General features: G+C 70.4%; 182 protein-coding genes and 3 pseudogenes (2 of these 185 only partly in view). 90 read left to right on the top strand and 95 right to left on the bottom strand.

Annotated features, from left to right (window positions below):
* The 3 genes from ABD481_RS05265 to ABD481_RS05255 all read right to left on the bottom strand — a co-directional run.
* Nucleotides 1–251: the 5' portion of a family 1 encapsulin nanocompartment shell protein gene (locus ABD481_RS05265; RefSeq protein WP_344664364.1), read on the bottom strand. 592 nt of this gene lie to the left of the window's left edge; 251 of the gene's 843 nt are visible here — the first part of the coding sequence; it begins with the start codon at nt 249–251; its stop codon lies beyond the left edge, outside the window.
* Between the two features lie 5 nt (nt 252–256).
* Nucleotides 257–1339, bottom strand: coding sequence for a Dyp-type peroxidase (locus tag ABD481_RS05260; protein WP_344664363.1), 1083 nt, complete (start codon nt 1337–1339; stop codon nt 257–259).
* Nucleotides 1340–1468: 129 nt separating this feature from the next.
* Nucleotides 1469–1873: a DUF4232 domain-containing protein gene (locus ABD481_RS05255; RefSeq protein WP_344664362.1), complete on the bottom strand. Its 405-nt coding sequence runs from the start codon at nt 1871–1873 to the stop codon at nt 1469–1471.
* A 7-nt stretch (nt 1874–1880) separates the two neighbouring features.
* Here ABD481_RS05255 and ABD481_RS05250 point away from each other — a divergent pair, with 7 nt between their 5' ends.
* Complete coding sequence (locus ABD481_RS05250) at nt 1881–2213, top strand: hypothetical protein (RefSeq protein ID WP_344664361.1); 333 nt, start codon at nt 1881–1883, stop codon at nt 2211–2213.
* 254 nt (nt 2214–2467) lie between these two features.
* Nucleotides 2468–2665, top strand: coding sequence for a hypothetical protein (locus ABD481_RS05245; protein ID WP_344664360.1), 198 nt, complete (start codon nt 2468–2470; stop codon nt 2663–2665).
* A gap of 21 nt (nt 2666–2686) precedes the next feature.
* Here ABD481_RS05245 and kstD read toward each other — a convergent pair whose 3' ends face one another.
* Nucleotides 2687–4522, bottom strand: coding sequence for a 3-oxosteroid 1-dehydrogenase (gene kstD / locus ABD481_RS05240; protein ID WP_344664359.1), 1836 nt, complete (start codon nt 4520–4522; stop codon nt 2687–2689).
* 242 nt (nt 4523–4764) lie between these two features.
* Here kstD and ABD481_RS05235 point away from each other — a divergent pair, with 242 nt between their 5' ends.
* The 6 genes from ABD481_RS05235 (at nt 4765) to ABD481_RS05210 (ending at nt 12808) form a co-directional block, all read left to right on the top strand.
* Complete coding sequence (locus ABD481_RS05235) at nt 4765–5631, top strand: LLM class F420-dependent oxidoreductase (protein ID WP_344664358.1); 867 nt, start codon at nt 4765–4767, stop codon at nt 5629–5631.
* Nucleotides 5632–5843: 212 nt separating this feature from the next.
* The gene (locus tag ABD481_RS05230; RefSeq protein WP_344664357.1) at nt 5844–6668 is read left to right on the top strand and encodes a pyrroline-5-carboxylate reductase family protein; all 825 of its coding nucleotides are present in this window, start codon (nt 5844–5846) and stop codon (nt 6666–6668) included.
* A gap of 65 nt (nt 6669–6733) precedes the next feature.
* Nucleotides 6734–7915 (top strand): NAD(P)/FAD-dependent oxidoreductase, encoded by a 1182-nt coding sequence (locus ABD481_RS05225; RefSeq protein WP_344664356.1) that lies wholly within the window; start codon nt 6734–6736, stop codon nt 7913–7915.
* 600 nt (nt 7916–8515) lie between these two features.
* On the top strand, nt 8516–9511 hold the full coding sequence (locus ABD481_RS05220) for a pirin family protein (RefSeq protein ID WP_344664355.1): 996 nt from the start codon (nt 8516–8518) through the stop codon (nt 9509–9511).
* Between the two features lie 235 nt (nt 9512–9746).
* Complete coding sequence (locus ABD481_RS05215) at nt 9747–10208, top strand: RICIN domain-containing protein (protein ID WP_344664354.1); 462 nt, start codon at nt 9747–9749, stop codon at nt 10206–10208.
* Between the two features lie 467 nt (nt 10209–10675).
* A complete protein-coding gene (locus ABD481_RS05210; RefSeq protein ID WP_344664353.1) occupies nt 10676–12808 on the top strand; it encodes a hypothetical protein in 2133 nt (710 codons plus the stop codon).
* A 200-nt stretch (nt 12809–13008) separates the two neighbouring features.
* On the opposite strand, the gene ABD481_RS05205 is transcribed toward ABD481_RS05210, so the two are convergent.
* A complete protein-coding gene (locus tag ABD481_RS05205) occupies nt 13009–14316 on the bottom strand; it encodes a class I SAM-dependent methyltransferase (protein WP_344664352.1) in 1308 nt (435 codons plus the stop codon).
* Nucleotides 14317–14546: 230 nt separating this feature from the next.
* Between ABD481_RS05205 and ABD481_RS05200 the strand changes: the two genes are divergently transcribed.
* The 5 genes from ABD481_RS05200 to ABD481_RS05180 all read left to right on the top strand — a co-directional run bounded on the left by ABD481_RS05200 (nt 14547) and on the right by ABD481_RS05180 (nt 19875).
* Nucleotides 14547–15182: a TIGR03085 family metal-binding protein gene (locus ABD481_RS05200; RefSeq protein ID WP_344664351.1), complete on the top strand. Its 636-nt coding sequence runs from the start codon at nt 14547–14549 to the stop codon at nt 15180–15182.
* A gap of 25 nt (nt 15183–15207) precedes the next feature.
* The gene (locus ABD481_RS05195) at nt 15208–15987 is read left to right on the top strand and encodes an exodeoxyribonuclease III (RefSeq protein WP_344664394.1); all 780 of its coding nucleotides are present in this window, start codon (nt 15208–15210) and stop codon (nt 15985–15987) included.
* Between the two features lie 155 nt (nt 15988–16142).
* A complete protein-coding gene (locus ABD481_RS05190) occupies nt 16143–17294 on the top strand; it encodes a PP2C family protein-serine/threonine phosphatase (protein WP_344664350.1) in 1152 nt (383 codons plus the stop codon).
* A gap of 99 nt (nt 17295–17393) precedes the next feature.
* Complete coding sequence (locus ABD481_RS05185) at nt 17394–18281, top strand: SAM-dependent methyltransferase (protein ID WP_344664349.1); 888 nt, start codon at nt 17394–17396, stop codon at nt 18279–18281.
* Nucleotide 18282: 1 nt separating this feature from the next.
* Nucleotides 18283–19875 (top strand): hypothetical protein, encoded by a 1593-nt coding sequence (locus ABD481_RS05180; protein ID WP_344664348.1) that lies wholly within the window; start codon nt 18283–18285, stop codon nt 19873–19875.
* Nucleotides 19876–19907: 32 nt separating this feature from the next.
* On the opposite strand, the gene ABD481_RS05175 is transcribed toward ABD481_RS05180, so the two are convergent.
* The 5 genes from ABD481_RS05175 to ABD481_RS05155 form a co-directional block, all read right to left on the bottom strand.
* Entirely contained in the window at nt 19908–21101 is a 1194-nt protein-coding gene (locus ABD481_RS05175) for a family 2 encapsulin nanocompartment cargo protein terpene cyclase (protein WP_344664347.1), read from the bottom strand.
* A gap of 95 nt (nt 21102–21196) precedes the next feature.
* A complete protein-coding gene (locus ABD481_RS05170; protein ID WP_344664346.1) occupies nt 21197–22045 on the bottom strand; it encodes a geranyl diphosphate 2-C-methyltransferase in 849 nt (282 codons plus the stop codon).
* A gap of 74 nt (nt 22046–22119) precedes the next feature.
* Nucleotides 22120–23205, bottom strand: coding sequence for a hypothetical protein (locus tag ABD481_RS05165; RefSeq protein WP_344664345.1), 1086 nt, complete (start codon nt 23203–23205; stop codon nt 22120–22122).
* 4 nt (nt 23206–23209) lie between these two features.
* Nucleotides 23210–24646 (bottom strand): family 2B encapsulin nanocompartment shell protein, encoded by a 1437-nt coding sequence (locus tag ABD481_RS05160; RefSeq protein ID WP_344664344.1) that lies wholly within the window; start codon nt 24644–24646, stop codon nt 23210–23212.
* Between the two features lie 416 nt (nt 24647–25062).
* Nucleotides 25063–25575 (bottom strand): MarR family winged helix-turn-helix transcriptional regulator, encoded by a 513-nt coding sequence (locus ABD481_RS05155; protein ID WP_344664343.1) that lies wholly within the window; start codon nt 25573–25575, stop codon nt 25063–25065.
* Between the two features lie 100 nt (nt 25576–25675).
* Here ABD481_RS05155 and ABD481_RS05150 point away from each other — a divergent pair, with 100 nt between their 5' ends.
* Nucleotides 25676–27313, top strand: a complete 1638-nt coding sequence (locus ABD481_RS05150) for an MFS transporter (RefSeq protein ID WP_344664342.1) — start codon at nt 25676–25678, stop codon at nt 27311–27313.
* Here ABD481_RS05150 and ABD481_RS05145 read toward each other — a convergent pair.
* Both ABD481_RS05145 and ABD481_RS05140 read right to left on the bottom strand, forming a co-directional pair.
* Complete coding sequence (locus ABD481_RS05145) at nt 27297–31598, bottom strand: discoidin domain-containing protein (protein WP_344664341.1); 4302 nt, start codon at nt 31596–31598, stop codon at nt 27297–27299. The two genes, ABD481_RS05150 and ABD481_RS05145, sit on opposite strands and share 17 nt — an antisense overlap.
* A gap of 648 nt (nt 31599–32246) precedes the next feature.
* Nucleotides 32247–32963 (bottom strand): winged helix-turn-helix transcriptional regulator, encoded by a 717-nt coding sequence (locus ABD481_RS05140; protein ID WP_344664340.1) that lies wholly within the window; start codon nt 32961–32963, stop codon nt 32247–32249.
* Between the two features lie 154 nt (nt 32964–33117).
* Here ABD481_RS05140 and ABD481_RS05135 point away from each other — a divergent pair, with 154 nt between their 5' ends.
* Nucleotides 33118–33927 carry an SDR family NAD(P)-dependent oxidoreductase gene (locus tag ABD481_RS05135; protein ID WP_344664339.1) on the top strand — a complete coding sequence of 270 codons (810 nt, stop codon included), beginning with the start codon at nt 33118–33120 and terminating at the stop codon, nt 33925–33927.
* A gap of 230 nt (nt 33928–34157) precedes the next feature.
* Here the strand turns inward: ABD481_RS05135 and ABD481_RS05130 are convergent, their stop codons facing one another.
* The 4 genes from ABD481_RS05130 to ABD481_RS05115 all read right to left on the bottom strand — a co-directional run bounded on the left by ABD481_RS05130 (nt 34158) and on the right by ABD481_RS05115 (nt 40024).
* Nucleotides 34158–36689 carry a glycosyl hydrolase family 18 protein gene (locus ABD481_RS05130; protein ID WP_425559115.1) on the bottom strand — a complete coding sequence of 844 codons (2532 nt, stop codon included), beginning with the start codon at nt 36687–36689 and terminating at the stop codon, nt 34158–34160.
* An 840-nt stretch (nt 36690–37529) separates the two neighbouring features.
* Nucleotides 37530–37916, bottom strand: a complete 387-nt coding sequence (locus ABD481_RS05125) for a hypothetical protein (protein WP_344664337.1) — start codon at nt 37914–37916, stop codon at nt 37530–37532.
* 311 nt (nt 37917–38227) lie between these two features.
* Complete coding sequence (locus ABD481_RS05120) at nt 38228–38638, bottom strand: VOC family protein (protein WP_344664393.1); 411 nt, start codon at nt 38636–38638, stop codon at nt 38228–38230.
* Nucleotides 38639–39349: 711 nt separating this feature from the next.
* Nucleotides 39350–40024: an O-methyltransferase gene (locus ABD481_RS05115; protein WP_344664336.1), complete on the bottom strand. Its 675-nt coding sequence runs from the start codon at nt 40022–40024 to the stop codon at nt 39350–39352.
* Between the two features lie 94 nt (nt 40025–40118).
* Here ABD481_RS05115 and ABD481_RS05110 point away from each other — a divergent pair, with 94 nt between their 5' ends.
* The gene (locus tag ABD481_RS05110) at nt 40119–41189 is read left to right on the top strand and encodes a tyrosine-type recombinase/integrase (RefSeq protein WP_344664335.1); all 1071 of its coding nucleotides are present in this window, start codon (nt 40119–40121) and stop codon (nt 41187–41189) included.
* Nucleotides 41190–41309: 120 nt separating this feature from the next.
* Here ABD481_RS05110 and ABD481_RS05105 read toward each other — a convergent pair whose 3' ends face one another.
* Complete coding sequence (locus tag ABD481_RS05105) at nt 41310–42524, bottom strand: acyl-CoA dehydrogenase family protein (protein ID WP_344664334.1); 1215 nt, start codon at nt 42522–42524, stop codon at nt 41310–41312.
* A 152-nt stretch (nt 42525–42676) separates the two neighbouring features.
* Here ABD481_RS05105 and ABD481_RS05100 point away from each other — a divergent pair, with 152 nt between their 5' ends.
* On the top strand, nt 42677–43444 hold the full coding sequence (locus ABD481_RS05100) for a TetR family transcriptional regulator (protein ID WP_344664333.1): 768 nt from the start codon (nt 42677–42679) through the stop codon (nt 43442–43444).
* A 232-nt stretch (nt 43445–43676) separates the two neighbouring features.
* Nucleotides 43677–44594, top strand: coding sequence for a polysaccharide deacetylase family protein (locus ABD481_RS05095; RefSeq protein WP_344664332.1), 918 nt, complete (start codon nt 43677–43679; stop codon nt 44592–44594).
* Nucleotides 44595–44666: 72 nt separating this feature from the next.
* Here the strand turns inward: ABD481_RS05095 and ABD481_RS05090 are convergent, their stop codons facing one another.
* Entirely contained in the window at nt 44667–45890 is a 1224-nt protein-coding gene (locus tag ABD481_RS05090) for a bifunctional alpha/beta hydrolase/OsmC family protein (protein ID WP_344664331.1), read from the bottom strand.
* 163 nt (nt 45891–46053) lie between these two features.
* Between ABD481_RS05090 and ABD481_RS05085 the strand changes: the two genes are divergently transcribed.
* On the top strand, nt 46054–47676 hold the full coding sequence (locus tag ABD481_RS05085) for a M1 family metallopeptidase (RefSeq protein ID WP_344664330.1): 1623 nt from the start codon (nt 46054–46056) through the stop codon (nt 47674–47676).
* Between the two features lie 32 nt (nt 47677–47708).
* On the top strand, nt 47709–48836 hold the full coding sequence (locus tag ABD481_RS05080) for a DUF695 domain-containing protein (RefSeq protein WP_344664329.1): 1128 nt from the start codon (nt 47709–47711) through the stop codon (nt 48834–48836).
* Nucleotides 48837–48915: 79 nt separating this feature from the next.
* Here ABD481_RS05080 and ABD481_RS05075 read toward each other — a convergent pair whose 3' ends face one another.
* Nucleotides 48916–50172 carry a CaiB/BaiF CoA transferase family protein gene (locus tag ABD481_RS05075; RefSeq protein WP_344664328.1) on the bottom strand — a complete coding sequence of 419 codons (1257 nt, stop codon included), beginning with the start codon at nt 50170–50172 and terminating at the stop codon, nt 48916–48918.
* Between the two features lie 195 nt (nt 50173–50367).
* Here ABD481_RS05075 and ABD481_RS05070 point away from each other — a divergent pair, with 195 nt between their 5' ends.
* A complete protein-coding gene (locus tag ABD481_RS05070; RefSeq protein WP_344664327.1) occupies nt 50368–52812 on the top strand; it encodes a penicillin acylase family protein in 2445 nt (814 codons plus the stop codon).
* A gap of 133 nt (nt 52813–52945) precedes the next feature.
* Here ABD481_RS05070 and ABD481_RS05065 read toward each other — a convergent pair whose 3' ends face one another.
* Entirely contained in the window at nt 52946–53719 is a 774-nt protein-coding gene (locus ABD481_RS05065) for an NRDE family protein (RefSeq protein WP_344664326.1), read from the bottom strand.
* 221 nt (nt 53720–53940) lie between these two features.
* Here ABD481_RS05065 and ABD481_RS05060 point away from each other — a divergent pair, with 221 nt between their 5' ends.
* On the top strand, nt 53941–54411 hold the full coding sequence (locus ABD481_RS05060) for a hypothetical protein (protein ID WP_344664325.1): 471 nt from the start codon (nt 53941–53943) through the stop codon (nt 54409–54411).
* Nucleotides 54408–54611, top strand: a complete 204-nt coding sequence (locus ABD481_RS05055) for a DUF6186 family protein (RefSeq protein WP_344664324.1) — start codon at nt 54408–54410, stop codon at nt 54609–54611. The genes ABD481_RS05060 and ABD481_RS05055 overlap by 4 nt, the downstream gene beginning before the upstream one ends.
* A gap of 60 nt (nt 54612–54671) precedes the next feature.
* Here ABD481_RS05055 and ABD481_RS05050 read toward each other — a convergent pair whose 3' ends face one another.
* From ABD481_RS05050 to ABD481_RS05040, 3 genes are all read right to left on the bottom strand, one after another.
* Complete coding sequence (locus tag ABD481_RS05050; RefSeq protein WP_344664323.1) at nt 54672–55694, bottom strand: GNAT family N-acetyltransferase; 1023 nt, start codon at nt 55692–55694, stop codon at nt 54672–54674.
* Nucleotides 55687–56451, bottom strand: coding sequence for an MOSC domain-containing protein (locus tag ABD481_RS05045; RefSeq protein WP_344664322.1), 765 nt, complete (start codon nt 56449–56451; stop codon nt 55687–55689). The genes ABD481_RS05050 and ABD481_RS05045 overlap by 8 nt, the downstream gene beginning before the upstream one ends.
* Nucleotides 56452–56908: 457 nt before the next feature.
* Entirely contained in the window at nt 56909–58615 is a 1707-nt protein-coding gene (locus ABD481_RS05040; protein ID WP_344664321.1) for a putative bifunctional diguanylate cyclase/phosphodiesterase, read from the bottom strand.
* A 346-nt stretch (nt 58616–58961) separates the two neighbouring features.
* Here ABD481_RS05040 and ABD481_RS05035 point away from each other — a divergent pair, with 346 nt between their 5' ends.
* From ABD481_RS05035 to ABD481_RS05020, 4 genes are all read left to right on the top strand, one after another.
* Nucleotides 58962–59456 carry a GNAT family N-acetyltransferase gene (locus tag ABD481_RS05035; RefSeq protein WP_344664320.1) on the top strand — a complete coding sequence of 165 codons (495 nt, stop codon included), beginning with the start codon at nt 58962–58964 and terminating at the stop codon, nt 59454–59456.
* A 216-nt stretch (nt 59457–59672) separates the two neighbouring features.
* Nucleotides 59673–60941: a tryptophan--tRNA ligase gene (gene trpS / locus ABD481_RS05030; protein ID WP_344664319.1), complete on the top strand. Its 1269-nt coding sequence runs from the start codon at nt 59673–59675 to the stop codon at nt 60939–60941.
* Between the two features lie 172 nt (nt 60942–61113).
* Complete coding sequence (locus tag ABD481_RS05025) at nt 61114–61644, top strand: permease (RefSeq protein WP_344664318.1); 531 nt, start codon at nt 61114–61116, stop codon at nt 61642–61644.
* Nucleotides 61645–61783: 139 nt separating this feature from the next.
* On the top strand, nt 61784–63142 hold the full coding sequence (locus tag ABD481_RS05020; RefSeq protein WP_344664317.1) for a S1 family peptidase: 1359 nt from the start codon (nt 61784–61786) through the stop codon (nt 63140–63142).
* 2 nt (nt 63143–63144) lie between these two features.
* Here the strand turns inward: ABD481_RS05020 and ABD481_RS05015 are convergent, their stop codons facing one another.
* The 3 genes from ABD481_RS05015 to ABD481_RS05005 form a co-directional block, all read right to left on the bottom strand.
* Nucleotides 63145–63567 (bottom strand): VOC family protein, encoded by a 423-nt coding sequence (locus tag ABD481_RS05015; RefSeq protein ID WP_344664316.1) that lies wholly within the window; start codon nt 63565–63567, stop codon nt 63145–63147.
* Nucleotides 63568–63780: 213 nt separating this feature from the next.
* Nucleotides 63781–64233: a carboxymuconolactone decarboxylase family protein gene (locus ABD481_RS05010; RefSeq protein ID WP_344664315.1), complete on the bottom strand. Its 453-nt coding sequence runs from the start codon at nt 64231–64233 to the stop codon at nt 63781–63783.
* Between the two features lie 162 nt (nt 64234–64395).
* On the bottom strand, nt 64396–66228 hold the full coding sequence (locus ABD481_RS05005) for a hypothetical protein (protein WP_344664314.1): 1833 nt from the start codon (nt 66226–66228) through the stop codon (nt 64396–64398).
* Between the two features lie 9 nt (nt 66229–66237).
* On the opposite strand from ABD481_RS05005, the gene ABD481_RS05000 reads away from it, so the two are divergent.
* Complete coding sequence (locus ABD481_RS05000; RefSeq protein WP_344664313.1) at nt 66238–67974, top strand: ricin-type beta-trefoil lectin domain protein; 1737 nt, start codon at nt 66238–66240, stop codon at nt 67972–67974.
* 203 nt (nt 67975–68177) lie between these two features.
* Here ABD481_RS05000 and ABD481_RS04995 read toward each other — a convergent pair whose 3' ends face one another.
* Nucleotides 68178–69284: a hypothetical protein gene (locus ABD481_RS04995; protein ID WP_344664312.1), complete on the bottom strand. Its 1107-nt coding sequence runs from the start codon at nt 69282–69284 to the stop codon at nt 68178–68180.
* 489 nt (nt 69285–69773) lie between these two features.
* Between ABD481_RS04995 and ABD481_RS04990 the strand changes: the two genes are divergently transcribed.
* Together ABD481_RS04990 and ABD481_RS04985 are read left to right on the top strand one after the other, a co-directional pair.
* The gene (locus ABD481_RS04990; RefSeq protein WP_344664311.1) at nt 69774–70043 is read left to right on the top strand and encodes a hypothetical protein; all 270 of its coding nucleotides are present in this window, start codon (nt 69774–69776) and stop codon (nt 70041–70043) included.
* 724 nt (nt 70044–70767) lie between these two features.
* Nucleotides 70768–71694, top strand: a complete 927-nt coding sequence (locus ABD481_RS04985; RefSeq protein ID WP_344664310.1) for a tyrosine-type recombinase/integrase — start codon at nt 70768–70770, stop codon at nt 71692–71694.
* A gap of 68 nt (nt 71695–71762) precedes the next feature.
* Here ABD481_RS04985 and ABD481_RS04980 read toward each other — a convergent pair whose 3' ends face one another.
* Nucleotides 71763–74402 (bottom strand): AAA family ATPase, encoded by a 2640-nt coding sequence (locus ABD481_RS04980; RefSeq protein WP_344664309.1) that lies wholly within the window; start codon nt 74400–74402, stop codon nt 71763–71765.
* Nucleotides 74403–74534: 132 nt separating this feature from the next.
* On the opposite strand from ABD481_RS04980, the gene ABD481_RS04975 reads away from it, so the two are divergent.
* The 4 genes from ABD481_RS04975 (at nt 74535) to ABD481_RS04960 (ending at nt 78609) form a co-directional block, all read left to right on the top strand.
* Complete coding sequence (locus ABD481_RS04975; RefSeq protein ID WP_344664308.1) at nt 74535–74930, top strand: hypothetical protein; 396 nt, start codon at nt 74535–74537, stop codon at nt 74928–74930.
* 130 nt (nt 74931–75060) lie between these two features.
* Complete coding sequence (locus ABD481_RS04970) at nt 75061–76497, top strand: hypothetical protein (protein ID WP_344664307.1); 1437 nt, start codon at nt 75061–75063, stop codon at nt 76495–76497.
* Between the two features lie 568 nt (nt 76498–77065).
* On the top strand, nt 77066–77401 hold the full coding sequence (locus tag ABD481_RS04965) for a transposase (protein WP_344664306.1): 336 nt from the start codon (nt 77066–77068) through the stop codon (nt 77399–77401).
* A 773-nt stretch (nt 77402–78174) separates the two neighbouring features.
* Nucleotides 78175–78609 (top strand): hypothetical protein, encoded by a 435-nt coding sequence (locus tag ABD481_RS04960; RefSeq protein ID WP_344664305.1) that lies wholly within the window; start codon nt 78175–78177, stop codon nt 78607–78609.
* A gap of 24 nt (nt 78610–78633) precedes the next feature.
* On the opposite strand, the pseudogene ABD481_RS04955 reads toward ABD481_RS04960, so the two are convergent.
* A pseudogene (locus ABD481_RS04955) lies at nt 78634–78801 on the bottom strand (ATP-binding protein); the annotation flags it as partial.
* A 12-nt stretch (nt 78802–78813) separates the two neighbouring features.
* On the opposite strand from ABD481_RS04955, the gene ABD481_RS04950 reads away from it, so the two are divergent.
* Nucleotides 78814–79071, top strand: a complete 258-nt coding sequence (locus tag ABD481_RS04950; RefSeq protein ID WP_344664304.1) for a hypothetical protein — start codon at nt 78814–78816, stop codon at nt 79069–79071.
* 118 nt (nt 79072–79189) lie between these two features.
* On the opposite strand, the gene ABD481_RS04945 is transcribed toward ABD481_RS04950, so the two are convergent.
* Entirely contained in the window at nt 79190–80710 is a 1521-nt protein-coding gene (locus tag ABD481_RS04945) for a hypothetical protein (RefSeq protein ID WP_344664303.1), read from the bottom strand.
* 244 nt (nt 80711–80954) lie between these two features.
* Nucleotides 80955–81254, bottom strand: coding sequence for a DUF6191 domain-containing protein (locus tag ABD481_RS04940; RefSeq protein WP_344664302.1), 300 nt, complete (start codon nt 81252–81254; stop codon nt 80955–80957).
* Nucleotides 81255–81422: 168 nt separating this feature from the next.
* On the opposite strand from ABD481_RS04940, the gene ABD481_RS04935 reads away from it, so the two are divergent.
* Nucleotides 81423–83441 carry a M3 family metallopeptidase gene (locus tag ABD481_RS04935; protein ID WP_344664301.1) on the top strand — a complete coding sequence of 673 codons (2019 nt, stop codon included), beginning with the start codon at nt 81423–81425 and terminating at the stop codon, nt 83439–83441.
* Nucleotides 83442–83606: 165 nt separating this feature from the next.
* Here ABD481_RS04935 and ABD481_RS04930 read toward each other — a convergent pair whose 3' ends face one another.
* The 6 genes from ABD481_RS04930 to ABD481_RS04905 all read right to left on the bottom strand — a co-directional run bounded on the left by ABD481_RS04930 (nt 83607) and on the right by ABD481_RS04905 (nt 92951).
* A complete protein-coding gene (locus ABD481_RS04930; protein WP_344664300.1) occupies nt 83607–85118 on the bottom strand; it encodes a cell wall-binding repeat-containing protein in 1512 nt (503 codons plus the stop codon).
* Between the two features lie 107 nt (nt 85119–85225).
* A complete protein-coding gene (locus tag ABD481_RS04925; RefSeq protein WP_344664299.1) occupies nt 85226–86740 on the bottom strand; it encodes a S1 RNA-binding domain-containing protein in 1515 nt (504 codons plus the stop codon).
* A 107-nt stretch (nt 86741–86847) separates the two neighbouring features.
* Entirely contained in the window at nt 86848–87186 is a 339-nt protein-coding gene (locus tag ABD481_RS04920; RefSeq protein WP_344664298.1) for a hypothetical protein, read from the bottom strand.
* Between the two features lie 131 nt (nt 87187–87317).
* Nucleotides 87318–90917, bottom strand: a complete 3600-nt coding sequence (locus ABD481_RS04915; protein ID WP_344664297.1) for a hypothetical protein — start codon at nt 90915–90917, stop codon at nt 87318–87320.
* A gap of 37 nt (nt 90918–90954) precedes the next feature.
* Nucleotides 90955–92199, bottom strand: a complete 1245-nt coding sequence (locus ABD481_RS04910) for an MFS transporter (protein ID WP_425559114.1) — start codon at nt 92197–92199, stop codon at nt 90955–90957.
* A 107-nt stretch (nt 92200–92306) separates the two neighbouring features.
* Entirely contained in the window at nt 92307–92951 is a 645-nt protein-coding gene (locus tag ABD481_RS04905) for an ArsR/SmtB family transcription factor (protein ID WP_344664296.1), read from the bottom strand.
* A 194-nt stretch (nt 92952–93145) separates the two neighbouring features.
* On the opposite strand from ABD481_RS04905, the gene ABD481_RS04900 reads away from it, so the two are divergent.
* Nucleotides 93146–93349, top strand: coding sequence for a hypothetical protein (locus ABD481_RS04900; RefSeq protein WP_344664295.1), 204 nt, complete (start codon nt 93146–93148; stop codon nt 93347–93349).
* 426 nt (nt 93350–93775) lie between these two features.
* On the opposite strand, the pseudogene ABD481_RS47330 reads toward ABD481_RS04900, so the two are convergent.
* Nucleotides 93776–93925: pseudogene (locus ABD481_RS47330) on the bottom strand (zinc finger domain-containing protein); the annotation flags it as partial.
* A gap of 153 nt (nt 93926–94078) precedes the next feature.
* Between ABD481_RS47330 and ABD481_RS04895 the strand changes: the two are divergent.
* On the top strand, nt 94079–95995 hold the full coding sequence (locus tag ABD481_RS04895) for a tetratricopeptide repeat protein (RefSeq protein ID WP_344664294.1): 1917 nt from the start codon (nt 94079–94081) through the stop codon (nt 95993–95995).
* Between the two features lie 144 nt (nt 95996–96139).
* On the opposite strand, the gene ABD481_RS04890 is transcribed toward ABD481_RS04895, so the two are convergent.
* Entirely contained in the window at nt 96140–97384 is a 1245-nt protein-coding gene (locus ABD481_RS04890; RefSeq protein WP_344664293.1) for a hypothetical protein, read from the bottom strand.
* A 75-nt stretch (nt 97385–97459) separates the two neighbouring features.
* On the bottom strand, nt 97460–98107 hold the full coding sequence (locus ABD481_RS04885; RefSeq protein WP_344664292.1) for a 3'-5' exonuclease: 648 nt from the start codon (nt 98105–98107) through the stop codon (nt 97460–97462).
* 100 nt (nt 98108–98207) lie between these two features.
* Between ABD481_RS04885 and ABD481_RS04880 the strand changes: the two genes are divergently transcribed.
* Nucleotides 98208–100364, top strand: a complete 2157-nt coding sequence (locus ABD481_RS04880; RefSeq protein ID WP_344664291.1) for a prolyl oligopeptidase family serine peptidase — start codon at nt 98208–98210, stop codon at nt 100362–100364.
* 92 nt (nt 100365–100456) lie between these two features.
* Here the strand turns inward: ABD481_RS04880 and ABD481_RS04875 are convergent, their stop codons facing one another.
* Entirely contained in the window at nt 100457–101290 is an 834-nt protein-coding gene (locus ABD481_RS04875) for a dioxygenase family protein (protein ID WP_344664290.1), read from the bottom strand.
* Nucleotides 101291–101428: 138 nt separating this feature from the next.
* Between ABD481_RS04875 and ABD481_RS04870 the strand changes: the two genes are divergently transcribed.
* Entirely contained in the window at nt 101429–101746 is a 318-nt protein-coding gene (locus tag ABD481_RS04870) for a hypothetical protein (RefSeq protein ID WP_344664289.1), read from the top strand.
* 265 nt (nt 101747–102011) lie between these two features.
* Complete coding sequence (locus tag ABD481_RS04865; protein ID WP_344664288.1) at nt 102012–104525, top strand: ATP-binding protein; 2514 nt, start codon at nt 102012–102014, stop codon at nt 104523–104525.
* 117 nt (nt 104526–104642) lie between these two features.
* Here the strand turns inward: ABD481_RS04865 and ABD481_RS04860 are convergent, their stop codons facing one another.
* From ABD481_RS04860 to ABD481_RS04850, 3 genes are all read right to left on the bottom strand, one after another.
* Nucleotides 104643–105029 (bottom strand): YybH family protein, encoded by a 387-nt coding sequence (locus ABD481_RS04860; RefSeq protein ID WP_344664287.1) that lies wholly within the window; start codon nt 105027–105029, stop codon nt 104643–104645.
* A gap of 233 nt (nt 105030–105262) precedes the next feature.
* Nucleotides 105263–105724: an iron chaperone gene (locus ABD481_RS04855; RefSeq protein WP_344664286.1), complete on the bottom strand. Its 462-nt coding sequence runs from the start codon at nt 105722–105724 to the stop codon at nt 105263–105265.
* A gap of 213 nt (nt 105725–105937) precedes the next feature.
* The gene (locus tag ABD481_RS04850) at nt 105938–106666 is read right to left on the bottom strand and encodes a TetR/AcrR family transcriptional regulator (RefSeq protein ID WP_344664285.1); all 729 of its coding nucleotides are present in this window, start codon (nt 106664–106666) and stop codon (nt 105938–105940) included.
* Nucleotides 106667–106719: 53 nt separating this feature from the next.
* Here ABD481_RS04850 and ABD481_RS04845 point away from each other — a divergent pair, with 53 nt between their 5' ends.
* From ABD481_RS04845 to ABD481_RS04830, 4 genes are all read left to right on the top strand, one after another.
* Nucleotides 106720–107886: an FAD-dependent oxidoreductase gene (locus ABD481_RS04845; RefSeq protein WP_344664284.1), complete on the top strand. Its 1167-nt coding sequence runs from the start codon at nt 106720–106722 to the stop codon at nt 107884–107886.
* A 183-nt stretch (nt 107887–108069) separates the two neighbouring features.
* Nucleotides 108070–109176 carry a sugar ABC transporter substrate-binding protein gene (locus tag ABD481_RS04840; RefSeq protein WP_344664283.1) on the top strand — a complete coding sequence of 369 codons (1107 nt, stop codon included), beginning with the start codon at nt 108070–108072 and terminating at the stop codon, nt 109174–109176.
* Between the two features lie 93 nt (nt 109177–109269).
* Nucleotides 109270–110067: an ATP-binding cassette domain-containing protein gene (locus ABD481_RS04835; protein ID WP_344664282.1), complete on the top strand. Its 798-nt coding sequence runs from the start codon at nt 109270–109272 to the stop codon at nt 110065–110067.
* 540 nt (nt 110068–110607) lie between these two features.
* Nucleotides 110608–111843, top strand: coding sequence for a sugar ABC transporter permease (locus tag ABD481_RS04830; RefSeq protein WP_344664391.1), 1236 nt, complete (start codon nt 110608–110610; stop codon nt 111841–111843).
* A gap of 39 nt (nt 111844–111882) precedes the next feature.
* Here ABD481_RS04830 and ABD481_RS04825 read toward each other — a convergent pair whose 3' ends face one another.
* The 3 genes from ABD481_RS04825 to ABD481_RS04815 all read right to left on the bottom strand — a co-directional run bounded on the left by ABD481_RS04825 (nt 111883) and on the right by ABD481_RS04815 (nt 115221).
* Entirely contained in the window at nt 111883–112950 is a 1068-nt protein-coding gene (locus ABD481_RS04825) for a hypothetical protein (RefSeq protein WP_344664281.1), read from the bottom strand.
* A gap of 92 nt (nt 112951–113042) precedes the next feature.
* Nucleotides 113043–114305: a hypothetical protein gene (locus tag ABD481_RS04820; protein ID WP_344664280.1), complete on the bottom strand. Its 1263-nt coding sequence runs from the start codon at nt 114303–114305 to the stop codon at nt 113043–113045.
* A gap of 79 nt (nt 114306–114384) precedes the next feature.
* On the bottom strand, nt 114385–115221 hold the full coding sequence (locus tag ABD481_RS04815) for an SAM-dependent methyltransferase (RefSeq protein ID WP_344664279.1): 837 nt from the start codon (nt 115219–115221) through the stop codon (nt 114385–114387).
* Between the two features lie 286 nt (nt 115222–115507).
* Between ABD481_RS04815 and ABD481_RS04810 the strand changes: the two genes are divergently transcribed.
* Nucleotides 115508–116158, top strand: coding sequence for an NAD(P)-dependent oxidoreductase (locus tag ABD481_RS04810; RefSeq protein WP_344664278.1), 651 nt, complete (start codon nt 115508–115510; stop codon nt 116156–116158).
* Nucleotides 116159–116196: 38 nt separating this feature from the next.
* Here ABD481_RS04810 and ABD481_RS04805 read toward each other — a convergent pair whose 3' ends face one another.
* Nucleotides 116197–117411, bottom strand: a complete 1215-nt coding sequence (locus ABD481_RS04805; RefSeq protein WP_344664277.1) for an MFS transporter — start codon at nt 117409–117411, stop codon at nt 116197–116199.
* 60 nt (nt 117412–117471) lie between these two features.
* On the opposite strand from ABD481_RS04805, the gene ABD481_RS04800 reads away from it, so the two are divergent.
* Nucleotides 117472–118479, top strand: coding sequence for a winged helix-turn-helix domain-containing protein (locus ABD481_RS04800; RefSeq protein WP_344664276.1), 1008 nt, complete (start codon nt 117472–117474; stop codon nt 118477–118479).
* A 297-nt stretch (nt 118480–118776) separates the two neighbouring features.
* On the opposite strand, the gene ABD481_RS04795 is transcribed toward ABD481_RS04800, so the two are convergent.
* From ABD481_RS04795 to rhaI, 5 genes are all read right to left on the bottom strand, one after another.
* Nucleotides 118777–119229 carry a hypothetical protein gene (locus tag ABD481_RS04795; RefSeq protein WP_344664275.1) on the bottom strand — a complete coding sequence of 151 codons (453 nt, stop codon included), beginning with the start codon at nt 119227–119229 and terminating at the stop codon, nt 118777–118779.
* Nucleotides 119222–121552, bottom strand: coding sequence for a tetratricopeptide repeat protein (locus ABD481_RS04790; RefSeq protein ID WP_344664274.1), 2331 nt, complete (start codon nt 121550–121552; stop codon nt 119222–119224). The genes ABD481_RS04795 and ABD481_RS04790 overlap by 8 nt, the downstream gene beginning before the upstream one ends.
* 172 nt (nt 121553–121724) lie before the next feature.
* Nucleotides 121725–123185 carry a rhamnulokinase gene (locus ABD481_RS04785; protein WP_344664390.1) on the bottom strand — a complete coding sequence of 487 codons (1461 nt, stop codon included), beginning with the start codon at nt 123183–123185 and terminating at the stop codon, nt 121725–121727.
* Nucleotides 123186–123274: 89 nt separating this feature from the next.
* Entirely contained in the window at nt 123275–125314 is a 2040-nt protein-coding gene (locus ABD481_RS04780) for a bifunctional aldolase/short-chain dehydrogenase (RefSeq protein WP_344664273.1), read from the bottom strand.
* A 2-nt stretch (nt 125315–125316) separates the two neighbouring features.
* Nucleotides 125317–126483: an L-rhamnose isomerase gene (gene rhaI, locus ABD481_RS04775; RefSeq protein ID WP_344664272.1), complete on the bottom strand. Its 1167-nt coding sequence runs from the start codon at nt 126481–126483 to the stop codon at nt 125317–125319.
* 220 nt (nt 126484–126703) lie between these two features.
* Here rhaI and ABD481_RS04770 point away from each other — a divergent pair, with 220 nt between their 5' ends.
* On the top strand, nt 126704–127729 hold the full coding sequence (locus ABD481_RS04770; protein WP_344664271.1) for a LacI family DNA-binding transcriptional regulator: 1026 nt from the start codon (nt 126704–126706) through the stop codon (nt 127727–127729).
* Between the two features lie 56 nt (nt 127730–127785).
* On the opposite strand, the gene ABD481_RS04765 is transcribed toward ABD481_RS04770, so the two are convergent.
* Nucleotides 127786–128631 carry a hypothetical protein gene (locus ABD481_RS04765; RefSeq protein ID WP_344664270.1) on the bottom strand — a complete coding sequence of 282 codons (846 nt, stop codon included), beginning with the start codon at nt 128629–128631 and terminating at the stop codon, nt 127786–127788.
* A gap of 83 nt (nt 128632–128714) precedes the next feature.
* Between ABD481_RS04765 and ABD481_RS04760 the strand changes: the two genes are divergently transcribed.
* From ABD481_RS04760 to ABD481_RS04750, 3 genes are read left to right on the top strand one after another with little or no spacing between them, the layout of a single operon-like run.
* Complete coding sequence (locus tag ABD481_RS04760) at nt 128715–130277, top strand: hypothetical protein (protein WP_344664269.1); 1563 nt, start codon at nt 128715–128717, stop codon at nt 130275–130277.
* A gap of 22 nt (nt 130278–130299) precedes the next feature.
* Nucleotides 130300–130674 carry a BlaI/MecI/CopY family transcriptional regulator gene (locus ABD481_RS04755; protein ID WP_344664268.1) on the top strand — a complete coding sequence of 125 codons (375 nt, stop codon included), beginning with the start codon at nt 130300–130302 and terminating at the stop codon, nt 130672–130674.
* Nucleotides 130675–130678: 4 nt separating this feature from the next.
* On the top strand, nt 130679–131668 hold the full coding sequence (locus ABD481_RS04750) for a M56 family metallopeptidase (RefSeq protein ID WP_344664267.1): 990 nt from the start codon (nt 130679–130681) through the stop codon (nt 131666–131668).
* A gap of 26 nt (nt 131669–131694) precedes the next feature.
* On the opposite strand, the gene ABD481_RS04745 is transcribed toward ABD481_RS04750, so the two are convergent.
* Nucleotides 131695–133194: a PucR family transcriptional regulator gene (locus ABD481_RS04745; protein ID WP_344664266.1), complete on the bottom strand. Its 1500-nt coding sequence runs from the start codon at nt 133192–133194 to the stop codon at nt 131695–131697.
* Nucleotides 133195–133293: 99 nt separating this feature from the next.
* Between ABD481_RS04745 and ABD481_RS04740 the strand changes: the two genes are divergently transcribed.
* From ABD481_RS04740 to ABD481_RS04720, 5 genes are all read left to right on the top strand, one after another.
* Complete coding sequence (locus ABD481_RS04740; protein WP_344664265.1) at nt 133294–134199, top strand: SGNH/GDSL hydrolase family protein; 906 nt, start codon at nt 133294–133296, stop codon at nt 134197–134199.
* 13 nt (nt 134200–134212) lie between these two features.
* Complete coding sequence (locus ABD481_RS04735; protein ID WP_344664264.1) at nt 134213–136357, top strand: hypothetical protein; 2145 nt, start codon at nt 134213–134215, stop codon at nt 136355–136357.
* A gap of 49 nt (nt 136358–136406) precedes the next feature.
* Nucleotides 136407–137309 carry a hypothetical protein gene (locus tag ABD481_RS04730; protein ID WP_344664263.1) on the top strand — a complete coding sequence of 301 codons (903 nt, stop codon included), beginning with the start codon at nt 136407–136409 and terminating at the stop codon, nt 137307–137309.
* A gap of 76 nt (nt 137310–137385) precedes the next feature.
* Nucleotides 137386–137970: a TetR/AcrR family transcriptional regulator gene (locus tag ABD481_RS04725; RefSeq protein ID WP_344664262.1), complete on the top strand. Its 585-nt coding sequence runs from the start codon at nt 137386–137388 to the stop codon at nt 137968–137970.
* A gap of 58 nt (nt 137971–138028) precedes the next feature.
* Complete coding sequence (locus tag ABD481_RS04720; protein WP_344664261.1) at nt 138029–138376, top strand: hypothetical protein; 348 nt, start codon at nt 138029–138031, stop codon at nt 138374–138376.
* On the opposite strand, the gene ABD481_RS04715 is transcribed toward ABD481_RS04720, so the two are convergent.
* The 5 genes from ABD481_RS04715 to ABD481_RS04695 all read right to left on the bottom strand — a co-directional run bounded on the left by ABD481_RS04715 (nt 138356) and on the right by ABD481_RS04695 (nt 148962).
* Nucleotides 138356–139987 carry a Na+/H+ antiporter gene (locus ABD481_RS04715; RefSeq protein ID WP_344664260.1) on the bottom strand — a complete coding sequence of 544 codons (1632 nt, stop codon included), beginning with the start codon at nt 139985–139987 and terminating at the stop codon, nt 138356–138358. The genes ABD481_RS04720 and ABD481_RS04715 overlap by 21 nt on opposite strands.
* Nucleotides 139988–140112: 125 nt before the next feature.
* Nucleotides 140113–142884 (bottom strand): cellulose binding domain-containing protein, encoded by a 2772-nt coding sequence (locus ABD481_RS04710; RefSeq protein WP_344664259.1) that lies wholly within the window; start codon nt 142882–142884, stop codon nt 140113–140115.
* A 125-nt stretch (nt 142885–143009) separates the two neighbouring features.
* Nucleotides 143010–144833: a glycoside hydrolase family 6 protein gene (locus tag ABD481_RS04705; RefSeq protein ID WP_344664258.1), complete on the bottom strand. Its 1824-nt coding sequence runs from the start codon at nt 144831–144833 to the stop codon at nt 143010–143012.
* A gap of 74 nt (nt 144834–144907) precedes the next feature.
* A complete protein-coding gene (locus ABD481_RS04700) occupies nt 144908–147781 on the bottom strand; it encodes a glycoside hydrolase family 48 protein (protein WP_344664257.1) in 2874 nt (957 codons plus the stop codon).
* Between the two features lie 164 nt (nt 147782–147945).
* Nucleotides 147946–148962, bottom strand: coding sequence for a LacI family DNA-binding transcriptional regulator (locus tag ABD481_RS04695; protein ID WP_344664256.1), 1017 nt, complete (start codon nt 148960–148962; stop codon nt 147946–147948).
* Between the two features lie 308 nt (nt 148963–149270).
* Between ABD481_RS04695 and ABD481_RS04690 the strand changes: the two genes are divergently transcribed.
* Together ABD481_RS04690 and ABD481_RS04685 are read left to right on the top strand one after the other, a co-directional pair.
* Nucleotides 149271–150827 (top strand): cellulase family glycosylhydrolase, encoded by a 1557-nt coding sequence (locus ABD481_RS04690; protein WP_425559113.1) that lies wholly within the window; start codon nt 149271–149273, stop codon nt 150825–150827.
* A gap of 208 nt (nt 150828–151035) precedes the next feature.
* Nucleotides 151036–151278, top strand: a complete 243-nt coding sequence (locus tag ABD481_RS04685) for a hypothetical protein (RefSeq protein WP_344664254.1) — start codon at nt 151036–151038, stop codon at nt 151276–151278.
* A gap of 87 nt (nt 151279–151365) precedes the next feature.
* Here ABD481_RS04685 and xylB read toward each other — a convergent pair whose 3' ends face one another.
* Together xylB and xylA are read right to left on the bottom strand one after the other, a co-directional pair.
* On the bottom strand, nt 151366–152841 hold the full coding sequence (gene xylB, locus ABD481_RS04680) for a xylulokinase (RefSeq protein ID WP_344664253.1): 1476 nt from the start codon (nt 152839–152841) through the stop codon (nt 151366–151368).
* The gene (xylA, locus tag ABD481_RS04675) at nt 152838–154007 is read right to left on the bottom strand and encodes a xylose isomerase (protein ID WP_344664252.1); all 1170 of its coding nucleotides are present in this window, start codon (nt 154005–154007) and stop codon (nt 152838–152840) included. The genes xylB and xylA overlap by 4 nt, the downstream gene beginning before the upstream one ends.
* An 82-nt stretch (nt 154008–154089) precedes the next feature.
* On the opposite strand from xylA, the gene ABD481_RS04670 reads away from it, so the two are divergent.
* Complete coding sequence (locus ABD481_RS04670) at nt 154090–155343, top strand: ROK family protein (protein ID WP_344664251.1); 1254 nt, start codon at nt 154090–154092, stop codon at nt 155341–155343.
* Between the two features lie 25 nt (nt 155344–155368).
* Here the strand turns inward: ABD481_RS04670 and ABD481_RS04665 are convergent, their stop codons facing one another.
* Nucleotides 155369–155863: a GNAT family N-acetyltransferase gene (locus ABD481_RS04665; RefSeq protein WP_344664250.1), complete on the bottom strand. Its 495-nt coding sequence runs from the start codon at nt 155861–155863 to the stop codon at nt 155369–155371.
* Nucleotides 155860–156768, bottom strand: coding sequence for an NAD-dependent protein deacetylase (locus ABD481_RS04660; RefSeq protein ID WP_344664249.1), 909 nt, complete (start codon nt 156766–156768; stop codon nt 155860–155862). The genes ABD481_RS04665 and ABD481_RS04660 overlap by 4 nt, the downstream gene beginning before the upstream one ends.
* 93 nt (nt 156769–156861) lie before the next feature.
* On the opposite strand from ABD481_RS04660, the gene ABD481_RS04655 reads away from it, so the two are divergent.
* The 4 genes from ABD481_RS04655 (at nt 156862) to ABD481_RS04640 (ending at nt 160818) form a co-directional block, all read left to right on the top strand.
* Nucleotides 156862–157629: a response regulator transcription factor gene (locus ABD481_RS04655; protein WP_344664248.1), complete on the top strand. Its 768-nt coding sequence runs from the start codon at nt 156862–156864 to the stop codon at nt 157627–157629.
* A 3-nt stretch (nt 157630–157632) separates the two neighbouring features.
* Nucleotides 157633–159078: a sensor histidine kinase gene (locus ABD481_RS04650; protein ID WP_344664247.1), complete on the top strand. Its 1446-nt coding sequence runs from the start codon at nt 157633–157635 to the stop codon at nt 159076–159078.
* Between the two features lie 46 nt (nt 159079–159124).
* On the top strand, nt 159125–159499 hold the full coding sequence (locus ABD481_RS04645; RefSeq protein WP_344664246.1) for a hypothetical protein: 375 nt from the start codon (nt 159125–159127) through the stop codon (nt 159497–159499).
* A gap of 386 nt (nt 159500–159885) precedes the next feature.
* Nucleotides 159886–160818 carry an extracellular catalytic domain type 1 short-chain-length polyhydroxyalkanoate depolymerase gene (locus tag ABD481_RS04640; RefSeq protein WP_344664245.1) on the top strand — a complete coding sequence of 311 codons (933 nt, stop codon included), beginning with the start codon at nt 159886–159888 and terminating at the stop codon, nt 160816–160818.
* A gap of 12 nt (nt 160819–160830) precedes the next feature.
* On the opposite strand, the gene ABD481_RS04635 is transcribed toward ABD481_RS04640, so the two are convergent.
* The 3 genes from ABD481_RS04635 to ABD481_RS04625 form a co-directional block, all read right to left on the bottom strand.
* Nucleotides 160831–161682, bottom strand: coding sequence for a class I SAM-dependent methyltransferase (locus tag ABD481_RS04635; RefSeq protein WP_344664244.1), 852 nt, complete (start codon nt 161680–161682; stop codon nt 160831–160833).
* Nucleotides 161679–163151, bottom strand: coding sequence for a DUF2079 domain-containing protein (locus ABD481_RS04630; RefSeq protein WP_344664243.1), 1473 nt, complete (start codon nt 163149–163151; stop codon nt 161679–161681). Before ABD481_RS04630 ends, ABD481_RS04635 begins: the two co-directional genes overlap by 4 nt.
* 276 nt (nt 163152–163427) lie before the next feature.
* The gene (locus ABD481_RS04625; protein ID WP_344664242.1) at nt 163428–166232 is read right to left on the bottom strand and encodes an ATP-binding protein; all 2805 of its coding nucleotides are present in this window, start codon (nt 166230–166232) and stop codon (nt 163428–163430) included.
* A 362-nt stretch (nt 166233–166594) separates the two neighbouring features.
* Between ABD481_RS04625 and ABD481_RS04620 the strand changes: the two genes are divergently transcribed.
* The gene (locus ABD481_RS04620; protein WP_344664241.1) at nt 166595–167563 is read left to right on the top strand and encodes a hypothetical protein; all 969 of its coding nucleotides are present in this window, start codon (nt 166595–166597) and stop codon (nt 167561–167563) included.
* 3 nt (nt 167564–167566) lie between these two features.
* On the opposite strand, the gene glgB is transcribed toward ABD481_RS04620, so the two are convergent.
* Genes glgB through ABD481_RS04605 form a run of 3 tightly spaced genes read right to left on the bottom strand, consistent with a single transcriptional unit; the run spans nt 167567 to nt 173066 of the window.
* The gene (glgB, locus tag ABD481_RS04615) at nt 167567–169564 is read right to left on the bottom strand and encodes a 1,4-alpha-glucan branching protein GlgB (protein WP_344664240.1); all 1998 of its coding nucleotides are present in this window, start codon (nt 169562–169564) and stop codon (nt 167567–167569) included.
* Nucleotides 169561–170949: a glycosyltransferase family 4 protein gene (locus tag ABD481_RS04610; RefSeq protein WP_425559112.1), complete on the bottom strand. Its 1389-nt coding sequence runs from the start codon at nt 170947–170949 to the stop codon at nt 169561–169563. The genes glgB and ABD481_RS04610 overlap by 4 nt, the downstream gene beginning before the upstream one ends.
* Nucleotides 170949–173066 carry an amylo-alpha-1,6-glucosidase gene (locus ABD481_RS04605; protein ID WP_344664239.1) on the bottom strand — a complete coding sequence of 706 codons (2118 nt, stop codon included), beginning with the start codon at nt 173064–173066 and terminating at the stop codon, nt 170949–170951. The genes ABD481_RS04610 and ABD481_RS04605 overlap by 1 nt, the downstream gene beginning before the upstream one ends.
* Nucleotides 173067–173180: 114 nt before the next feature.
* Between ABD481_RS04605 and ABD481_RS04600 the strand changes: the two genes are divergently transcribed.
* The 6 genes from ABD481_RS04600 to ABD481_RS04575 all read left to right on the top strand — a co-directional run bounded on the left by ABD481_RS04600 (nt 173181) and on the right by ABD481_RS04575 (nt 179126).
* The gene (locus tag ABD481_RS04600; protein ID WP_344664238.1) at nt 173181–175826 is read left to right on the top strand and encodes an MGH1-like glycoside hydrolase domain-containing protein; all 2646 of its coding nucleotides are present in this window, start codon (nt 173181–173183) and stop codon (nt 175824–175826) included.
* Nucleotides 175827–175876: 50 nt separating this feature from the next.
* Nucleotides 175877–176254 carry a nuclear transport factor 2 family protein gene (locus tag ABD481_RS04595; protein WP_344664237.1) on the top strand — a complete coding sequence of 126 codons (378 nt, stop codon included), beginning with the start codon at nt 175877–175879 and terminating at the stop codon, nt 176252–176254.
* Between the two features lie 2 nt (nt 176255–176256).
* Nucleotides 176257–176607, top strand: coding sequence for a hypothetical protein (locus tag ABD481_RS04590; RefSeq protein ID WP_344664236.1), 351 nt, complete (start codon nt 176257–176259; stop codon nt 176605–176607).
* Nucleotides 176608–176734: 127 nt separating this feature from the next.
* Nucleotides 176735–177097 (top strand): MarR family winged helix-turn-helix transcriptional regulator, encoded by a 363-nt coding sequence (locus ABD481_RS04585; RefSeq protein WP_344664388.1) that lies wholly within the window; start codon nt 176735–176737, stop codon nt 177095–177097.
* A gap of 182 nt (nt 177098–177279) precedes the next feature.
* Nucleotides 177280–178659 carry an MFS transporter gene (locus ABD481_RS04580; protein WP_344664235.1) on the top strand — a complete coding sequence of 460 codons (1380 nt, stop codon included), beginning with the start codon at nt 177280–177282 and terminating at the stop codon, nt 178657–178659.
* A 26-nt stretch (nt 178660–178685) separates the two neighbouring features.
* Nucleotides 178686–179126 carry a VOC family protein gene (locus ABD481_RS04575; protein WP_344664234.1) on the top strand — a complete coding sequence of 147 codons (441 nt, stop codon included), beginning with the start codon at nt 178686–178688 and terminating at the stop codon, nt 179124–179126.
* Between the two features lie 57 nt (nt 179127–179183).
* Here the strand turns inward: ABD481_RS04575 and ABD481_RS04570 are convergent, their stop codons facing one another.
* Together ABD481_RS04570 and ABD481_RS04565 are read right to left on the bottom strand one after the other, a co-directional pair.
* Nucleotides 179184–181541 (bottom strand): GDSL-type esterase/lipase family protein, encoded by a 2358-nt coding sequence (locus ABD481_RS04570; RefSeq protein ID WP_344664233.1) that lies wholly within the window; start codon nt 181539–181541, stop codon nt 179184–179186.
* Nucleotides 181542–181573: 32 nt separating this feature from the next.
* Nucleotides 181574–182410, bottom strand: a complete 837-nt coding sequence (locus ABD481_RS04565; protein WP_344664232.1) for an alpha/beta fold hydrolase — start codon at nt 182408–182410, stop codon at nt 181574–181576.
* Between the two features lie 93 nt (nt 182411–182503).
* On the opposite strand from ABD481_RS04565, the gene ABD481_RS04560 reads away from it, so the two are divergent.
* Nucleotides 182504–182899 (top strand): winged helix-turn-helix transcriptional regulator, encoded by a 396-nt coding sequence (locus ABD481_RS04560; RefSeq protein ID WP_344664231.1) that lies wholly within the window; start codon nt 182504–182506, stop codon nt 182897–182899.
* 13 nt (nt 182900–182912) lie between these two features.
* Here ABD481_RS04560 and ABD481_RS04555 read toward each other — a convergent pair whose 3' ends face one another.
* A complete protein-coding gene (locus ABD481_RS04555; protein ID WP_344664230.1) occupies nt 182913–183833 on the bottom strand; it encodes a hypothetical protein in 921 nt (306 codons plus the stop codon).
* A gap of 183 nt (nt 183834–184016) precedes the next feature.
* Between ABD481_RS04555 and ABD481_RS04550 the strand changes: the two genes are divergently transcribed.
* The 4 genes from ABD481_RS04550 to ABD481_RS04535 all read left to right on the top strand — a co-directional run bounded on the left by ABD481_RS04550 (nt 184017) and on the right by ABD481_RS04535 (nt 188391).
* Nucleotides 184017–184214, top strand: coding sequence for a DUF6229 family protein (locus tag ABD481_RS04550; protein ID WP_344664229.1), 198 nt, complete (start codon nt 184017–184019; stop codon nt 184212–184214).
* 6 nt (nt 184215–184220) lie between these two features.
* Complete coding sequence (locus ABD481_RS04545) at nt 184221–187106, top strand: type 2 lanthipeptide synthetase LanM family protein (protein ID WP_344664228.1); 2886 nt, start codon at nt 184221–184223, stop codon at nt 187104–187106.
* Nucleotides 187107–187172: 66 nt separating this feature from the next.
* Nucleotides 187173–187556, top strand: a complete 384-nt coding sequence (locus ABD481_RS04540; protein WP_344664227.1) for a VOC family protein — start codon at nt 187173–187175, stop codon at nt 187554–187556.
* Nucleotides 187557–187590: 34 nt separating this feature from the next.
* Nucleotides 187591–188391: a DUF6348 family protein gene (locus ABD481_RS04535; protein ID WP_344664226.1), complete on the top strand. Its 801-nt coding sequence runs from the start codon at nt 187591–187593 to the stop codon at nt 188389–188391.
* On the opposite strand, the gene ABD481_RS04530 is transcribed toward ABD481_RS04535, so the two are convergent.
* The 3 genes from ABD481_RS04530 to ABD481_RS04520 form a co-directional block, all read right to left on the bottom strand.
* Nucleotides 188374–190323, bottom strand: coding sequence for an ABC transporter ATP-binding protein (locus ABD481_RS04530; RefSeq protein WP_344664225.1), 1950 nt, complete (start codon nt 190321–190323; stop codon nt 188374–188376). The two genes, ABD481_RS04535 and ABD481_RS04530, sit on opposite strands and share 18 nt — an antisense overlap.
* A 65-nt stretch (nt 190324–190388) precedes the next feature.
* Nucleotides 190389–191069 carry an isochorismatase family protein gene (locus ABD481_RS04525; protein WP_344664224.1) on the bottom strand — a complete coding sequence of 227 codons (681 nt, stop codon included), beginning with the start codon at nt 191067–191069 and terminating at the stop codon, nt 190389–190391.
* Nucleotides 191070–191078: 9 nt separating this feature from the next.
* Nucleotides 191079–192089, bottom strand: a complete 1011-nt coding sequence (locus tag ABD481_RS04520) for a sigma-70 family RNA polymerase sigma factor (protein WP_344664223.1) — start codon at nt 192087–192089, stop codon at nt 191079–191081.
* Nucleotides 192090–192259: 170 nt separating this feature from the next.
* Between ABD481_RS04520 and ABD481_RS04515 the strand changes: the two genes are divergently transcribed.
* Nucleotides 192260–192997 (top strand): SDR family NAD(P)-dependent oxidoreductase, encoded by a 738-nt coding sequence (locus ABD481_RS04515; protein WP_344664387.1) that lies wholly within the window; start codon nt 192260–192262, stop codon nt 192995–192997.
* Nucleotides 192998–193243: 246 nt separating this feature from the next.
* Here the strand turns inward: ABD481_RS04515 and ABD481_RS04510 are convergent, their stop codons facing one another.
* Nucleotides 193244–193714 (bottom strand): SecDF P1 head subdomain-containing protein, encoded by a 471-nt coding sequence (locus ABD481_RS04510; RefSeq protein ID WP_344664222.1) that lies wholly within the window; start codon nt 193712–193714, stop codon nt 193244–193246.
* A 10-nt stretch (nt 193715–193724) separates the two neighbouring features.
* Between ABD481_RS04510 and ABD481_RS04505 the strand changes: the two genes are divergently transcribed.
* A complete protein-coding gene (locus ABD481_RS04505; protein WP_344664221.1) occupies nt 193725–194012 on the top strand; it encodes a hypothetical protein in 288 nt (95 codons plus the stop codon).
* A gap of 211 nt (nt 194013–194223) precedes the next feature.
* On the top strand, nt 194224–195252 hold the full coding sequence (locus tag ABD481_RS04500) for a LacI family DNA-binding transcriptional regulator (protein WP_344664220.1): 1029 nt from the start codon (nt 194224–194226) through the stop codon (nt 195250–195252).
* Between the two features lie 36 nt (nt 195253–195288).
* Here the strand turns inward: ABD481_RS04500 and ABD481_RS04495 are convergent, their stop codons facing one another.
* From ABD481_RS04495 to ABD481_RS04465, 7 genes are all read right to left on the bottom strand, one after another.
* Nucleotides 195289–195945: a TetR/AcrR family transcriptional regulator gene (locus tag ABD481_RS04495; RefSeq protein WP_344664219.1), complete on the bottom strand. Its 657-nt coding sequence runs from the start codon at nt 195943–195945 to the stop codon at nt 195289–195291.
* 128 nt (nt 195946–196073) lie between these two features.
* Nucleotides 196074–196889 carry an enoyl-CoA hydratase family protein gene (locus ABD481_RS04490; protein WP_344664218.1) on the bottom strand — a complete coding sequence of 272 codons (816 nt, stop codon included), beginning with the start codon at nt 196887–196889 and terminating at the stop codon, nt 196074–196076.
* The gene (locus tag ABD481_RS04485) at nt 196886–198982 is read right to left on the bottom strand and encodes an acetyl/propionyl/methylcrotonyl-CoA carboxylase subunit alpha (RefSeq protein ID WP_344664217.1); all 2097 of its coding nucleotides are present in this window, start codon (nt 198980–198982) and stop codon (nt 196886–196888) included. Before ABD481_RS04485 ends, ABD481_RS04490 begins: the two co-directional genes overlap by 4 nt.
* A gap of 10 nt (nt 198983–198992) precedes the next feature.
* A complete protein-coding gene (locus tag ABD481_RS04480; protein ID WP_344664216.1) occupies nt 198993–200591 on the bottom strand; it encodes an acyl-CoA carboxylase subunit beta in 1599 nt (532 codons plus the stop codon).
* On the bottom strand, nt 200588–201805 hold the full coding sequence (locus ABD481_RS04475) for an acyl-CoA dehydrogenase family protein (RefSeq protein WP_344664215.1): 1218 nt from the start codon (nt 201803–201805) through the stop codon (nt 200588–200590). The genes ABD481_RS04480 and ABD481_RS04475 overlap by 4 nt, the downstream gene beginning before the upstream one ends.
* Nucleotides 201802–203523 (bottom strand): acyclic terpene utilization AtuA family protein, encoded by a 1722-nt coding sequence (locus tag ABD481_RS04470; RefSeq protein WP_344664386.1) that lies wholly within the window; start codon nt 203521–203523, stop codon nt 201802–201804. The genes ABD481_RS04475 and ABD481_RS04470 overlap by 4 nt, the downstream gene beginning before the upstream one ends.
* Before the next feature lie 71 nt (nt 203524–203594).
* Nucleotides 203595–204392 carry a TIGR03084 family metal-binding protein gene (locus ABD481_RS04465; protein WP_344664214.1) on the bottom strand — a complete coding sequence of 266 codons (798 nt, stop codon included), beginning with the start codon at nt 204390–204392 and terminating at the stop codon, nt 203595–203597.
* Nucleotides 204393–204547: 155 nt separating this feature from the next.
* Here ABD481_RS04465 and ABD481_RS04460 point away from each other — a divergent pair, with 155 nt between their 5' ends.
* The 4 genes from ABD481_RS04460 to ABD481_RS04445 all read left to right on the top strand — a co-directional run bounded on the left by ABD481_RS04460 (nt 204548) and on the right by ABD481_RS04445 (nt 206852).
* Nucleotides 204548–204853 (top strand): hypothetical protein, encoded by a 306-nt coding sequence (locus ABD481_RS04460; RefSeq protein WP_344664213.1) that lies wholly within the window; start codon nt 204548–204550, stop codon nt 204851–204853.
* 22 nt (nt 204854–204875) lie between these two features.
* Entirely contained in the window at nt 204876–205583 is a 708-nt protein-coding gene (locus tag ABD481_RS04455; RefSeq protein ID WP_344664212.1) for an NUDIX domain-containing protein, read from the top strand.
* Between the two features lie 162 nt (nt 205584–205745).
* Nucleotides 205746–206597 carry an SAM-dependent methyltransferase gene (locus ABD481_RS04450; RefSeq protein ID WP_344664211.1) on the top strand — a complete coding sequence of 284 codons (852 nt, stop codon included), beginning with the start codon at nt 205746–205748 and terminating at the stop codon, nt 206595–206597.
* A 9-nt stretch (nt 206598–206606) separates the two neighbouring features.
* Nucleotides 206607–206852, top strand: a complete 246-nt coding sequence (locus tag ABD481_RS04445) for a DUF3263 domain-containing protein (RefSeq protein ID WP_344664210.1) — start codon at nt 206607–206609, stop codon at nt 206850–206852.
* A gap of 35 nt (nt 206853–206887) precedes the next feature.
* Here ABD481_RS04445 and ABD481_RS04440 read toward each other — a convergent pair whose 3' ends face one another.
* Together ABD481_RS04440 and ABD481_RS04435 are read right to left on the bottom strand one after the other, a co-directional pair.
* Nucleotides 206888–207229: a metallopeptidase family protein gene (locus ABD481_RS04440; protein WP_344664209.1), complete on the bottom strand. Its 342-nt coding sequence runs from the start codon at nt 207227–207229 to the stop codon at nt 206888–206890.
* 54 nt (nt 207230–207283) lie between these two features.
* A complete protein-coding gene (locus tag ABD481_RS04435; protein WP_344664208.1) occupies nt 207284–207796 on the bottom strand; it encodes a hypothetical protein in 513 nt (170 codons plus the stop codon).
* Between the two features lie 216 nt (nt 207797–208012).
* On the opposite strand from ABD481_RS04435, the gene ABD481_RS04430 reads away from it, so the two are divergent.
* Nucleotides 208013–209227: an AAA domain-containing protein gene (locus ABD481_RS04430; RefSeq protein WP_344664207.1), complete on the top strand. Its 1215-nt coding sequence runs from the start codon at nt 208013–208015 to the stop codon at nt 209225–209227.
* Between the two features lie 29 nt (nt 209228–209256).
* Here the strand turns inward: ABD481_RS04430 and ABD481_RS04425 are convergent, their stop codons facing one another.
* From ABD481_RS04425 to ABD481_RS04415, 3 genes are all read right to left on the bottom strand, one after another.
* Entirely contained in the window at nt 209257–210942 is a 1686-nt protein-coding gene (locus tag ABD481_RS04425) for a glycoside hydrolase family 10-like protein (RefSeq protein ID WP_344664206.1), read from the bottom strand.
* The gene (locus ABD481_RS04420; RefSeq protein ID WP_344664205.1) at nt 210939–214184 is read right to left on the bottom strand and encodes a phosphodiester glycosidase family protein; all 3246 of its coding nucleotides are present in this window, start codon (nt 214182–214184) and stop codon (nt 210939–210941) included. The genes ABD481_RS04425 and ABD481_RS04420 overlap by 4 nt, the downstream gene beginning before the upstream one ends.
* 1445 nt (nt 214185–215629) lie before the next feature.
* Nucleotides 215630–215989, bottom strand: coding sequence for a VOC family protein (locus ABD481_RS04415; protein ID WP_344664204.1), 360 nt, complete (start codon nt 215987–215989; stop codon nt 215630–215632).
* A gap of 301 nt (nt 215990–216290) precedes the next feature.
* On the opposite strand from ABD481_RS04415, the pseudogene ABD481_RS04410 reads away from it, so the two are divergent.
* From ABD481_RS04410 to ABD481_RS04400, 3 genes and pseudogenes are all read left to right on the top strand, one after another.
* Nucleotides 216291–217838 (top strand): annotated as a pseudogene (locus tag ABD481_RS04410) (MFS transporter); the annotation flags it as partial.
* A gap of 99 nt (nt 217839–217937) precedes the next feature.
* Complete coding sequence (locus tag ABD481_RS04405; RefSeq protein WP_344664385.1) at nt 217938–218858, top strand: MSCRAMM family protein; 921 nt, start codon at nt 217938–217940, stop codon at nt 218856–218858.
* A gap of 438 nt (nt 218859–219296) precedes the next feature.
* Nucleotides 219297–220115 (top strand): SAM-dependent methyltransferase, encoded by an 819-nt coding sequence (locus ABD481_RS04400; RefSeq protein ID WP_344664203.1) that lies wholly within the window; start codon nt 219297–219299, stop codon nt 220113–220115.
* 80 nt (nt 220116–220195) lie between these two features.
* Here ABD481_RS04400 and ABD481_RS04395 read toward each other — a convergent pair whose 3' ends face one another.
* Nucleotides 220196–220849 carry a response regulator transcription factor gene (locus ABD481_RS04395; RefSeq protein ID WP_344664202.1) on the bottom strand — a complete coding sequence of 218 codons (654 nt, stop codon included), beginning with the start codon at nt 220847–220849 and terminating at the stop codon, nt 220196–220198.
* A gap of 102 nt (nt 220850–220951) precedes the next feature.
* On the opposite strand from ABD481_RS04395, the gene ABD481_RS04390 reads away from it, so the two are divergent.
* Together ABD481_RS04390 and tuf are read left to right on the top strand one after the other, a co-directional pair.
* Nucleotides 220952–221113: a hypothetical protein gene (locus tag ABD481_RS04390; RefSeq protein WP_344664201.1), complete on the top strand. Its 162-nt coding sequence runs from the start codon at nt 220952–220954 to the stop codon at nt 221111–221113.
* A 138-nt stretch (nt 221114–221251) separates the two neighbouring features.
* A complete protein-coding gene (tuf, locus tag ABD481_RS04385) occupies nt 221252–222439 on the top strand; it encodes an elongation factor Tu (RefSeq protein ID WP_344664200.1) in 1188 nt (395 codons plus the stop codon).
* A 146-nt stretch (nt 222440–222585) separates the two neighbouring features.
* Here tuf and ABD481_RS04380 read toward each other — a convergent pair whose 3' ends face one another.
* From ABD481_RS04380 to ABD481_RS04360, 5 genes are all read right to left on the bottom strand, one after another.
* Nucleotides 222586–224226, bottom strand: a complete 1641-nt coding sequence (locus ABD481_RS04380; RefSeq protein ID WP_344664199.1) for an MFS transporter — start codon at nt 224224–224226, stop codon at nt 222586–222588.
* Between the two features lie 53 nt (nt 224227–224279).
* Nucleotides 224280–224714: a MarR family winged helix-turn-helix transcriptional regulator gene (locus ABD481_RS04375; RefSeq protein WP_344664198.1), complete on the bottom strand. Its 435-nt coding sequence runs from the start codon at nt 224712–224714 to the stop codon at nt 224280–224282.
* A gap of 44 nt (nt 224715–224758) precedes the next feature.
* Complete coding sequence (locus ABD481_RS04370) at nt 224759–225772, bottom strand: ketopantoate reductase family protein (protein WP_344664197.1); 1014 nt, start codon at nt 225770–225772, stop codon at nt 224759–224761.
* A 28-nt stretch (nt 225773–225800) separates the two neighbouring features.
* Nucleotides 225801–226496: a GntR family transcriptional regulator gene (locus ABD481_RS04365; RefSeq protein WP_344664196.1), complete on the bottom strand. Its 696-nt coding sequence runs from the start codon at nt 226494–226496 to the stop codon at nt 225801–225803.
* Between the two features lie 251 nt (nt 226497–226747).
* A complete protein-coding gene (locus ABD481_RS04360) occupies nt 226748–228214 on the bottom strand; it encodes a cellulose binding domain-containing protein (RefSeq protein ID WP_344664195.1) in 1467 nt (488 codons plus the stop codon).
* Nucleotides 228215–228510: 296 nt separating this feature from the next.
* Here ABD481_RS04360 and ABD481_RS04355 point away from each other — a divergent pair, with 296 nt between their 5' ends.
* Both ABD481_RS04355 and ABD481_RS04350 read left to right on the top strand, forming a co-directional pair.
* Complete coding sequence (locus ABD481_RS04355; RefSeq protein ID WP_344664194.1) at nt 228511–229869, top strand: extracellular solute-binding protein; 1359 nt, start codon at nt 228511–228513, stop codon at nt 229867–229869.
* A gap of 167 nt (nt 229870–230036) precedes the next feature.
* Nucleotides 230037–230686, top strand: partial view of a carbohydrate ABC transporter permease gene (locus ABD481_RS04350; protein WP_344664384.1) — the 5' portion only. The gene runs 334 nt beyond the window's last position; 650 of the gene's 984 nt are visible here — the first part of the coding sequence; its start codon is at nt 230037–230039; its stop codon lies off the right edge, out of view.

The following is a 230686-nucleotide window of genomic DNA, read 5'->3' as shown; positions in this document are numbered from 1 at the left end:
AGCTCGAACGGGATCCGGACCTCGACCAGCGGATTGACGCCGCGCAGCCGGGCCTGGACGCCGTCGCCGGGGGCCGGGACCGGCGTGGTGTGGCCGTCGCCGACGCCGCCCAGCGTCGGGCCGTCGGGGCCGGCGACGTCCACCACGCGCCGGAACGCCAGGTAGCGCAGCACGGTGCGGCGGGCCTCCTCCTCGATCTGCTCCCAGGCGGTGTCGCTGACCGGGGCTAGGTCGCGGTGCAGGTTGTCCATGAGGGTCAGCTCCGTTTCAGGCTTCCGATACCCAGGGATCCGTCGGTGGGACGGGGGTTCGCGGTGGGGGCGGTCGGCGCGGCGAGCACGGCGGGCGCAGCGGGGGTGGCTGGCGCGGAGTCCGCGTCCGGATCCGCGTCCGGCGCCGGCGGCGGGTCGTCCAGGAACCCGGTCGGCGGCACGAAGAACAACCCGCCGGTCACCGCCGTGGAGAAGTCGAGGATGCGGTCCCGGTTGCCGTTCTCGTCGCCGAGGAACATGTTCAGCAGCATCTGCTCGGTGACCGTCGGCGTGGCGCAGTACCCGATGAAATAGGTCCCGGCCTCGCCCTCCTTGAACGATCCGAACGGCATGTTCGCCCGCAGGATGTCCCGCTCCTCGCCGTCCTCGCCGACGATCGTGTTCCGGTCCACGTGCGAGGTCTTCGGCAGCGAGTCGTCCGGCAGCTGCACGTTCCCGGCCTTGGTGCGGCCGATCACGAGCTCCTGCTCGCGGTCCGACAACGCGTTCCACGCGGCCATGTCGTGCAGGTACTTCTGCACGATCACGTAGCTGCCGCCGACGAAGTCCAGGTCCCGTTCGGCGTCCACCAGCGCGGCGTCGAACGCCTCCACCCCCTCGGGGTTCTCGGTGCCGTCGACGAAGCCCAGCAGGTCGCGGCGGTCCTGGTAGCGCCAGCCGTGCACCTCGTCCACGACCTCCACCGCGCCGCCGAGCCGGGTCAGGACGTGGTCGGCGAAGTCGTAGCAGACGTCGAGCGACTCGGCGCGCAGGTGCAGCAGGATGTCGCCGGGAGTGGACGGCGCCGAGTGCTGGGGGCCGTCCAGCGCGACGAACGGATGCAGCTCGGCCGGCCGGGGCCCGGCGAACAGCCGGTCCCAGACCGCCGATCCGAACCCGGTGACGCAGGCCAGCCCGGCGTCCGGCCGCCCGAAGCCCACCGCCCGCGCGTAGGCGCTCAGATCCGGCACCAGGTCGCGCACCGCGTCCTCGCCGCCGTCCGCGACGGTCAGCACCAGGAACATCGCCGCCGAGGTCAGAGGACTGACGACGGGCTGCGCGGCATCGGCGGGGGCAGGCTTGGGCATCGGGCGGGTCACCTTCCGGCTCGGCGGTCCCCACCATCCTCGCCGCAACGGCGGCCCGAGCCCCGCCCGGAAGGGGCGGAGCCTGGTCCGGACGGGTGACACCCCTTTTTCAGTACAGCTCAGTACAGCTCAGTACAGCGCGGCCTGCAGGTCGGTCACCCAGTACGTGACCATGGCCGAGTCGTCGACGTACTGCGCGCCCTTCGGCATCGCCAGCTTCGACGGCGACCCCGGCAGCCCGCCGCCGGCGACGGACGCCAGCTGGAGGTCGATCGTCGGCCGGTCCTTGCCGTTCTTGCCCGAGCCGTCGGCGGAGCTGGTCAGCACACCCGCGTACGCCGAGTCCCCGGGAGCCAGGTCGATGGTCGTGGCCGGCTTGGTGGCGTCGGCCGCGGCCACCGGCGCCTGCTGGTCCGGGTCGTACTTCAGGAACGGGTATCCGTTCAACCGGCAGTGGCTCTTGGACGTGTTGGTCGCGGTGATCAGCACATGATTGATCGGCTCGCGCAGTGCCGACACCGCCAGCTTCAGCATCGCCGGCGTGCAGTCGGCCGGACGGCCCGAGCCGGTGGCCGGCGCGGTGCTGGTCGGCGCCTTCCCGCCGGAGGTAGACGCCGAGGCGCCGGTCTGGGCGGCCGAGGAGCTTGAGGCCGCGGAACCCGACGTCGAAGAACTCGGCGCGGAGGAGCCGCCCAGCGACGTCGACGCGGACGGCGTCGAGGTGTTCGACGCCGACGTCGCCCCGGTCGCGCCCGAGGCGCTCGACGTCGAACTGCCGCAGCCCGCCAAGGTCAGCACCGCGGCGCCGAGCAGAGCGGCCGCCGTCGCTCTCGCGGCCGTGGGTCGTATCCGCATCCGCAGTCTGACGGGGTGATTCGAATCAGAGGTGTTCACTCGCGGCAGCATGCCATGGCCCGTAGACGCTTATCGAACCGTGCAGCGAAACTCCTTAACAAGAAACCCCTTAACAACCCGCACAACAATCCGCGCCCTTTGTGGTCGACCGCGTGCTGATCGTCTTCAAGCGGCGAGGAGGACTGCTTCTACGTCCGGCGGCGCGGAGTCGGCACCGGCCTGCCCCCCAATACCTGACGTGCCGCATCAGCCGATGCCGCTTACCGTGGACATATGAGCAGCAAAATGGGCATAACCCTCCTAATTGTCGGCGGCTACACCATGGCCCTGGGCTTCGGCGGTGTCAACGCCAACTCCGGCGGCGTCCAATGGCTGTTCTCGATCATCCTGGTCCTCGGCTTCATCATGACCGGCTGGGCCACGGTGCTGCCGTGGGACGGGGTCAAGGGGCGGGCTGTCGACGCCGAGTAGGTCCGGCTCGGCCCGTCCGGCCTACGGATGATCCGCGATGTCGTTGGCGGCCACGAACCCGAACGTCATGGCCGGCCCGATCGTCGACCCCGCCCCCGCGTAGCTGTGCCCCATCACCGCCACCGAGGCGTTGCCCGCCGCGTACAGGCCCGGGATCACGCTGCCGTCCGGCCGCAGCGCCCGGGCGCGCTCATCGGTCTGGATGCCGCCCTTCGTGCCCAGGTCGCCCGGGACGATCCGCAGCGCGTAGAACGGCGCCTCCCACAGCACGCCCAGGCAGGAGTTCGGGACCACCGCCGGGTCGGTGTAGTAGTGGTCGTAGACGCTGTCCCCGCGATGGAAGTCGGAGTCCTTGCCCACCCAGGCCTCCTCGTTGAACCGGGTGACCGTCCCGATCAGGGCCTGGGACGGGACGCCGATCTGCCCGGCCAGGTCCGACAGGGTCCACGCCTTGTAGACCGAGCCGTTCTGGTACCAGGAGTCGGGGAACGGCAGCGTCGGGACGATGTCCCGGAACAGGTACCGGTTGCGGTAGTTCTGGTCGACGATCAGCCAGGCCGGGATGTCCGCCGCCGACGGGTTCTTCGCGTACATCACGTGCACCACGTCGCTGTACGGCGCCGCCTCGTCCACGAAGCGCTTCCCGGCCTGGTTCACCATCAGCCCGCCGGGCAGCGTGCGCTCGGCCAGGCAGAAGTACGGCGTGCCGGGGATCGGGATCGCCGGGCCCCACCAGGCGTCGTCCAGCAGCCCCAACGCCGCCCCGGCCCGCTGCCCGGCCAGGATGCCGTCGCCGGTGTTCTCCTTCGCGCCGACGCTCCACTGCCCGATCGGCGCCTGCTGGTACTGCGCCCGCATCGCCAGGTTGTGCTCGAAGCCGCCGGAGCCCACGATCACCCCGCGCGAGGCCGTGATCAGCGCCGGGGCGCCGTTGTACGTCACATACACCCCGGCCGCGCGGCCGCCGGACATGTACAGGTCGGTCAGCGGCGTGTTCAGCAGCACCGGAACGTTCGCCTGCTGCAACCCCGCGCGCAGGCCCGCCGCCAGCGACTGGCCCATCGTCAACGGCTTCTGCCCGGCCAGCGCCGCCGCCGTGCCGCGCGCCAGACAGGTCGCGGCGACGTCGGCGCCGCGCGCGTTCACCGCGGCGATGTTCAGCCACTTGTAGTCCGCGCTGAACACCACCATCCCGGCCGGGACCGCCAGATAGGACGGATTCAGGTTCGCCAGCTCCGAGCCCAGGATGTTGCCGTCGAGCTGGTCCGGCTCCACCGAACGCCCGTTCGGCATTCCGCCGGGCAGCTCCGGATAGTAGTCCGAGTAGCCCGCCATGAACCGGAACCGCAGCGGGCTGTTCGCCATCACGAACGACATCATCCGCGGCCCGTTGGCCAGGAACGCGTTCTGCCGCGCCGCCGGCACCTCCGGACCGACCACCGCCGCCAGGTACTGCGCCGCCAGCGCCGGCGTGTCAGGGACGCCCGCGGCCAGGATCACCGGATTGTTCGGGATCCACACCCCGGCGCCGCTGCGGGCCGCCGACCCGCCGAACGTCGGCGCCTTCTCCACCACGATCGTGCGCAGGCCGCGCTTGGCCGCGGTCAGCGCCGCCGTCATCCCGGAGGCGCCGCAGCCGACGACGACCACGTCGTAGTCGCCCAGCACCGGCACCGCTGCGGGGGAGGAGGCCGGTGTGGAGAGGGCGGAGGAGGTGGTGCCGGCGCTCGCCGCGCTCGCCCCGCTCGTGGTCAGGGCGAGGGCGGCGGTGGCGCCGGCACCGGTCAGGACGGCGCGGCGGGTCGGGGCTCCCGACGGTCCGGGCGTTCCGGGCGTTCCCTGCGGGTTCTCGGGCATGACGGCTCCTTCGTCACGGTGCGCGGATGACGGGTGGTCGCGACGGGATCGCGACGGATGATCGCCGAGGGAGCCGGGCCCTGAACTCAGAAGGCTGACACTATCTGACGCTGCGTCAGGGAATGTCGCGTGCGGATCTTGAGATGTCAAGCGCCGCCGACGGGTAACGTCTGGCTGGCGGCGCCGCACTCGCGCGCGCCCGCCCCATGCCCTGTGCCCCGTGCCCCGTTTCAGGAGCGTTGATGGAAATCGGCCTGCACCTCTCGAACTTCACCTACCCCTCCGGCCCGGCGGGCCTGGCCGACGATCTGACCCGGATCGCCGCCACCGCCGAGGAGGCCGGCTTCGCCCGGCTCAGCGTGATGGACCACGTCTGGCAGATCGGTGTCGTCGGCCCGCCGGAGCTGGCCATGCTGGAGGCCTACACCACCCTGGGCTACCTGGCCGCCCGCACCTCGAAGATGCAGCTGCTGGCCTGGGTCACCGCCGCCACCTACCGCGAGCCGGGCCTGCTCGCCAAGATCGTCTCCACCCTGGACGTGCTCTCCCAGGGCCGCGCCTGGCTCGGCCTGGGCGCCGGCTGGAACTTCCACGAGGCCGGCGGCCTCGGGCTGCCCTTCCCCGGCACCGCCGAGCGCTTCGAGCGCCTGGAGGAGACCCTCCAGATCTGCAACCAGATGTGGAGCGACGACGAGGGGCCCTACGAAGGCACCCACTACAAGCTGGAGCGCACCCTGAACTCCCCGCAGCCGCTGCGGACCCCGCCGATCCTGATCGGCGGCGGCGGCGAGCGCAAGACCCTGCGCCTGGTCGCGCGCTACGCCCGGGCCTGCAACCTGTTCCCCACGCCGGAGCTCGAGCACAAGCTCGACGTCCTGCGCGGCCACTGCGAGGCCGAGGGCCGGGACTACGCGGACGTCGAGAAGACGGTGATGATGAGCCTGGACATCGGCGAGAAGGGCGAGAACATCCCCGCGGTACTCGACCAGCTGCGCCGGCTGGCGGCGCTGGATGTCAGCGAGGTGCACGTCTCGGTTGCGCAGGTGTGGGAGACCGAGCGGCTGGAGCTGATCGGGCGAGAGGTTGTCGCGGCGGCTGCGGAGATGTGACGCGGGCGGGATGACGGGGTGGGGTGGGGTGCGGTGGGGCGGCGCGCGCCGGGTTGGGCGGCGTCGCCCCGCTGTGGCTGCGGCTGTGGCCGTAGCCGTGGCTTTGGATGCGGATGCGGATGCGGCTGTCGCGGCGGCGAAAGCCCAGCAGCGTCACCGGTTCGGTCCGCCCCACCCGGCGCGTCGCCGCCGCAGGGCGTTGCATGGAACGTATGCAACGAGTCGTGATCGTCGGCGCCGGGCGCCTGGGCATGATCGTCGGGTCCGGTATCAAGCGCGGCGTGCCGGATGTGGAGCTGCGATTCGTCGACGCCACCCCGGAGGGCCGCGAGCGCGCCCGCGACCGCCTGCGGGCGGAGGCCGACGAGGTGTACGAGCCGGCGTCCGGGGACCTGACCTTGCTCACGCTCCCGCCGCACGCGTTCCCGGCGTTCGCCGCCACGCAGGATCCGCACGCCGTCTCCGGCGCCACGGTGGTGTCCCTGATGGCCGGGGTCCGGCTGGCGGCCCTCACCGGCGGTCTGCGCAGCCGCCAGGTGATCAGGGCCATGACGAACATCGCGGCCCAGGTCGGGCAGGCCGTCACGGTCCTGGCGCCGGACCCCTCCCTCACCCCGCGCGGCCTGGCGCTGGCCGAGCACATCCTGTCCGGCGTCGGCAGCGTGGTCACGGTCGCCGACGAGGACACCCTGGACAGCGCCACCGCGGTGGTCGGCGGCGGGACGGCCATCGTGGCCTACTTCGCCGACGCGCTGGTGACCGCCGCCACCGACGGCGGCTTCAGCTCCGGCCAGGCGCGCACCATCGCCCTCGCGCTGCTGACCGGCACCGCGGGGCTGGTGGAACGGCTGAACACGACGCCGGCCGAGGTGTACAAGCCGGTACTGACGCCCGGAGGCACGACGGTGGAGGGGCTTGAGCTGCTGGAGGCGCAGCACTGGCAGGACGTGCTGCGGGCGGCGTTGGAGAAGGCGGGGGCGCGGTCGAGGGCCATCGGTGCGGAGGTGGAGGGGCTGATGGACGGCAGTCGGGAGTGAGTATTAGATAACAGGCCCCATGCACTCACCGATTTGATAGCGCGATATCGGGGGAGGGGGCATCTATGGAGGGGACATTCACGCGGAAGGGCTCTGACCGGTCCATTGAGCGTGCGGCCATCATCGGGACGGGAATCCTGGGCGCGAGCGTCGGCTGGAACCTGACGCGGCGCGGTGTCCAGGTGGTGTTCGTCGACGCGGGACAGCCGGGGGAGGGGGTCACCAACTGGTCGTTCTCATGGGTCAACGCCAGCAACAAGACCGTCCGCCGGTCGTACTTCGACCTCAACGTCGCGGGCATGGCCGAATACCGCGACGTGGCCGGGACCATCGGGCCGGACTCCTGGTGGCACCCCACTGGCCACCTCCGCTGGGCCGGCGATTCTGCAGCGGAGGCCGACCTCCTGGAGACGGCCGCGTTGCTGGTCGACTGGGACTACCGCGTCGAGATGAGGACCGGTGCCGAGGTACGGCGCCGTTTCGAGGCGGGGCTGACGGTGCCGGACAACGCCCCGGTCGTGTTCTATCCCGACGAAGCCTGGGTCCATGGGCGTCGGCTCGTTGCGCGGTTGGTCGGCGACGCGGTTGCTGCTGGCGCTGAGCAGCGCTTTGGTGCCGCGGTGCGGGAGATTGGTGCTGGTGGGAGTGGCGGGGGCGGCCAGGATGGCCAGGGCGGGCGGAGTGGCTGGAGCGGCTGGACCGTGGGGCTCTCCGACGGGACGGCGCTCGACGTCGATGCCGTAGTGAACGCCGCCGGCCCCGCAGCCGCCGACATCGCGGCACTCGTGGGCCGCAAGCTGCCGATGCGCTACGAACCCGGCGCCGTCACCCGACTCAGCTGCGCCGGCTCCCCGCTCCCGATCCACCGCGCGATGCACGTCCCCCACATCGAACTCCGCCCCGACGGCGACAACTCAATCGTCCTCCACAGCCGCGAGATCGACGCACTGATCGACACCGGCAAGGACCCCGCCGACCTCGGCCAACTCCTCCACGACCTGGCCCGAGCCGCCGTCCCCACCCTCACCAACTGCCGCATCACCGAAACGCGCATCTCCAACCGCCCCATCCCGGCCGACGGCTTCCCCTCAGTCGGCACAGTGCCATCAACCCCGGGCTACTACGAAGCCGTGACCCACAGCGGCATCACACTCGGCCCAATCCTCGGCCGCCTGCTCGCATCAGAGATCGTCGACGGCGCCGGAGCCGATCTCCTTAGCGACTTCCGACCGGAGCGCTTCGGGTAGCTCCAGCACCCACCGATACGTCGGCAGATAGATGCGCCGCCGCGCCTCGGGAAACGCAGCCGCCAACGAGGCAACGGACCTGCGACGACTGGCGACATGAATCGACATGAGGCTCAGGCCCTCCCCACTGGTGGTGCGCGGACAGGCCCACCCTTCCCGGCTGGACTGACAAGAAGGAGCTTGGCCAAGCAGTCGCTACTGAGTAGATAACAGGCCCCTATCCTCCCTTCCTCCTCACCTCACCTTCCACACTCACCACAACCAATAAGGAGCCGCCTTCGGCGGCACTCTCCTACAACAACCAGCCGAAGCAGTCGAGATCGTCGGCGAGGGTGTGCCGGCCGCACCGACAGCTCCGCGTGGTGCGCTGCCACCGAACAGGACCGTGGCGCGGCGATCGGCGAGACAGTGCGGTTGAACCAAACGTGCCGGGCGTCTCGCTGGTCCATCCGCCCATCCACCCACCACACCCAGCGCCGCCGGCCGTTTGGCGGCACTCTATATACCGAGGCCACCGGCCCCGGCCTCAGGGAATAATTTAGATTTCAACTACTGTTGGACGGGGCAAGAAGCCGTGATGCCGAACCTCAGGAGGACGCCGTGCCCGCTGTGACTGTTGAGAACCCGTTGGCTCTGCCGCGTGTTGCTGCCCTGGCGGAGGGGGCGAAGGCGCGGCCGGTGTTGGCGGTGACTACGGCGCCTTCGGGGTTCGAGGGGGAGGGATTCCCGGTGAATCGGGCGTTTGCGGGGATTCGGACGGAGTATTTGGATCCGTTCATCATGATGGATCAGATGGGGGAGGTGGATTACGCGGCTGGGGAGCCGAAGGGGACGCCTTGGCATCCGCATCGGGGCTTCGAGACGGTTACGTACATCATCGACGGGGCGTTCATCCATCAGGACTCGCATGGTGGTGGTGGGGTCATCACTGATGGTGACACGCAGTGGATGACGGCCGGGTCGGGGTTGCTTCACATCGAGACGCCGCCGGAGAAGCTGGTGCAGAGCGGTGGGGTGTTCCACGGGATTCAGCTGTGGGTGAACCTGCCCTCGGCGAAGAAGTGGTCGCCGCCGCGGTATCAGGACATTCGGTCCGGGCAGGTTGGTCTCGCGTCGTCGTTGGACGGTGGGGCGCTGATCCGGGTGATCGCCGGTGGCATCGAGGGCGTTGAGGGTCCGGGCATAACGCACACTCCGATCACCCTGGCTCACCTGTCGGTCACGCCCGGTGCGCGGGTCGAGCTGCCGTGGCGGAAGGACTTCAACGCGCTGGTGTACGTGCTCAACGGCCGGGGCACGGTCGGTGCGGAGAACCGTCCGATCCACTCCGCCCAGACCGCGGTCTTCGGGGCCGGTGACAGCATCGTCATCGCTGCTGACCAGCAGCAGGAGTCGCGGCATCCGAACCTGGACGTGATCGTCCTGGGCGGGGAACCGATCCGGGAGCCGGTGGTCCACTACGGCCCGTTCGTGATGAACTCCGAGGACGAGATCCGCCAGGCGCTGCTCGACTTCCGCTCCGGCAAGATGGGCGTCGAGCCGACCGAGGCCATCCCGCACCTCCAGCCCGGTGAGACGCCGCCGGCCGGCGCCTGATCGGCCGGAGTCGCCCGAGTCGCCTGAGTCGCTCGAACCGCGCGAGTCGCGCGAGTCGCGCGAACCACGCGATTCGCCACAGCCGACCCCCTAGGTAGACCCAGAAGCCGCCGCCGAGATCTCGGCGGCGGCTTCTTCGTACGCCGAAGCATCACAGCCCCCGAACATTCGCACCTTGAACAACATCCCAACATCACATTAAAGTGAGCGCTCGAACAACCCACGGGGAGGGTTTATGAGAGCGCGCATCGCTCGTATCCTGGTCGCCCTGGCGACCGTCGTCGCGGGGGGCATCCTCGCTTCGCCGTCGGCCCACGCCACCGACCCGCACGTCACCTGGCGCGACGACGCGACCGGCAGGTGCCTGAACATGCAGCCGGCGACCGTGTCGGCCGTGGACACCGGCAGCTGCGGCACGCTGGCACATCCTTGGTGGACTGATTGGGCGCAGTCCGACGGGACCTGGCTGGAATCACCGTGGGGCAGGCGCGATCTGTGCCTGACCGCGTACTGGGACCGCACCGCCTACCTGGAGTACTGCACTCCCAACAACGACTACGAGAAGTGGTACGAGGAGTGGCAGGGCAACGGTTGGCGGCTGAGGAACAAGGCCACCAACCTGTATCTCGACAGCAATTCCAAGGGGGACGTCTACGCCCTTCCCTGGAACGGTGGGAACTACCAGCTCTGGCACTGAGCGTCAGCCAAGCATCGGTCCGAACATCGGCCAGGCATCGGCCCAAGCATCGGCCAGGTATCAGCCAAGCATCGGGACCACTGCCCGCCGCGTGATGGGGTCACGCGGCGGGCAGTTCGCTTTCGCGTCACCGGCCGCGGTCCAGATGTTCGACGTGATGCGAAACCAGGTTCCGGGGGCATAGCGTGCCAAAATGGCGCATGTCACCGCACGGAGCAGAGGCTTCTTCATCTTCGCCTTACCTTTCGGTTATTAGAATTGCCCCCGATTCGCCCCCGAAGACCGTGGGCCTGACTCTCCGGCCAGCGCGAGCGGCATACGCCAGCGCTGGCCTCGTTGTTGTCACGGCGTGCGATAAGGTCGCTGTTTCGCCTGGTCGGAGTCGGGGCCGGAGAGGCGCGGAGTCCGGTGTGATTGCTACTCCCAGGGGTGAGGGATCGTTGAACCGTCTTGTCTTCGGTCGTGCTGTGCGGGTTCGTGTGCCGCGCGACCAGATGCCGAGCCTGCTGCTCGCGGCATTAGCCGTCGGGCCCGCGCTGGTGGTGACGGCGTGGCTGGTCGCGGCGTTCCCGGTGGTCTGGATGGGCCATTTCCGCCCCTACACCGTCGGTCCGCTGTTCGTGGTCCTGGCCGTGCTGATGCTCCGCTTCGGTCTGCCGCCGGTGCTCCGGACGGCGCGCGCGGCGCGTGCTCCCTGGTGGGCGCTCGTTGCGGTGCTGGTGATCGTCGGTACTTTCATGGTGTTCGCGGCGGCCACGCACAGCGAGCAGGTGGTGTTGCACCGCGACAACGGCTCCTACGCGCAGATCGGCTATCAGCTGGCGCACGACGGGAAGCTGACCAAGTCGATCCCGGTCGGCGCGTTCGGGGACTCGGCGAGCGCCGTGTCGTTCAACAGTCCGGCGTTCTTCCAGGTCGGCGATCATTTGGTGCCGCAGTTCATGACCGGGTGGCCGACGATGGTGGCGGCGGGTTGGTGGGTCGGTGGTTGGTCGGGTGAGTTGGTGATGCCGGCGTTGGTGGGTGCGTTGGCGTTGTTGGCGATCGCGGGGCTGGCGGCTCGGTTGGTGGGGCCGCGGTGGGCGCCGTTGGCGGCGTTGGTGACGGCGGTGGCGTTTCCGGTGTTGAAGAATTCGCAGACGACGTTTTCGGAGATGCCGGCGCTGTTGTTGTTGATGGCTGGGGTGTATTTGCTGGGTGAGTTCGTGGTGGCGGGTTCGAACACCGGGGCGGGGTCGCGGTCGTTCGTGTTCGTCGCGGGTTTGGTGCTGGGTGTCGGTGAGTTGGTGCGGTTGGATTTGGCGTTGGAGCTGGCGTTGTTGATGCCGGTGCTGGGGTGGTTGTGGGCGACGCGTCGTACTGGTGTGGGTGCGTATATGGCGGGGGCGGTCGCGGGTTTGGTGCTGGGTGCTTTGGATGCGCGGTTCTTGAGCTGGCCGTATGTGCACGATGTGCCGGTGAACTGGTCGTCGGTGAAGTTGGTGACGTTGGCGTTCGTGTTGGCGTCGGGGGTGTCGTTCGGGGTGGCGGCGGCGGTGCGGCGGTGGGGGGTTCCGGCGTGGTTGTGGCGGTGGGTGCCGGTGGTGGGTGCTTCGGTGGCGGGGTTGATCGGGGTTGTGTTGTTGGTGCGGCCGTATGTGTCGACGGCGCATGGGGATCCGAATTCGTCTGATGCGCAGTATTTGACGTCGTTGCAGGCGTGGGTGGGTTTGACGCCGGATGGTTCGCGGACGTATGCGGAGCAGAGTCTGCGGTGGGTGTCGTGGTATGTGGGGTGGCCGTTGGTGGTGGCGGCGTTGGTGGGTGGGGTGTTGTTGACGTGGCGGGTGTTGCGGGGTGGTGATGTGCGGTGGGCTCCGGCGTTGCCGGTGTATTTGGTGTCGGCGGCGCTTCAGTTGTGGCGGCCGTCGATCACGCCGGATCATCCGTATGCGGATCGGCGGTTGGTGACGGTGGTGTTGCCGGGGTTCATTTTGTTGGCGGTGTGGGCGGTGGCGGCGGCGACTCGGGCTATTGGTGAGCGGGTGCGGGCTGGGCAGGCGGCGGCGTCCGCTGCGGGGTCGGGGGCCGACTCCGGCTCTGTTTCCGCGTCCGGTTCGGCGCGTCGGTCGCCGGTCACGTCGGTGGCGGTGGCGACGTTGGGTGCCGCGGTGATGTCGGCGGCGTTGGTGGTGCCGGCGGCGTCGGCGTCGGCGCCGGTGGCGGCGAAGCGTACGGAGTTGGGTGAGGTGGCGGCGTCGAACGCGGTGTGTCGGTCGTTGTCGCCGAAGCGGGACTCGGTGGTGCTGATCGACGGGATGAGCGGGCAGTGGATGGCCACGATCCGTAATCAGTGCCGGGTGCCGGTGGCGTTGTTGACGGATGCGGACGCGGCGGGGCTGGCGCAGGTGGCCGCTGACATCGTCGAGGTGGGGCGGCGGCCGGTGATCGCGGCGTCGGGGGCGAATCCGTTGCAGGACGCGGGCTACACGGTGGAGCAGTTGAAGAAGGTGGTCGTGCTGTCGACGCGGCAGGATCAGCAGCAGATCGTGAAGCGGCCGACGGGGACGAAGCAGCAGAGCGATATCGAGTTCTGGTACACGCGGCCGACTGCTCGCTGAGCTTGGCGGGCTCGCGGGCTCGCGGGTATGTGTTTTCGAGCTCAGCGGTGTTTCGAGCTCAGCGGTGCAGTGCGAACGGCCGCCGGAACAGGATGACCCTGCCCCGGCGGCCCGGCGGCCCGGCGGCCCGGCGGCCCGGCGGCCCGGCGGCCCCGGCGCTCCCGGCAGCCGTTCGCTCTACCTGGCGAGCTTGGCCCCGCTCACGCCCAGCTGCGCCGGTTGCCGGGCAGGCCGGCGGTGCCGTCCTCGTCGGGGACGACGCCGAGGATCTGGTGGATGCCGATGCCGCCGTCTTCGAAGCCGAGGGCGGAGGCGGCCATGTAGAGGAGCCAGACGCGGGCGCGCCCGATGCCGACGAGGTCGACGGCTTCGGTCCAGTTGGCCTGGAGGTTGGCGACCCAGTGCCGCAGGGTGAGGGCGTAGTGCTCGCGCAGCGCTTCGATGTCGCGGAGCTCGAAGCCGGATTCCTGCATGGCCTGGGCGGTGGCGCCGGCGTCGAGGAGTTCGCCGTCGGGGAAGACGTAGCGGCCGATGAAGCTGCGGGGGCTGATGCGGGAGCCGCCGGGGCTGGAGATGGCGTGGTTCAGCAGGCGGCCTCGGGGGCGCAGCAGGGCGCGCAGGGTGTTGAAGTAGTCGGCGGTGCGTTCGGCGCCGACGTGTTCGAACATGCCGATGCTGGAGATGGCGTCGAAGCGTTCGCCGCCGAGGTCGCGGTAGTCCTGGAGGCGGATCTCGACGCGGTCGCTGACGCCGGCCTGGGCGACGCGTTTGCGGGCGAGTTCGGCCTGGGCGCTGCTGATGGTGATGCCGACGGCGCGGGCGCCGTAGTGGGTGGCGGCGTGGATGACCATGGAGCCCCAGCCGCAGCCGACGTCGAGCAGGTCCTGGCCGGTGCGGTGGTCGAGGCCGAGTTTGCGGCAGACGAGGTCGTGTTTGGCGGCCTGGGCGTCTTCGAGGGCGAGGTCGGCGTCGGGGCCGGCGGCGCCGTCGGCGTCGGGGCCGACGAAGCGGGCGCAGGAGTAGGTCATGGAGGTGCCCAGCACCAGGGCGTAGAAGTCGTTGCCGACGTCGTAGTGGTGGGTGATGGCTTCGGAGTCGCGGCGTTTGCTGTGGCGGCGTCCGTGCTGGTGGGCTTCCTCGGCGGGGGGTTCGGGTTTCCAGCCGAGGGCGCCGAGGCGGCGGGCGGCGTTGAGGGCCTGGACGGCGGCGTCGGCGCCGAGGCGGGCGTCGCGGGGCGCGGTCTGCTGGAGGGCGCGCAGGATGCCGAAGATGTCGCCTTCGAAGTCCAGGAGGCCGGAGACGTAGCAGCGGGCGAGGCCGAGCTCGCCGGGGGCCCATACGAGGTTCTTGAGGGCGTCTTTGGAGCGGACGACGACCGTGCCGCTGTGCCCGTTCTCGGGGGTGAGGGAGCTGCCGTCCCAGAATTCGAACCGGACGGCGGGGTCCTCGCCTAGGGCGACCGTGAGCAGTGGCTTGAAGACAGATGCGACGGTGGTATTGGTACCCATGTCACTATCTTGCACGGTCAGGCCGGTGAGGGAGTGTCGAGATGGTCCGGGTGCGGCGTGGCGGGTGATGTCGGCGATGAAGACAGCGATGACGACGGCGTCGTGACGAGGCATCGGCACCGTACTGGCGCCGCATCGGCACCAAACCGGCGCCGTATCGGTGCCCTCTTGGCGCGTGTCTGCGCGCTGCGTCTGTTCATACTGGTGTGCGCTGTGCTTAGGCTGGGTTCATGACAACTCATTTCGCCCGGGAAGAACGTGCCGCGTTGGTCGAGGCGTTGCGGGCCGCCGGTCCGGACGCGCCGACGTTGTGCGAGGGCTGGACGGCCCGCGATCTGGCGGCGCATGTGGTGGCGCGGGAGCGGCGGGCGGACGCGGCGGGCGGGATTCTGCTCAAATCGTTGGCGCCGCGGATGGCGCGGGTGCAGGCGGAGTTCGCGGCGTTGCCGTGGGAGGAGCTGGTGGGCCTGGTGGTGGCCGGTCCGCCGCGCAAGTCGCTGTTCTCGCTGCCGGGTGTGGACGAGTTGGCGAACCTGGTGGAGTTCTTCGTGCATGGTGAGGACGTGCGGCGGGCCCGGGGCGGGTGGGAGCCGCGGGTGTTGCCGCCGGAGGTGGCGGAGGCGTTGTGGCGGCGGGTGTCGGGGTTGGCCAAGCTGGTGGGGCGGCGCTCGCCGGTGGGGTTGGTGGCGCGGCGTCCGGACGGGCAGTCGGTGGTGGTGCGCAAGGGCGCGCCGGTGGCGACGGTGACCGGGGAGCCGGGGGAGCTGGTGGTGTTCTTGTCGGGTCGGCAGGGCCACGCGGTGGTGGAGTTGGAGGGTCCGGAGGAAGCGGTCGCCGCGGTGCGGGGCGCGAAGTTCGGGGTGTGAGCCCGTTAGGCTTGCGGCCATGGTGCTGCGGGTGGCGACGTGGAACGTGAATTCGGTGACGGCTCGGGTGGAGCGTCTGGTGGGCTGGCTGGGGTCGGCCAAGCCGGACGTGCTGTGTCTGCAGGAGTTGAAGACCACGGATGAGGCGTTCCCCGCCGAGCAGGTGGCGGAGCTGGGGTATGAGGCGGCGACCTGGGGCACGGGGCGGTGGAACGGGGTGGCGGTGCTGTCCCGGGTGGGGTTGGCCGATGTGGAGCGGGGCTGGCCGGGGCTGCCGGAGTACGAGGGGGTGCTGGAGCCGCGGGCGATCACGGCGACGTGCGGTCCGGTGCGGGTGACCAGCGTGTATGTGCCCAACGGCCGTGAGGTCGGGCATGCGCATTACGAGTACAAGCTGCGGTGGCTGGATTCGTTGACGCGGGCGGTGGTGGAGCCGGCGCGTGCCGGGTTGCCGTTCGCGGTGTTGGGGGATTTCAATATCGCGCCGACGGATGCTGATGTGTGGGACGTCTCGTTGTTTGCGGAGTCGACGCATGTGACGGAGCCGGAGCGGGCGCGGTTGGCGGATTTGGTGGGTGCGGGGTTGGTGGAGGTGTTTCCGCGGGCTTTGAAGTACGACAGGCCGTTCACGTATTGGGATTATCGGCAGTTGGCGTTCCCGAAGAACAATGGCATGCGGATCGATCTTGTGTTCGGTAATGAGGGGTTTGCGGGGGCGGTGTCGGATGCGTTCGTGGATCGTGATGAGCGTAAGGGTAAGGGTGCTTCGGATCATGCGCCGGTGGTGGTGGATCTGACGGTGTGAGGGGCGGGTTTCTTCCCGTGTTCCTTCCTCTGTGTCTTCCGGTGTTCGCGCTTTCGGCGCAGCCTGGGGTGCCGTCGGGGGCCGGGTTGTGGTCCGCTGGTCGCACGTCTGCCTGCCGCTCTCGACTTCGCTCTCGACTCTGGGATCTGTGACGCATGCCCTTGCTTGGTCCTTCTTCGCCGCCGGAGCGGGCGTTGGTGCCGGTGACGGTGGTGACGCCGAGCCGGTCGACGTGGCCGCAGCGGTTGGTGCCGTATGCGTTCATCGCGTTGGTGATGTTGGCGGATGTGGCGACGCCGCGGGATGTGACGTTCTCTTCGACGTTGTCGGTGGCTCCGGCGTTGGCGGCGTTGGTGACGCGGTCGTTGTGGCAGACGATCGTGGCTGGGTGTGCGGCGGCCGGGGTGAGTATCGGTTCGTACATTTATGCGCATGATCTGGCCGGGGATGTGGAGGTGGCGACGCTGGGGGCGATCGCGGCGGTGACGGTTGTGAGCAGTGTGAGTCTGGGGTTGGTGGGTCGGCAGTCGCGGATGTTGGCGGATGTGCGCAGTGTCGCGGAGACCGCGCAGCATGTGGTGTTGCGTGATGTGCCGCCGGAGTTGGAGCAGGTGCGTACGGCGGTGGCGTATCGGGCGGCGGCTGCTGAGGCGCGGATCGGTGGGGACTTGTATGAGGCGTTGTCGACGAAGTTCGGTGACCGGTTGTTGATCGGGGATGTGCGGGGCAAGGGGTTGCCGGCGGTGGAGGCGGCGGCGGATGTGTTGGGGGTGTTCCGGGAGGCGGCGCATACGGAGGCGGATCTGGCGCGGGTGGCGGATCGGATGCATGCGATGTTGGCGCGGCGTCCGGTGCGGGATGAGGAGTTCGTGACGGCGGTGTTGTTGTCGGTGGATCCGACGACGCCGACGGTGCAGGTGGTGAACTGTGGGCATCCGCCGCCGTTGTTGTTGCGGGACGGCCGGGTGGATGTGCTGGCTCCGGTGGAGCCGGGTCCGCCGTTGGGGTTGTTCGACATGGCGGATCCGCCGGGGATGGCGGCGGCGCCGGCGTGGGCGGGGTTCGCGCCTGGTGACACGTTGCTGCTTTATACCGACGGCACCACTGAGGCGCGGGATAAGACGGGGCGTTTCTTCGATCTGTCGGGGTTCTTGGCGAGCCGTCCGACGTCGTCGCCGGCGGATCTGACGGCTCAGATCCTGACGGGTCTGGCGGCGCATGTCGGCGGCCGTCTGGAGGACGATGTGGCGTTGCTGGTGGTGCGGCGCAAGCCGTATGTGCCGCAGCCGGCCAAGTCGGGGTCCTGACCGACCCGAATCGGGGTCCTGATATCAGGGTCGTGTCGCCGGTCGGCTACTGTGGACGGCGGTATTGCGCGGGGATGGCGGAACAAGGGGTGGATCGGTATGGCCGAGGAGCTGCGGTCGTCGTTGGGCCGAGAGGCATTGGCACCGCAGTGGGATCCGCCGCAGGTCGACACCACCCGTCCTCATCCGGCCCGTATCTACGATTATCTGTTGGGTGGGAAGGACAACTTCCCGGCCGATCGGGCGGCCGCGCAGGTGGCGCTTCGGGCGTTGCCGGAGCTGCGGGCGATGGCGCGCGCCAATCGGGCGTTCCTGGGCCGTGCGGTGCGGTTCTTGGCGCGGGCGGGGATTGATCAGTTCTTGGATCTCGGGTCGGGGGTGCCGGGTCCTGGTCATACGGCGCAGGTGGTGCGTGCGGTGGCGCCGGGGGCGCGGGTGGTGTTGGTGGATTATGACCCGATCGTGGTAGCGCATTCGATGGCGTTGGTGGACGGCGGCGCCGGTACCGGTGCCAGTGCCAGTGCCGACGGTGGCTCCGGCGTTGGCCGGTTGGCAGTCGTGCAGGCCGATGTGCGCGATCCGCAGGAGTTGCTGGATCGGGTGCGGGTGCGGGAGGTGTTGGATTTTCGGCGGCCAGTGGCGGTGTTGATGGTGGCGTTGCTGCATTTCGTCGCGGAGGACGAGGATGCGCCGGGGATCGTGGCGAGGTTTGTGCGGGAGGTGTCGGCGGGTTCGGCGGTGGTGATCTCGCATGCGACCGATGGCGGGCAGCCGGAGCGGTCGCAGGCGGCGCGTCGGGGGTGGGATCAGGCGGCGTCGCGGCTGGTGGCGCGGTCGGCGGGGCAGATCGAGGGGTTGTTCGCGGGGGTGGAGCCGGTGGCGCCGGGTGTGGTGCCGTTGCCGTTGTGGCGGCCGGATGGGCCGGTCACCGATGATGTGGGGATGATCTGGCTCAACGGGGGCGTGGGGTTCAAGCGGGAGGCTTAGCGTGAACATGAACGTGGGCGCGGGTTCGGGGCTGGTGGGGGCGTGGGCGCGGGGGTTGGCGGGGAATCCGGCGGCGCCGGTGGATCTGCTGATGCGGTTGGTGGAGCCGGTCGGTCTTCCGGAGTGGGCGATGTCGGCGTGGGCGGTGTTGTGCGCGGAGCGGGTGGTGCCGGAGGCGGTGGTGGACGCGGTGGTGGCGCATCGGCGTTCGGAGCCGAAGCGGATGCTGGCGCGGAATCCGTATGCGACGCCGCGGCAGCGGGGCCGCCTGGTGGGCGATCCGGACGCGATGGTGCGTCTGAAGGTCGCCTGCGGCCCGGGGCGGCGGGACTGGCTGATCCGGCCGCTGCCCGACGATGTGCTGATCGAGCTGTTGACAGCCCAGGACGGTGTTCATCCGCCGGGGTTGGTGACGGCCACGGAGATCAAGCAGGAACTGGTGAGCTCCGGGCAGGTTCCTGCCCGGTTCTATGCCGCGTCCCCGTCGCATCCGAAAGCCGAGATGCGGCAGTCGGCGGCGTCGGATTGGCTGCATCTGTCCGATGCCGAGCGTGCGGCGTTGTTGGCCGATCCGGATCCGGATGTGCGGGCGGCTGCCGAGGATGCCAGGTGGGTGCTGGATCCGCTTCAGGTGCAGGAGCGTATGCCGCGGCAGCGGTGCCATGCCCGTACCAGCATGCTGCTGAGTTATCCGATGTCGCGGGCGGTCGCCGAGGAAGCGTTCGACGATGAGGACGGGTACGCGGTGGCCAAGAACCCTTACGCGCCGGCCGATCTCGTGGCGCGTCTGGCCGGTGTGGCGCCGCCGCGGATCCGGTGCGTGATCGCGGCCCGTTTCGATCTGGATCCTGAGGTGCGGCGAGCACTGTGCCGCGATCCCGATGAGCAGGTGCGGCTGTATGCGCAGGCCTATGGCGCTGTGGTCACCCGGGGGCAGCATGTGGCCTTGGAGATCGCCAATACCGAGCCGATTGTCGACTTTTGGCCTCGGAAGATCGATGAGTTCCTCGACCTCGGCGAACCGCGGTGGTACGTGCGGGCGGCAGACAGCGACAACGTGCTGCTGCGGCGGGCCGCGGCCATGGACGCCCGGCTGCCCGAGACGCAGATGCGGGCTCTGGCCGCGGATCCCGACACGCGGGTGCGGGCGCTGCTGACCGAGAACCACCCGGGGACCCCGGCGCACACCATGATCGAACGTTTCGTCGCCGAGCCGCAGTGGCGGCCGCTGCTGCTGACGCTGCCCCACATGCCCCGGACCGGACTGGCCGCGCTCCTGGACCACCCCGACGCACAGGTAAGGGCGCTGGCAGCAGCAGACGCGGCGCTACCGGAGCCGCCGGCCACGCTGCTGCACGACCCCGACCCCGCCGTCCGGAAGGCCGCGGCCGCCAACCCGCTGCTCCCGGCCCACCTGGTCGACCAGGCCCTGAACGACGCCGCCGATCCGGCGCGCGCCGAGGGTGCTGCCTCGAACGCCGTGTTGTCGGCCGCAGTGTTGTGGGGCTTGTTGGAGGCGGTCGAGGCTGCGGGCGCTGCGGGGCCTGCCGGAGTTGCGGGGCCTGCGGGATCTGCGGGAGCTCCGAACGCTTAAAGCGCCGGTAGGTGTTCGGCGCGGTGCCCGGGCTACTTGTAGCGGCTGGAGGAGTCGTGCCATTCCAGGCTGCCGCCGAGCCAGGCGCGGGCGCCGAGCAGGAACCGTTGCAGTTCCGGTGAGGGTACGGCGGCCAGCGCGGTCCGGGTCTGTTCGAATCCTTGGATGATGTCGTTGTGCAGGGCGACGACTTCCTCGGTGGCTTCGTCCAGGGTGCTGCCGCGTTCGGCGGCCAGGAGCAGCACGAGGTTGCAGTCGGGGTCGTCGTTGGCTTCTTTGGCGGCGGAGGCGAGGTCGTTGACGAGGACGGCGGCGGTGCCGGCCTGGGTGAGGGCGCGGTGGAACAGGGGGTCGGCGAACAGCGCGGGCGGGAGTTCGTAGCCGCCGACGATGTCGATGAGGATCATCGAGGTGTAGAAGCTGTCGTGTTGGCGGGCGGCGAGGTAGCGCCAGGCTTCGGGGGTGGTGCCGGCGTGGCGCCAGGCGTTGTAGGCGTTCCAGGAGACGTACATCTGGTGGGTGGTGTGGCGTACGCGCATGACTTGGGCGGCGGTGCCGTGGCGGGTGACGTGGGCCAGGGCGGAGCGCAGGGAGACCAGGACGGGGTCGGAGACGACGGCGTCGTTCAGGGGGGCGGTGAAGGGGCCGGCGGGGGGTGGGGGGTCCAGGGCGGAGGAGACGAGGGCGAGGCGGGCGGGCAGGGCTTCGGGGACGGCGCCGAGGTCGGTCTCGTCGGCGTAGTAGTCGTCGCTGGCCCACCAGGCGGCGTTCATCTGGGCCGAGACCAGCAGCAGGTCGGGGTCGTCGCATTCGGGGTGGGCCAGGGTGATGAGGCGGCCGAACCCGGTGGCGTGGAACTGGTCCAGACTGCCGGCGTGCAGGCCGATGCGGTCGGCCCAGGCGGTGAGGCGGTCGTTGACCTCGGTGGCCAGGGCCTCGTCGATGCGGGCTGCCGGGGGGCACAGCAGGGGGCTGTGGGTGCCGTCGCCCCAGGGGCGGTGGCGCAGCGGTACGGGGGTGAGGCGTTCGGGGTGCTGCGGGGGGCGTTGTGCCGGTTCGGCGGCGGGGTCGACGTCGTCGCGGTGCCAGTGCGGTGAGGCTTGTTCCCATGGGGGCCGGGACGGCGGCGGGGCCGGGGCGGCCGGGGAGTGGGCGCCGGGGCCGCCGGGGCCGTCGGGGGGTCCGCTCGATCCGGCGCGCGCGGTGTCGGCGGCGGTCAACGTCATGGGTGCTGGTTCCTTCCGCTGCTGGGGAGGCGGGTGCTGCTTGCGAGCGCGGGTGCGGCCGGCGGCCACCGGCCGCACCGAGCAGGGGGCGGGTCTCAGACCTTGTCGGCGGCGATCATCAGGTAGTGGAAGCTGCCTTCCTTGTAGGCGGTGAGGAACGCCTCTTCGATGCCGGTGGCGACGTTGGACTGGGCGCGCAGTTCCCAGTAGGGGATGGTGGCGGCGGTGAGGTCGACCACGGAGATGGGGACCAGGCCGTTGGCGACCATCGCGGAGAAGTAGCCGCTGCGGGGGTGGATGTCGCAGATGTAGTGGGCGTTGATCTGGCTGACCGAGCGGGAGGGCAGGCGGCCGTAGGCGTCGTTGAAGCAGCCGGTGATGGTGACGTAGCGGCCGCCGGGGGCCAGGGCGCGGGCGTGTTCGGCGAACAGGGTGTCCAGGTCCACGTACATGGTGGACTCGTTGTTCCAGATCGCTTGGAACGTGCCGTCGTCGAAGCCGTTGTCGAGCATGTTGCGCAGGTGGTAGCGGACACGGTCGGACACGCCCATCTGTTCGGCGCGGTTGTTGGCGAAGTCGACCTGCTTGCCGGAGATGGACAGGCCGTCGGCGCGGCAGCCGAACCGTAATGCGGCCATCAGGCTGGTGCCGCCGCGGCCGGAGCCGGCGTCGAGCAGCCGGTGTTCGGCGGTGATCGGGCCGAGCTGGTCCAGCAGGAAGTCGGCCTGGGCGGTCTCCAGGCGGTGCATCTCGGCGATGACGCGGCTCTCGCGTCCGGCTTCGGGGGTGTCCAGCACCGACCAGTCGACCTCGCCGATGCCGTAGTGGTGGTGGTAGATGCCGTCGACGTCGCCCAGGCGCAGGTTGACCGGGTTCTTCTCCTTGTCCCAGTAGTCGGCGACGGATTCCTGGTAGCGGCTGGTGACAGCGGACTGCGAACCCATGGCGAGATCACCCTTCGTCGAGGTTGGTGCGGTGCGGGGTCAGGCGGCAGCGGTACAGGTGAGGATCATCGGGATCAGGGCGCGGTGTGCCAGGTACGGTGGCCACCGAGCCAGGTCCACAGCCCGGACAGGTAGCGGCGGATGGCGGTGCCGGACACGCCGGCCAGCGCGGTGGCGTGGTGCTGGAGAGCGCGCATCGCGTCGTCGTGGACGGCGGCGGCGCGGCGGGCCGCGGCCGGGGTGCCCAGGTACTCGGCGCGGGCGATCGCCGCGGTCAACCCGGCGGGCCGGGGCCGCGCCAGGTCGCGCAGCAGCACCGCCGCCAGTGACGCCAGCTGCACCACCCGCGCCAGGTCCGGATCGGCCCCGGCGCCCGGGGGCAGTTCGTAGCCGTCGATCGCGTCCAGGCCGGCCAGCGCCGGGCTGTAGGCGTTCAGGTGCGCGGTCGACAGGTGTTCCCACGGCGGATGCGGCCCTGAGGAGCCGCCGGCCGCCGCCGACAACGCCACAAGCGCGCGAGCGACCCGGTCCACCTGGTAGGGGGAGGCCGGCAACGCACTGAACGCGGCCAGCGCGGAGGCCACCAGCGGGATGTCGGTGACCGGCCGCGCGCCGGCGGCGGTGGTGCCGGCGGTGGTGCCGGCAGCCGCGGCAGCCGCGGCGGCGGTGGCTGCTGCGGCTGCGGCTGGTCGGCCGTGGAGTGTCGGGACGTCGGCGGTCGGCGGTGTGCTCGGCAGGTCACAGGCGTCGTAGACCTCCTGGAGTGCGGTGTCGACGGCGCGCGCCAGTGCGTGCGCGTCGCTGTCCGGTGCGTCGCTGTCCTGTGCGACGGTGGCGGCGTGCGGCAGGGTCGCGGTCTCGATCAGGTGCCCGGCGGCCAGCAGTTTCGCGGCGGCGCCCAGCCGGGCCGGGTCGTCGGTGTCGGGGTGGCTCAGGACCGCGAGCCGCCCCAGGCCGGCGACGGCGGCGGGTGGTACTGCGAAGCCGGCGGCCCACTGCTCCAGCGGTTCCTGTACCTGCTGGGCCAGGGCGGTGTCGTCCCGTACGGCGGTGGGGCAGTACAGGGCGGCGACGGCGCGCGCCGGCCGTCCGGTTTCGGCCAGGGCGGCGGCGGAGGTGCCCAGGCCGTGGGGGCGGGGCGGCAGCAGGGCGTGGGCCATCGGGTCAGCTCCTGGGGGTGGCGACGTCGACGTTCTCCAGGATTCCGATGGCGTCGGGGACCAGGACGGCGACCGAGTAGTAGGCGCTGACCAGGTATTTGATGATGGCTTTGTCGGTGATGCCCATGAAGCGGACGTTGAGGCCGGGGTCGTATTCGTCGGGGATGCCGGTCTGGCGCAGTCCGACGACGCCTTGGTGGGCCTGGCCGAGGCGGAGGGCGACGATGGAGGAGGTGTGGCCGTCGGTGATGCCGATCTTGCCGCAGGGGAAGATGGGGACGCCGCGCCAGGCGGGGAGTTGGTGTCCGTCGACGTCGACGGTGGTGGGGTACAGGCCGCGTTTGGTGCATTCGCGGCCGAAGGCGGCGATGGCTTTGGGGTGGGCCAGGAACATGTGGGTGCTGCGGCGCATGGAAAGCAGGTCGTCGAGGTCGTCGGGGGTGGGTGGGCCGGACCAGGTGGAGATCCGCTGGTCGTAGTCGGCGTTGTGGAGCAGCCCGAAGGCGCGGTTGTTCAGCAGTTCCCACTCTTGGCGTTCGCGGATTTCCTCGATGGTCAGGCGGAGTTGTTCTTTGACCTGGTCCATGGGGTCGTTGTAGAGGTCGGCGACGCGGGAGTGGATGCGCAGCACGGTCTGGGTGAGGGAGAGCTGGTATTCGCGGGGGGTGAGTTCGTAGTCGACGTAGGTGCCGGCGAGTTCGACTTCGCCTTCGTGGCCGGCGGCGATCTCGACGTGGGCTTCGCCTTTGGCGTTGACTTTGCGGCCGGCGGCGGTGATGAACGCGGCGAGGTGTTCGCGCAGGTGCTCGTTGGTGTCGTGGAGCTGTTGGAACGCGGCCCAGGGCAGCACCATGAGGGTGCCGGCGGTGGTGGCTCTGACGGTGGCGCTCCACAGCGGGTCGTTCTGCAGGAGGGCTTCGTCGCCGAGGTGGGCGCCGTCGGTGAGGACGCCCAGGACTTTCGGTTCGCCGTAGGCGCCGATGGCGGTGCGTTCCACGCGGCCGTGGGCGAGCAGGAACACTTCGTCGACGGGGTGTCCGGCTTCGACGATGGTCTCACCGGCGGTGAAGTCGCGGGGGGTGAAGCGGCCGGCGAGTTCGGTGAGCAGGGCGTCGTCGTCGAAGCCGCGCAGCGCGGGCAGTTCGCGCAGCGTTTGGGGGATGACGCGGATGTCGTCGGCGCCGGTCTTGACGAACGCGACGCGGCCGGCCCCGACGGCCAGGCTCAGCCGGCGGTTGACGCGGTAGGTGCCGCCGGACACTTCTTCCCAGGGCAGGCGCCGCAGCAGCCACCGGGAGGTGATGCCGCGCATCTGCGGCTGGGATTTGGTGGTGGTCGCCAGATTGCGGGCGGCGGCGGTGCTCAGCGACAGTGGCGTGTCCGGGGTGTCGGGCGCGGGGTCGGCCTGTTCCTCGGCGGTGTGGTCCGGGGTGGTCGTCATGGCCGGGTTCTCCTTGTCCTGCCTTGGTCCTGCCTTGCCGGTGCCGGGACGGGTTCGATCGGGCTCCTTCTCAAATAAGCCCCGGCACCGGTGGTGCGCACCAGGGCGCGGCGCGGTGGCGGATGGCGCGCGGCCCTGGCGCGGCGCTGCCCGAACGGGCGGGTTTGAGGCACATTCCAGCCCTGATAAGCCTTGCCTCGCGTGCCTGGTCACGGCAGGTGTGGAGGGAGGTTTGGTTACTCGGCGGAGTCGCTGCTGCTGGCGGGCTTCGGCGGTGGCGGGGCGACGCGGTCGGCGTGGATGCCGGTGGCGGCGTGGACGGCGCGCGCCAGGTGGTCGCGGAGCCGGCGGTGGCCGGGGTCGGTGCGGCCGGTGCGGTATCGGCAGCTCGACGCCGAGGCGTTCGCGCAGCGGGATCAGGTGGTGGTGTCGCCGGGGTTGCCGGCCTGGTGCTCGGCGCGTACCAGCATCTTCTTCAGCAGAGCGTTGACCTGGACGCGTTCGGATTCGTCCAGGGCCGCGACGATGTCGTCCTCGACGGCGCCCTGCACTTTCATTCCTTCCCACCATTTGGCGTGTCCGGCCGCGGTGAGTTCGACGTCGACGCGCCGCCGGTCGGCGTTGCCGCGGATCCGCCGGATCAGGCCGGCGTGCTCCAGCGCGTCCAGGCGGCCGGTCATCCCGGCGGGGGAGAGCACCAGTTCCGCGGCCAGTTCCGACGGGGTGGCCCGGTGGTCGTCGCGGGTGGCCAGCCGGTGCAGCGTCTGGTACTCCGAGTCCTGGAGCCCGACCTCGGCGATCATGTGCCGCTTGGCGTTGGCGACATGTTTGGCGAGCATCTGCAGCCGGGTGATGACCGCCTCCACGGTCTCGTCGTAGGGGGCTTTACCGCGCCAGCGGGCCAGGTGGCGATCGACAGAGTCCTCCATGGCGCTCAGTATGCGGCCCGGTGGGCACCCCCGCCACCATCTTCTTCGCCCCCGAGTATTTCGTTGACGAATCATTCGCCAGCGAAATACCCTGCCCGCTATGCGTCCTCAGCCACGCCGCCACGACACCGAAGCCGCATCAGAGCCCTGGCCCGCGCCGGAACCCCGCCACCCCGCCGCGGCCGCACCGCCGCGAGGCGCCCAGGCCCAAGCGGCCGCACCGCCGCAGATCGCCGAGCCCCAACCTGCCCAGGCCCCACCCGCACAGCCCCGACCCGTCCACGCCCAACCCGCACTGCGCCGCCTGCTGCTCGGCCGCACCGCCGCCGGCCTGGCGACGTCCCTGATCCCCACCACCCTCACTCTGGCCGTCGTCCACGGTACCGGCAGCGCCTCCGCGCTCGGACTGGTCCTGGCCGCCGAACTCGTCCCGATGCTGCTTCTGCTGCCCGTGGCAGGGGTCTTCGCCGACCGGTTCCCCGCACGGCGCATCGTCCTCGGCGCCGACCTCACCCGCGCCGCCGCCCAAGCCGCCACCGGCGCCGTGCTGCTCACCGCCGGCGCCCGCATCCCCGCGCTGGCGGCGCTCGCCGCGCTCACCGGAGCCGCCGTCGCCTTCGGCACCCCGGCGGTGCGGACCCTGGTCTCGGCCGCCGTCACCGGCCCGGACCGGCTGCGGCTCAACGCCCGGATGTCGGTATGGCAGGGCCTGGCCCAGTTCGCCGGACCCGCCGTGGCCGGCACCCTCACCCTGGCCGTCGGCACCGGATGGGCCTCGCTGCTTACCGCCGCCCTGTTCGTCGGCTCGGCCTTCACCCTCGGCGCGGTCCGCACCCCGGTCCGCACTCCTCCACAAACAGACACAGACAGCACAGCCGACACAGACACAGACCCCGCCGGCGCCGGCACCGCGAGCGCATCAGGGTCGTTCCTCGCCGACCTGCGCACCGGCTGGGCCCAGACCCGCCGCCACCCCTGGTTCATCGCCAACGTGCTCGGCCACGGCGTGTGGCACCTCAGCGCCGGGTTCCTGCTCACCCTCGGACCCGTCATCGCCATCGCGCACCTCGGCGGCGGCACCGCCTGGGTGGTGATCCTGCAATCCGGCACCGTCGGCATGCTCGCCGGAGTGTGGGCGGCCGGACGGCTGCCGATCCGGCGGCCCCTGGTCGCCGTCGCCCTCGGCGCCTCGGCGTTCACGCTGCCGCTGACGGCGCTCGCCGTCACCGCGCCGCTGCCAGTCGTGCTCGCCGCCTACTTCGCCGCCATGTTCGGCCTGGGCGTGCTGGACCCGCTGTGGGAGACCACGCTGCAACGGCGCATCCCGGCCGACGCGCTGGGCCGGGTCGGATCCTTCGACGCCCTCATCTCCTTCGCCACCCGCCCCCTGGGACTGGCGCTGGCCGCCCCCGTGGCCGCCGCCGTCGGCACCACCACGCCGCTGGCCGTGGGCGCGGTGCTGGTCGGCGCCGCGAACCTGGCCTTGCTCACCCTGCCCTCCGTCCGCGAACCCGCGCCCGCCACAACCTTCAACGCCGCAGTCGACGACGACGCCACTACCGCCGCCGCCACCGCTGGCATCACCGCCACCGCCGCTGGCAGCCCCGCCCCCGCCAGCCCTGCCCCCGAACGCGCCGGAGCCGGCCGCCCCGAAAGGCGACCGGCCCCGGCCGAACCCGTTCCCGCTCAGCCGGTGAACCCACCCGGCCGCGCGGTCACGCTCACGGATTCACCGTGATCGTGAACGTGCTCGTCGTGTTCTGGATGTTCACATCGTTGTTGCTCTCCACCAGGTGGTTGAACGTCACCGCACCCACCGCCGGGCCCTGACCGGCCTCCGGCAGCGGGTTCGCCCACACCCCGAAGCCGGACTTGCCGTTGCCGAACCCGTCGTTGTTCGCGTGCGCCCCGGTGATCGTGGTGTTCGTGAACACCGTGTCCTGGAACGTGGCCTGCGCCGCCCCTCCCACATAGTCGGTCTGGAACATGATGCCCGTGTAGGTGGGATCGGTGATCGTGGCGTCGGAGACCCGGATGCCCTGGAACGGCTGCGTCGCCGAGAACGCCCAGATCGCACCGAACGCCTGGTTGCCCCAGAAGTGGCCGCCGTCGCGCGCCAGCGAGAAGTTCTTGATCGCGGTCTGCGGCGTCGCCTCGAACCCTTCGAACGGGAACCCGAAGTTCAGCGAGCTGATCGTCAACCCCGGGTAGCACAGCGTGTCGGACACGGAGAAGTTCTGCACCGTGTTGCCGCCGCCGCCGTAGATCGCGACCCCGGCGGCGCGCCACGGCGCGATCGCGGTCACGTTCTGGATGGTGTTGTTCGTCAGCTTGCAGCCGCCGCACTGGTCCTGCGCGGCGAACAACGCGAAGCTGTCGTCACCGGTGGTGCGGGCCTCGTCGTTGGAGATCAGGTTGCCGGCCGAGCCGTTGGTCAGGTTCAGACCGTCGGCCATGGTGTCCCGGATCCGCAGGTTCGTGAACGTCGAGTTCTGCACGTTCGACGCACCCCAGATCCCGACCACGTTGTGCTCGATCCACACGTTGTCGATCGTGATGTTCGACTGGTTGCGCAGATCCCAGGTGTGGCCGGGGCCGTCCTGCCGCGTGGTGTAGTTGCCGAACCACGCGAACCCGGTGAACGTCGACCCCGAAGCGCCGGACTGCAGGTCCCAGCCGGTGTCGGTGTTGGTCTGACCGGCCGGCGCGACGAACTGCGCGTACCACACGCCGGCGCCGACGACCTTCACCGGCTTGCCGTAGACCAGCAGCCGCCCGGTCACCGCGTACTGCCCGGCCGGCAGATACACACCGGTGAACGCGCCGGTGGTGTCCTGCCGCACCTTGTCCAGGGCGTTCTGCACATCCTGCTGCGTGAACCCGGCCGGCGTCACCAGATGCGTCGGATCCGGGTTCGCCGTCGGCGCGGTCTGCTCCAGGTTCATGAAGTCGATCGCGTACTGCGAGCTGTTCCCGGAGTCCTTCTGCACCTTGAACACGGTGCCGGCCGGGTAGGACTGCGCCAGCAGGAAGCTGGACTCGTCATAGATGTGCCGCGGCGAACCCGAACCGGGAGAGTCCCCCGGAGAGGTCTCCGACCCGTACAGCCACGCGTAGTGCGACGTCAGGTTCAACGGCTGCACCAGCTGGCCGTTCGCGTACAGGTCCAGCGTGGCGTTCTGCCCGCCGCCGCCGGAGGCGTCCGGGATCGAGTACCGCAGCACGAACGTGTTCGAGGACTCCCGTGACGTCCACGACACCGAGTCGCCGGTGCTGTTCAACGTCACCGCGCGCCGCCCGGTCGCCTCACCGGCGATGTCGCCGATGGTGCGGTTCGGACCCACCGCGGCGGCCGCGCCGCCCAGGGTGCCGTCGGTGGACTTGTAGGAGTCGTACGGCATGTTCGCGCCCTGCCCCACGAACAGCGAGGTGTCGCTGGTCAGGTGCGGGTACTTGATCGGCAGCTCGTTGGCGTCCGCGGCCAGCACCAGATGCGCGGTGTACTTGCCGTTGGCCGCCGTCCACGAACCCACGTTCACCGGCGCCGCCGAGGCCCCGGCCGCGATCGCGCCGGACACCGACCCGGTCAGCGTCGCCACCGTGTTGTTCGAGGCGTCCAGCAGCGTCAGCGTGATGCCGTGGCTGCCGGAAGTGGTGGCGATCGTGCCCTGGTTCTTCACCGTCACCGAGAAGTTCACCTGGTTCCCGGCCGCCGGCGTCGACGGCGTCCACGCCACCGTGCCCACCAGGTCCGCCGACTGCACCGGCTTGACCACCAGCGCCGTGGGGTTGGTGAAGGACTGGTCGGCGGTCAGGTTGAAGTTCTTCTTCGACTCGTCGACCTTCGTGGTCAGCTGGTAGGAACCGGCCGACTGCGTGCCGATCGGCGCCGACACCGTGGCCGTGGCCCCGGGCGCCAGCGCGCCGACCGTGGTGGAACCGACCTTCGTCGACCCCAGGTAGAAGTTGACGTCGGTGGCCACCGAAGCCGCCGTGCCGCCGTTCTTGATCACCGCGCTGGCGGTGACCGCGTCGGTCTCCACCGGCGCCGCCGGGCTCCAGGAGCTCGACGCCGGAGTCAGGTCCGGGTTCGGCGAGGGCGTGCCCATCACCTGGAGCTCGGCGACCTGCCCGCCGGGCGCGCCGCTGTTCGACGTGATCGACACCTGCAGATCGGCCACCCGGCCGGACACCGGAATCGTCACCGTGTTGGCGTTGGAGCTCGGGTTGAACGAGTACGACGCGGGTGCGGCCAGCGTCGTGAACGTGCTCGCCGACTGCTCCCGGCCGGACACCGCGATCGTCTGGGTCCGCGCCGACCACGCCGAGGACGGGTTCAGCTTCACCACGACCGAGGACACATCGGCGTTCGCACCCAGATGCACCGTCAGCTGCGACGGGTACGACGACCCCTCGAAGTAGGTGGTCACATCGCCGTCGTTCGCGTTCGCCGGAGCGAACGTGAACGTGTAGGCGCTGCCGTCGATCGGCTTGTTCAACGCCAGGTTCGTGCCCGTACCGCCGGAGCCGGTGCGCGTCACCGTGTTCGACGCCGGCGACTCCAGGCCCGCGGCGTTCGTCGCGGTCACGTAGTACGACACCGTCTGGGAATCAGCGACCGAATCGGTGTAGGTCAGCGTGCTGCCGCCCACCGAGCCGATCTTCGCGGAGTTGCGGTAGATGTTGTAGCCGGTCACGCCGACCGCGTCCGAGGAGGCACTCCAGGTCAGCTTCACCTGGCCGGACGCGGGCGAGGAGTACGCCAGGTTGCTCGGCGCCGTCGGAGCCGAGGCCTGCGACCCGGTGCGGGTCACACTGTTGCTGTTCGCCGACTGGTTGCCGGCGGCGTCCCGGGCCCGCACGAAATACGTGACCGTCGCCGTGGCCACCGGATTGTCGGTGTAGGTGGTGATGTTCCCCGGCACCGACGTCAGCAGCGCGTTGTTCGCGTACACGTCGTACCCGGACAGGTTCGGCGTCGACGACGCAGTCCACGTCAACGTCACCGCGCCGGAGGCGGACTGGGTGTACGCCAGGTTCGTCGGCGCCGCCGGCGGCTGCGTGCTGCCCGCCGGACCGTACACCTCGAACTCGGCGATCTGCCCGGCCGGCCAGCCGGAGTTCGCGGTGATGTTCAACCGCACATACCGGGTGGTGACCGTCGCGAACGAGATCGTCACCTGGTTGCCCGAAGCCGGATCGAACGTGTAGCCGGCCGAGGGAACCAGATCGGTGAACGAGGACCCGTCCGTGCTGCCCTGCACCGCCAGCGTCTGCGTCCGCGCCGACCACGACGACGACGGCGGCAGCTTCAACACCACCTGCGACACCTGGATCGTCGCACCCAGATCCACCTTCAGCCACTGCGGGAACGCGTTGTTCGTCGACTCCCAGTAGGTGGAGGTGTTGCCGTCGTTCGCGTTCGACGCCGCGTAGCTCTGCGACACCCCGGACGCCGACATCGTCTTGCCCAAAGCCAGGTTCGTCGTCGACGGCGCCGCGCCGTAAACCTCCAGCTCGGACAGCTGAGCCGCGGTCCAGCCGGAGTTCGCCGTGATGTTGATCCGCACGAACCGGGCCGACGTGGCCCCGAAGTTGATCGTCACCACATTGCTGGCCGCCGGGTCGAAGGAGTACGCCGCCGACGCCACGATCGTGGAGAACGTCGAACCGTCCGGCGAACCCTGCACCGACAGCGTCTCATTACGCTGCCCCCACGACGACGGCAGCTTCAGCACCACCTGGTTCACCGACGTCGCAGCACCCAGATCCACCTGGGCCCACTGCGGGAACGTACTGCCCGAGGACTCCCAGTACGACGACTGATTGCCGTCGTTGAGATTCGTCCCCACATACTGCCCGTTCGCACTGGAAACAGCGGTGGCCTTGCCATAGGCCAGGTTCGCACCGCCCGAGGAGGTCGCCGCCCCGGCCGAGGGCAGGTTCGGTATCAGCGCGGCCAGCAGCAAAGCCACAAGCAGCGCCGCGAATCGGAAAAGCGAAGGTCTTGATCTAAGCCGCATCGGTGTCCTCACATCGAGGCTCGCAGGGATGGAGCAGAAGGATGGGGCCGGCCGCCGAGTCCCGCCCCCGCGAGCCCCGAACCGCCTCAGCTTCTTACCGGCGGAGATCGGGAACTTGCTCGGATCTGGCGACTTCTTGCAACTTCCGAGGTGCACGGGAAAGTTACAGTCGGGTTATGAAGGGGTCAAGAGCGCTCGCTCCCCCCGGCGGACCCCCGACCGCCCCCGCCACCCCGACCACACCCCACGCAAACCACAGATGCCCAGGTGTCGGGTGTCGGCGTGACCGATGACGGATCAGTGACAGCATCATGAAATTCTGCGACTGATGCTCTACCGATGAGACAGCGGACCGCAACCGCCGCTGCCATCGCTGTCATTGCCGCGGTCACCACCGCGAGCTAGCCTCGCGCCCATGGCCGACACCCCACCGATCACCAACCCCGCGATCATGGTGAAGGCAACGCCCCGGCGGGCCGACATTGACGGCGCGCGCCGCCGGGTGTGGCAGTGCTCTGAGAGGTGAGTGTTCTGGTCGGCCGGATTTGTGTGTCGCGCTGGTGGGCCGGGTGTCTCTGGGCAGGGTTTGTCCGGCCGACTGTGGACCGGGCAAGCCTTATTTGCTTCTGGCTGGGCTGCGGTTGCGGGCTACTGCTCGTCGGCGGGCAGCTCGTCAGCCTGCTGCTCCTCGGCTGGCCTCTGCTCGGCTTCCTTCTGCTCTGTCCACGGGTCGGCGACGGCATACAGCAGCCGGTCAATCGCGGCTCGGTAGCCGACGATGGTCGCTGTGCCATCGGCCGTGGCGGTCGGCAGCATCGCCGGATCGGTCAGCAGGGCGCTGAACGTCTTGGGGTCGGTGCGCAGCCAGGCGTGGGCGTTCTCGGTCTCACCGGGCAGTACCTGCACCGCGCCGTCGGCCAGCAGGATCGTGAACACCTTGCCGTCCAGTTCCAGTCGGCACGTCACCGGCGAGGCCGCCGGATCCGGGCGTGCGGCGCCCCGCAGGAAGATCAGCACCGAGGTGGCGCTGAGCGCGGCCGGCGGCTCCGGCTGCGGGGCGTCGATGCCCCAGTCGGCCAGGCTCAGCACGACCGGTTCCAGCCTGCGGCCCCACTCGGTGAGCTCGTAGGCCTGGGAGCCGTCGGTGCCGGCCGGCGCGCGCCGGATCACGCCGCTGTTCTCCAGTTCGCGCAGCCGGTCGGCCAGCACGTTGGAGCTGACGTTGGGCAGGGCGTGGCGCAGTTCGGAGAACCGTTGCGGGGTGAAGATCAGCTCGCGGACCACCAGTAGTGCCCAGCGTTCGCCGATGAGGTCCAGGGCGCGGGCGATCCCGCAGGAGTCGCGGTAGCTGCGGCGTGTCGGCATGCCTGGCTTCCTCGTCTCTTCCTCGCTGGTCCACCATCGGGCCGGGATAAAGTACCACAAGGGGTGGTTGTTTTTAACAACCAACTGTGGTTAGTGTTTGTCGTACGAGGTCGTTCCGGCAGGCGGAACGACTGCTTCGGGCACGGGAGACACCATGAACGGGCTACTGGAGGACAAGACCGCGGTCATCTACGGCGGCGGGGGAGCGATCGGCGGCGCCGTGGCGCACACCTTCGCCCGGGAAGGCGCCCGCGTCTTCATCGTCGGCCGTACCCAGGCCAAACTCGACGCCGTGGCGCGCGCCGCCGCCGACACCGGCGCGGCCTGGAAGATCGAGACCGCGCAGGTCGACGTGTTCGACGAGCAGGCGGTGCGCGAGCACGCGGCCGCGGTGGCCGGGGCCGCCGACGGCATCGACATCGCGCTGAACGCGGTCAGCGTCCTGCACGACCAGGGCACCGTGCTGTCCGACCTGTCCCTGGAGGTGTTCCTGAAGCCGATCGACGGATTCCTGCGGTCGCTGTTCACCACCAGCAAGGCCGTGGCCCCGCACATGGGCGTCCGCCGCCCCGGGGTGATCCTGACGCTGTCCGAGCCCGGCGCGAAACTGGCGGTGCCCGGGATCCTGGGCCACGCGGTGAGCGCCGCCGGCAAGGAGGCGTTCGCCCGCGTCCTGGCGGCCGAACTCGCGCCGAACATCCGCGTCATCGGGATCCGCCCCCACGCGGTACTCGACGCCCCCGACGCCGGCTCCTACACCAAGGAACTGTTCGAGCAGATGGCCTCGGCCGGCGACCTGACAGTGCAGCAGTTCCTCGAAACCGGCCTGGCCGCCGGAACACTGCTGAAGAAGCTGCCGACCCTGGCGCAGATCGCCGAGACCGCCGCGTTCCTGGCCTCGGACCAGTCCGCGGCGATGACCGGAACGGTCGTCAACCTGTCTGCCGGGGCACTGGTCGATTAGGAGCCCGGACCAGCGGTAGTCCACTCGGCGGCGCATTTGTTGTAAAGCACATTCCCGGGCATTGGCTGCTGGTTGTGCGGGAACCGCGGCGGACCGCGGACCCGCACAACCAGCGAGCTACTTCAGGACATCAGGACTTCGGGACTTCGAAGCTCTCCAGGGCCTCGAAGCTTCCCAAGCCTCCAGCACTACTCAGCACTACTCAGACCTACTCAGGACTCCAGCCCTGCTCAGGGCTTCAGGCCTGTGTCCAGCGCGGTGGTCAGGGTGCCGGTGTCACCGGACATCTCCCAGATCATCGCACCCAGCAGACCCTTGCTCTTGAGCCACGCAGTCTTCTGAGCAATCGACCACGTGTCGTCGAACGACCACCACTGGCCGTTGTCGCCGGTGAAACAGAACGTGGCGACAGCGACCGTGTCATGGTGGATCGTGCAATTCGGGACCGAGGCGATCAGGTTGGAATACCCGCGAGTACCCGCCTCCTCGGCGAACTGCCCCGGCGCCGCGCCGTTCGCCGCCTGCCACACGCCGAGCTTGCCGCCATCGGCCACGTTCTGCCAGCCGCGGCCGTAGTACGCCAGGCCGATGGTGAGCTTGCGCGGATTGACCCCGCCCTGCAGGTAGGCGTTGACCGCGTTCTCCACGCTGAAGTGGAAGCTGTACGGGTCGTTCGGGTCCGCGTACAGGTTGCCGGCGTGGCCGGTCCGGTTCGGCTCCCAGGAGTTGTCGCTGCCGGCACCGTGGAAGTCGTAACCCTGGATGTTGAAGATGTCCAGCGACTTCGCCGTGTTCGGCAGGTCCCAGCCGGCCGAGATCTTCGCCGGGTCGGCCGGGGTGAACGCCGTCAGCTCGTAGCGCTCACTGCCGGTGCTCTTGGTCAGGTCGTCCAGCTCCTTGCGGAACTCGGCGAGCAGCAGGGCGAGGTTCGCCTTGTCGTTGGCGCTGACATGGTTGCCCGGGTGCCCGTCGGAGCCCGGCCACTCCCAGTCGATGTCGATGCCGTCGAAGATGCCCGCGGCCGAACCCGGGCCGCCGGCACTGCTGTAGGCGGGCAGGTTGCCCTTGATGTAGGTGTCGATGCAGGAGGCGACGAACTTCTTCCGGGACGCGTCGGTGGCCGCCACGTCGGAGAAGTACTTGGAATAGGTCCAGCCGCCGATCGAGATCAGCACCTTGAGGTTCGGGTACTTGGCCTTCAGCTTCTTGAGCTGGTTGAAGTTGCCCCGCAGCGGCTCCCAGCCGGTGTCGGCCTGGCCGTCGACCGACTGCGCGGCGCTCATCGGGCGGGCGTAGTCGGCGTCGGCGTCGCCGGCCCCGTCACCCTGGCTCGGATCCTCCGGATTCGCCGTGGTGCCCTTGGTGACACCCTGCAGACAGGTCAGGTTCTGCGGGTCGATGTTGGCGAACGCGTAGTTCAGGTGCGTGAGCTTGGCCGCGTTGCCGGTGGTGACGAGGTTGTTGACGAAGTACTGCCGCCCGTAGATGCCCCACTGGACGAAGTACCCGACCCGGGCGTAGCCGTTCTGCACGATGTCGCCGGTAGTGGCGGTGACCGCCGTGCTCGCGGCCGAGACGTTGTCGTACAGGTCCCGGGCCACCACGGTGAAGCTGTACTGCGTCGACGGCGACAGGCCGGTGACGGTCGCCGTGGTGCCGATGACCGTGGTCGCCACCTGCCCGTTGACGAGCACGTCGTAGTTGGCCACGCCCTTGTTGTCGGTCGAGGCGGTCCACGCCAACGCGACCGTGGAAGAAGTCACGCCGGTGCTGTGCAGCCCGGCCGGGACCGACGGCGGGATGGTGTCATCGGCCGGATTGTTGGTCTTGACCGTGACCGGGGCGCTCGCCGCCGACGGGTTGCCCTTGCGGTCCTTGGCCTTGACGGTGAACGTGTAGCTGGTGTTCGGAGTCAGACCGGCCACAGTGGCGGAGGTGGCGGTGCCGTCCACCGAAGCGGCCAGCGTGGCGCCGTTGTAGACGTCGTACGAGGTGATCGGCAGACTGCCCGGCACCGCGGCATCCCACGCCAACGTCACAGCCTTGGTGGTGACCGCCGCGGCACGCAGGTTACCGGGCGCGCCGGGCGGCGCGTCAGCCGACCCGTCGCAGTTGACGTCGTTGACCCGGCAACTGGTCGGCTTGGCACCGGACTGGCTGACGGTGAACGTCGGACTGTACGGATCGGTCGACCCGCCCGCCGCGATGGTGGTGTTGTAGTAGGCCGGGCTCAACGTGACGGTGTTCCCGCTCTGCGCGATCGAGCCATTGGCCGCGTTGCTCGCCGTGACCCCGGCAGGCAACGTGAACACGACCGACCAGCCGCTGAGCGCCGTCGTCTGATTGTTGCTGATGACATACGAAGCACTGGTACCGCTGACCTGGTACACAGCCGACACCGCGGCCGGCGGCGGCGGAGGAGCACCACTGCCATCACAAGCGGCACCGCTGATCGTGCACGTCACCGGCTGCACAGCCGAACTCAACGTGAACGTCGGGCTGTACGGCTCGGTGTTCTTCCCAGCCGCCAGGTTCTTGATGTAGAAGGCCGGATTGAGCGTCACCTCAGTGCCGTTCTGGCTGATGGTGGCGTTCTGCGGACTGGAAGCCGTCACCCCCGACGGCAGCGTGAACACGATCGACCACCCGTTGACGGCGGCCGTACCGGGATTGCTCACCACGAACTTGCCCTGACTGCCGGACAGGCTGAACACCGCCACGAGCCTGCCGGCGGCCCGCGCGGGTGTCGACGCCATGGCCATGGCCACGAAGAGGGCGAGGGACAGGAGGGCCACTACTGATCGGCGCACACGGAGACCCTTTCTTTTAGGAAAGTTTCCTATCAGTTGTGGGGGATGGTAGGGCCCACCTGCCATCGCGGGAAGACCTGTCGGACGACTTGTTCTGACAAAGTTCTGACAAAGATCAGCTTGGGTGGGGTGCGGTGGGGTGGTTTGGTGGGGGAGGGGGGGCCAGGGGGCGGCGGGAGCGGATGCGCGGCTTCGGCGGGCGGGGGAGGACCGGCTCAGCCGCAAGGCGCATCGACTCAGGACAGGCCGATGGGTTCAGATTTCAAGGCGGCGTTGCCACCAAGGCAGGAATCGAGGGGCGAACGGGTCGTTGACGGTCCGCCCGAGGATTCGCGTGTCGACCGGCGCCAGCACCGCAAGAAGCTCTCGCCGCGCACGAGGCCGAAGGTTCCACAGGACGGTCTCAAGCAGCGCACGGATGTGCTCGGTAGAGACCTCGGAATGCCTGTAGTGCCATCGCATGCTGTTGTGGGGGCGTGTTGCTCGGCGTTCCCAACGAAGGAACGCGCCTGCGACGTCCCCTCGGGAAAGCTGCCGTTCACGCTCGAACTGAGCGATCTGCCTGTTGGCGGAGGCGGACAGGCCTTGGATGACAGTCCGCCGTACATGCCCTGAGTTCCGCAGAGGCAGCTGGCTTCTGATCTCGCCCGGTGATCGGCGAGGCATGTGGACTTCCTGAAACTGGAACGGTTGAAGGTATGAAGATTAGCGTCAACATGCCGGGTCGCGGGTCGACGTCGAAGCCTTAGAAAGGCGACGGCTCCTCAAAGCACTGCTGTGGTCCGGGCTTGGTCAGCTCGCCCCGTTCGAGCAGTCGACCCAGGCGACGAGTTCGGTTCCGAAGGCAGGATCCTTCACGTGAACGACGCCGAACCTGACGTGCTGACCCTTGGATAGAGGCTTGAGGCAGTCGATCGGACCGCTGTCGTGCCAGCTGTTGTTGGCGTCCTTCCACGGCACCGACCCGAGCCCGAAGCTGGTTCCCGCCTGGCCTCCCTCGAGGGCGACGGCGAACTCGTCGCCGTTGGTCCCGACGATCGAGACCGTGCCCTGGAGAACCTGCGGGGTCGCGGTGTCCGTCGGGAGTGCGCGGCCGATCCAGAGCCCGACACCTGCGGCTACCAGGCCAGCGACGACCAGCAGCGCCTGCTTCGACCCGATCCGTTCTCGTATCCCCATCCGCGCAATATACGGGGATTCCGGCGGTGTTGATAGAGCTAGCCTGGCTGGCGCGACGCGGGGGAGTGCGTCGGGGAGGAGGCACCGGGTCAGCGCCGGGGAACAGTAGCTGCGGCCCGGTTTCCTGGACCTGGCTGAGCAACTGTCCTGTCTTCTCCAAAACGACTCGGTCACGAGGTTGCGAGCTGCATCGATAAGAACTTGTCGGTGCAACGATGCCGCTGTCGTTTCCTCCGACCTGCCCCGAGCGCGAAGATCTCGACGTGGGTCTTCTCTAGTTTGACCCCGATTGCGTTTTCTCTCGTACTCGTTCAGTCGTGCGCGGCGGCAGAGTCACGTGCTCGAAGAACGCAGAACTCGTTGCCCTCAGGGTCGAGCATCGTGACCAGGTGCCCGTGGTCGGCCGAGACGCTGGCTCCGAGGGCGATGAGCCGGGTGACCTCGGCATCCGCGTCGTCGGCCTTGAGATCGAGGTGGACTCGATTCTTCGTGGTCTTACTCTCGGGGATTTTCTGGAAGAAGATGCGCGGACCGCGGCCGTCGACGCGCTGAAGGAGCACTGAGGGGTCGTCCTCCGGGTCGTCGATACCCATTTCACGAAGTCGAGCCAGTTCGGCCTCGTCGTAGGGTGCGATCTCATATTCGTCCAACGCGTTCGACCAGAACCTGGCGATGGACGCAGGGTGGTGGCTGTCGAACACGACATCCTTCAGTGATGCCATCAGGAGCACTCCAATCCTGTTCCCGGAAAGCCCGGCGAGCACGTTGGGGGTTTATCAGTCTGCGGCTCCAGATCGAAGAACTCTTCGCGGCTGCTTGCGGACAGCGGCCCGCTGTCCACGGAGCCCGAAGCGCCGGGCTATGTACTCACCCCAGCACAGGCTCTCCGCCGAGCGTCCGGTTGCCTCGCAGAGGGCTTCCAGGTGGACCCGGACGGTCTTGGTGTGCGCCGGAAGGTCGAGTGTGATCGTCGCGAGCAGGTATTCAGCTTTACATAATGTACATTATCGGGCAGTCGCAACAGTGGATCCGAGAGGGGTTCCGCAGGGGTATCAGAAGGCATCCCGAGCCTCTTTGAACCACCCGTAGAACCCATACGCCGCCCACCCACCCGCGGTCTGGCCGGCGCACGCCGCCGCCAAGCGGCAAGGCCGTACCCAACTAACCGACCACTCGGATTACGCGTGCGAACCGGCGAGCGCCGGCTGCGGGCGATCAAGAACCGCCGCATCACCCGCAGCCGCTCAGTCAAGCCTCTCCAGGCTCCAGCCAGCTCAGCACCAGCTCAGCGCACCAATCCACCCAGCTGCCGCCACCTGTTCAACCCATCCCGCGCCCGACCCGCGCCCCATCACCCCTTCCCAACCCGCCATAGCCACGTCGTGTAATACTGATTACGCGTCCTGATGCACATTCATGCCGCCGACGACCCGCTACCGCTTGTAAATCAGGGAAACCCCATCCCCGACCGGCAGCATCACCACATCGACCCGCTCGTCCCTGACCACCTTGTCGTTGAACTCCCGCAGGGCCTGTGTGTTGCCGCCCGCGTCAGCTCCGGTGTCGTCGTTGGCGGATTCGGCTACGCGGCCGCTCCATAGGACGTTGTCCACCGCGATCACTCCCCCGGGGCGGAGGCGTGGCAGGATCGCGCTGTAGTAGGTCCAGTACGACTCCTTGTCCGCGTCGATGAAGGCGAAGTCGATGTGTTCTTCTTGCGGGAGGGCGTTGAGGGTTTCGGCGGCGGGGGCCAGGCGGAGGTCGATGCGGTCGCTGACGCCGGCTTCTTGCCAGGCTTGGCGGGCGATGGTGGTCCATTCCTCGCTGATGTCGCAGCACAGGAGTTTGCCGCCGGGGGCCAGGCCGCGGGCGATGGCGATGGCTGAGAAGCCGGTGAAGGTGCCTACTTCGACGGCTTGGCGGGCGCCGGTCAGGCGGGTCAGCAGGGTCAGGAGTTGGGCTTGTTCGGCGCCGATCTGCATGCCGGAGGGGTCGCCGAGGGCTGCGGTGCGGGTGACCAGGGCGCTTTGGGCGGCGTCCAAGGCGGTGGTGTGGTCGACGACGTAGCGTTGCAGCGTGTCGTCCAAGTGGATCGAGACTCGGGTCATGGTGCCGACGATACGCGGGGACGGGGCCTGAAGATCGGACCGGTGATGTGATGTCAGGGTGTGGATCACGCCACTGTCCCCGCCTTCTGATTCCATGGGGCAGGTGGCCGCCCCGAAGACTTTCACCCCCGTCACCGTCGCCGAAGCCGTCCGCTGCTACCGCGACGCCCTGCACCTGCGCGTGGCGACCGGGGCCCTGTCCCCCGCCACCCGCGACGCCTACGCCCGCGACCTCACCGAGGCCGCGATCCTGCTCGGCCCGGACAAGGTCCTGGACGACGTCGAGGCCGAGGACATCGAATACGCGCTCGTCCGTATCGCCAACGCCCCCGACCGCCGCTACACCCGCACCCGCAAAGCCGGCCCCGGCGGGGAGAACACGCCCGGACGCGGACTCCAGGCCCGCGCCCGCTGGACCGCCGCCGTGCGGGGCCTGTTCGCCTGGGCCGCCGACCAGGGCTACATCCGCGCCGACCCCATGCCGCGGGTCTCCCGCGTCCGCGTCCCCACCCGCGCCGCCGGCGCGCGCCTGGGCCTCACCGTCGAGCAGGCCCAAGCCTTGCAGGAGACGCCGCAGGCATGGTCGGCGACCAAGGAGTTGCGCGCCGATCAGCAGCTGACGGTTCGCGACGAGGCGATTCTGCGGCTGCTCACCGAGACCGGTCCGCGCGTGGCGGAGCTGTGCGCGGCCAACCTCGACGACGTGCGCCGCCACGAGCTCACCGGCGGGCCGGTGCTGCGGATCCGCAACGGCAAAGGCGGCCGCAGCCGCGACGTCCCGCTGTCGGCCACGCTGGTGGAGCTGCTGGAGCGCTACCAGCAGCACGAGCGCCCCGCTCCCCCGGCCGGCGATTCCGAACCCGACCGTGCCGACGCCGCCCGCGCGCTGCTCGTCACGATCCGCGGCCGCCGGATGACGGCCCGCGACGTGCAGCGCATGGTCGAGCGCCGCGTCAAGCAGATGCCGGCGGAGCTGCGGCGCGCGGTGACGCCGCACGGCCTGCGGCACACCGCCGCCACCGTGCTGCTGCGCCAGGCCGGTGCCGACGTGGGCACCGTCGCCGACATCCTCGGCCACTCCGACGTCGGCACCACCTCGGTGTATCTGGACCCCTCGGCGAGCGCCGCGGCCGAAGCACTACAGCGTTCGCCACTCGCGCAGTGAGTAGTGAGTGGAGCGCGCAGAAGCAGAACGCATAGTGAGCGCAGAACGCATAGAGGTAGAGCGCGCAGCAGACGCAGAGACCAACACAGAGACCGACGCAGAGATAGCCGCAGCGCGGCGCTAGCGGATAGCGGCCCCTGAGATCGTCCGCGCGATCACCAGCCGCTGAATCTCACTGGTCCCCTCGAAGATCGTGTAAATCGCCGAGTCCCGGTGCATCCGCTCCACCGGGTACTCCCGCGTGAACCCGTTCCCGCCGAGGATCTGGATCGCGTCCGCCGTCACCTTCTTGCACGTCTCCGACGCGAACAGCTTCGACATCGACCCCTCGGCCGAATCGAACGACTTCCCGTTGCGCGCCATCCACGCCGCCCGCCACACGAGCAGTCGCGAGGCGTCCACCGCGGTCTTCATGTCGGCCAGCATGAACGCCACGGCCTGGTTCTCCACGATCGCCTTACCGAACTGCTCGCGCGTCTTGGCGTACTCCAGGGCGTACTCATACGCCGCGCGCGCAATACCCACCGCCATAGCGCCCACCGCCGGACGGGACGCCTCGAACGTCGCCATCGAGGCGTTCCCCCGCGAGGAAACCCCCTCGCGGGCGCGCGCCAGCCGCGCGTCCAGCTTCTCCTTCCCGCCCAGCAGGCACGAGCCCGGGATCCGCACCTCGTCGAGGATCACCTCGGCGGTGTGCGAGGCCCGGATCCCGTGCTTCTTGAACTTCTGCCCCTGGCTCAGCCCCTTCGTGCCCGGCGGCACGATGAACGAGGCGTGGCCGCGCGAGCCCAGGGCCGGGTCGACGGTGGCGACGATGACGTGGACGTTGGCGATGCCGCCGTTGGTGGCCCAGGTCTTGGTGCCGGTGAGCACCCACTCGTCCTTGGCCTCGTCGTACACCGCGCGGGTCCGCATCGCCGCGACATCGCTGCCGGCGTCGGGCTCGGAGGAGCAGAACGCGCCGAGCTTGACGTCGTCAGCGGTGCCGAACATCTGCGGAACCCACTCGCCGACCTGGTCCGGGGTGCCGTTGGAGACCACCGACACCGCCGCCAGGCCGGTGCCGGACAGGGCCAGGCCGATACCGGCGTCGCCCCAGAACATCTCCTCCATGGCGATCGGGATCCCCAGGCCCGACTCGTCGAACCACTGGTTGGCGTAGAAGTCGAGCGAGTACAGGCCGGCCTTGGCGGCCTCCTGAAGGATCGGCCACGGCGTCTCCTCCCGCTCGTCCCACTCGGCGGCGGCCGGCCGGATGACGTCGGCGGCGAAGCCGTGGATCCAGTCCCGCAGCTCGATCTGGTCCTCGGTCAGTTCCAGGGAGAACCCGGTCATCGTCTCTTCACTGTCCTTCGTCGTCCGGAGCTCGCCAACAGCGGCTACCGACGGGTAACCTCGGTCGCCGCTAGTGTGTTACCGGCGGTAACTTCTGTCAAGGCGCGCGACGGCGGCGGCCCCGGCCCCAGGGAAGGACAGGCAGGCACCCCATGGTGAACGACAGTGCACCCCACAGCCCCGCCCAGAGCAGCCCCGCCCACAGCCCCACACGCAGTCCAGCCCAAAGCAGCCCCGCCCAGAGCCCTGCCCACAGTTCCGCCCAAAGCCCAGCCCACACCTCCGCCGACGCCGACACCCGACGCCGCCGCGGCCCGCGCACCCGCACCGAACTGCTCGACGCCGCCGAACGCGTCGTCCTGCGCGACGGGCCGGCCGCGTCCATGAACGCCATCGCCGCCGAGGCCGGCATCACCAAGCCGATCCTGTACCGGCACTTCGGCGACAAAGCCGGCCTGTACGTCGCCCTGGCCGACCGGCACATCGAGACCCTGCTGGCCCGGCTGCGCGAAGCCCTCACCCGGCCCGGGACCCGCCGCCGACGCACCGAGGCCGCCATCGACGCCTGGCTGGGCCTGGTCGAGGGCAACCCCGCGCTGTACCGGTTCCTGGTGCACCGCGCCCAGGCCGAGGAGCCGCAGGTCCGGGACCGTGTCGCCCGGTTCCAGCGCCGTCTGGGCGACGCCCTGGCCGCCGGGATCGCCGCCGAACTCGGACTGCCCGAACCGCAGTGGCCCCGCGCCCAGGCCTGGGCCCACGGCATCGTCGGCATGGTCCAGGCCGCCAGCGACTGGTGGCTCGACGAGCAGCCGTTCGACCGCGCCGCCCTCACCCTGCACCTGGCCGACCTGCTCGACGGCGCCTACGCCCGCACCCGTCCCGGCCGGACCCCCGAGGACACCGGCGACGAAGCACGCTGACCCCGAACACGCCGCCCGCCCCCGGAACACACCGCCCCGCGAACACACCGCCCTCCGAATCGGGCAGCCCTCCGAATCGCGCAGCCCCACGCCGCCTCCGACCCCCGCCCTCTGCGTAACGTCTGAGTCCCAGTTCTGAACCCACACCCGGCCTGACCTGCGCTGCGAAAATTGCTACGTCACACGACTGTTACGCAATCAACCCCGCGCAACCGCGATGCGTCCTGAAGGCGTGAGCGTTTCGGGTCTTGATCCTCAGAACCATCCACGCGGCGCGCGCCTGCCGGGCGCGGGCGACGACCGCGTGTCCCGCCGGCTGCTGTTGGGCGTCGGCGGTGTGCTGTTGCTGAGCGGCTGTGCCGACAAGTCCAAGCCGTCGGTGGCCGGCGGCAGCGGTACCGGCCCGACCGCTCCGCAGGCCCGCAACGGCGGTGCGCCGTTCCCCGGCGGTGATCCGGGCGCGGACACCTCCACCGCCCCCGGGGACTCCCACAGCAACGATTCCCCGCCGCCGGACAACACCCCGCCCCCCGGTGCCACCGGCATCGATCCGGCGCCGGCGGCGGGCAAGCCGCAGTACTACGTCCACGAGGGCGACAAGGCCATCGCGCTCACCATCGACGACGGCCCCTCGGCGAAGTACACCGCGCAGGTGCTGGCGTTGCTGGCGCAGTACAAGATCCCGGCGACGTTCTGCATGATCGGCGGCAACGCCGCCAAGCACGCCTCGCTGGTCGCCGAGGTCACCGCCGCCGGGCACCTGGTCGCCAACCACACCTACACCCATCCCGACCTGTCCAAGCTCGACGCCGGCGCGATCCGCGCCGAGATCGAACGCACCACCGACACCCTGACCAAGGCCGGGGCCAAGCCGCCGACGTTCTTCCGCGCTCCCGGCGGCGCCTGGTCCCCGGCGGTGTTCGACACCTGCGCCAAGCTGGGGCTGCGGCCGCTGGACTGGTCGGTGGACCCGCGCGACTGGTCCCGGCCTGGCACCGACCACATCGTGTCCACGGTCCTGGGCCACACCCACACCGGCTCGATCATCCTGGAGCACGACGGCGGCGGCGACCGGTCCCAGACCGTGGCGGCGCTGGCGAAGTTCCTGCCGCAGCTGCTGGCGGCCGGGTACCACTTCGTCCAGCCGTGAGGTCCGTCCAACCCTGAGGTCCGTCCGGCTCTGAGGTTCGCCGGGCGGCGCGCGCCGCCCGGTCTCTGCGCTTCAGAGCAGTTCGGTGCGGATGACGGTCTCACCGGTCAGGGTTCGGTGCACCGGGCACATGTCGGCGATCTCCAGCAGCCGGGTCCGCTGTTCGGCCTCCAGCGGGCCGGTGAGTTCCAGGTGGCGGCTGATCCGGTCGACGTGGCCCTGCGTGGTGTCGCAGTCTTCGCAGTCCTTGGCGTGGACGCGGTCGTGGCGCAGGGTGACGGCGATCTGTTCCAGGGGCCAGCCTTTGCGGTCGGCGTACATGCGAAGGGTGATCGAGGTGCAGGCGCCCAGGGCGGCCAGCAGCAGGTCATACGGGTTCGGTCCGGTGTCCGTGCCCAGTGGTGCCGGTTCGTCGACGACGAGACTGTGGGTGCCGGCGGTGACGGTCTGCGGGTAGTGGCCGCCGGCTTCGGCGACGCGGACCGTGCCCTCCGGGACTGCGGCCCCCGCCTCCGGCGCCGGGGTTTCCTCGGCCGTCACCAAATACCGCGAAGCCCACGCGGCCAGCACCGCCGCCGCGTACTCGGCGTCGGCACGCCGCGTCAGCAGATGATCGGCGCCGTCCAACGACACGAACGATTTCGGATGCCGCGCCGCGTCGAAGATCATCCGCGCGTTGTCGACCCCGACGACGTCGTCCTGCGGGGAGTGCATCACCATCAGCGCCGCGCCCAGGTCCCCGATCCGGGCGGCCTGCCGCTGCGCGGAGATGTCCTGGAGGAACCCGCGGCGGATGCAGAAGTCCCGCCCGCCCAGCCGCACCGTCGCCTGCCCCTCCCGCTCGATCTCCGGCCGGGCATGGCCGATCAGGTGCTCGACGTGCGCCGGGTCGGCCGGGGCGCCGATCGTGGCCACCGCCCGCACCTGCGGGATCCGGTGCCGCGCCGCCAGCACCGCCGCGCCGCCGAGGGAATGCCCGATCAGCAGCTGCGGCGCGCCGTGCTCGGCCCGCAGGTACTCCGCGGCCGCGACCAGGTCCTCGATGTTGGCGCCGAACCCGGCGTTGCCGAAATCGCCGTCGGACTGCCCCAGGCCGGTGAAGTCGAACCGCAGCACCGCCAGGCCGTGGTCGGTCAGCGCCCGGGAGATCCGGGCCGCGGCCACGCTGTCCTTGCCGCAGGTGAAACAGTGCGCGAACACCGCGTAGGCCTTCGGCGGCCCGTCGGGCAGCTCCAGCCGGGCCGCGAGCGCCTCACCGGCGCCGCCAGTGAAGGTGATCTTCTGTGACGCGGGCATCGCGGGCCCTCCCGTGGTGTGCGACCGGTGCTCTGGGTAGATCGTAGAGGCCCGGCGGGGATTGTCCGATTGCGGCCACAGGTCCCCGGTGGCTCTGGTGCTCAGGCAGGCCGGGCTGGGATTGTAGGGGCGCACACGCATGGGCTCGGGGAGGGACTCAAGGGTGGGGACGCAAGACAGACATCGGATTCGGCGCGCCGCCGCCGCAGCGCTCGCACTGTCGGTGGCAGTGGCGCTCACCGCCGCGTGCAGCAGCACCGGCACCGTGATGGGCGCTGCCGCCGGCCAGACGCACTCCACGACCCCGTCCGGCGCCCGCACCCCCGCGGCCCCCGGTGGCGCGGGCACACCCAGCTCGGCCGCGCCGTCGGCCGACGCCCCCACGGCCACACCCTCGGCGAGCGCCGCGGCGCCCCCCGGCGGCGCGGTCGATCCGGCGACCGGTGCCTCGCACCCGGTCGTCGACGACGTCTACCCCCAGTACGGCGACCCCGCGACCGACGTCCTGCACTACGGCCTGGACCTGCACTGGGACCCCGCCGCGAAGATGCTCACCGGCACCGCGACGCTCACCATCCGCGCCGCGCAGCCCACCGACCGCTTCGTGCTGGACCTGGCCGGCACCATGACCTCGGACTCGGTGCAGGTCGACGGCGCCGCGGCGGCCGCCGCCCACGCCGGGGACCGGCTCACCGTGCCCGTCGGCAAGCAGCTGCCGGCCGGCGGCACCGCCAGCGTCGTCATCGCCTACCACGGCACCCCGCAGCTGGTGCCGCCGCCGATGACCCGCCCGGACATACCCGGCGTGGGCGCGCAGGTCACCGCCAGCGGCGGGGTGTGGGCGCAGCAGGAGCCGTATGGGGCGTTCACCTGGTTCCCGTGCAACGACCAGCCGTCGGACAAAGCGCTGTACGACGTGACGATCACCGCCCCGGACGGCTGGGCCGGCGTCACCGGCGGCACGTTCCAGGGCCGCACCGAGGCCAACGGCTCCGGCGTCTACAAATGGCACCAGCCCGACCCGGTGTCGACGTACCTGGTGGCGTTCTCCGTGGACCGGTTCCAGGAGGAGACCGCGACCGGGCCGCACGGGCTGCCGCTGACCTACTGGTACCTGCCGGCCGACGCCGCCGCGGCCCACCAGCTCATCGCCGCCGTCCCGGAAGTGATCACGTTCCTGGAGCAGCGGTACGGGCCCTACCCGTTCCCGACCGCCGGAGTGCTGTTCCGCCCCGACCGCGTCGGCATGGAGACCCAGACCATGATCACGCTGTCCACCCGGCTGCCCGTCGACGACCTGCTGCACGAGTTCGCCCACCAGTGGTTCGGCGACGCGGTCACCCCGACCACCTGGTCCGGGCTGTGGCTCAACGAGGGCTTCGCCATGTACTCGCAGTTCATGTGGGACGTGGCCCACGCCGCCGGCGGCGCCGGGACCCTGGACGACTTCATGACCACCCACGTGCTGCCCGTCGACCAGAGCCTGCGGCAGCAGGACGGCCCGCCCGGCCACTTCAAACCCACCCACTTCGCCTCCACCAACGTGTACTACTGCCCGGCGCTGATGCTCAACGGCCTGCACGACGCCCTCGGCGACAAAGCGTTCTACCAGCTGCTGAACGACTGGGCGCACAAGAACAAAGGCACCAACCAGGACCGGGCGGCGTTCATCGCGTTCGTGAAGGCCGACACCGGCAAGGACTTCAGCGCCTACATCAACGCCTGGCTGGACTCGCCGACCACCCCGACGATCAAGGCCGACGGCAGCGGCGGCACCACGGTCTGACAGCCCGCCCCGCGGTCTGAGAAGATCCGTGCATGCGGTGGCCCGGAGCGAAGAAGAAGACGGAAACACCAGCGGCGGCAACGTCGCAGCAGGCGCAAGCGCAGGCCCGCGCCATCGACGACTTCTGGACCTGGTGGGCCGACACTCGGCCCGCCATCCAGGCGGCGCTCGCCGACGGCGACAGCGGCACCCACGGCACCGCCCTGACCGAGGCGGTGCGGCGCATCCACCCGGGCCTGCAATGGGAGCTCAGCCGCCGCCGCGACGGCTCCCAGAGCAGCTCCCAGGGCCCGGACGTCTTCGAGCTCACCGTCACCCCCGGCGGCCACGCCGAGGCACGCTCAGCAGCCGCCCGCTGGCTGCTGGCAGCCCCGCCGGACACCGACGGCTGGCAGTTCCACGCCACCCGCCAACCCGACCCGGCGGCCCTGTCCCGCCGCCTGGTCCACGGCCCCGCCGAGACCGGGATCGTACTGGCGCGGACCACCGTGACGATCACGCAGGACGAACAAGTGCCGCGGCTGCACCTCACCGTCCGCAACGAGCAGTTCGAAGACCTCGACGACGCCACCGCCGCCGCCTACCTGGCGCTGGACTGGGCCTTGGGCGAAGCCGACGTCCAACGCTGGATCGGGAACGTTACCGCCACCGCGAAACCCGCGGACCGCACCGGCGACCGCGCCACGGACCGCACCGGCGAGAACAACACCGTCCCGATCGCGGAGCTGCCCGCAGCCGTCGCGGCATTCGCCGAAAAACACCCCCGCGCCTACGCACTGGTGAGCGCGCAAGTCCGCGGCATGCCGCTCACCGCGATCATCCAGACCCCGATCAGCCCGGTCGACCACCCGCTGCTCGACGACCACATCGCCGTCACAGTCCCCTACACCACCATGAACGCCTCACGGCTCCAGACCGGGCAGTCCGCACAGCGCATGAACGACTTCGACCAGGCGCTCGCCGACCTCGTCGGCCCCGACGGGCAGCTGCTGGTCGCGGTGAGCTGCGACGGCCAGCGCGTGTTCCACTACTACACCGACCCGCACACCGACGTCGCCGCCCGGATCGGCGCCTGGCAGCACGGCTGGCCCGAAGGAACGGTCACGATCCACACCGAGCACGATCCGGCGTGGAGCGCGGTCCAGCCGTTCCTGTTCTGAACACACCGTCCCTGTTCTGAACAGACTGTCCCTGTTCTGAACAGGCTGTCCCGGTTCTGAACAGACTGTCCATGTTCGATCAGAGCCCGAACTCGGCCCGGATCACGTCCCCGTGCTCGTCCAGCCCCGGAGCCCCCGGCCGCCGCAGCGGGTCGGGATAGCCGTCCATCTTCACCACCTGCCCGGGCAGCTCCAGCCCCCCGGCGGTGATCCGCATCCGCCGGGCCTCGGTCTGCGGATCGGTCATCGCCTGCCCGATGTCGTTGACCGGCGCGCACGGCACCTTCGCCGCCTCCAGCCGCGCCAGCCAGCCCGCACACGTGTCCGCGGCCAGCAGCTCCTCGATGACGGCCGTCAGCACCACGCGGTTGGCCGAGCGGGCACCGTTCTCGGCGAACTCCGGCCGGCCCGCCAGCTCCGGGGCGCCCAGCGCGGCGGCGAACGCCGCGAACAACGCGTCGTTGCCCACACACACCACGATCTGCCCGTCGGCGGCGGCGAACGCGCCGAACGGCGCGATGTTCGGATGGTGCGAGCCGATACGGTGCGGCACCGTACGGTCGGCCAGCCACGCCAGGGCATTGCCCTCCAAGAACGACACCGTGGCGTCGAACATGGAGATGTCGACATGCGTGCCGCGGCCATGGATCCCGCGACCCACCAGCGCCGCCATGACCGCGCCGAAGGTGTAGACGCCGGCCGACAGATCCGACACCGACGCGCCGGCCTTCACCGGCGGCCCGTCCGGCTCACCGGTCACCGACATCAGACCGCTGCGGGCCTGGATGACCGCGTCGTAGGCGGGCTCGCCCGAACGCGGTCCGGTCGCGCCGTACCCGGACACCGAGGCGTACACCAGCCGCGGATTACGCGCCCGCAGCTGCGCCGGCCCCAGGCCCAGACGGTCCATGACACCGGGACGGAAGTTCTCCACCAGCACGTCGGCCCGCTCGGCCAGCGCCGCGACCTGCTCGGGGTTCTTCTTCAGGTCCACGGCCAAGGACTGCTTGCCACGGTTGACCCGCGCGAAGTACATGGAGCGTCCGTCGGCGGCGAACGGACCGTAACGGCGGGAGTCGTCGCCGGTGGCCGGATGCTCGACCTTGATGACGCGCGCCCCCAGATCAGCCATGATCATCGTGGCGAACGGGCCGGCCAGCACCCGGGTCAGGTCGATCACGAGCAGGCCGGCCAGCGGCCCGGCCTCGGACGCGTCGGCGGCCAGGTCGCCGGCGCCAGTGCCGGTGCTAGCGCCAGTGCCAGCAGCGGTAGCGGGATCGGCGGGATCGGGATCGGTGGGGTCGTCGGCAGGGTCGGCGGGATGCACGGCGGTCATGGATGATCAGGGTGGCACGCACCGCCTCGATCGTCGATACAGCACGGCTATCACGCAGGTCACAGCGGTTCGCCGCCCGCCGCCCAGAACCTTCGTCGCCCCCGCCCTTCCCCCGTTGGTAGTACACCCCGGGGCCAATCAGGTCCCCCTGCGGGGCGATGTGGACGATACCTTCCGGCTGGGATCGTCAGGACCGTGAGATGGAACACGAGAACCGCAATAGTGGGCGCCCTGTGCGCCGGCCTGGTTGCCGTCACCCTGCCCGGGGCCTCCGCCTCCGGACAAGGCAGACCCGGCAGCGACGGCGCACAGATCCGCCGCACCGAATACGGTGTCCCGCACATCCTCGCCCACACCTACACCGACCTCGGATACGGCTACGGATACGCCTTCGCCCAGGACAACGCCTGCCAGATGGCCGACCGGGTCCTGACCTTGCGGGGACAGCGCTCAGCGGTCTTCGGGCCCGACACGTGGAGCAACGACGGCCTGAACCCCTCCACCAACCTGGACAGCGACACCTACTTCCAGGCGCTGCGCCGCACCGGCACCATCGCGCACATCCTCGCCGCCCCGGCCCCGGTCGGCCCCTCGGCCGAACTGCGGCAGATGGTCGACGGCTACACCGCCGGATTCAACCGGTACCTCAAAGACGTCGGCGTGGCACACCTGCCCGACCCGACCTGCCAGGGCCAGCCGTGGGTGCGGCCGATCACCGCCGAGGACGTGTGGACCAACATCCTGGACATCAACCAGGCCCCCGGCATCTCCGCACTGCGGCAACTGATCACCACCGCCGCACCCCCGGCCGCGAACCCCGCCCCCGCAACCCCCGCCCCCGCAACCCCTGCCACCGCCGCCCCCGGCTCGGCGGCCGCTTCGGCGACCGCGCGCACCCCGATCTCGGCGCTCGCCGCCCCGCTGGCCAACATCCAGTCCGGCCGTCGCGGCAGCAACGGCTGGGCCCTGGGCGCCAAAGCCACCGCCGCCGGCGACAGCATGGTGCTGGTCAACCCCCACCTGCCGTTCATCGGCGACGCCCGCCTCTACCAGGTGCAGCTGACCATCCCCGGCGTCCTGGACGTCACCGGCGCCTCCCTGTACGGCACCCCGGTGGTGCAGATGGGCCACACCCAGAACCTGGCCTGGACCCACACCGCCACCGACGCCCTGCACATGAGCATCTACCAGATGCAGCTCGTACCCGGCGACCCCACCAGCTACCTCGTCGACGGCCGCCCCGAGAAGATGACCGTCCGGCAGATACCGGTCCAGGTCCTCGGCGCCGACGGCACCACCAGCACCGTCACCAAAACCCTCTACAACACCCGCTACGGCCCGGTACTGTCCGCGGGCTGGAGCACCGCCTCGGCACTGACCGTCCGCGACGCCAACGCCGACAACCTGCGCTCCATGGACCAGTGGCTGGCCATGGACCGCGCCCAAAGCATCAGCGCGCTGCAAGCCGCGCAACGCCGCTACCAGGGCGCGCCGTGGGTCTACACCCTGGCCGCCGACACCAGCGGCTCGGTGTACTACACCGACTCCTCGGTGATGCCGCACGTCACCGACGCCCAACTGGCCTCCTGCACCGTCGCGCCGCCGCCGGGAATGACGCTGCCGCTGCTGAACGGCTCGGCCGCCGCCTGCGCCTGGGGCCGCGACACCGACGCCGTCACCCCGGGGCTGTTCGGCCCGGCGAACCAACCGAAACTGACCCGCCGGGACTACGTCGCCAACTCCAACAACACCCCGGCCCTGACCAACCCCGCCGCGCCCCTGACCGGCTACCCGGCCGTGTACAACGGCCGCGAAACCCAGCTGGAACTGCGGCCGCAACTGGGCCTGCGAATGATCGCCGGCCGGCTCGCCGGCACCGACGGCCTGGGCCCGGCCGGGTTCACCCTGCCGACCCTGCGCACCCTGATGCTCGACGACGCCGACCGCAGCGCCCAGATCGGCCTGGCCGACATCCTCGCACTGTGCCGCACCCGCCCGACCCTGACCGCCTCCGACGGCTCCAGCATCGACGTCCGCGCCGCCTGCACGGCCCTGGCCGGATGGGACGGCCACGGCCGCGTCGACAGCCACGGCCAGGTGCTGTGGGGCGCGTTCTTCACACGGCTGCTGGAGTACGACGACCGCGCCGGCTCGTTCTGGCGGGTGCCGTACGACCCGCACCAGCCGCTGTCCACCCCGCGCGGCATCGACACCGGCAAGCCGCTGGTGGCCACGGCGCTCGCCGACACGGTGCAGGCCGCGGCCGAGTCCGAGCTGCCGCTGAACGCCTCCCCGGGGCAGGCGCGCCGCTGGGACGGGGTGCCGCTGCACGGCTGCGCCGATGAGGAAGGCTGCTTCAACGTCATGTCCGCCACGCCGACCTCCGGCCAGAACGGCGGCATCGACGCCTCCGACGCCAACTACGCGGAGGGCTCGACGTTCATCATGGCGGTGGAGATGACCCCGGCGGGGCCGAAGGCCAACACGCTGCTGACGTACTCGGAGTCGGCGAACCCGGCCTCGCCGCACTACGCCGACCAGAGCGCGCTGTTCTCCCACGGCCGCTGGGTCACCGACCGGTTCAGCGCCGCCGACATCGCCGCCTCGCCGGCGTTGCAGGTGACGAACCTGCGGCGGTAGGAGCCGCCGGGACGCACACAGGTTCGGGTCTTGTCCGCGCGTACGTGAGCTGCGCGCGCGGACAAGACCCGACGGTCTTTTTCGCCAGCCGCCAGCTACCAGTCGCCAGCCATCAGCTATCAGCCGTCAGCCATCAGTCGTCGACGACGGCCGTCCACCCGTCCGGGTCCCCGGGCTCGGCGTTGAAGTCGTACCGCAGCCCGTCGCGGCGCAGACCCACCAGCGACACCGACGTGGTGCCCCACGTCCGCTCGCCCAGCGGCCGCCGCACCAGCAGTGCGCGCTCGTCGGAGGAGTCCAAGCCGGCGCCGTCGACCAGCGGCAGCCACGGGCCCCACGCCTGCCGCGTCGACACGCCGCCCACCGGCTCGGGCCGCGGCGCCGCCGCCAGCTGCGGACGGAAGTACTTGATCCGCGCCGCCATCTGCTCCACGCCCGGGCCCTCGTCGGAGTCCGCACCTTCCAGGCCGCTGTTCACCACCAGGTGCAGGCCCGGCCCCAGCACCCGACGTGCCGGGCGGCGGCCGTCCCAGGACAGCAGGAACACCTCCTCGACGGTCGCGCACACCAGCAGGAACGGGTCGTACCGCGCCAGCGGCAGATCGGCCACCGCCTCCGCGCCGCCGGCGGCGAACCGCAACGCCAGATCGCCCCGCGACAGCCGCGCCGACTGCGGCGCCAGCACACCCCAGCCGTTCAACACCGTCGCGGCCCGCACCGCCGGCGGGTCGGCCGCCAGCCACGTGCCCGACGCCAGCAGGTCCTGCCCGCCGACCACCCCCGGATACTCCCGGGGCCAGTGCCGGCCCGGCCCGACCCAGGACCGGTCGTGGAACTCGTCACGGATACCGGCCAGCAGGACCGGAACGGCTGAGGAGGGATCGACGTCCACGATCGCGGTGCACACACCCCCATCACAGCACTCGGCACCGACCCGGTCGAACGGTGGTCCTGCCGGCAACCCGCACCGACCCGGACAAGCTGCGGCGATCACACTGAGCTATCAGGGCCGCGGCAGGGTGTGGTTTCCTGCCGATCCGGGTACGCCGATTCCACAGATGTGGGCGGAACCACGCCGAGGTGCCCCCTTGGACCCCGGCGACGCACGAGCAAGGAGCGGAAGCCGCGATGACGCAGGACTCTCTGCCGGTGGGCCGCAAGGCCGAATCCTCCGGCAACCCGGCCGCGTACCCCGCCGACGCGCCGACCCCCCTGCACCCGACCCGCCCCACCCACGCCATGATCACCTGGCTGCTGGTCGGCACCGGCTACGCCCTCATCGCCGGCAGCCTGCGCCGCCTCACCGCCCCCGCCGAACTGGCCACCCTGCTGCCCGGCGCCGCCCTGGTCTGGTACGCGATGCGCCCCGCCACCCCCCACTTCCCCGCCCCCGACCACATCGACGGCAAAGGCGCCCTGCCGTGGGCCGCCGTCGCCGTCGTGTTCGGCATCTGGGAGCTGTACGCGGCCGTGCGCGGCTCCACCCCGGCCCACCCGACCCTGTCGATCCTGATGGGCCCGCTCATCGACCCGCCGTTCGCCCGCGCCGCCGGCTACGCCCTGTGGCTGGCCGTCGGAGTCTGGGTGGTGCGCCGATGAGCAGCCGCGTCATCACCATCCTCGGCTACGTCGTGGTCGGCCTGGCCTGCCTGACCGTGGAAGCGTTCGCCCGCCGCCCCGGCAGCCGCATCCCCACCTTCTCCCAGCTCATCGGATTCGTGATGCGGGAGAAATGGGGACGGCTCGGGATCCTGTTCGTGTGGTGGTGGCTCGGGTTCCACTTCCTGTCCCGATCCTGACCCCTGTTCCGACCCGCACCCGCCCGTACCCGGCCATCCCCCCAACGGTTGCTGCCGCCGTCACTGCACGGCGGCCTTGGCCAGCAGAACATCCCGGGAGAAGTACCGGAACCCGACGCTGTAATACAACCCCCGTGCCTTGGGATGCGCCGGCGCACCCAGACACGCGACCGTGGCATGCGAGGCACCGGCGGCGCGCGCCGTGTGCAGGCCGTGCAGCACCAGTGCGCGGCCCAGGCCCAGGCGGCGGAACCCGGGGTGGGTGCCGACGGGTTCGAACTCGACGGTGGCGTTGGCCGGGTCGAGCCACATGACGGCCGAGGCGGCCATGGTGCCGTCGGGGGCCTGGATCAGCAGGTGCAGGTCGGGCCGGTAGCCGGGGGCTTGGAGCAGGCCTTGGTAGGCGTCGTCGGTCATGGTGGAGGCCGGCCAGGCGGCCAGGTGGGCCCGCACGGTGGCGCCGGGTCCGGCGTCGGCGGCGGTGGTGAACGCGAATCCGTCGGGCAGGTCCGGGGTTTCGATGTCCTCCAGGTCTCGGGTGTTCAGCTGGGTCCAGTCGCCGTCGTCGGCGCTGCTGTCGGAGGTGCTGTCGTCGGTGCTGTCGGATTCGGGGGTGTAGCCGTGGGCGGCCCAGCGGGCTTGTGCGACCTGGTCGGCGGCCTGTGTCACCAGGGTGCGCCGCACACCGGCGGCGGTCTGTTCGTACCAGCCGATGACGTCGTCGATCAGGGTGTTGTGGTCGGGGTGGATCTGGTAGGTCAGGTAGGCGTCGGTGTAGTCGCGGACGGTGCCGTCGGCGCGGGGGACTTCGCGGGGCAGTGCCGCCCAGGCCCAGGCGATGAGGTCGGTGCGGTCGGTACCGTCGGTGCCGTCGAACCACAGCCGGTGTCGCCAGCTGCCGCTCTCGGCACGGTGGGCCCGGCCCCAGTTCCAGGCCAGTTCCCCGTAGGTGGCGTCGCTGTTGACGAGTTCCAGGTCGGTGGCGGTGATCTGCTGGGCCAGCCGCTGCATCAGCCGTAGTTCGGTGTCGCCGAGCGGCTGGTTCCGGCCGGTGGTTCCGGTCCCGGTGCTTGTCTCAGCCATGGTCGGCCTCCACCGCGATCGGGTCGCCCACGTGGACTCGTCCGCCTTCCAGCACTTCCAGGTACACGCCCAGGTTCAGGTCGCGTCCGGCCAGGGATTTCAGTCCTCGTGAGGTGTAGGGCAGGTCGTCCTGGGCGACGTTCAACGTCCGGCACCGCTCGGTGGTCTTCGCCCACCGGGCCAGCACCGCGCCGGGGCCTTGGCCGATGCGCAGGCGCCGGCCGGCCCAGCCGTCCTCGGCGAACGCTGCCGCGCCGGGCAGCCGCACGACCAGGTTTGGGCGCAGCCGCCGCTCGTCGGTGGGCACGTCCTCCAGCGCCTGCCGGTACCAGTCCAGCGTGGCGGTGGACACCAGGTGCAGCGGCGCGGCGTCGTGGTGCGGCGTGTCGCCTTCGGGGGCCAGCCGCACGTCGCCGCGCCGCAGATGCGCCCGCACGGCGCTGTCCGCGGCCGCTGACGGCACCGGGTATCGGGTCCCGTCCGGCGCCACCAGCTGTGGTTCGCAGTCCGCGGCCTCGACCGGATCGTCGGGGTAGGCGGTGCCGAAGTCCAGCAGCCCGTCCATGCGCCGGAACCGCCGCGAGTCTTTGCACGACCCGAACCGGCCCTCGGCGTCCCACACCGCCCACAGCCGGTCCCCGACCAGGCCGCGCCGGTCCACGGCGGCGCTGGCCGGCCGCTCGCCCCGCATCGATTTCACCGGGTAGCGCCACAGCGTGGCCACCGAGCCCACCACCTGGAAAGATCCGGAAGTCATGGGCCCAGCGTAGCCAGCGCGGTGCCGGGGACGGCGAGGAATTATCGGCGCGCCCGGAAAGGCAGGAAGGCTGGGAAAGGCAGCCAGGGCGGTCAGGGCGGTCAAGGCAGGAAAACCGAGGCGTCTGGAAAGCCGAACGGGCCGTGACCCTGGTCCGAAGGTCACGGCCCGCTCGAGTGTCGGTGTCGCTGGGGGAGCTTGTCCAACACGGTCCGGCTCGGTGAGCCGGCACACTCATCAGACCGCGCCGAGGGGCCCCGGTGCCAGTGGCTCGGCAAAGGATCAGGCCTTTGGGTGCAAGGAAGTCCTCTTCGCGTCCCCCGCGCGCCACGCCGAAGTCCGCTCGCCCGGCGGCGGCTCCTTCCCGGTCCCCGCAGTTCCCTCGGAGCCTCTGACAGTTCCCTCAGGAGCCTCGGCAGGCGTCCCGGCAGTTCCCTCAGAGGCTCCGACAGTCCCTTCAGGCGGCCAACGGCGCCCCGCGCGCCAGCAGATCCCTGATCCCGGCGGCCGGCAGCGCCCGGGAGAACAGCCAGCCCTGCCCGGTGTCCACGCCGAGCCGCCGCACGGTCTCCAGCTGTCCGGCGGTCTCCACGCCCTCGGCGGTCACGGTCAGGCCCAGCGCGTGCCCGAGCGCGGTGACGGTGGCGATGATCTGCTCGTCCGCGCCCGCGGCGCCGAGCGTCCCGCCGACACCGGCGTTGGTGCCCGAGCCGGTACCGGAGCCAGTACCAGGACCGGAGCCGCCGCCCGGGCCGCCGCCGGACACCGAGGCCGAGGCCAGTCCGGCGACGAACGTGCCGTCGATCTTCAGGATGTGCACCGGCAGCCGCCGCAGATGCGACAGGTTCGAATAGCCGGTGCCGAAGTCGTCGACCGCGATCGCCACCCCCTTGTCGGCCAGCGCCCGCAACGTGGCCTGGGCGGCGTCGTCACCGGGCAGCAGCGCCGACTCGGTGATCTCCAGCCGCAGCCGCTCCGGCGCGAGCCCGGAGTCGGCGAGCGCCGACATCACGTGACCCATCAGCCGCGGGTCCCGGCACTGCCGTACCGCCACGTTCACCGACACCGGCGGCGCCGGCTGGCCCGGGGAGTCCGGCCAGGTCGCGGCGGCCTGGCAGGCCTCGGCCAGGATCCGCCGGCCCAGCTCCACGATCAGCCCGGAGTCCTCGGCCAGCGCGATGAACCGGTCCGGCGGCACCACCCCGAACCGGGGATGTCGCCACCGTACGAGCGCTTCGACGCCGGTGACGGCGCCGTCGGCCAGCGACACGATCGGCTGGTACTCGCAGTAGAACTGCCCGGACTCCACTGCTGCGGGCAGGTCGGCGGCCAGCCGGTACCTGGCCACGTCGGCTCCGGCGCGTTCGGCGTCGAACAGGGTCCACCGGTCCCGGCCCTCGCCCTTGGCCCAGTACAGCGCCAGATCCGCGGCCCGCATCAGGTCCTCCGGCGCCGAGGCGGCGGCCAGGGCCTCGACCGCGCCGATGGAACCGGTGACGGTCAGGTCGCGGCCCTCCACGCGCAGCGGGTCCCGCAACGCCGCCAGCACTCGCTCGGCGACGCGCTCCACCATTCCGGAACCGGGGGGCGAGCCGGGAGCAGGGCCGGGGGCAGGGCCCGAACCCGCCGCTCGCAGTGTCGGCCCGGTCGGCTCCTGCCCGTCCACGCCGGCACCGAGCCCGGTGCCCACGCTCCCACCCGCACCCGCACCCGCACCCGCACCCGCACCCGCACCCGCACCCGCACCCGCACCCGCACCGGTGCCAGTACCAGCACCCGCGCCGGTGCCTACGCCCGCGCCGGCTGCTTCACCGTCCCCGGCTTCGCCGCCGTAGTCGACCAGCACCGCGAACTCGTCGCCGCCGGTCCGCGCCAGCAGGTGCCCGCCGGGCTCCAGCACTGTCCGCAGCCGCGCCGCGACCGCCGCCAGGAACCGGTCGCCGGCTCCGAATCCCAGCAGCGCGTTGATCTGGCGGAACCCGTCCAGATCGACGCTGCACAACCCGATGCGCTGCCCGGGCCGGGCCCGCGCCCCGGTCCGCGCCTCCAGCCACCGGGCCAGCATCGCCCGGTTCGGCAGCCCCGTGAGCTCGTCGGCCCACGGCGCGGACGAGCGGCCCGCGGCCACGTCGGCGTGCGCCATGGACATCTTCTGACCGGACACCGCGACCACCTCCATCGGCGGGCCGGGACACCGATGACCCGGCCCGCGCCGCCGCCTGCACGGCTTCCGAACGACTACCGAGCGCGATCATAGGACCATCCGGGGGCGCTGTGACGGCGCACACACTCCCGGATCACCTGATCGTGGCCGTACTGTCACACTCTCCGGGCGCGCGTCGAGCCGCGGTCGGGTCCGCGACGCGCCCGGCCGTAGCCGCCGTCGCGGCCCGCGGACACCTGTACCGGCACCTGAACCGGCACCTGAACCGGCGCCCGAACCGGCACCGGTGCCGACGCCCCGGGACGGGCCCGCACGCGGCCGGGCAGGTCGGGCACAATCAACGGCTGTGCAGATCACCATTCGTGAAGCCCTTCCGCAGGACCTGGCCGCCGCCGGGGACCTGACCGCCACCGCCTATCAGGTCGACGCGCTGGCCGAGCCGACGTATCTGCCGCGGCTGCGCGACACCGCCGCCCGCCACGCCGCCGAGGGCACCTGGCAGCTGGTGGCCGTGGACGAGGCCGGCACGGTCGTCGGCGCCGCCGTCTACACGGTGGCCGGCAGCGAGTTCGCCGACATAGCCCGCGGCGTCGAGGCCGAGATCCGGATGCTGGCCACCGCCCACGCCGCCCGCGGCCGCGGCGTCGGGGAGGCCCTGGTGCGGCACTGCGCGGACCGGGCCCGCGCCGAGGACCGCGGCGCCCTGGTGCTGTCGACGAAACCGCAGATGGCGGCCGCGCAGCGGCTGTACGAGCGCCTGGGATTCCAGCGGATCCCGGAACGGGACTGGGAGTACGCCCCGGGCAAGGCGCTGCTGACCTTTCTGCTGCCGGTTGTTTGAGCGCCCCATAGCCACCCTGATATCCTCACCCCGTGAAAAACTTCGCGTGCACCAGCTGGCGGCCGTCCTAGGGACGGCTTCCCCAGCTGCACGCCGACAGGCCGTCCGACGATCCGGACGGCCTTCGTTGTTCTCGACCCCCGCGCGGGGCGGGGCGGTCCGGGCGCCGTCGACGGTGACCCCCCGTTCCGTGAGATACCCGTTGGGAGAACGACGATGAGCATCACTGTTGACGTACCCACCCCGGCCACGCCCCAGGCCACAAGTTTCCCCGCTACCGGCGGCGGCCCCGCCGCCATGGCCCCGGCCACCGGAATCACGCCGGACACCGGCGCCGCCGCTGTCACCGCGGCCACCGGAACCGCTGGAATCACCGCAACCGCCGCAACCGCCGAGATCGCTGCAACCGCCGAGATCACCGAGGCCGGCGCCGAGCCCGGCCCGCTCACCGACACCGCGGCGTTCCTCACCGAAGCCGACCTGTCCGCCCAACTGGTCGGCGACGCCCGCCAGATCCGCGTCCTCACCGGCGACCGTCCCACCGGCCCGCTGCACCTGGGCCACTACCTGGGCTCCCTGCGCAACCGCGTCCGCCTCCAGGACGCCGGCGCCGACCTGTTCATGCTGGTCGCCGACTACCAGGTCGTCACCGACCGCGACGCCGGCGCCGGCCTCGCCGACCACGCCCGCGGCCTGGTCGCCGACTACCTGGCCGTCGGCCTGGACCCGGCCCGCAGCACCGTGTTCGCCCACTCCGCCGTCCCCGCCCTGAACCAGCTGCTGCTGCCGCTGCTGTCGCTGATCTCCGTGGCCGAACTCGAACGCAACCCCACCACCAAAGCCGAGGCCGCCGCCTCCGGCCGCCCCGCGCTGTCCGCGCTGATGCTCACCTACCCGGTCCACCAGGCCGCCGACATCCTGTTCTGCCACGCCGACCTGGTCCCGGTCGGCCGCGACCAACTGCCCCACCTGGAGGTCACGCGCACCGTGGCCCGCCGGTTCAACACCCGCTACCGCCCGGTGTTCACCGAACCCCGCGCCCTGATCTCCGACGCCCCCTGCATCCTGGGCGCCGACGGCACCAAGATGAGCAAAAGCCGCGGCAACACCATCGCGTTGCGCGCCACCGCCGACGAGACCGCCGCCGTCATCAAGGCCTTCAAAACCGACACCGACCGCCACATCGCCTACGACCCCCAGACCCGCCCCGAAGTGTCGAACCTGCTGCTGATCACCGCCCTGTGCAGCGGCCAGGACCCGCACACCGTCGCCGAACAGATTGGCGACGGCGGCTCGGCCGCCCTGAAACGCCACGCCACCGAAGCCGTCAACGAACACCTGCGGCCGCTGCGGGAACGACGCGCCGAAGTGGCCCACGAGACCGGGATGCTGTCGCAGATCCTGCGACGCGGCGCCGAACGCGCGACCGCCGAAGCCGAGAGGACCCTGCACCACGTCCGGGAAGCGATGGGAATGGCGTACTGAACCCGGTTTCGAACACTGAACCCGCTTTCGAACACCCCTGCGGCGGCGCGCGCCACGAACGATCCCGCCCTGCGCGCCGTCGCCCAACCTGCTGGTGGGCCCGCCCACGCGACCGTCCCCGGGCGGCCCAGCAGCAGGAGCGAGGCACCCACGCCGATGCCAGCATCAAGCCATGAGCGGACGCCACGCAGCCCCGGCCACCGGCACCGCCCCGGCCGCCGAAGGCCCGGACCTCAAACGCCGCGCCATCACCATCGGCCTGGTACTGATCGCCGCGGTCCTGACCTACCTGGCCGCGACCGCCTACGTTCCCCGCTGGTGGTCCCAACGCATCGGCCACGCCGTCAACGGCCAGATGTCCACCGGAACACTGTTGGGCTTCTGCTTCGGCTTCGTGTTCACGATCGTGCCACTGGGCCTGCTGTGGATCACCATGCGCCGCCAGATGAGCTGGAAGATGCGCGTGTTCTGGCTCGCCCTGGCCGTCATCCTGGCCGCACCGAACCTGATGACGCTCGGCGTGGCGGCCGGGGGAGGCGGCGGCGCCCACGCCGGCCAGCGAACCATGGACGTTGACGCCCCGATGTTCCGCGGCGCCACCGGCGTCGGGACGGCGTTCGCGCTGGTGGTGTTCGTGGTGATGGTCATCGTCTACCGGCGGCGCGGGCGCGCGCCGAAGGCGCCGTCGCAGGCCTCGGCCTGACGCCTGACCTGCCTGACCTGCCAGACCTGCCGAGGGGGCATAACCCTGCTATCCGGTGATCGGGCACCTGAGCGAGTATCAAAGCTCTACGGTGACGCGCACCAGCGGTGGTCGAGGGGATGGGCTTGGGGTGGTCGAGATGGCAGCGGTGACCAGCGGGTGGGAGGCGGGTCGGGCGGTGCAGACCGTGGCGCTCGACGCCGACGGCAAGCGCTGGTTCGGCTCGGGCTACGTGGTCGCTTCCGACCTGGTGCTGACCGCCGAGCACGTGTTGCACGGTGGTGGTGCGGTGGCGGTGCGGTTCGTGGACGCCCCGGGGCGGGTGCGCGAAGTGGCGTGCGAGGCGGTGTTCGCCGACGGCCGGGCCGACGTGGCGGTGCTGCGGCTGGTCGGCGCCGAGCCTTCGGTGGCCGCGGTGCGGTTCGGGTACGCGGCCGGGCCGGTGGGTTGTGACGCGGTGGGGTTTCCGCGGTTCAAGCTCAACGACGACCACCGTGCTGCCGGTCCTGAAGTGGCTGGCCTTGAACCCGCCGGGGCGGGCCAGTCCGAGCAGCGGAGGCGGCGGTACCGGGACTCCCACCATGCCGCCGGTATCTGCCATCCCGATTCCAACCGGTACGCCGGGACGCTGGAGTGGACCGTCGCGGCACCCGAGCACGACCCTGATCCGGGATGCTCGCCGTGGGAGGGGATGTCCGGGGCGGCGGTGTTCGCCGACGGGCTGCTGATCGCGGTGGTCAACGAGCATCACCGCCGCGAAGGGCTGGGCCGGCTGACCGCCTCCCGGGTCGGACGCTGGTACGACCTGCTCGACCCGGAACGGCTGGCCGAACTGGCCGCCCTCATCGGCCTGCCCGGGCGCCGCGAGGACTTGAACGCGGCCCTGAGCACGGCCGGGCCCGGCACCCATGAGGGCGGTCCCACGGCCGAGACCGATCCCGCGAGCGGCCACCTGCGGCGAAGCCTGTTCCTGGCCGGCTCCGGCATCGGCTCGAAATTGATCATGGCGCCGCTGTTCGGTTCCCCTTTTGACCCCGCCCGGCTCCTGGGAGAGTTCGTCGAGTCTCTGCTCGCGATCGGACTGCGCGACGACGAGGTGGAACCGCTCAGATCAGTGGCTCACGGCTTCTCCCGGGCCACCTCCCGAAGCCAGGCACAAGCGTTCCTCGCGCCGTACCAAGCCGCGATGGCGAACGTCGAGACCATCGTCCGGCAGCGCTGCGTCCAGAGCCGACTCACCTGGTTCACCTTCGGAAAGCTGCTGTTCCAGGTCGCCTACCAGGGAACCTACGCCGGAACAACGCCAGGCGGCGACGTCGACCTCTCCGACCACCGGGACGCCCTGTTCCACCTGTCCGAAAGCCTCGAAGTTCCGAACTCGCTCCGCGACGAGATCCAAAAGTTCGCCAGGATGCCCAACGATCCCGAAATGAGCGGCCGCCTGATCGAGGAAGCGCGCAGACTCTCCAGGATCGTCTCCACGCTCCTGAACCCCTAGCCCTAGCCCTGGCTCTGGCCCCCCTGGGCGGCGGTCAGGGGACTGTAGAACAGCTCCAGCTGGATGCCGTCAGGATCCTCGAAGCTGACGAACTGCCCGAGGTCGGTGTGACGCACCGGAGAATGCGCCACACCGACCTCGCCGAACCACTGTTCCCACCGCTCCAGCTCCTGCACCGAACCCACCCCGAACCCGAAATGGTCCAGGCCGGTCCGAGCGAAGTGGAACGCCTCACCGGAATTGCCGGTGTGCTGCTGAAGCGCCAGACACACCCCGGTGGGATGGATCAACAGCGTCTGCAACCAGTCGGACTTGTCCGTCACGGCCAGGGTCTTGAACCCCAGCACCTCGGTGTAGAAGCGGACGCTGGCATCCCGGTCGCGGACCGAGAACGACACGTGCGACCAGCCGGAAAGCTCGGGCATGCGGCGCTCCTCCCTGCATTCCTGCACAGGCGGCGTAGAAAGGCTCTGCGTCGACGAAAGGCCGGCTCTGCGTCGACGTGCGCACGCTACCGGCGGAACGGCCAGGCCGGAAGACACACCGGCAGTGAGGTGCCCGACTCCCCCCGCCGCCCCCGCCCGCTCTGCCTCGCCGGTCACCAGGTCGCCCGAGCCCGCCCCGACTCCCCGCTCCCTCTACCAGGCCTGGCCCGCGACCTGCCGCGTCGGGCCGTTCAACCGGTTGAACAGATTGGTGACGGCGATCATCATCACGATCGCCGCCAACTGCTTCTCGTCGAAGAACTGCGCCGCACCGTCCCACACCGCGTCACTGACCCCGTCGGCACCGTCGGCGATCCGCGTCGCCGCCTCGGTCAACGCCAACGCCGCCTTCTCCTCTTCGGTGAAGAACGGCGCCTCCCGCCACGCCGACACCAGCCCGATCCGCTCCTCGGACTCCCCAGCCTTGCGCAGGCTCGACAAGCCGCTGAGCACGCACGGCGCACACCCGTTGATCTGGCTGGCACGCAGATGCACCAGCTCCAGAATCGTCTGCGACACCCCGCCCTTGTACACCGACTTGTACAGCTCCTGCACAGCCCCGCCGGCGTCCAGAATCATGGCCGGGTTCGCGATACGCGCCTGCATCAGTACTGCTCCCTCTAACGAGTCTTCGAGATGATTCATACGGGTTCGGACCCGTTGGTCCGCCGCCTCTCTGACTCCCAGGCGCCGCCGAATGTGACAGCGCCGGACGTGACCTGGGTCACATCCGGCGCCGCAGCCCTATTCACGCAGGTCAGAGCCGTACTAGCTCTGCCACACCGTCACATCCACCACCGCATACGGATTCGCATCGGTACTGGAGGGCATCCGCCGCACCGTCACCAAAACCAAATGCCCGGTCTCGGTGTGGATACAGAACCCGCTGCCCGCCGACACCTGCGACAACGGCACATCGTGCTGATAGCGGGTGTCGTTGCGACAGGCCGTGTAGCTACCGGTCTCCTCCGAGTCCAGAATCGCCACCTGGTCGGCATAGAACTTGCCGTCCACGAAACTGGTGGCGAAGAACCCCATGCTGTCCGGCCCGTTCGCCGTACCCGATACCGGATGGTTGGGATCGTTCAAGAAATCCACGCTGTACCCGGAAGCCAACTGAATCCGGTAGTAGGACCCCAGCGTCGACCCCGACGACGAGGACAACGAGGCACTCGACGACGGCCCCGAGGACGACGCCGAATCACCATCGTCACTCGCCGACGACGAGGAGAAGGAACCACTCGAACCACCCGGCGTCGCCACCGAACTCGACGACCCCACCCCACCAGCAGACGCCGAAGGCGACTGCGAACTACGACCGGGCGTAGCTGCCGCACTCGACGAACTCTGAGCAGCGGTCGGCACAGACGCCGTGGCCGCACTCGCGGAATTCTTCGAGTTGAGAGCGTGATCACCGAACGCGCCGACACCCACACCGACCACGAACACGGCCATGGGCACCAGGACGCGCGCCAGCGTGTTCTTCTTCGGCGGGGGCTCGGCGCCAGAGCCCGCTTGGCCGAACGGCGGGGGCTCGGCGCCGGCCGGCTGGGCAACCGGCGCGGATTCGTCGACGACTGAGGCTTGCTGCTCGGTACCGGCTGCCTGCGGTACTGGCGCGGACTGCGCGGATCCTTCGGTGGCCGAGGCTGGCTGCTCCGGCGGCGTGGGGGAGGATCCGGCAGCGGTCAGCACAACTGTGCTGAGGATCGGCTTGTCGTCAGCGCCGGCTGCATGCTCTTGAGCACCGGATTCGGCTCCGGCGTCGGCCGAATGCTCGCCAGATTCGGCTCCGGTCCCGGCTTCATCTTCATCTTCGGCGTCGGCGTCGGCCGCATGCTCCTGAGCACCGGTTTCGGCGTCGACATCGCTCGTCTGCTCCTGCGCGCCGACCCCGGCCGAACCCCGCTGCCCAGCTGAACGCGCCGTTACCTCGGATATCTGATCGCCCGACGCGTCCTGAGCCTCCGCCGATCCGACCTCGTCCTCCGCCTCATCGTCCTCGGCAGACTCTCGGCGCTCGCCGTCGTCTTCCCCAGCGCTGTCGGGGCCCTCGGCCGCGACCTCCGTCCCCGGCTCCCGCGCCGGCAACGCCGTAATAATCGAAGGCTCCGGCGCCACCGGCACCGTCTGCTTCTTCCCGGCCCGCACCTCACCCCCGCCCCGTGCGAGCTGCGCGATCTGCGTCCAGTACGCGCGCCAGGCCTCGACGTCGCCTTCCCAGGCGCCGACTAGGGCCAGCGTCACCTCCCGGGTCGGCAGCTGCTCGCCGCCGAGCGCCTCCTCGATCTGCTGCTCGCTCAGGCCGGTGGCTTCGCTCAGCTCCGCCCCGTCCGGCCCTTCCGCGAAATCCCTGAGGTCCCGCAGCCCTTGCGCCAGTACGGCGACCGCCGACGTCGACGACACCCGTCTGTCTCCCCACCCTCGTCCGATGCGTCGGGGCTTAAGCGTAGTGCCGTCGGCAACGGCGTTTCGACCCCGCGTGCCACCGCCGCGATCGTGATCGGATCTGTGCGGATGACACTGAACCTTGACACTTTCGAGCATCGGCAGTGTGCTGATGCACGGCGTGCGCCCCGCAGATCTCTCAAGAATCAGCAAGGAGGCACTGTGTCATCTCCCCCTGCCGGTATCCGAAAGCTCACCATCACCGCGCTTGCCTGCGCATTGGCAGCTCTGCCACTGACATCGACAGCCGCGCATGCGGTGACGGCTTCGACAGCGTCGACCCAGGCAGCGTCCGCCGCCACTACCACCGCGACCCCAGCCGCCGCCTTGTCCGCGACACCCCCGATGGGCTGGAACGACTGGGCCCACTACGAATGCTCGGTGACCGAGCAGATCGTCGTCGCCAACGCCGACGCGCTGGTCAGCTCCGGACTGGCGGCCAAGGGCTACAAAACCGTCACCGTCGACGACTGCTGGATGGCCGGCTCCCGCGACGCCTCCGGCACCCTGGTCGCCGACTCCACGAAGTTCCCCCACGGCATGGCCTGGCTCGGCAACTACCTGCACAGCAAGGGCCTGAACTTCGGCATCTACGAGGACGCCGGCTCCTCCACCTGCGGCGGCTACCCCGGCAGCGGCCAGCCGCAGGGCGGCGGCGCCGACCACTTCGCCCACGACGCCGCGACGTTCGCCTCCTGGGGCGTGGACTACCTCAAGCTGGACGGCTGCAACGTCTACGTGCCCTCCGGCCAAACCACCGAGCAGGCCTACCGCAACGCCTACAGCGCCGAAGCCACCGCGCTGGCCTCGGCAGGCCGCCCGATCGTGTTCTCGGAGTCGGCGCCCGCCTACTTCCAAAGCGGCGAGTGGGGCAACCCGACCTGGTTCGACGTGCTGGGCTGGATCGGCCAGTACGGGCAGCTGTGGCGCGAAGGCTACGACGTCGCCACCTACAGCGCCTCCAACCCCAACGCCTCACGCTGGTCCTCGGTCATGTCCAACTACGGCTACAACCGCTGGATCGCCCGCTACGCCCACCCCGGCAACTGGAACGACCCGGACTTCCTCATCGCCGGCGACCCCGGCCTGAGCGCCGACGAGTCCCGCAGCCAGGTCGCCCTGTGGGCGATGATGAGCGCCCCGCTGATCCTGTCCTCCGACGTCAGCGCCCTGTCCAGCGCCGGCCTGGCAGCCCTGGGCAACACCGACATCGTCGCCGTCGACCAGGACACCGCCGGCCGGCAGGCAGGCGTGGTGTCCACCAACGGCACCCTGGACGTCCTGGCCAAGCCGCTGTCCAACGGCGACCGCGCCGTGGCCGTGCTGAACCGCGGCTCGGCGGCTCAGACAGTCACCACGACCCTGTCCTCGATCGGACTGCCGAACTGCACCGCCACCGCCAAGGACCTGTGGACCGGCACCACCACCACAGGCACCAGCACCCTGTCCGCGACGATCCCGGCACACGGCACCGCGATCTGGCGCTTGACCCCGGCCACCGGCTGCGCGGCCGCGATCCCGACCGGCGAGATCGTCGGCAACGGCGCGAAGTGCATGGACGTCTCCGGCAGCGGCAGCGCGAACGGCACCGCGGTGATCCTCTACAGCTGCGGCGGCACCGCGAACCAGGCGTGGACGCGCCCGGGGGACGGCAGCGTGCAGTCGCTGGGGAAGTGCTTGACGGCGTCGGGCACGACGGCGGGCAGCTCGGTGGTGATCTCCACCTGTGCCGGCACGACCGCGCAGCATTGGACCGCGCACGCGGACGGGACGCTGACCAGCGACGCTTCAGGGCTGTGCCTGGACGTGTACGGGGGCGGGACGGCCAACAGCACGAAGCTGGACACGTGGACATGCGGGAGCCACCAGGCAAACCAGGCTTGGGCGCTGCCGGTGTGAGATACCGCAGCCGCATCGCGGTAATGCATTGCTGACGCTGTAAACGACGGTGGGGCGCTGCGCGGTTGTTCATCCAAATCCGCGCAGCACCCCACCACCTTCAGTCACCACGAAACCCGCTCGCTCACCAGGCCCGCGATGTCACGCGCGCCAAGCGGCCAAACCACACGGGTCCTCCCGACCTCTCTGACCCTCTACCTGGATCAGCCGCCCTCCACGTTCCCCGCGTGGGCGACGTCCTCCTGCCGCCGCCCACCAGGCACACGCGCCCCTCCGTCTCCGCCCCCGCCTCTGCTCCCGTCGCCACTGCCGCGGCTACCACTACCACTACCGCCGCTGCCGCCATTACCCCCGCCGGCCGTGTCCCGTTCCCGCTCCGCAGCAGCCAGCTCTCCCCTCAACGAGGCCGCCAGCAACTCCGCCTCCCGGCGTGCCTCCCGCTCGGCCGCCAACGTCACGGCATCCTGCTGAGCCCGCGCCATCGCCTGCTCCAACTGCGCCGCCGCACCCTCCGCAGCAGCCTCGGCGCGCGCCGCCCGCTCCGCCTCGGCCTGCCTCGCCGCCGCTTCGCGATCAGCCCGCTCGGACTGGGCGACGCGGGCGGCGTGCGCAGCCTCGGCATCGGCTTTCGCCGTCTGCATCTGCGCGGTCAGGCTGGCCCGCACGGCCTCCAACTCCGCTGCCGCCCGCTGCGTCGCCGCCTCAGCCTCCACGATCGCGCTCGCGGCCTTACCCTCCGCCGCGGCGATCCGGGCCTCGGCAGCCTGACGCACCAGCTCGGCCTGCTCACGTGCCGTCTCCAACTGCAACGCGGTCTCGGCCTTGGTGCGGTTCATCAGCTCGGTGGCCTGTTCGGCATCGCGCCGCGCAGCGTCGATCTCCTTACGCGCCTGCTCCCGCATCGCCGTCACCGCCGCCTCGGCCTGCTCCCGTACCCGCGCCAGCTCCTCATCAGCTTCCTGCCGCAGCCGCCGCTCCTGCTCAGCATGCGCCACGACCGCGGCGTCCAACGCCTCCCGCGCCACCTCCGCATCAGCAGCGGCCTGCTCAGCCCCCGCATTGGCGGCCTGCACAGCAAGCTCCGCCTCCGCCCGCCGCGCCGCCTCCGCAGCCGCAACCTGCTCAGCAGCCGTAACCCGCGCCGCGGCATCCAACTCCACCGACCGCAGCTGCCGCTCCACATTCTCCGGATCAGTGATCGCCTCAGCCCGCTCCAACCACAGATCAACCTGCGCACCCAACTGCCGCAACGTCGCAGCCACCGACACCCCCGAGGCCTCGAACCCGGCGCGCGCCGCCGTGACCGGCAACGCCCCACCACCCACTCCGACGCCGCCGCCCCCGATCCCAGCTCCACTCCCCGCACCGCCAGCCCCGATAGCCCCGACAACGCCCCCCGCCGCCACAGCACTACCGGCCGCCGCCTCAGCCCTGGCAGCAGACTTCCGCGCCCGATTGAACGTCACAGCATTGTGCCCAGGATCATCGCAGTACTCATGCCGCCGCCCCCGACTCCCCGGCAACGTCTCCTTCACCGGCCGCGAACACCGCCCCAGCCGCTCGAACTTGCACAAGGGCCGCGCGCCAGAACTCAACTCATCACTCACAGCCCCATCCTCCCGGACACACAGCATCCGCCGGGCACCGCACCGCACGGTTCACCCCCGTGTCCCGACACCCGCACGCCGCCTCCGCACCGCAATCCATCACCCACAGCCCCACCCCAAAGCCCCACCCCACCAACCGCACCAACGCCCGAGCCACACCCACACCGCACCCGGCACCGATAGGGTCGCGCCGTGACCAGGGAAGCCACCGGCCAGAACGAGCCCCCCACCGGCATCGACGAAGTGGCACTGCTAATCCTGGAATGGCTGGGCGAACAAGGCATCGGAGCCATGCTCCGCGTAGACGCCCTACGCCTGGCCGAAGGCCGCCCCCACTGGACCTTCGCCGCCAGCGGCGGCCCACTCCAAGCCGGCATGCGCGCCGACGCCCCCACCGCCGCAGCCTGCCTGTCCCAGGCCATCACCACGCTCCGCGACCTGGGCGTGAACGTCCCGTTCTGATCGCGCCTGTCAGCAACCGACGCTCCACAGCAGTCCACCGCTACAGCAGTCCACGCGCTCCGTCCCTTCCGGCACGGGCTTGGCAGCCGTCTGCCGTCATCGCCTCCATCAAACCATTTCAATACCTTGCGTGTCATGAAACGCAATGCAACTCTGTAATGCAATGCAAGTCAATGCCCTCCGCATAATGCATGTTATGCGGAGGGCTGAGCGTGGGGGACGGGCGGTGGGGATGCAAGGCAAACATTGGTGCGCTCGACAAACTGCGATGCTGCACCTCGTTGTCAGTGAGGAAATCGCAGGTCATGCCATCCACGAGGTCAGAGCGTTGCGGAGCCCGGTAGCACGCTGAGGGCCGCACCCGGCCGTCAGTAGCAACCGCATCCCACTGACACGCAGCAGGTCAAAGGCCCGGCAAACTGCATCGGCGTGCCAGTGGCGCATGCCCTGTGGGCCGACGATCCCGTCTTCGCAAGCGGCGTCGTCGACCTCTGTCTCGGTCACGAAAGAGGCCCTTTTCGTGACCAAGACCGAAAACGCGGACCCCTCCCCCGCAGCCCTTCCGGCGGCGTCGGCGGTTGTCCCATAGCGGGTTCCGACGGCGATGCCAACATCGAGCGATCCGGCGCCAGCCGCAGAATCGCTCTCAGCGAACGCTGAGCCGGTATGGACGGAGCAGGATCACGTCCTGCCGGACTCGGCTGCCGTAAGGATCACCCGGTCCGTGGCGGAGAACACCCGCCGCTCCTACGCCTCCCATTGGCGGCAGTACACCGCTTGGTGCGCCGAGGTGGGCCGCGTCGACCGACCCGCCACCGCGGCCACGCTCGCTGCGTACATGGACCACCTGGCCGACCGGGCCCTGGTCGAATCTACCCTGTCCGCCCACCTGGCCGCGATTGTGGCGATGCACTGCGCAGCCGGTGATCAAAGCCCGGGCACCCTGGCGGCCCGCCGGGTGATCGTCGACCGGGCTCGGCAAACGCGCCGCCGACCCCGAGGCCCCACCCGGCCCGACTGCTGCCCGCCGGACCTGCGCGCCATGGTCGCCACGCTGGACCTGTCCACCGCCGCCGGGCTGCGGGACCGGGCGGTGATTCTGCTGGGCTGGGCAATGGCCGCCCGCCGTAGCGAGATCGCCGCGCTGAACATCGCCGACGTCTGCGACGCCGCGCACGGGCTGCGGGTGACGGTCCGCGCCTCCAAGACCGACCAGGCCGCCAAGGGCGTGGTCGTCAGGGTCCCGGCCGGGAGGAATCCGGAGCTGTGCCCGCGCCGGGCGGGTGCGTGCTTGGACCGTCTACTTGGCTGGCAAGGGGGTACACGCCGGCCCGCTGTTCGTGCGAGTGGATCGGCGCGGCAACGTCGGCGCCGCCTGTTCGGACAGGCCATCGCTGCGATCATCACCGCCGCCGCAGCCGCCGCCGGACTCGACAAGCCGCCGGCCGATCCCCTCGACGATGCCGGGCTCCGCCGCTACACCGGCCACTCGACCCGCCGCGGCTTCGTCACCACCGCGCTGGCCCGCAAAGACGCCGACGCCGCGGCGATCGCCGAACACGGCCGCTGGACCCGCGGCTCCAATGCCTTCTGGAACTACTACGAACCCGACCGTGACTGGGACAAACATCCCGGCGACGGGCTGCTGTGACTTGATGTTGCCAGGCAGCCGGATTGACGTCGGCTCACCGGAAGAAGATATCGCTGTGATACGCACAATCAGGGATAGCTTTCCAAGCTAGCGACCAGGTCGAAAAGGTGGAGCACCCCAGCAAGGTCGCTGCGTCTTGATACTCCGAGTGCCCGGTAGATGTCATACAAAGTGTTTTCGATATGCCTGTTCGTGTACCCGAGGCTCCCGGCGATCACCGGGGTCTTTTGGCCAGCGGCGGCCAGGGTGGCGACATCGGTCTGGAAGGGGGTGAGCCGCGGGATCGTGAAGGTCAGCGCTGGTGTGCGTACGGTATCGCAGTGTTCAAGCATCGATGCCACGCGGTTCGCAAGATCGCCGGTTCCCGCGGATCTTCGCATCCTTGAGATGGCAAGGGCTTGAGATGTGGCCTCTGCTGCGTGAAGGTCCAGGCCCAGGGCCTGATAGATGGATGCCGCCCTGAGAAGGTGGGTGGTATCGCTGGTGGACAAGCCCAGTGCATGTTCGTGGACGGCGACGGGAAAGCTTCCGGGGATCTTTTCGCGGAGCTCTGCCAGCCGCTCGATGTCTCCATCTTCGGCCAGTCCGAAGCGCGCAGAGGCGAGGAGCGCATGGATTTCAAGGCCCGTGAAACCGTCACTTCGCAACCGAGCCAATAGCGTATCGATGATAGGGAACGCTGCTTGAGCACCGTCCCGGCTTGCGGCGACTTGAGACCGGGCAAGTTCGATCCACGGATACATCGCATTCATCGTCGGCTGGTGTCGACGGTCCGCGTCGGCGAGTGCCTCGGCCGCCTCTTCAGCCAGGCCCAGCAGGGCGGTGCTTTGAGCTTGTTCGGCCATGCAGGCGGAGGCGTAGATGGAGCCGGTGTCGCCGTTCAGGCGCATCTCGACGCAGGTTCGGCGAGCATCTTGCACCCTTCCGGCCATGCGGTGGGCCATCGCCCTGGACAGGGTGACGATCCCGTCGTGCAGGGGGAAGTAGAGGGCATTGGCGGAGGGGGCGTCGGGGAGTTTTCGCACCACGGTCGCGGTGACCAGTGTCGGTACCCAGCGGCCAAACGCACCTGCGGCCTGTGCGTAGGGCAGTTCCTGCCAGTCGGCATCCGTGGGTGTCGGCAGCGACGCGACGTGTTCAAGGCAGTCCTCCCCCGCACCCATATATGCCTTCATGGCGAGAGCCATAGCGGTCGCGATGGAACGCGCGGCGGGCGAAAGCGCGTCGCTTTCTGCCAGCAGCGAGGTATCGGCTACGGCCCGTTTGACGCGACCGGTCCAAAAGAGCATGGCGGCGGCCATCGGCAGCGCGACCCGCGATTCGGATCGCGGGACGCTTAAGCCTTCCTGCCGCAGTGCGTCGTCGGCGCTGGACTGATACAGCCTCGTGAAGCGGACGACGGCTTCCGTCTGGGCCGCCCTGATCCGCTCGTCGTTGTTCGTCAGACCAGGGCGGGCTTCGGCCAGGACCTCGAGGGCACGTATCGGATCCTCGCTCACCGCGTGCGAGGCGGCGAGCACCTCGACGGCGTCGAATCCAGCACCACCCGCGATCGCAGCCTTGGCGAGCTCGATTGCTAGTGGCACTTCGTACCGCCCATAGGCGGCACGCGCTCCGGCCACCATGAGATCGGGATCGGGGGGCGTTCCGGACCTCAGTCGCCAGGTCGCCGTCCGGAGCGCGTCACTGCTGACGCCGAACCGGAGATCCTCAACTGCGTTGGCAAGCGTTCCGTACAGCCGGTTGGTCTGGACTCCGTCGCCGTCTAGTCTGAGCCGGATTACCTCGCCGTACAACGGGTGCTCCAGGTAGACGTCCGTGCGGTTGTTCAGCGCGACAGTCCGGATGACACGGTCGCGGGTGGCAAGTTCCACGGTGTCCGAGCCCACAATCTGAAGCAGGATCGGCAATTCCAGCGGTTCGCTGAGCGCGACGAGTGCGGCAACCTCCCGCACCCGGGCGGGAAGGCCAGCCAGGCGGGCCTCGATCTGCCGGGCGGGGCCGGCCTCAAGAACGGCAGCCGTCGGACTCCAGCACCACAACCCGAAACGCAGCTCGAAGCCAGCGCGGCCGTCTGCGCTGTCGACAATCTCACGCAGCAACAGGGGATTCCCCTGTGCCAAGCGGTGAAGGTCACTTGCGCTCCGTGACTGTACCGGACCGCCCAGCACCTCGGTCAGAACGGCCGCCGTGGCCGTGGGGGCAAGAGCACCGAGTCTGATCACCGCCACCGCGTCGTCATGCCGCAGCTTGCCGACAAGATCCGGAAGCTCCTCACCAGTGCGATACGTGGCGGCCAAAATCGCCGCCCCCTCCACGACCGCGCGGTACGCGAACGAGGCGCTGAACCTATCCAGCAGGTGCACATCGTCGATGGCAAGCACGGTGGCGCTGCCCAAATCTCCGTCCCGGAGCCGGGCAAGCAAAAGCTCGATGATCTCCGCAGGATCCAACCCGGTCAGCGGCCGCTGACCGGTGAGCGGCCTGACCGCTCCGAAGCTGCTCGCGGACGTGGCCGCGGTGGCATACACGCGGACAATGCGGGTCTGGTCGGCCGCGAGCCGAGCAAGTGCCGCCTTGAGCAGGCAAGTCTTGCCGATCCCAGCTGGGCCGCCGATGAACACGCCCCGCATGTCCGTGCGAGTCAGCCCGGCCAGCGCGTCGGCAACCTCAGCCGTGCGCCCGGTGAACGGCCATCCCCTCACCACGAGGCTTAACGCTAGTAACGCAACCTGCGCCCGACAAGGGAGGCTCGGGGTCGACAGGAGTAGGAACCGCAGACACAGGAGTATCCACACCCGATACTCCGGTAATCCGACCGCTCGACCACCGCCTACTCCATGGAGACGATGAACCTGCAGGTTTGGGCAGCCGCAAGGGCCCGTCAGCTGGGGCTGGCAGGTCGCGACGACGGCGAAGAGGAAGGGCAGAGGTCAAACAGCATGGGCTTCTTTACAGAGTTGATGGTCGGGGTCGGAGAGTTCGTCAAAGGAATGAACGACATGGTCATCATCAACAGCTGGCTGGAGATGTCAGACCAGGAGGCGTTCGGCTCGATCGCCGTGCATGTGCGAGACAGCTCGGTTGAGGCGCTCGACCAGTTGGAGAGGACGCTGCTGGCTGACGCGGCGGCCAGGTTCGACTCATCCGTGCGACTTCGACTGATCAAGTTCTTCGCAGTTTTCAAGATATGCCAAAGCAGCCGCTTCGAGGAGTTCCGGGCCTTCCCGCTTTGACCTTTATGCACGTATGTAAACACCCGAGATTGTTGAAAGTCGGCGACCTTGCGGAGCAATACTGTCACCGGACAGCAACGGGTGTGCGCCATAAACAGACCTTGAGATTCGCTATCGGAAAGGCATACGCATGAAGGTGACGCGAACGCTCGTCTCAACCGTGGTGGCCGCAGTGGTTGTGGCATTGACGGTCATTCCGGCCCCCCAGGCGGCAGCCACCCCATGGCCATACCTCTTCCACTGGGGCACGACGTTGCCCAGCGTCACCGTGGTCACCGACCACACAGGCGACACCGCCACCGACCCCTACTCCGGAGGGGGATTCGCGGCCGTCACCGCGACCAGCGCCGGCGGCTCGATCTACCAAGACCACAACATGACCATCAACGTCGGCGATACCCTCTGCTCCACCGCGGAGGTCGTCACCGTCGGCACGGCAACAGGCGGCGGCGCCGACATCGCACTGTTCATGGGCGGCGGCACCACCGAGTCATCCGACAAGAACGTCACCTCACTGCCGAACGGCAACCAATGGCAACAAATCGGCACATGCGTCACCGCCACCATCAGCCACACCTGGTTCCGAATCCAAATCTCACCGATCGCCGGCGGGCCCACGATCGGTGTCGACGACGTCGACACCCATATCGACCTGGCCCGCAACGGCGGCTTCAACAACGGATTCGCATATTGGTCGCTATTCCCGAACAGTGCCTACGCCACCTATACCAATGGCGCCGCAGGCACGCCCTGGGAAGGTACCCAGTTCGTGGCAACCAACACCACTGCGGCAGTCGGCGGGATATACCAGGACATCCCCTATGTCGTCAGCGCTGGCACGACCGTATGCGCCAGCGCCCAGCTGGCCACTCAGGCCACGGCAACCGGCGCTCACGGGTTCTTCCAGATCACCCTGCTGGGGACAAACACCTACGACTACTCACAGGACCGGTTCGCCAACCTCCCCTCCTCCTCCACCTGGACCCCGGTGTCGGCCTGCGTAGCCGCCACGACAAGCCGGTCGACGATACGGGTCGAGATCAAGCCCGACGCGGGAGCACCCACCGTCATCGCCGACGCAGTCGACGTGCATCTCAGCGTCGTTGGCAACGGCGGACTCGACGCCAACGCCGCCTACTGGAACACCATCGCCCCGACCGTCGTTACCAGCTATGGCCCGGGGGTTACAGGCATCGATCCACATGACGGTGCGGGCGAAGGTGTCGCCACACCCGGCCACAGCACCTACCAGGACTTCACGAGCTCCCTCACCGAGTACTGCTTCAGTGCCCAGGTCGCTTCCGCATTCAGTTCGCCCGCAACGGGTAGCTTCGCGTTCTGGGATCTGCGCAACGGCTACTCCCCGATTGCCTCGAAGAACTACCCGACGTTGCCGACGACCTCATGGATGCCGTTGCACATCTGCATGTCAGAGTACGGAGACGGAACCGCGTTCGCTCACCGAACCGAGCTCTATATCAACTCCGGCATCCTCGCCTTCGATACCGTGGACGTCCACCCAAGCCTGACCGGCAACAGCAGCATGGAACTGCCTAAAATCAGCTGACGTCACGCCGCCATACAAAAGGCCACATACGGCCAGCCGGGTTCATCCCGGACTGGCCGTATGTGGCCTGCGGCGGCGACCAGTACCACCAGCGTATTGTAGACCGGTCCGGTTGCCGATTGTCTTAGGACTGTGCAGTTAGATTGACAGATCCCCTTACAGGCCAGCTGGACTTCACCGAGAAATCGGGTGATTCCACCTGTGACGCCGAATCGCAGTGTTCTCATTCGGAGAAAACAACGATGCTGAATAACGTCGAAGCTCAAAGCTGGCTTCCGGGTACCTGGCGGTTCGTCTGCGAGGTGGCGGCGTGCTCGCGCTGCATGTTTGTCGAGCGAATCCGGGGCCTGATGTTCCGGTACGGCCGCTGCACGCTGCGGCTTCGCACGATGCTCGAGCGGATCGGGCTGGCGCCGGTCGGCCGGGCCGGGTCCCGCCTGGCTGCCGCGGTCGGTGTCCCGATCGGAAATCGTCCGAGCCAATCACGAGTCAGCCGGGCTGACGATCGCCGGGGAGACCCTGGATGCTCTGGAACAGGCTCTGACCGAGGAAAAGATCAGCCGCCGGTATGGCGGGTGGTGCGTCGCAGGCCACAGCTGGTGCGGACGTCCAGGACGCGTCGCCGGGTGAGGATCGTGCCGCGACACGGCGACGTCGCAAAGCCCGCGCCGCGGCTGCCGGGCTCGGGCGGTCCCGAGGCGGGCTGAGCAGCAAGGTCGACGCGGCCGGGATGCCGCTGGCTTTCGTGCTGACTCCCGGGCAGGCTGCCGACTGCCGGCGCCTCATCCCGGTCCTGGACAAGATCCGGGTTCCCGGGCCGGTCGGCCGACCGCGCACCCGCCCCGGCGCGGTGGCGGCGGACAAGGCCTACTCGTCCAAAGCCAACCGGTCCTACCTGCGTTAGCGCCGGATCACAGCGGTCATCCCGAGAAGACCGATCAGCAGGCCAACCGGAAGAAGAAGGGCTCAGCCGGCGGTCGGCCGGTCGCCTTCGACCCGGACCTCTATAAGCATCGCAACACCGTCGAACACTGCTTCCAGAAGATCAAGACATGGCGAGGCCTGGCCACGCGCTACGACAAGTCCCCGCAGAGCTACGAAGCCGGACTCCACCTCCGAGCCTCGATCATGTGGCTGAAACTCCTCACCTCAACCACATGATCCGAACCCCGCACAGTTCCTAGTTGATTGCGTCGTCCGGCTGTTGGACGACTCGGACAGCCGCGTACGTGGGATGGCGGCCGCGCATCCCGCCCTGCCACTGGAGATCGCCCTGCGCGCATTGAGCAACCCAGGACTCCCTGCGGAAGTCATGCACAGGTACCTGGATGAAGCTGGCGTTACTCGCTGACTTGGACGCATGAATGGGCTCGAACTCAGCTCCCATGTTTTCCTGAAACGATCGTTCCGGTTTCGACACGGCCCGACAATCACTGTCACGATGACTGATTCCAGGGACGAGAGTCGGACTCGTTTGAGAGCGGGTGTTTGCCCCACTCTTGCTCTTGAGGCCACTTGATCGAGAACGAGTTTTGGTCCCACCTTTGGGTGGGGGGTCGATCTGCCCTGGTGCGGGTGGGCGGGAAATTCGAGGTGGGCTGCACGAGACGGCTGCTATAACGGCCGCATGACTCTTCCACGTGTCGGCGACCAGCCCGCATGATCACTGTCGGGTCTGTGGCCCGTGATGTCGCTGCGGAGCGGTTCGGGTTCCTTGCTGGGCGAGTCCGCGGGCGACGCAACGCCGTCAAGGACTTCACGCATGCGGCGCCTGAGTTCGTATTCTGGATCTTTCCGGAAGGTGCGCTGTTTGATGCCAAGGACGCGCATCGCAAGAACGTCCCGCGTGGATACGAATATATCCTTGATGATGAGCCCGATTATGGAGGGTTCCTCAGGGGACGGCTGGCGCGGTCCGTTGATGGCTTCCAATTGGTCGTTGTCTACTGCCGCTCCGAAGCGTTGATCGCAGCCGGCCGACCGCTGAGCCAGCTATTGACCGGGCTGCGTCAGCTGCCCGTGCCCTTGGATCAAGATGCCCTGGTGATCAGTGACAATGGCGATCTCTACGGCACCGTTGAAGACTTGATGGTACGTGAGACAGGCGTGTAGCCGCCTCGCCGCCCAGAAGGGCGATCACCCGGCGGCTTTCTGGGCGGCGAGGGTCTGGGCCAGGCGGTAGGAGTCAGTGCCAGTTTCGATGATGTTGCTGCCGAAGGTGAGCCGGTCGACGATCGCGGCGCACAGCCGCGGGTCGGTGAAGGTCTTGGCCCAGCCGGAGAAGGACTCGTTGGAGGCGATGGCGAAGACCCGGAAGTGCGCGCCCTGGCAGCGGCTGACACCACGCTCGACGAACCGCCAATCGCCATGATCGACGACAGCGACACGCGCGTTCGGCGGGCCGTCGCCAGCAACCCGCTGTTGCCTCCTGATCTGATAGCAACGCTGCTTGAAGATGAGGAACTAGCGGAGGCCGCCGCCGCCAACCCGGCATTGTCCGATGTAAAGCTTCACACACTCCTCGACCGCGCTGGCATTCCGCGCCTCAGCCTGGAGTGGGAACTCAACGCGTGAAACGGCTTGGGGCGAAGTACAACGCGGCACAGGCGCGAGGCATCGCCGACCGCCTCGACTTGGAGCCACGAGTGTTGTTCCGCGTGAGCTGAGCCGTCTGCCCATGGACTGGCCTCAGTCAGGGAATCAACTCTGACATCGCGGAATGCGGCAGCGACGGATTGGCCGCCGCGGCTTCCATCACCTGCCAGTCCTCGTCGCTGAGAAGTCCTACGATCACCTCGGGCGGCAGGGCGCTGTGGCGGGCGGCCAATGGCCTGGCCTGGCGGTTGGCGAGGCAGGCCAGCAGTGCTGCGGCTGTTGCGTTGCGGTGCAGGGCGACCTCGCGGAGCGCCTTCTGGACCGCCGGCCGGTGCTGCGTGAGGTCTTCCAGGAGCTTCGCGGTGGCGTCCGGGTTGGCGGCGACTTTCGCGAGTACCCGGCCGCCGTGGCGTGTGACCATCGTGCGGAGCTGGACGTCGGACAGTCCCGGATGCGGTGCGATCGACTTGACCACCTTCGCGTCGGGATCCTCGGCTAGCGCGTCACGCACGTGTGGTGGCAGGTCTCGTCGCTGGGCGAGCAGCATCCGCATGCTCGGGTTCGCGGATGTGGCCAGTTCCTCGACTTCGCGCGGAGTCGCCGACGCGATACGGGGCAACAGCGTGGAGCCGATCTTGGTGGTGGTGGAGACGTCCGACAGCACGTCGAGCGGCACGTGTGGGTTGTGGGCGAGTCGGCGTTGGACATCGTGGCCGCGATCTACGGCCAGGGCGCGCATCAGGTTCTCGTCGATCGTGGGGTTCTCAGCGATGGTCGCGCGTACCCACGGCACAGGGTCCTGAGCAAGCCGCGAGTACACCTGCGCGGGCAGATCCACGCGGGCCGCGAGCTCCACGCGTATCAGCATCGAAGGATGACCAGCGAAGGCCGTGGCCGCGTCGACCGGCGTGGCCGGGTTCCGTAGGGCCATCTGCTGGATCTCGAACACGGTGGACTGGTGGGAACTATCGCATGCCGCCCCCGGCGGGAGCGAGCAGTCACGCCGGTCGCAGTTCGGGTCGTGAACGAAAGGGACCGTTTCCTGGTCGCACACTGCGCATGAGAGTGCCGGCGGCAGCCCGTCGCCGGTCAGCAAAGACGCCAGCACCGAAGGTGGTGTTGCTTCGTTGGCCGCCACCGAGCGACGAACATCGGCATGCGGATGTGCCGCGAGCTGGGTGGCGATGTCCGTCGGCGCCCAGCTCGCGAGCTCTGCGGCCACCCGGACATCCGGATCCGACGCCAGCGTCCGCATCACCTCGTGCGGCAGTGCCGGGCAGGCCGCCAGCCTCTCCCGGATATCCGCCCGAGGATCGGCGGCAAGGCTGTACGCCCACTCCGGCCGGCCAGAACGTTCTTCGAGCAGGGCGAGTGCCACCCGCGGCCGCGCCGCTGGATCGACGCTGTCAATCGTGAGGCGCCCCTCGTGGGCGAACCGTATGGCAGCAGCTTCGAAGCGCATCAGCGTGGCCGTCTGCGCATCGCTGAGGTCTGGTCGAACGGCAAGGGCCTCGGCAAGGTCTGCGTCCGCGTATGCGTCCGCGGCCAAGATGAGTCGGTCGATCAGTTCGGGAGGTAGCGCCGCGTTCTCGGCCAGTCCAAGGAGAGCATGCTGCACGGGAGAACCCTGCCCGAACAGCGACCGGACGGCCATCCGCTTTCAAGGCGTACCACGCCGATCAAGCCGGGTGATCGCCTCGCCGAGCGGATCCCGGCCGGCCATGATCTGTGCGGGCGGAGCGAAGTCCTTGTCGAAGGACGCGGGGTAGGCGCCGGGGTCCTCGAACAGTGCACGTAAGATCTCGGCGCGGGGCTTCTGCAGACCGACGTCGCGGAATGCTTCGGCTTTCGTTGCCTGCGCTCTACTCCGCAGCGGGCTCCTCGGTCGGCTGCCGGATGACGACCTTCCCGGAGACCAAGTCGATCGGTCCGAAGGGTGGGTCGCCGGATTCGGGGTTGTCTCGCATCATCGCGATTCGTTGTTTCTCCTGCTGCCAGTGGATCGAGCCGGGTGAGAAGAGTCCGTCGAGTTCGCCGATGACGATCGACATCGCCTTCTCCGGCGTGCCGCGGTCGCGTCGTGTCAGGATGCGGTAGAGGTACGCGGCGACGGTCAGGACCGCAGCTGCGGTCAGTAGGTAGCCTGATGCGGGGCCCAGCATGGCCGTGCTCCCTCCCGGGGGTCGAATTGGTCCGCTGCCTGCTCAGTGCCCGGTGTTGGGCTAGGGTCCAACAGGTCTTGGCCTTGCTGCCAGAAGCATTGCAGCATGCGGATATGGGCGCAGATAATCAGGCGATGTTTGTCGAAGGTTAGGGCTAGGGTGCCGCGCATGGCCTGTGAGCTTCCTGACTATTCGACCGTCACGCCCGACGAGTTGGCCCAGGCGTGTCGTGCCGCAGTCGAGGATTGCGATGCCCGTATTGCCGAGCTGGTCGCGATTCCGAGTGGGCAGCGCACCTTCGAAAACACGGTGCTGGCTCTGGAGGAGGCGCGCGCGGCGGTGAAGGAGGCCCGCGCGGCTTGGGGGTTTCTTGCAGAAGTTGCCCCCGGGGAGGGACTGCGCGCGGCATCCCAGGTGTGGGGTGAACGACTCGACAAGCACATGATCGGCATCGGCCTCGATGAGCAGGTGTTTCAGGCCGTCCACGAGTACAAGGACAACGCGCGCGCCGCGGCGCTATCCGAGGTTGACGCCCGGCTGCTGGAGGAGTTGCTCCGCGGCTTCCAGCGCAGCGGGATCGACTTGCCGACGGTTCAGCGCGACCGGTTGCGGACGCTCCTCGACGAGCTGGTCGAGCTTGGTTCCGGGTTCGCAGCGACCCTGGCGGGCTGGCGCGACGGCATAGTCGTTGACCGGAACGAGCTCGACGGCCTGTCCGAGACGTTCATCGAAGGGCTTGAGCGGGTCGGGGAGGGCTACTGGGTCTCGCTGGACAACCCCGAGTACTGGCCTTTCATGTGCGAGGCGCGTTCCGCCGAGCGGCGACGTGAACTGTTGGAGAAGAACCTGCGCAAGGGCGGCGTGGAGAACGTCGCTCGGCTTGAACGTGCTCTCGCGGTGCGTCAGGAGATTGCTGGAATGCTCGGCTACTCCTGCTGGGCTGCCTATGTCCTGGAAACGCGGATGGCGAAGACCCCTGAGGTCGCCGCAGTGTTCTTGGACGATCTACGCGCCCGGATAGCGCCGAAGGTCGTCGCCGACCTGGCCGAGATGGCGGAGGCCAACGTGCAGGCCGGCGGCTCGCGGGAGATGCCCCAGTGGGAGCAGCCCTATGCCATCAGCCGACTCAAGCAGACACGCTATGCCTTCGACGACGCCGAGGCCGCGCAGTACCTCCCGCTGGAAGCCTGCTTGGAAGGGCTGTTCGCGACGATCGGCGCCGTGCTGGGGGTCCGGTTCGAGGAAGTGACGGATGCCTCTGTCTGGCACCCGGAGGTACGCACCTTCGACGTGGTCGAGGCCGCGCAGGTCACGCAGGCCGCGCAGGCCAGGCAGGCCACGCAGGCCACAGGTGGCGCGGGCAGCGCAGGCGGCGCGCCATTCGGCCGATTCCACCTCGACCTGTATCCCCGGCCGGACAAGTACAAGCACGCGATGGCCCTCGCCCTGCGACCGGGACGGCGGGTCGCGGACGGGTCCTGGCAGCAGCCGGTCGCGGTGATGCTGGCCAACCTCACCCGCCCGAGCGCCGACACACCCTCGCTGCTGCGCCACGCCGAACTTGTCACTCTCTTCCACGAGTTCGGCCACGTGCTCCACGAAGTGCTCGCCCGCGCCGAACACCTGCGGCACTCCGGTGCCGAAACGGAGATCGACTTCGTGGAGGCACCGTCGCAGATGCTCGAACACTGGTGCTGGGAACCGGCGGTCCTGGGCAGCTTCGCCCGCCACTACCGAACCGGCGAGCCGATGCCGAACCGTCTGCTGAACGGGCTGGCTGCCGCCAAGACCGCAGCGTCGGGAGTGCTGACCATGCAGCAGCTGGCCTTCGCAACGCTCGATGCGGCCTACCACTCGGCGGGCTACAGCGGCGACAGCACCGCGACCTACGCACGGGTGTACGCACAGCACGGCGACGCCTACGTCGAAGGTACCCACCTGCAATCCGGCATCACGCACCTGTTCGGGTACGACGCTGCCTACTACAGCTACCTCTGGTCGAAGGTACTGGGCGACGACATGTACACCCGCTTCCAGCAAGCCGGCCCGCTCGACCCGGCCACCGGCGCACATTACCGCCGTACCGTCCTGGAGCGCGGTGGCAGTGTCGGCGGGGTGACGATGGTCCGTGACTTCCTCGGTCGCGACCCGTCCAATGAAGCCTTTCTGCGCGACATCGGCCTGTAGGAGGGGAGAGCGCCTACAGCAGAGCAAGCAGAGCACCAGAAGCGGGTGAAACCGCAGCCGGTCAGAGCCCGACGCCCGGGTACTGATTCCAGGCGTCGGCCTCGTGCACCTGACCGGAGACGACTGGTGCACGAGGCCGGAGACGACTAGCCAGAGACGACCGTGCTACTTCACGATCGGGGCCTGCAGCAGCGCAGACAACTGGTTCTCGACGTGCTGCGAGACTGCCGCGGTGCCGCCGAAGATGAAGGCGGTGTGGGTTTTCGCTCCAAAGAGGTTGTTCACCACATCGGTGTCGGCGGCCGGGACCGAGGTCGGTTCTGTGAGGAACAAACGTCCGTGGATCGTCGCCATCGCGGCTCCGCCGGTCAGCGCGTCGGCGAAGGTCGCTCCGGAGGCGTAGCCGACGAACGGGTCGTTACCGATGCAGCAGAAGTTGTCGCCCCTGTCGTAGGCGGCGGCGGCCTGGGCTGTCGTGTACCGGTCCGAACCGGCGACCACGTTGAGGCTCCGAAGGTTGTGCGGATCGTGTTCGACGTCGTCATACACGCCGAGGTTGGTGTTGGGCCCGGTCGGCGGCTGCTTGGTGGCGATGACCCGCGGGTCCACGCCGGCCAGCTTCATGCCGGCGACGCTCGCCGACCAGCCGATCGCCGACACGTTCGGCACGATGAACGTGGTCTGTCCGAACCCGTTCATCTTGGCGACGACGTAGGCTGCGGTGTCCCGGTCCTCGACCGTGTCGCCGTCGCTGAGCAGGATCGCCGCGGGCTTCCCGTCGGAGGCGAGCAGCCCTGTGGCCGCCGGGCCGGCCGCCAACGCGTCCGGGAAGTCCTTGCCGGTGACGAGGACGACATGGTTCGGATTGTCCAGGCCCTGCTCGGCGATGGTGAGTGCGGTCTGGTAGCGGGTCTGGCCGCCGTACCGGACCACGGTGTATCCGTCACCGGCCAGTGTGGCGGCTGCCTTCGCCGAGATGGCGGCCTCCCCGCCGAGCACGTACACGGTCCCGCCCGGCGGCAGTACCCGGTGGATCTCCTGCCGCGTGGTGTCCGTCAGCTGGGCCGTCTCGGTCAGCAGCAGCGGGCCTTGCTTGTACGCGGCCAGCGGCCCGCCGGCCAGCGCGTCCGGGTAGTGGGCGTTCTCGCCGCTGGCCAGCACCACCGCGTGGGCCGTGCGGCGGGTGGTGGTGTCGCCGACCGCCGAGGCCCAGAACCGTTGGGAGACCGCGGTGCTCGTGCCGTACCGGCTGTCGCCGGCCAGGCGAGTCAACGAGTTCGGGACGGTCACGTCGAAGGAGTTCGACACGGCCTTGAACGTGTTTCCGGTCGAGTCCGTCACCAGCACCCCGATGTTGTACGTCTGGGTGGCCACATAGGTGACTTCGAAGTCGGGAGTGCTCTGGGTGACCTTGGTGCCGTTGCCGAAATCGAACTGGTAGCTGACGATCGGGTTCGGCCCGGAAGCCGTGACGGTCCCGGCGACCGTGCTGCCGACGGGACTGCCGACAGGGCTGTCGACGATGATCGTGGCGGTGAGCACGGTCGGTACGACGCTCGCCTCGGCCGGGGCGGTCGTGGCCGCCGCGGCGCTGGCGGTGGTGACGACAGCGGGCAGTGCCAGCGCACTGATAGCTGCGGCAGCGCAGGCGGCAATCGTCAAACGACCATGACTCATCGATCGATCCCCCAGGTAGAGCGCGTATGGACGTCCGTATCCTGCAATGCCGCAAGATCCTGCGTCAACTGGGTCCACCGACGAGGTTTGCCAAGCCTCAAAGGTCTTCAGTGAAGGTCGGAATCGGCGTCGCGCGCCAAGAAGATCTGACGGCGCTCGACATCGATCCTTGCGATCCTCACCACCACCTGCTCGCCGACCTGGAGCCCGCCGGCCTGGTCGGTGGGCAGCAGCCCGACGAAGCCGTCGAGTCGGTCCTCGATGCGTACGAATGCGCCGATCGGCACCAGCTTCGTCACCGTCCCGGTGACCGTCAGCCCCGCCGACCCGGCCTGATCCGCAAGTCCAGCCTGCCGCGCCAGCTGTTGCAGCGGATCGGGCTGCACCGCCCTGAGCGAGAGCGGGACCTGTTCCCGGTCCATGTCGACATCCAGGATCTCCGCGGTGATCACCTGCCCCTCCTTCACCACCTCCGCAGGGTCGTGGAACGGCCGCCAGGACAGCTCCGGCAGGTTGATCATCGCGGTGACACCGCCGATGTCGACGAAGGTCACGCCGAAGGTCGCGATCTTGACGACGGTGCCGGTGACCCGCTGGCCGCGTCGCAGAGTCTTCATGACCGCCCACGCGCGGTCGCTGTCGGTCTGGACTGTGCGCCAGCGTGCGCGCAGAACGCCGTCCGGGTCCGGCAGAACCGCCGCGAACAGCGGGTGACGGTCGTCCTCGGCCAGCGGAAGTACCGCGATGGCGCGCGCCTGCGCCAGGCGGGTCGACAGTTCGGCGAACTCGCTGTCGTCGACGATGGCACTGACGATACGGCCGTCCTGGTCCTCCCAGACGACCTCGACGATGTCGTCCTCCGACAGCTCGGCCAGCGTCGCGGCGACGGTGACGTCGACGGCGACGTCGCGGGACAGGTCCGGCCACACCGTCAGCCGCGCCCGCGGAGCAAGACCGGCACGCACAGTGTCGAGGTTGTCCGAGCTCAGCCGATGCCAGCGGGAAACGTTCTGCAGATGGCTCTCCTCCAGGATCGCCGCCTCGCGGTGTAGCAGCGTCCTGCGCAGATGCGCCCAGAAATCGGCGTCGGCGGGCCGCTGCTCGCCTGGCTCCTCGAACGCCCCCTCATACGGCGAGGCATCCACCGCCTCCGGGAACAACCCGAGCTCGGCGGCGCGCGCCACGGCGTCGTGGCAGGGTTCGGCGCTGCTGATGTACATGTACTGGTCCCAGCCGATGTGCACGGCGAACCGGTCCTCGACTTCCAGGGAGCAGAACACCCCGCTGTCGCGCAGCATGGCCCGCACCAGCTCCAGGCCGAGGCCGACCGGCACCTCGGCGCCGTCGTGGAAGCCAGCCAGGTCGGACGGGAACAGCCCGGTCAGGCCGTGGCCTTCGGCGACCGGCTCCAGGCCGAAGTGGACGAAACTGGACACCAGGCCCGGCTCGCGGATCGCCACAGACGTCACGCCGGTCGACGCGGCGAACGCCGCCACCGTCTGCAGGTATGCGGCCTCGATGGGACCGTGGTCGCTGACCGGCTCCTGGTCGCCGATGTAGTGGCCGTGTTCGTTGCGGTCCGCCGGGTCGTACTTGGTGATGCGGTAGCTGTACGGCAGCATGTTGTTTCCCCTCCCTGCCCCATGATCATGCCGTACGCGGCAGCGGCTACGCGAAACACAGCCGGCGGACGGCCAAGGGGTGTTCAGGGGGTTGTTCAGGCGGGTGTTCAGGCGGCTGCGCGCTCCAACCGGAGGTAGGAACGGCGGCCGAAGGTGAGCTGCCAGGGGGTCGCGACGTCGGGGTGTCCCTGCGGGCCGCAGCTGAAAGCGACCCGCTCACCGCCCGCGCCATCGAACTGGACCTCGGGACTGGAGCACCACGAGACAGCCACCCGGATCCGGTGCTGGCCTGGCGGCAGCACGACCTCGCTGACTTCCCCGCGCTTCACCGACCCCACCGCTCGCCCATCGACAACGATCCGGTAGGACCGGTGCTGGTCCCGGTTGCCCGCACCATCACGCGCAACACTGACAACTATGTGACCGTCGCTGGCGACAGCGTTCACAGACCCTCCTTGGTTGGGGCATGATCATGTCACCCCGACGCTGGAGAGGACACCCCGGGTGGGCACGTATGTCTCGGTCAGAGGGTGGCTGGAGTGCGACCACCAGTCCCAGCCCGCCAGCCCGCCAGCCCTCAGACCTCACCCATCCGCAGCTCCAACGCCGCCTCGGCCACATCAGCATCCGGATGCGCCCGCAGCAACCCCACCACGTCCCGCCACCTGCGCTCCCACCCGCTGCCCGGCCCGGCGGACGCCGCCAGCACCAGCGCCAACGTCCCGGCCGAGATCCCCGGCTCGGACGCGAGCGCCGCGGCGGCGGCATAGAACGAATCCGGCACGAACGGATCGCCCTGCCCCTCAACGCGGGAGCTGAGCGTCTGTGCCGCGGCGCGCGCCGCTGCTGGGCGGTCGTCGGTGAGTTGGGCCAGCGCGTGGACGTCGGTGGTGAACGTCTCGGCCTCGGCGGTCAGGTCCAAGGCCTGCGCGTGCAGGCGTGCGGCGGTGTGCAGCCAATTCGGCTCGGCGGCCAGTGTCTCGCCGGTCGCGGACACGACCGGACGCCACTGCTCGACACCGGCTCGCAGTGTCGGTGTCAGGTTCGCGGCCAGGTCAGCAAGGCGGCGGCGGGCGGGACGGTCGCGGAACACGGCGCCGGTCGCGACGTTCTCGTCGCGTTCCGCCGCCGCCATCTCCAGCAGTTGCCGCACCAGCTGCACGTGCTCCTCGACCGGCCAGCCGGCGGCGACCAGCTGTCCGACCACCGCGATCGGTAACGGCGCGAACGAGGTCACGTCCACCACCGCGGCGCGGATCGCTTCGGCGGCCTGCGGCGTCCACGGGTACCACGCTGCGACCTGCTCGATGGCGGTGCGCCGCACCAGCGCGTCGGGGTGCGCACACAGTTCGGCGATCAGCGCGCCGTAGGCGGCACGGTGCCGCACCGCCAGTCGCAGCGGTCCGCGGCCCAGCAGCGCCAACGCCACATCGCGCTCCGAGGTGACTGGCGCGACCGTCGCGGCCGTCGCGACCGAGGTGGCTGGCGCGATCGACGCGACCGCCGCAGCCGCGTCCGCAGGCGCTGTCCCCGCCCCCACCCCAGCCGCCGCCCCCAAAACCTCCCACACCCGCGCATCGTCCAACTCACCGACCAACCGGCTCACCGCCGCCATCCGCACATGCCGATGCTGCCGCTGCCCACCCCACGTCCGCAGCAGCAAACCCACCAGGTCCGGCACCCCCACCTGCGCCGCGATCCGCAGCACCTCCTTGCGGCTGGTCACCTTCGCCGAAGCGCCGACCACCACCGCCTCCAGCCGCGCCCCCAGCTCCGCAGGCCGCGCGAACTGCGCCGCCCGCGTCAGCGCATACACCGCCACCCGCGCCCGATCATCGTCGACATGCTCCAGCAACACCGGTATCGCCGCGGCCGGATCCGGCAGCCACACCGTCGCACCCAGCGCCGCCTCCTGCAACACCACGTTGGCCGACCCCAGGTACCGGTCGACAACAGCCTGGCCCGCCTCCCCCACAGTTGCCGACTGCCGGATCGCGTCGGCGCGCGCCGACGCTGTGGACCCGGCGTCGCCGGCGATCCGCGCCAGCAGCTTGACGTACTGGGCACGCTGACGCGGCAGCCAGTGCTGGACCGCCGCCGACGGGAAATCGGGTATCCACCGCACGCCGTCGGTCACGAACCGGCCTCCCGGGGGCCGACCGGTGAGGTAGGGGTCGAGCAGGTCGGTCCGGTGACCGGCGATGACATGGGCCACCGGCCACAGCTTCGCGACCGACGGATCCCACCGCACCAGCGCCTCGACCCGCTCGGACCGGCGGGCCGGGTCGGCCAGCCACAGCGGGATCGCGGTGTGCGCCACGCCCGAGGGGCTGTTCCAGATCGTCCACTCCAGCCAGCCCTGCACGTCCGGCATGGCCCAGGCCCGCCGGCCCAGCGCCTCGGCCAACGTCAGCAGCCTGCTGTACCAGGCCCGTTCCAGGCCGCGCCGCACCCACGGGCCGAGCACGTCGACCACCGCGCGTTCCTGACCGTGCCGCACCGTGTCCAGCCGCTCCCGGTCCACCGCGTCCGTGGCACCCTCGACCAGCTCCAGCTCCAGCACCCGCAGACCCCAGGCCAGCAGCTCGGCGTCGCCGGACTCGGCGTGGTGGACCAGCAGCCGCCGCGCCAGCTGCCGCACCGCGCTCAACGACCCGACCGAGACGTCACGGGCCTCCACGGCGTCGGTGCCCAACCGGGTCAGCGCCGCCACCGCGCCGTCGCCGAACAGCGCCGGCGGGGTCTGCGCCAACGCTTTGAGCGTGGGCTGCCGCACCGGATCCTGCTCGTTGTGGATCCGCCCCAGGTCCTCGTCCAGGAACCGGGCGAACACCGCTGCGTCCCGTTCGGCCGCCACACACGCCACCAGAAGCGGGTAGGCGGCAGCCCGCGCCGCGGCGTCGGCGGCACGCGTCTGCTCCAGCAGAACCTGCCGCCCCTCGGCCCACGGCAGCCGCGCACTGACCCGCAGCTTGAGCACCGGATCGGCCTCCAACGCCGGCAACGCCAGCATCCTGCGGGCCTCGGCATGCCGCCGCGGGTGCGGCAAAGCATCCAGCAACGGCTCGGCCAGCACCGCCCGATCCAGATCCCGACCGGCCGTGACCGCGTCGAAGAAAGCATCACGCCGCGACGGCGGCAACGTACCCACCAACACCGCGAGCTGCCGATCGTCCTGCGCGCACAACCGGCCCCACCGCACCGCCTGCTCCGGCGCGCACAGCAACAAAGCACGGCGAACACTGCGCGACATCCGCGCACCACGACGAGCCCAATACGGCACAGGAGGCGCCACAGCGGTCAAAGGATTGTCGACACCGGCAGGCCCGCTGGTACCGGCGGCATCGACCAACAACCGCAGCGTCCGGACAGCATCGAACGTACTCAACGACCGCAGCTGCTTGACCAGGCCCGCCGGAAACGGCAGCCGACGCCACACACTGTGCCGCTCCAGCAACTCCAGGACCAGACCGGGCTCGGCGCGCGCCGCCGCCGCGACACCGTCGGCGCACAGGCGCCACCATGCGGGCCGCAGACCGTCGGGCAGCTCGTCCAGCTGGCTGCTGATGAACGCCAGGACCGGGCGCGGGTGTGCGGTGCCCAGGCGGGTCCAGTCGACGTCCAGGTGGGCGAAGTCGGGCAGCAGCTGTGTCGCCACCGGCTCTGAGCAGGATGGGAGCAGCTTCACCAGGAGTGTGTCGGGGAGCAGTGCCGCTGCGTGGTCCGTTTTCGTCTGGTCCGTCTGGTTCGTCTGGTCCGTGGCGCGCGCTGTGAGCATCAGGCGGTCGGCGAGGTCCTGGCGCCGTACCTGCCGCACGGCCCGGATCACGGCACGCCGCCAGGCCAGCGGCGCGTCGTCGAGGGTGGCCAGCACGACTGCGTCGTGCTCGGGGGAGTTGATCAGTGCGTTGAGGGCCTGGACCCGCAGGCCGAAATCGGGGTCGGGGCCGGCCAGTATCGCGCGCAGGTGGCCTTCGTCGCCGGCGACGTGGGCCATGGTGAGCGCCAGCCCGCGTTCGAACGTCCCGCCCTCGGACAGCTCGGCCAGCACCGACGCCAGCTCCGGCGTCCCGGCCAGCGATCGGGCGGTCCGGGCCACCAGCCGCATCCGGGCCGGACGGTCGAGCGAATCGATCGCGGTCAGGAGGGCGTAGGCGTCATGCGGGGTCGAGGTCATGATCCGGCATCGTACGGACCCGGCACGCCTGCATGCATCACATAATCGGTGCGCCTGCCACGCCGACGTTGGTGCCGGCTCCGGCTCCGGCGTTGATCTCGGTGCCGACTTTGGCGCCGCGCAGCATGAGCAGCACCATGAACCCCGCCGCGACGTAACACAAACCCTGGAACATCAGCACCGGGATGATGCCGAACACCCGAGCCAGAAAGCCGGCGCTGAGCGTGGCAATGAGCTGGCAAGCGCCGAACAGACCGGTCAGCGCACCGAACGCGCGGCCGCGGAACTCGTCAACCGTGTACTGCTGCATCAACGTGAACAACCCCGTCATGACCAACGCCCCGGGCACGCCCACTACAACCATGCCGACAACCGCCGGCCACGTGGCGAGATAACCCAGCGGGTAGAGAAAGATCACCAGATCGACCGCTCCGAACAGCACCGCGCCGACACCCAGCAACCGAGGCGCGGGTATGTGACGGCCGAACACCGCCACCGCCAAGCCGCCGACGATCCCACCGACCGCCTGAACCGCCGAGATCAAGCCGTAGGTGCGGCCGCCGCCGTGCAGCACATCCCTGACGAAGGGCGCGAACAACGTACCCATGACTCCTTCGCCAGTTCCGGCCAGCACTACGAACAGCATCAGCGTCCGCAACACCCGCACCCCGGCAACCAGCCGCAGACCCGCCCCGAGCTCACCGAACACCTCCACCACCCGCCCAGACTGTCGAGACCGCCGCTCCACCTCGCCACTGGTCCGCACGCACCGCAACAACACCGCCGCCAGCAGGAAACTCGCCGCATCAGCCACCGCCAACGCCGGAACACCACCGGCCGCCGCGAGCACACCACCAGCGGCCGCACCACACAACCGCGCAACGTCCCGAGACTGCACCACCAACGCGTTCGCCGTCGCCAACTCCGCGCCATCCACCAGACGCGGCACCATCGCCTGCTCAGCCGGGGCGAAAAACTGCACCACAGCGCCCTGCCACAGCAGCACCCCCACCACGATCCACACCTGACCGCGACCGCCCACCGCCAACAACGGCAACAGACCCGCCGCCAACAGCAGATCCGCACCGATCATCGTCCGCTTACGGTCCCACCGGTCGGCGAACACCCCAGCCACCGGACCCAGAAACACCTGCGGCAGCAGACCGGCCGTCGCTGTGAGCGCCGAGGCGACGGTGGAACCGGTCAGCACGTAGACGCAGTACGCCAACCCGGTCAGCAGCACCCAGTCACCGGTGACGGAAACCACGCCGGCGAGTAGCACTAGCCGGAGATCTCGGCGCGCGCCGAGTACCTGCCATACCGCAGTGATTCCACCCACGGCCTTCACTGCCTTCACTGTCTTCGCTGAGTCCACGGGGTCTGCCGCGTCTACCGCGTCTGCCGGGCCGGCTGCGAGTGCGGCACCACGAACGTGCTGATGTTGACCGGGACCGACCCCGCCGGACGAGACGCCAAGTCGTCGATGGGACGCTCATTGACGTACCGCACGATCAGCTCCTCGATAGCACCGTTGAGCTCGGCCAACTCATCGAACGTGAGATAGACATTGGTCTGGCTCAGACCAGCCTGCTGATTCCACGCCGCGGACCACTCACCACGCCGCCGCTGCCAGTCAATGAACCGCGCCACCACCCGCTCGGCAGAGATCCGCTCCAGAACATCCGCGGCATCGGCAAGCTCAGGATCGGCATCGACCCCCTCGACCCGCTGAGAAGTGAACAGCAGCCGCCAAGGGCGCTCGCGATTGTCCTTGCCCGCGACCTGCTCCACGAAGCCGTACTTCGCCAGCTGCCGCAGATGATGCGACGCCAAACCGTGGCTGATACCCAGCTCCCGCGCCGCGTCGGCCGTAGTCAGCCGCCCATGACGGCCAATCAGCTCCATCACCTCCAAACGGATCGGATGGGCCACCGCCCGCACGACAGTGGGGTCCTCCAGGACCAACCACCGCTGGCCGCGCGACTCAGGGCTCGGGGACGCGTTCGACGATTCCTTCGACGATTCCAAGGACATGCTTGGAATCGTCGAACCGTGACGGGGTTATGTCAAGCATGTCCTTGGAATCGGGGGGATCGGACCGGACCGGGGTTGCCGTTGTATCCGCCGCAAAAACCAACGGATATCCCTGACCAGCGGGAATGCGAGCCTCGACGCTGCATGATCGCTGGTCAGTACTCTGTCGCCGCGGCCAGGTCAGGCCGTCTTCGATGAGGTCTGACGGTCAGGGAGGTTCGGCGTGGCGACTGAAGTGGCTGACCACACCGCCGGTGTCGGATTCCCCGGACTCGATCAAGAAGGAGATCGGGAAGCTGGCGTTCCTGCGTGACCTGGACACGCACACCATGGATTTGTCGATGCTTCCGGCCGAGCGGCGCCGGTTCCTGCCCTGTACTCGGTCGGGCACCGGCTGACCGGGCAGGCGCTGCTACGCCGGGAGTCCTCCCGCCGCCACCCGATCCTGTTGGCCGTGCTGGCGCAGTCCGCGATCGGCACGCTGGACGACGTGGTGGCGCTGTTCGACCAGTCGGTCTCCGCCCGGGAGAGCCGGGCCAAGCGGAAGCTGACCGCCACCCTGGCCGACCCGGGCGAAGTCCGCGGAGGAGCGGCTGGCGCTGCTGGACGACGTCCTTCCCGTGGTGGTGGACGTCGGGATCCCCGACAAGGAGGTCGGGGCGATCCTGCGCGGGTTCGGGCTGGAACGGCTGCGCGGCGCGCTCGCGACGGCGCAGCGGCGGTTGCCGCGCGGCCACGGGCACCCCCTGAGGACCTTCACCGCCTCCATCAGCCCCGCGGCCGTCACCGGACGACGTCGACCGCTGTCTGCCCGAGCGACGTCGCAGATCATGGTTCGGCTCCGCGTACTGGACCGCGACCTTCCCGGCCCCGGTGCGGCACGGCGAGCCTGCCGGCGCGGCGCAGGAGGACGTCGGACAGGCGTTCGCCTCCACGATCTTGAAATCGTTGCTCACGATCGAAACGTGTTTCATGAGTCTGTTTCGCACGTCGAGTCGATTGAAACAGCCCATGAAACAGGGAACTGCCTGGACGGCAGCCGTCGGGAGCGCTGTTTCATAGGTGTTCGCGATCGGTAAGCTACCCGCTCGCGGATCCGCTCATCCGCGACCACAGGTGGAGGGGCAGTGGCGGGGAACACGGGCAGTGGTGCCGGCGGATACGAGCGCGATCAAGCCGAGATGGAAGTGCAACGGTTCCGAGCCAACCTAGCGGTCGGCGAACTCGCCCACGCGGGGGTGCATCTGGGCCGGGCGCTCACAAACGACCCTTCCCTGAACTCTGCGTATACCTGCCTCGCTGAATTCGCCGAGGCTGCGGGATCCAGCGTGTCCGCGCGGGAGATCCTCAAGGGCATCGGTATCGCCGGGGCTCCTGGCATTGCAGCCGCGATCATCGCGCTTCTCGCCGGGGAAGGCGAGCTGTCCAGCGCGGTGGAGTTGCTTGGCAGCCTGGCCGCCGAGCTCCCGGCCAAGCCGTGGGCCGCGGCGCCGTGGTTCAGCCCGGAGCAGGCGCTTTCGCTCCCCGAGCTCTCCATCGGGCGTGCGGTGACGCCAATCTGGGAGAAGATCGGCGGCACCGTGCCGCCGGAGACGGCGCAAGCCTTGGCCCCATGGCTGGCGTTTGCCCGCGCCGCCGCGTTGCGTCCCGGCCTCCGCCCCGACGTCCTGTGTACGGCCTCCGCCCTGGCCAGGCGTCTCGGAGCGCCCCAGGACGCCGTCGAGTGGTGTCGTATGGCCGAAGAACGTGAGAAGCGGTCCGGCGGCGGAGTGTCGCAACACACGCTGATCATGTTGGGCTATGCCTATCGCGACGCCGGACAGACCGACCGAGCGATCGATGCGTGGACGCGGGGCAGCGCGTTGAATCCCGCTAACGCCGATCTTCTGCTCGATCTCGCAGACATCACGTTTGACCGGGGTGACTTCGCACAGTCGTTGCGGTGGGCCGAGCGCGCGACGGCCCGCAACGGCTCCTCGCCCAAAGCACGTGCCGCACTTCTGGCAGCCCGGTTCCGTACCGGTGGCGATTCGGTCGACCTCGTCGCCGACGTCTCGCCCCTGATAGAACTCGCTGACCTGTCGGCGGCGCAGCCGGATTCGTCGTACATTCGCCGGTGCGTTTCGCGAGCCTGCGACGCAGCGCCTTGGCTCATGGCTGTTCCACCGCCAACCGAGGCGATCTGTGGAAGCTACGGGGAACTGACGCGGATCGAGGAATCAGGCGAAGGCTGGATAACCGGCGTCCAGTCCTATATGACCTCGCTTGAGGCACCGACCGCGATGAGCCTGCATCGAGCCCGCTTTCCTCAAGCGTCGATCGAGCTAGGGCCGGTCGTCGAGCCGGATCCACGTGTCTCGGTGACGACGGAGTTCGGTCCGGCACTGTGGAGTTACGACGGCACCAAGGCCGTCGCGACGGTGCCCCCACCTTCCTCGGAGGCCTTCGAACTCGTTCACGCCATCGCCAAGGGAATCTGGGCCGACCCGCTGGTCGCCTATCACCACGCGGCTGGCTTCGGAGTGCTGGATGCCGACGACTTTCTGGGGCTGCTCGCCCACATGCCGTCGCCACAGGAGCCGTCGTGGGTGGCGATCGGGCACGAACACCCCCTCTACTGGCAGCGGTTCGCCCAGGTGTGGGTGTGCGTCGGCATCCTGCACCACCGGCCCGACGAGCCCTGGGCACAGTCGGCCCGGCGTACGCTCCTGCTTCGCCTGCTGTTCGGTCCGGAAGACTGGACCGTCGACGCGGCGGCGTTCGCCCTGTGCGTCGCCGCGTGGCGCTTCCCTGCACAACGGACGGAGATCGCCGAGGCCATCGGACGGCGGTACTTGTACGCGGCCAAGGCCGTTGGCCGGCGACCGACCCAGTTGCATGATCCACTCGCGCGTGTCCTTTTGATCTGTCCGAGCGTTGATCCCAAGGTCACGCGACAAGCACGAAAAGCTCTGGCCGAGCAGCACGAAGCGGCGGATGCGAGCAATATCGAGGAGATGAAGGACTCGCTACTTCGCAGGTGGAAGCGCCGCAAAGACGTCTAGGCGGCACCCGCCCGCCCACCCGCGTTATGCATCAGCCTTCGTCCGCGGTTGTTGGGCCTTGACCTGCGGAGCTTGTCGGCCAGGAATCTCGACGCTGAGGACCTGCCACTCAGCTGGTCAGGGATATCCGTTGGTTTTGAGGAGTCAGGTCCTGGGTCGCGAACCGATGGTCCGGGCAAGCTGCTGAACTGTCGGCTCGCAGTCATCGAGCCCTTCGTCCGCCAGGGCCTCTACCTGGGACGACCGTGGTGCGCAGCTCTCAAGCGCCGTGAGGAAAGACCCGCGGGCGCGCGAATGCACGCTCTGCTCCCATGCCGCCACCAGCAATGGCGCTGCCTCGGCGACCTGAAGCCGGCCCAGGCCTTGTGCAGGGATCTCGGCGAAACACCACTGATCGTCGTCGTCGAACGCCCCGGTGAGTGCGGAGAGCAGAACTGGGGCGTCGGTGAGGTCGCCGGAGGTTGCCAGGACTCGCAGGCCCAGCTCGGTCATCGCCACGTCACTGGGCGCCACGTCACTGGGACTGTCACCCGCACCCGCACCCGCACCGGCCAGCCAACCTCGCGCACGCGGCACCGCCAGCGTCCCGAGATGTTCAAGCGCCTGAGGTGCGCCGGGTATCCAGCCGGCCGGGTTGCGCAGCGCCGGGTCCTCGACCAAGTCCAACACCACGGTGTCGCCGCGGCGCCCCAGCTCCTCCAAAGCCCACCGGCGCCTCGCAGCATCCGACGTGACCTGATGGAGAAGATCGTCGCGAGGAACGTCGGCAAGGGTGCGCAGCCAGTTCCGGTACTCGGCGCCGGACGCGACGGCCTGCTCCAACTCGCCAGCGCGCTCGTAGAGCGCGTTGACCCGCTGCCACGACCGGCGTGGGGAGCGCTGATCGAGCAGGGTCCGCATCCAGCTGTCATCGCCATTGTCGACAATGTCCTGAAGTTCGTCGTCGCTGTGGCAAGCAAGGGCGACGTCGACAAGATCCTCCCAGCCGTCAGGGACACGACGCGAATTCACGAACGTCACCGCATTGAGCGCCGCACCCCAATGCCGACCGCCGGCGACGTAGCGGCGCAGAACCGTCGCCGCATCCTCACGACCAGCCACCAACAACCGCGCCAACACCTCCAACACCAACAAAATGTCATCCGGATCCTCGCCCGCAATCGCATCCAGACGCTCCGCCAAAGGCACCACCGACAGCCCCAACCCCCTGATCAACCCCGCCAAATACCCATCGCGGACCTCAGTCTGCCGATCCCACCGCGCATCCACGATCACACACTCGAACACCACATCAGCAGCCCCCGACTCCCCCGGCGCGCGCCGCACCGCCACACCACGCCCGCGCTGGAGTTGCCCCCGAAACGTCCCCGGATCGTCGAAGCCAATCACCTCAGCATACGATCACGCGTACGCCGGTAGGGGAAGCCGATTTCGGCCTGGCGCAGGCCCTCCACGGCGACCGGATCAGAAAATCGAATCCTGCACCGGCAGCGTCGCCTTGGCCGTGGCGCCGCACACCCGGACCACGTCGACCAAGTCGCGCAAGCCGCGCGCATCGGCCGACGCCAGCAGATGCTCGAACAGCGCGACCGTCACCTCGACGTCGGGCATCGCCCGGTGGCGGACGGCCGGGCGGGGCAGGGCGAGGTGGTCGATCAGCGCTTCCAACGCGTAGCCGGGCGCCTGGGGCACCACCGCGCGGGCGAGCTTCACCGTGTCCAGAAGATGCGTGGAGGCCAGCTTCGGGCAGTGGTCCTGGTACCGGAACAGGATGCCGCCCTCGACCGTGGTGTTGTGCGCCACCAGCAGGTGCGGCCCGTCACCCACCAGCGTGTCGAACTGCGCCAGCACCGTCGCGGCGTCCGGGCGGTCCTTGAGCATCGCGGCCGTGATGCCGTGCTGCGCGGTGTCGAAGCCGGTGACCGGGGCGTGCGGCGGCGGTTTGATCAGCGACTCGAACGACCAGACGCGCCGCCAACTGTCACCATCGCGGCGTACCGCGACGGCGGCGACCTCCACCGGTTCCGGCGAGTAGCCCCGCGGCGTGTTGCCCTCGAAGTCCAGAACCACGAACGTCGTCCCGACCAACGCGGCGTCGCGCAACAGCTTCACCCGGGCCACCCTAGTGCCCGGCCACCCCGCGCCCACACCCCGCCGCCCACACCCCGCCCGCCCACACCCAGCGCCGCCGCCCGCCGGGCAGAATGGTCCCATGACCTCTGACGCGGCCGACACAGGCACCGGAAACGAATCAGGCACCGACACCGACGATCCGTACCTGTGGCTGGAAGACGTCACCAGCGAAGAGGCACTGACCTGGGTGAAGGAACGCAACGCCGAAGCCTTCGCCGAACTGGCCGGGACCCGGCGCTACGACACCTTCCAGACCGACGTCCGACGAATCCTGGACGCCGACGACCGCATCCCCTACGTGAACCGCTACAACGAATACCTCTACAACTACTGGCGCGACGCCACCAACCCCCGCGGCCTGTGGCGCCGCACCACCCTGGAGTCCTACCGCACCCCCGACCCCGAATGGGAAGTGCTGCTCGACCTCGACGCCCTGGCCGCCGCCGAGGACGAGAACTGGGTGTGGAAAGGCGGCTCGGCCCTCTACCCCGACTACGACCGCGTCCTCATCCACCTCTCGCGAGGCGGCGCCGACGCCACCGTCGTCCGCGAATGGGACCTGCCGACCCGCGAATTCGTCCCCGGCGGCTTCACCGTCCCCGAGGCCAAGACCAGAATCTCCTGGATCGACCAGGACCACGTCCACATCGGCACCGACCTCGGACCCGGCACCCTCACCGACTCCGGCTACCCCCGCCAGGCCCGACTCTGGGAACGCGGCACCGACCTGGCCGACGCGCCGATCGTGTTCGAAGGCGACCAGACCGACGTCGTCGTCCGCGCCTGGCGCGACCCGACCCCCGGCTACGTCCGGCACTTCGCCTACCGCGCCCCGGACTTCTTCACCACCCAGGACTACGTCCGCGCCGAGGACGGCACCTACCTCCTCATCGACGTCCCCGACGACGCCGACACCGACATCCACCGCCAATGGCTGCTGATCCGCCCCCGCTCGGCCTGGACCGTCAACGGCACCGAACACCCGGCCGGATCACTGCTGGCCGCCCAGTTCGACGACTACCTCGCCGGACAACGGAACCTCACCCCGGTGTTCACCCCCGACGCCCACACCTCGCTGAGCTCCTGGTGGTGGACCCGCGGCCACCTGATCATCTCCACCATGTCCGACGTCAAGACCGTACTCCAAGTCCTGGACCCGGCCCGCGACTGGCACGCCGACCCGCTGCCCGGCGTCCCGGCCATGGGCGACGCCCAGATCGTCGACACCGACCCCCACCACGGCGAGGAGTACTGGATCAGCGGACAGTCCTTCACCCAGCCGCCCACACTGCTCCGCGGCGACCTGGGCGAATCCGGCGAATCCGGCGACTCGGATGACCTGGGCGAGCAGGGAAGCGCCAGCACCGCCGGCACGGCCCGCACCACCGGCACCCCCCGCACCGAACCGGAACTCCTCCGACAAGCACCCGCCCGCTTCGACAGCACCGACATCCAAGCCGAACAGTACTTCGCCACCTCCGCCGACGGCACCTCCGTGCCCTACTTCGTCGTCGGCCGCCACCAAGACCGACCCGGACCCACCCTCATGACCGGCTACGGCGGCTTCGAAATCGCCGAAACCCCCGGCTACGCCGCCGTCACCGGCCACGGCTGGATCACCCGCGGCGGCACCTACGTCGTCGCCAACATCCGCGGCGGCGGCGAATACGGCCCCGACTGGCACAAAGCCGCCATGCGCGAAAAACGCCCACGCGCCTACGAAGACTGCGCCGCCGTCGCCCAAGACCTCGTCACCCGCGGCATCACCACCGCCACCCAACTCGGCATCCGCGGCGGCAGCAACGGCGGACTACTCGTCGGCAACATGCTCGTCACCTACCCCCACCTCTTCGGCGCCATCGTCTGCGAAGTACCACTACTGGACATGCGCCGCTACCACCGACTCCTCGCCGGCGCCTCCTGGATGGCCGAATACGGCGATCCCGACACCGACGACTGGAACTACCTGCGCACCTACTCCCCCTACCACCTGCTCCAACCCGACCGCCACTACCCGCCAGTACTCGTCACCACCAGCACCCGCGACGACCGCGTCCACCCCGCCCACGCCCGCAAAATGGTCGCCCGAATGCTCGAGCACGGCCTCGACGTCCGGTACTACGAAAACATCGAAGGCGGCCACGGCGGCGCCGCCGACAACGAACAAGCCGCACGGAAATGGGCTCTGGTACTGGAATTCCTATGGCGAAAGCTCGGACAGGAAACCGACAACTGAGGTAGGAGACCTCTGAGACAGCAGAGCAGCAGAACTCTCGGCGCGCGCCATTATCCTGGGCGCGCGCCGCTGGGTACTTCCTCTGACAATGTTCAGCCGAGGCGAATGTCGAACCGCGCCATCCGGAACGGCATGTCCACGCCATAGCGGCGAGCCGACTCCGCGTCGTCGCACACCACAAACGGCCTGATCAGGCTGCGCTTTACGGCGAACACCGCATCACTGTCGATATAGGGGCTGTCCGCCACGAACATATGCGTGGTCAGCGACTCGTGACCGGGTGCCGACACGATGAAATGGATATGCGCCGGCCGGTAAGGGTATCGGCCGGTCGCCGCCAGCATCGCGCCGACCGGGCCGTCCGTCGGGATCGGGTAGTGGCTGGGCACCACGGTCCGGAACCAGAACGCGCCCTGCGCATCGGTGTCGAACAAGCCCCGGCCGTTGCCGGGCGGCTGCCGATCCGGCTGCTGCACGTCGTAGAACCCGTCGGCGCTGCACTGCCACACATCCACGCTCGCTCCGGCCAGCTCCTCCCCCTCCGGGCCGGTCACCGTGCCGACCACCACGCACGGGGTGCCGACGCCGAGCTCGTCGATCGACGCCCCCAGCTCCCGAGGCGGCGAGGTCGTCATGTGGAACGGCCCCAGCACCGTCGCCTCCGTGCCGTGCCCGTGGCTGTTCAACGTCTCCACCAGCATCGACACGCCCAACACATCCGAGAGCAGCACGAACTCCTGACGCGTCGCGTCGCACATCTGCCCGACACCGGTCAGGAACCCGATCGTCTGCTCCCACTCCGCCTGCGTCAGCCGCACCTCACGCACCAGAGCATGCAGATGCCGCGTGACCGCCTGCATGATCTCCCGCAACCGCGGGTCCGCGGCCCCCGCGAAACTGTCCTGCACAGCCTGGTCGGAATCCACGTAAACACCCTTCCACGTCGCCAACGCCTAAAGCATTCTGAACCAAACCCTGAATCAGTGTCCTTGTTCACCGCTCCAACCCGTGCGATCGTGGCGAATGTCGCTATGCCACCGTTTCACACGGGAATGGAGACCACTGTGAACGCTCGACGCTTCGCGATCCTCACCGCCGCCCTGGCCACGGCCGCCGGCCTCGCCGGTCCCGCAGCCACGGCCACGGCCGCCACCGCCGGCCCGGCCGCGGCCACCACGCACGGCACCATCCACCCGGCCTTCATCGGCCACGAAGAAGGCCGCGGCGCCACCCTCGACGCCGCGATCCAGAACGCCAGGCAGCTCATGTACGGCGACTACGTCGGCTGCAAGGCCCCGTTCATCCTCGTCTCCGACGGCCAGTTCGCCGACGGCACCTGGTGGGCCGACCTCGCCGCCAACGGCTGCACCGGCTATCGGTAGGCGGTAATCGGCTACTGGTAACCGGTAACCCCCGAGCAACGACCGGTCCCCGTCCCCTGGACCCCCCGAACCAGGAAACCCCCACGGGACGGGGACCTCCCACAAACCCGGACACCTGCTGATAACACCCGACTGGCGCCGCACGACCACACCCGGACTCCGTACACTGACCGAACGTCACAGCAGCCGCGGCCGACGCACCAAACGCGACACGGCGGCCGCGGATCGCCGACGGACCGGATCAGTGCGCGACAGGGGTAGAGACGTGACGCTGGGAACAGAGATACCCGACCCGGACAAAGCCGGTGACCTGGCGGAATTCATCGAAGCCCTGGGGCGGCTCCGCCTCTGGGCCGGCGGCCCCACCTACCGCACCCTCGCCAAACGCGTCGGCCCGCTGCTCCCGGTCCCGCAGGAAGTCGCGCTCAGCACCGTCGCCGACGTCTTCCACCCCCAGCGCCGACGCCTCGACCTCGACCTCGTCGTCGCCATCGTCCGCGCCCTCGGGCTGCCCGACCCCACCGTCAACCAGTGGCGCCAGGCCTGCCTGCGCGTCCACCGCGTCTCCAAGACCGGCGGACCCGGCGGCGTCTCCCGGCAGCTCCCGGCGACACTGCCCACCTTCACCGGGCGTGTCGAAGCCCTGAAAGCGCTGCTGACGGCGACCGCGCCGAAAGCGGCCGTGATCGCCGGTACTGCTGCCGGTACTGCTGCCGGCTCGGTCGGTTCGGTCGGCCCGGTTGCCTCGGTCGGCTCCGGCACCCCCGCACCGACCGTCGTCATCACCGCCGTCGAAGGCATGGCCGGCGTCGGCAAAACCCAACTCGCCGTCCACGCCGCCAACGAACTCGTCAAAGCCGGCCACTTCACCGACACCCAGCTCTACGTCAACCTCCGCGGCTTCGACCCCGACCAGCCACCCGTCGACCCCTACGAAGTCCTCGGCGGCTTCCTGCGCGCCATCGGCGTCCCCGCACCCCAAGTCCCCGCCGCCCACGACGACCGCGCCGCCATGTTCCGCGACCGCATGCACGACCGCCAAGCCCTCGTCCTGCTCGACAACGCCGCCGACGAGGACCAGGTCCGCGACCTCATCCCCGCCTCCCCCACCAGCGCCGTCCTCATCACCAGCCGCCGCAGCCTCGTCGGCCTGGACTCCGCCACCGTCCACCGCCTCGACGTCTTCACCCACGACGAAGCCATGACCCTGCTACGCCGCATCGCCGGCCGCCAACGCATCGACGCCGAACCCGAAGCCGCCACCGAACTGCTCGCCCTGTGCGGCCAACTCCCCCTCGCCGTCGTACTCACCGCCTCCCGCCTGCGCGCCCGCCCCAGCTGGACCATCGCCCAACTCGTCGAACGCCTGCGCGGCCGCCTCCTCGACGCCGCCAACGGCGGCGGCCGCGACCTGCGCGCCGTCTTCGACCTCTCCTACCAAAGCCTCGCCCACACCCCCCGCCGCCTCTTCCGGCTCCTCGGCCTCAACCCCGGCGCCGACATCACCGCCGAAGCCGCCGCCGCCCTGGCCGGAACCACCACCGCCGAAGCCGGCGAAATCCTCGAAGCCCTCCTCGACGAACACCTCATCGAACAGCGCACCTTCGGCCGCTACGAATTCCACGACCTGCTCCGCGACTACGCCCGCCAAGCCGCCGTCGACCAGGAACCCGCCGCCGAACGCGACGCCGCCATCGACCGCCTCATGCGCTACCAGACCCACACCACCGCCACCGCCATGCAAATCCTCACCGGCCGGCCCAACGAAGTCACCCCCGACGGCACCACCCCCGTCCCACCCCCCGCCATGCCCACCGCCGAACAAGCCCGCGCCTGGCTCGACGCCGAACGCGCCAACCTCCTGGCCACCAGCGAACTCGCCACCACCGGCGGCTGGCACACCCACGGCTGGCAACTGCCCGCCATCATCGGCACCTACCTCCACCTGCAACTCGACAACGCCGCCTGGGTCACCGTCAACGAACGCGCCGTCACCTCCGCCGGCCGCCTCAACAACCGCCGCGCCATGGCCATCAGCACCAAGAACCACGCCGCCGCCCTCATCTACTCCGCCGACTTCACCTCCGCCCAACCCGTCCTCAACACCGCCCTGCACCTCATGCGCGAACTCGGCGACCTCGACGGCCAAGCCGGCCTCCACAACAACATGGCCATGATCGACTGCCTCGCCGGCCGCTTCACCGTCGCCATCGACCACTACCAACGCTGCCTCGACCTGTGCCGCGAACTCGGCTACACCACCCGCATGAGCACCCCCCTGGGCAACATCGCCATCTCCCTGTGCTGGCTCGACCGCGCCGCCGAAGCCCTGCCCTACGCCGAGGAAAGCCTCTCCCTCGTCGAACAAAGCGCCGACCGCAAAGGCGAGTGCTACGCCCTCAGCGCCGTCGCCAACTCCCACCTCGGAATGGGCAACCACAGCACCGCACTCGCCTACTTCGACAAAGCCCTCGCCTCCAGCCGCTCCGTCGGCAACCGCGGCAACGAAATGCTCTGCATCGACGGCCTGGCCCGCACCCACGCCCGCCAAGGAACATTCGACGACGCCTACCGCTTCCACAACGAGGCGCTCGCCATGGCCGACAGCATCGGCAACTCACCGGACCTGGCGCGGCTGCTGAACAACCTGGCCGATACCAAGCGGCGTCAGGGGCGGCGCGAGGACGCGCACGCAACGTTCAAGCAGGCGCTTGAGGCGTCGTGGAGCGAGTTCGAGCGGGCGCGGGCGGAGCAGGGGATCGCGGATACGGCTCGGTGAGTTGTGTGAGAGCGGCTGGGCAGGAGCAGCTCGGCGGAGCAGAGGGAAGTCGGAGGCCGGGATCGCGATCTCCAGATCGCTGCGACAGACGCTTCCCGCCTTCGGGGAGCTGCTCGGTCATGCGGGGACTTCCGCCGGCTGACAGTTGAGGATGGTGAACCGCCACGAACCGTCGGCCGACCGGAGGGCAACGGCGGTCGTAGTTCCGGTCGGCGAGATCCGTGTGCCGTCCGGTGCCGTCGCCTCCAGGTCCCAGTCGACGATGATCAGAGCCGTGTCGCCCCCCACCAGGGTGGACCTGGGCTTGTTGGTCAGACGCGCCTGGGCCGCGATCGACTGGACCGCCTCGGCGTGCAACGCCTCCGGGCCGGTGAGCACCTTGCCGGTGAAGGTGCGCATCGTCGCGTCCTGATGGAACAGGGCGAGGACGGCGTCCGCGTCGCCGGCGTTGAGCGCGTCGGCGTAGACGAACGGGAGGCGGGCCGGGTCGGTGATGCTGCTCATGGCTGACTCCTCCTGGCGGGTGGTCGCGCTGAGCTGACAGTACCTCCCCGTCCACGCACGCCGGCTTGCGCCAACCCGTGGATGGTCTCGATCTTCAAGATCACGAAGTGGGCTGGTTGCTGTAGAAGAGTGCCGCCGAAGGCGGCTCCTTATTGGTTGTGGTGAGTGTGGGAGGTGAGGCGGAAGGTGAGAGAAGTTGGGGGCCTGTTATCTAGTTGGTTGGAGATGTCGGATCAGCCCGCTGCCTTCTTGATGAGCGCGGTGATCTGCGCCTCGCCTTCGGGGGTCAGCTCGGTCACGGCGAATTCGGTGGACCAGATGGCGCCGTCGTCGAGGGAGGCCGCGTCGCTGAAGCCGAGGGTTGCGTAGCGGGCCTTGAACTTGGCCGCGCACTTGAAGAAGCACACGACCTTGCCGTCCTTCGCGTAGGCCGGCATGCCGTACCAGGTCCGCGGGATCAGGTGCGGGGCGGTGGTGCTGATGATCTCGTGCAGCTTCTCGCCGAGGGCGCGGTCGGAGCCGGTCATCTCCGCGAGCTTGGCCTGGATGTCGGCCTCGCCGTCGGCCCGGGCGGTGTCCTTGCTGCGACGCGCGGTGGCCTTCTGCTCCTTCGCGTGCGCCTTCATCGCGGCGCGCTCGTCGTCGCTGAAGCCCTGGTAGGTGTCGGTGGCGGCGTCGGACTTCTTGGCGGTCATGGAAGGTCTCCTTGATTTCGGGGTGATGGAAGAGTGGACGATCAGGTTGTTGCATTGCCACCCGTTCCCCTGGGGGCGTGACACCATCACATCCGAACCGGCGCGCGCACACGAGACCGATGGGACGCCGTGGGACACCGGGACCACCTGTGAGCTGCCGTGATGGCGCGTGAGGGATTTCCAGCGGGGCGGGACACGGACGCTGAAACGACTCTAGGCCTTATGGGATTCGGACTGCTGCGCAAGCTTCATCGCCACAGCGTCAAGGACCCAATCCAGGCCGGTCGCGAAGGACGCCTCGGGCTCCACCTCGGTGGCGTCGTGCACGAATCTGGCCAGTGCCGGGAAGCGGCCGGTAGCCAGCAGCTTCGTCACGTGCGAGCCCGAGGCCTGCTGCCAGTCGCGCTCGGCCAGGCCCGTGGTCCGCACGGCCCGAACTTTCGCGATCTCGCGCCGGATCGCGCCGATGCAGTACGCGCTGACGGTCTCCACCGCGCGCAGGGTGGTGTCGACGTCCGCCAGGCCGTCGAGCGCGGCCAGCTTGGCCTCCGTCACGGCGAGGCTGTTCGGGCCCAGGGAGGGGCGGCCGCCGAGCAGGTCGGCCAGCCATTCGTGGCGAAGTGCGGTCTGGCGGGTCCGGTGGGACAGGACGCTCAGCGTCTCCCGCCAGTCGGCGGGCTGCTCCGCGGTCGCCGTCTCGGGCAGGGTCTCCGGCAGGATTTCGGCGTGGACCTCGTCGACCATGAGGTCGAACAGTTCCTCCTTGGTGGACAGGTACCCGTACAGGCGCATCGGGCCGGCGTCGAGGCGGGCGGCGACCTTGCGGAGCGACACCGCCTCCAGGCCGCCTTCGTCGGCCAGGGCGATCGCGGCGGCGACGATGCGCCCGCGGTCGAGAGGCGCGGGGCGGGTCGGCGGTTCCGGGCGGTCCCAGACAGTCATGGGCACACTGTACTGTTGCGATACGGCGTCTGGGATCAATACAGTGTATCGGCATGAGACATCGCATCGCGGTGGTCGGGGGCGGTCCCGGCGGCCTGACGTTCGCCCGCGTCCTGCACCGCCACGGCTATCCCGTGTCCGTCCTTGAGCGTGACCCCTCCCCCGATGCCCGGCCTCCGGGCGGCACGCTGGATCTGCACCAAGGGCTGGGGCAGCTCGCGCTGGAGAAGGCGGGGCTGCTGGCGGAGTTCCAGACGCTGTCCCGGCCCGAGGGGCAGGCCATGCGCATCCTGGACACGGCCGGGACCGTCCTGCGCGACTGGCGGCCTCGGCCGGACGATCTGGCCAATCCCGAGATCGACCGCGGGCAGCTCCGTGACCTGCTGCTCGGATCTGTCGACGTCCGCTGGGGGCAGTCCGTGACCGGTGTGGAGCCGGGAGATCGGGGCGGCGGCGCGGTGGTCCGGTTCGCGGACGGGCACGAGGAGACGTTCGATCTCGTCGTGGGTGCGGACGGCGCGTGGTCCCGGGTCCGAGCCGCCGTCTCGCCGACGATCCCGCACTACACCGGCATCACCGTGGTCGAGACCTCCCTGGACGACGTCGACACCCGTCACCCCGAGCTCGCCCGGCTGATCGGCGACGGTTCGGTGGCCGTGTACGGCGTGAACCGGTCGATCGTCGCCCAGCGCAACAGCGGCGGACACGTGAAGGTGTACGCCCGGTTCCGCGCCCCGCTGGACTGGCACACCGGCCTGAGCCCGGACCTGGCCGACGCCGACCCCGACGCCATCCGATCGAGTCTGCTGGCCCTGTTCGACGGCTGGGCCGCTCCCGTCCTCGACCTGCTCCGGCACGGTGCGTCCTTCGCCCACAGGCCCCTGTACGTCCTGCCTGTGGACCACACCTGGCCCCCCGTGCCGGGCGTGACGCTCCTCGGCGACGCGGCGCACCTGATGCCGCCGCTCGGCGCGGGCGCGAATCTCGCGATGCTGGAAGGCGCCGAGCTCGCTGAAGCCATCGTGGAGACTGGTGCCGACGCCGACGCCGCCGACACCACTACCAGCCTCGAAGACCTGGACAAAGCCGTCCGCGCGTTCGAACAGCGGATGTGGGCACGCGCCGGCAAATGGGCGAAGATCACAACCGCCGGTCTGGAACGCCTCGTCAGCTCGGATCCGACGGAAGCACTCGCCCAATTCGAAGAGGTCCAGTCATAGGCCGAATCGACCCCTCTTTCTCCAGACACTGACAAAGCCCAAATCCTCGCACTCCCGTTCGCCCGTAATCCTTCCGCCCGCTCTCACCACCTCCCGAGTGGCGGAATCGGCTGGCGCGATCTCTAGTGGTGCCCAGTGGAGGCCGCCCGATGGCGTGGTGGCCGCGAGGAAAGGGCGTCATCCATGTACGACCAGCGCCACCCGCGTCGTGGACGCGCGGTCCGCGTAGCCGGCTGTGCCGCTGCGGCGGCCGCCCTCGCGGGACTCGCCGTCGGGTGCGGTTCTGCGAAGTCCAGCAACAAGAGCTCGTCCGGGTCGACCGGGACCGGCGGGGCCGCCGGGGCCGGCATCCGCGTCGGCATCCTGCTCCCGGAGTCGAAGACCACGCGGTACGAGGCGTTCGACAAACCGCTGCTGGAGCAGGAGCTGAACGCCAAGCTGCCCGGCGTGCAGATCGACTACTACAACGCCGGGCAGGACGCGCCCACACAGCAGACGCAGGTCGACACCGCGCTGACCAAGGGCGACAAGGTGCTGATCCTGGACGCGGTGGACTCCAAGTCGATCCAGACCTCGGTGCAGAAGGCGCATGACGCCGGCGTCAAGGTCGTCGCCTACGACCGGCTGGCGCAGGGTCCGGTCGACGCCTACGTGTCGTTCGACAACGAGAAGGTCGGCGAGCTCCAGGGCAAGGCGCTGCTGGACGCGCTGGGGTCGGGGGCCGAGAACAAGCAGATCGTGATGATCAACGGCTCCCCCACCGACCCGAACGCCGGGCAGTTCAAGGCCGGTGCGCACAAGTCGCTGGACGGCAAGGTGAAGATCGGCAAGGAGTACGACACTCCGCAGTGGGACCCGAACACCGCCAACCAGGAGATGTCCGGTGCCATCACGGCGCTGGGCGCGCCCAACATCAACGGCGTGTACTCCGCCAACGACGGCATGGCCGCCGGCATCTCCACCGCGCTGACCGCGGCCGGCCTGCACGTGCCGCTGACCGGTCAGGACGCGCAGCTGGACGGGTTGAAGCGGATCCAGGCCGGCACGCAGACCATGACGATCTACAAGCCCTACAAGCCGGAGGCCTCGGCCGCGGCGGACGTCGCCGCCGAGCTGGCGCAGGGCAAGACCCCGGGCTCGGACCTGCTGCCGGACAAGGCCACCTCCGGCTCCGGGCAGGAAGTGCCGTCCAAGCTGATCACGCCGACCGTGGTCAACAAGGACAACATGTGCTCCACCGTCGTCAAGGACGGCCTGTACACCGCGGAGCAGATCGGCATCACCTGCTGATCCGGCGCCACCCGCTGATCCAGCGCCGGCCGGGCGTCCATCCCCGGCGACCCGGCCGGCGCCGAACCATCCCGACGCGACGCGGAGGACCCCATGCCCGACCCGAACAGCGCGCCCGTGCTCGAACTGCGCGGCGTCTCCAAACGCTTCGGCGCCGTGCAGGCGCTGACCGAGGTGGACCTGGCCGTGCACCCCGGCGAGGTGGTGGCGCTGGTCGGGGACAACGGCGCCGGCAAGTCCACGCTGGTGAAGACCATCGCCGGGGTGAACAACCCGGACGAGGGCAGCATCGTGTGGCAGGGCAAGGACGTCACCATCCGGGGCCCGCACGACGCCCAGAAGATCGGGATCGCCACCGTCTACCAGGACCTGGCGCTGGCCGACAACCTGGACGTGGTCGGCAACCTGTTCCTGGGCTCGGAGATCACCTCGGCCGGGATCCTGGACGAGATCTCGATGGAGGGCCGCTCCCGGGAGCTGCTGGAGACGCTGTCGATCCGCATCCCCAGCGTCCGCATCCCGGTCGCCTCGCTGTCCGGAGGCCAGCGGCAGACCGTGGCGATCGCCCGCTCGCTGATCGGCGACCCGAAGGTCGTGATGCTCGACGAGCCCACCGCCGCCCTCGGCGTGGAGCAGACCGCGCAGGTGCTGGACCTGGTCGAGCGGCTGCGCGACCGCGGCCTGGGCGTGATCCTGATCAGCCACAACATGGTGGACGTGATGGCGGTCGCCGACACCGTGGCGGTGCTGCGGCTGGGCCGCAACAACGGATTCTTCGACGCCAAGCGGACCAACCAGCAGGAGATCATCTCCGCGATCACCGGTGCCACGGACAACGCGGTCACGCGGCGCGCGGCGCGGACCGGCGGCGAAGGGCCGGGCGCCGGGTAGCGGCGGATAGCGGCGGAAGCGGAAGCGGTACCACGCGGTACCACGCGGTACCACGCGGTACCACGCGAAAGCGGAAGCACGCGGAAGCACAACGAACTGGCAGTGGAGCGACAGGACCGGCGGCACGAGGGGGACAGCGATGGTGGAAGGACAGGACACCCGATGAGCCAGAACCCCAACACCTCTCCGGACGAGGGCGGCGGCCGGTCCGGGCCGGGCGACTCCGACGGTCTCGGCGCCGGTTCGAGTCCGGGTTCGAGTTCCGGTTCCAGCCCAGGTTCCAGCTCCGGCTCCGGCTCTGGTTCTGGCGGCAGCGGCAGCGGCACTCCCGGCGAGGGCACTCCCCCGTTCGGCAGGCCGCGCGCCGCCGGCGGCTCCGGGGCGTCGGGACCGGGCGCCGAGGTGTCCGGGGCCGACACCGGGGCCGAGCGCGACGTCGTCGACCTGCTCTCGCACGGTGCCACCAGCGCCGAGGCGGTCGCGGCGGCGGCCGGGTCCTCCGGGGAGCCGGCCGAGTCGGTGCGGGAGACGATCGGGACGATGGTCCCGGCCGCCGGCTCGGCCGCGGACCCGCGGCTGGTGGTGCGCCAGAGCGGCTTGTCCGGCTACTGGTCGGACTTCATGCGGCGGGTCAAGGGCGGTGAGCTCGGGTCGCTGCCGGTGATCGGCGCGCTGATCATCATCTGGATCGTCTTCTGGCTGTTGAACTCCAGCTTCCTGTCCGCGCAGAACCTGTCCAACCTGTCGCAGCAGATCGTCGGCACCGGGATGATCGCGCTGGGCATCGTGTTCGTGCTGCTGCTCGGCGAGATCGATCTGTCCGTCGGCTCGGTGTCCGGCCTGGCCGCCGCGGTGTTCGCGGTGAGCAGCGTCAACCATGGCGTGAACGAATGGCTGGCGTTGGTGCTGGCGCTGGCCACCGGCGCCGCCACCGGCCTGATCCACGGCTTCTTCTTCGCCAAGATCGGCGTGCCGGCGTTCGTCGTCACCCTGGCCGGCAACCTGGCGTGGAACGGCCTGATGCTGAACGTGCTGGGCGCCTCCGGCACGGTGAACCTGCCGAACGACGGCATCGTCGCCCGGCTCTACAACACCTTCTACGGCCAGCTCGCCGCCGCCTACACGGTCTCGGCGATCGCGGTGGTGCTCTACGCGGCGATCGCCTGGTTCGGCCGGGCCCGCCGGGTCAAGGCCGGGGTGCCCGCGCAGCCGGTCGGCGAGATCGCGGCGCGGACCGTCTTCCTGGCGATCGTCGCCTTCGGCATCGCCTACCTGTTCAACCAGTACAAGGGCCTGCCCCTGGCGCCGCTGATCTTCCTGATCTTCATCGTGGTCGGCGACTTCATCCTGCGCCGCACCGTCTACGGCCGCCGCGTCTTCGCGGTCGGCGGCAGCATCGAGGCCGCGCGCCGGGCCGGTATCAGCGTGCCGTTCATCCGGATCAGCGTCTTCACCATCTCCGGCTTCATGGCGGCGGTCGGCGGCATGTTCCTGGCCGGGCAGATCGAGTCGGCCTCGCAGACCTCCGGCGGCGGCAACCTGCTGATGAACTCCATCGCCGCCGCCGTCATCGGCGGCACCAGCCTGTTCGGCGGGCGCGGCAAGACCTGGTCGGCCCTGCTCGGTGCCCTGGTCATCGGGTCCATCCAGTCCGGGATGAACATCCAGGGCCTGTCGAACAGCATCCAGTACATGATCACCGGCGCGGTGCTGCTGGCCGCCGTGGTCATCGACTCGGTGGCGCGGCGGACGCAGAAGGCTTCCGGGCGGGCGTAGGAGGCTTCCGGGCGGGCAGTGCGGTCCGGCGCCGCGAGCTCAGGGCAGGACGTCGATCGACCACCCGGCCGACGTCTTGGCCCAGAGCACACAGGGCTCCTCAGGCAGGGTGATCTGCATCCGGGTCCCCTCGGCATACCACCGGAGCCGGACCGGCTGCTGGTGGCTGGCGTTCCGGCACAGTTCGGTGCAGTCGCAGACCGCGATCTGGTGGAACTCCAGCTCGTTGACGGTCTGGAGGATCGCGCGGGCGCCCACGGCCGTGCAGTGAACGAAGCCGCCGCGCGGGCCGCTGGCCGTGGTGGCCAGGGGCGAGATGTCGCTGAGATCGACGATGCGCAGCTCCCAGCGCGCCCGCCAGTTGGCGTCGACCCGCACGTGGGTCACGTTCGGCGGCAGCGGGATGAGGTTGGCGGTGGCGCGGTCGGCGGTGGTCTTCGCGACGTGCTTGAGGCGGCGCGAGCCTGACTCCAGCAGGTGGACTTTGACCGTGGGAGCCCAGGTGTCCAAGATCGTGACCGCGATGAAGGTGGTCCGGTGTGTCGCCGGGCGGTCCAGGGCGATGGTTTGGTCGTCGCGGCCGATCCAGCGGTAGGCGGCGGGTTCGGGGCCGAGCGCGGTGCCGGGCGCGGTGGTGGGTTCGATGGTGAGGTCGGTGCCGACCCCAGATTCCCTGAGGTCGTCGAGCGCTTCACGTCCGTCAGCGATCTCTTTGGCGACAGCGCGGCCGTCGTCGTGTTCTGCTTCGGCGAGCGCGCGGCGAGCGTGGTCGAGAGCCCGCTTCGCGGTCCAATGCAGCTCGCGCGCCTCGGGAGTGGCGGACGGGGCTTCGGGATCGAAGACGACGGCTGCCAGCTCGGCTTCGTAAGCGGCGATCACCTCGGCGGCGACGCGGGTGCGGACCGGTGGGACGCTGTCGAGCGAGAGGACAGCGTCGGCCAGGGGTGCCGGGGCTGAGGCGGCCGAGGCTACCGACGTCGGCGACCCGATCCCCAACGCCGCCAGCTGCTCGGCCACGATGCCCGGCAACAGCTTCGCGACGATGGCTTCCAGCAGTTCGGGAGATATCTCGGCACGGCTGGGAGGGGCCTGCTCGCTGCTGCTCATGATCCTGTTTTACCGTAGGCGGACCCTTAGGTAGGGGGTATGTCTCATCGGTAGCTCAGCGCTCATGATCCGCCAGTCTTGGGGCCTGTTATCTAAACGCCAATCCCACCGGTCTCGACCAACAGACCGTCGAGCGCGGCGGACGGATCGCCGGGCGTCCGCAGTGGCGGCGTGAGGTCCAGGATCAGGATGATGCGCGCCGCGATGCCCAGCTCCGCGTAGGCGGCGAGTTTGTGGTGGCCGTCGACGACGAACCCGGTGAAGGCGGTGTGGGGTTCCTCCCGGTCCCAGTTGTGGCGCTCCCCGAGGTGGGCCGCGACCAGGGCGGCCGGGCGCGCGCCGTCGGTGATGGCTTGGACGTAAGCCTTGACCGTGGCGGGGTCCAGGTCGGGCTGCGTCGGGGCGATGACCAGCGGGTTGGGGCGTCCGGTGTGGGGTGGCTGGTACAGGCGCTCGTGGTTGACCGGGTCTTCGGTGATGTCGGCCAGGTCGTCGGGATCGGTGACGCCTTCCAGCGCGTCCTCGGTGTACCAGGTGTCCATCCACGTCACCGGTTCCAGCGGCTGGTCGATGAGGCGGAGCTGATAGCGGGACGAGGCCAGGGCGCCGACGACCGGCTCGATCGCGTCCAGCAGCTGCCGATCGAGGGTGCGGACGTCGGCGACCGCGCTGCGCACCGACTGGGCAAGGTCGACAGCTTCCTGCGGCGACCAGCCGGCCCGGTGGAGGTAGACCTCGCAGGTGCTGCACACCGTGCCGACGCCGTAGAGGCCCTGGCCGGCGTGGTACCAGCTGTAGTTCCACTCGGGCCAGGTGGCTTTGCCGGAGGTCGGGTCGGGACCGAGGGCGAAGACGCCACGGCCGTCATGAACGACGGCCTCCACGCGCGTGTCGGTGGCGGCGCCCCAGACGACCGACGGCGTCGGGTCGACGCTCAGATCCAGCGCCGCCCACGCTTCGCGCAGCTTGGCGACATAGGCGTCGCGCTCGGGACCGCTCCACTGGACGCCCTCCGGAGGCGGCGCGCTGTGCCCGCTCAGACGCTTGATGGCCCTGCCGAGCCAGTACAGCGCCCACTCCGGGGCGTCGGGAATCAGCGCTTGGAGCCGCCGGGCGGCGGCCACGTCCCCGGTCCGCTCCACCGCGATGGCGACGAAGCCGAAGAGGTGCGAATTCTGCCGCTCAAGCGTCTCGATCAGCAACGCCTCGATCTGCTCGGCCGAATCGGCGTCACCAACCGCGCCGAGCTCGAACGCGGCCCGCACCCGAGGCTCCAGATCGCTGCGTGCGCCGCTGCTCAGTAGGGCGCGGAGCGTTTCGAGGTCGGCTGGCTCGGCGGGCCTGATCTTTGACATGCGGGACAGGCTACTGACGGGTGGTGCGGTGCGCGTCGCGATTATTCGGGGGCGGGTCGGTCGACGCCCCAGCCGCCCCTCACCGCTTGAACGCCACTCCCCCGTCGAGCCAGATCGTCTCCCAGTCCTCGCGGACCGGGCCGTCCGGGCGCCACTGCGGCAGTTGCACCACGCCGGGGTCGACGAGTTCGAAGTCGCCGAACAGGGCGGTGATCTCGGCGCGGTCGCGGACCACGACTTGGGATTTCGCCTTGTCCCAGCCCTTGCGGGCGGCGGCGCTGACCTCGGGTTGGCCGCCGTCGGTGCCGTGGGATACGACCAGGGCGCTGCCGGCTGGCAGGGCGTCGCGGAAGGTGGCGACGATGCCGGGGACATCCTCGTCGTGGGCGACGAAGTGCAGGAGGGCGACCATCAGGACGGCCACCGGCTGGGTGAAGTCGAGCAGGTCGCGGACCTGGGGGTGGTCCAGGATGCTCTTGGGGTCGCGGACGTCGGCGAGGACGACGGTGGTGCGGGCCTCGTCGCCGGCGAGCAGGGCGCGGGAGTGGACGGCGACGATGGGGTCGTAGTCGACGTAGGCGACGCGGGCGTCGGGGTGGACGGCGCGGGCGACCTCGCCGGTGTTGCCGGCGCCGGGCAGGCCGGTGCCGATGTCGAGGAACTGGGTGATGCCGGCCTCGGCGAGGTGGCGGACGGCGCGGCCGAGGAAGGCGCGGTTCTCGCGGACCATGGCGCGGGCGGTGGGCGCGGCCTTGATCACGACTTCGGCGGCGGCGCGGTCGACCTCGAAGTGGTTCTTGCCGCCGAGCATGTAGTCGTACATGCGAGCCGGGTGCGGCTTGGTCTGGTCGATCTCCGGGGGCAGCCAGCCCGGCAGGAGCGGAGCGGGTTCCTGGCCCAGGTGCTCCTCGGTCATCGCGCGCGCCGCCCTCTCTCGTCGGAGTGTCGTCCGGTCGGAGTTTCGTCCAGTCGGAGTGTCGTCCGGTGGCCGCGGGACTCCCCGCGTCGCGATCACAATAGCTGATGATCATCGAGGACTGATACCGGCAGTTCCGGTGTCTGCGCGTGGCCGGATGGTCACGCATTGCGGCCTTGGCGGACACGGCAGGACCCGCCGACGCGCCGCGGCTGTCCGTCTGGTGTCCAATTGAACCGCCGTGTCCATAGCGAAGCCGTTGAAGAACCGCTCAAGAGGAGCCTCGATGAACATCGTCCTGTTCGGCGCCACCGGCATGGTCGGATCGCGGATCGCGGCCGAGGCCGCCGCTCGCGGGCATCGCGTCACCGCCGTCTCCCGCTCCGGCGGCCTGCCCGAGACCGTCAGCGGCGACGACAACAGCGTCGTCGCGGTCGCCGCCGACGCCCGCGACCGCGAACGCGTCGCCGAGCTGGTCAAGGACGCCGACGTGGTGGCCGCCGCGCTGGTCCCGCCGCGCGACGGCTCCGATCCCCGCGCCCCCTTCGTGGCGCTCTACACCGACCTCCTGGCGGGTGTCACGGCCGGCGGCGCGCCCCGCACCGTGATCGTCGGCGGCGCCGGGTCCCTGCGGGTCGCTCCGGGCATGCGCCTGGTCGACACCCCGGACTTCCCGGCGATGTACAAGCCTGAGGCGCTGGCGCACGCCGATGTCCTGGACGCCCTGCGCGCCGACGCCGCGACGCTGCCGATGTGGACCTACATCTCCCCCGCCCCGCAGGTCGGCCCTGGGGAGCGCACCGGCGACTATCGGCTCGGCGTCGGCGACGACCTGCTGCCGCAGGCCGGGAGCATCAGCGCGGAGGACTACGCGGCGGCGTTCGTGGACGAGATCGAGTCGGGCGCGCATCCGCGGCAGCGGTTGTCGGTCGCGTAGCGAGTTGCGCGTCGCGATTTGCGAGTAGCGACTAGCGACTAACTACTAGGAGGCGGGAGAGCGACCGTTCGCCTGGACGGCGCAAGCGCAGACACTCTCCCGACCCGCAGCCCCGGCGCCAGCACCAGCGTCACCCCCACGGACAGCACAGCCATCACCGTCATGGCCGCCGCCGGTGACGACCACTGTGCGATCACGCCCGCGACCACCGCGCCCACACCCTGCATCGTCAGCATTCCCGAGGAGTGCAGTCCGAGCGCCTGGCCGCTCAGCTCCTCGGGCGTCAGGGCCATGAGGTTCTCCTGGAGGAGCAGGCTGGCCGCGTAGCCGATCGAGGCCGTCGCCACGATCACCGCTGTGACGACGAGCGGCGGCTCGAACGCGAACGCCAAGTACGGCGCCGCCAGCAGCAGCCGCAGCGGCGGACCGAGCACCGCGCGCCAGCGCGCGGGCAGGAAGCGCCCCGCCACGACGTCGCCGATGAGCATGCCGAAGGCGGCGGAGGCGAACAGGACGCCGGCGTGGCGCGGCGAGTACGCCACGAACAGCGATTCGCAGCCCACGATCAGACCGTTCGGCACCCAGAGGGCGAGGAAGACGTAGCGGCGCGGCACCGACGACCACAGGAAGGCGTTGTTGCGCCACGTCTGACGGACCGACGCCCGGCCGCGGGCCCGCGGCGGCCGGGGGCTCAGGCCCAGGCGGGCCGTGATGGCGGCGGCCAGGAACAGTCCCGCGCCGACCAGCAGCGTGGTGCGCGGAGTCAGGGCCGTGACCAGCAGGCCTCCGAGGCCGTAGCCGCAGATCTGCATCGTTCCCACGGACATGTTGAGCACCGAGCGCCCGAGCAGGTAGCCGTCCTTCGCCACGACCTCGTTGAGCAGGCCGTAACGCACTCCCCCGCCGACCGAGGCCAGCGTCCCGACCACCAGCAGGATGCCGAAGGCGCCGGCGACCGGGAGCCCGGGTATGGCCTGCGCGGCGGTGGCGAGCGCGAACATCAGCGGCAGCCCGGCCAGGGCCGCGCGCGGGGCGAGGCGGTCGGCGGCCGACATCAGCATGGTCGCGCCGACGACCTGCGCGAGGCTGGGGCCGAACATGCTGAGCGCGGACAGCAGGGGCGAACCGGTCGCGGCGAAGATCAGGGTGCCCAGGGCCAGGCCGCTGACGGTCTGCCCGGCCACCTGTGCCACGCTGGTGAAGAACAGCGCCCGGTACTCCGGGACCGCGAAGAGTTGTCGGTAGGTTCGCATGCTCGAAAGTGTCGATTCCGAGGGCGCGGACCCGTTACTGTTTCGCCAGGAGGCGAAACGATGGGGTTCTGGCAGATCGACACCGACACGCTGGCCAGCGGCCGGTTCGTCGTATCGCCGCTGGCGGAGACGCTGGCCTGCCTCCAGACCCTCTACCGGGGCACCGCCGCGCACCCGGCCGAGCTGGCCTGGCTCCAGGCCCATCGCCCCGCGTACCAGGCCATGGTCGCCGCCGATCCGCTTACCGGACCGCTGCTCGACGCGGCGCTGGGCCTGCGGACGCACTGGACCGCGGACCTGCTCACGACGGTACCGCTCGGGGAGGCCCCGACGTTCGAGCAGGAGATCGCCCGGACCCGCCGGACCTCTCCGGAGCAGGCGCGCGCGGACCTGGTCGTGTCCTCCGGCGCGCCGCTGCCCGACGCGTTCCTGCACACCGACCTCGCCGGGCGGCTCGCCGAGGTGCAGGAATGGGTGTGGACCGAGACCGTGCTGCCGACCTGGGAGCGCCGCCGCCGGGTCATCGAGGCCGACGCGCTGGCCCGCACCGCGCAGCTGGGCCGCGACGGCTGGGCGGCGGCGCTGAACGCCTTGCGGCCGGGGATGCGCTGGCTCGGCGACGGACGCCTGCAGATCAACGTCCACGACTTCCCGCCGCGCCAGACCGCCGGCGCGCGCCTGTGCTTCGTGCCCGTCACCCCGGCGCGCGGCTGGGTCGCCTGGGACGACACGCCGAGCTTCGCGATCATCTACCCCTGCTCGGGCGTGCTGGCCGACATCGACGTCTCGGCGCTGCCCGGACCGCTGGCCCGGCTGCTGGGACCGAACCGCGCGCTGATCCTGCTGCTGCTCGACGCGCCGAAAAGCACCACCCAGCTGGTCGCGCTGACGAACCAACGGCTCGGCTCGGTCGGGCGCCACCTCCGCATCCTGTTCGACGCCGGCCTGGTGCGCCGCCGCCGGTCGGGCAAGTCGGTGCTCTACTACCGAACGGCGGCCGCGGACGTGCTGGTGGACAGCGCGTCGACGCCGCGGGGTGGTGAGGGGGGCGATGAGGAGCGGCGATGAGGAGCGGTACTAAGGAACGGTGCTGAGGCGAGCGCCGAGTCGAAAAGCAACGCACAGCACGACCCGCGCTGGGTTCCGACATGCTCAGTCGTGTTGCGATCGGCCGCGAGAGGTTCGGCGCCAGGCCCCTTGCGACACGCCGCCAACCTGCCAAGTCGCCGAGTCGCTTGGCGCTGAGCAGCGCGGCATTGCGGCTGAGAGCGGTTCGGCGCCAAGCCCCTTGCTACACCCCGCCAAGTCGCTTGGCCCTGACCTGCGCGGCATTGCGGCCGTGAGCCGCTCGGCGCCAAGCCCCTGCTACACCCCGCCAAGTCGCTTGGCCCTGACCTGCGCAGCATTGCGAACCCGCCGGGTACGACCGTGCGCGGCCAAGACGGCGAGCGCCTCCAGCGAGGTGGTCGTCTCAGCGGCTGCTCGTTGCAGCCAGTCGCCGGCGGTGGCGAGGTCGGCGGTGTCGACCGGTCGGCCGGCGTCCATCGCCTTGAGTCGGGTCCAGTCCCGGATGCGGCGCAACAGTGGGTCGTGGTGTCCGGCAAGTGCGGTCACCGGCGCCGACCAGGCCTCGAACTGGGCTTCGTCGAGCCCTCCGGCGCAGCGGTCGATGTGGGTCAGCACCGCTGAGACGGCCATGACCTGGTCGGGGTCGGCGAGGACGGTCCGGATCAGGTCCAGCTCGGTGCTCTCGGAAGCCTGGCTCAGGTCTCGCAGGTATCGCTCGTGGCGGGCGTGTTCGGGTGGCGTGTCAGTCATCAGCCTGCTTCGTCCCTGCCTCAGGGCTGATCAGGGCGAGTCTTCGGCGGGCCTTCTCCGCTCGCGCGGTGTCGACCTCGTCGAGGACGGCGGCAGCCTCCTGCCACATCTGTCGGGCCTCGTCGAGGCGGCCCAGGTGCTCCAGGGCGACGGCGCGCTGCTCCAGGCTGTTCACCATCTCGTAGCGGTCGCCGGTTTCCTGGGCCAGGGCTGTGAGGCGGGCGAACCAGGTCAGGGTCGCTTCGTAGTCGCCGCGGTGCAGGAGGACCTCGCCGAGGTTGCCGGTGATGATGCACTTCGCTCGGCGGTCGTCGAGTGCTTCGGCTTCGTCGAGGGCGAGGCGGCCCTCGGCCCAGGCCTCGTCGAAGCGGCCGAGCCTGGTCAGGATGTCGCCGAGGTTGAGGTGGGCGATCATCACGCTGCGCCGGTCGGAGATCGGTTCGCTGAGGCCGATGACCTGGCGCCACAAGGACGCCGCGACCTCGCTCCGGCCGTGGGCGTGGTGCATGGCGGCCTGTTCCCCCAGCACCATGATGCGACCGCCGACGTCGTCGAGCTCGTCGTACAGGCGGGCCGCCTCGATCAGCGCGGCCTTGGCGTCGTCGTAGCGCCCCAGGCGGCGGCCCGGGGTGGAGATGCCCAGCAGCATGAGGGCGCGTGACTTCTTGTCCTCGCTGTTCCGCAACGCGTCGGCGGCCCGGCGGTGGAAGGAGAAGTTGTCCTCGGGGCGGTATCGCAGGTGCATGAAGTCGCGCAGCGCGACCGGCAGCTGCCAGCAGGCGTCGAACAGGCCCGCCGCCACGACCGCCTGGTGGATCGCGCGCAGGTTCACGGTCTCCGCGTCGTACCAGGCGATCGCGGCGTCGCGGGCGTCGAACTCCAGGGGGTGCAGGCCCGGGACGTCGGCGATCTCCGGGAGGAGGAAGGTGTTGAGTTCCTTCGCCGCGTTGACCGCCGTTTGCAGGTACCACGCCACCAGGCGCCCGAACGCCTCGCCCCGGTCCGGCAGCAGGTCGGCGGCGACCTCGGCGGCGTAGTCGCGGACCAGGTCGTGGACGTCGTACCGCCGGGGCGAGGTCTCCCGGACCAGGTGCTCGTCCTGGAGCCGCTCCAGTTCCTCCTCGGCCTGCTCGACCGTGCTCCCGACCAGGGCGGCGATCGCGGCGGCGGTGTAGTCGCGTCCGGGGTGCACCCCGATCGCGCCGAGCGCGTCCTGGGCGCCCTCGGGCAGCGCCTGGAACGACAGGTCGAACACCGGGCGCAGCGCGGGCCCGCGGCCTCGTACGCCGATCAGCGGCTCTGCCTCCAGCCGCCGCACCATGTCGGCCAGCGGCCGCTCGGGGTGGGAGCGCAGCCGGGCGGCGAGCAGCGCCACCGCCAGGGGCAGGCAGCCGACGGCGTCGACGACGGCGCGCGCCGCCGGGGCCTCAGCCTGGACCCGTTGTGCGCCGATGACCCGGGACAGCAGCGCCAGCGCCTCCTGCGGCGTGAACACGTCGAGCCGGTGCGGCCGCGCGCCGTCCAGCCCGGCCAGGCTGCGGCGGCTGGTGATCAGCACCAGGCAGCGGTCGGAGCCGGGCAGCAGGGGCCGGACCTGGTCCTCGTCGGCGGCGTTGTCGAGCAGGACCAGCGCGCGGCGGCCGTGCATCCGGTCGCGGAACATGGCGGCGCGTTCCTCCAGCGTGGCCGGGATCTGCGCGGCGGGGACGCCGAGTTCGCGCAGGAAGATGTCCAGGACCGTCGCGGGGTCGGCGGGTTCGTAGTCGGCGTCGAAGCCGCGGAGGTTGGTGAAGAGTTGCAGGTCGGTGTAGTGGCCGGAGCGGACCAGCCGGTGCGCGGCGTGCACGGCGAGCTGGGTCTTGCCGACGCCGGCCATGCCCTCGATGGCGGTGACGATCAGCGGTCCGGTGCCCTGCTCGGCGGCTTCGAGCAGCAGCGCCAGGTCCCGGTCGCGGCCGGTGAAGGTGGCCAGGTCGCCGGGCAGGCGGCGCAGCACCCCGGCCCGGCCGCCGGTCTTGGCGTCGCGGTGGATCCGCAGGCAGGCGGCGCGCCAGCGGTCGGCTTCGGCCCGGTCGGCGCCGAGGGCGCGGACGACGGCGACGACGAGGTCGGCGTCCAGGCGCCGCCGCCGGGTCTGGAACGCTTCGCGCAGCGTGGTGTGGGAGATGACGCGGGGCGGCCGCATCAGGGGCCCGACGGCCTTGGCCAGGGCGCGGAACGGGGGCGACCCGGCCTCGACGCGCCGCTGTCCCAGCAGGTCGATGAATTCCACGAGGTCGGCGGCCCGTGCCGGATCCACGCCGCCTTGTTCGCCTTCGGCCATCGCCGCCGCACCCCCGTGCATGGTCGTCGCCGAGCCGGCTGCCCCCGGTCGGCCCGGGTCTGATTCTATTTCCCCAGCGGCCGCTGTGCGGGGAGGGGTATCAGGGTTCGAAGGAACGCTGCCGGGTCGGCCGCGCCGGCCTTTGCATGGCTCGGCCACGCGCCGCTCCGCGTCAGGTCAGCCCCACTCGCCGCGCCGCTCGGTCCCACGTCCCGATGTCCCCGCTCGGCTCGTGGCGGCGCAGCGGCTGCGTCCGGGCGACCAGGCCGCGCATCGCGGCGAGGTCCGCGACCAGGCCGTGGGCGCGGCCCTGCATCAGCACGTTGCCGAGGGCGGTGGCCTCGGCGGGACCGGCGATCACCGGCAGTCCGAGGGCGTCGGCGGTCCACTGGCACAGCAGGGCGTTGTTGCTGCCGCCGCCGACCAGGTGGACGGTGGTGAGGGTGCGGCCGGTGCGGGCGGCGGCCTGGCGAAGGGTGTGGCGGTGGGCCAGGGCCAGGCTCTCCAGGATGCAGCGGACGACGGCGCCGGGGGTCGCTGGCGCGGGCTGGCCGGTGTCGTCGCAGAACCGGCGGATGCGGCCGGGGATGTCGCCGGGTGGCAGGAACCGGGGGTCGTTCGGGTCGATGAGGCTGGTGAAGGGGTCGGCCGCGGCAGCCTGGGCGAGCAGGGCGTCCAGGTCTGCCGGCAGGCCGCGCGCCTGCCAGTGGCGGCGGGTCTCGTCGAGCAGCCACAGGCCCATCACGTTGCGCAGGTAACGGACGGTGCCGTCGACGCCGAGCTCGTTGGTGAAGCCGGCCAGGCGCGAGTCCTCGGCGAGCGCCGGCGCCGGGAGTTCGACACCTGCGAGGGACCAGGTGCCGCAGGAGATGTAGGCGAACTCGGGGTCGGTGGCGGGGACCGCGGCGACGGCCGAGGCGGTGTCATGGGAGGCGACGATGGCGAGCCGGGTGTTCGGGCCCAGGCCGGTGTCGGCGGCGACCTCGGGGAGCAGCGGTCCGGCGAGGGTGCCGGGGGCGCGCAGGGGCGGCAGCAGCGCCGGGTCGAGGCCGATGGCCTTCGCGAGCCGGGGCGACCAGGTCCGGGTGGTGGCGTCGAACAGGCCGGTGGTGGAGGCGTTGGTCGCCTCGGCGCCGAGGGTGCCGGTGAGCCAGTATGCGATGAGGTCGGGGATCAGCAGGAGGGTGCGCGCGGCGGTCAGTTGCGCAGAGCCCTGGGCTGCTGCCAGCTGGAAGACGGTGTTGAACGGCAGATGCTGCAAGCCAGTGGTCCGGTAGAGCGCTTCCACGCCGCCGACCTGGTGCCAGACGCGTTCGATGACCTCGGGTGCGGTGCGGGGGTCGCGGTAGTGGTGCGGGTTGCCGAGCAGGGCGCCGTCGGCGTCGAGCAGGCCGTAGTCGACGGCCCAGCTGTCGATGCCGACCGAGTCGATGGCTGAGGAGTGGACGGCTGAGGTGTCAATGACTGAAGAGTCGGCGCGGTGTTCTGCTGCGGCCCGGCGCAGCCCGTCGAGAACACCTTGATACAGCGCGAGGACGTCCCAGTGCAGCGCCGTGCCGACCTGGACCGGCCGGTTGGGGAACCGGTGCGCCTCGGTCAGCTCCAAGGTGTCGGGCCCGACCCGGCCGACCATGACGCGACCGCTGGCCGCGCCCAGATCGACCGCGGCGACGGTGCGTGTCGCGCTCGCCTCATCCACTTCGCTTACCTCATCCACTCCGCTCACCGCAGGAACGCGGCGGCCACGCCGGCGTCCACCGGCACCAGCAGCCCGGTGGTGTGGGTGAGGTCGCCGCCGACGAGGGCGAACACGGCGTTGGCGACGTGTTCGGGCAGGACTTCGCGCTTGAGGATGGTGCGCTGCGCGTAGAACTCGCCGAGCTTCTCCTCCGGCACCCCGTACACCGCCGCCCGCTGCGCGCCCCACCCGCTGGCGAAGATGCCGGAGCCGCGCACGACCCCGTCCGGGTTGACGCCGTTGACCCGGATGCCGTGCTCCCCCAGCTCGGCGGCCAGCAGCCGCACCTGGTGGGCCTGGTCGGCCTTGGCCGCGGAGTAGGCGATGTTGTTGGGTCCGGCGAAGACAGCGTTCTTCGACACGATGTAGACGACGTCGCCGCCGAGCCCCTGGTCGGCCAGCACGCGGGCCGCCTCGCGGGCGACCAGGAACGAGCCGCGGGCCATGATGCCGTGCTGCCGGTCCCAGTCGTCGGCGGTGGTCTCCAGCAGGGGCTTGGAGATGGAGATGCCCGCGTTGTTGACGACCAGGTCCACGCCCCCGAACGCCAGCACGGCGGCCGCGAAGGCGTCGGCGATCTGCTGCTCGGAGGTGACGTCGACGGTGACGGCGAGCGCCCGGTCGGGCCCGCCGAGCTCCTTGGCGACCGTGTCGGCGCTCGCGGCGTCGCGGTCGGCGACCACGACACAGGCGCCCTCGGCGGCAAGACGGTGGGCGATCGCCTTGCCGATTCCGGAGCCCGCGCCGGTCACCAGTGCCACGCGGGTGGCCAGCGGCTTGGGCCGCGGCATCCGCTGAAGCTTGGCCTCTTCGAGGGCCCAGTACTCGATGCGGAACTTCTCCGATTCTTCGATCGGAGCGTAGGTGGAGACGGCTTCGGCGCCGCGCATGACGTTGATGGCGTTGAGGTAGAACTCGCCGGCGACGCGGGCGGTCTGCTTGTCCCGGCCGAAGCTGAACATGCCGACGCCGGGAATCAGGACGATGGCCGGGTCGGCGCCGCGCATCGGCGGGGAGTCGGCGGCCGCGTGGCGGTCGTAGTAGCCGCGGTAGTCGTCGCGGTAGGCGGAGTGCAGCTCGTGGAGCCGGGCCACGGTCTCGTCGAGCGGGGCGGTCGGGGGCCGGTCCAGGACCAGCGGCCGGACCTTGGTGCGCAGGAAGTGGTCCGGGCACGAGGTACCGAGCGCGGCGAGGCGCGGATGTTCGGCGCGCGCCAGGAAGTCCAGGACGGCGGCGTCGTCGGTGAAATGGCCGACCTGCGGGCTGTCGGCGCTGGCCAGGGCCCTGAGGTGGGGGGCGAGGGCGGCGGCGCGCGAGCGCCGGTCGGGGGCGGGCAGCGCCTCGAAGCCCGGGATCGGCGGGCCGAAGGGTTCGGGGCGGCCGTGTTCGTCGAGAAAAGCTTGGGCGGTGCCGATGATCCGCAGGGAGTTGGCTTCGCATTCTTCGGAGGTGGCGCCCCAGGCGGTGATGCCGTGGCCGCCGAGGATGCAGCCGATCGCTTGGGGGTGGGCGGCGTGGGCGGCGGCGATGTCCAGGCCGAGCTGGAATCCGGGGCGGCGCCAGGGGATCCACAGGACGGCGTCGCCGAAGCACTCGGCGGTCAGCTTCTCGCCGTCGGCGGCGCAGGCCAGGGCGAGGCCGGCGTCGGGGTGGAGGTGGTCGACGTGCGGGGCCGCGAGCAGGCCGTGCATAGCGGTGTCGATGGAGGGGGCGGCGGTGGCGGGGCCGTGGACGCAGTAGGCGAAGGCGGCGACCATCTCGTCCTCACGGTCGACGCCGGGATAGACGTCGGCGAGGACGCGCAGGCGGTCCAGGCGGAGGACGGCGAGGCCGGACTCGGTGAGGGTGCCGAGGTCACCGCCGGAGCCCTTGACCCAGAGCAGGTCGACGGGGGCGCCGGTGACGGGGTCCGGGCCGGTGGCCTTGGCGGAGGTGTTGCCGCCGGCATAGTTGGTGGTGCGGGGGTCGGCGCCCAGGCGGTGGGAGCGGTCGAGCAGCGCGGCCACGGCGGCGGAGGCGTTCATTGTCACGCTCCCCATCCCGCCTGCGTTCCGCCCACGCGCTCGGCGACGATCTTCTCGGCGTAGCCGCCGGCCTGATACGCGGCGACCGGATTCGGGTCCAGGCCCATCTCCTCGCGCAGTTCGGCGAGCAGCGGCCGGACGTCGGTGTTGTAGGCGTCCATCAGCACCGCGTTCGCGCCCAGGACATCTCCGGCGAGCTGCGCGGTGCGCAGCGCATCGGCGTCGACGAGCAGGGCTTTGGCCGTGGCCTCCTGCACGTTCAGCACCGAGCGGATCATCGCCGGGATCTTCGGCTCGATGTTGTGGCACTGGTCGAGCATGAAGGCGACCCCGGCGGCCGGGTCGAAGCCGCCGCCGGCGCGGACGGCGTGCAGGATCCGGAAGAGTTGGAAGGGGTCGGCGGCCCCGACCATGAGGTCGTCGTCGGCGTAGAAGCGGGAGTTGAAGTCGAAGGCGCCGAGGCGGCCCTCGCGCAGCAGGATCGCGACGATGAACTCGATGTTGGTGCCCGGCGCGTGGTGGCCGGTGTCGACGACCACCTTCGCCTTCGGGCCGAGCTTGAGGCAGTGCGCGTAGGCGGTGCCCCAGTCGGGGACGTCGGTGGTGTAGAAGGCGGGCTCGAACAGCTTGTACTCCAGCACCATCCGCTGGCCCTCGCCCAGGCGGTCGTAGACCCGCGCCAGCGCCTCGGCCAAGCGGTCCTGGCGGGCGGCGATGTCGTCCTGGCCGGGGTAGTTGGTGCCGTCGGCGAACCAGAGCTTGAGGCTGTCGGAGCCGGTGGCGTCCATGATGTCGACGCACTCCAGCAGATGGTCGACGGCCCGGCGGCGGACCGCCGCGTCGGGGTGCGCCACCGAGCCGAGGCGGTAGGCGTCGTCCTGGAAGGTGTTCGAGTTGATCATCCCGATCCGCACGCCGACGTCCGCGGCGTGCGCGGCCAGGGCCGCGTAGTCGTCGACCTTGTCCCAGGGGATGTGCAGCGAGACAGTGGGAGCCACGCCGGTGGCGGCGTGGACCTGTGCGGCGTCGGCCAGCTTCTCGAACGGGTCGCGCGGCACACCCTGCTGGGCGAACACTTTGAACCGGGTGCCGGAGTTGCCGAAGCCCCACGACGGGGTCTCGATCCGCTGGGCTTGCAGCGCCGCCTTGACGGCCGTCGTGCCGGACATGGATCAACCCTTTGTCGTCGGGGAGGAGCGGGCTGGATGAACCAGGGCTGGATGAATCGATTCAGCGTGCGTGACGCTAGTGGGAGCCCAAGCAGGCGTCAAGGTCGATGGCGATCGAGGACGCGAATTTGAAACAGTTCAGTCGTGGTCGCGTGGCGCGCGCCCGGAACCGGATATGTTTCTCCGATCAGGACCGGCGCGGGCGGGACCGAGGAGATCGATGATCGTCATCAAGGACGTGGCGCGGCGCGCCGGGGTGTCGGTGGGCACCGTCTCCAACGTCATCAACCGGCCCGACCAGGTCGCCGACCAGACCCGGCTGCGCGTCGAGGCGGCGATCGCCGAACTCGGATACGTGCGCAACGTCCACGCGCGGCACCTGCGGGTCGGGCACAGCCGCATCCTCGGGCTGCTGGTGCTGGACATGGGCAACCCGTTCTTCGTCGACGTGGCGCGCGGGGCGGAGCGCACGGCCCGCGAGGCCGGGCTCGGGGTGATGGTCTGCAACAGCAACCAGAGCGCGGCCGAGGAGGCCGAGTACCTGGCGCTGTTCGCCGAGCAGCGGGTGCGCGGCGTGCTGCTGACCCCGGCCGACGCCACCGGGCGCACGGTGGAGGCGTTCCGCCGGCACGAGATCCCGTTCGTGCTGGTGGACCGGGTCGGGACCGGGACGCGGGAGTGCTCGGTGTCGGTCGACGACGTGGCCGGCAGCACCCTGGCGGTGCGCCACCTCACGGCCGCGGGGCACCGCCGCGTCGTCTACGTCAGCGGCCCGGAGCACCTCCAGCAGATCCAGGACCGGCGCACCGGCGCCCTGGCCGCGCTCGCCGAGGCCGGCCTGGGCCCCGACGCGCTGATCGAGCTGCCGACCGAGACCCTCGACGTGGCCGCCGGCCGGGACGCGGCGGCGCGGCTGCTGGGCCTGCCGCGACGCCCGACCGCGGTGTTCTGCGCCAACGACCTGCTGGCCCTCGGCGTGCTCCAGACGCTGTTCGCCGCCGGCGTCGACGTGCCGCACGACATGGCGATCGTCGGGTACGACGACATCGAGTTCGCGTCCGCGGCGGCGGTGCCGCTGACCTCGGTCCGCCAGCCGGCGACGGCGATGGGGACGCTGGCGGGACGGCTGCTGCTGGACGAACTGGCGGCGGAGGAGGACGGAGAGGAGCACGAGCACCGGCAGGTGGTGCTGCAACCGGAGCTGGTGGTGCGGAGGTCGACGTTGGGGACGCGGGTGCCGGTGTAGGGCGCGGGCGCTGCTGCTGCCGCTGCCGCTGCCGCCGGGCAAGGCAATAGCCGGACCTACGGTTCGGGGGCCACCTCGGCGGTGATCGCGCGCAACCGCTGGTCCGAGATCTCCGGCGGACGGTAACCAAGGGCACGGACATGAGCGAGGAAGTCCTCGGGCAAACCGGCACCGTGGCGCTCGACCAGCGATGCCCAGGCGATCGACCACGCATAGAGGCCATCGGTCATCATCGAATCCGCATAGCGGTTCAGCGGATGGCGCGTGATCGGATCCACGCAGTAGCCGCCCGCGACGACGCAGGTAGCGCCACGGAGGTATTCGGCCAGGTCGGAACGTTCGGATTCGGCGATCACGTCGGGGATCACCTCTAGGAGTTGCGTGACGGGCTGGTCGATCCGATGCGGCGGAATCGGCGTGCAGCGCGCGGGCAGGGCCGTCTGGGAACCCGGCACGAGGTTGTCGACCACGGACGGGACGCCGAGATCGGCGAGGCATTGTTGAAGTGCGAGCATCTCGCCGCGGGTTCCGCTCAGACCTTGGCTGCGCAGCTCGTCGGACCGGCGCTTCGCGTCGGCGAGCGTGCCGCCGTAATAGCGGCGCATGGCGCGCATGATGGGAGTCGCGGACGGTGTTTCGGCGGGGACAGTCGCCGCCCACAGACCGGTCAGCTCCACAAACTTCGCGCGAAGGGAACGAAATACCCCACCACTGCCGCTGGTCAGCCATACGTGGCCGCAGCCGGAGCAGGTGGTCTCCAGAATCCAGTGATTCGCACCGCCGATCAGCGACTCGCCCACCGCGTACCGCTGCGGCTGATTGCAGAGAAAGCACTCGTCTTCCGGGCCGTCAAAGCGTAAGAAGAACACGACTAAGGATCCAATCAGGTGCGGGGACAGCACGGCAGCTGCTTTTCGCGAGCGCCTCCGGGCCCGCCCGCCTCCGGACCCGTCCAAGTGTCGCAGGGTTCGTATACGATATGGTTATGCGAATCGGGATTCGTCCGAAAAGCGCAGGACCGGCGCCATGGTTCCGCCGTCGGCGTTCGACCACTGCGACGCAGGTCACGGGGGCGGCAACGTTCTGCTTCGCCGCGGCCGCCGATCTGGAGAAGGCCGTGCGCTTCTGGGCGCCGGCGCCCCGGTGGGACGTCCTCGTGCCCGCCATGCTCGCGCTGGTATCGGCGCTGTCGTGGGTCGTGGCCACGCTGCGGGCACCCGAGATTCCCGCGGCGAGCCATGCCATGGACGCCAGTGTGCTGCGGGCCCGGCCGCCGCTGCCGACCCGGATACCGAGGTGGGCATCCCCGATGCGGAAGGTGCGCGGGATTGTCACGTGCTGCCTCGTGGCGGCGGCCATGGGCTTCGCGCTCGGAACGGCCGTCCAGCCGCACGGTGATCGGGCCCGGCGCGCCGCCGCGATCAGCAGGGCCGGCAGCGTCATCGAGGAGGGGAAGGTCCTCCAGGTGATCGGCCCGGACCACGAGGTCCACAGCGGCGGCGGCAAGGACAGCGACGGGTATGACAAGCTTGAGTCCACGACCTGCTATCAGCACCTCGTCGCCGCCGTCCCGGCCGGCGCGGGCCCCGTGAACCGGCCCATGACCGTGGCCGTCTCCGTCGCGGTGCCGGACGCGAAGACATCCGGCTTCTGCCTGCGGGTCGACGACTGGGTCGAGGTCCTTTACGCACCCGGTCGGCCCGACCTCGGCGGCTTGGTCGATCCCCGACTCACCGTCTACACCGGCGGCACCGACGTGGTGCTGGACTGGCTCATGGTCGGCTTCGCATTCGTCTTGCTGCTGCCGTACATGACCTCGGCCTTCCTGCACATCAGCCACAACAGAGAGATCCTGCGGGAGGACTTCGCGGCAGGGAAGGTCGTCGCGACGCGCGCCGTGCTGGTTCGTGCGGCGCGCAATACGTACACCTTGACGGACGACGACGACTCGGACCGCGAGCAGGTCCGGGAGCTCCCTCCGCGTCTGGTCTTCGCCACCGCCGACCAGGGCGAGATCGTCCTGATCGCCGGGTCCTACGGCGATCCCACCTTGGTTGTCGGAGAGCTCGCGGGGTGTGCCGGCTGGCTGTGCCGGACACCGCGCCAGCTTGTCACCAGAAGGTTCCGGCCGGGCGGGAGCACTCCCCTGGTGTTCATCGCCGACGACGACCGGGTCCTGTGGGGCATCTACCCCTACGGATACCGCGCCGACGACAACGAGCAGCCGTTTCCCGGCACCGAGCACGTCCACGACCCGCAGCGCGAGGTCCACAGGCTCCCCCGGCCTGCGCGGTTCCACCCGTTCCTGCATTTCCGAGCGGGAGCCGTTCTCGTGCTGGGCTACGCCGCGCTGTTGCCGAGCCTGCTGGGGAACCCCGGTACCGCCGTCGCCGCGACGCTGGGCACGATCGCGATCGCGGCGCCGCCGGTGGCGATGTTCCTGGCGTCCGACACCATCACCTCGGTCCGGCGAATACGCCGGACGATGCCGGAACTCTTCGCCGAGGAGCCGGACGCCGCTGAGGCTCCGGCCGTTCCCCGCGCATGACCGCCGTACTACGCTTACGCAGGTGGGAACCCGGGCGTTCGGCGATCTGGAAGCGGCGATCATGGACCGCATGTGGCGGCGTGGCTGCCCGCTTTTGGTGCGCGACGTCCTGGAGGACTTGAACAACGACCGGGCTCTGGCGTACACCACGGTGCTGACCGTCATGGACAAACTGCACCGCAAGGGGTGGCTGACCCGGCAGCCGCAGGGGCGCGCGTACCTCTACGAGGCTGTCGCCTCGCGGGAGTCGTACACCGCCGGTCTGATGCGGGACGCCTGGGCGACCAGCGACAACCACGCGGTGGCGTTCGTCCACTTCCTGGAACAACTCTCCGCCGAGGAGACCCGCGCCGTGCGGACCGCGCTGGAGATGCGGACGCCGGACGCGCAGCAGTGATCCCGTGATCGCGGCCCTGATCCTGAGCGGCTACGCGGCGCTCGTCGCGCTGGCCGCGCCGGTTCTGCTGCGCCGGTATTGGCCGGCCGACCGGCTGCCGCGGCTGACGCTGGCGCTGCTGCCGGTGCTGACCTGCTCGTTCCTGGTCGCGGCCGTCACCTCGGGCCTGGCGGTCGCGGTCACGCTGCTCAGCGGCCTGTCCGAGCTCGACCCGGCGCTCGACGCCTGCGTGGACCAGCTGCCGCTGGCCGACACCCCCACCGGCGCGCTGCTGGGCCGGCTGGCGCTCGCGGTCTCCGCCGGGCTGGTGCTGCGCACGCTGTACTGCCTGGTGACGACGTTCGCCACGGCCCGGCGGCGGCAGGCCGGGCACGCCCGCATGCTGCGGATGCTCGCGGTGCGGGACGAGCGGCTCGGCGTGCTGGTCCTGGACCACCCGGCCCCGGCCTGCTACTGCCTGCCCGGCGGCGACATCGTGATCACCTCCGGCGCGCTGAGCCGGCTGGACGGCCCGCAGCTGGAGGCGGTGCTCCAGCACGAGCGGGCCCACCTGTCGGGCCGCCACCACCTGATCATCGCGCTGGCCACCGCCGTGCGCCGCACCGTGCCGCGGGTCCGGCTGCTGTCCTACGCCGAGGCGGAGACCCGCCGCCTGGTCGAGCTGATCGCGGACGACGCCGCGGTGGCCCGCACCGGCGCGCGGACCGTGGTCGCGGCCCTCGCGGCGATCGGCACCGGGCACGCCGAGCCGCCGGAGGCGACGCTGGGCATCGGGTCCTCGCCGCTGCTGACGCGGGTACAGCGACTGCTGGGGCTGGACCGCGCCCTGTCGCGCCGGGGCCGGATCGCGAGCCGCGCCGCGGTCGGGGTCCTGGCGCTGCTGCCGGTGCTGCTGCTGACGATCTCGGCGCGCTCGCTCCTGCGGGAGTGCCCGCCGGATCCGGACGACGCCGGGCGGCCGGGGGCGGCGGTGGTGCGGGTGGTGACGCGGTAGGCGGGGCTGCCGGCTCCGAGCCGGCGCTACGGCCGGTCGGGCAGGACCTGGCGGGCGACGAGCGAGGCGTGCAGGTCGCCCAGGTCCTCGGCCCGGTGGGCGGACAGGCCGGTCAGCTCGCTGACGCGACGCAGGCGGTAGTCGATGGTGTTGGGGTGGACGTGCAGCGCCGCGGCGGTGGCTCGGCGATCGCGGCCGAGGGCGAGGTACGTCTCCAGCGTCGCGAGCAGCTCCGGCTTCGACGCCAGCGGCTCCAGCCGGGCGGCGAGCGCCGACAGCGCGGGCGAGGGGCGGCTGAGCTGGTAGTCGAGCAGCACGTCAGCCAGACGGTACAGACCCGGTGGGCGGCCGGTAGCGAGGACCAGGTCGACGATCTCGCCGGTGCGCGTCGCGGCGGCCGGGACGTCGGCGGACTCGGCGACCGCGACGGCGGCGGTGACCTGCACACCGGCGGCCAGGGCGGCATCGGCGACCAGGACTTGGAGCCGGGCATGGTCGGGGTCGGCGCAATCGTCGAGCGGGATCAGCGCGGTGCCGCGGTCGGAGTGAAACGCGGTGAGGCACGGCTGGTCGGCGAAGGTGTCCAGCACCTCGCGCACGCGCCGGGCGGCACGGCGGGCCGCGACGCCGCTGGAGGAGATGCCGCTGAACGAGATGCCGCTCGCCGAACCGCTGCCCGCCGGGACAGCGCCGACCGGAAGTCCGCTCGCCATGACATTGTTCGCCGAGGCACTGCTCGCCGAGGTGGCGCTCGCCGAGATACCGCCGGCCGAAGCCCTTCCGGCCGAGAGCCCGCTCGCCGAAACAGTTTTGGCGGTGCCGCCGGCGCCTGCCGGATCCTCCTCGCCGACTCCCTCCAACGCCAGCGTTAACACCGCGTATCGCGGTGCCACCGCCACCGTTCCGTCCGGCTCGGTGCCGGAGAGCAGGGCGGCCATCAGCGCGTGGCGTCCGTTGTGCTCCTCGCTGTCGATGACCCGGCGTGCGGCCAGGTAGCTCTCGGTCACCGCGCACAGGATCCGGCGTTGCAGGCCGAGCAGGAGGTCGAGGACTTCGCGCAGGGCGGCGTGGTCGGCGGGTCCGACGCCGGTGGACACCTGGGACCAGACCATCGCGATGCCGAGCTGGTAGGCGGCGAGGATCGCGTCCAGGGGCACGCCCTCCTCGGCGCGTTGCTGGGCCGACTGGCGTTGTTCGGCGAGGTCGGCGTCGGCGGGGATGCGGCGGGCTTCGACGGTGTCGGCGAACATCCGGACCGAGTGCTGCACGATCGCGGCGATGTCGCCGGTCATCTCCTCGCCGGGGAGGGCCGCGTAGACCGGCAGCTCCTCCAGCAGGCGGGCCAGGACCCGGCGGGAGAGGTCCGGGGCCAGGGCGCGCAGGTCGGCGGCGACCGGGCGGCCCGCGAGGTGCAGGGGGATGGTGTGGTCGGGCACCGAGTCGGGCACCGAGTCGCACACCGGGTCGGGCATCGGGCCGACCCCCGCGGCGACCTCGCTGTCGGCCGCGGTGTTGTGACGCGTCACAGATTCCCTCGCCGAAGTCTGGGTCACGGTCCAGTTAATCAGTGTGCGTCGAGTCTGCATGATGACAGGCGGCAGCGTCCACAGCCACCGCGCGTCACCATGAGGAGTCCGGACTTGAAAGCCTCACGCACCGTCAAGACCGCAGCCGGGTTGTGCGCCCTGCTCGGCGCCGTCTCCGCGACCACCGCTCTGTCCGCCGGCGCCGCCGCGGCCTCGGCGACGCCGCAGGTCTACGTCGCGCTCGGCGACTCGATGGCCTCGGGTCCGCTGATCCCGGATCCGACCGGCCAGCTGGCCTGCGCCCGGTCCACGCACAACTACGCCCACGACCTGGCCGCCACTCTCGGCATTCCCACGCTGCGCGACGTCACGTGCAGCGGCGCCAGCACCACCCACATGACGAACCCGCAGTCGCTGTCGATCGGCGGGGTCGCGGCCGGGACCGCGCCGCCGCAGTTCGACGCGCTCAGCGCGGACACGACGCTGGTGACGCTGACCATCGGCGGCAACGACGTCGGGCTGGTCGGCGTCGGCCAGGACTGCATGCAGCTGAACCCGTTCGCGGCGCCGTGCAAGGGCAAGTACGTCGTCAACGGCGTCGACTCGGTCGCGGCGCGCACCAACGCCTTCGCGCCGAAGCTGGCCGCCGTGCTGGACGGCATCCACCAGCGCTCGCCGCAGGCCCGCGTGCTGGTCACCGGCTACGGCCTCTACATCAAGAACGGCGGCTGCTGGCCCACGCAGCCGGTGCTCGGCTCGGACGCCACCTGGCTGCAGAGCGAGGTCGACTATCTGAACTCGACGATCGCCGGCACGGCCGCCGGCCACGGCGCGACGTATGTCGACGTGCGCACCCCCAGCGCCGGCCACGACTCGTGCCAGTCCGAGTCGAACCGGTGGGTCGAGGGCTACGTGCCGCTGACCACGGCCGCGCCGCTGCACCCGAACCAGGCCGGCGAGGCGGCGTACGCGCGGATCGTCGGCGCCGTGGTCACCGGCGGCTGACGCCTCGCGACCGATGGCTTTCCGGCCTGTGATCCGCTCGGCGGCGGGCTTCGTGCTCGCCGCCGGGCTCGCGTTCGGCGTCGTCGCCGTCCCCACCGCGGACGCCGCCGGCGCCGCCCCCGCCCCGGCCCCGGCCCCGGCGCTGAACCCGGCCCTGGCCCCGGCCCTGACCCTGGCCCCGACCCCGGCCCACACCGGCTGCGACCCCCTCGCCGGGACCGCCTGCCTGCTCCCCTTCCCCGACGACTGGTACACCCGCCCCGACCGCACCGCGCCGACCGGCCGCCGCGTCGACTTCTCCCCCGCCGACCTGCCGGTCTCGGCGGTGGCCGGCGCGACCGACCCGACCGCCTGGAACCGCCTCGACGGCTTCTCCCCCGGCTCGGCCCTGGTGCTGACGGTCCCCGGCCTGGACCCGGCGGCCAGCGGCCTGGCCCCGGTCACCGACATCGGCCGCTCGCTGGCCCGCGACGCGCCGGTCGTGGTCCTGGACGCCGACACCGGTCAGCGCTGGCCCTACTGGGCCGAGCTCGACGCGAACGACCCCCAGCATCGGGCGTTGCTCGTCCACCCGGCACGCGACTTCACCCCGGGCCACCACTACGTGGTCGGTGTTAGGAACCTGCGCGACACCGCCGGAGCCGCGATCGCCGCACCCGCGCCGTTCGCCCGGATCCTCGGCCGCGAGCTCCCGCACAACGACCCGCTGTGGCAGCGGCAGCAGGAGATCAAGCCGGTACTGCGAGCCCTGGCCCGCGACGGCGTCCGCACGTCGCGCGCCTCGGGGCTCTACCTCGCCTGGAGCTTCACCGTCGCCAGCACCACCAGCCTGACCGGTGATCTGACCGCCATCCGCGACAGCGCGTTCGCCCAGCTCCACGGCGCCGCGCCGGCCTTCACGGTCACGGCCGTCACCGACCAGACCCCGGCGCAGGACCCGAACATCGCGCGCGTGGTCGACGGCGTCGTCGAGGTCCCCAGCTATTTGTCCCAGCCCGGCGGTCCCACCGGCTCGGTGTTCCACCGCGCGCCCGACGGCCGTCCCGCACAGCTGCCCGGCAACGTCCAGACCGCGCGGTTCCGCTGCGAGATTCCCCGCGCGGCGTTCACAACGCCGTCGCAGGCCTCACTCTACGGCCACGGGCTGCTCGGCAGCCGCAACGAGGTCGGCTCCGGCAATGTGCGCGCGATGGCCGGGGAGCACGACTTCACGTTCTGCGCGACCGACTGGATCGGCATGGCCGCCGAGGACCAGAACACCGTCGTGACCGCGCTGGAGAGCCTCAGCACGTTCTCGGCGACGACCGAACGCGTGCAGCAGGGCGTCCTGGACGCGCTGTTCCTCGGCCGCGACCTCGTCCACCCGGCCGGGTTCGCCTCCGACCCGGCGTTCCGCACCGCCGACGGCCGGCCGCTGCTGGATCCGCGCGCCGGGGTCGTCTACGACGGCAACAGCCAGGGCGGGATCCTCGGCGGGGTGCTGGTCGCGGAATCGCAGGACGTCAAGCGGGGCGTGCTGGGCGTCACGGCGATGAACTACAGCGTCCTGTTGAACCGCTCGGTCGACTTCACCGCGTTGCAGCCGGCGCTGGACGCCGGGTATCCGGACAAGCTCGAACAGCAGATCGTGTTCCAGGTCATGCAGATGCTGTGGGACCACGCCGAGACCGACGGCTATGCCGAGCACCTGGCCGACCACCACCAGGTGCTGATGGACGTCGCGTTCGGCGACCACCAGGTGGCGAACGTCGCCGCCGACGTGGAGGCGCGGACCATCGGAGCCCGGCTGCACGTGCCAGCCGTCGCGGCGGGCCGCTCGCCGGACGTCGTGCCGTACTGGGGCATCGCTCCGCTGCGCGACGCGGCCGGACCGGGTCCGGATCAGAATCAGAATCAGGATCAGGATCTCGATCGCCGGCCAGGTCCCGACCACCGTCCGGGCTCCTATCAGGGAGCGACGATGGTCGTCTGGGACAGCGGCACCCCGCCCGCGCCGCTGACGAACACCGCACCGCTGGGTCCGCAATACGGACACGATCCACATTCCGACCCGCGCAATTCACCTGTGGTCCGCACGCAGAAGGCTGTGTTTCTGACTACGGGTGTGACGATCGATGTCTGCGGCGGCGCCCCGTGCACCGAGCCGCCCGCGGGATAGCAGCGAACCAAGCCCCCTGACTCCCTCCCCCACCGGAGAAAGGACCCCGATGATCCATCGTCTGCGCACGCCGTGGCGGCGGAGGCCGGCCGTGGCCGGCGCCCTGCTGGCGCTGGCCGCCCTGGCGCCGATGGCGGCCCCCGACGCGGCCGACGCCGCCGGCTGGACCCGGTTGCCGTCGTACCAGACCTGGACCGCGTTGACCGCGCTGGCGCGCGGGCAGGGTGTGTCCACCGACGGCACGTACTACTACTTCTCGGGCACCAACTCGCTGGACAAGGTCACGATCAGCGGGCTGAACGACGTGAAGACCACGTTCGGCGCGATCCCGGCCGCCCTGGCCGCGACGTACGGCTCCAACCACATCGGCGACAACGACAGCTACGGCGGCTACGTCGTGGCGCCGATCGAGGACGGCAGCAACTACCAGCATCCGCTGCTGGCCCTGTTCAACGCCTCCGACCTGAGCTACACCGGGCGCTACGTCCAGCTGCCGCTGAACCTGATGCCCGGCGGCGTGCCGTGGGTCGCGGTCGACGCGGCGGCGGGGCTCGTCTACACCGCGCCGTGGAACCAGGACGCCGCCTCCGGCAGCGACCACCTGGTGGCCTACAGCCTCCACGACCTGCTGACGCTGCCCGCCGGCGCGGCGCTGCCGGTGGTGCGGACGGTGAAGCTGTCGCAGCCACTGAGCCGGATCCAGGGCGCGAAGATGTGGCGCGGGCAGCTGTGGGCGTCGGCGGACCTGTCGGGGAACAAGTCGGTGTGGACCGTCGACCCGGCCACCGGGGCCACGGCGTGGCAGTTCGCGCAGGACGTGCAGCCGAACGACGAGGTGGAGGGGCTGGTGGCGCTGGACCAGGGGGCCGGCGGCGGACAGCTGCACATCCTGAACGTCGGCTCGGGCTGGAAGTCGATCTTCCTGTACTTCCAGCACTACGCAGGGAGCTGACCGTCCCCAAGATCGAAACGGTGTCGTACACTTCTCTCGATGTGTACGACACCGTTTCGATTTTCGGGGGTGCTCGATGTCTGACGGACCCGAACCCCGCACCCGCGCCCAGAAGCGCGAAGAGGCCATCCTGCTGGCGACCATGGCCCTGCTCGCCGAGGTCGGCTACGACCGCATGTCGATCGACGCCGTCGCCGACCGGGCGCAAGCCAGCAAGGCCACGATCTACCGCCGGTGGCCGGGCAAGGCAGAGCTCGTCGGCGAGGCCGTCCGCCGCTACGCCCGGTCCACCGCCGCCCCGCCGCCGGAGACCGGCAACCTCCGCGAGGACCTGCTCGAAGTCCTGCGATCCCTGCGCGCCGGCCTCGCCGGCCAGGACGCCGCGCTGATCCTGGGCCTCCTGCTCGCCATGCGGGACGACGCGGAACTGGCGCGAACAGTGCGGCAGAACGTCCTGGACCACAAACGCGAGGTCTTCACGGCCGTGCTGGCGCGCGCCGCCGCCCGGGGCGAGATCCCCGAGCACACGGACCACGCGCTGCTCACCGAGGTCTGCTCCGCCGTGCTGGTCAACCGGCTGCTCGTCACCGACGAGCCCTTGGACGACGCGTTCATCGAACGCTTCGCCGACACCGTGCTGCTCCCGGCGCTGCATGCCTGACAGCAGCGCGGCAGCAGCCTGACAGCGGCCTCATCACCTCGTTATAAGGATTCGCACCATGTTCCAGACCATCACCCTCGGCTTCCTCGGCGGTGTCATAGCCGGCAATGCCCTTCCTCACTTCGTGCGCGGCATCACCAAGCGGCGCTACCCCTGTGCCCTGGGGAACGGCCCGGTCCCCAATCTCGTCGCGGGGTGGTTCGGCCTCGTCCTGGGCGGCTGGCTGCTGATCGCGGCGCACCTGGACCGGCACCCGGTGCCGGCGGCGGCGGGCGTAAGCGTCGGGGTGCTGCTCATCGGGCTTTTCCATGCCGGACCGGGTGCGTTCGGCCGCCCGGAGCCGGATGGTGCGAGCGGTGCGGGTGGCACAGCCGGTGCGGCCGGGTCACACCAGCTCGTCCCGTGACAGCCGGACCTGCTCGATGTCCAACCGGGCCTGGATCTGCCGCAGCACCGCGTCGTCGATCCGCCCTTCATGCCGCAAGCGGATGACGGTGGCGCGCTTGTTGTCCAGCAGCGCCAGGCGGATCTCGCGGTACTGACTGTCGATCTGCCGCAGCCGCTCGGCGGCGTCGGCGTCGGCCTCGCGGTCCTCGTCGGCGTCGTCGTCATCGGAGCCCCCGAGGCCGCCGCCGCTGAACTGCTGCATCCGGGCGTGCTTCTCGAACTCGCGCGCGACCATGGCGACCACTTCCGGCGGGGTGCCCAGCGCGTCGGCGATCTCCGGGAGCGCCGTGATGGCCTCCGCGGTGGCGGTCTGGTTGGCCATGCGCCGTTCGTCCTGGATGACGGTGTCCTCCGGCAGGTCGGCCCACCGCACGACCGGCGGCAGCGCGAACGCCTGGAGCATCAGGGCCGCGATCACGCCCGCTGTCACGAAGATGATCACATCGCGGTCCGGCAGCGGGGCGCCGCCGTGGACGGTCACCGGCACGGCCAGCGCGGCGGCCAAGGACACCGCGCCCCGGAACCCAGACAGCCCGGTCACCACCCGGAAGCGATGGCTGACGCGGCGTCCGCGCTGGCTGGGGCGACGGTCGAGCGCGCGGATGGCGTAGATGGTCACGAACTGGAAGACGAAGCGGGCCGCGATCAGCACGACGCTGACCACCGCGACCATCGCCAGCGCCCGCGCGAGGTCGAAGCTGGTCAGCCCGCGCACCGCGGCCTGCGACTGAAGGCCGACGAGGACGAACAGCGCCCCGTTGAGGACATACGTGCCCAGCGACCAGAATCCCTGCGAGATCAGGCGGACCGCCGCCGTCCCCACGCGCGGGCCGAGCTGGCTCATGATCAGGCCGCAGGTCACCGCCGCCAGCACTCCCGAGGCGTCGAGCGCCTCGGCGAGCAGGAACGCGGTAAAGGGGATCAGCAGAATGGCGACGTTCTGCAACATCGGATCCGCGACCGCCTTGCGCACCTGCGCGCCGGCCAGCGCGACCACCACCCCGGCCGCGACACCGCCGACGTAGGAGCGCACGAACAGCAGGCCGACGTGCACGCTGCTGAAGTGCTCGGCGCCGATGGTCACCGAGACCGCGACCCCGTAGACCACCAACGCCGTGCCGTCGTTGACCGAGCTCTCGGCCTGTGCCAGGTCCAAGGCCTGGCGCGGCAGCACCCGCCCGAGCGCGGCGACCGCCGTCGCGTCGGTCGGTGCCAGCGCCCCGCCCAGGATCCACGCGGGCCCCCACGGCACGCCGAACGCGTGCGCGACCACGGCGACCGCACCCGCGGACAGGATCACCAACAAGGTGCTCATCAGCACCAGCCCGCGCAGGCTGCGACGGATCGCGCGCAACGAGCTGTTGAGGGCCTCCCAGTACAGGAGCGCGGGAAGGAAGACCAGCAGCACCGTGTCCGGCGGCAGCTCCACGGCCCGCAACTTCGGCACGAAACCCCACAGCACCCCGGCGGCCAGCATCAGCACCGGCGGCGCGATGCCGAAGCGGCGTCCCACCACCCCGCTCACCAGCACCGAGGCGCCGATGACGACGATCACCGCGAGCGCGAGCACCCGGCGCCTCCTTGGGATGGGTGGCCTGCTGGGTGCTGATCTTAGTGCGAGGTATCGGATATTCACGGCATATCGGAGCGGTCTGGCCACGGGGCGGGGACGGCTTGCATCCCCGCCCCTGCCGCTCAGGTGCAAGCGACTCCGTTCACTGAGAAGGCGCTCGAAGGCGGATCAGTGTCGTTCGAGGTCCAGGTCCCTTGGAACCCGAACGAGGTGGATGCCCCGGTAGCCACGGTGCCGTTGTAACCCATGTTCACGGCCGTGGCGACGTTGCCGGTCTGCGTCGCGGTAGCGTTCCAGGCGCTGGTGATCTTCTGGTCGCCGGGGAACTTCCACGACGTCGTCCAGCTGCTCCAGGCGGCCGAACTGGTGTTGGTCAGGGTGACATTCGCAGTGAAGCCGCCGCCCCACTCACTCGCCTTGGCATAGACGACATGGCAGCCCGCACCCGAGGACGGCGTCGTCGAAGGTGAGGAACTCGGAGGGCTGCTGGAGGAGCTGCTGCTGGAGGGACTACTGGAGGAGCTGCTCGAAGTGCTGGAAGTGCTGGAAGTCGAGCCCCCGGTCAGGTCCCCATACACAATCCCCCTACCGTTCGTCCCCACATATACCCGTCCGTAGATCCGCGGGTCTCCGGTGATCGCGGCGCCGATGTTGCCCCACTGGTGCTGGTCGTCATTGATCCGCACCCAGGACGCGCCGTAATCGTCCGACCGGAAGATGCCGCGCGTGCCGCTGATCTGGGCGATCGTGTAGAGCGCCTTGTTCGTGCGGCCCGGCGCCGAGGCCCCGAACCCGATGTTGTCGGCCTGTGCAACGTTCGTCAGCTTCGTCCATGTGGCGCCGGAGTTCGTGGAATGCCAGAGCCCGTACGCGCCCGAGGTCGAGCCGCCGGCCAGCCACAGATCGCCCTCGGTGCCGGGTACGGCGTGGAAGGACGCGCTGCCGCTGGAACCGCTGGGCAAACCGGTCGCGGCCGTGGCGGCGAAGGTCTTGCCGCCGTCGGTGCTGATGTAGAAGGTGCCAGTCGCGTAGGAGTACCCGTAGAACTTCTTCGGGTTCACCCGGTCGCTGCGGACCTGCGCACCGGCGGGAATGCCCGTCGAAGCGGTCCAGGAGCTGCCGGAGGTGGTGGTGGAGCTGACCGCCGCCCCGGTCGGCGACCAGACGCTGGCGCTGCCGTCGGCGGCCATCGCGACCGTGCCCCCGGCCGTGACGCCGGAGGGCTGGGCCGACGCCGTCCACCAGTCGGCGCCGTTGTCGGAGGAGAAGGCCGCGGAGTTGACCGTGGAGCTGCCGTCGCCGACGCGGACCACGTCGTTCGGGTTCGACTCGGCGTAGTCCAGGCTGGTGGAGGTGCCCCAGTTCGGGCTCTGGTACATGAGCGGCGGCACCTTCGTCAGGTCCGTGTGCCGGAAGCCGTCGACGTCCCCGAGCGCCGAGAGCAGCGGCGCGCCGGACGGCGGCGACACCAGATCGGTGACGGCCGTCTCCTCGATGCCCTGGGCCATGACCGAGATCTTGACCTTCGCGCTGCCGCTGTCCCAGGCGGTCAGGTTCGTCGTCCCGTAGAGCGTCGCGCCGGTGCCGTACATCATCCGGTCGCTGTTGAACGGGTCGATCGCCAGCCCCTCGGACATCCACCCCAGCTTGGGCGTCTCCTCCGGCGGCGACGGGTTGTTGCCCCAGGACAGCCAGGGCGAGGCGGTGACGTCGAGCGTGTATTTGTCCACGCGGGTCGGATAGCCGTTGTAGGCCCACGCGTTGGTCCAGGTGCCGCCGCCGTCGGTTGAGCGATAGATATAGGTGTCCGGCCACCAGGAACTGTAACCCGTCACCATGATCGTGTTCGGGTGCTGATGGTCGATGGCGAGCCCGGCGTAGCCGTAGTAGTCGTTCGAGGTGTCGCTCGACTTCACCGGGCTGATCTGGGTCCAGGTGTTCGAGGCGATCGTGTACTTCCACACGTCGCCGGACCCGCCGTCGTACGGACCGCCCTTGTTGCTGGTGGTGATGTAGAGGTTGGCGCCGGTGGGATCCACCAGGCCCTTGTGGGCCAGGAACCCGGTGGGCTGGTTGGCGACCCGGGTCCAGGTCGCGCCGGCGTCGGTCGATGCGTAGACGGTGTTCTGGAGGTCCGCGACGCCGACGAAGATGGTCTTGGTCGGCGTGTTCGCGGTGCCGGCCGCCTTGTCGAACGCCACCCAGGTCACGCCCTGGTTGTCGGCGAGGTAACCGGTGGTGTCGGTGGAGTCCTGCACGTAGTTGCCCACGTTGGGGAACGCGGTGACCTGGGCCCAGGTGACCCCGTAGTCCGTGCTCCGCCACAGGCCGTGGCCGCTGGGCATGCCCATGTAGAGGACCGCGTCGTCGTTGGGGTCGACCATCAGCCGCTCCCCCATGCCCCGGCCGGGCATGTTGCCGCCGAGCTTGAACGGCAGGGCGGTGGCGGTCCAGGTGGCGCCCTGGTCGGTGGAGCGCAGGATGGCGCCGTTGTTCGGGTCCCAGCTGTTCGTGTACATCCCGACGGCGGCGTAGACGCGGTTGGTCTGCACCGGGTCGGCGGCGATCGAGACGATGCCCTGCTGGTTCCAGTTGGTCCAGCCGACCCAGTCGGTCAGCGGCGTCCAGCTGCCCGAGCCCTGGTTCCACCGGTACATGCCGCCGATGTCGGTGCGCGCGTAGATCACGTTCTGCGCGCCCTCGTTGAACACGATGTCCGGCACGAATCCGCCGCCGACGATCGCGGCGTTCCTCCACGTGTACCCGGACGACGCGGCCGCCGTCGCGGTCGCTGCCGCGGGACCCGCCAGCGTGGCGCTGACCGTCCCGAGTCCCAGCGCGGCCAGGGCGGCGCCGAGCACCGCGGACAGGCCGTTCTTCCAGCTTCTTCGCATGACGCTCCTGGTTGGGGTGACCACAAGGGCCCGGTGCCAGACGGCACCGGGCCCGGTGAGACGTTCAGTACTCGGTGATCAGCACTGGCCGATCAACACACGGCGATGGCCGATCACCTCGCCGATCACATCGCCGGGTAGGCGTTGGTCACCTCCTGCTGGAACTCGGCGGCGAACCACTGCCCGGCGGGCACGTCGTAGCCGGGAATGGAGCCGGTGGAGTACGTGCCGCCGTTGCCGTCGGTGTTGGTGCCGGCCGGGTCGCAGTGCGGGTCGCCGTGCGAATGCGAGGCGCTCGGGTAGTCGCCGTCGGACTCACCCGGAGGCTTGATCCAGACGAACGCGATGATGTGGTTGCTCGCGCCGTAGGGCTGGACGGTCGGGCGCGCGCCGATGCCCGCGCCGTTCTGGTTGCACCAGTCGCCGCGGAAGGAGCGCTGGTCCACCTTGTTGGCCGCGACGTAGCTGTCGACGGTCGTCGGGGAGGAGTTCAGCGCAGTCGGCCGGCTCGGGCCGCCCCAGCCGTTGCGGGAGGTGTCGATCAGCATGCCGATGTTCGGCGAGAAGCCCTGGCCGGTCAGCTGCGTGTACATGGCCTGGTCGTAGCTGTACTCGTCGAAGTACGGGTTGTACTGGTAGAACTTGGCCGAGTCCAGCGGGTTCCCGCCCACCTGGAGCGTGGAGTTCGGCAGGAACGGCTCGGTGGTCGGCGTGTAGTTCGCGGTGTCGGAGATGAACCCGTCGACGCTGGCCACTCCGGCGGTCGTGGCCTTGGCGACCTTGGCGAACTCCTGCGCGGCCGGTCCCATGTTCGAGGACCAGCCGAGCCACGCCGAGTGCGCGATGTCCACGTAGTTGTAGACGTTCGAGATCGCGTGCAGCTTGTTCAGCGCGTACTCGACGCCGGTCTCGTAGAACGGCGTGGCGGTCTGGCACGCGGGCTTGCTCTGGTTGGTGACCGCGTTCGGCAGCGAGTCCGGCTCGATCACCGCGACGACGCGGATCCCGGCGTACTTCGGGTTGGCCAGGATCGTGGCGATCGGGTCGATGTACTGGCTCTCGTACTGGGTCAGGCCCGCCGCGGTGGCCGGGATCTCGCCGTTGGAGGCCAGCGCCGCGCAGTCCCGGCCGGGCAGGTCGTAGATCACGACCTCGAACACGATCGGCGTGTTCGGCTTCTGCTGGGCCAGCGCCTGGTCCAGGTGCCATTGCAGGCCGTGGTGCACGGTGTCGCCGGTGCCGGTGATGGCGGCGATCCGGTCCATCCAGACCGCGGTCTGGTAGCCGGCCATCTTCGCCTCGCTGGCCGCCAGCGTGGGGTTGGCGCCCTGGTCGGCCGCGACCTGCGTGTTGACCTCGCCGGTGTAGTCCGGGCTGAGGTACTGCGAGGCCCCGACGAACGGGTTCACCACGTGCCCGCCGCCGCCGGAGGACGGCGTGGTGGTCGGCGTCGTCGACGGGGTCGTCGGCGTCGTGGTGGGGGTGGTCGTCGGCGTCGTGGTGGGCGTCGTCGACGGGGTGGTGGTCGGGCCGGTCGAGGGCGTGGTCGGCGGCACGGTGCCGGAGCACGTCACCCCGTTCACCGCGAACGACGTCGGGGCCGCGTTCGTCCCGGAGTAAGTGAAGTTCGCCGCCGGGGTCACGCTGCCGCCGCTGGCGACCGCGCCGTTCCACGACAGGCTGGCGACCGAGACGTTCTTCCCGGACTGCGTCCAGGTGCCGTTCCAGCCGCTTTGCAGCGCCTGGTTGCCGGCGTAGGCGTAGGTCAGGTTCCAGCTCGTCCAGGCCGGGCCGTTGTTGGTGATGACGACCTGTGCCCCGAAGCCGCTGCCGGAGTCCCAGGTCGTGGAGTACACCGCGGTGCACCCCGGGGTGGTGGCGGCGCTGCTGCTGGTGGCGGTCAGGGCCGCGAAGCCCCCGGCCACCGCCATCGTCAGGCCGGCCGCCACAAACGCGCTGGTCAGTCTGCGTGCTGGTCTCTCGTTATGTACAGAGTCCTGGTTCAAGGTTCTCTCCTGTCTTCTCAGACCCCGAACAACTGGCCGTAGACCGCCTGCGCCATGGCGGCGTCGGACTGCGCCCAGAAGCGGTGGTAGGTGAACGACGGCGCGGCGCCGCCGTTGAGGTAGGTCTGCACCTTGGAGAAGCTGGGGTCGCTGGTGTACCAGGGCCGCAGCTTCAGGAAGGTGTTGGTGCTGGAGGACACCGTGTTGCCGGCCGGGTCCTTGCCGGTCCAGCCCGGCGGGACGTAGAGCCCGGCGTGCGTGGAGGCGTCGTACGTCTGGCCGAACCGGCTGTAGTCGGTGCGGGTCTCGGGCGTGGCGATGCCGAGGGAGTCCTGGTCGTTGCCCCACATGACGTCGAGCAGGTTCTTGGCCAGGGCCTGCGCGGTGGTGTCCTTGGCCTTGGCGGCGTAGTAGGACAGGGTCTTGGCCAGCGCGGAGGCCACGCCGACGTCCTGGCTGTAGTCCTTCACCGCCACGTGCAGGTTGGTGTTGGCCTGCGGACTGCTCGGGTTCCAGGTGTTGGGCTGGCCGGTCCAGGTCAAGGTGGACGGGATCTGCCAGCCGCCGGTCGCGGTGTTGACGGTGACCAGGGGCTCGACCCAGGACACCCACTTGCTCAGGATCGACCCGACGGTGGCGTCGCCGGTGGCGTAGTAGTACTCGGCGAAGCGCTCCATCGACCAGGCCTGCATGCCGAACCAGTTGTTGGACGGCGGGTCGTGGTAGACCGGCTCCCAGTCGTAGTACATGCCGTAGAACGTCGGGTCCCCGGCCGGCGGGGTGCCGTACTGGCCGTTCCAGCTGTTGGTGGCGCCACCGGCAATGCCGCCCTCGGAGGATTGGAGCCACTGGAAGAACTCGGTCTGCCGCTTCAGGCTGGCGGTCCAGTCCGCGACCGCGGTGGCGCCCTTGGGGGCCTCGGCGGTGTCGGTGGACAGCGCCCACGCCGCCATCGGGTTCTGATATCCCTGGGCCGCCGCGCCGTCGCCGATGCGCCAGGCCCACGAGCCGGAGGTCGACAGCGAGCCGCCCCAGGCGTAGTACCAGCCCAGCAGGTAGTCGTCGCTGCTCTTGCCGGTGCCGCCGGGGCAGCTGCTCGGCGAGGTGCAGTTCCCGATCTGCTTGAAGTACTTGTCGAACATCGAGTAGCGCAGGTAGTCGCCCATCTTGCCGGCCTTGGCCACGGTCGCCGTGACCTGCGACTCCTTGCCCTGCGCCTTGGCCCAGGTGTCGGCCCAGTACGCGGCCTGCACCGTGCGCGCGTCGGCGTCCGGGGCGTCGGTGAACTTCCACTGCGCCGTGCCGGTCCCGGAGATGAACAGGTCCAGGTAGCCGTTGGGGCCGCCGTACTTCAGGTTGTCGCAGGTCGGCTGCGGGACGGTCTCCCAGACCGACTCGTCGGCGCCGCGCTGGTAGGAGTTGATGTAGGACGGCTTGCCGGTGCTCGGGCCCAGCTCGCAGCCGCCGCCGGGGGTGTCGCCGTAGCCGTACTTGTTGTCGACGTCCTCCAGCCAGTGCATGCCGTAGATGTCCGAGGTGCCGTAGGCGGCCTGGAGCTCGGCGGCCAGCGGGTCCTGGCCCGAGGGCACGGAGCTGTTGATCGCCACCGGGTACTGGTCCGGCTGCGGCTCCTCGGGCGCGTACTGCGCCGGGGAGCTCGGGTTGTACGCGCTGTTCGTGGGCTGGTCCGCGTGCGTGGGGATCATGTACTGCTCCATCAGCGCCCACGCGGCGTTGAACTTCGTCCAGTCCCCGGAGATGTTCCCGTACATGGACTGCAGGTAGATGTCGTAGCTCCAGGCCTCCGAGGTGGTCTCGTGGCCGTAGTCCGGGGCTTCGACGATCAGCGTCTCGACCGAGTGGTACGGGATGCCCAGCGAGTTGAAGTACCCGTTGGCCGGGTTCATGATCTTGTTGTAGAGCGTCATGAACCGCTGCTCGTAGGCGCCCAGCGCGCCGGTCTCGGTGACCACCGCGGCGCCGGAGGTGTAGCCGGTGGCCGTGGAGGTGAACGTCGCGTTGCCGGTCCCGGTGGCGTCGGCGGTGATGGTGACGTTCTGCGGAGTCGACCAGTTCGCCGGCGTGAAGGTGAGCGTCCCGCCGCCGGTGACCGACAGGCCCGTGTTCCCGGCGGTGCGGGCCGTGGTGACGGTGACGTTCGCGGCCGGCGCCGAGGACAGGCCGACCGCCAGCGTCCCGGTCCCGCCCTCGGCCACGCTCAGCGCGTTCGGCGTGACCGTGACCGCGGGAGCCCCGGTCACGGTGATCCCGACCGGCGCCGAGGTCGACGCCGCGCCCTGGCTGTCGGTGGCCTTGGCGGTGATCGAGTACGTCCCGGCCGCGGCCCCGGTCCACGTGCACGAATACGGTGCGGCCGTGGCCGTGCAGACCAGCGTGGTGCCCTGGTAGAACTCGACCTTGCTGATCGTCGCGCCGTCCGAGGCCGAGGCGGTGGCCGCCATCGGGACGGAGGCCGGCGCGGTGTAGGAGGCCCCGGCCGCCGGACTGGTCAGCGCGACGGCGGGCGGGGTGTGGGCGCCGTTGCAGGTGGTTCCGTTGATGGTGAAGGTGGTGGGTGCGGGGTTGGTGCCGGTGTAGGTGAAGTTGGCGGCGGGGTTGACGGTGCCGCCGGCGGTGACGGTGCCGTTCCAGGCGGCGTTGGTGACGGTGACGGTTTTGCCCGACTGGGTCCAGGTGCCGTTCCAGCCTGATTGCAGGGTTTGGTTGCCGGTGTAGGAGTAGCCCAGGGTCCAGGTGGACCAGGGGGTGGTCCCGACGTTCTTCACCACGATCGAGGCACCGAACCCGGAACCCCAGTCACTGGTCACCGAATACGACACCTGACACTGCACGGTCGCCGCGCGGGCGGCCTGCGGGGAAACCGCGATCATGCCGATACCGAGCGCCGAGGCCAGGGCGAGCGCCAGGGCCCGCAGCCTCCTCGGTCTCGGTCTCGACGTTCTCCGGGGTCTGTTCACTGGTTCGCTCGGTCCCTTCTGGGCAGGGCGGAATAGCCGCCGCGCGGGGTACGCGGCGGACGTTCGAGGGCTGGTGGTCAGGCGGAGTCGCGGATCACCAGTTGGGTCGGGAAGACCGTGTGCGCCGGCACGTCGGCCACCCCATGGATGTGGCGCGTCAGGTGCCGCGCCATCGCCGCGCCCATCTCCTCCACCGGCTGGCGCACGGTGGTCAGGCGCGGATCGGTGTGCGCGGCCAGCGGCGCGTCGTCGAACCCGATGACGGCCACGTCGTCCGGGACGCGGCGCCCGACCCGCCGCAGGGCGCGCAGCGCGCCCAGGGCCATCAGGTCCGACGCGGCGAACACCGCGTCCAGCTCGGGCTGGTGCTCCAGCAGCTGGAGCATGGCGTGCTCGCCGGAGGACTGGGTGAAGTCGCCGTAGAGGACCAGCCCTCCGGTCCCGGCCTCGGCGATGGCGTCGCGGTAGCCGTCGCGCCGGTCGGCGCCGACCGCCATGTCCGGCGGCCCGGCGATGGACACGACTTGTTTACGCCCCGCGCGCAACAAATGCCGCACTGCTTCCCGCGCGCCGGATCGGTTGTCGGCGTCCACGTACGGCAGCCGGCACGGCGGCGCGCTGCGGCCGGCCACCACCGTCGGCACGTTCATCGCCTGCAGCGTCAGGCCCAGCGGGTCGCGGTCGTGGGCGTTGATCAGCATCACGCCGTCCACCACGCCGCGCGCCAGATAGCGCTCCACCAGCGGATGGTCGACCGGGCCGCGCACCACGAGCAGCACCAGCTGGATCTCGTCGGTGCGCAGCTCGCGGCCGGCGCCGAGCAGGATCCGGGAGAAGTAGGGGTCGGCGAACAGCCACTGGTCGGTCCCGCAGACCACCGCGGCGATGGAGCTGATGTGCTCGTCCCGCACCGCGCGGGCGCGCTGGCGGACATAAGCCAGCTGCGAGACCGCGTCGTGGACCCCGGCGCGCGCCGAACGGCTGACCTTCGCGGTGCCGTTGAGCACGCGGGAGGCCGTCGCCGGCGACACTCCGGCCAGGGCGGCCACGTCGGCGAGGGTGGGGCGGGTTTCGGGGACCGTGGGGCGAGACATCGGGCGGGTTCTCCTTCGGTGGCGTCGTGGAGCCCCTCGGCGGTGAACGCCGGGTGTCGAGCAGCTCACAGAGTGGGGTGAGAGCGCTCTCATGAAAGGTCGTCTCGGGACCCGTACTTGTCAAGGGCCCGGGTCCGGGTGCGGGCGCGGCCCCGGTCAGGTCCGGCGCGGGGGCCCGCGCCCGGTGAAACTTTCACGGCGCCGTCGTGGTCGCCGGGTTCTGCGACACCTCGGCCTTGCCGGATCGCTGCGCACGTTCCTACGTTCCGCGCGATGTATCACCAGTGTGAAGGAGGGCCATGACGGCCATGTCCACCCCCTCGAACCCCCCGAGCCGCGGCAGGCGGCTGAGATCGGCGCTGGGCGCGGTGACCGGTGCGGCCCTGGCGGCCGGCGCCGGGACCGCGGCGGCGCTGATGCCGGGCGCGGCGCACGCGGCGTCGGCGGTGCAGTGTCAGGTGTCGTATTCGGTGACCAGTGACTGGGGTTCCGGGTTCGGTGCCTCGATCGTGGTGAAGAACGTCGGGACCACCCCCTGGTCCACCTGGACCCTGGGCTACTCCTACACCGGCAACCAGACCCTGCAATCAGGCTGGAACGGCACCTGGACCCAGTCGGGCAAAACCGTCACCGTCACCAACGCCGCCTGGAACGGCACCGTCACCGCCGGCGGCACCGTCAACCCCGCCGCCAACTTCACCTACACCGGCACCAACCCCGCACCCACCACCTTCACCATCAACGGCACCACCTGCAACGGCTCGACGCCGCCGCCGACGACGCCGACCACGACGCCGAGCACCACTCCCAGCACTCCGCCGTCCACGACGCCGAGCTCCACTCCCCCGCCGACCGGCGCGCCGGCGCTGCACGTCGCCGGCAACCAGCTGGTGGACAGCACCGGGAAGATGTTCGTGCCGCACGGCGTGAACCGCTCCGGCGCGGAGTTCGCCTGCGTGCAGGGCAACGGGATCTTCGACGGCCCGGTCGACGACACCTCGGTGGCCGCGATCGCGGCGTGGAAGGCCAACATCGTCCGGGTGCCGCTGAACGAGGACTGCTGGCTGGGCGCCTCGAACGTGCAGGCGCAGTACGGCGGCGCGGCGTATCAGAGCGCGATCGAGAGCTTCGTCAGCACGCTGCACAAGCACGGCCTGGCGGTCATCCTGGACCTGCACTGGACCGACGGCGTCTACACCGGCCAGTCCTCGGCCTGCTCGGTGGCCACCGCGACCTGCCAGAAGCCGATGCCGGACGCCGCGAACGCCCCGGCGTTCTGGTCCTCGGTGGCCACGGCGTTCAAGAACGACCAGTCGACGGTCTTCGACCTGTTCAACGAGCCCTACCCGGACTTCGCCGCCGGGTTCAACAGCGCGCTGGGCTGGAGCTGCTGGCAGAACGGCGGCTCCTGCACCGGCATCAACTACCAGGTCGCCGGGATGCAGTCGCTGGTGAACGCGGTGCGCGGCACCGGCGCGGCCAACGTACTGATGCTGGGCGGCGTGGCCTACTCCAACGACCTGAGCCAGTGGCTCCAGCACAAGCCGAACGACCCGCTGAACAACCTGGCGGCGTCGTGGCACTCGTACAACTTCAACTCGTGCTCGTCCTCCTCATGCTGGGACTCGCAGGTGGCGCCGGTGCTCGCGCAGGTGCCGGTGATCGCGGGCGAGATCGGCGAGAACGACTGCGGACACTCCTACATCGACACCCTGATGTCCTGGCTGGACGCGCACCACACCGGCTACTCGGCGTGGACGTGGAACACCTGGGACTGCTCGTCGGGTCCGGCGTTGATCAGCGCCTACGACGGAACCCCGACCAATTTCGGGGCCGGGTACAAGGCCCACCTGGCCACATTCTGAGTCGAGGCCGGTACCAGTCCGGACTCAGCTCGACGGCCGCGCGCCGCCCCGCCGGAACAAGCCGCATCAGGCCCAGCGGGGCGGCGACAGACCGGATCATGGACGAGGTACTCACCGGCGGCATCACGAACGCGGGCGCCGTCGGGCTGGGCGCGGGCCGCGAACAGCTCACTTTCGTGGCCGGCGAGGTCATCGACTTCGGGTCCCGATGCTCGACCCCGCGACTCTCGCCGACGGCTACGGGATGTCGGCCGAGGAACGAGCCGAGTTGCTCGACGTCATCAAGGAGGTGACCGACGTCGAGCGCGCGGAAATCGCTGCCCGGCTCGAAGGCGGCGACGCGGCCTCCGTCAAAGCGTTCCAAGCCCACGGCGGATGGGCTCCCTGGGACCGGTTGCAAACCTGGCTGGCGGATCAGCGGGCGACTTTCCTCGCCGCGCTGGTCCGGTAACCGTCGGCAAGAGCGCGCGGGCCCAGCGAAAAGCGGCGCCGCCCGGGGGGTTGGGCGACGCCGCAGCCTTACAGTTTCTCAGGGTACTTAAAGTGCGCGGTCTCGGCATTCCCGATAGCGCTCCCGCAGCCAGGGCAGCGGTTGGTCCTCGAACAGCTCCGTGTCGGCAGCCTCCCAGCGGGGCGGCTCGGCACCGCCGCTCAGCAGCCACGCAGCCTGCGCCGCGGCGCCGTTCGCCACGTACTCGGCCGGGGCCGGAACCAGCACCGGGCGGCCGAGAATCGCCGGGGCGATGGCCCGGACCGCCTCGCTGCGCGCGCCGCCGCCGATCAGGAAGACCCGGCCGGGACCGTCGCTCAATACGCCCAGGCCGGTCAGCGCGTCGAGGCCGTCGGCCAGGCCGCAGAGCATGCCCTCGACGTACGCCCGCGCCAGGTGCGCCGGTGTGGAGTTGGCCAGGCGCAGGCCGTGGAGTTCGCCGGAGGCGTCGGGCCGGTTGGGTGTGCGCTCGCCCTCCAGGTAGGGGATGAGCGTCAGCCCGTCGGCGCCGGCCGGGGCCGACAGTGCCAGCCGGGACAGCTCCCCGGCGCTGACCCCGAGCAGCGCCCGCCCCGCGTCCAGCACCCGCGCCGCGTTGAGCGTGCAGACCAGGGGCAGGAAGCGTCCGGTGGCGTCGGCGAAGCCCGCGACGGTGCCGGTGGGGTCGGCGGGCGGGGTGTCGCAGACCGCGAAGACCGTGCCGGAGGTGCCGATCGACACCACGACGTCCCCGGGCCGCACCCCCAGGCCCAGCGCGGCGGCGGCGTTGTCCCCGGCGCCCGCGGCCAGCATCAGCGGGTCGGTCTCGGCCAGGCCCAGGCGGGCGCGCGCGGAGCCGGCGTTGAGCAGGCCGGCGGCGGCGAAGCCGGTGGGCTCCAGGACGCCGGCCCGCTCGGTCGGGCCCAGCACCCGCGGCACCAGGGGGGTCCGGCGGAAGGCCTGCTCCAGCAGGTCGGTGCGGTACTGCCCGGTGGCCGGCGACCAGTAGCCGGTCCCGGAGGCGTCGCTGCGGTCGGTCGTCAGGGTGCTGATGTCCCGGCCGTCGGTGAGGCGCCAGGTGAGCCAGTCGTGGGGCAGGCAGACCGCGGCGGTGCGGTCGGCGTGCGCCGGCTCGTGGTCGGCGAGCCAGCGCAGCTTGGTGGCGGTGAAGGACGCCACCGGCACCGTGCCGACCGCCTCGGCCCACTCCTTGGCGCCGAGCTCGGCGACCAGGTCGGAGGCGGCGCGCGCGGAGCGGGTGTCGTTCCACAGCAGCGCCGGGCGGACCACCGAGCCGTCGCCGTCCAGGCACACCATGCCGTGCTGCTGGGCGGCGATCGACAGGGCCGCGACGTCGCCCAGGCCCCCGGCCGCGGCGGCGGCCTGGCACAGGGCGTCCCACCAGGCGGCGGGGTGGACCTCGGTGCCGTCGGGGTGCGGGGCGGTGCCGGTGCGGACCAGCGCCCCGGTGTCGGCGTCGCGGATCACCACCTTGCAGGACTGGGTCGAGGAGTCGACCCCCGCGACCAGGCGTGGTGTGCTCACCGGGCGCCGGTCAGGTGCTCGACGGCGAGCTGGGTCAGGTGCACGAAGCCGGCGCCGCGGGCGCCGACGGCGTCGGGGTCGAAGTCCTCGAAGGCGCCGCGGTCGGCCAGCAGGTCGGCGTAGGTCTCGCCGGCGGCGAGGGTGGGGGTGGCCAGCTCGGCGACCTGGGAGGCGGCCAGCGCGGCCTGGACCTCGGGGTCGGCGCGGAAGGCGGCGGCGCGCTCCTTGAGCAGCAGGTAGGTGCGCATGTTGGCGGCGGCCGAGGCCCACACGCCGGTGATGTCCTCGGTGCGGGCCGGCTTGTAGTCGAAGTGCCGGGGGCCCTCGTAGCCGCCGTTCTCCAGCAGGTCGACCAGGAAGAAGGCGTTGAGCAGGTCACCGTGGCCGAAGACCAGGTCCTGGTCGTACTTGGCGCCGCGCTGGCCGTTGAGGTCGATGTGGAACAGCTTGCCGTGCCACAGCGCCTGGGCGATGCCGTGGACGAAGTTCAGCCCGGCCATCTGCTCGTGCCCGACCTCGGGGTTCAGGCCGACCATGTCGGCGTGCTCCAGGCTGCCGATGAAGGCCAGGGCGTGGCCGATGGTGGGCAGCAGGATGTCCCCGCGCGGCTCGTTGGGCTTGGGCTCCAGGGCGAAGCGCAGGCCGTAGCCGCGGTCGGTGACGTAGGCGGCGAGGGTGTCGATGCCTTCGCGGTAGCGGTCCAGGGCGGCGCGCACGTCCTTGGCGGCGTCGGACTCCGAGCCCTCGCGGCCGCCCCAGAAGACGTAGGTGTCGGCCCCGAGCTCGGCGGCCAGGTCCAGGTTGCGCATCACCTTGCGCAGCGCGTAGCGGCGCACGTCCCGATCGTTGGCGGTGAACGCGCCGTCCTTGAACACCGGGTGCTTGAACAGGTTCGTGGTGGCCATCGGGACCTTCAGGCCGGTCTCGTCCAGGGCGGCCTTGAAGCGCTCGATGTGCTTGGCGCGGTCGGCGTCGTCGGCGCCGAAGGGGATCAGGTCGTCGTCGTGGAAGGTGACGCCGTGGGCGCCGAGCTCGGCGAGCCGGTGCACGGTCTCCACCGGGTCCAGCGCGGGGCGGGTGGCGTCGCCGAACGGGTCCTGGGCCTGCCAGCCGACGGTCCACAGGCCGAAGGTGAACTTGTCTGCGGGGGTGGGTGCGGTCGGCATCGGGGGCTCCTGTCACACGGCTGTCGCACGGCGGAATTGTTCAATGGATGAACTTATGGAGCGGCTGTGGCATTGTCAAGGCATGCCCTCCGCCGATCACCGCCCCCCGCCGGCCCGCCAGGGGACCATCCGCGAGACGAACCTGGCGCTGCTGTACCGGCTGATCCTGGACGCCCCCGCCCCGGTGTCGCGCGCCGCGCTGGCCGCCGCGACGGGCATGACCCGCGCCACCGCCTCGACGCTCGCCGACGCGCTGCTGGCCGCCGGCCTGGCGGCCGCGGTCGCGCCGCCGCCGGCGGCCTCGGCCGGGCGTCCGGCCGCCGGGCTAGTGGCGGCCCGGACCGGACCGGCCGGCCTGGGGCTGGAGGTGAACGTCGACTACCTGGCGGCGTGCGTGGTCGACCTGTCCGGGACGGTGCGTGCCACGGCGACCCGGCACGCCGACCAGCGCGGACGCGAGGTCGGGGCGGTGCTGGCGGAGCTGGCCGATCTGGCCCGGGAGGTCGCGGTGCCGGGGCTGACGCCGGTCGGGACCGCGCTCGCCGTGCCCGGGCTGGTGCAGGACCCGGTCGTGGCGGTGCCGGGGGCGGTGCCGATACCGACCATCCAGCGCGCGCCGAACCTGGGGTGGCAGGACGTGGAGGTCACCGATGAGCTGCGCAAGCTGCTGCCGGGCACTCCCCTGCCGTTGGCGATCGGAAACGAGGCGGACTTCGCGGCGCTGGCCGAGGCGCACGCGGAGACGGCGCCGGTTCTGTGCGCCTCCGCGGGCCTCGTGAATGAGGGTCCTGGGAACACCGGCGTCGCAGCGGCCGTGGATCGATCGGCTCAGGAGGGCGCGGCGACGCAGACGGCTGATTTCCTCTACGTCTCCGGCGAGATCGGCGTCGGCGCGGGCATCGTGCTGGGCGGCGAGGTGTTCCGGGGCGCGCGGGGCTGGGCCGGCGAGATCGGCCACGTCACCGTCGAGCCGGGCGGGGTGTTGTGCCGGTGCGGGGCACGCGGCTGTCTGGAGACCGTCGCCGGCTTGGAGGCCCTGCGGCGCTCCGGCGCGGCCGTCGCGGCGGCCGCCCTGGGACGGGCCATCGCGGCCGCGGTCAACCTGTTCGACCTGCCCGCGGTCGTCCTCGGCGGCGTCTACGCCCGGCCCGACCTGGCCGCCGAGCTGGTGCCCCGGGTGGCCGCGGCGCTGGCCGAGCACGTCGTCTCGGCGGCCTGGGCTCCGGTGACGGTGCGCGCGTCGCGCTGGGGCGAGGCCGCCGCCGCGGTCGGCGCGGCGACGGCGGTGGTCCGGCAGGTGCACGCCGACCCGGCGGCGTGGGTGGGGATCAGCTAGCGCCCCGGTGCGGAGAACCGGGTCACTAGCGGCGGTCCGTCAGCGCCGAGGTGCCGAGTTCGGTCAGCGCGTCCCCGGTCAGGCGCATGGTGGTCCACTCGTCCTGGGGAACCGCGCCGAGCGACTTGTAGAACGCGATCGACGGCTCGTTCCAGTCCAGGACGCTCCACTCGACGCGGGCGTAGCCGCGCTCGTGCGCGATGCGGGCGAGCTCGCGCAACAGCGCGGTGCCGTGGCCGCCGCCGCGCGCCGCCGGGCGGACGAACAGGTCCTCCAGGTAGATGCCGTGCGTGCCGTTCCACGTCGAGAAGTTCAGGAAGTAGACGGCGAAGCCGACCACGGCGCCGGTGACGTCGTCCTCTGCCATCAGCGCGTACACGGCCGGCCGCTCCCCGAACAACGCCGATCGCAGCTGCTCGTCGGTGGCCTTCGCGGCCTCCGGCTCCCGCTCGTAGTCAGCGAGTTCGGCGATCAGGGTACGGATCATCGGGACGTCGGCCGGGACAGCGGTTCGGATCATGGAGCCAGGATAGGCGGCGCCCGGTGGGCGCCGACGCGCGCCACCAGTTCCTCCAGCGCCACGCCCAACGGCGCCTCGATCAGCGTGGTGGCGTAGCGGTCACCGCGGGTCAGGCCCTGGTTGACGATCACGACCGGTTTGCCGGCCTCGGCGGCGCGGCGCACGAAGCGCAGGCCGGACATGACGGTCAGCGAGGAGCCGAGGACCAGCAGGGATCGCGCGTCGTCGATCAGGGCGCGGCAGCGGTCGACGCGGGGCTTGGGCACGTTCTCGCCGAAGAAGACGACGTCCGGCTTCAGCACGCCGGTGCCGCAGGCGGTGCAGTCGACCGGGCGGAAGCCGCGGACCGCGCTGTCGGCCAGGTCGACGTCGCCGTCCGGGTTGACGCGGTCGGCGACGCCGGCGAAGGCCGGGTTGACGGCCTGGAGGCGCCGCTCCAGCTCGGTCCGGGCGCTGAGGTCGCCGCAGGTCAGGCAGATGACGCGGTCCAGGCTGCCGTGCAGGTCCACCACCTCCGGGGCGGTGCCCGCGCGCTGGTGCAGCCCGTCGACGTTCTGCGTGATCACGCCGCTGACGTGGCCCGACGCCCGCAGCGCGGCCACCGCGCGATGGCCGTCGTTCGGCTGCGCACCGGTCATGGCCCGCCACCCGATGTGGCTGCGCGCCCAGTAGCGCTGCCGGGCCTCGGCGCTGCCGGCGAAGTCGTCGTAGGTCATCGGCGTGTGCTTGCGCAGCGCCCCGGAGGCGCCGCGGTAGTCGGGGATGCCGGACTCGGTCGACAGCCCGGCCCCGCTCAGCACCACCACGCCGCCCCCGGCCAGCAGGTCGGCGGCGGCGTCCAGGCTGGTCGTCCGCGGGAACTGCTCGCCGGTCGGCTCCCAGGTCAGAGTCGGTCTCATGCGCACCACACCACAGTAAGCACCGGACGGCGCCGGTTTCATCCCGGCGGGTCGCCAAGGCCGATCACCGGCGCCCCCGGCAGCGGCTAAGCTCCCGCCATGACCTGGCGGCTGCTGGTGGTGGACGACGATCCGGCGGTGCTCCGCGGCCTGCGCCGCGCCCTGGGCCTGTCCGGTTTCGCCGTGGAGACCGCGGCGGACGGCGGCGCGGCCCTGGCGCTGCTGGCGCGGGGCGGCGTGGACGCGGTGGTGCTGGACGTGTCGATGCCCGGCCTGTCCGGGGTCGAGGTCGTGCGCCGGCTGCGCCGCCGCGACGACGACGTCCCGGTGCTGATGCTGTCGGCGCTCGACGACGTCGCCGACCGGATCGCGGGCCTGGCCGCCGGGGCCGACGACTACGTGGTCAAACCGTTCTCCACCGCGGAGCTCGAACTCCGGCTGCGGGCCCTGCTGCGGCGGGGACGGCCGGTGCCGCACGGCGTCGCGGCGGCCTGCGGGCTGGTGCTCGACACCGAGGCCCGCACCGCGACGGCCGGCGGCCGGGCGCTGGAGCTGACCCGCCGCGAGTTCGACGTGCTGGAGGTGCTGGTCCGCAACGCCGGTGCGGTGTTGACCCGCGACCAGCTGCTGGATCGGGTGTGGGGCTACGACTTCCAGGTACGCTCCGACGCCGTGGACACGGTGGTCAGCTATCTGCGACGCAAGCTGGAGGCGGATGGACGGCCGCGGGTGCTGCACACGGTGCGGGGTGTCGGGTTCGCGCTGCGCGGCGAGGTGGATGTGGATACGGATACGGGCACTGCGATACCTGCGGACGCGCACGCGCACGGTGCGATACCGGCGAACGTGCACACGGACGGCTCCTGACCGATGAAACTGTCGACCCGCTTCGCCTGGATGTCGGCGGCGATGCTGCCTGTCCTGGTCATCGCCGCCGGGGCCGCTCTGGTCCCGTGGGAGAGCGCCGACCTGCGGGCCGAGCGGGACACGCACCTGCACGCCCGCGCCCAGCTGCTCCTTCCGCAGGCCGGCTCGCTGGCCGCGCAGAGCGCCGACCCGGCGTCGCGGGTGCGAGAGGCGTTGCAGGCCCCTGACGACGCGGTCGTGCTGGCGGTGCCCGGCTCCGCCGACGTGGCGGTCGGCGACACTCCCCCGGCCGCCCGGCTGCCACTGGCCGACGGCTGGTTCTCGGTCCGCGACGGCGCCCGGACCTGGCGCGGCTATTCGGCCTCTGATACCGCGTCCCGCACCCGCGTCTGGGTCGTCGAGCCGGAATCGGTGCTGAACGCCAAGGTCCGCAAGCTGCGCGGGCGGGTCTGGCTGATGGCGGTGATCGTCTCGCCGGTCGCGTTCGGAGTCGGGGCGCTGATCGGGCGCCGCAGCATCAGGCCTCTGACGGTGCTGCGGAACCGGGCGGGCCGGGTCAGCGCCGGCACCGGGGCCCGGATCGACCTGCGGACCGGCGTCGAGGAGGTCGACGCGGTCGCCGAGGTGCTGGACGCGGCCCTGGCCCGCCGGGACGAGCAGGAGCGGCAGACGGTCGAGGCCTGGCAGGCCGCGCGGTCGTTCGCCGCGACGGCGGCGCACGAGCTGCGGACGCCGCTGACGGCGGTGCAGACGGCGCTGGACGTGCTGGAGCACCCGGGGGCGGACGCCGAGGACCGGGGCGCGGCGCTGGCCGACCTGCGGGAGGCGCACACGCGGGTGCTGGGGCTGCTGGAGGTGCTGCGGGCGCTGTCGCGCGCCGAGCTGACGCGGCCGGAGTCGTTCGTCGCGGTGGACCTCGCGGAACTCGCCGAGACTGCGCTCCACGCCGCGCGCGGGCGGCACGCCGGGGTGCGTTTCGAGATGCAGGGGAACGTGGCGACCGGCTCGGAGGCCACGGTCGGGGCGCCGGCCGACGCGGGGATGCTGGTCGGGTGGGCCGACGGGCTGCGCATGGTGCTGGACAACTTGCTGGACAACGCGGCTGTGCATGGTTCGGGCGGCGCTGGTGGCTCGGGCAACTCGGGCGGCGCACATGGTTCGGGCAGTTCGGGCCGCGTGGTGCTCGGCGTTTGGCAGAAGGCTGATGTGCTCGCGGTGACGGTCGACGACGAGGGCCCGGGCATCGCTCCTGAGGTCCAGGCTCGGCTGTTCGAACGCTTCAGCAAGTCGGGGTCGAGCGCCGGGTTCGGGCTGGGTCTGACGATCGTGGCGCAGGTCGTCACGCTGCACGGCGGGACCGTCGAGGCCGGGGTGGCGCCGCGAGGGCGTGGAGCGCGATTCACGGTGCGGCTGCCGACGTCACAAGGTTTTCCCAAAGTCTCCTCCTAGCGTCGGTCACGAACCGACCCAGTGAAGGGGGAAGACCATGTCACGCATGACCTCGACGGCCGCCACGATGGCGTTGACCGCCGCTTTGTGCATTGGCCCGGCAGCGGCAGCCGACGCCGCCGGCTCCGGTAACCTACGCACCGCCGCCGCGCATGATTGTCAGCTCATCAACGACCTGCGACCCGTCGTCGGCGACCTGCTGGCAACGGTCGACGGCGACGCGGCGACGCCGGGTTCGGTGGCGTGGCTGAAGGCTCAGGCGGCGCGGGCGACGGCAGCGGGGCGGCCGAAGGTCGCGGACTGGCTGAGCAAACGGGCGGCGTTGCGGCAGGAGCAGGGCACGGTACTGGAAACGCGGCAGCAGTTGTTGGCCGACGGGGTGGCGTGGTGCAAGGCGCATGGGTTTGGGGAGTCGGCGTGAGGGCGGGGAGCGCCGAGGGAGATGTGGCTCGGAACATCGAACACTGTGTCCCGCCGGGCATTGAGCGGCGCGTTATGCGAAGCATTGCTGCGGTGTGCGTAGTCGCGGTACTGACCGGGTCGGCGGCCGGGTGTCGGCAGCGAAAGGCCGATCGGAATGGACCGGTCATCGGATCTACCGGCTCCGCGACCTCGTCGGGTCCGGCGGCTTCAGCAAGTCCGTCAGCATCCGTATCCACATCCGGATCCGCATTCGCATCGGGCGCAATCAGTCAGCAGGACGTCGACAGCCTCAACGGCATCCTCAGCTCGGTCGGCGGCGCCGCGAGCTCAGTGCGAGCGGCAGTGTCGGGCGACACCGCGTCGCCGAAGGGCTGAGGAACCGCAGTGCGCAAAAACCTCCCCAGCGGCAGCGCTGTCGCGCTCGTCCTCATCGTCCTGCTCGCCATCACCGGGTGCCGCTCCCGCACGACAGCGTCCCCGGCTCCGTCCTCAGCCCCGATCGGCAAGTCCCAGCAGTCGATCCAGGTCGGTGGCCTCACCCGGACCTTCCACATCTACCGCCCCCAAGACCTGCCGCCGCGCGCGCCACTGGTCGTCATGCTCCACGGCGGCTTCGGCACCGGGACTCAGGCCGAGCAGTACTACGGCTGGGACGCCAAGGCAGATCGCGAGCACTTCGCGGTGATCTATCCGGACGGGCAGAACCGTGCGTGGAACACCGGCGGAGGCTGCTGCGGCGATCCGGGCCGGCAGGGTACTGATGACGTCGCGTTCATCACCGCGGCGGTGCGGGCGACCGAGGCCGAGATCCCGATCGACGCGAGCCGGGTGTACGCCACCGGCATCTCGAACGGCGGGATCATGGCGTACCGGCTGGCCTGCGACACCGACCTGTTCGCGGCCATCGGGCCGGACTCGGCAACGCAGCTCGGGCCGTGCCCGGCGCCAAAACCGGTGTCTGTGCTTCACATCCATGGAACAGCCGACACGCGGATCCGCTACAACGGCGGCGAAGGCGAGGGCACCGCTCATATCAACGGACCGGCGGTGCCGACGGTGATCGCCGGGTGGCGCGCGACGGACGCGTGCGCGGCGCCGACCTCGGCTACCCAGGGTCCTGTGACGATGTCGACTGCGACGTGCCCGGACGGTCGATCGGTCGAGCTGATCACGATCAGCGGCGCTGGGCATCAGTGGCCTGGGAGTCCGCAACGTCCGGGGCTGGAGGCGGTGCTGGGGACGGACGCGCCGTCCACCGCATTGGACGCGACTGAGGTGTTCTGGCAGTTCTTCGCGGCGCATCCGAAGGTTGGATGAGGCGGCCGGGGCTCAGGCAGGTTTGCGGGCCAGGTCGTAGGCACAGCTCACGGCCTCGGTGAAGGCCGGCGCATCGGCAGCGGCAGTGCTACCGCCGCCATCCGCGTGGGGACGCAGGCTTGCGGCGAGGTCGGCATCGAAGGCGGCGGCCTGGTCGCCGAGGACCAAGGGCGGGAGGAACGACGTCGAGCGGACATGACCGAGGAGGTCTTCCAGGCTCCAGGTGTGTTCGACGGCGAAGGTGTGGCGCCCGAGGACTTCGAACCCTGATGCGGACAGCATCTCGGCGTCGGGCAGGTTCTGGCGATCCTGGGCCGCACTCGCAGGGTTCCTGCTTTCGGCGCCGAGGCGCTGCTGCCACCGGTGGAGGGTGTCGGCCAGCGATCGTTGCCAGGCTGCTTCGCCTACCCACGGGGAGGTGGACCAGCAGAGCGCGAGATGGCCGCCGGGAGCGAGCCAGTCGAGCAGTCGGCGGGCGACCTCGGCGCGTTCGAGGCGGTGGAAGGCGTTGCCGATGACAGCCAGTTCGAAGGAATCGGGCGCGGCGTCGAGGTTCTCGGCGTCGGACACCACAGGAATGACCGCTGCTCCCCCGGCTCCCCCGGCCTCCGCCTCCGTCTCGACCTTGGCACGAACCGCCTCGATCATGTCCGGTTCCCGATCCACGGCCCATACCTCGTCGAAATGCCCGCTCAACGGGAACGCGAGCTGGCCGGTCCCGCAGGCCAGGTCCAGCAGACGGCCGTGGCCGGAGAGGCGAGTACGAGCGACCAGATCGCTGAGCATGGCGGCCGGATAGGGCAGGCGGTAGCGGTCGTAGTAGTCGGCGGTGCCTTGGTAGAGGTCTGATGCGAATCTCGTCACGGGTGCACCAGCACCAGGACGTCGTCCTGGCTGAACGCCGGCTGGAAACCGGCTTGTCTGATTTCCTGAATCAACGCGGTGCCCTTCAGGGTCTGGAAGTCGCCGTCCTGCATGTCGACGACGACCCAGTCGACGCCGAACGTCTGAAGCGGCGGGAGGGCAAGGAGCGGGTAGACAGTGTCGGCGTCGACGAGGTGAGGCACCACGTGGCTGGAGGCGGCGACCCGGACGTTGCGCGGGACGGTGCGCACGGCCGCTTGCAGTGCCTTGACATGCCGCGACGGGCTCCAGAACGCCGGGCGGCCCAGGTGGCTCAGCGGGAACCCGGCGCAGGCGACGAAGCTGAACGTCAGCGCGAAGGCGGGGGCGTACCGGATCAGCTTCGAGCGTGTTCGATCCATGACTTGGGCCGCCGCGAGGACGTCGGCGGCCTCAACGGTTTCGATGGCCTCGACGGCCTCGATCATCGCGAGGAACGCTATCGGCATGAGCACTGCCGAGTAGTGGAAGCTGAGGCCCCAGTAGTTCGGCGTGTCGGCGGTGAAGCGCCACAGCAGCGTCGGCACCGCGAGCACGATGAGCCGGCTGCGGGCAGCCAGGAACGCCGTGGGGAGCAGGATCATCAGCACCGTGACCAGCTTGACCGGCGGCCACACCAGATCGCCGGGGATCTGCCACGGATGCGTCGCGAGGTCGCCGAGGCCGCTGCCCGACGTGGAGCTGTCCGTCAGGCGGGCGTGCGCGCCGGCGGCCGTGAAGTGCGGGATCACGATGAACAGCGACACCGCGGTAGCCATCGGGCCGAGGACGCAGAGGACCCTCCCGGCGCGAGGCGCGTCGCGGTAGAGCAGCAGGCCGAACACGAAGACTGTCAGCCCCATGTCCTCCTTGACGAGGAGCAGCGCTGCCGCCCACACCACCGCGGCGCGGGTGCGCTTTTCGAGCAGCGCCACGACGGCCATGGCGATGAGCGGCAGCTCGAAGGCGACCTCGTGGAAGTCGAACCCGATGAGCTGCTGAACACCCCACGACAGCGCATAAGCCCCGCCGATCGCCGCCCCGGACCTCACCCCGAGACGCCGGCACCCATACTGCGCGACGACGAACACCGAGCCTGCGACCAGGGCGGCTTGGAGCACCAGCAACGTCTCGACGTGCGGCGCGAGCCGGTAGAGCGGCGCCAACAGGCCGAGGATGGGACTGACGTGATCGCCGAAGAGATTCGGACCACTCGCGCTGAGGTCCGCACCCTTCGAGCGGTAAGGCGCGTCGGGAGCCGTCAGATGCGCCAGGTGCTTCGCGTACTGCCCGAATATGCCGAGATCGTAGCCACGCGTCTCGAACGCCTGATGCAACCGCACCGCGAGCAGCGAGTACACACCAAACGTCGCCAGCGCTATCAGAGCAGGTATTCGCCGATACCGACCATCCACAACACTCCCCGACCGTGGCAGCGACGACTCACCCACCCCCGACAACCTCTGCCCACCAAGGCGCGATAAAACCGATGCGCGAGTCACGCATCCCCCCGAGATCATAGGAATTATGGCGATTCCTGCCGCCATGCGACGCGGTGCCGCCCATGCTAACCAGGGTTATGCGACTATGAGCCCAAACGCTGAAAATGATCGATCAGAGTGAGAATTTGGGAGCTCTGACTCGGCGATCAAGCTCAGGCCCCCTCCTGCACGAGCAGCGCACCAAGCAGCGCACCGAGCAACTCAGCAGGCGACGCCTCGATCTACCTACCGATGCCGCGCCGCCAACTCGCTCCGCGACCGCACCCCCAGCTTGCGGTACACCGCAGCCAAGTGCGTCTCGACGGTGCGGATGCTGATGAACAGCCGTGCCGCGACCTCGCGGTTCGTGTGGCCGGCCGCCACCAGGTCGGCGACCTGTTGTTCGGTCGGTGTCAGGGTCTCGCCGCCGGTGCCGCGGCGGCCCTTGCCGAGTTCGGCGCGGGCCAGGTCGGCGAACGGGACCGCGCCGGCGGCCTCGAAGCATTCCAGTGCCGCGCGGAGGGCTTCTCCGGCTTGCGGTCGGTCCTTGCGTCGGCGCTGGATCTGTCCCAGTGCCAGCAGGCTGCGGCCCAGTTCGACCGGGAACTGCGAGTCCCGGTGTGCCTCCACCGCCGCTTCCAGGGACTGCGCCGCCGCGTCGAGGTCGCCCTCGGCGCCGAACGCGAAGCCGTCGATGCGGTGTCCGATCCCCAGCAGGGTCGGCCGGTGGTTCCGTGTGCCGAGCTCGATCAGGTCGGCGGAGATGTCGCGGGCTTCCTCCAGGCGGCCCAGGTTGACCAGGGCCTGGCCCAGGTTCCCCTCGAAGCGGCCCCGCCGGCCGGGCTCGCGGACCCCGGCCTGCCGGGCCTTGGCCAGCGCCGCGCCGAGCACCTCCACGACCGCCTCGTCGTCGCCGTCCAGCAGCGCGGCCAGGCCGATCAGGCTGGCGACCATCACGCCGCCGGCGGGCAGGCTGTCGATCCGCGGACGGGTCGTGCCGATGCTGTCGGCGAACAGTGTCAGCGTCGACTCGGCGGCGGTCATGCCGACCGGCTTGCCGGCCTCGGCGGAGATCAGGGGGATGCCGCGGTCGAGGGCGTCGCGCGCGGCGGCGGGGCGGCCGGCCCAGACCTCGGTGAGGGCCAGGTGCCCGTACAGCGAGACCAGCATCGGCTCGTCGCCGAGGTCCTGGTTGGCCGCGATGGCGGCGAGCAGGGCGACGCGGGAGCGGTCCAGGTCGTCGACGTCCTTGTACCAGGCGGCCATGACGTTGTCGGCCCGGTTGCTGGACACCACATAGGGCAGCTCGCGCTGAAGCTCGCCGATCCGGTTCATCTGCTCGAAGGCGATCCCGCGCCCGGCCTCCAGGTCCGCCAGCGCCGAGTACAGCAGCGCGGTGGCCAGGGCCGCGCCGTCGGCCTCCGCGCCGACCTGGTCGAACAGCTCCAGCGACCGCCGGGCCAGTTCGGCCCGCGGGGTGCCCAGGCCGTCGCCGACGTCCGCGGCGAGGGCCAGCACGACGGCGCGGGTGTGCGCGTCCAGCTCGGTGTTGGCGGCCAGCGGGGCCACGAACCCCTCGGCCTGGTGCCGGCCCTCGGCCCACCACATGGCCTCGACCAGCACCGGAAGCGCGCGCCGCCGGTCCTCGACCCCGGTCCGCCACACCGCCTCGGCGCAGGTGCGTGCCTGCTGGTAGTCGCCGGCGCGCAGGTGCAGCTCCCCGGCGACCCGCAGCCGGCGGCAGCGGTCCTCGCGGTCGGTGATCGGGGTGCAGTCGGCGGCCCGTTCGGCCAGTTCGGCGGCGGAGCGGACGGCGCCGCGAGCGGCGGCGGAGGCCGATCCGGCCTCCAGGTAGGCGGCGATGTCGGCGTCGGGTTCGCCCTGCCAGGCCCGCAGCACGTGCCGGGCCCGCAGTTCGGGGTCCTCGACGACCTCGGGCAGCCGCCGGTGCAGCGCGCCGCGGGCCAGCGGCGGCGCGGCGTCGGCGACGGCGGCGCCGAGCAGCGGATGCGCGACGCGCAGCCGCCCGGACAGCGCGGCGACGACGCCGGAGGCGACGGCCCGGTCGATCGCCGCGTCCGGCGCGGCCACCGACGGCGCCAGCACCCGCCGCGCGAGCGCGATGGTCGGCTGGTCCAGCATCGCCACGGTCAGCAGCACCTCGTGGACCTCGGGTTCGAGGCTGCCCAGGCGCCGCCGGACCAGCGCCGACAGCGAGGCCGGGATGGGCAGTTCGGACGCGGCGACGGCGCGGGCCCGCCCGACCCCGGGTTCGGCGGCCAGCGCGGCCCCGACCTCCAGGGCCCAGAACGGGTTGCCGCCGGTCTGCTCGGCGATGCGGTCGGCGGCGCCGAGCGGCAGCACCGCCTGGTAGCGGTCGCGGATCAGCCGCCGGATCGGCTCGGAGCCGAGCGGGCCGACGGTCAGGCGTTCCACGTTCTCCAGCGGGATGTCGTCGGCGGCTATGTATTTGCGGACGTAGGACTCGTCGTCGGCGACGCCGGCGGTGCGGTAGGCGGTGAGGATGCGCAGCGCGGAGGTGCCGAGGCGGCGCACGGCGAACCACAGCGCGTCGGTGGTCGGCTCGTCCAGCCACTGGAGGTCGTCGACGGCGACCAGGACCGGCCGCTCCTGGCACAGTCCGCGCAGGACCGCGAGGGTTCCGGCGCCGACTTCGAGGGGGCCGATCGAGGCGGTCGGCGCGGCCCGCAGCAGGGCGGCCTCGACGGCGGCGCGCTGGATCTGCGGCAGCGCGGCGAAGCGGCTGTCGGGCAGCTGCTCCATCAGGTCCATGAGGCCGGCGAAGGACAGGCCGCTCTCCTCCGGCGCACCGCGCGCGGTCAGCACCGTCCATCCGGCGGCGCGGGCGGCCTCGACCCCGGCGGTCCACAGCGTGGTCTTGCCGATTCCGGCCTCGCCGACCAGGACCAGGGCCCTGGCGCCGGCTTCCGGAGCGGCGAGGAGCCCGCGCACGGCGGCCAGCTCTGCGTCACGGCTGTAGACGGTGGCGTCCGCCGTCCGCGGTGACTCGGGGCGGGCAGCGGACTGCATATCGATACTCTACGCAGCCGGGGGGCTCGAATCTCCGTGTTTCCACGGATCCACCCGGAGCGCGTACCCACTATTCCGCCGCGCTCGCACGACCGTTCGGAACTGGGGCGGTCGCCGGCGCGCCCCCGGCGCCCCTTGTCATGGATCGGTACACGGACACTGACTGTGGGTTACTCATTGCCCTGTATCGCGATGCCGCCGTATCGCCAGGCCGCTGTTCCGCTGTTCCGCCGCGCCGCACAGCGCGTCCCCGCCCCGTCTTCATCCCAAGGTCTTGGTCCAGCCATCGACAAGTATCAGGATACTGAGGGAAGCCCGGCGGCAGGCCGCCGCCGGACCCTGTCGACCACGGGAGACCTGTCATGGACCTGACAAGAAGGACCCTGATCAAAACCGCCGTCATAGCGGGTGCGGCACCGGCGGCGTTGTGGACGGGGCAGGGTGCCGCGAGCGCCTCGGCCACGTACGAGGTGGCCGTTTGCGAGCAGTACCACAACCAGATCCAGATCCACTCCTCGTCCTCCGCGTGGGGGACGCCGTCGTGGACCTGGTCGCCCGGGCAGGGCGGATGGAGCAACCTGTCGGACGTCAAGTTCCGCAGCACCGCCGCGTTCGGGGAGGTGGCGCTGGTCGCGGCGTCCGGGGGCAATGTCGGGATCGTGGACAAGGCCGCGTCGGGGACGCAGGGTACGGGCAGCCTGCTGTGGTCGGCGGCGCCCGGGGACAATCCGCACGCCATCGAGCGCATTCCGAACATCGGCGCGATCGTGACAGCCTCGTCCGGCGGCTACCTGCACGTCTACGGCCCGACGGCCATCAGCGATCCGTCGACGCTGGCCCTGGTACAGACCATCAGCTTCGCCGGCGCGCACGGCCTGTGGTGGGACGACGTGAACTCGCGGTTGTGGGCCATCGGGCAGGACAAGGCCACGTCCTACGCGGTCAGTGGCACCTATCGCAGCACCCGCCTGGTGAGCGGAGTGAACGTGTCCATCGGCTCCGGCAACCTCGGGCACAGCCTCGATGCCTCCTACAGCAACAGCTCGATCCTGCTGGCCAGCCACTCCAGCGCGGTCGTCGCCATCAACAAGACCACGCACGCCGTCACAACCGTGCACGCCAACGGCGCGGTGAAGTCCTTCTCCCAGGACGCGTCCGGTGAGTCCTTCTGGGTGCAGGCCACCGGCTCCACGTACCACGGCGACACCCGGAACTGGGTGAACCCCACCGTGCAGTTCTTCGACGCCGGCGGCGCGAAGTCCTTCACCCGGGGTCTGTCCTACGGCGCCGAGTTCTACAAGGCGCGCCTGCACTCGACGAACTTCCACTGACCGTCAGCCGCACCTCCCGGCCAGCCACACCACGGCGAACGGCCCCAGCGTCACGGTTCCCGAGTCCGGGAGCCAGTCCCACCCGTGTCCGGCGTCGGCGGTGATCGCGCCCAGGTTCCCGATCCCGCCGCCGTCGTACTCGCGGGCGTCGGTGTTCAGCACCTCGTGCCAGGTCCCGGCCCAGGGCAGGCCGACCCGCCAGTCCCGGACCTCGCTGCCGGAGAAGTTGGCGACGCACACCACCGCGTCGCCGTCGCGGCCGTACCGGACGAACGACATCATGTTGGCGTCCGCGTGCGCCCCGCCCCAGTGCGTCGCGCCGGGATCGTCCTCGCGCGACCACAGCGCCGGGAGGTCGCGGTAGCGGCGGTTCATGTCGACCATCATCCGGGTGACGCCGTCGCCCTCGGCGGCGCCGGACCAGTCCAGGCCCCACTGCTCGCTCCACTCGCCGCGCTGCCCGAACTCCCCGCCCATGAACACCAGTTGCTTGCCGGGGAAGGCCCACTGGTACGCCAGCAGCCCGCGCAGCCCGGCCAGCTGCTGCTCCCGGGACCCGGGCAGCTTGCTCGCCAGCGAGCCCTTCCCGTGCACCACCTCGTCGTGCGACAGCGGCAGCAGGTCGTGCTCCAGGAAGGCGTAGGAGCTCGGCCGGCGCAGCTCGTCGAAGTGGAACCGGCGGAACACCGGTTCCTTGGTCAGGCAGCGCAGGGTGTTGTTCATCCACCCCAGGTTCCATTTCAGGTCGAAGCCGAGCCCGTTCTGCGGCACCGGGTGCGTGACACCCGGCCAGGCCGCCGACTCCTCGGCGGCCAGCACCACCGACGGGTGGCGGCGCTTGACCTCGGTGGTCAGGATCTTGATGAAGTCCACGGCCTCCAGGTTGGTGGTGCCGCCGAAGACGTTCGGCTCCCACATGCCCGGCTGTCGCGAGTAGTCCAGGAACAGCATCGAGGACACCGCGTCCACCCGCAGGCCGTCGGCGTGGAACTCCTCGATCCAGTACAGGGCGCTGCCGATCAGGAAGCTCCGGATGTGCGGATGTCCGAAGTCGAAGACCAGGCTGCCCCAGTCCGGGTGCTCGCCGCGCCGCGGGTCGGGGTGCTCGTACAGCGGCTGCCCGTCGAAGCGGGCCAGGGCCCACTCGTCACGCGGGAAGTGCGCCGGCACCCAGTCCAGGATCACCGCGACCCCGGCCCGGTGGAAGGCGTCGATCAGGCGGCGCAGCCCGTCCGGGTCGCCCAGGCGCGCGGTCGGGGCGAAGAAGCCGGTGGTCTGGTAGCCCCAGGAGCCGCCGAACGGGTGCTCCATCACCGGCAGGAACTCCACGTGCGTGAACCCGAGCCCGGCGACGTGCGCGACCAGCTGCTCGGCCAGGTCGTCGTAGGACAGTCCGGGCCGCCAGGACTGGAGGTGCACCTCGTAGACGGACATCGGCTGGTTCGGCGTGACCGGCCGGCCGTCGCGGTGCCGCGCCATCCACTCCCCGTCGGTCCAGCGGTGCCGGGACTCGAACACCATCGAGGCCGACGCCGGCGGCACCTCGGCGGCGAAGGCCACCGGATCGGCCATCAGGCGCCACACGCCGTCGCTGCCGAGGATCTTGTACTTGTAGCGGTCGCCGGGCCGGGCGTCCGGGGAGAACCCGGACCAGCTTCCGGCCTCGTCGCGGACCAGCTCGACGCCGCGCAGCGGGTTCCAGCCGTTGAAGTCGCCTTCGACGTTGACCCGCTGGGCGTGCGGCGCCCAGACGCCGAAGCGGACACCGTCGGGCTGCGCGTGCGCGCCGAAGCCGTGCCAGTAGCGCAGCTCGTCGGACGCCGGCGTGGACCCGGCATACGCCTCAGCGGCCGCGGGATCGCTCGCCAGGCCGACCACCAGGCCGCCCGCCACATCATCGGCCAGGCCGCCCGCCAGGCCACCGGCCGGACCACCCACCAGGTCGGCCACCGCGCCGACCCCGCCCCCGGACCCCTCGGCCCGGCCCCCGTTCCAGCTCACGGCAGCAACCCCGCCGACTCCAGCAGGTTCCCGTCCGGGATCTGGATCGGGCGGCGCTCGACCAGCGGCCGCGCCATCCCGGCCAGCTTGCGGGCCTGGCTCTCGCCGGTCACCGTCGCGTAGACCCCGGCGGTGGCCTCGGCCACGCCGCCCCAGCCGTAGCGGTCGCGCACCATCGCGTGCGCCGCCGTGGCCATGGTCCGCGCCGACTCCTGGTCGCTGATCAGGTTGCTGACCGACTCGGCGAGCGCCTCGGTGTCCCGGGCCCGGAACCGCAGGCCGGTGACGCCGGGTTCGACGATCTCGGCCAGGCCGCCGGTCTCGGACACCGCCAGCGGCGCGCCGACCGCCGCCGCCTCCAGCGCGACCAGTCCGAAGGGCTCGTAGATGCTCGGCACGACCATGGCGTCGGTGGAGGCCATGGTCGAGGACAGCCCGGGCGCGGCGACGAAGCCGGTGAAGCTGACCTCGCGGTGCAGGTCCAGGTGGCCGGCGGTGGCCTCCAGCTCGCCGCGCTGCGGTCCGTCGCCGGCGATCACCACGCGCAGTCCGGGGTGGCGCCGCCGCAGTTCGGGCACGGCGTGCAGCAGGTGCTGGACGCCCTTCTCGTAGACCAGCCGGCCGGCGAAACCGATCAGCGGGCCGGAGCCGGCGTAGCGGGAGCGGGCGGCGGCGACCTCGGCCGGGTTGGGCCGCCAGCGCGGCATGTCGACCCCGTTGGGGATGATCGCGGTCTTGGCCTCCGACACGCCGAGCAGCGCGTCGACCTCGCGCCCCATGTACTTGGAGCAGACCAGCACGCGTTCGGCCTCGGAGCCGAGCCAGCACTCCACGGAGTGGATGGCGCGGTTCAGGTCGCCGGGCAGCCAGCCCTGGTGCCGGCCGGCCTCGGTGGCGTGGACGGTGGCGACCAGCGGCACCCGCAGGTGGTCCTTCATGGTGACGGCGGCGTGCGCGACCAGCCAGTCGTGGGCGTGGACGAGGTCGTACTCGCCGGTGTCGGCGGCGCGCAGCGCGGCCCGGGTCAGGGTGTGGTTGAAGGCCATGGTCCAGGCCAGCAGGTGCGGGGTGTCGAAGGGGATGGCCGGCGGGTCCTCCGGGGCCCGCACGACGCGCACCCCCTCGACGATCTCGTCCAGCGGCGCGCCCGGCGCGTGCCGGGTGGCGACGGTGACCTGGTGCCCGGCCTTCGCCAGGTTCCGGGCCAGGGCGTGGACGTGGCGGCCGAGGCCCCCCACCACCACCGGCGGGTACTCCCAGGACAGCATCAGCACCCGCATGCCGCGGGCCAGGGACCGCGGCGGTGCCGGACGGCCGGTCCGGATCATCGCCATCTCGCGGTTGTCCCCGCTGGTCATCGTCAAGTCGCGCGCCGCTCCGGACATCAGCCTTGCTCCCCTGTGCGTGTTGTGCGTGGTGGTTCGTGGTGCGTGCTCAAAGCTTCGAAACCAGTGGATCCGATGGAAGTCGCAGTGATCGGGCCGGTGCCGGGGCCGGTGGCGGGCCCGGTGCCGAGGCCGCCGATCGGGCCGGTGGCCGGATCAGCGGTGGCCAGCGTCCAGCCGCGTAGCGCCTCGGCGACCGACCAGGCCTGGAACGGGCAGCCGGTCGTCGCGTGCGGCGCGGCGCCCTCGGCGGTCTCGGACACCGAGCCGAGCCCGGCCTCGCCGAGGTGGCCGGGCAGACCGCCGAACACGGCCTCGGCCGGGGCCGGCAGCCCGGCCGCGGCGAGCGCGTCGCGGTAGGGGCCGAGCAGCCACGGCCACACGGTCCCCTCGTGGTAGGCGGCGTCGCGCTGCTGCGAGGTGCCCCGGTGGTACGGCTGGTAGGCGGGGTCGCCGGGGGCCAGGGTGCGCAGCCCGAGCGGAGTCAGCAGGTCGCGCCCGACGACGGCGGCCGGCGCCTGCCCGCGCAGCGGCGCGTAGGGCAGGCTGTGCGCGAGCAGCTGGTTGGGGCGCAGCGAGGCGTCGTCGCCGGCCGGGCCGTCGACCACGTCGTACAAACCGCACTCCGGATGCGGGAACCGGCGGCGGAAGGAGGTGACGGCGGCGTCATAGCGCTGACGGACGGCGGTGGCGTCGCGCCCGGTCGCCTTCCACAAGTCGGCGATGGTTCCCAGGGCGTTGATCCACAGCGCGTTGACCTCCACGGCCTTGCCGCGCCGCTGGGTCACCGGGTCGCCGTCGATCCGGGCGTCCATCCAGGTCAGGGCGCAGCCGTCGGCGCCCTGGACGAGCAGCGAGTCGGCGGGGTCCACGCGGATGCCGTAGCGGGTGCCGTCCAGGTGCGCGCGCAGGATGCCCTCCAGACCGGGCGCGAGTTCCGCGGCCAGGTCGGCGTCGCCGGTGGCGGCGACGTGGCGGCCGACCGCGTGGACGAACCACAGCGTGCCGTCGGCGGTGTTGTACTCGACCGCGCCGGTGTCGGCGGTGTTGGCCAGCATGCCCTCGGACAGCGTCGCGGCGTAGGCGTGCAGCAGCCGGCGGCCCTCGTCGGCGCGGCCGGCCGTGAGGAACAGGCCGTCGTAGGAGAGCATCGTGTCCCGCGACCAGCTGCCGAACCAGGGGTAGCCGGCGATCACGTCGGGGGTGGCGCCCTCGCCGGTGCCGACCACGAAGGCGTCCGCGGCCACCAGCAGCCGGGCCGCGACCGGATCGGCGCCCTTGGCCTCGATCGCCCGGGCCCGTTCGCGCGCCGCCGCGATGATCGCCGACGCCGGCGGCGGCGCGTCCGCCAGGGCGGCGGCGGTGTCGGCGCTGCCAGCCCCGGCGGCCCAGGCGTTGATCTCCAAGGTCTGACCCGGCCGGGTCAGCTCACCGGTGAAGGACCCGGCGAACCACAGGTCCTCGCGGGCACCGAGGCCGCGCGCCGCTTCCTCGCGCAGATACACATCGCGATACCACTCGCCCGCCGCGTGCCACCCGGGTCCGGCGATCCGATAGGCGTCCTCGACGATCACCCCGTCGGCCGTCGCCCGGACGGCCGGGTCGCCGCCGCCGGCGAACCGCTCGCCGTGTTGGTCGCGCCAGGTGCACAACGCCTCGACCCGCAGGGTCACCGGGCCGCCGGCGATGAGCCGATAGAGGTAGCCGTACGCCGGACGGCCGTGCACGGCGGCCAATTCGGCTTCCAGCACCACGTCGCCGGCCCGCCAGCGCCACCGCGGCAGGCCCTGCTCCAGGTGGAAGCCCTCCAGCAGGGTGTGCCCGGCCGGGGCGACGGCCCCGGAGGCCCACTCGTGGGTCCCCAGCCGGATCTCGGCCCCGGATCCGGTGACCAGCACCGGATCCAGGGCCGCCAGACCGACGCGGCGGGCGCTCCCGCCGGATCCGGCCGCCACTAACAGAGCGTGATACCTGCGGGTCCGGAGCCCGCAAGCGGTGCCCATGGCATAACCGCCGACACCGTCGGGGACGAGCCACTCACGTGCGGAGCCCTCGGAGGGGTCGCCGCACAGCCGGGTACCGAAGCTGTAAGGATCGGGAATGGCCACGAGCGCCATGCTCGCAGCCGAATTGCAACTGCGCATTCTGTGGACCCTGCATAGGGTCGAGATCACATTGCGGTCGCCGAGTGACCCGAGAGTTCTGAGAGACCCGAGAAACGCGAGGACACGGTGAGCACAGCAGAGCAGGCGCGCCTGGACCAGGTCGACGACGAAGGCGGCGAGCCCTGGCGGGCATGGGGGCCCTACTTGTCGGAGCGGGCCTGGGGGACGGTCCGTGAGGACTACTCCCCCGGCGGAACCGCGTGGGACTATCTGCCGCACGACCACGCGCGCTCCCGCGCCTACCGGTGGAGCGAGGACGGCCTGGCCGGCATCTCCGACCTGGAGCAGCTGTTCTGCTTCTCGCTGGCGTTCTGGAACGGCCGCGACCCGATCCTGAAGGAACGGGCGTTCGGGCTGACCGGCGGCGAGGGCAACCACGGCGAGGACGCCAAGGACTACTGGTGGTACCTGGACTCCACGCCCACGCACTCGTGGATGCGCTGGCGCTACCACTACCCGCAGCGCGAGTTCCCGTACAACGACCTGGTCCACACCAACCGGGACCGCGGCGTGCACGACCCCGAGTACGAACTCGTCGACACCGGGGTGTTCGACGAGGACCGGTACTGGCGGATCACGGCCGAGTACGCCAAGGCCGGGCCGCGGGACCTGTGCATCCGGATCCACGTGGAGAACAAGGGCCCGGACGAGGAGACCCTGCACGTGCTGCCGCACCTGTGGTTCCGCAACACCTGGTCCTGGGGCCTGGTGGGGCGCGAGGCGGTGCCGCGGCTGACCGGCGAGGCCGGGCGCCTGGTGGGCGAGCACCACACCCTGGGGCGGATCGTGCTGGACGGGGCCGGCGAGCCGGCGGCGCTGGTCTGCGACAACGAGTCGAACACCCGGCGGCTGTGGAACAGCGACGGCGGGCCGCGCTATCCCAAGGACGGGATCAACGACCACGTGGTCGGCGGCGCCGACTCCGTCAACCCCGAGCAGCGCGGCACCAAGGGCGCGCTGCACTACGTGCTCACCGTCCCGGCCGGCGGCACCGCCGAGATCCGGCTGCGGATGCGCACCGAGGGGCCGGCGGACGCCCCGAGCGGCTCGGCCTTCGACACCCATCTGGGCAGCGAGTTCGACGAGGCGATGACCCGGCGGCAGGCCGAGGCGGACGAGTTCTTCACGGCCCTGACCCCGGCGGCGTGCACGCCCGACGAGGCGAACGTCCTGCGCCAGGCGGTGGCCGGGATGATGTGGTCCAAGCAGTTCTACCACTACAACGTCTCGCGCTGGCTGGAGGGCGACCCGGCGCAGCCGACGCCGCCGGAGGAGCGCCGCCACGGGCGCAACGCGCACTGGTGGGCGCTGTCGGCGCGCGACGTCATCGTGATGCCGGACCCGTGGGAGTACCCGTGGTTCGCGGCCTGGGACCTGGCGTTCCACTGCGTGGCGCTGGCCGCGGTGGACCCGGCGCTGGCCAAACGCCAGCTCCTGCTGCTGCTCCAGGAGTGGTACCTGCACCCCAGCGGCCAGATCCCGGCCTACGAGTGGGCGTTCAGCGACGACAACCCGCCGGTCCAGGCGTGGGCGGCGCTGCAGATCTTCCGCATGGACGGTGGCACCGACTACACCTTCCTCAAGCTGGTGTTCCACAAGCTGCTGATGAACTTCACCTGGTGGGTGAACCGGGTCGACGCCGACGGCAACAACGTCTTCGAGGGCGGATTCCTCGGCCTGGACAACATCGGGCCGTTCGACCGCGACGCCGGCGTCCCGGTCGGCGACCTGCTGGAGCAGAGCGACGGCACGGCCTGGATGGCCATGTACGCGCTGAACCTGATGGACATCTCGCTGGTGCTGGCCGAGCACGACCCGGTCTACCGCGAGATGGTCATGAAGTTCTTCGAGCACTTCGGCCTCATCGCCGCCGCCGCCAACACCATCGGCCTGTGGAACGAGGAGGACGGGTTCTTCTACGACGTCCTGCGCACCCGCAACGGCGCCACGATCCCGATGAAGGTCCGCTCCGTCGTCGGCCTGCTGCCGCTGGTCGCCACCACCTCGGTGCGCGCCGACGCCATGCAGGCGGTGCCGGAGCTGACCAAGCGCGTGCAGTGGTTCTTCGAGAACCAGAGCGACAAGGCCAACCTGCTGATGGGCTGCGTCGACATGAACCAGTCGCACCGGCTGCTGACCATGGTCACCTTCGAGCAGCGCCCGCGGATCCTGGCCCGGATGCTCGACGAGGCCGAGTTCCTGTCCGAGCACGGCCTGCGCGCGCTGTCCCGCTACCACAAGGAGCAGCCGTTCCGGCTGAACATCAACGGCAACGACTACAGCGTCGACTACCAGCCGGGCGAGTCGAACACCTCGATGTTCGGCGGCAACTCGAACTGGCGGGGCCCGGTCTGGTTCCCGGTGAACTACCTGCTCATCGACGCCCTGGACACCCACCAGGACTTCTTCGGCGACGGCATCACGATGCCCTACCCCAGCGGCACCGAACGCCAGGCGTCCTACGGCGAGATCGCCGACGACCTGTCCGACCGTCTGGTCGGCATCTTCCTCAACGACCGCGCCGGCCGCCGACCGGTGTTCGGCGACGTCAAGCTGTTCCAGGAGGACCCGGCCTGGCACGACCAGATCCCGTTCCACGAGTACTTCCACGGCGACACCGGCGCCGGCCTCGGCGCGGCCCACCAGACCGGCTGGACCGCCCTGGCGATCAACCTGCTGCTCCGCAAGGGCCGCCCGAAGAAGGACGCGTAGCCCCGAACAGCGAGTAGGCATAGACGAGCGTGCGCTGCGACCATCGTGCGATGATCGCAGCGCACGAGTTCGTCGACCGCTGGGCGCGGGCCTGGAACGCCCACGACCTCGAAGCCGTCCTGGCCCAATTCACCGACGACGCGGAGTTCTCCTCGCCGGTGGCGGCCCAGCTGCTGCCGGGCAGCGACGGCGTCGTCCGCGGCAAGGAAGCACTGCGCGCCTACTGGGCCGAAGGCCTGCGCCGCATCCCCGACCTGCACTTCGAAGTCCTCGGCCACTACGAGGGCGTCGGCATCCTCGTGATCAACTACCGCAACCAGATCGGCCGCCTGGTCAACGAGGTCCTGCTGCTCGACGCGGACGGCCTGGCCACCCGCGGCTACGGAACCTACCTCGGCGAGGCCGAGAACCCGGCTGGCGCTCGCTGACGGTGGGCAAGGGCGACGGCGACAGCGCTGCCGGCAGCGACAGCAGCAACGGCACCTCCGACGACGAGTGGTGGCCCGACGAGGACGAGTACGTGCGCTACCTGCACAGCGAGCGCGCCGCCTACGCGTGGGTCATGCACAAATACGGCGGCCTGCCGCCGACCGAGGCGAAGGCCGCGGCCGAGGAGTTCTACTACTACGAGGAACCGGGCGCCTATCGCGGCCTGGTCTTCCACGACGAGCCGTGGCACTGGGCGATGGTGACGATCAAAGGGTCGGACTACTACACCCGGCACCGCGAGCTGGCCCATCCGCCGGACGAGTACGGGACGCTCGACGAGCCAGATACATAAAGGATTCATATAAAGGCTGTATGCTTCTGGCATGAGCCGTCAAGACGCCGCCCGCGGCGCTCCCACCGCGATCGGATCAGCCCTCTACGGACTGGCCACCAGGGCCGTGAGGCGCCTTCCCCGCGACATGAGCATCACCTCCTCCGCCACCCTGGCCACCCTGGACCGGACCGGACCGCGGCGCATCACCGATCTGGCCGCGACCGAGGGGGTCACCCAGCCCGCGATGACCGTCCTGGTCCGGGTGATGGAGGAGTCCGGGCTCGTGGAGCGGCGGGGCGACCCGTCCGACAAGCGGGTCACGCTGGTGTGGCTGACCGAGGCCGGCGCCGCCTACGTCAAGGCCCGGCGCGAGGCGGGCGTCCAAGGGTTCGCGGGATTGATCGAGCAGCTCACCGCCGACGAGATCGAGGCGTTGGCGGCGGCCCTGCCGGCGCTGCGCCGCCTGGCAGAACTCGAAGACCAGGACCGGGAAGGGCGGAAGCAGTGACCGGGACCGGGGCCTCGGTCGGCACCGGCCGACCGACGGGTCCGAACACAGGCCCGGACACAGGCACGAACGCAAGCACGAGTATGAGCCCAGGCCCAGGCCCAGGCACGAGCCCAGGCCCAGGCCCAGGCCCAGGCACGAGCCCGGAGCATCCCGAGGCCCGCCTGCTGGTCCCCTCCCTGATGTTCATCGCCCTGGTCGTGGCAGCGGTCGGCAGCCTGGGGACGCCGCTCATCACCAGGGTGGCGACCACGTTCCAGGTCTCGCTCGACAGCGCGCAGTGGACGCTGACCATCACGCTGCTGAGCGGCGCCGTCGCCACGCCCGTCCTCGGCCGGCTCGGCGCCGGCGCGCACCGGCGGACCACGATTCTCGCGACACTGGCGGTGGTCGTCGCGGGCAGTGCGCTCACCGTGCTGCCGCTGCCGTTCGCGTGGCTGCTGGCCGGGAGGGCGGCCCAGGGCGTCGGACTCGGCCTCACAGCGCTGATGATGAGCGTGGCCCGGGACCATCTCCCGGAGGCGCGCAGCGGGGCCACGATCGCCTTGGTCTCGGTGGTCTCCATCATCGGCTCGGGCGTCGGGTACCCGCTCGCCGGGCTGCTCGCCGAGATCGGCGGGGTGCGGGCCGCCTATGGTCTCGGCCTGCTGGTCACCACCGTGGCCCTCCTGGCCGCATGGCGTTCCATGCCCGCGGCTCCGGCGGACCGCTCCGGTCACGTGGACGTCGTGAGCGCGCTCGTCCTGGCGTGCGGACTGTTCCTGGTCCTGTTCCTGGCGAGCCAGACGAATCTCTGGCGGCATCACCTCGGGGTGGCGATGGTCCTGGCCGCCGTCGCTGTGCTCCTGCTCTGCGTCTGGACCTTCTCCGAACTGCGCAGCAAGACGCCTCTGGTCGACGTCCGCGCGGTACGGCATCCGGCGGTCGCCGGGGCGAACATCGCGATGTTCGTCGGCGGGATCGGCATGTACCTCCTGCTCACGCTCATCACCCGGTACGCGCAGACGCCGCACAGCGCCGGCTACGGCTTCGGTCTGACCACGTTCGTCGCCGGGCTGGTCCTGATCCCGTTCTCCGTACTGGGATTCACCGCCGGGAAGCTCACGCCGCGGGTTCGGAAACGGATCGACGGCCCCCTGCTCCTGGCCGGGAGCGCCGTCGTCGTCGGAGGCGGGTTCGTCCTGTTCGCGGCGGCCCGGTCGAACCTGGCCGAACTGTTCGTGGCGATGGGGGTGCTGGGCTTGGGGGTCGGCAGCTTCTCGGCCGCCATGCCCGGCGTCATCCTGGCCGTCACTCCCAAGAGCGAGACGTCGAGCGCCATGAGCTTCAACTACGTCGTCCGGAGTGTCGGGTACTCGCTGGGCAGCGCCATCGGCGGCCTGGTGCTGGCCGGCGGCACCAGCCCCGGTCGTCTGTTCCCGAACGACAGCGCCTTCACCACGGCGGCGCTGGTCGGTGTCGCCGCGATGGCGGTCACGACCCTGACCAGCCTCGCTCTCGCTCGCCGGCGGTCGCGCGCGACCGCCGTTCCGGCGCAGTCCTCGGCTCAATCAAGCGATTGATCTTCCACCACCCCTATCCTCGGTCCATGGCCATTCACCGTATGGACAATGTCGGTATCGTCGTCGCGGACCTCGACGCCGCCGTCGCCTTCTTCACCGAGCTCGGCATGGAGCTGGAGAACCGCATGCCGATCTCGGGTCAGTGGGCGGGCGACGTCGTGGGCCTCGACGACCTGCGCAGCGAGATCGCCATGATGCAGATCCCGAACGCGCCCGGGAAGCTCGAACTCGCGACGTACCACTCCCCCAAGGCGGTCACCCCGGTGCCCGAGGTCCCGCCGCCGAACACGCTCGGGGTGCACCGGGTCATGTTCGCGGTCGACGACCTCGAAGACACCATCGCCCGCCTGCGGCCCCTGGGCGGCGAGGTCATCGGCAAGGTGAGCCGCTACGAGGACATCTTCCTGCTCTGCTATCTGCGCGGCCCCGGCGGAATCATCATCGGCCTGGCAGAACAGCTGAACTGAGCGCCGTTGAGCTGAGTGCAGTTGGACTGAGCACCGCCATACGCATTCGGGTCCGGCTCACAACCGCGACAGATCCACCGCCGCCGCCATGGCCGCATAGCCTTTGGCGCTTGGGTGCAGATGATCGCCGGAATCATCTGCTGCCAGCATCGCCGCCGGATTGGCCGGATCCCGAATCGCGGCGTCGAAGTCCACATATGCGTCGAACACTCCGCCACTCCCCCGCACGAAGTTGTTCACCGCCTGCCGCTGCGCCTCGTACGCCGCCGTCCAGGCGCCGTACCCCTGGAACGGCGTCACCGTCCCGCCAATCACGGTCAGCCCATAGGAATGCGCGGCGGCGGCGATCTGCTTCAGCCCCGCGACAACCTGATCAGCCGACGTTCCCGCCTTGATGTCGTTCACTCCTTCCAGGATGATCACGGTCCGCGCGCCGCTCTGACTCAGCACGTCGCGATCCACCCGGCTCACGGCACTGATACCGCCCCCGCCACTCCCGGACACGCCCGTGAAGTCGTCGGTGACCACTTTGTTCGCGCTGATGCCCTCGTCGATCACGCCGCGATGCGGATACGAACCGGCCAGCAGCCGCCGGGCCAGGTCGTTCGGCCAGCGGTCGTTGCCGTTGTAGGTCGATCCGACGCCGTCAGTGATCGAGTCGCCCAGCGTGATCACGGTTCCGGTGCCAGTCCCGGTCCCGCCGGTCTGCACATCGACCCCCGACAACAGCGTCCAGAACCCGAACAGGTTGTTCACCGGGAAGTTGCCCACCGCCCCGGTCTGATCCCCCGCCTGATCAGCACTCGAATACATGTCCTGGGTGCCCAGGCTGTGCAGCGACTCCAGTTGCACAGTGCCCGGGAAATAGACGCTCACCAGCAAGTTCGCATCCGCCGGCACGGTGAACGGCACCGCGTCGCTCAGCGCCTGCCCGCCCCCGGGAATCGTCACCGCCTGATTCCCGTGAAAAGTCACCGTCACCGGCGAGGCAATGGCCGACGAAGCGCTGCTCTGCACCGCGATCGTCACGTGCCCGACGTTCACAGGCGTCCCGACAAACGCATTGTCCAACCGGATTCGCACCTGCGAACCGCCGACACTCGAATGCTCCACCATCCGCAGGGTCCGATTGGTCCACGGCCCCGGCACCAGACCGTCATCGGCCGCCGCGGCCCAACTGCCACTCCATGCTGAAGACGAAGCCCGCGTCCCGATCCCGAAGATATGAAGTTGAGCACCGCCGCCGACCACCGGAAGGGTCACAGCCGACAGGGTCTTCCCCGCGGCCAACGGCACCGACTCCACATACAGCTTCGCCGACGTCGCCGCCTGCCCACTGGCGCGATTCCAGTGCGGCAGCGCGATCGCCATCGTGTCCGTGGCACCGGTGATCCAGTCCGGTGTCCCGATGGTGTAGCTCTGGGTACTGCCATCGCTATACGTCAGCGTTCCCGGCCCCGACGCGGCGCCGTCCACGCTCGTCGCCACAAAACTCAGAGCACTGCCAGCGGCCGAGTAGCCGATCCGCTGCCCGTTCGCCACCACGTTGTCCGGCTTTCCCGCCGCCACCTGCGGCATCGTGATCGCCGCCGCGCCGGCCACGACTCGCGCACCCGGCGACCAGCCGGCAGCGATCAGATCCTGCTGCGAGAAGCTGTTCCCATAGCCGTCGATGTTCGCGCCTGTGACGTTGCCGTCGTCGCTGATCCCGGTGTTGTTGAACGCCGCCGCCAAATCCGCCACCGGGGCCACCGGCGCGAAGGCCACAGCGAAGACATGGAGCGCCGGGCCGTTGTCGGTCGCGTTCACGTTCGGCAGCGTCACCGAGGCCACAGCTTTGCTCGCGACCAGCGGCACCGACGTCAGATACAGACTCACCTGATGCGCCTGCCGCCCGCCGCCCGAGTTCCGGTACGGCGACACGGCCGCGATCCCGACGGTCCCGGCCCACCAGTCCGGCGCCGACAACGCGAAGCTCTGCGTCGTGCCGTCGGAGTAGGTCACTGTCCCGGTCCCGCCGGTGGTGCCGTTGCTGCTGGTCGCCACGACGTCCAACGCGCCGCCGGAGCCGGCGAGCGCGAACGTCTGCCCCGCGGCCAGCGTGTTGTCCGGCTGTCCCGGCGCCACCTGCGGCACGGTGACCGTCGCGCCGTCGGCCAAGCTGTAGACGGCGCCCGGCGCCCATCCGTCGGCGGCGAGCGCCTGCGCCGAGAAGCTGGCGCCGCCGCCGTCCAGGTTCGCCGCGCCCGGTGCGGAGTCGTCACTGATCCCGATGTTGTCGAACGTCGCCGCGAGACCGGACGGCAGCGTCGCGGCACGCGCTGTGCCGTGCATGAGGCCTGAGAAGCTCAGGCACAACGCGGACAGAACGACGACGGCCTGCTTGTTCCGGGCCCGGATCGAGGGAACGTTCACATTCCGCAGTGTCGAAGACTACTGAGACACTGTCAACGCAGGAATCCGGTCAACGCCGCCACCAGAGCTTCGGGGCGGTCCAGCGGGATGATGTGTCCGCACTCTGCGATGTCGAGCCTGGTGACGTCGTCGGACACCGGCCGCAGTTGGTGGTACAGCGCCGGCCCTACCGGGTGTGCGCCGATCGCGAGCGTGGAGACGGACAGGCGGCTGCCGAGCGTCGCGGCCTCGATCTGGCGTGCGGTGGTGGGCATGGCGCGGTAGTGCTCGAAGGCGCAGCGCAGAGACTCGGTGCCGGAGTACGCGGCGGCGAACGCGTCGCGGATCTCGGCGGGGATGCCACGCCCCTGGGTCCCGGCCGCCAGGAACCAGTCCACGTATTCGGCCTCGTGACCGGCGAGTACCTGTTCGGCCAGTCCCGGTACGGCGTGAAAGCCGAACCACCACGGCGGCCCGGCGGCCAGGAAGTCTTCCGCGCCGGGCAGGCGGCCCAGGAGTGCCTCCATGAGGACCAGGCGGCGGACCAGGTCGGGTCGGCGCATCGCCAGTAGGAACGCCGGTGGCATGCCGGCGTCGATGGCGACGACCGCGGCGGAGTCCACGCCGAGGGCGGCCAGCAGGTGTTCGGCGTCGGTGGCGAGGTTCTCGGCGTCGTAGCCGTCGGCGGCGCGGGTGGTGTCGCCGAGGCCGCGCAGGTCTGGGGCGATGACCCGGTAGTGGTCGGACAGCGGTGCCATGACCGCGCTCCAGAGCCGCCAGGTGTGCGGGAATCCGTGCAGCAGCAAGAGTTCTGGGCCTGTGCCCCGGACGGCGACGTTCACCTCGATCCCGTTGACGGGGACGCGCAGCAGATCGACGGGTGCGGGCATGGTTTCTCCCGGGGTGGTTACCATTGGATACCTGGTAACCTTAGGAAAGCGCCGGGGAGTGGCCAAGACGGCACTTCTCCGTCAGGTGGTGAGGTGGAAGTGACCGCCCTGTCCGACAACGCACGCGGCGACCTGTTCGATCCGGCGTGCCCGACCCGCGCGCTGCTGGACCGGGTCGGCTCGAAGTGGACGTCGATGGCCGTGAAGCTGCTCGCCGAGGCCGCGCCGCAGGAGATCCGGTTCGCGGAGCTGCGGCGCAGGATGCCCGGCGTGTCGCAGAAGATGCTCGCGACGACGTTGCGAGGCCTGGTCCGGGACGGGCTCGCGCAGCGGCGCGTCGAGCCGACGGTTCCCCCGCGCGTGCACTACAGCCTGACTCCGCTCGGCTTGTCGCTGGACGAACCGTTGGCCGCGCTGCGGGAGTGGGCCGAGGAGCATATGGCGGAGATCGATCGCGCGAATCGGGATGCGGACGCCGCGGAGGTCTGAAGGTGGGGAACCGTCACTCGGCGGCCGGCCAAGGTCCAGTCGACGTTGTGCCGGAGGGCGCCACCGCGGCCAGCAGCTCCCCCGTCACACCCTCCCCGAGCGCCGCCAGGTCCTCCATCGCGCGCTCGCGCTCCCAGTCCTGCGCGCCCACCACCAAGTCACCGATCTTCTCCAACACCGACGGCGGCACTCGCTCCGATCTCGCCGTCGCCGCCATCACCTCGTGCACTCTGCCGAGCAACGGCAGCCCTTGCGCAGCCTCGATCACCCCGCAGGCCCGCAACGCACCCCAATCCCGCGCCGCGATGGCCGTCGCCGACTGCCGGGCCGCCTCGTCCGCTCCCCGCAGACACGCGTAGCCGACGTCGCCTCCTAAAGCCAAGACCGCCCGATGCACCGCGACCACCCCGGCCAACCGGTCGCTCCCCAGCCGGAGTTCCTCCAACACCGCGTCGACCTCCGGCGCCGCCATCGCCGCGACCACGGCAGCGTACCGGGCCCTGGACTCCTCCCAACTGCCCGCCGAGACCCACTCCGCAACCGCGTCGACATCCTCATCGGACACGAACACCCACACCGGCAGCTCCCCGCCGACCACCTCCCCCCACACCCGCTCGACAGTCAGCGGCTCTACCCGCCACCGACTCCGCACCAGAGCCCTGACCTGGCCTCGCACCGGCCCCACACCACAGTCCCGAAGCCCCAACGCCAACCGCACTCCGTGCTCGACCTCCCCGTGCAACCCCTGATACCACCCGTACGCCAAAACGATCAGCGCCCGCTCCCCCTCACTCCCAAGCCCCGCGATCGCTTCCTCCCACACCCCGGCGACCTCCCCGACCCGCCCCTCAGCCGCCAGCGCGTTCGCCCGGTCGCCCAAGCTCGCCGCCAGCTCGCGCACCGCGTCGCGGTCCCGGCCCGTCGTATCAGCCACAGTGCACCACTTCCCATGTCAGAACTCTGTCAGACCATCACCAGGTGGAAATTTCAGGATGTTTCGCCTTGTCAGCCTGCACTGTGAGATATATACAGAACACATTGAGTACCGAACCACAAGGTGTCCAAAAGGTTCGGACTCACCCCCATCCGATCCGCCCGCGCCACCCGGAGGTCTCGCATGCCCAAGCCCGAAGTCCTCGACCGCGCCGACCAGATCGTCTACGAATGGCTGAGCTCGGCGGACGCCGACAGCCCGGCCGGCCCGCTGTTCACCGGCGGTAAGTACGCGGAGGCCGACATTGTCGGCGCCGTCATCCGTGAGACTCGCGGGACATGCAGCTCCTGCACCGCTTCGCGCGGCGGCCAGTGCTGCTGACCTCAGTTGGCCTCCCGTTTCTCCGGTGAGTTCGCCGGAGCGCTGGGCCGCCTGGTCTCGCCGGTCATCGCGGGCCTGGCGGCCCGGCTCGCCGCCGTCGCGGGCCTGACCGATCGCGAACGTGCCGCGGTCGTCGACGCCGCTGAGCGCGCCGTCGTCGAGACCGTGCACCGCAAGGTCAGCCGGGTCCTGCTGTTGGAGCTGAACGCCGCGCGCCTGTCCGGCCGACTCACCGCCGAGGACTCCCATGGACGGTGGACCGAGTTCCTCGCCATCGCTGACGAGCCCGGGTTCTGGCAGGCACTTGACGGCCGGTATCCCACGTTGCGGCACCGCCTGGAAACGATGATGAGCCGGCGGGCCGACGCCGCTCTGGCCATGGCGCGGCGATTCGCTGCGGATCGCAGCGCGCTGATGGAACTGATCGGCGTCAGCATCGACTCCGGCCCCTGCGAACTGCGCCGCGTCGAGTTCGGCGCGGGCGACAGCCATCTGGGCGGCCAGTCGGTCGCGATCCTGGAGTTCGCCCATGCCAAGGCCGTCTACAAGCCCCGACCGGTCGACGTCGACCTCGCGCTGAACCGCCTGCTCGGAACCGTGCTCACGGCCGTCCCCGCCGCCGAACGCATCCGCGTGCCGAACGTCCTGGTCCGGGACAACTACGGCTGGAGCGAGCACATCGCCCACGTCTACTGCGCCTCGGCCGCCGAACTCGCCGCCTTCTATCGCGGCGTCGGCCACTGGCTCGCGGTCATGCGGCTGCTCGGCGGCAGCGACCTGCACACCGAGAACGTCATCGCGCACGGTCCCGTGCCGATCGTCGTGGACTGCGAAACCCTGTTCAGCACCATCCCCGAGGGTTCGCCCTCGGGTCTGGGCGACGCCGTGGACACCGCCGCCAAACTCGTCGACGAGACCGTGCTGCGCGTCGGCATGCTCCCCAACCGGGGCGCGGCCCTGGGCTGGCGCGGCGTCGACTCGTCGTCGGTCGGAGCGCTGCCCGACGAGCAGCCCGCCGGGCAGGTCCCGGTCATCGTCGACGCCGGCAGCGACCGCGCGCGCCTGGGTTTCGCCGCGGCCGTTCCGGAGCCGGCCGCGAGCCTGCCGAATCCGAAGCCGGTGCTGGCCGACCATTGGGAGGGGGTCGCGGCCGGTTTCTCGGAGGCCACCGACTGGCTGCTGAGCGCCGACGCCGACGGCCTTCTGGAACCGGCGATATCAGCCTTCGGCGATTGTCGGATCCGGATGGTGCTGCGTGCGACCGATGTCTACGAGGAAGTCGCGCGCATGCTCTGGCATCCGGTCTCGCTCCACAACGAGCCCGCCGCCGTCGAACGCGCGGCCGAGCTGTTCGCGCAGATGGCCGAGCAGTCCGCGGCGGCGCCCGGCGATCCGGAGGCGATCGCGGCGGAGATCACGGATCTGTTGGAAGGCGACATCCCCTACTTCGGCACCACTGCGCGCGTCGGCCGGCTGACCGGGCCGAACGGGACGCACTGGCTGCCGGAGCAGGACCTGGCCGCCGACGCGCTGGCGCGCTGGCGGGGCGCGGATCTGGAGTTCGATCGCCGGATCATCCGGGCGACGCTGGTCAGTGCGTATCTGAACGCTGATTGGACGCCGAGCGCCGGTCTGCGTCCGCCGACCGCCGTCGCCACCGAGAATCTGGATCGGCGGCGTCGGGCCCTGGCCGCCGAGCTGGTCCGGCAGGTCCGCGACAGCGCGACCTGGGGTGCGGACGGCACCGCGACGTGGATCGCCCCGGTGCTGAGCCTGACCGGCTGGGTGGTCCAGCCGCTGAGCCCGGATCTGTACAGCGGGCTTCCGGGCGTCGCGCTGGTGCTGGCCGCGTATCAGCGGGAAGCCGATCACGGCCGGGCCGATCCGGTGGACGGCGTCCCCGCCCTGCTCGACGCCACGCTGCGCACGATGCGCCTGGCCGGGGACCATGCGGCGAAGCTGCGGGCCGACGGGGTCGCCCTGCGTCCCCGCGAGCCCGGCGGCTGGGTCGGGCTCGGCTCGGAGCTGTGGACCTGGCTCACGCTGCGCCACCTCGGCGCGGTCGGCGACGAGGCCGTCGAGCGCGCGCGGACCCTCGCCGCGCTGGTGCCGGACGCGATCGGCGACGCCGAGGAGTACGAGCTGGTCTCGGGCCCGGCCGGGGCCGTCGTGCCGCTGCTCCAGCTGGCGGCCGTCACCGGCGAGCGGCGGTGGTCCGACATCGCCTCGCACATCGGTTCGGTGCTGTGCGACGCGGCGCTGCCCAGGGAGGTCGGCGTGACCTGGCCGACTGTGCGCTGGCCGGCGGGCCTTGGCGGCTGCGCGCACGGCGCGTCCGGGATCGGCTGGGCCCTGGCGCGGCTGGCGCTGGCGACCGGCGACGACCGCGCGGCGGCGACCGCCGGGGCCGCGTTTGCTTTCGAAGAGTCCTGCTACGACCGCGCGGTCGGCGGCTGGCTGGATCTGCGCGAGATCGAGCCGGGTCTGACCGCCAACGCCTGGTGCCACGGCTCGGTCGGGATCGCCTTGACGAACGTGGATCTGACCCGGCGTGGCCTCGCCGTCGCCGACCACGTGCTGCCGCGCGCCGCCGTCGCCGCGCTCAGGGACGGCATGGGCTGGAACCACACGCTGTGCCACGGTGAACTCGGGGTCTGGGAGCTGATGGACGCCGCGCTGCGGGCAGGCTGCGCGCCCGAAGGGGTGGAGCGCGAGTCGTTCGAGGCGCGGATCGTGGCCGGTCTGGAGGAGAACGGCGCGATCAGCGGTATGGCTCGTGAGGCGTTCTCCCCGGCGATAATGTCAGGGCTCGGAGGTGTCGCGTACCAACTGCTGCGCATGGACGAGCGCAGCGATCTGCCGTCGGTACTCACTCTGAGCGACCCGTTCTGAGCTCCCGGTCTGAACTCCCGATCGGCGCGCACGGAAACCGTCGGACCGGTAGGGCAGGCTGGCGCCATGAAATCTCGCACAGGCGACATGTGGTGGGGCACGTCGGTCGAGGCGCCGGATCCCGGGGCCCTGGCCAGGTTCTACGTCGAGCTGCTCGGCTGGCACCTGGGCCACGAGGAGCCCGGCACGGCCGTCGTCGCCGCCTCGCCGCAGGGGCCGTTCTTCGTCTTCCAGCAGGCCGAGGGCTACCAGGCCCCGGTCTGGCCGCCGGTCGACGGCGCGCAGCGCCCGATGCTGCATTTCGACTTCCAGGTCGGCGACCTCGACGAGGCCGTGGCCGAGGCGGTCGCGCTGGGGGCCACGGTGGCGGAGGTCCAGCCGCAGGAGAACGTCCGGGTGTTGTTCGACCCGGCCGGACACCCCTTCTGTCTGTGCTTCGACCAAGGGTGACCGGGGCCGCCGCGATGCACTAATGTTCGCCGCCATGGGGTGGATCAAGCGGCGGACGGCGGCGCCGGAACCGGCACCGGTCGTGACCTACGAGGAATCGCCGGAGCGCCACGTCCTCGGGCTGCTGGCCGAGTCGCTGAACGCCCGGGGCGGCGGCTGGGAGATCACCGAGGCGACGAAGGGGCCGCTGTTGATGGGCCCCAGGGACGATCTCGCGGTCATCTTCGACCCGGGGGCCTGCGGCGACGACGATCCCTCCCCGGAACATCTCAGCCTGCTGGTTCTCTACGGCCTCGGCCGGCCGGGTGGGGCGACGCGGCTCATCGACTGCGTCAGCGTCCCCGGTCCGGACCTGGAGACCAGCCTCCAGCGGGCGGCGGAGACCTGGGCGGACACCACGGGGGCCGCGCTGCTCGCCGCGCTGGGCCTGCCGTCGCCGGTCGCCGGGCATTTCGGCGGCGACGATCCGAACGGCGTGCCGGGCTGGCACATCGTGGCCGGTGGCGTCGGCGGCTACGGAGCCGGCCCCGAGCACTCCGCGGTGAAGGACTGGCTGTTCGACAACCCGCCGTGGCGCCTGCTCGTCCCGGCGCTCGGCGAGGAACTGGACCGGTCCCGTCCGCACGCGGTCAAGGTGTTCCTCGCGGTCGGCAAGGGTACCGTCACCTCGGAGGTGCGGCTCGACGGCGAAGTGCACGAAGAGGCGAGTCTGGCCCTGATGGGCGCCGACTGGCCCCGGGTCCGGGACGTCGCGTCGGTGGGCCGGCTGTTCGCCATGCTCGCGCCGATGGACGACGAGGACTGCTACCACCCCGGACTACGGCTGGTGAACTAGCCGGTCGCCCTTCTCAAAGCTCTGCCGCTGAAGCCGGTAGCCCTTGGCGTACCAGCCGTCGGCGGCCATGAGCTCGGCGTGTGTGCCCTGCTCGGAGATGCGGCCCTCGGCGAAGACGTATATGTAGTCGGCGCATTCGGCGACGTTGCCCAGCCGGTGGGTGATCATCACCACGGTGCCGCCGTATTCACGCAGGCGATGGTAGAAGGCTGCTTCGGCCGCGGCGTCGAGGCTGGAGGTCGGTTCGTCGGCGATCACCAGCCCGGCGCGGCGGAAGAAGCCGCGGGCCAGGGCCAGGCGCTGCCACTGGCCGCCGGAGACGGACAGGCCGCCGCTGAGGCTGCGCTCCAGCAAAGTGTCGTAGCCGCGAGGCAGGGCCGTGATGAAGTCGTGGGCGTCGGCGTGGCGGGCGGCCTGCTCCACGCGCGAGGAGACCGCCAGCGCGGTCCAGTCGCCGATGCGGATGTTCTCCCCGGCGGTGAAGGGGAAGCGGGTGTGGTCCTGGTCGATGAACGCGATCCGGGAGCGCAGCGTCTCGACGTCCATCGCGGCGCTGTCGTGGCCGTCCCACAGGATCCGGCCGGTCTCCGGCAGGTAGAGGCGCGCGAGCAGCTTGGCCATGGTCGTCTTCGCCGCGCCGTTCTCCCCCACGAACGCGACGACCTGGCCGCGGCGCACGCGCAGCGAGACCCCGGCGACGGCGGGCGTCGTCGCTCCCTGATAGGTGAAGACGACATCCTCGGCCACAATCTCGGCGAAGTCCTCGGGGATCGGCTCGGTGCCCTCCGGGGGCAGGTGCCCGGCCGCGTCGTCGCAGAAGGCACGGTAATCGTCGAGGTAGAGGCCCTCGGCGTAGAGGTCGTTGATGTCCATCGCCAGGCTCAGCAACGCCTGCTGCACGCGGCTTACCGCCAGGTACGCCGTCCCGCCGACCGCCAGCGGGATCGCCTGGCGCCACAGGAGCAGCGCGAGGACGGCGTAGACGACGCCGGTGAAGAACCCCGCGACGGCGTTGCCCGCGATCATCGACATCGTCTCGGCGCGCACCAGCCGCAGGCGCTCGGCGAGGTAGGTGTCGGTGATCCGCCGATAGCGCTCCACGAGGTAGCCGGACAGGGACAACGCCCGGACCGCCGCGGCCGAACCGGTGGTCACCGCGAGGGACGTCAGCAGGTTCTGCCGCCGCCGTCCCTCCACCCAGCGCACGAACACCTTGTAGTCCAGCCGGGCCACACGCACGGCGGCCCACCACCGCGGCACCACCGACAGCAGAAGCAGCGGCACCAGGACCGGATGCAGCACCGCCAGGACGCCGGCCACGCCGATGAGCGTCGAAAGGCTCTGCAACACCAGCTGGGTGTTCATCAGCATCGAGCGGGCGGAGATCGACCCGCGCTCGGCCCGCTGCGAGGCGTCCACCCAGTCCGCCTTGTCGAACGCGACCAGCTCAGCCTTCGTACACAGCTCCTGGAGCCGGATCATCGCCCTGGCGTCCATCATCGGCCCGAGCTGCTGCGCGAGCGCCTTCGCCACCGAGTCGCAGAGCGAACGCGACACCGCCAGGACCAGCACCACCAGCATCGACGGCACCGCGGCCCGGATCCGGTCCGGCGTCGCACCGGCCCCGAACAACGGCGCGAGCACATCGGTGGTGGCGTACAACCCGAACGCCCCGGCCACCGACGACGCCGCCTGCACCAGCAGCAGCGCGACAGTCCGCGCCCGCGAAGCCTCGGCCGCCAGCCGGATCGAGGTGGCCACCAACATCGGCAGCCGCTTGGCCACGGTGCGATAGCCGGTGCCGGCGGTGCTGACGTATCCGGCACTCCACCCGTCGGGATCGGGAGCCATGTCGTCGACGACCGTCACGGGCACCGCGTCGACGTCGAACAGCCGTGTCACCCGACGCCAGAGGCGTGTCCACCGTCCCATCAGCTCAGTGTCATCGAGCGGCCGGGCGGCGTCGAGGGTGGTCGAAGGCTGATATGAGGGTCGGCTCAGCGGGCTTCGGCGGCGATCAGCTGGAGCACTTCGGCGGTCGGGCGCACGTCTCCGAAGCTGCGGTAGATCGTGTGCAGCGTCGCGTTCAGGTCCTGGTCGCGGACGGCGGCATTGCCGTCGGCGACCATGATGGTGCGGAACCCGCGGGTCGACGCGTCGCGCGCCGAGGATTCACAGCAGACGTTGGCGACGGTGCCGGTGATCAACACGGTTTCCACGTTCCGCTCGCGCAGTTGTTCGGCAAGCGGGCATCCGCCGGGGAAGAACGCGCTGGCGGTGCTTTTCTCGACCAACAGATCCTCGTCCCGGACAGTGAGCTCGGGGATGACGCGTTCGCGCAGCGGACCGGTGCCGCCGCTGGAGCGGAACAGTTCGGCCGTCCGCGGGCCGTAGAACTCGGCGAAGGTGCCCGAAGGCCCGCCGCCGACCTTGCCCGGGAGCACCCACGCGACTGTACCGCCGGCGGCGCGCAGGGCATCCGCGATGCGCATGATGTTCGGGACGATGCCCCGGACGTAGTCGAGATCTGCGAAGAACGGCACCATGTCGATCACGGCCAGGGCGGTGCGTGCCGGGTCGAGATGGTTGAAGGCGTGGCGCTTGCCGCGCCGTGACTCCTGCCGGAGGTATTCGCGTTCTTCGATCATCCAGTTGTGAAGCGGGGCCTCCTCGGTCATGAACGGACCCTATGCCACCATCGTGCGCGGCATGCCGAGCAGCGTGGCGATCCCGATCTCGAAGTGTGTCAGTTCATTGATGCGGTCGCCGGCGTAGCCCACGACCACGAGGCCGACGCAGTGGAACACGCCGGTCAGCGGGTCGCGGGTGTATTCGGCCCAGGCCGGCTGGTTGTTGGCGCGGGTCGGCAGTAGGCGGGTGATCAGGCTGCGGTGCGGGTGGACCGCGCTGAAGAAGCGGCGGGCGTCGTCGCGGCCGCGGTATTCGAAGGTCAGTGGGGGCATGCGGACCCAGACGTCGTCCGTCATCAGGGCGATCAGGGCGTTGACGTCGTGGCTCAGGAACGCCGCGACGAAGCGGTCGGCCAGTTCCTGCTCCTGGGTGCTGCCCGGGGCCGGGGCGGGCGGGCCCGGGGTGCGCGCGGCGTCGAGCGTGGTGCGGGCTCGTTTGAGCGCGCTGGTGACGGCGCTCTCGGTCAGTCCGAGCAGGTCGGCGGTCTCGGCGGCGCGGTAGCCGAGCACGTCGCGCAGGAGCAGGACCGCGCGCTGGTTCGGCGGGAGGAGTTGCAGCGCGGTCAGGAACGCCAGCGACACCGCCTCGCGGGCTTCGTAGCGGGCCTCGGGGCCGGGCTCGGTGTCCGGCAGGCCGTCGAGCAGCAGGTCGGGGAAGGGCTGGAGCCATGGCACCTCGCCGTGCAGCGAGGTCTCGGGCACCCAGCCGGCGACCGACGTGGCTTCGGGCCCCGTCGTGACCGGCCGGCGGGAGGTGGAGCGCAGGGCATTGAGACAGCGGTTGGTCGCGATGCGGTGCAGCCAGGTCCGCACCGAGGACCGGCCCTCGAAGCCCTCCAGTCCCATCCAGGCCGAGAGCAGCGTCTCCTGAAGCGTGTCCTCGGCGTCCTGGAACGAGCCGAGCATGCGGTAGCACAGCAGGTGCAGCTCGGTCCGATAGGGCTGGACCAGCTCGGCGAAGGCGTCGCGGTCGCCGGAGCGGGCCCGGTTCAGCAGTTCCGCGGACATGGATGACCTCTCTCGCGACGGGGACGGCGGAGGTGGACGGCCTCCCTCATTGCTACTGACACCGCTCCGGGCGGGAAGTGTTCGGTCCAGCGGCACCCAGTTTCCGCCGCGCGGGATGTCTGTCACTGGTGTAAGCCCTTTCCCGAATCCGATCGGAGCACGACACCATGATGAACACCGAGCCGACCCGCGACCCGGTATCCGGCCGGGCGGTCCTGATCACCGGCGCCAACCGCGGCCTGGGCCAGGCCCTGGTCGAGGAGGCGTTGCGGCGCGGCGCGCGGCGGGTCTACGCCGGGTCGCGGCAGCCGCTGACGCACCCCGACGCCCGGGTCACACCGCTGCTGCTGGACGTCACGGACACCGCGCACATCGAGGCCGCCGTCAAGGCCGTCGACGAACTCGACCTGCTGATCAACAACGCCGGGGTGTCGACGCCGGAGGCGCTCGACGACCGCGAGTCGCTGGACCGGCACCTGGCCGTCAACCTCTACGGGCCCTGGTCGCTGACCCAGGCCTTCCGGCCGCACATCACCGCCGCCCACGGCACCGTCGTCAATGTCCTGTCACTGGCCGCCGTGGCCTCGCTGCCGATAATGCCCGCGTACTCGATGTCGAAGGCGGCGGCGCTGTCGCTGACCCAGGCGACCCGGGCCCTGCTGGCCGCCGACGGCGTGCGGGTGCACGCGGTGCTGGCCGGACCGATCGACACCGACATGTCGCGCGACCTGCCGATCCAGAAGACGCCGCCGGAGGCGGTGGCGCGCGCCGTGCTGGACGCGGTGGCGGAGGGCACCGAGGACATCTTCCCCGACCCGTGGTCGGCGACGCTGGCCGAGGCTTGGAACGGCGGTCCGGTCCGCAAGCTTGAGCAGGACAACGCGGCGCTGCTGACGCAGCTTGGCTGAGCGGACGGCTCCATAGCGACGCCGGGCCGGGCCGGGCATGTGCGGGCCGGCCCGGCACCCGGTACGCAGCAAGGGGTGCACGCCGGGACGCTGGTCGGAGAGTAGGAGCGGAGAGTAAGAGCTGAGCTCCGGCCAGAGTCAGCGCCTGCATCTGCGCCCGCGTCAGCGTCTGCGTCGGTGTTGGTGTTGGTGTCGGTGTCTGTGCCTGCGTCTGCGTCTGCGTTGGTGCCTGCGTCGGCGTCTGCGTCAGTGCTGGGCGCCGGCCGTGAAGGCGGCGGCCAGCGCGGCAGCCTCGCCCTGGTCGAACTGGCCGCTGATCTGAATGCGGCCGTCGGTGATCGGTGACTGCACCAGGGGCGCCGACTCAACGGTCGCGCCAACGGTGATCGCGAGCTGGCCGCTGTTGGCGGCCATGGATGCGGTCAGCGCGGCGAAGTCCTTGGCCCCGATGGCGTCGAAGGTCACGTCGACCTGCCACCTGCCGTCGACCGCGGTGGACTTCGCACTGCTGATATGAGCCCCGGACAGCGCTGAGGGACCGAGGAGATACTTGTCCGCCAGGCCGTCGACCGAGCATGCGGCGAGGTAGTCGCCGTCCGCGGTGGACGGCAGCTGCTCGGGATGCGCGCAGTCCAGGGCGCCCAGGGCGGTCTCGGCACGGGTCTCGGAGTCGTTGGCCGCCGTCGGCATCGCGCCCTGGCCGCCCACCCAGATCACAGGGCGAAACGTGATCGACCCGGAGCCGCGCGACGTGCTCGACGAGGACGGCGAACTCGCCGAATCCGGGGTGTCAGGAGAACTGGGCGAACCAGGCGAACTCGGACTGCTCGGACCGCCCGAAGAATGCGCCGAGCCCGATGGCGAACTCTGCGCGGTCGGCGTGGCTTTCACCGACCCCGAGTCGCTGCATCCCGCCACCGTCACAGCCATCGCCATGGCGCCGACAACCGCCACCGTCGCCCCACGCACCGAACGCGCCACGTCCCGCCCCTATATGCATCTGCGCCCGAAGTAGAACCAGTGGACGTTAACATAGCCGATCAGCCGCCCACTGGTTAATGCGCTTTTTCGGAGCATTTGGAATAGTGAGCAATGACAGGCCCGGGTTTGCTGGGAAAAGGCATTCACGCCCGACCCCTGTCAATGCTCTGTGTTCTGGCCGGATACGTTTCCGCCCCGTCGGGGGTGATCTTTCACAGTGAGCTGTGATCGGCTATGGTCTGTGCATGGTGGACATCCGCGAGTTGGCGCGGCGCAGCGGGGTCTCGCCGGCCACGGTGTCGCGGGCCCTGAACGACCGTGCCGAGGTGAGCCCGGAGACCCGGCGCCGCGTGCTGGAACTGGCCGAGGAGCTGGGGTACTCCCCCAACCAGCCGGCCCGCACCCTGGTGCGCAGGCGCTCGGACATGGTGGGGCTGATCTGGGACACCGGCTACGCCACCCAGAACCGGCGGCACCCCTTCCTGCAGGACCTGTTCGTGGGCATCAAGCAGACGCTGGCCGAGAGCGGCCACCATCTGATGCTGCTGTCCACGGCCGACTTCGGCGCGGGGGTGGACGTCTACGTGCGCGCGGCGCGGCAGCACAGCCTGGCCGGAGTGATCATGATGGGCGTGGACGAGGCGCATCCGGCGCTGACCGCCCTGGTCGACACCGGCATACCCGGCGTCGGCATAGACCTGTCGCTGCAACGCAACCGCACGACCTACGTCACCTCGGACAACCGCACCGGCGCCGCGGCCGCGGTCCGGCACCTGTTCGACCTCGGCCACCGCGCGATCGCCACGATCACCGGCCCGCTGAGCCTGATGCCCGCCGCCGAGCGCCTGGCCGGTTACGAGCACGAGATGGCGCGGCTGGGCCTGTCGCCGCACCCCGACCATGTGGTCACCGGCGACTTCTTCCTCTCCAGCGGCTACGACTGCGCCGCGCAGCTGCTGGCGCTGCCGGAACCGCCGACCGCGATCTTCGCCGCCGGCGACGAGATGGCCATCGGAGCGCTGCACGCGCTGGCCGACGCCGGCCTACGGGCCCCGGACGACGTCGCGGTCGTCGGCTTCGACGACATCGAGGCCGCCTCGCTGGTCCGTCCCACGCTGACCACCGTCGCGCAGGACCGCGTGGGCCTCGGCGCGGGCGCCGTGCAGGCGCTGCTCAGCGCGCTGGACGACGACGGCGCGGTGCAGGCACCGTTGCAGGTCGCGACGCGGCTGGTGGTCCGGGGATCGTGCGGAGGCACGCCGACCGGAGGCTGAAGCGACGGGGATGGCCTGGAGCGTTGCGGGCGGAACCTACGTCTTCACCGGAGCTTTGGCCTTGGCGTTTGCCTTGTCGCCCCGCGTCCCGGCCGCCGCCCCCGACCCCGCCCCCAGCACCACGTCCAAATGCCCCGCCCACGCCCGCACGACCTCCGCCCGCCGGACCGAGTCGTCCGTGAGCACGTCGGCGAGGCCGAGGCCGCGGGCCAGGTCCAGCGTGGCCTGGACCAGCCGGTGGCCGACCTCGTCGTCGTCCTGCACCCCGAGCGCCTCGATCGCCATCCGGTAGGCGACACGGCCGAACTTCTGCTCCAGCGGGACCACCCGGAGGCGGAGCGACTCGTCGGCGGCCGCGGCCGTCCAGACTTGCAGCGCGGCCTTGAACAGGGTGCCGGTGAAGTGCTCCACCAGCCGCGCCACCACGGTCTCGGTCGGGGTGGCGCCGCGCAGCGTGGTCAGCTCGGCGCGGGTCAGCTCGATGCGTTCGTCGAACATGTGCTCCAGCGCGGCGGTGATCAGCTCCTCGCGGGTCGGGAAGTGGTGCTGAGCCGCTCCCCGGGACACCCCGGCGCGCTCGGCGACCACCGCGACGGTGGTGGCGCTCCAGCCCACTTCGGCGAGGCATTCCACGCACGCCTCCAACAGCCGGCGGCGGGTGGCTCGGCTTCGGTCCTGCTGAGGCTCGCGCATCGGCGGTGCTACCTGTCTGGTCGGCTCGCTGCGTGGTCGGACGGCCGGCAGTCGGCTCGCCGACAGTCGGCCCACTGGCAGTCGCTTCACTGTCAGGCGGGCCACTGTCAGCTCGTTGTCGGCTGGCGCTATTGTGCCCATCGCGGGGGCCGGCGCTGCAAGAAGGCCGTCATCCCCTCGACGGCCTCCTCCGAGGCGAACAGGCGCGCCGAGGTGGAGGCGAGCGTGTCGGCGCGCTCGTCGAAGGCGGCCAAAATCGGGGCGGTCAGCAGCTTCTTGGACTCGGCGAGTCCCTGGGGCGAGCACTTCCGCAGCACGTCGAGCAGCTGGTTCACGCCGTCCTGCAACTCCTCGGGGCTGGAGGTCACCAGCCCGCCGTCGAAGGCGACGTCCGCGTCGACGGTCTCCCCGGTGAGGAACAGGTAGGCGGCGAACTGGGGATCCAACCGGGGCAGCACCGTCAGCGAGATGATCGACGGCGCCACTCCCAGCCGCACCTCGGTGAGCGCGAACGTCGAGGCCGGCCCGGCGATCGCGAAGTCGCACGCCGTCATCAGGCCCATGCCCCCGGCCCGCACGTGGCCGTCCACCGCCGCGATCACCGGCTTCGGCAGCTCGACCAGCGCCCGCAGCAGCCCGGCCAGCGCCCGGGCCCGCCCGGCCGCCGGGCCTTCGGGGTCCACCGGCTCGCCGGTGGCCTCCGCCAGGTCGGCACCGGCGCAGAAGGTGGTGCCGGTGTGCCCGAGCACGACCACGCGGACGCCCGGGTCGGCGGCGGCGGTCCGGAGCGCGGCGTGCAGCTGGGCCACGAGGCGCGAGGACAAGGCGTTGCGGTTGTGCGGGGAGTCGAGCGTCACGCGGGCGACGCCGTCCGCCACTTCGTACCGGACCAGCACCGCTTCCCCCGGCACCGCTTCCCCGGACTCGTTCGGCGACCCGCTCATTCCGTCTCCTCCTCAACGACTGCCAGCACGGCACCCACGTCCACCTGGCTCCCGGCCGCGACCGGCAGCGCGGTCACCACTCCGGCCACCGGGGCGGACACCTGATGCTCCATCTTCATGGCCTCCAGCCACAAGATCGGCTGGCCGGCCGCCACGACGTCGCCGACGGCCGCGCCGAGCCGTACCACCGTGCCCGGCATCGGGGCCAGCAACGATCCGGCGGCGACGGCGTCGGCGGGATCCACGAAGTCGGGAGCCAGCGTGAACGACACCGAACCGGACGCGGAGTCCACCACGACCGCGTCGCCGTAGCGGCCGATCCGGAAGGTCCGACGCAGACCCTTGATGTCGAGCACGACCTCGTCCGGGGCGGCCGAGACCAGGGCGACGGCGTCGAAGCCCTCGGCGGTCAGGCCGTCGCGGCCGAGCCGGTAACGGATCTCGTGCTCGGACGAGCCCGCGGAGCCGAGGGAACCTGAGGAACCAGGAGAACCAGGAGAACCAAGCGAACCGGCGGAGCCAGGCGAACCGGCGATCAGGACTCTGCGCTGCGACTGCGACGGCAGGTTCCGCCAGCCGCTCGGCAGCCCGGCGAGCACCGGTGCCGCGCGCCGGTTCGCGGCGGCGACGGCGAGCGCCGCCGCCAGGGCTGACAGCCGCTCGTTCTCGGGGGTCACCAGCGGTGCGGCCAGGGTGTCCAGACCGTGGGTGGCGAAGAAGGCCGTGTCGGTGTCGCCGGCCAGGAAGGCGGGGTGTCGCAGGACGTTGACCAGCAGGTCGCGGTTGGTCACCAGGCCGTGGATCTCGGCCGCGGCCAGGGTCGAGGCGAGCAGGCGCGCGGCCTCGTCGCGGCGCGGGGCCCAGACGATCACCTTCGCCAGCATCGGGTCGTAGTGGACGCCGACGACCGACCCGGACTCAACGCCGGAGTCCAGGCGCACCAAGGGTTCGGACCGGCTGCTCGGATCGGCGGTCTCGAACGCGTATCCGACTCCGGGGACGGAGAACCGGTGCAGCGTTCCGGAGGCCGGCTGCCAGTCCTTCGCCGGGTCCTCGGCATACAGGCGTACTTCGACGGCCGAGCCGTGGGTCGCGGGTTCCTGCGCGGCGGGCAACCGTTCGCCGGAGGCGACGCGGAGCTGCCAGGCGACCAGGTCGAGCCCGGTCGTCAGTTCGCTGACAGGGTGTTCGACCTGGAGCCGGGTGTTCATCTCCAGGAAGGCGAAGGAGCCGTCCGGGGCGACGAGGAACTCGACCGTTCCGGCGCCGACGTAGCCGATGGTGCGGGCGGCGTCGCGCGCCGCAGTGAACAGTTTTTCGCGCAGTCCGGGCATGGCCTGCACGAAGGGCGACGGCGCTTCCTCGACCACTTTCTGGTGCCGGCGCTGGATCGAGCATTCGCGTTCGCCGACCGCCCAGACGGTGCCGTGCGCGTCGGCGAGGATCTGGACCTCGATGTGGCGTCCGGTCTCGATGTACTGCTCGCAGAACACGGTGCCGTCGCCGAACGCTGATTCGGCCTCGGCGCGTGCGGCCTGCCATTGGGCGGGCAGGTCGGCGAGGTCGCGGACGACGCGCATGCCGCGTCCGCCGCCGCCGGCTGAGGCCTTGATCAGCACGGGCAAGTCGGCCTCGGCCACGTCGTCGGGGCTCAGTTCCCTGAGGACGGGGACGCCGGCGGCGGCCATCATCTTCTTGGCGGCGACCTTCGATCCCATCGCGGCGATGGCTTGCGGGGGCGGGCCGATCCAGCGCAGTCCGGCGTCCAGGACGGCTTGGGCGAAGTCGGCCTTCTCGGAGAGGAATCCGTAGCCGGGGTGGATGGCGTCGGCTCCGGCCGCGAGCGCCGCGCCGATCAGCAGATCAGTACGCAGATAGGTCTGCGCGGAGCTCTCGCCGGGCAGCCGTACGGCGACGTCGGCTTCGCGGACGTGCGGAGCGGCGGCGTCGGCGTCGGAGAACACGGCGACGGTGCCGTAGCCGAGGCGGCGGCAGGTCGCGAAGACGCGGCGGGCGATCTCGCCGCGGTTCGCGACGAGCACCGATCGCACGGGACCGGTGGCGAACACCGAGCCGATAGCGAACTCAATCATGGAAGTCCTTCTAGAGACGGAACACGCCATATCGCTCGGCGCCGCGCACCGGCGCCGTCGCGATCACGGACAGACAGAACCCGACGATGGTCCGGGTGTCGCGCGGGTCGATGACGCCGTCGTCGTAGACGCGGCCGGACAGGAACAGCGGCAGGGACTCGGCCTCGATCTGGGCCTCGACGAGTCCGCGCATCTGGGCGTCGGCGGCCTCGTCGAAGGGCTGGCCCTTGGCCTCCGCCGAGCCGCGCATGACCAGCGAGATGACGCCGGCCAGCTGGGCCGGGCCCATCACCGCGGACTTGGCGCTGGGCCAGGCGAACAGGAACCGGGGGTCGTAGGCGCGGCCGCACATGCCGTAGTGCCCGGCGCCGTAGGAGGCGCCCATCAGAATCGAGATGTGCGGGACGGTCGAGTTCGACACGGCGTTGATCATCTGGGCGCCGTGCTTGATGATGCCCTTCTGCTCGTACTCCTTGCCGACCATGTAGCCGGTGGTGTTGTGCAGGAACAGCAGCGGTGTGTCGTAGCGGTTGGCGAGCTGGATGAACTGCGCGGCCTTCTGCGCCTCCTCGCTGAACAGCACGCCGCGGGTGTTGGCCAGGATCCCGACCGGGTAGCCGTGGATCTCGGCCCAGCCGGTGGCCAGCGAGGACCCGTACAGCGGTTTGAACTCGTCGAAGTCCGAGCCGTCGGTAACGCGGGCGACGACCTCGCGCGGGTCGAACGGCGTCTTCAGGTCCGGCGGCACGATCCCGAGCAGGTCGTCCTCGGGATACAGCGGCGGCGGCACCGCGGCGCGGGGCTCAGGGCCCTGCTTGCGCCAATTCAGCCTGCTGACGATGCGCCGTCCGATCCGGATCGCGTCCTGCTCGTCGGCGGCCAGGTAGTCGGCCAGGCCGGAGGTGCGGGCGTGCATCTCGGCGCCGCCGAGCGACTCGTCGTCGCTCTCCTCGCCGGTGGCCATCCTCACCAGCGGCGGGCCGCCGAGGAAGACCTTGGACCGCTCCTTGATCATCACTACGTGGTCGGACATGCCCGGGATGTAGGCGCCGCCGGCGGTGGAGTTGCCGAACACGATGGCGATGGTCGGGATCCCGGCCGCCGAGGCGCGGGTGAGGTCGCGGAAGGTGCGTCCGCCGGGGATGAACACCTCCTTCTGCGTCGGCAGGTCGGCGCCGCCGGACTCGACGAGCGCGATCACCGGCAGCCGGTTCTGTTCGGCGATCTCGTGGGCCCGGAAGGACTTGCGCAGGGTCCACGGGTTCGTGGCGCCGCCGCGCACGGTGGGGTCGTTGGCGACGATCAGGCACTCCACGCCGGACACCACGCCGATGCCGGTGACCAGCGCGGCGCCGACGGTGAACTCGCTGCCCCAGCCGGCCAGGGGCGAGAGCTCCAGGAACGGCGAGTCCGGGTCGAGCAGCAGCTCGATGCGTTCGCGGGCCGGCAGCTTGCCGCGGTCGTGGTGGCGCGCGGTGTACTTCGCGCCGCCGCCGGCCAGCGCCTTGGCGTGCTCGTCCTGGATCTGGGCCAGCTTGGCGCGCATCGCCTCGGCGTTGGCGACGTGCTCGGGCGAGGCGGCGTCCAGCGCCGTGCGCAGCGCGGTCACGAGCGGAAGCCCAGCACGCGGGCGGCCAGACCGGTCATGACCTCGGTGGCGCCGCCACCGATCCCCAGGATCCGCACGTCGCGGTAGTGGCGTTCGACTTCTGATTCGCGCATGTAGCCGAGGCCTCCGAACAGTTGCAGGGCTTGGGTGGCGACCCATTCGGCGGTCTCGACCGCGGTGTTCTTGGCGAAGCAGACTTCCGCGATGAGGTCGGCGCCCGAGGCGCCCGGGACGCCTGAGCCATCCGAAGGGTCCGAGGCGTCCGGCCGGTCCTGGGCCACGGAGCGGTCGACGAGCGCGTGGGTGTAGGTGCGGGCCACGTCGATCTTGCGGGCCATCTCGGTGAGGGTGTTCTGCACCAGCTGGCGGCCGATCAGCGGCTTGCCGAAGGTCTCGCGGTTGCGGGTCCACTCCACGGCCAGGTCCAGGCAGCGCTGCGCGTGGGAGTAGGCCTGCGCGGCCAGGGCGACGCGCTCGGACAGGAAGTGCTCGGCCAGTTGGAAGAACCCTGAGTCCGGCGCGCCGACCAGGTTCTCCACCGGTACGCGCGCGTCCTGGAACGCCAGTTCGGCGGTGTCGGAGCACAGCCATCCCAGCTTCTCCAGGCGGCGGCTGACCGTGAAGCCCGGCGTGCCCTTCTCCACGACCAGCAGCGAGATGCCCGCGGCGCCGGGGCCGCCGGTGCGGACCGCGGTCACGACATAGTCGGCGCGCACACCGGAGGTGATGAAGGTCTTGGCGCCGTTCACGACGTAGTGGTCGCCGTCACGGCGCGCGGTGGTCGTGATCCGGGCGACGTCGCTGCCGCCGCCCGGTTCGGTGACGGCGAGCGCCCCGATCAGCTCCCCGGCCAGCGTCGGCCGGACCCAGCGGGCGATCTGCGCCGGGTCGCCGGCCGCGACCAGGTGCGGGGTCGCTATGCCGCAGGTGAACAAGGATGCGAACAAGCCGCCGGAGCCGCCGGCGTAGTGCATCTCCTCGTTGACCGTGATGGCGTCGATCAGGTCGCCGCCTCCGCCGCCCGCGGCGATCGGGTGGGCGACGCCCAGGAGGCCGAGGGATCCGGCCTTCTTGGACAGCTCGCGCGGGAGTTCGCCGGAGCGCTCCCAGGCGTCGAGGTTCGGCAGCACCTCCTGCTCGGTGAACCTGCGGACGGTGTGGCGCAGGGCCCTGCGTTCCTCGGTCGACCAGGCCGGGCCGGACAGGCGGTTCACTGCTCGCTTCCTTTCAGCAGGCAGGCGGGGAGGGCGGCATGGCGGGCCCGCAGCCATTCGCCGAGGCCCTTGGCCTGCGGGTCGAAGCGGGCCTGCTCGGAGACGCCAGCGCCGAGCAGGCCCTCGATGAGGAAGTTGACGGCGCGCAGGTTCGGGAAGACGTGGCGGGTGACGGCGAGTCCGGCGGTCTCGGGAAGCAGGGTTTTGAGGCGCTCGACGGTGAGCTCGTGGGCGAGCCAGCGCCAGGCGGCGTCGTCGGCCGAGGGCCGGGCCCAGACGCCGAGGTTGGCGTCGCCGCCTTTGTCGCCGCTGCGGGCGCCGTAGACGAGGCCCAGCGGGGCGGTGCGGGCGGGTTCGGCGTCCGGGAGCGGCGCGGGAAGCGGTTCGGGGAGGCCGGCGTCGGGGGCCGGCTCCAGGACGCGGGTCTGCGTCCGCTCGGGGGGCGGGATCGCGACGCGGGTGCCGTCGGGCAGGACGGCGGTGTGTGCGACCTCCGCGGCGTCGATGTAGGCGGCGGTGTAGACGCCGTAGGGCGCGGCGGCTCCGGGCGGAGCGGTCATGGTGAAGCCGGGGTAACCGGACAGCGCGAGCTCGACGGCGGCGCCGCTGAAGGCGCGTCCGATGGTGTCGGGGTTCTGGTCGCGGACGACGCAGCGCAGCAGCGCGCTGGCGGTCTCCTCGGTGTCGGCGTCGGGGCGGTCGGTGCGGACCAGGGTCCAGTCGACGGACGCCGGGGTGGTGGCCAGGCCGTCGGCGAGCTGGGCCCGGACCAGGTCGGCCTTGGCCTCGATGGACAGGCCGGTGAGGACGAACTCGACCTCGTTGCGGAAGCCGCCGAGGCGGTTCAGGCAGACCTTCAGCGTGGGCGGCGGGGCTTCGCCGCGTACCCCGCTGATCCGGACGCGGTCCGGGCCGTCCTGGGCCAGGGTGACCGAGTCCAGGCGCGCGGTGGCGTCAGGGTTCGCATAGCGGTGGCCGCCGATCTCGTAGAGCAGTTGGGCGGTGACGGTGCCCACGCTCACCGCGCCGCCGGTGCCGGGGTGCTTGGTGATGACACTGGAGCCGTCGGCGTGCAGCTCGGCGATGGGGAAGCCGGGGCGGCGCAGGTCGGCGATCTCGGTGAAGAAGGCGTAGTTGCCGCCGGTGGCCTGGGCGCCGCATTCGATGACGTGGCCGGCAACGACGGCGCCGGCCAGGCGGTCGTGGTCGCCGGGCTGCCAGCCGAAGTGCGCGACGGCGGGGCCGACGACCAGCGAGGCGTCGGTGACGCGGCCGGTGACGACGACGTCGGCGCCGGCGCGCAGGCAGGCGGCGATGCCAAAGCCGCCGAGGTAGGCGTTGGCGGTCAGCGCGTCGGTATAGCCGAGGTCGGCGGCGCGCGGGAGGAGGTCGTCGCCCTCGACGTGGGCGATCGCGGCGTCCAGACCGAGGGTCGCGGCCAGTGCGCGGAGCCTGGCGGCCAGGCCGGCCGGGTTCAGGCCGCCGGCGTTGGCGACGATCTTGACGCCGCGGTCGAGCGCCGGGCCGAGGCTGTCCTCCAGCTGGCGGAGGAAGGTCTTGGCGTAGCCGAGGTCGGGGTTCTTCATCCGGTCGCGGCCGAGGATGAGCATGGTGAGCTCGGCGAGGTAGTCGCCGGTGAGGACGTCGAGGGCGCCGCCTTCGAGCATTTCGCGGACGGCGGTGAAGCGGTCGCCGTAGAAGCCGGAGGCGTTGCCGATGCGGAGGGGGGTGGTCGGGGCGGCGGGGTCGGTGGCGGAGTTGGTGGCGGCCGGGTCGGTCGCGGCGGTGCTCACGCGAACTGGCCCTTCTCCCGGCCGGACCCGCTCGGTCCGGCGAAGACCTGCGCGATGGCGAGCCACGCTTCGGCGTCCGGACCGTCGGCGCGGACCGCGAGGTCGTCGTGGTGGCGCCGTTGCGCGACCAGGAGGCAGAAGTCGTGCGCCGGGCCGGTCACCCGCTGGGCGGCGTCCTCCGGGCCCCAGGTCCACAGCTCGCCGGCGGGCGCCGTGAGCTCGATGCGGAACTCGGCGCCGGGGGCGGGCATCCCGCGCTGGACGAAGGCGAAGTCGCGGGTGCGGACGCCGAGGTGCGCGATGTGGCGCAAGCGGGCGGTCGGTTCGCGGGTGGCGCCGAGGGCGTCGTACACGTCCTGGCCGTGGGCCCAGGTCTCCATGATCCGCGCGGTGGCCATGGTGGCGGCGCCCATCGGCGGGCCGAACCAGGGCAGCTTCTGGCCGCTCGGCACGGCGGCGAGCGCCGCGGCGAGGTCCGCGCGGTCGGAGCGCCACTTGGCGAGCAGATCGGCGGGTTCAAGGCGCGCGCCCTCGGCGGCGACGTCGTCGACGAAGCCAGCGCCTCCGGCCGCTTGCAGCGCGCGGGTCAGGTAGGCGGTGAACTCGTCGGGATCGCGCGCCGCCAGCGCCGCGACCTCGTCGGTCCAGGCCAGGTGGGCGATCTGGTGGGCGACGGTCCACCCGGGCGCGGGGGTCGGCGCGCGCCAGGCGGCGGCGTCGAGCGGCGCGACCAGCGCGTCGAGCGCTTCGCTTTCCGCGTGCAGGTCCTGGAGCAGGTCGTCGATCACTGCCATCGCGCCTCCCGGTCGCTGTGCGTCTCCGCCGTCATGCGCGAGCTTGGCAGGCCGGGGAGAAAAAATCAATCATGCTTGCTTTGTTTGCGGGTCCAGTTGTGCGGGTCCAGTAGCGTTGGCGCCGCCCGAACTACTTCGATCAAGGTGGGGGTCCGTTGACTGCGCAGAGCCGCTGGCATCTACAGGACGCTCCCGGCCACTTCTACAGCGGCGAACAGGCTCGGCTGCTGCTGGGGAATCGGCGGGATCACGGGAGTCCGGAGACCTGGTTCGAGGACGAGCGGGGGCGGCTGCTGGCGGTGACCACGGATGGTGCGCGCGCCTCTGTGAGGCTGATGGCGGGGCCCGGCGATGCCGGGGAGCGGCTGACAGCAACGTTCGAAGTCGCCGGGCGCGCGGTAGCGCACCTCATCGACCATGGCGTTTGGCCCGCCGAGGTGAGCGTCGAGGACGATCGGTAGCGAGGTGGGGTGAAATGGGCGTGTGGACGAATACACGTGGAGTCTGATCGCGCAGCAGAAGAAGTGGACTGATCGGCGGGGGGCGGGGGGCGGGAGGTCGGGGGATCCGGGGGCGCTCGCCGCGGCGGCGGCCGACGCGTTGGTCGCGCTGGCGGCGGCGACCGACGATCCTCGGGCCGCGCTGGGGGCGGAGCTCGCCGGGCGGTATCAGCGGTCGCTCGACGCCGGGGCTCCGGCGCTGCCGGGTGCCACGTTCAATCCCGATCGCGCGGAGTGGATCGCCTCGCTGCCGCGGTCGCTGGCAGGGGCGGTCGTGCTGCTGACCGATGACCAGGACCGGGTGCTGCTGGTGCAGCAGACCTATCGCACGATCACGCGGAACTGGGGCCTGCCTGGGGGCGGTTCGGACGAGGACGAGCCGCCGCAGGTCACCGCGCAGCGGGAGTGCCTTGAGGAGCTGAGCCTGGCCGTGCCGGTCGGGCGGCTGCTCGCCGTCGACTGGCGGCCCGCCACCGACCGGCCGCCGCTGGTGCTGTTCGCGTATGACGGCGGCCGGCTCAGCACCGAGCAGATCGAGGGCATTCGGCTTTTGGACGGCGAGTTGGCGCAGTTCGGGTTCTTCAGCCTCGAAGCGGCGAGGGAGCGGATCCCGGAGCGGAGCCACGCGTTCCTCGCGGCCGCGTTCGAGGCCCGGAGCTCGGGAAGCGTGATTGATCTGAGGATCGGGTAGCGGGCGCGGGCGCACGGACGCCACCTGTCCCCGGCCCCAACCACGGTCGACCAATAGCACGCTATCGAGTGAATACGGGTCGTCGCGGATCTCAGAGTTCTACATTTCTCGATTACCATCGGGACGTCGGACAATGTCGCGGGGCGGGTGGAGGTCGGTCGGATGGCGGAGACGGAACCGCTGGGGGGCGACCCACTGGCGCCAGGGTGGATACCGCCGGAGCTGGACACCGGGGTGGCGACGCCGGCTCGGATGTACGCGTACTACCTCGGCGGGAAGGACCACTTCCGGGCCGACCGCACGGCCGCTGAGAAAGTGCTGGAGAGCATGCCGCTGGCGCGGGACATCGCGCGGGCCAATCGCGCCTTCCTGACGCGGGCGGTGCGGCATCTGGCCGCGGAGGGGTTCACCCAGTTCCTGGATGTCGGGATCGGGCTGCCGGCGCCGGGCGGGACCGCGGAGACGGCGACGGCGGTGCGGCCGGAGGCCCGGATCGTCGGGGTCGACAACGATCCGATCGTGCTGGCGCATGCCCGGGCCCGGTCGCAGGAGACGGTGACGGAGCGGGGACCGGGGCCCGCGGTGGTGGTCAGTGGCGATGTGCGGCGGCCCGAGGACATTGTGAAGCACCCGGAGATCCGGGCGCATCTGGACTTCGATCGGCCGATCGCGGTGCTGCTGGTCGCGGTCATGCACTTCGTGGTGGATGCCGACGATCCTTATGGGGCGGTCAGGACTCTGATGGATTCCGTGGCGCCCGGCAGTGTCATGGTGCTGTCGCATGTCACGGCCGACTTCAACGCGTCGTCCATGGAGCGTGCGGCGAAGGCTTACGACAAGTCCACCGCGCGCGCGGCTCTGCGGAGCAAGGCAGAGGTGGCAGAGTTCTTCGACGGGTTGGAGTTGTTGGACCCGGGATTGGTGCTGCTGCCGTATTGGCGCCCGGACGGGGCCGTGGCGGAAAACGCTGATCGCATATGGATGTACGGGGCGGCGGGCCGCAAGCTCCGCTAGCGTTCACCCGTGGGGACCAATGGGTTGACTGCCGCTGAAGAAGCGATGCTCGCGTTCGAGACCACGTTCTGGTCCAGGGGCGGGACGAAGGAACAGGCGATCCGGGATCGGTTCGGGACCTCGCCGACTCGGTACTATCAGCAGCTCAATTTACTGATAGACAAGCCTGCCGCGCTGGAGGCGGCGCCAGCGTTGGTGAAGCGGCTGCGGGCGGTGCGGGATGCTCGGCGGGCCGCCCGGGGTGGGGCGGGATAGGGGTCCGGGGAAAGCGAATACCGGGTGCCCGGCCGCTACCATCCCAGCTCGTGCAGCCGGTCGTCGTCGATCCCGAAGTGGTGCCCGACCTCGTGGACGACTGTCGTGCGCACCTCTCGGACGACGTCCTCATAGGAATGACAAATCTTGAGGATCTCGTTCTTGTAAATGGTGATGCGGTCGGGCAGGACTCCGCTGTACCACTCGCCCCGTCCGGTCAGCGGGATACCCTCGTACAAACCCAGCAATCCCGCGTAGGGTGCCTCGTCTTCGACGACCACGGCGACATTGCGCATCTGCGAGGCGAGCGCCTCCGGAATCGAGTCCAGCGCCTGCCCGACCAGTTGTTCGAACTGTTCGGGTGGGATCGTGATCATGTCTTCATGGTAGCCGCCGCGGCTGGGCGGCGCCGGGGTCAGGCGGCGGCACAGTCAGGCGGCGGCGCGGTCCAGTCCCATGCCGTGCAGCCCCATGCCGTCCAGTCCCATGCCGTCCACTTCCACGCCGTGGTGCCGCGGCTCGACGCGGTAGTCCGCCACGATGTCCTGGCCGTCGATGACGAGGGTCCCGTAGGCCCGCAGGCGGTCGGGGGTCACGGCGAGGTGGCCGTGGATCGAGTGGCCGCCGTCGAAGGTCGCGAATCGCAGCTCCCTGCGGACGCGGCTCCAGCGCAGGTTGTGCGGCGGAACGGGGATCGCGCCGAGGAACAGGTGGTCGCGGGCGGCGCCGGCCGGGTCGGGCGTGACCAGGGTCAGCAGCTCGGGGACCAGGGCCAGCACCCACTCCGCGCGGGCGGTGGTGCCGTAGACGTCGGCGTGCTCGAGTCGGAAGGTGCGGGCGCCGGGGTGCAGGGCCGGGGAGTGGGCGGCCCGGCGCTCGGCGGTGGCGCGGACGGCATTGCGCGCGGTGCGGAGGTCGCGGACCTCGTGCGGGTAAGTGCCCATGAATGCCGTTCTCCCTAGGATCGCGCGTCTGCGAGGCGCCGATTGCACGCATCGTCCTTAGAGAGAGCATCGATATCCCCCTCCTGATACATCGGAGATAACCCTGGCCGGGGGAACCTCAAAACGGCGGTCACGGCAGGCATCCGGGCATACCCGGTCGGCTACTATCCCCAATCACGAAGGGAAATCAGCCTTCTGCAATGCTTGGAGGACCCTGTGAGCCCCCCGACGGCGCTTCCCGAACAGGTCGTCATCGAGCCGGCCGACGATGAACAGCGCGATACCCTCAACGCCGCGATGTCCCGCCGCCTGACCACGGCGCCCGGGCTGGCCGGCACCGACAAGAACGCCTTGATCGTCAACCTGGTGGCCACGGCGATCACCGCGGAGCAGCGGGTCCTGGTGGTCTCGCCCGACGACGCCGCCGCCCACGAGGTCTGGCGGCGGTGCGAACAGGCGGTCTCCGGGCTGCTCGTGCGTCCGAACAGCCGCGACGAAGGCGATAACGACCAGACTGCGGAGTCTGGTTCAGACCAGGACGAGGAAAGGACGCGCCAAGCACCCGAGTCCGCGAGCACCGGAGCCGCGGGGTCGGACGAGCCGCTGGCCAGCGCGTTGGCCGCGTACAGCGACGCCGCGCGCCGGGCCGAGTCCCTGCGGGCCGCGGTGCGGGCGAAAACCGCCGCCGACGAGGAGATACGCGTGGCCGGGCGGCAGCGGGCCCGAGCGTTGGACGCCATCGGAATCGGGCAGGGCGGCTCCATGGGCAATGGCGCCAGTGGGGTTATCAGCGGCAGTCATACCCCTGCCGCCTATCGGCTGCAGGCGGCCACGGACAAGGATCTGACCCGGCTGCGGACTCGGAGCACCAAGCTGAGCCAGCCCGGCAGGCGGAGCGATGGGCCGCGGCGGCGGTTCCTGGAGCGGCTGGGCATCGTGGCGACCGCCGAGAGCGCCGTCACGCTGTGTCTGGCCGTCGGGGCTTTCGCCGAGGCGGAGATCTCGTGGCGGAAGCTGCGGCCGAAGGGCGCTCGGCCCGGGGAGACCGATCTCGCCGCCGGGCTGGAGGCGGCCGAGGAGCAGCTGCGGTTGCGCGGGGCGGAGTTGGTGAAGGCGAAGCTGCACAGCCTGCGCGGCGTTGATGAGGCCGCCGCGCCGGCGTTGGCGGTCACGTGTTCCACCACCCAGCAGTTGCCGCCGGAAGCGGGCGCGTTCGATCTTGTGATCATCGACGACGCGAATCAGTGCTCGGTGCCGGCGGTGCTGCCGGTGCTGTTCCGTGCCAAGCGTGCGGTGGTCATCGGCGACCCCTTGGGGCTTCCCCACGAGCAGCACGAGCAGCACGAGCGGTACGAGCAGCACTGGCGCGGGGCCCGGGTGTTGCGTGAGCCGCCACACGCGGTGGGCACCGGTGTGGCGGCTCATGACTGAATCGCGGCGGGTGGATCGCTGTCCGATAGCTACTTGATGACCACCTGCGGGTTGCTCGGCGCGCTCTCGTGGTGCAGCCGGTCGACCGCGCTCACGTAGTACGTGTAGTCCTGGCCGGCGACGGCGCCGGTGTCAGTCCACGTATTGAAGAGTCCTGGCACCGCCCGCACCGTCCCGAGCATGTTCTTCGCGTCCGCGAAGTCGCGTTCGCGGTGCGGCGGGAGCCCGGCGAACCGGTAGACCGCGTAGTAGGCGGCCTCCGGTCCGTGCGGGCGGCGGTGCAGCCACTCCAGCGCGACGCCGGCGGAGGTGCGCTTCGCCGCCGTCAGCGCGGTGCGGTCCGGGGGCGGTCCGGCGTGCCGGGCCATCTCCGGGACCAGGGCCGGGGCCGCGTACAGGTCGGTGATCAGGCGGGTCTCGAACCCGAGGGGGTCGGTGAGCAGCTTCGTGATGTTGAAGAAGATGTCGCCGGCCGCCTCGGGGTATTGGCGGTCCAGGATCAGGTGGTTCGGCATCTCGTTCGGGTCGAGCCAGGCCGGCGGGCTGGTGATGCCGATCTTGGAGACGGTCTGGCCGATCAGGAGTTGGGTGCCGGTGCCGTCGACGGCTTTCGACCACCAGTCCAGCAGCACGTCGTAGGCGGCGACCGGGAAGCCGATGTTCCAGTACAGCTGCGGCGCGATGTAGTCCAGCCAGCCCTTCCGCACCCAACCGCGGGTGTCGGCGTAGATGGCGTCGAAGGACTGGAGGCCGTCGGTCGCCGAGCCCAGGGGGTCGGTGGCGGCGTTGCGCCAGATCCCGAACGGGCTGATCCCCCATTTCAGCCACGGCTTCACGGCCCGCAGCTCGGTTTGCAGGGTGCTGACGAGCTTGTCGATGTTGGCGCGGCGCCAGTCGGCCTTGGTGGCGTAGCCGGCGCCGTGGGCGGCGAACGCGGCGTCGTCGGGGAAGTCGGCCGTGCCGACCGGGTAGGGGTAGAAGTAGTCGTCGAAGTGGATGCCGTCGATGTCGTAGCGGGCGGCGACGTCGGTGATGACCTGGACGTCGAAGGCCAGGACCTCGGGCAGGCCCGGGTTGTAGTACAGCTGGCCGCCGTACTGCACGCACCAGTCCGGGTGGACGCGGGCCGGGTGGGTCGGTGCCAGCTTGCCGGGGTCGGGTTGGGTGGAGACGCGGTACGGGTTCAGCCAGGCGTGCAGCTCCAGGTTGCGCTTGTGCGCCTCGGCCACGGCGAAAGCCAGCGGGTCGTAGCCGGGGTCCTGGCCTTGTGTCCCGGTCAGGTACTGCGACCAGGGCTCGTACTGGGACGCGTAGAGCGCGTCGGCGGCGGGCCGGATCTGCAAGTAGACCGCGTTCATCCGCATCCTGACGGCGGCGTCGAACAACGCGGTCAGCTCGGCCTGCTGCTGCTCGGCGGTCAGGCCCGGGGCGGAGGGCCAGTTGATGTTGGAGACGCTGGCGATCCATACGCCGCGGAGCTGGCGCTTGGGGTGGGCGGGGTCGCCGGTGGTGGTGTCGGCGCTGGTGGTGGTGCCAGCGCTGGTGGTGGTGCCGGTGCCGGTGCTGGTGCCGGCGGTCGTATCGCGAGGCACTGCGTCGGCTGCGGCGGCTGCGGCGGCCGGCGAGCCGCCGGTCAGCAGGCCGCCGGAGGCCAGCGCCGCGGAGACCGCCGCGGACGCCCCGAGCACCCCTCTACGGCTGGGAGGAATCGTCATCGCCACCTCACTGTGATGGAAGCCGAGCCGGACACCCCGCCAGTCGTCACGGTGACCGTCACGCTACCGGGAGAATGGGCGGTCACCGCGCCGCTGAGCGGGTCCACGGAGGCGACCGCCGGGTCCGAGGAGACCCAGTGTCGCGAAGCCGGGTCCGCGACGGGCACCTGCAACGCCGTGGCGTCGCTGCCGGTCAGCGAGGTGCCGGTGGCGGTCAGCCGCTCGGTGCCGCCCACCGCCAGCTCCGGCGCCGGGGCGGCCACCGCGACCAAGGCCAGCAGCGGCTGCACGGCGAACTGCACCGTGCCGTCGGGCTGCACGTCGAAGAGGCCATAGTTGTAGAAGCCGCCCTGGTCGACCGGGGCATAGGGGGTGGCGCCGAGGTCGGCGACGACGAAGTTCGGCACGCCGTCCGGCGATTCGGTGCCGTCGGGCAGCCGGACGTCCTCGGCCCAGCCGCGGGCGTGGCCGAACAGCATCAGGACGTGCACGCCGGGGTGCGTCTTCTGATAGCGCTGGACGAGCCGCTCGTACATCTTGGCCTCGAAGCGGTCCGAGAACTGGCTGTCGGCGCGCGGATGCGGGTCGTAGGCCGGGACGTGGGTGGTGACGATGGCGACCTTCTGCGTGTTCTGCGTCAGCTGTTGCGCCAACCACAGGTACTGCGACTGGTCGGTGTCGATGTTCTGATACGGGTCCGAGGCGGTGATGCCGATGTGGCCGCTGTCGGTGACGATGACCCGGGCCGCGCCTTGGTCGTAGGCGTAGTGGGTGACTCCGAAGACGGCGGCGAAGTTGCCGTTCTCCGGAGTCGCGCCCTGCGTGATCTCGTGGTTGCCGACCGCGTCGCGGTAGGGCACGCCGAGGCCGTCGAACAGGCCCTTGAGATAGGTCAGGTCCGCGCTCTGGCCGTCGTCGGCCATGTCGCCGAGCGCCTGCACGATCGAGGGCTTCGCCGCTGTCGGCAGGCCGGCCAGCAGGCCGGGCATGGCGTTCAACGCGACGCTGCCGGTCCCGGTGGGGTTGGCGGCGGTGACGTGCGCGTCATCGAAGGCTGCGATGGTCGCGCCGCCGGGCTTGAACGAGCCGACGTCGGTGAACTGGAGCCAGGAGGGGTTCTTCGGGATCGCGGTGTAGGTCGGCGGCACCGGCGGGCGTGGCGAGTAGACGGCCTGCAGGTCGGCGAGGTGGATGTCGCCGGTGAGGTCCGGGCCGGGCTTGATGACGACCAGGCCCAGGTAGTTGATCCGCAGGGGGTATTGCAGGCCCGGCGGAAGCTTGGCCACCACGTACTGCCAGCTGTCGAAGGTGACGCCGGTCGGGTAGAAGCTGGTCGGCTGGCTGGTGGACTGCCAGATGCCGACGTTCAGCGTGACGATGCCCGGGGCCAGGCCGGCACCGGGGCGGGAGGCCAGGTCCGCGTTGCCCTTGACCCACACGCCGATGCCGATCGGGGCTTGGGTGCCGTTGAGCAGCGGGATCTGCTCGCTCTCTGGGTCGTTGAGATAGACGCTCAGGTCCAGGGTCTTGCTGACGTAGGGGTAGTTGTAGTGGACGTCGAAGGAGCCTGTGTCGCCGGGGAGGGCTTTGGTGTCGGGGTCGAAGCTCAGCGCGCCGTTGGACGATGTGTGCGATCCGGGGCTGGGGACCTTGCGCGGGTAGACGTTCATGTAGGCGTCGGTGACCGACCACTTGGAGATGTCGGTGAGGGGGTCTACGCCCACGGTGGAGCGGCCCACGGCGATGCTGACGGTGGCGGACTTGCCGCCGGCGGTCGCGGTGACGGTGACCATGCCGGAGGCGGAGCCTGATCCTGAGGCGGCGGCGGTGAAGGTGCCGTCGGCGCTGATGCTGCCGAGGCTCGGCTGGTCGACGGACCATGTGATGGCGGAAGCGGGAAGGGTGACCGCTGCGCCGAACGGCGTGGTGGCCGTCGCGGTGATCTGCTGGGAGCTACCGCTGTCGAGGTCGGCCTGGGTCGGGGTGAGGGTCAGGCTTCCGAGTTCGGGCACCACTGTCAGCGGGATGACTGAGTGCGCATGGCCCGCGGTGACATGCAGAACGCCGACACCGGGACGTCCGCTGAAAGTCAGGGTGCTGCCGGAGACGGACGCCAGCCAGGGTGGGGAGACCTTGAGCGTCGCCGCGTCGCGGGAGGGATTGTCGCGGGAGTCCAGGCCGTATGCGGACAAGGGGACCTGTGTACCGGTCAGCGCGGTCAACGGCTTGTTGTCGTTGACGACCGCCTTCACTGCGGGGCCGGGGCTCTTTTCCGTGCTGTAGATGAACAGGCCGTTGGCGACCGGGCGTTCGTGGCCGTCGGAAGGGACGTTCAACACCGAGGCTTGGCTCTGCCCGGGCAGGCGGCCGACCATCTGCGTGGAGCCGCCGCTGTCGAACAGGATGGCGTTGTAGGCGCCGTGCTGCATCATCCACCCGGCGATCTGCGGGCGCGTGAGGCCCTGCGCCGTGTCCTCCGGCTGGTGGCCGTCGAACGCGGCGAAGACGGCGTGCTTGCCGTCCTGGGTGACGCCGACCGCGGTGACCGGGTTGTCCACGTTGTTCTCGCCGGGGCCGGTCAGCGGCACAGCGCGCTGGCCGTTCTGGACCAGCACCGCGCCGCCGGACAGGGCTTGCACCACGTCAGTGTCAGGGCTCAGCTTCTCGCTGACAGCAACGCGGTCGCCGGCGTGAACGCTCTGCGTGAGCCACTGCGCTTGGGTGCCGGAGCCGACCAGCTCCTCGCCACCGGAGGGCAGCTGCGCCAGGTCGGTGACGTTGGGGGTCACCGACTCCACGAGGAGTGTGGTGCCGTCCTTGTCGAGGTGTCCGGCGGCGACGGTCGAGGCGGGGATCGGGGAGGGGGTGCCGAGGTCGGGGGTGACGCGGACGAGGGCGTTGCCGCTCAACGCGTCCGGGGCGTTCACGCTGGTGAGCGGGGCGCTCGCCGAACCGTCCGTGACGGTGCCGGCGTAGCTCTCGGTGCCGATGCCGATGGTGCCATCGTGCCGAACCCAGAGGTCGGCATTCCACGTCGGATCAGGACTCTTTACCAACCGCCCGTCGATGACAACCATGCCGAGCGGGCGCCCGCTGGCGTAGATCTGGAAGAAGTCGCCATTGATCCCGGCCACCGCGCCAGTGCGATGCGCCATCGAGGAGGGGACTTCGTCCACGGGGTCGGTCAGGTGGTCGTGGGACTCCACAACACCCAGGCGGATGTTGGGGTCAGCGAGGTCCACATCGAGGACCTGAGCGCGCTGCGCTCCACCAACAGTCTGGAGAGTGTCCGCATGCTGCTGGACGCCGCGTGTCAGGGTCTTGCTCGGTGTGACGGTTTCGTCAACAACGAGCGGCCATTGGTCGGGAGTCGGGGGAAGCCAGCTCGACGAGGCGGCCGCCGTGGATTGCGACGGGGACGCCGCCGACACCACGGAACCGGCCGGACCGGCCATGGATATACATACAGCGGCGGCTGCGATGACAGCAGCGGCAGCCCTCCCCCGCCCAGGACGTGGGGGACGCTGGGGGTCCAGCAGACGCAGGGGACGTATTCGGGTCGACACCATACCCTCCCTCAACGACGCAGCAGCTCTGCGGCGCTTGGTATTTTGTGGATTCTACGCGACGTTAGTCAGGAATCAAGGCGTTGAATCCACGAGAGTCCAACATCTTGGTGACGAGGAGTCAACGGGGAGGAGGGAGGGGGCTGAGGCCCGAATCAAGGCTCGAAGATTGAAGGCTCGAAGATCAAAATCAAAAGCTGGGTAAAGCAGGCGCCTCCGGCGAGGACCTCTGATCCCTCGGAGAACTGGCGCCAGCTCCATAGGGGGGTACATTCAGGGCCCTGCGCTGGCGGTTTGTGAGGTGGGGGTTCGTTCCCCTCGCTCACGTCGGCAGCCCTACGGGTACAGCACCGCCGCCCAGGTATCAAGTCCATGCCGTGGCTGATGTGTTGCTAGGCTGCGGTTGCGCGTGCATGAACTTGACACCTGGTCGGCGGTACTGTAGGCAAAGCCCTGCCGACGTGACCGAGGAGAACGAACCAAAACCTCGGGAGAGGAATGAAGGATCCGGGGGCAGGCGCGGTCGGCTTCAACCTTGCGGCCGCCGGTGTGGGGCAGAACATCGACCGCCAAGCAAGGTACGCCCTCAACCACCCGGTAAGGCACGCCCTCGACCACCCGGGTCTTCGGTCGCCGGTGAGGCAACCTCTCGGCGGCCCCGCGCGGGAGGACTTCGGTTCGCTGGTTTGCTTTGAACCTTCCCGGCGGCCGGAATCGGCGAGGCGCCCAGCCCCTCCCCCGTGATTGTCAGCTCTCTGCCTGGGTTTTTGGTTTGTTCTCCTCGGTCACGTCGGCAGGGCTTTGCCTACAGTACCGCCGACCAGGTGTCAAGTTCATGCAAGCGCAACCGCAGCGCTAGGGCTCTCACCGCAGCGGCATGGACTTGATACCTGGGCGGCGGTGCTGTACCCGTAGGGCTGCCGACGTGAGCGAGGGGAACAAACCCCCACCCCACAAACCGCCAGCGCAGAGACTGACCAGGCCACCCTATGGGCTAGCGCCAGTTCTCCGAGGGATCAGAGGTCCTCGCCGGAGGCGCCTGCCTTACCCAGCTTTTGACTTTGATCTTCGACCCCCGCGACCTTCGCCCCTGGCAACATCGCCCCTCACTAAGGCTGCTCCTACCCCAACTCCTGCTCCCACAACTCAATCCGATTGCCCTCCGGATCAGTAACCCACCCGAACCGCCCAACCCCATCCATATCCTGCGTCTCCTCCACCACCTCAGCACCCTTAGCCCGCAGCTGCGCCAGCATCGCGTCCAGGTCCCGGACCCGGAAGTTGAGCATGACTTGCTGACTCCGCGCGCCGAAGTAGTCACTATCAGCCTCGAAGGCAGCGAACACCGTCGGGCCGGCCTCCTGCTGCCAAAGTCCGTGCTCGCCGACGTCCAGACCAAGACAGTCGCGGTACCACGCGGTCAGCGCTGTCGGGTCGGTCGCTCGAAGGAAGTGGCCGCCGATTCCAAGGACATGCTCCATGCGGGCCATCCTGCCAGGGCGGGCCCACCGACTTCGTGACGAAACGCAGTGTTCGGACTCGCGGCTAACTCGGCAGTTAGTGTTTAGCGTGGCTACAGACTAATATGGCACGCAGGCGTCTCGTATTGAGGAGGGTGGTGCTGATGTTCCTTTATCATTCCAGCTCAGCACCTCGCCTCCACCCCAATGCGCGAATAGCCGAGCCGCTCGCGGAATGCATTCCGCACATCACCCATCCCCCCCGCTGAAAATCAGCATTCTTCCTCGATGTGCAGCTCGGTCATTTAAGGTGCGCTCCCCTATGTCCTCCTCGGCATCGCCATCTCCACTCGCTCCACTAGACCCCCGTCGCTGGAAGGCGCTGGCCTTCGTCGGCCTCGCTCAGTTGATGGTGGTCCTCGACGGCACCATCGTGAACATCGCCCTCCCCTCCGCCCAGCACGACCTCGGCTTCTCCGACGCCAGCCGGCAGTGGGTGGTCACCGCCTACGCGCTCCCCTTCGGCGCGCTGCTCCTCTTCGGCGGACGCCTGGCGGACCGGCTGGGCCGCAAGCCGGCGTTCCAGGTCGGGGTGATCGGCTTCGCGCTGGCCTCGGCGCTGGGAGCGGCCTCGGCCGATACCGGGATGCTGCTCGGGGCGCGGGCCTTGCAGGGGTGCTTCGGGGCGCTGCTTGCACCGTCCGCGCTGTCGCTGGTGACAGTCATGTTCACGGCACCCGCCGAGCGCGCCAAGGCGTTCGGCATCTGGGGATCGATCGCCGGCGGCGGGGCGGCTGTGGGGTTGATGCTGGGCGGGCTGCTGACGGAGTACCTGAGCTGGCGGTGGACGCTGCTGGTCAACGTCTTCTTCGCGATCACGGCCGCGACCGGGGCGGCGGCGACCGTCCGCGAACCGGCCCGCCAGCCGAACCAAGCACGCCTGGACTTCCTCGGCATCGGACTGGTCAGTGGCGGTCTGGCCAGCCTCGTCTACGGCTTGTCCCGGGCCGAGGCGGACGGTTGGAGCTCTCGCACCACCATCAGCTTGCTGATCGCCGCCGGTGTGGCGCTGATTCTGTTCGTCGTCGTTGAGGCACTGTCGAAAGCGCCCTTACTCCCTCTCCGCGTGGTGTGGAACCGCGATCGCGGCGGCGCCTATCTCTCGTTGGGCCTGGCCATCATCGGCATGTTCGGGGCGTTCCTCTTCCTGACCTACTATCTGCAATCCGTACGAGGCATGTCGCCCATCCGCAGCGGAGCCGCGTTCCTACCGATGGTCGGCGGCATGCTGATCGGCGCCACGCAGATCAGTGCCCGCCTGATGCTGAGAGTACGACCCCGCTATCTGATGCCGCCCGGCTTCCTCGTCGGCGCCGCAGGAATGGTGGCATTGACGCGGATCACCACCGACGGCCCCTATTACAAGTGGGTCCTGCCCGGCACCATCGCGCTGGGTCTGGGCATGGGCTGCGCCTTCATGCCCGCGATGAACGTGGCCACCGGCGGTGTCGATCCGCGCGATGCAGGCGTCGCCTCCGCGATGGTCAACACGTCGCAGCAGGTCGGCGGGGCCATCGGCACGGCGTTGCTCAGCACTCTGGCTCTGAGCTCGACCCGCACGTATGCGAAGAATCATCACAGCCCAGCAAGCAGCGCTCAGGCCACCGCGCATGCGAACACCCAGGCGATGCTGCACGGCTTCCTCACCGCCTTCTGGTGGGCGGCCGGGCTGTTGGTCGCGGCAGCGGTGGTCGCGTTCGTCCTGATCAGCTTCCAGGTCAGGACACCCTCGACTCCCCAGCCCGCGTCAACCCCCGGCTCCACATCCGCATCCACGTCCACAGCCGCAAACACATCCGTGCCCGCACATGCCCGTATCCAGCGCACCGAGGAAGCCGAGACCTTCGGGGTCGACACCTCGCTCCCCCACCAAGGCCCGGTGCCGTTCTACGACCAGGCTCAGCAGGACATGTCAGAGGCCAGCCTGGTCCCGGTGGGCCTGGGCCTGGTCCATCAAGGCCAGGGCCATCGCGTCCCGCCGACCCTGCCGACAATGCAGACCTCGCAGATCTCGCAGACCTCGCAGACATTACAAACCCCACCACCCCCACCGCCCTACAACGGCGACGGCGTCTTCATCCACGGCCGCGTCCGCGACCGCGACGGCACCCCGCTGCCCCACACCGTGATCACCGCCGTGTCGCCGCAGGGCCACCAGGTCGGCCGCTCCCGCAGCATCGAGGACGGCAACTACCAGCTCGGCCTGCCGCGCGTGGGAAGCTACGTGCTGATCGTGGCCGCCGACGGACGCGAGCCGGAGGCCTCCACCATCAGCGTCCGCGAGCGCAGCGTCAGCCACGACATCGTGTTGGCGGAGCGCGGGCGCCTCGCGGTGGTGGTCCGCTCCGCCGACGGCGGCCCGCTGGCCGGCGCCACGCTGATGCTCACCGACCCGGCCGGCGACCTGATCGCCAGCCGCCGCACCGCTGACGACGGCGGCTACGCGTTCCGCGACCTGCCCCTCGGACGCCTCACGCTGGCGGTGGACGCCCCTGGCCATCGACCGGCCGCGCTGGCGGTGACCATCGACGGCCACGGCACCGCACGCACCATCGTCGAGCTGACGCCTGCGGCACGGCTGGTGGGGACGGTACGCGCCGGGACCGGCGAATCGCCGCTGGCCGACGCACGCGTGATGCTGATGGACGGCGCCGGGAATGTCGTCGCGACAGCGGACAGCGGCCTCGACGGCGAATACGCGTTCGCCGATCTGGCGGCCGGGGAGTACACGCTGATCGCGAGCGGGTATCCGCCGGTGGCGCGAGCGGTGCGGGTCGACGGCAGAGCGGACAGCCGCCACGACGTCCAGCTCGGGCACTCCGAACGATGACGACGCGGTGCCACCGGCCACCGACCACCGACTCTCATCCCCCGGCCACCGGCTAGCGGCTAGCAATTCACGACTCACGACTCACGTCCCCCGGATAGCGAGCGCCGGATCGCGATAGCAAGCAGCCCGCGACCACCGTCCCCCTCGATCCAGTTCAGACGTTCCGAACAACCATGGTCCCGAACCACCCACCCACCCCGACCAACACCCTGATCGTTACCGACGGCGGGCAGCGACACCCTTCCTCATCGCTGCCCGCCGCCTCCCCCTCCAGAGCTTGATCTGGTCCTTGACCGTCCGTCGATCTTGGCGACCCCCCTCTCCCATCCCTTGCCCGCAACGATTCGTATCGAATGAACAAGACAGCCCCATCCGGGGCAGTAGTCTGATCCCCGCTGAGCCGCCGTGCGGGTGCGGCTGCCGAGGGTGGAGGTGTGCGTGTCCGAGAGGGTTCTGCGTCAGGCGAGTACGCCGCCTACTGTCATCGACACCTCGACCGCGCACATCGCTCGGGTGTACGACTACTTCCTCGGCGGCAAGGACAACTTCCCCGCCGACCGCGAGGCCGCGGCCCGGATCCTCAAGGGGAACCCGGGCATGCGCGACACCTGCCGCGAGCAGCGGGAGTTCCTGCGCCGAGCCGTCCGGTTCCTGACCCGGGCCGGAATCCGTCAGTTCATCGACATCGGAACAGGCCTGCCGACCCAGGAGAACACCCACGAGGTGGCGCAGGCCATAGCGGCCGACGCGCGCGTGGCCTACGTGGACAACGACCCCATCGTGCTCGCGCATGCCAGGGTCCTGATGGCGGACCAGGACCACGGCCGCACGGTCTTCATCCACGCCGACGCCCGCGACCCGCAGTCACTGCTCGCCGACTCGACGCTGCGCAGCGTCATCGACTTCGACCAGCCGGTCGCGGTGCTGCTCATCGGCATCCTGCACTTCATGCCGGACCACGACCACCCCGAGCACCTGATCCGCACCCTGCTGGACGCCCTTCCCGACAGCTCCTACCTGGCGGCCAGCCACGGGACACCGGACTTCGCACCCGAGGTCGGCGGCGCCGTGCAGGCCGCCTATCAGGCCTCGTCGATGCCGTGCCGGGTCCGGACCGCCGACGAGGTGATGGGGCTGCTGACCGGCGTCGAGCTCGTCGACCCGGGCCTGGTCCTGCTCGCCGAGTGGCGTCCGGACGGTCCGGTGCCGGCGAACCGGCAGCAGATCACCTACGCGGCGGTGGGCCGCAAGGGCTGAGCAGGCCGGGCCGGGTCCGGGCGCGTAGCCGGCAGCCAGGCGAGTCCGAGCGGTCATCGACACCCAACCGCCGCCCCGCGTCACAGCCGATACCCGACGCCCGGCACCGTCGCAATGCACTGCGGCTCGCCGAGCTTCGCCCGAAGCCGGCTCACCGTCACCCGGACCACGGTCGTGAACGGATCAGCATTCTCATCCCAGGCCTGCTCCAACAGCGACTCGGCACTCACCGGCGCCCCTTCAGCCCGCATCAGCGCCTCAAGCACCGCGTACTCCTTCGCCGACAGCGCCAGATGCCGTCCGTCCCGGCTCGCCTGCCGCCGATGCGTGTCCAGCTCGACCCCCGCCCGCACCAGAACCGGCGGCACCGCCGCCCTGCTGCGCCGGGCCAGCGCCTGCACCCGCGCCACCAGTTCGCTGAAGTCGAACGGCTTGGGCAGGTAGTCGTCCGCGCCCAACCCCAGACCCGTCGCCCGGTCCGGGACCGCCGCGGCGGCCGTCAGCATCAGGATCCTGGTCCGGGCACCCGAACGCACGAGCTCCCGGCAGATCTCGTCGCCGTGGACCTCCGGCAGATCACGGTCCAGCACCAGGACGTCGTACTCGGTGAGCGCCAACCGCTCCCCCGCCGAGGCGCCGTCGTACGCGACGTCCACCGCCATCGCGTGGCCGCGCAGCCCCTCGGCCACGAGATCCGCCAGGAAGCGCTCGTCCTCGGCAATCAGAACCCTCATACGGTCTGCCTATCAGATCAGCCGTGACGGCGACATCGCAGGTTTCCGTCCCTGATCAAAAACCCTTATGCAATGTCGGCCCTCCGCCTTCATCATTGCCGCATGAGCCCGACGACCTTCGCGCCGACACCCGCAGGCTTCGCCCTGCCGGTGCCGACTGCCGTCGTCGCGGCGCCCGCTGCCGCTGCCTCGTTCGCAGCACTCGCAGCACTCCCCTTCGCCGCATTCGCAGCATTCGCAGCATTCGACGGCGTCCGAAGCTGACCCTCCCCGCCCGCGGCGGGAACCGACCGGGGAGGGTGGCCCCGCTTCCGGTTCTCCGGCCCGCGCCTGGTGGCTGACAGGTGCGCTCGGGTCGTCGACGCCAGCCGACCTCGTCCAGTACCAGGGGATCGACCCACCATGTACAAGCAGCAGTTCGCCCGCACCAAGCCGCACCTCAACATCGGCACGATGGGCCACGTCGACCACGGCAAGACCACGCTGACCGCCGCCATCACCAAGGTGCTGGCCGAGCGGTGGGGCGGCAGCAACCGCTACGTCGCCTTCGACCGCATCGACCGGGCTCCGGAGGAGGTCAGCCGCGGCATCACCATCAACATCGCGCACGTCGAGTACGAGACCGAGCACCGGCACTACGCGCACGTCGACATGCCCGGCCACGCCGACTACGTCAAGAACATGATCACCGGCGCCGCGCAGGTGGACGGCGCGATCCTGGTCGTCTCGGCGCAGGACGGCGCGATGCCGCAGACGCGGGAGCACATCCTGCTGGCGCGGCAGGTCGGGGTGCCGCACGTGGTCGTCGCGCTCAACAAGGCCGACCTGGTCCAGGACGAGGAGCTGCTGGACCTGGTGGAGCTGGAGATCAGGGAGCTGCTGACGGCGCAGGGCTTCCCGGGCGAGACCGCCGCGGTGGTCCGCGTGTCCGGGCTGCGGGCGCTGGAGGGCGACCCGGTGTGGACGCAGCGGATCCTGGACCTGCTGGCGGCCGTCGACACCGCGATCCCGGACCCGGTCCGGGACCTGGAGTCGCCGTTCCTGATGCCGGTGGAGAACGTGCTGACCATCACCGGGCGCGGCACCGTCGTCACCGGCGCGGTCGAGCGCGGCACGCTCGCGCTGGGGTCGCAGATCGAGGTCAGCGGCCACGGCGAGGCGTTCACCGCGGTCGTCACCGGCATCGAGACCTTCGGCCGCACGATGGACACCGCGCAGGCCGGCGACAACGCGGCGCTGCTGCTGCGCGGCGTGCGCCGCGAGCAGATCCGCCGCGGCCAGGTCCTGGCCGCCCCGCGCAGCATCCGGCCGCACCGCCGGTTCCGCGCCGAGGTGTACGTGCTGTCGGCCGCCGAGGGCGGCCGCCACACCGGCTTCGGCGCCGGGTACCGCCCGCAGTTCCACTTCCGCACCACGGACGTGGTCGGCGCGGTGGAGCTGGCCGGCGGCCAGGTCGCGCTGCCCGGCGACCGGGTCACGCTGACGGTCGAGCTCGGCCACGGCGTGGCGATGGAGCCCGGCCTCGGGTTCGCCATCCGCGAGGGCGGCCGGACGGTCGGGGCCGGGACGGTGCTGGAGCTGGTGGACTAGCGCCCGCACAAGGCTGCGCACGGAACCGACGGCGGTGGCCCCGATCACGAAGATCGGGGCCACCGCCATCACCAACCATCACCAACCATCAGCGGCCATCAGAGCCTCAAGCCCGCACGCCCTCACGCCCTCGAGCCCGCACACCCTCACGCCTCCCGCTCCGGCGTCCCCTTCCCCCGCCGCAGACACAGCACAGTGGCCAGCACCGCCAAAGCAGTCGCGACCGAGAACACCACGACCAGACCCTGATGGAAGGGCCCGGACAGCAGGCTCGGGAAGAACTCCCGGCCGGTCAGAGTCGCATTGGCACTCGGCGTGAGCGTATTGAGAACCCCGCCGGAGGACAGCAGGTGCTCCACCGGGTTCACCCCCAGCACCGCCGCGAACAGCGACGACACCGGCGGCAGCTGCGCCACCTGCGCCGCGGCCTGCGCCGACACGCCCTGCGCCTGCAAGCCGCTGCTGAGCGTGTGCGGAAGGCTGCCAGCCAGTCCGGCAATCATCAGCGAGAAGAACACGCCGATCGAGACCGCCGTACCCGAGTTCTGGAACGTCGCACGCATCCCCGAAGCCGCGCCTCGGCGGCTGGCCGGCACGCTGCTCATGATGGACGAGGAGTTCGGGGCGGCGAACATGCCGCTGCCTATCCCGTTGGCGGCGATCAGCGCGGCGAAGGCCCAATAGGGGAAGTCGACCGGGAGCAGGATCAGGCCGACGAAGCTGGCCCCGAAGACCGCGGTGCCCGCTGTCGCCAGACCGCGGGACCCGAAGCGGTCGGACAGGTAGCCGGACACCGGGCCGGATATCAGGAAGCCGATCGTCAACGGCAACAAGAAGATGCCGGCCCACAACGGGGTGTCCTCGTAGTCGTAGCCGTGCAGCGGCAGCCAAATGCCCTGCAACCAGATGATGAGGACGAACTGCAACCCGCCGCGCGCCACCGAGACCGCGAGCGCCGAAGCGTTGCCAACCGTGAAGTCACGGATCTTGAACAGCGACAGGTCGAACATCGGCTCGGCACTGCGCCGCTCGATCCGCCAGAACGCGAGCAGCATCACCACGCCCCCGCCGAGCAGCACGACCACCGTCGGGTTCGTCCAGCCCATCGCGTGGTTCTTATAGGGCTGCAAGCCCTGCGTGACGCCGATCAGCACACCGCCCAGACCCAAGGCGAAGGTGACGTTGCCCCACCAGTCGATCCGGCCCCCAGTAGCGCTCGTGGTCTCGCGCAGCCGCCGGTACGCCCAGTAGGTGCCGAACACGCCGACCGGCACGTTGACCCAGAACACCGCGCGCCAGTCCCACGCCGACAGCAGACCCCCGGCCACCAAGCCGATGAACATCCCGGCCAGAGCCGCGACCTGGTTGATGCCCAGCGCGAAGCCGCGCCGGTCCGGCGGGAAGGCGTCGGTGAGGATGGCGGCGGAGTTGGCGGTCAGCATCGAGCCGCCGACCGCCTGGAGCAGGCGCCAGCCGATCAGCCACATCGCGCCGTGCGTACCGACGAACGGGTCGAAGGACAACAGCACCGAGGCGATGGTGAACACCATGAAGCCGGCGTTGTAGGTGCGGACCCGGCCGTACATGTCCCCGAGCCGGCCCAGGGTGACCACGAACACTGCCTGGACCAGGCGGTAGCCCATGATCATCCACAGCAGGTAGACGATGTTGCCGGGGGCCAGCGGGTCCAGGTGGATGCCCCGGAAGATCGGCGGCAGCGCGATCAGCACGATCGAGCCGTCCAGCGCCGACATGAACATCGCGGCGGTGGTGTTGGTCAGCGCCACTCACTGGTAGCGCTGGTCGGCGGCCGGGGCCGCGGCGGTGGCGACCGCGGCCATCAGATCTTCTCCGCGAGCCGCTGTATGAGCGGGGCGGCGGCGGCCAGGGCGCGCAGCTCCTCGGCCGTGAAGCCGTCGGACAGCGCGTCGGCGATCAGCCGGGCCCGGGCGCTGCGCTTGAGGCGCAGCGTCTCGCGCCCGGCGTCGGTCAGCGAGGTCACCGACCGGCGCCGGTCCTGCTCGTCGCGGCGGCGCTCGACCAGGCCCTTGCCCTCCAGGACGCCGAGCGTGATGCCCATCGCCTGCGGCGTGATCTGCTCGATCCGGGCCAGGTCCGCCGCGGTGCTCGGACCGGCGCGGTCCAGCCGGCCCAGGGCCGAGCGCTCCGGGAGGGTCAGTTCGCCGGGGGCCGGGTTCTGGCGCATCCGGCGGACCATCATCGTGATCGCGCTGAAGAGGGAGGTGGAGAGATCCTCCATGCCGCGGGGGTCCATATTGCCAATCTAGATTGCTCAATCTGGATTGGCAATCAAGGTTGTCAATCTCGGTCCGCGCGCCCGCCCGCCGGCGCCCGCACCCCAGTCGGCACCCGCACCCCCGCCAGCGCAAGCACATCCGCCTCCGAGAACGACCCGATCCGACCCCGGTCGCCGTGCAGCTCCCGGATCAGGCGCTGGAGCAGCGCGTTCATCGGCGTGGGGATGTCGTGGGCCCGGCCGAGCACACAGATCTCCCCGTTGAGGAAGTCCGTCTCGGTGCTGTCCAGCCCGCGCTGCACGCTCTGCCACGTCGACCCGGCGGGCCGCGGGCGGCCGTCGACGACCGACGGCGTGAGGATCAGGCCGCGGTCGGGCCGCTCGTCGACCGCGATGCCGGCGGCCACCAGGCAGGCCCGGCCCTCGCGCCGGGCGATCTCGGTGATCGGCCCGTCCAGGGCCGCCGGGCCGCACAGCGCCTCGACGACGTTGCCGAGGTTGCTCAGCAGCTTGCCGTACTTCACGGCCCTGATGTCCCCGACGGTCTCGCTGGCGAACCCGGCTTTGACGAACCCGGATATCAGGGCCCGCAGCTCGGTGATGGTGCCGCCGGTGTGGCGGCCGGCGTCCAGGATCCCGATCACCGGGTGGGAGTAGCCGCTGACCACGCCGGGTTCCAGATGGACGTTGGGGCAGATGACGCTGACGCCGTAGACCGCGGGGAAGAAGCGGGAGGCGACCCGCTCGTTCTCCACGCCGTTCTGCAGACAGGCCACGGCCGTGGGCTCCGGCAGCGCGCGCCGGATCTTCTGGAGCGCCTCCAGCGTGTCCTGCGACTTCACGGCCAGCAGCACCATGGTGTCGGGGCCGGCGTCCAGCTTCTCCAGCTCGTCCGGGCCGATCGCCTCGACCCCGATCCGCTCCTCGCCGGCCGGGGTCTTGAGCACCAGCCCGTAGGTGCGGATCCGGGCGAGGTTCTCACCCCGGGCGACAAGGGTGACGGGAACCCCCGCGCGGTGCAGCCGGCCCGCGACGAACGCTCCGATGGCGCCTGCTCCGTAGACGACGAATCTCATACGTCTGTCATATAGCAGGAGTCGGTGATCAACCGGAGGCGTCGTCCAAGCGCAGACGTGTAGTGATCCGATATCTGTCGCCGCGGTATACGGACTGTGCGAACTCGACGACACGGCCCGCCGAATCCTTCGTCGTCCGTTCGATCAGGAGCAACGGCGCGTACACGTCCACGTCGAGCAGTTCTGCCTGCTCGGGGTTGGCGACGGTGGGCTCCATCGTCTGCACGGCCTCGCTCACGGCGATGCCGTGACGGTCGCGCAGCAAGTGGTAGAAGTTGCCCGACTCCATGTCGGCCGGACGCAGTCCGGGCACCAGCGCGGCCGGGACGTCGATGCGCTCGATGGCCATCGGCTCCTCCTCGACGACCCGCACCCGGATCACCCGCAGGATCAGCTCGTTGGCGGACAGGCCGAAGCGGGTCGCGCGGGAGGCGCCGGCCGCGGAGGTCTTGAAGGAGACCACCTGGCTGGTCCAGACGCCCTCGGCGGAGGGGGCGGCCAAGCCGGTGGCCGGGTCGCCGGTGAGCGCCTGGTCGATCTTGCGCGGGTTGGTGAACGTGCCGCGGCCCTGGTGCCGCACCAGGTGCCCGGAGTCGACCAGTTCCTGCAGCGCCGCGCGGACCGTCGGGCGGGACACGCCCAGGGCCGCGGCCATGTCGCGCTCGGAGTCCAGTCCGGTGCCGGGGGCCGCGGCGTCGATCAGTTGCAGCACATGGTCTCGCACCCGGTCTCGTTTGGCCGTGGCCGGTTTGCGGCCCGGGCGCGTCTGGCTGCCTGTCACATCGGATGATTCTGCCAGGTCCGATGGGCCGAAGGGCCAGGGAAGCAAGCACGAAGGCGGGGCGGCCCGGTCTCAGGGCGGGCCGCGCCGCCGGTCAGGGCGGTTCCGGACGGGTGGTCCGGGCCGGATGGATCGGCCGGTCCGGCCCCGGGTCAGGGGCGCCGGGGCCGGACCTGCCGATCGGGGGGACGGGATCAGCTGGCCGGGACGGTGTCCTTGAAGTGCGTGCCGCCGCTGTAGTAGCCGTCGACCGCGGACTGCACCGCGGCCGGCGACTGCGCGACGCCCTTGGCGAAGTAGACCCAGTTCACCTTCTCGTCCCAGGTGCGGGCGCCGTTGAAGGGCAGGTCGATAAACCACTCGTTGAAGTCGATGGTCATCGGCTGGCGCGGGTAGTACTTGCCGGTGCTGGAGAACACCTGCTTGCCGTCGATGTAGTAGGTGACGGTGCCGCCGTAGACGGTGGCGACCAGGGTGTGCCAGCCCTGGAGGCTGCCGATGGCGTCGTTGGTGACCCGGTCCATCGCGTCGGCGCTGTACCAGGTGGTGGTGTACATCGAGTTCGCCGGGCCGCCCCAGCCGCCGTTGGGCAGGTACTCGAAGTCGTTCTCGCTGTAGAGGGAGTTGTCCGGGGTGATGGTGTAGAAGGTCTCGTTGACGTGGTCGCCGTTGGCGCCGGTGGTCGGGGCGTCGTTGAAGTAGACCCGCGCGGCGTAGGTGCCCTCGAAGAACTTCTGCGCCGTGGTGTCGATCTCGGCCTGCTTGGTGCCGGCGGTGGTGCCGTCGGTGGAGGCCTTCAGGTTCATCACGTGCCCGCCCTTGGCCGTGGAGTCGGCCGGGAAGGTGAAGGTGTCGGCGGTCCAGGTGTTCTGCACCCCGGGCCCGCCGGAGCCGGTGCGGATGGCCCAGCCGTGCGCGTTCAGGTTCGGGTCGGACGGGCCGGTGTAGGAGAAGTCGTCGAACAGCACGCCGGAGGGCGAGCCGCCGCCGCCGGTGCTCGGCGAGGACGACGGGGAGGTGCTCGGCGAGCTCGACGGGCTGGTCGACGGCGAGGTGGGGTTCCCGCCGGGCGCCGTGCCGGAGACGATCGCGCCGTTCACCGCGAGCGTGATGGTGCTGGAGGGGCCGTACGCGGTCTGCGCGGCGTTGAACGAGTAGTCGTTCCGCTGGTTCACCGAGGCCCAGCCGGCGGCGTTCAGCCGCAGCTGCAGGTCGCCGGTCGAGGCGCCGGGGGCCAGCGTCCCGCCGGTGAAGCCGACCTCCAGGTAGTGGTCGGCGGTCGCGGTCGGCGAGGCCAGGGTCCCGACGGTTCCGGTGATGTTGCCGCAGCCGACCTGCGCCCACTCACAGGCGAACTGGTAGGAGGACACCGAGTCGGCGGTGAAGTAGTAGCGGATCTTCACCGTGGACAGGCTCAGCGCGGCGCCGCCGGTGTTGGTGACCGTGAACCAGGGCTCGATCATGTCCGAGCCGCTGGATCCGACGTGGTACGCCAGCGAGGCCGGGGCCCCGGTGGCGTGCGCGGTGGCGGAGAACGCCGCCGCGGTCAGACCGCAGGCGCCGGCCAGGCTCGCGGCGGCGAGCGCGGCGATCGAGCGCCTACGGGCGGGGGCCGGAGTGGGAGCCGGCGACGCCGCGGGAGTGGGGAGAGGGTGGCTCATGGTGGGAACTCCTTGTTGACCATAGGTAACTTTGTGGAGCGCTGGCGTTCAGAATGCGAACGAGCCACTGGTCTGTCAAGTGGCAGTTCAATCCCGACCACAAGGCCCACCACCACGTCGCATCGCTGACCTCTGGTCAGTTTTCGAGCGACCATTGACATTACCAATGGGAAAGTGCGAGAGTCCGGGTCACGCCGATCGGCGCCGGTCGTCCGCCCGGGTTGTGCGGACTGTTCAGCAGCACCCCCGGGGGGTCCCGGGACCACTCTCGAATCCGCTCGAAGACGAGGATCAGCATGCGCATACGCACCTCAGCCGGGCTGGCCGCGGGCATCGTGCTCGCGTTCGGCGCCGCGGCCTGTTCCAGCAGCGCCAGCTCGGGCACCGGCACCGGCACCGCCGGCGCCACCAGCGCCGCGGCCGGCGCCCCGACCGCGGCGATCGCCGGCGCGGGCTCCGGTACCGGGAAGACCCTGACCGTCTGGTACATGGACGGCGACCTGTCCGACGCCGCCGTGAAGGCCATCAACGACAAGTTCACCGCGCTGACCGGCGCACAGGTGAAGGTCCAGATCCAGCAGTGGGACGGGATCAACACCAAGGTCGCCACCGCGCTGGCCCAGGACAACCCGCCGGACGTGCTGGAGATCGGCAACACCGACGTCCCGCTGTTCGCCGCCAGCGGCGGCCTGTCGGACATCACCTCGGCGCTGCCGGAGCTGCAGGGCTCCCAGCACTGGCTGCCCGGCCTGGAGGGCCCGGCCACCGTCGACGGCAAGAGCTTCGGCGCGCCGCTGTTCGCCGGCAACCGCGCGGTCGTCTACAACAAGAAGATCTGGGCCGACGCCGGCATCACCACGCCGCCGACCACGTTCGCGCAGCTGACCGCGGACCTGGACGCGATCAAGGCGAAGAACACCGCGCCGGACTTCTCGGCGTTCTACTTCCCGGGCAAGTACTGGCACGGCGCGCTGCAGTTCGTCTGGGACGCCGGCGGCCAGCTGGCCACCTCCTCCGGCGGCAAGTGGTCCGGTTCGCTGGCCACGCCCGAGGCGCAGAAGGGCCTGGCGGCCTGGAAGGACTTCGTCGGCAAGTACTCCTCGCCGGCCTCCCGGGACGTGGAGACCACCGCGCCGGACTTCAACACGCTGTTCGCGCAGGGCAAGACCGCCACGATCCTGAACACCAGCATCAACCCCATCGTGAAGGTCGACGCCTCGCTGAAGGACCAGATCGGGACCTTCCCGATGCCCAGCGCCACCGACGGCAAGACCCAGCCGGTGTTCCTGGGCGGCTCGGACCTGGGGATCGCGACCAAGAGCAAGAACCAGGCGCTGGCCCTGGCCTATCTGAAGGCCGCCACCGACCCGGCCGTGCAGGCCGCGGCGATCGTCGGCATCGACCACTGGATCCCGGCCTCCACCGAGGTCATCGACCAGACCATCAGCTCGCTGCCGCCCACCTCGCAGGCGTTCTTCGCGGCCGCCAAGACCTCGGTGCCGACCCCGGCCGTGGCCGGCTGGGCCACCGTGGAGTCGGACAAGTCGATCGACGACTTCTTCGCCGACATCGCCACCGGGCGCAAGTCCCCGGCCGACGCCGCCAAGTCCCTGGACAGCCACCTGGACCAGGCGCTGAACGCCTCCGTGGGCTGAGGCCCCGGTCCGCTCCCCCCGCGCCGGGCCCGCACGCGCCGCCAGTCCCGCGTCCGCGAACCGCGAACCGCGAATCACGAACCGTGACTCGCGATCCGATCCGCGACCAGGACTGACCGGGCGTCGGGCCCGGCCTCGATCCAGGAAGGAACCCGCACGTGAACGCCATGTCCACCTCCGCGCCCAGGCGCCGCGGGACGGCGCCGCCCCGGCACGCCGGCCCCGCCCCGGGCCCGGGCGGCGCGCCGGCCGGCCCGCGCCGGCGCCGCAGCGCCCAGCCCTACGTCCTGCTGGTCCCGGCCCTGCTCATCCTGGGCCTGGTCGTCGGCTACCCGCTGATCCGGCTCGGGGTCATCTCCACCCAGGGCTTCGGCCTGCGGACCCTGATCACCGGCAGAACCACCTCGGTCGGCGCCGCCAACTACACCACGATCCTGCACGACGGGCAGCTGGTGCCGATCCTGGTCCGGACCGTGCTGTTCGCCGCGACGCTGGTCGCCGGCACGGTGCTGATCGGGCTCGGCGCGGCGCTGATGATGGTCGCGGTCGGCGGCCGGCTGCGCTCGGCGATGATGCTGGCGCTGCTCGGCGCCTGGGCCATGCCGACGGTGGCCTCCACGCTGGTGTGGCAGTGGCTGTTCCAGCCCACCTACGGCGTCGTCAACTGGCTGCTGACCCAGCTGCGGGTGTTCGGCGACTACCGGCAGCACGACTTCCTGGCGCACCCGATCTCCGGGTTCGTCGTGGTGTGGCTGCTGGTGGTGTGGGTCTCCGTGCCCTTCGTCGCCCTGACCCTGTACGCCGGGCTGACCCAGAT

This window comes from Catenulispora yoronensis (genome assembly GCF_039531695.1).
GTDB classification, from domain to species: Bacteria; Actinomycetota; Actinomycetes; order Streptomycetales; family Catenulisporaceae; genus Catenulispora; species Catenulispora yoronensis.
This window is presented reverse-complemented; position numbering and strand designations above follow the sequence as displayed.

Coding starts and splice junctions, on each gene's coding strand:
- ABD481_RS05260 (WP_344664363.1), bottom strand. CDS start 1,339: ATGCCCAAGCCTGCCCCCGCCGATGCCGCGCAGCCCGTCGTCAGTCCT.
- ABD481_RS05255 (WP_344664362.1), bottom strand. CDS start 1,873: ATGCTGAAGCTGGCGGTGTCGGCACTGCGCGAGCCGATCAATCATGTG.
- ABD481_RS05245 (WP_344664360.1), top strand. CDS start 2,468: ATGAGCAGCAAAATGGGCATAACCCTCCTAATTGTCGGCGGCTACACC.
- kstD (WP_344664359.1), bottom strand. CDS start 4,522: ATGCCCGAGAACCCGCAGGGAACGCCCGGAACGCCCGGACCGTCGGGA.
- ABD481_RS05235 (WP_344664358.1), top strand. CDS start 4,765: ATGGAAATCGGCCTGCACCTCTCGAACTTCACCTACCCCTCCGGCCCG.
- ABD481_RS05230 (WP_344664357.1), top strand. CDS start 5,844: ATGCAACGAGTCGTGATCGTCGGCGCCGGGCGCCTGGGCATGATCGTC.
- ABD481_RS05225 (WP_344664356.1), top strand. CDS start 6,734: ATGGAGGGGACATTCACGCGGAAGGGCTCTGACCGGTCCATTGAGCGT.
- ABD481_RS05215 (WP_344664354.1), top strand. CDS start 9,747: ATGAGAGCGCGCATCGCTCGTATCCTGGTCGCCCTGGCGACCGTCGTC.
- ABD481_RS05205 (WP_344664352.1), bottom strand. CDS start 14,316: ATGGGTACCAATACCACCGTCGCATCTGTCTTCAAGCCACTGCTCACG.
- ABD481_RS05200 (WP_344664351.1), top strand. CDS start 14,547: ATGACAACTCATTTCGCCCGGGAAGAACGTGCCGCGTTGGTCGAGGCG.
- ABD481_RS05190 (WP_344664350.1), top strand. CDS start 16,143: ATGCCCTTGCTTGGTCCTTCTTCGCCGCCGGAGCGGGCGTTGGTGCCG.
- ABD481_RS05185 (WP_344664349.1), top strand. CDS start 17,394: ATGGCCGAGGAGCTGCGGTCGTCGTTGGGCCGAGAGGCATTGGCACCG.
- ABD481_RS05175 (WP_344664347.1), bottom strand. CDS start 21,101: ATGACGTTGACCGCCGCCGACACCGCGCGCGCCGGATCGAGCGGACCC.
- ABD481_RS05170 (WP_344664346.1), bottom strand. CDS start 22,045: ATGGGTTCGCAGTCCGCTGTCACCAGCCGCTACCAGGAATCCGTCGCC.
- ABD481_RS05165 (WP_344664345.1), bottom strand. CDS start 23,205: ATGGCCCACGCCCTGCTGCCGCCCCGCCCCCACGGCCTGGGCACCTCC.
- ABD481_RS05160 (WP_344664344.1), bottom strand. CDS start 24,646: ATGACGACCACCCCGGACCACACCGCCGAGGAACAGGCCGACCCCGCG.
- ABD481_RS05155 (WP_344664343.1), bottom strand. CDS start 25,575: ATGGAGGACTCTGTCGATCGCCACCTGGCCCGCTGGCGCGGTAAAGCC.
- ABD481_RS05150 (WP_344664342.1), top strand. CDS start 25,676: ATGCGTCCTCAGCCACGCCGCCACGACACCGAAGCCGCATCAGAGCCC.
- ABD481_RS05145 (WP_344664341.1), bottom strand. CDS start 31,598: ATGCGGCTTAGATCAAGACCTTCGCTTTTCCGATTCGCGGCGCTGCTT.
- ABD481_RS05140 (WP_344664340.1), bottom strand. CDS start 32,963: ATGCCGACACGCCGCAGCTACCGCGACTCCTGCGGGATCGCCCGCGCC.
- ABD481_RS05135 (WP_344664339.1), top strand. CDS start 33,118: ATGAACGGGCTACTGGAGGACAAGACCGCGGTCATCTACGGCGGCGGG.
- ABD481_RS05130 (WP_425559115.1), bottom strand. CDS start 36,689: ATGGCCATGGCGTCGACACCCGCGCGGGCCGCCGGCAGGCTCGTGGCG.
- ABD481_RS05125 (WP_344664337.1), bottom strand. CDS start 37,916: ATGGGGATACGAGAACGGATCGGGTCGAAGCAGGCGCTGCTGGTCGTC.
- ABD481_RS05120 (WP_344664393.1), bottom strand. CDS start 38,638: ATGGCATCACTGAAGGATGTCGTGTTCGACAGCCACCACCCTGCGTCC.
- ABD481_RS05115 (WP_344664336.1), bottom strand. CDS start 40,024: ATGACCCGAGTCTCGATCCACTTGGACGACACGCTGCAACGCTACGTC.
- ABD481_RS05110 (WP_344664335.1), top strand. CDS start 40,119: ATGGGGCAGGTGGCCGCCCCGAAGACTTTCACCCCCGTCACCGTCGCC.
- ABD481_RS05105 (WP_344664334.1), bottom strand. CDS start 42,524: ATGACCGGGTTCTCCCTGGAACTGACCGAGGACCAGATCGAGCTGCGG.
- ABD481_RS05100 (WP_344664333.1), top strand. CDS start 42,677: ATGGTGAACGACAGTGCACCCCACAGCCCCGCCCAGAGCAGCCCCGCC.
- ABD481_RS05090 (WP_344664331.1), bottom strand. CDS start 45,890: ATGCCCGCGTCACAGAAGATCACCTTCACTGGCGGCGCCGGTGAGGCG.
- ABD481_RS05080 (WP_344664329.1), top strand. CDS start 47,709: ATGCGGTGGCCCGGAGCGAAGAAGAAGACGGAAACACCAGCGGCGGCA.
- ABD481_RS05075 (WP_344664328.1), bottom strand. CDS start 50,172: ATGACCGCCGTGCATCCCGCCGACCCTGCCGACGACCCCACCGATCCC.
- ABD481_RS05060 (WP_344664325.1), top strand. CDS start 53,941: ATGACGCAGGACTCTCTGCCGGTGGGCCGCAAGGCCGAATCCTCCGGC.
- ABD481_RS05055 (WP_344664324.1), top strand. CDS start 54,408: ATGAGCAGCCGCGTCATCACCATCCTCGGCTACGTCGTGGTCGGCCTG.
- ABD481_RS05050 (WP_344664323.1), bottom strand. CDS start 55,694: ATGGCTGAGACAAGCACCGGGACCGGAACCACCGGCCGGAACCAGCCG.
- ABD481_RS05045 (WP_344664322.1), bottom strand. CDS start 56,451: ATGACTTCCGGATCTTTCCAGGTGGTGGGCTCGGTGGCCACGCTGTGG.
- trpS (WP_344664319.1), top strand. CDS start 59,673: ATGAGCATCACTGTTGACGTACCCACCCCGGCCACGCCCCAGGCCACA.
- ABD481_RS05025 (WP_344664318.1), top strand. CDS start 61,114: ATGAGCGGACGCCACGCAGCCCCGGCCACCGGCACCGCCCCGGCCGCC.
- ABD481_RS05020 (WP_344664317.1), top strand. CDS start 61,784: ATGGCAGCGGTGACCAGCGGGTGGGAGGCGGGTCGGGCGGTGCAGACC.
- ABD481_RS05015 (WP_344664316.1), bottom strand. CDS start 63,567: ATGCCCGAGCTTTCCGGCTGGTCGCACGTGTCGTTCTCGGTCCGCGAC.
- ABD481_RS05010 (WP_344664315.1), bottom strand. CDS start 64,233: ATGCAGGCGCGTATCGCGAACCCGGCCATGATTCTGGACGCCGGCGGG.
- ABD481_RS04975 (WP_344664308.1), top strand. CDS start 74,535: ATGGAGACGATGAACCTGCAGGTTTGGGCAGCCGCAAGGGCCCGTCAG.
- ABD481_RS04970 (WP_344664307.1), top strand. CDS start 75,061: ATGAAGGTGACGCGAACGCTCGTCTCAACCGTGGTGGCCGCAGTGGTT.
- ABD481_RS04965 (WP_344664306.1), top strand. CDS start 77,066: ATGGCGGGTGGTGCGTCGCAGGCCACAGCTGGTGCGGACGTCCAGGAC.
- ABD481_RS04940 (WP_344664302.1), bottom strand. CDS start 81,254: ATGCTGGGCCCCGCATCAGGCTACCTACTGACCGCAGCTGCGGTCCTG.
- ABD481_RS04935 (WP_344664301.1), top strand. CDS start 81,423: ATGGCCTGTGAGCTTCCTGACTATTCGACCGTCACGCCCGACGAGTTG.
- ABD481_RS04930 (WP_344664300.1), bottom strand. CDS start 85,118: ATGAGTCATGGTCGTTTGACGATTGCCGCCTGCGCTGCCGCAGCTATC.
- ABD481_RS04925 (WP_344664299.1), bottom strand. CDS start 86,740: ATGCTGCCGTACAGCTACCGCATCACCAAGTACGACCCGGCGGACCGC.
- ABD481_RS04915 (WP_344664297.1), bottom strand. CDS start 90,917: ATGACCTCGACCCCGCATGACGCCTACGCCCTCCTGACCGCGATCGAT.
- ABD481_RS04905 (WP_344664296.1), bottom strand. CDS start 92,951: ATGTCCTTGGAATCGTCGAAGGAATCGTCGAACGCGTCCCCGAGCCCT.
- ABD481_RS04900 (WP_344664295.1), top strand. CDS start 93,146: ATGAGGTCTGACGGTCAGGGAGGTTCGGCGTGGCGACTGAAGTGGCTG.
- ABD481_RS04880 (WP_344664291.1), top strand. CDS start 98,208: ATGACCTCTGACGCGGCCGACACAGGCACCGGAAACGAATCAGGCACC.
- ABD481_RS04860 (WP_344664287.1), bottom strand. CDS start 105,029: ATGAGCAGCATCACCGACCCGGCCCGCCTCCCGTTCGTCTACGCCGAC.
- ABD481_RS04855 (WP_344664286.1), bottom strand. CDS start 105,724: ATGACCGCCAAGAAGTCCGACGCCGCCACCGACACCTACCAGGGCTTC.
- ABD481_RS04850 (WP_344664285.1), bottom strand. CDS start 106,666: ATGACTGTCTGGGACCGCCCGGAACCGCCGACCCGCCCCGCGCCTCTC.
- ABD481_RS04845 (WP_344664284.1), top strand. CDS start 106,720: ATGAGACATCGCATCGCGGTGGTCGGGGGCGGTCCCGGCGGCCTGACG.
- ABD481_RS04840 (WP_344664283.1), top strand. CDS start 108,070: ATGTACGACCAGCGCCACCCGCGTCGTGGACGCGCGGTCCGCGTAGCC.
- ABD481_RS04835 (WP_344664282.1), top strand. CDS start 109,270: ATGCCCGACCCGAACAGCGCGCCCGTGCTCGAACTGCGCGGCGTCTCC.
- ABD481_RS04830 (WP_344664391.1), top strand. CDS start 110,608: ATGGTCCCGGCCGCCGGCTCGGCCGCGGACCCGCGGCTGGTGGTGCGC.
- ABD481_RS04825 (WP_344664281.1), bottom strand. CDS start 112,950: ATGAGCAGCAGCGAGCAGGCCCCTCCCAGCCGTGCCGAGATATCTCCC.
- ABD481_RS04820 (WP_344664280.1), bottom strand. CDS start 114,305: ATGTCAAAGATCAGGCCCGCCGAGCCAGCCGACCTCGAAACGCTCCGC.
- ABD481_RS04815 (WP_344664279.1), bottom strand. CDS start 115,221: ATGACCGAGGAGCACCTGGGCCAGGAACCCGCTCCGCTCCTGCCGGGC.
- ABD481_RS04810 (WP_344664278.1), top strand. CDS start 115,508: ATGAACATCGTCCTGTTCGGCGCCACCGGCATGGTCGGATCGCGGATC.
- ABD481_RS04805 (WP_344664277.1), bottom strand. CDS start 117,411: ATGCGAACCTACCGACAACTCTTCGCGGTCCCGGAGTACCGGGCGCTG.
- ABD481_RS04800 (WP_344664276.1), top strand. CDS start 117,472: ATGGGGTTCTGGCAGATCGACACCGACACGCTGGCCAGCGGCCGGTTC.
- ABD481_RS04795 (WP_344664275.1), bottom strand. CDS start 119,229: ATGACTGACACGCCACCCGAACACGCCCGCCACGAGCGATACCTGCGA.
- ABD481_RS04790 (WP_344664274.1), bottom strand. CDS start 121,552: ATGGCCGAAGGCGAACAAGGCGGCGTGGATCCGGCACGGGCCGCCGAC.
- ABD481_RS04785 (WP_344664390.1), bottom strand. CDS start 123,185: ATGGTCGGCCGGGTCGGGCCCGACACCTTGGAGCTGACCGAGGCGCAC.
- ABD481_RS04780 (WP_344664273.1), bottom strand. CDS start 125,314: ATGAACGCCTCCGCCGCCGTGGCCGCGCTGCTCGACCGCTCCCACCGC.
- rhaI (WP_344664272.1), bottom strand. CDS start 126,483: ATGTCCGGCACGACGGCCGTCAAGGCGGCGCTGCAAGCCCAGCGGATC.
- ABD481_RS04770 (WP_344664271.1), top strand. CDS start 126,704: ATGATCGTCATCAAGGACGTGGCGCGGCGCGCCGGGGTGTCGGTGGGC.
- ABD481_RS04760 (WP_344664269.1), top strand. CDS start 128,715: ATGCGAATCGGGATTCGTCCGAAAAGCGCAGGACCGGCGCCATGGTTC.
- ABD481_RS04740 (WP_344664265.1), top strand. CDS start 133,294: ATGAGGAGTCCGGACTTGAAAGCCTCACGCACCGTCAAGACCGCAGCC.
- ABD481_RS04735 (WP_344664264.1), top strand. CDS start 134,213: ATGGCTTTCCGGCCTGTGATCCGCTCGGCGGCGGGCTTCGTGCTCGCC.
- ABD481_RS04730 (WP_344664263.1), top strand. CDS start 136,407: ATGATCCATCGTCTGCGCACGCCGTGGCGGCGGAGGCCGGCCGTGGCC.
- ABD481_RS04725 (WP_344664262.1), top strand. CDS start 137,386: ATGTCTGACGGACCCGAACCCCGCACCCGCGCCCAGAAGCGCGAAGAG.
- ABD481_RS04720 (WP_344664261.1), top strand. CDS start 138,029: ATGTTCCAGACCATCACCCTCGGCTTCCTCGGCGGTGTCATAGCCGGC.
- ABD481_RS04710 (WP_344664259.1), bottom strand. CDS start 142,884: ATGCGAAGAAGCTGGAAGAACGGCCTGTCCGCGGTGCTCGGCGCCGCC.
- ABD481_RS04700 (WP_344664257.1), bottom strand. CDS start 147,781: ATGATCGCGGTTTCCCCGCAGGCCGCCCGCGCGGCGACCGTGCAGTGT.
- ABD481_RS04695 (WP_344664256.1), bottom strand. CDS start 148,962: ATGTCTCGCCCCACGGTCCCCGAAACCCGCCCCACCCTCGCCGACGTG.
- ABD481_RS04690 (WP_425559113.1), top strand. CDS start 149,271: ATGTCCACCCCCTCGAACCCCCCGAGCCGCGGCAGGCGGCTGAGATCG.
- ABD481_RS04685 (WP_344664254.1), top strand. CDS start 151,036: ATGCTCGACCCCGCGACTCTCGCCGACGGCTACGGGATGTCGGCCGAG.
- xylA (WP_344664252.1), bottom strand. CDS start 154,007: ATGCCGACCGCACCCACCCCCGCAGACAAGTTCACCTTCGGCCTGTGG.
- ABD481_RS04670 (WP_344664251.1), top strand. CDS start 154,090: ATGCCCTCCGCCGATCACCGCCCCCCGCCGGCCCGCCAGGGGACCATC.
- ABD481_RS04665 (WP_344664250.1), bottom strand. CDS start 155,863: ATGATCCGAACCGCTGTCCCGGCCGACGTCCCGATGATCCGTACCCTG.
- ABD481_RS04655 (WP_344664248.1), top strand. CDS start 156,862: ATGACCTGGCGGCTGCTGGTGGTGGACGACGATCCGGCGGTGCTCCGC.
- ABD481_RS04650 (WP_344664247.1), top strand. CDS start 157,633: ATGAAACTGTCGACCCGCTTCGCCTGGATGTCGGCGGCGATGCTGCCT.
- ABD481_RS04645 (WP_344664246.1), top strand. CDS start 159,125: ATGACCTCGACGGCCGCCACGATGGCGTTGACCGCCGCTTTGTGCATT.
- ABD481_RS04625 (WP_344664242.1), bottom strand. CDS start 166,232: ATGCAGTCCGCTGCCCGCCCCGAGTCACCGCGGACGGCGGACGCCACC.
- ABD481_RS04620 (WP_344664241.1), top strand. CDS start 166,595: ATGGACCTGACAAGAAGGACCCTGATCAAAACCGCCGTCATAGCGGGT.
- ABD481_RS04610 (WP_425559112.1), bottom strand. CDS start 170,949: ATGTCCGGAGCGGCGCGCGACTTGACGATGACCAGCGGGGACAACCGC.
- ABD481_RS04605 (WP_344664239.1), bottom strand. CDS start 173,066: ATGGCGCTCGTGGCCATTCCCGATCCTTACAGCTTCGGTACCCGGCTG.
- ABD481_RS04595 (WP_344664237.1), top strand. CDS start 175,877: ATGATCGCAGCGCACGAGTTCGTCGACCGCTGGGCGCGGGCCTGGAAC.
- ABD481_RS04585 (WP_344664388.1), top strand. CDS start 176,735: ATGAGCATCACCTCCTCCGCCACCCTGGCCACCCTGGACCGGACCGGA.
- ABD481_RS04580 (WP_344664235.1), top strand. CDS start 177,280: ATGTTCATCGCCCTGGTCGTGGCAGCGGTCGGCAGCCTGGGGACGCCG.
- ABD481_RS04575 (WP_344664234.1), top strand. CDS start 178,686: ATGGCCATTCACCGTATGGACAATGTCGGTATCGTCGTCGCGGACCTC.
- ABD481_RS04565 (WP_344664232.1), bottom strand. CDS start 182,410: ATGCCCGCACCCGTCGATCTGCTGCGCGTCCCCGTCAACGGGATCGAG.
- ABD481_RS04550 (WP_344664229.1), top strand. CDS start 184,017: ATGCCCAAGCCCGAAGTCCTCGACCGCGCCGACCAGATCGTCTACGAA.
- ABD481_RS04540 (WP_344664227.1), top strand. CDS start 187,173: ATGAAATCTCGCACAGGCGACATGTGGTGGGGCACGTCGGTCGAGGCG.
- ABD481_RS04535 (WP_344664226.1), top strand. CDS start 187,591: ATGGGGTGGATCAAGCGGCGGACGGCGGCGCCGGAACCGGCACCGGTC.
- ABD481_RS04530 (WP_344664225.1), bottom strand. CDS start 190,323: ATGGGACGGTGGACACGCCTCTGGCGTCGGGTGACACGGCTGTTCGAC.
- ABD481_RS04525 (WP_344664224.1), bottom strand. CDS start 191,069: ATGACCGAGGAGGCCCCGCTTCACAACTGGATGATCGAAGAACGCGAA.
- ABD481_RS04520 (WP_344664223.1), bottom strand. CDS start 192,089: ATGTCCGCGGAACTGCTGAACCGGGCCCGCTCCGGCGACCGCGACGCC.
- ABD481_RS04515 (WP_344664387.1), top strand. CDS start 192,260: ATGAACACCGAGCCGACCCGCGACCCGGTATCCGGCCGGGCGGTCCTG.
- ABD481_RS04500 (WP_344664220.1), top strand. CDS start 194,224: ATGGTGGACATCCGCGAGTTGGCGCGGCGCAGCGGGGTCTCGCCGGCC.
- ABD481_RS04495 (WP_344664219.1), bottom strand. CDS start 195,945: ATGCGCGAGCCTCAGCAGGACCGAAGCCGAGCCACCCGCCGCCGGCTG.
- ABD481_RS04490 (WP_344664218.1), bottom strand. CDS start 196,889: ATGAGCGGGTCGCCGAACGAGTCCGGGGAAGCGGTGCCGGGGGAAGCG.
- ABD481_RS04485 (WP_344664217.1), bottom strand. CDS start 198,982: ATGATTGAGTTCGCTATCGGCTCGGTGTTCGCCACCGGTCCCGTGCGA.
- ABD481_RS04465 (WP_344664214.1), bottom strand. CDS start 204,392: ATGGCAGTGATCGACGACCTGCTCCAGGACCTGCACGCGGAAAGCGAA.
- ABD481_RS04450 (WP_344664211.1), top strand. CDS start 205,746: ATGGCGGAGACGGAACCGCTGGGGGGCGACCCACTGGCGCCAGGGTGG.
- ABD481_RS04440 (WP_344664209.1), bottom strand. CDS start 207,229: ATGATCACGATCCCACCCGAACAGTTCGAACAACTGGTCGGGCAGGCG.
- ABD481_RS04435 (WP_344664208.1), bottom strand. CDS start 207,796: ATGGGCACTTACCCGCACGAGGTCCGCGACCTCCGCACCGCGCGCAAT.
- ABD481_RS04425 (WP_344664206.1), bottom strand. CDS start 210,942: ATGACGATTCCTCCCAGCCGTAGAGGGGTGCTCGGGGCGTCCGCGGCG.
- ABD481_RS04415 (WP_344664204.1), bottom strand. CDS start 215,989: ATGGAGCATGTCCTTGGAATCGGCGGCCACTTCCTTCGAGCGACCGAC.
- ABD481_RS04405 (WP_344664385.1), top strand. CDS start 217,938: ATGTCAGAGGCCAGCCTGGTCCCGGTGGGCCTGGGCCTGGTCCATCAA.
- ABD481_RS04395 (WP_344664202.1), bottom strand. CDS start 220,849: ATGAGGGTTCTGATTGCCGAGGACGAGCGCTTCCTGGCGGATCTCGTG.
- ABD481_RS04390 (WP_344664201.1), top strand. CDS start 220,952: ATGAGCCCGACGACCTTCGCGCCGACACCCGCAGGCTTCGCCCTGCCG.
- tuf (WP_344664200.1), top strand. CDS start 221,252: ATGTACAAGCAGCAGTTCGCCCGCACCAAGCCGCACCTCAACATCGGC.
- ABD481_RS04375 (WP_344664198.1), bottom strand. CDS start 224,714: ATGGACCCCCGCGGCATGGAGGATCTCTCCACCTCCCTCTTCAGCGCG.
- ABD481_RS04370 (WP_344664197.1), bottom strand. CDS start 225,772: ATGAGATTCGTCGTCTACGGAGCAGGCGCCATCGGAGCGTTCGTCGCG.
- ABD481_RS04360 (WP_344664195.1), bottom strand. CDS start 228,214: ATGAGCCACCCTCTCCCCACTCCCGCGGCGTCGCCGGCTCCCACTCCG.
- ABD481_RS04355 (WP_344664194.1), top strand. CDS start 228,511: ATGCGCATACGCACCTCAGCCGGGCTGGCCGCGGGCATCGTGCTCGCG.